The 227626-nt window shown below is 70.8% G+C and carries 204 protein-coding genes, 7 tRNA genes and 3 pseudogenes (1 of these 214 running past the window's edge); 69 read left to right on the top strand and 145 right to left on the bottom strand.

Annotated features, from left to right (window positions below; all coding sequences use genetic code 11):
* Window positions 1–229 precede the first annotated feature (229 nt).
* From ACIQTP_RS09365 to pgsA, 15 genes and pseudogenes are all read right to left on the bottom strand, one after another.
* Window positions 230–778: an adenine phosphoribosyltransferase gene (locus ACIQTP_RS09365; protein WP_403397853.1), complete on the bottom strand. Its 549-nt coding sequence runs from the start codon at window positions 776–778 to the stop codon at window positions 230–232.
* The gene (secF, locus tag ACIQTP_RS09360) at window positions 775–1890 is read right to left on the bottom strand and encodes a protein translocase subunit SecF (protein ID WP_403397851.1); all 1116 of its coding nucleotides are present in this window, start codon (window positions 1888–1890) and stop codon (window positions 775–777) included. The genes ACIQTP_RS09365 and secF overlap by 4 nt, the downstream gene beginning before the upstream one ends.
* Before the next feature lies 1 nt (window position 1891).
* Complete coding sequence (secD, locus tag ACIQTP_RS09355; protein WP_403397848.1) at window positions 1892–3673, bottom strand: protein translocase subunit SecD; 1782 nt, start codon at window positions 3671–3673, stop codon at window positions 1892–1894.
* A 139-nt stretch (window positions 3674–3812) separates the two neighbouring features.
* Window positions 3813–4325 carry a preprotein translocase subunit YajC gene (gene yajC / locus ACIQTP_RS09350; RefSeq protein WP_075027567.1) on the bottom strand — a complete coding sequence of 171 codons (513 nt, stop codon included), beginning with the start codon at window positions 4323–4325 and terminating at the stop codon, window positions 3813–3815.
* A gap of 163 nt (window positions 4326–4488) precedes the next feature.
* On the bottom strand, window positions 4489–5559 hold the full coding sequence (gene ruvB / locus ACIQTP_RS09345) for a Holliday junction branch migration DNA helicase RuvB (RefSeq protein ID WP_385377115.1): 1071 nt from the start codon (window positions 5557–5559) through the stop codon (window positions 4489–4491).
* A gap of 119 nt (window positions 5560–5678) precedes the next feature.
* The gene (ruvA, locus tag ACIQTP_RS09340; protein WP_403397844.1) at window positions 5679–6287 is read right to left on the bottom strand and encodes a Holliday junction branch migration protein RuvA; all 609 of its coding nucleotides are present in this window, start codon (window positions 6285–6287) and stop codon (window positions 5679–5681) included.
* Window positions 6284–6934, bottom strand: a complete 651-nt coding sequence (gene ruvC, locus ACIQTP_RS09335; RefSeq protein WP_403397843.1) for a crossover junction endodeoxyribonuclease RuvC — start codon at window positions 6932–6934, stop codon at window positions 6284–6286. Before ruvC ends, ruvA begins: the two co-directional genes overlap by 4 nt.
* A 197-nt stretch (window positions 6935–7131) precedes the next feature.
* The gene (locus ACIQTP_RS09330; protein WP_054233944.1) at window positions 7132–7884 is read right to left on the bottom strand and encodes a YebC/PmpR family DNA-binding transcriptional regulator; all 753 of its coding nucleotides are present in this window, start codon (window positions 7882–7884) and stop codon (window positions 7132–7134) included.
* A gap of 74 nt (window positions 7885–7958) precedes the next feature.
* The gene (gene pdxT / locus ACIQTP_RS09325) at window positions 7959–8567 is read right to left on the bottom strand and encodes a pyridoxal 5'-phosphate synthase glutaminase subunit PdxT (RefSeq protein WP_266416278.1); all 609 of its coding nucleotides are present in this window, start codon (window positions 8565–8567) and stop codon (window positions 7959–7961) included.
* A 39-nt stretch (window positions 8568–8606) separates the two neighbouring features.
* Entirely contained in the window at window positions 8607–9530 is a 924-nt protein-coding gene (pdxS, locus tag ACIQTP_RS09320) for a pyridoxal 5'-phosphate synthase lyase subunit PdxS (RefSeq protein WP_403397841.1), read from the bottom strand.
* Window positions 9531–10087: 557 nt separating this feature from the next.
* Window positions 10088–10633, bottom strand: a complete 546-nt coding sequence (locus tag ACIQTP_RS09315; RefSeq protein ID WP_402047853.1) for a hypothetical protein — start codon at window positions 10631–10633, stop codon at window positions 10088–10090.
* A gap of 213 nt (window positions 10634–10846) precedes the next feature.
* Window positions 10847–10894: pseudogene (locus ACIQTP_RS09310) on the bottom strand (hypothetical protein); the annotation flags it as partial.
* 256 nt (window positions 10895–11150) lie between these two features.
* A complete protein-coding gene (locus ACIQTP_RS09305; RefSeq protein WP_355309689.1) occupies window positions 11151–12311 on the bottom strand; it encodes a glycosyltransferase family 4 protein in 1161 nt (386 codons plus the stop codon).
* Entirely contained in the window at window positions 12308–13282 is a 975-nt protein-coding gene (locus ACIQTP_RS09300) for a phosphatidylinositol mannoside acyltransferase (protein ID WP_403397838.1), read from the bottom strand. Before ACIQTP_RS09300 ends, ACIQTP_RS09305 begins: the two co-directional genes overlap by 4 nt.
* Window positions 13279–14001: a phosphatidylinositol phosphate synthase gene (gene pgsA, locus ACIQTP_RS09295; protein ID WP_079064919.1), complete on the bottom strand. Its 723-nt coding sequence runs from the start codon at window positions 13999–14001 to the stop codon at window positions 13279–13281. The genes ACIQTP_RS09300 and pgsA overlap by 4 nt, the downstream gene beginning before the upstream one ends.
* A 215-nt stretch (window positions 14002–14216) precedes the next feature.
* Between pgsA and ACIQTP_RS09290 the strand changes: the two genes are divergently transcribed.
* Together ACIQTP_RS09290 and ACIQTP_RS09285 are read left to right on the top strand one after the other, a co-directional pair.
* Entirely contained in the window at window positions 14217–16412 is a 2196-nt protein-coding gene (locus tag ACIQTP_RS09290; RefSeq protein ID WP_403397835.1) for an elongation factor G-like protein EF-G2, read from the top strand.
* Window positions 16413–16569: 157 nt separating this feature from the next.
* A complete protein-coding gene (locus tag ACIQTP_RS09285) occupies window positions 16570–18243 on the top strand; it encodes a hypothetical protein (protein WP_402047847.1) in 1674 nt (557 codons plus the stop codon).
* A gap of 127 nt (window positions 18244–18370) precedes the next feature.
* On the opposite strand, the gene ACIQTP_RS09280 is transcribed toward ACIQTP_RS09285, so the two are convergent.
* Window positions 18371–18931, bottom strand: a complete 561-nt coding sequence (locus tag ACIQTP_RS09280) for an HIT domain-containing protein (RefSeq protein WP_095855764.1) — start codon at window positions 18929–18931, stop codon at window positions 18371–18373.
* Window positions 18932–18998: 67 nt separating this feature from the next.
* On the opposite strand from ACIQTP_RS09280, the gene ACIQTP_RS09275 reads away from it, so the two are divergent.
* Entirely contained in the window at window positions 18999–19691 is a 693-nt protein-coding gene (locus ACIQTP_RS09275) for a potassium channel family protein (RefSeq protein ID WP_403397833.1), read from the top strand.
* Window positions 19692–19754: 63 nt separating this feature from the next.
* Here the strand turns inward: ACIQTP_RS09275 and thrS are convergent, their stop codons facing one another.
* The 3 genes from thrS to ACIQTP_RS09260 all read right to left on the bottom strand — a co-directional run bounded on the left by thrS (window position 19755) and on the right by ACIQTP_RS09260 (window position 23649).
* Complete coding sequence (gene thrS, locus ACIQTP_RS09270; protein WP_403397831.1) at window positions 19755–21731, bottom strand: threonine--tRNA ligase; 1977 nt, start codon at window positions 21729–21731, stop codon at window positions 19755–19757.
* A gap of 119 nt (window positions 21732–21850) precedes the next feature.
* Window positions 21851–23086, bottom strand: coding sequence for a hypothetical protein (locus ACIQTP_RS09265; protein WP_403397829.1), 1236 nt, complete (start codon window positions 23084–23086; stop codon window positions 21851–21853).
* Window positions 23083–23649: a DUF4365 domain-containing protein gene (locus ACIQTP_RS09260; protein WP_054233932.1), complete on the bottom strand. Its 567-nt coding sequence runs from the start codon at window positions 23647–23649 to the stop codon at window positions 23083–23085. Before ACIQTP_RS09260 ends, ACIQTP_RS09265 begins: the two co-directional genes overlap by 4 nt.
* 170 nt (window positions 23650–23819) lie before the next feature.
* On the opposite strand from ACIQTP_RS09260, the gene ACIQTP_RS09255 reads away from it, so the two are divergent.
* The gene (locus tag ACIQTP_RS09255) at window positions 23820–24545 is read left to right on the top strand and encodes a 3'-5' exonuclease (protein WP_402047834.1); all 726 of its coding nucleotides are present in this window, start codon (window positions 23820–23822) and stop codon (window positions 24543–24545) included.
* Between the two features lie 56 nt (window positions 24546–24601).
* Here the strand turns inward: ACIQTP_RS09255 and ACIQTP_RS09250 are convergent.
* Window positions 24602–24673, bottom strand: a tRNA-Val gene (locus ACIQTP_RS09250).
* Between the two features lie 62 nt (window positions 24674–24735).
* Complete coding sequence (locus ACIQTP_RS09245) at window positions 24736–25182, bottom strand: SRPBCC family protein (protein WP_403397826.1); 447 nt, start codon at window positions 25180–25182, stop codon at window positions 24736–24738.
* A gap of 88 nt (window positions 25183–25270) precedes the next feature.
* Here ACIQTP_RS09245 and ACIQTP_RS09240 point away from each other — a divergent pair, with 88 nt between their 5' ends.
* The gene (locus ACIQTP_RS09240) at window positions 25271–27658 is read left to right on the top strand and encodes an SCO7613 C-terminal domain-containing membrane protein (protein WP_403397823.1); all 2388 of its coding nucleotides are present in this window, start codon (window positions 25271–25273) and stop codon (window positions 27656–27658) included.
* Window positions 27659–27769: 111 nt separating this feature from the next.
* Here the strand turns inward: ACIQTP_RS09240 and ACIQTP_RS09235 are convergent, their stop codons facing one another.
* From ACIQTP_RS09235 to ACIQTP_RS09205, 7 genes are all read right to left on the bottom strand, one after another.
* Window positions 27770–30502, bottom strand: coding sequence for a Tat pathway signal sequence domain protein (locus ACIQTP_RS09235; protein WP_403397822.1), 2733 nt, complete (start codon window positions 30500–30502; stop codon window positions 27770–27772).
* Window positions 30503–30580: 78 nt separating this feature from the next.
* A complete protein-coding gene (locus ACIQTP_RS09230; RefSeq protein WP_403397820.1) occupies window positions 30581–31204 on the bottom strand; it encodes a hypothetical protein in 624 nt (207 codons plus the stop codon).
* Between the two features lies 1 nt (window position 31205).
* Window positions 31206–32078 carry a carbohydrate ABC transporter permease gene (locus ACIQTP_RS09225; RefSeq protein WP_403397818.1) on the bottom strand — a complete coding sequence of 291 codons (873 nt, stop codon included), beginning with the start codon at window positions 32076–32078 and terminating at the stop codon, window positions 31206–31208.
* The gene (locus tag ACIQTP_RS09220) at window positions 32075–33031 is read right to left on the bottom strand and encodes a carbohydrate ABC transporter permease (RefSeq protein WP_168490061.1); all 957 of its coding nucleotides are present in this window, start codon (window positions 33029–33031) and stop codon (window positions 32075–32077) included. Before ACIQTP_RS09220 ends, ACIQTP_RS09225 begins: the two co-directional genes overlap by 4 nt.
* Window positions 33032–33042: 11 nt before the next feature.
* Window positions 33043–34368, bottom strand: a complete 1326-nt coding sequence (locus ACIQTP_RS09215) for an ABC transporter substrate-binding protein (RefSeq protein WP_403397816.1) — start codon at window positions 34366–34368, stop codon at window positions 33043–33045.
* Window positions 34369–35498: 1130 nt separating this feature from the next.
* Window positions 35499–35573 (bottom strand) — tRNA-Val (locus ACIQTP_RS09210).
* A gap of 132 nt (window positions 35574–35705) precedes the next feature.
* Window positions 35706–36140, bottom strand: a complete 435-nt coding sequence (locus ACIQTP_RS09205; RefSeq protein ID WP_403397814.1) for a TIGR02611 family protein — start codon at window positions 36138–36140, stop codon at window positions 35706–35708.
* 191 nt (window positions 36141–36331) lie between these two features.
* On the opposite strand from ACIQTP_RS09205, the gene ACIQTP_RS09200 reads away from it, so the two are divergent.
* Both ACIQTP_RS09200 and ACIQTP_RS09195 read left to right on the top strand, forming a co-directional pair.
* Window positions 36332–36745, top strand: coding sequence for an SsgA family sporulation/cell division regulator (locus ACIQTP_RS09200; RefSeq protein WP_003959770.1), 414 nt, complete (start codon window positions 36332–36334; stop codon window positions 36743–36745).
* 573 nt (window positions 36746–37318) lie between these two features.
* The gene (locus ACIQTP_RS09195) at window positions 37319–37876 is read left to right on the top strand and encodes a CGNR zinc finger domain-containing protein (protein ID WP_402047807.1); all 558 of its coding nucleotides are present in this window, start codon (window positions 37319–37321) and stop codon (window positions 37874–37876) included.
* Between the two features lie 67 nt (window positions 37877–37943).
* On the opposite strand, the gene ACIQTP_RS09190 is transcribed toward ACIQTP_RS09195, so the two are convergent.
* Together ACIQTP_RS09190 and ACIQTP_RS09185 are read right to left on the bottom strand one after the other, a co-directional pair.
* Entirely contained in the window at window positions 37944–38096 is a 153-nt protein-coding gene (locus ACIQTP_RS09190; RefSeq protein ID WP_168490065.1) for a hypothetical protein, read from the bottom strand.
* Window positions 38097–38240: 144 nt separating this feature from the next.
* Complete coding sequence (locus ACIQTP_RS09185; RefSeq protein ID WP_403397812.1) at window positions 38241–38687, bottom strand: hypothetical protein; 447 nt, start codon at window positions 38685–38687, stop codon at window positions 38241–38243.
* A gap of 169 nt (window positions 38688–38856) precedes the next feature.
* Here ACIQTP_RS09185 and ACIQTP_RS09180 point away from each other — a divergent pair, with 169 nt between their 5' ends.
* Window positions 38857–39375: a DsbA family protein gene (locus tag ACIQTP_RS09180; RefSeq protein WP_402047801.1), complete on the top strand. Its 519-nt coding sequence runs from the start codon at window positions 38857–38859 to the stop codon at window positions 39373–39375.
* A gap of 241 nt (window positions 39376–39616) precedes the next feature.
* Here the strand turns inward: ACIQTP_RS09180 and ACIQTP_RS09175 are convergent, their stop codons facing one another.
* From ACIQTP_RS09175 to ACIQTP_RS09165, 3 genes are all read right to left on the bottom strand, one after another.
* Window positions 39617–40441, bottom strand: coding sequence for a GNAT family N-acetyltransferase (locus ACIQTP_RS09175; protein ID WP_403397810.1), 825 nt, complete (start codon window positions 40439–40441; stop codon window positions 39617–39619).
* Window positions 40442–40511: 70 nt separating this feature from the next.
* Window positions 40512–41333: an aminotransferase class IV gene (locus ACIQTP_RS09170; RefSeq protein WP_403397807.1), complete on the bottom strand. Its 822-nt coding sequence runs from the start codon at window positions 41331–41333 to the stop codon at window positions 40512–40514.
* Between the two features lies 1 nt (window position 41334).
* Window positions 41335–42384, bottom strand: coding sequence for a chorismate-binding protein (locus ACIQTP_RS09165; RefSeq protein ID WP_403397805.1), 1050 nt, complete (start codon window positions 42382–42384; stop codon window positions 41335–41337).
* 156 nt (window positions 42385–42540) lie between these two features.
* On the opposite strand from ACIQTP_RS09165, the gene ACIQTP_RS09160 reads away from it, so the two are divergent.
* The 5 genes from ACIQTP_RS09160 (at window position 42541) to ACIQTP_RS09140 (ending at window position 43018) form a co-directional block, all read left to right on the top strand.
* Window positions 42541–42613 (top strand) — tRNA-Gly (locus ACIQTP_RS09160).
* 39 nt (window positions 42614–42652) lie between these two features.
* Window positions 42653–42726, top strand: a tRNA-Cys gene (locus tag ACIQTP_RS09155).
* Window position 42727: 1 nt separating this feature from the next.
* Window positions 42728–42799: transfer RNA gene (locus ACIQTP_RS09150), tRNA-Val, on the top strand.
* A 34-nt stretch (window positions 42800–42833) separates the two neighbouring features.
* Window positions 42834–42905, top strand: a tRNA-Val gene (locus tag ACIQTP_RS09145).
* 38 nt (window positions 42906–42943) lie between these two features.
* Window positions 42944–43018, top strand: a tRNA-Val gene (locus ACIQTP_RS09140).
* Window positions 43019–43085: 67 nt separating this feature from the next.
* Here the strand turns inward: ACIQTP_RS09140 and ACIQTP_RS09135 are convergent.
* The 4 genes from ACIQTP_RS09135 to ACIQTP_RS09120 all read right to left on the bottom strand — a co-directional run bounded on the left by ACIQTP_RS09135 (window position 43086) and on the right by ACIQTP_RS09120 (window position 45434).
* Window positions 43086–43385 carry a zf-TFIIB domain-containing protein gene (locus tag ACIQTP_RS09135; protein ID WP_054230604.1) on the bottom strand — a complete coding sequence of 100 codons (300 nt, stop codon included), beginning with the start codon at window positions 43383–43385 and terminating at the stop codon, window positions 43086–43088.
* A gap of 74 nt (window positions 43386–43459) precedes the next feature.
* Window positions 43460–44398 (bottom strand): phosphotransferase family protein, encoded by a 939-nt coding sequence (locus ACIQTP_RS09130; protein ID WP_403397802.1) that lies wholly within the window; start codon window positions 44396–44398, stop codon window positions 43460–43462.
* Between the two features lie 355 nt (window positions 44399–44753).
* A complete protein-coding gene (locus ACIQTP_RS09125; protein ID WP_168490070.1) occupies window positions 44754–44960 on the bottom strand; it encodes a hypothetical protein in 207 nt (68 codons plus the stop codon).
* Window positions 44961–45158: 198 nt separating this feature from the next.
* A complete protein-coding gene (locus ACIQTP_RS09120; protein ID WP_060902353.1) occupies window positions 45159–45434 on the bottom strand; it encodes a hypothetical protein in 276 nt (91 codons plus the stop codon).
* Between the two features lie 196 nt (window positions 45435–45630).
* Between ACIQTP_RS09120 and ACIQTP_RS09115 the strand changes: the two genes are divergently transcribed.
* The gene (locus ACIQTP_RS09115; RefSeq protein ID WP_403397798.1) at window positions 45631–46953 is read left to right on the top strand and encodes a serine/threonine-protein kinase; all 1323 of its coding nucleotides are present in this window, start codon (window positions 45631–45633) and stop codon (window positions 46951–46953) included.
* A gap of 12 nt (window positions 46954–46965) precedes the next feature.
* Here ACIQTP_RS09115 and ACIQTP_RS09110 read toward each other — a convergent pair whose 3' ends face one another.
* From ACIQTP_RS09110 to ACIQTP_RS09070, 9 genes are all read right to left on the bottom strand, one after another.
* On the bottom strand, window positions 46966–47784 hold the full coding sequence (locus ACIQTP_RS09110) for an RNA methyltransferase (protein ID WP_075027593.1): 819 nt from the start codon (window positions 47782–47784) through the stop codon (window positions 46966–46968).
* A gap of 64 nt (window positions 47785–47848) precedes the next feature.
* Entirely contained in the window at window positions 47849–49093 is a 1245-nt protein-coding gene (gene cobA / locus ACIQTP_RS09105) for a uroporphyrinogen-III C-methyltransferase (RefSeq protein ID WP_403397795.1), read from the bottom strand.
* Between the two features lie 203 nt (window positions 49094–49296).
* Window positions 49297–53118 (bottom strand): nicotinate-nucleotide--dimethylbenzimidazole phosphoribosyltransferase, encoded by a 3822-nt coding sequence (gene cobT / locus ACIQTP_RS09100; RefSeq protein ID WP_403397793.1) that lies wholly within the window; start codon window positions 53116–53118, stop codon window positions 49297–49299.
* Between the two features lie 345 nt (window positions 53119–53463).
* Window positions 53464–54675, bottom strand: coding sequence for a precorrin-6y C5,15-methyltransferase (decarboxylating) subunit CbiE (gene cbiE, locus ACIQTP_RS09095; RefSeq protein WP_402051817.1), 1212 nt, complete (start codon window positions 54673–54675; stop codon window positions 53464–53466).
* 175 nt (window positions 54676–54850) lie between these two features.
* A complete protein-coding gene (locus tag ACIQTP_RS09090; RefSeq protein ID WP_403397791.1) occupies window positions 54851–55489 on the bottom strand; it encodes a GNAT family N-acetyltransferase in 639 nt (212 codons plus the stop codon).
* Window positions 55490–55653: 164 nt separating this feature from the next.
* A complete protein-coding gene (locus ACIQTP_RS09085; protein ID WP_403397788.1) occupies window positions 55654–56484 on the bottom strand; it encodes a MetQ/NlpA family ABC transporter substrate-binding protein in 831 nt (276 codons plus the stop codon).
* 99 nt (window positions 56485–56583) lie between these two features.
* Complete coding sequence (locus ACIQTP_RS09080) at window positions 56584–57321, bottom strand: methionine ABC transporter permease (RefSeq protein WP_403397785.1); 738 nt, start codon at window positions 57319–57321, stop codon at window positions 56584–56586.
* Entirely contained in the window at window positions 57318–58352 is a 1035-nt protein-coding gene (locus ACIQTP_RS09075) for a methionine ABC transporter ATP-binding protein (protein ID WP_403397783.1), read from the bottom strand. Before ACIQTP_RS09075 ends, ACIQTP_RS09080 begins: the two co-directional genes overlap by 4 nt.
* Window positions 58353–58727: 375 nt before the next feature.
* On the bottom strand, window positions 58728–59375 hold the full coding sequence (locus ACIQTP_RS09070) for an HAD family hydrolase (protein WP_168490075.1): 648 nt from the start codon (window positions 59373–59375) through the stop codon (window positions 58728–58730).
* 69 nt (window positions 59376–59444) lie between these two features.
* Here ACIQTP_RS09070 and ACIQTP_RS09065 point away from each other — a divergent pair, with 69 nt between their 5' ends.
* Together ACIQTP_RS09065 and ACIQTP_RS09060 are read left to right on the top strand one after the other, a co-directional pair.
* On the top strand, window positions 59445–59804 hold the full coding sequence (locus ACIQTP_RS09065; RefSeq protein WP_101406199.1) for a hypothetical protein: 360 nt from the start codon (window positions 59445–59447) through the stop codon (window positions 59802–59804).
* Window position 59805: 1 nt separating this feature from the next.
* Window positions 59806–60279, top strand: coding sequence for a hypothetical protein (locus tag ACIQTP_RS09060; protein WP_403397781.1), 474 nt, complete (start codon window positions 59806–59808; stop codon window positions 60277–60279).
* Between the two features lie 38 nt (window positions 60280–60317).
* On the opposite strand, the gene ACIQTP_RS09055 is transcribed toward ACIQTP_RS09060, so the two are convergent.
* The 4 genes from ACIQTP_RS09055 to ACIQTP_RS09040 all read right to left on the bottom strand — a co-directional run bounded on the left by ACIQTP_RS09055 (window position 60318) and on the right by ACIQTP_RS09040 (window position 63077).
* The gene (locus ACIQTP_RS09055; RefSeq protein WP_403397779.1) at window positions 60318–60821 is read right to left on the bottom strand and encodes a GNAT family N-acetyltransferase; all 504 of its coding nucleotides are present in this window, start codon (window positions 60819–60821) and stop codon (window positions 60318–60320) included.
* Between the two features lie 45 nt (window positions 60822–60866).
* Window positions 60867–61373: a sigma-70 family RNA polymerase sigma factor gene (locus ACIQTP_RS09050; RefSeq protein WP_403397776.1), complete on the bottom strand. Its 507-nt coding sequence runs from the start codon at window positions 61371–61373 to the stop codon at window positions 60867–60869.
* Between the two features lie 73 nt (window positions 61374–61446).
* The gene (locus ACIQTP_RS09045; protein WP_403397774.1) at window positions 61447–62649 is read right to left on the bottom strand and encodes a glycerophosphodiester phosphodiesterase; all 1203 of its coding nucleotides are present in this window, start codon (window positions 62647–62649) and stop codon (window positions 61447–61449) included.
* Window positions 62650–62846: 197 nt separating this feature from the next.
* Window positions 62847–63077 (bottom strand): hypothetical protein, encoded by a 231-nt coding sequence (locus ACIQTP_RS09040; protein WP_403397772.1) that lies wholly within the window; start codon window positions 63075–63077, stop codon window positions 62847–62849.
* Window positions 63078–63353: 276 nt separating this feature from the next.
* Between ACIQTP_RS09040 and ACIQTP_RS09035 the strand changes: the two genes are divergently transcribed.
* Window positions 63354–64025, top strand: a complete 672-nt coding sequence (locus ACIQTP_RS09035; protein WP_054230621.1) for a 1-acyl-sn-glycerol-3-phosphate acyltransferase — start codon at window positions 63354–63356, stop codon at window positions 64023–64025.
* A gap of 98 nt (window positions 64026–64123) precedes the next feature.
* Here ACIQTP_RS09035 and ACIQTP_RS09030 read toward each other — a convergent pair whose 3' ends face one another.
* The 5 genes from ACIQTP_RS09030 to ACIQTP_RS09010 all read right to left on the bottom strand — a co-directional run bounded on the left by ACIQTP_RS09030 (window position 64124) and on the right by ACIQTP_RS09010 (window position 70184).
* Window positions 64124–65647, bottom strand: coding sequence for an MFS transporter (locus ACIQTP_RS09030; RefSeq protein ID WP_403397770.1), 1524 nt, complete (start codon window positions 65645–65647; stop codon window positions 64124–64126).
* 2 nt (window positions 65648–65649) lie between these two features.
* Window positions 65650–66195: a TetR/AcrR family transcriptional regulator gene (locus tag ACIQTP_RS09025; RefSeq protein WP_403397767.1), complete on the bottom strand. Its 546-nt coding sequence runs from the start codon at window positions 66193–66195 to the stop codon at window positions 65650–65652.
* A 107-nt stretch (window positions 66196–66302) separates the two neighbouring features.
* Window positions 66303–67274, bottom strand: coding sequence for an aldo/keto reductase (locus ACIQTP_RS09020; RefSeq protein ID WP_403397765.1), 972 nt, complete (start codon window positions 67272–67274; stop codon window positions 66303–66305).
* A gap of 161 nt (window positions 67275–67435) precedes the next feature.
* Window positions 67436–68869 (bottom strand): argininosuccinate lyase, encoded by a 1434-nt coding sequence (gene argH, locus ACIQTP_RS09015; RefSeq protein ID WP_403397763.1) that lies wholly within the window; start codon window positions 68867–68869, stop codon window positions 67436–67438.
* Window positions 68870–68990: 121 nt separating this feature from the next.
* Window positions 68991–70184 carry an argininosuccinate synthase gene (locus tag ACIQTP_RS09010; RefSeq protein WP_403397761.1) on the bottom strand — a complete coding sequence of 398 codons (1194 nt, stop codon included), beginning with the start codon at window positions 70182–70184 and terminating at the stop codon, window positions 68991–68993.
* A 308-nt stretch (window positions 70185–70492) separates the two neighbouring features.
* Between ACIQTP_RS09010 and ACIQTP_RS09005 the strand changes: the two genes are divergently transcribed.
* From ACIQTP_RS09005 to ACIQTP_RS08995, 3 genes are all read left to right on the top strand, one after another.
* Window positions 70493–71359 carry a hypothetical protein gene (locus tag ACIQTP_RS09005; RefSeq protein WP_403397759.1) on the top strand — a complete coding sequence of 289 codons (867 nt, stop codon included), beginning with the start codon at window positions 70493–70495 and terminating at the stop codon, window positions 71357–71359.
* A 134-nt stretch (window positions 71360–71493) separates the two neighbouring features.
* Complete coding sequence (locus ACIQTP_RS09000; RefSeq protein WP_067365745.1) at window positions 71494–72081, top strand: pyridoxamine 5'-phosphate oxidase family protein; 588 nt, start codon at window positions 71494–71496, stop codon at window positions 72079–72081.
* A 3-nt stretch (window positions 72082–72084) separates the two neighbouring features.
* Window positions 72085–72774 carry a L,D-transpeptidase gene (locus ACIQTP_RS08995; RefSeq protein ID WP_403397756.1) on the top strand — a complete coding sequence of 230 codons (690 nt, stop codon included), beginning with the start codon at window positions 72085–72087 and terminating at the stop codon, window positions 72772–72774.
* A 70-nt stretch (window positions 72775–72844) separates the two neighbouring features.
* On the opposite strand, the gene ACIQTP_RS08990 is transcribed toward ACIQTP_RS08995, so the two are convergent.
* Window positions 72845–74356 (bottom strand): sensor histidine kinase, encoded by a 1512-nt coding sequence (locus ACIQTP_RS08990; protein ID WP_403397753.1) that lies wholly within the window; start codon window positions 74354–74356, stop codon window positions 72845–72847.
* Window positions 74353–75105, bottom strand: coding sequence for a response regulator transcription factor (locus tag ACIQTP_RS08985; protein ID WP_402051864.1), 753 nt, complete (start codon window positions 75103–75105; stop codon window positions 74353–74355). Before ACIQTP_RS08985 ends, ACIQTP_RS08990 begins: the two co-directional genes overlap by 4 nt.
* 193 nt (window positions 75106–75298) lie before the next feature.
* On the opposite strand from ACIQTP_RS08985, the gene ACIQTP_RS08980 reads away from it, so the two are divergent.
* The 5 genes from ACIQTP_RS08980 (at window position 75299) to ACIQTP_RS08960 (ending at window position 80284) form a co-directional block, all read left to right on the top strand.
* Complete coding sequence (locus ACIQTP_RS08980) at window positions 75299–76669, top strand: ferric reductase-like transmembrane domain-containing protein (RefSeq protein ID WP_403397751.1); 1371 nt, start codon at window positions 75299–75301, stop codon at window positions 76667–76669.
* Between the two features lie 7 nt (window positions 76670–76676).
* Window positions 76677–77186, top strand: coding sequence for an FMN-binding protein (locus ACIQTP_RS08975; RefSeq protein WP_403397750.1), 510 nt, complete (start codon window positions 76677–76679; stop codon window positions 77184–77186).
* An 81-nt stretch (window positions 77187–77267) separates the two neighbouring features.
* Window positions 77268–78647 carry a ferric reductase-like transmembrane domain-containing protein gene (locus ACIQTP_RS08970; protein WP_180293074.1) on the top strand — a complete coding sequence of 460 codons (1380 nt, stop codon included), beginning with the start codon at window positions 77268–77270 and terminating at the stop codon, window positions 78645–78647.
* Window positions 78648–78666: 19 nt separating this feature from the next.
* A complete protein-coding gene (locus tag ACIQTP_RS08965; protein WP_403397746.1) occupies window positions 78667–79503 on the top strand; it encodes an FMN-binding protein in 837 nt (278 codons plus the stop codon).
* A 43-nt stretch (window positions 79504–79546) separates the two neighbouring features.
* Window positions 79547–80284: an FAD:protein FMN transferase gene (locus ACIQTP_RS08960; protein ID WP_403398148.1), complete on the top strand. Its 738-nt coding sequence runs from the start codon at window positions 79547–79549 to the stop codon at window positions 80282–80284.
* 76 nt (window positions 80285–80360) lie between these two features.
* Here ACIQTP_RS08960 and ACIQTP_RS08955 read toward each other — a convergent pair whose 3' ends face one another.
* The 5 genes from ACIQTP_RS08955 to argC are packed head-to-tail and all read right to left on the bottom strand — an operon-like array spanning window position 80361 to window position 85203.
* A complete protein-coding gene (locus ACIQTP_RS08955) occupies window positions 80361–80897 on the bottom strand; it encodes an arginine repressor (protein WP_067365722.1) in 537 nt (178 codons plus the stop codon).
* 10 nt (window positions 80898–80907) lie between these two features.
* The gene (locus ACIQTP_RS08950) at window positions 80908–82113 is read right to left on the bottom strand and encodes an acetylornithine transaminase (protein ID WP_403397744.1); all 1206 of its coding nucleotides are present in this window, start codon (window positions 82111–82113) and stop codon (window positions 80908–80910) included.
* Window positions 82110–83030 (bottom strand): acetylglutamate kinase, encoded by a 921-nt coding sequence (gene argB / locus ACIQTP_RS08945; RefSeq protein WP_402051880.1) that lies wholly within the window; start codon window positions 83028–83030, stop codon window positions 82110–82112. The genes ACIQTP_RS08950 and argB overlap by 4 nt, the downstream gene beginning before the upstream one ends.
* Entirely contained in the window at window positions 83027–84178 is a 1152-nt protein-coding gene (gene argJ / locus ACIQTP_RS08940) for a bifunctional glutamate N-acetyltransferase/amino-acid acetyltransferase ArgJ (RefSeq protein ID WP_403397742.1), read from the bottom strand. The genes argB and argJ overlap by 4 nt, the downstream gene beginning before the upstream one ends.
* Window positions 84175–85203, bottom strand: coding sequence for an N-acetyl-gamma-glutamyl-phosphate reductase (gene argC, locus ACIQTP_RS08935; protein WP_403397739.1), 1029 nt, complete (start codon window positions 85201–85203; stop codon window positions 84175–84177). Before argC ends, argJ begins: the two co-directional genes overlap by 4 nt.
* Before the next feature lie 76 nt (window positions 85204–85279).
* Between argC and ACIQTP_RS08930 the strand changes: the two genes are divergently transcribed.
* On the top strand, window positions 85280–86023 hold the full coding sequence (locus tag ACIQTP_RS08930; protein ID WP_403397737.1) for a VOC family protein: 744 nt from the start codon (window positions 85280–85282) through the stop codon (window positions 86021–86023).
* 198 nt (window positions 86024–86221) lie between these two features.
* On the opposite strand, the gene ACIQTP_RS08925 is transcribed toward ACIQTP_RS08930, so the two are convergent.
* Window positions 86222–86650 carry a DUF5997 family protein gene (locus ACIQTP_RS08925; RefSeq protein WP_403397735.1) on the bottom strand — a complete coding sequence of 143 codons (429 nt, stop codon included), beginning with the start codon at window positions 86648–86650 and terminating at the stop codon, window positions 86222–86224.
* Window positions 86651–86707: 57 nt separating this feature from the next.
* Here ACIQTP_RS08925 and ACIQTP_RS08920 point away from each other — a divergent pair, with 57 nt between their 5' ends.
* The 3 genes from ACIQTP_RS08920 (at window position 86708) to ACIQTP_RS08910 (ending at window position 88502) form a co-directional block, all read left to right on the top strand.
* The gene (locus tag ACIQTP_RS08920) at window positions 86708–87505 is read left to right on the top strand and encodes a LysR family substrate-binding domain-containing protein (protein WP_403397733.1); all 798 of its coding nucleotides are present in this window, start codon (window positions 86708–86710) and stop codon (window positions 87503–87505) included.
* Between the two features lie 143 nt (window positions 87506–87648).
* Window positions 87649–88062 (top strand): MerR family transcriptional regulator, encoded by a 414-nt coding sequence (locus ACIQTP_RS08915; protein ID WP_403397732.1) that lies wholly within the window; start codon window positions 87649–87651, stop codon window positions 88060–88062.
* Window positions 88059–88502 (top strand): carboxymuconolactone decarboxylase family protein, encoded by a 444-nt coding sequence (locus ACIQTP_RS08910; RefSeq protein WP_403397730.1) that lies wholly within the window; start codon window positions 88059–88061, stop codon window positions 88500–88502. The genes ACIQTP_RS08915 and ACIQTP_RS08910 overlap by 4 nt, the downstream gene beginning before the upstream one ends.
* Here ACIQTP_RS08910 and ACIQTP_RS08905 read toward each other — a convergent pair.
* Window positions 88489–90966: an alpha-L-arabinofuranosidase C-terminal domain-containing protein gene (locus ACIQTP_RS08905; RefSeq protein WP_403397728.1), complete on the bottom strand. Its 2478-nt coding sequence runs from the start codon at window positions 90964–90966 to the stop codon at window positions 88489–88491. The two genes, ACIQTP_RS08910 and ACIQTP_RS08905, sit on opposite strands and share 14 nt — an antisense overlap.
* 178 nt (window positions 90967–91144) lie before the next feature.
* Between ACIQTP_RS08905 and ACIQTP_RS08900 the strand changes: the two genes are divergently transcribed.
* Window positions 91145–91600, top strand: a complete 456-nt coding sequence (locus tag ACIQTP_RS08900) for a DUF6314 family protein (RefSeq protein WP_403397725.1) — start codon at window positions 91145–91147, stop codon at window positions 91598–91600.
* Window positions 91601–91690: 90 nt separating this feature from the next.
* Here ACIQTP_RS08900 and ACIQTP_RS08895 read toward each other — a convergent pair whose 3' ends face one another.
* From ACIQTP_RS08895 to ACIQTP_RS08880, 4 genes and pseudogenes are all read right to left on the bottom strand, one after another.
* A complete protein-coding gene (locus ACIQTP_RS08895) occupies window positions 91691–92275 on the bottom strand; it encodes a histidine phosphatase family protein (RefSeq protein ID WP_403398145.1) in 585 nt (194 codons plus the stop codon).
* A gap of 160 nt (window positions 92276–92435) precedes the next feature.
* A complete protein-coding gene (locus tag ACIQTP_RS08890) occupies window positions 92436–92933 on the bottom strand; it encodes a carotenoid oxygenase family protein (RefSeq protein WP_403397724.1) in 498 nt (165 codons plus the stop codon).
* A gap of 83 nt (window positions 92934–93016) precedes the next feature.
* Window positions 93017–93187: pseudogene (locus tag ACIQTP_RS08885) on the bottom strand (dioxygenase); the annotation flags it as partial.
* A gap of 39 nt (window positions 93188–93226) precedes the next feature.
* Window positions 93227–94663 (bottom strand): PLP-dependent aminotransferase family protein, encoded by a 1437-nt coding sequence (locus ACIQTP_RS08880; protein WP_403397722.1) that lies wholly within the window; start codon window positions 94661–94663, stop codon window positions 93227–93229.
* On the opposite strand from ACIQTP_RS08880, the gene ACIQTP_RS08875 reads away from it, so the two are divergent.
* Window positions 94662–95603, top strand: coding sequence for a DMT family transporter (locus tag ACIQTP_RS08875; RefSeq protein ID WP_403397720.1), 942 nt, complete (start codon window positions 94662–94664; stop codon window positions 95601–95603). The genes ACIQTP_RS08880 and ACIQTP_RS08875 overlap by 2 nt on opposite strands.
* Before the next feature lie 44 nt (window positions 95604–95647).
* Window positions 95648–95839 carry a DUF1918 domain-containing protein gene (locus ACIQTP_RS08870; RefSeq protein WP_067365648.1) on the top strand — a complete coding sequence of 64 codons (192 nt, stop codon included), beginning with the start codon at window positions 95648–95650 and terminating at the stop codon, window positions 95837–95839.
* 42 nt (window positions 95840–95881) lie between these two features.
* Here ACIQTP_RS08870 and ACIQTP_RS08865 read toward each other — a convergent pair whose 3' ends face one another.
* Window positions 95882–97123 (bottom strand): glycoside hydrolase family 10 protein, encoded by a 1242-nt coding sequence (locus tag ACIQTP_RS08865; protein ID WP_403397717.1) that lies wholly within the window; start codon window positions 97121–97123, stop codon window positions 95882–95884.
* A gap of 239 nt (window positions 97124–97362) precedes the next feature.
* On the opposite strand from ACIQTP_RS08865, the gene ACIQTP_RS08860 reads away from it, so the two are divergent.
* Complete coding sequence (locus tag ACIQTP_RS08860) at window positions 97363–98223, top strand: 3-hydroxybutyryl-CoA dehydrogenase (protein WP_168490125.1); 861 nt, start codon at window positions 97363–97365, stop codon at window positions 98221–98223.
* A 225-nt stretch (window positions 98224–98448) separates the two neighbouring features.
* Complete coding sequence (locus ACIQTP_RS08855) at window positions 98449–98706, top strand: hypothetical protein (RefSeq protein WP_054236124.1); 258 nt, start codon at window positions 98449–98451, stop codon at window positions 98704–98706.
* 10 nt (window positions 98707–98716) lie between these two features.
* On the opposite strand, the gene ACIQTP_RS08850 is transcribed toward ACIQTP_RS08855, so the two are convergent.
* The 10 genes from ACIQTP_RS08850 to infC all read right to left on the bottom strand — a co-directional run bounded on the left by ACIQTP_RS08850 (window position 98717) and on the right by infC (window position 110963).
* Window positions 98717–99292: an NUDIX hydrolase gene (locus ACIQTP_RS08850; RefSeq protein ID WP_402051922.1), complete on the bottom strand. Its 576-nt coding sequence runs from the start codon at window positions 99290–99292 to the stop codon at window positions 98717–98719.
* 107 nt (window positions 99293–99399) lie between these two features.
* Window positions 99400–100740, bottom strand: coding sequence for a transcriptional regulator (locus tag ACIQTP_RS08845; protein ID WP_351433461.1), 1341 nt, complete (start codon window positions 100738–100740; stop codon window positions 99400–99402).
* A gap of 248 nt (window positions 100741–100988) precedes the next feature.
* Window positions 100989–101942 (bottom strand): PP2C family protein-serine/threonine phosphatase, encoded by a 954-nt coding sequence (locus ACIQTP_RS08840; protein WP_403398142.1) that lies wholly within the window; start codon window positions 101940–101942, stop codon window positions 100989–100991.
* 548 nt (window positions 101943–102490) lie between these two features.
* Entirely contained in the window at window positions 102491–104995 is a 2505-nt protein-coding gene (gene pheT, locus ACIQTP_RS08835; protein WP_403397715.1) for a phenylalanine--tRNA ligase subunit beta, read from the bottom strand.
* Window positions 104995–106119, bottom strand: a complete 1125-nt coding sequence (gene pheS, locus ACIQTP_RS08830; RefSeq protein ID WP_095855645.1) for a phenylalanine--tRNA ligase subunit alpha — start codon at window positions 106117–106119, stop codon at window positions 104995–104997. The genes pheT and pheS overlap by 1 nt, the downstream gene beginning before the upstream one ends.
* Before the next feature lie 179 nt (window positions 106120–106298).
* Window positions 106299–107531: an ATP-binding protein gene (locus ACIQTP_RS08825; RefSeq protein WP_403397712.1), complete on the bottom strand. Its 1233-nt coding sequence runs from the start codon at window positions 107529–107531 to the stop codon at window positions 106299–106301.
* 53 nt (window positions 107532–107584) lie between these two features.
* Complete coding sequence (locus ACIQTP_RS08820; protein WP_402051934.1) at window positions 107585–108442, bottom strand: TrmH family RNA methyltransferase; 858 nt, start codon at window positions 108440–108442, stop codon at window positions 107585–107587.
* Between the two features lie 974 nt (window positions 108443–109416).
* Entirely contained in the window at window positions 109417–109800 is a 384-nt protein-coding gene (rplT, locus tag ACIQTP_RS08815) for a 50S ribosomal protein L20 (protein WP_054236131.1), read from the bottom strand.
* Window positions 109801–109896: 96 nt separating this feature from the next.
* Window positions 109897–110091 carry a 50S ribosomal protein L35 gene (rpmI, locus tag ACIQTP_RS08810; RefSeq protein WP_007829094.1) on the bottom strand — a complete coding sequence of 65 codons (195 nt, stop codon included), beginning with the start codon at window positions 110089–110091 and terminating at the stop codon, window positions 109897–109899.
* A gap of 155 nt (window positions 110092–110246) precedes the next feature.
* A complete protein-coding gene (gene infC, locus ACIQTP_RS08805) occupies window positions 110247–110963 on the bottom strand; it encodes a translation initiation factor IF-3 (protein WP_217566505.1) in 717 nt (238 codons plus the stop codon).
* A 368-nt stretch (window positions 110964–111331) separates the two neighbouring features.
* On the opposite strand from infC, the gene ACIQTP_RS08800 reads away from it, so the two are divergent.
* A complete protein-coding gene (locus ACIQTP_RS08800) occupies window positions 111332–111688 on the top strand; it encodes a DUF1844 domain-containing protein (protein ID WP_390126587.1) in 357 nt (118 codons plus the stop codon).
* 59 nt (window positions 111689–111747) lie between these two features.
* On the opposite strand, the gene ACIQTP_RS08795 is transcribed toward ACIQTP_RS08800, so the two are convergent.
* The gene (locus ACIQTP_RS08795) at window positions 111748–112479 is read right to left on the bottom strand and encodes an SseB family protein (RefSeq protein WP_403397709.1); all 732 of its coding nucleotides are present in this window, start codon (window positions 112477–112479) and stop codon (window positions 111748–111750) included.
* A gap of 149 nt (window positions 112480–112628) precedes the next feature.
* On the opposite strand from ACIQTP_RS08795, the gene ACIQTP_RS08790 reads away from it, so the two are divergent.
* Window positions 112629–113600 carry a serine hydrolase gene (locus ACIQTP_RS08790; RefSeq protein ID WP_403397707.1) on the top strand — a complete coding sequence of 324 codons (972 nt, stop codon included), beginning with the start codon at window positions 112629–112631 and terminating at the stop codon, window positions 113598–113600.
* 84 nt (window positions 113601–113684) lie between these two features.
* Here ACIQTP_RS08790 and mycP read toward each other — a convergent pair whose 3' ends face one another.
* Together mycP and ACIQTP_RS08780 are read right to left on the bottom strand one after the other, a co-directional pair.
* Window positions 113685–114950, bottom strand: a complete 1266-nt coding sequence (gene mycP, locus ACIQTP_RS08785) for a type VII secretion-associated serine protease mycosin (protein ID WP_403397706.1) — start codon at window positions 114948–114950, stop codon at window positions 113685–113687.
* Complete coding sequence (locus ACIQTP_RS08780) at window positions 114947–116785, bottom strand: hypothetical protein (protein ID WP_403397704.1); 1839 nt, start codon at window positions 116783–116785, stop codon at window positions 114947–114949. Before ACIQTP_RS08780 ends, mycP begins: the two co-directional genes overlap by 4 nt.
* A gap of 632 nt (window positions 116786–117417) precedes the next feature.
* Between ACIQTP_RS08780 and ACIQTP_RS08775 the strand changes: the two genes are divergently transcribed.
* Window positions 117418–118620, top strand: a complete 1203-nt coding sequence (locus tag ACIQTP_RS08775) for an amino acid deaminase/aldolase (protein ID WP_403397702.1) — start codon at window positions 117418–117420, stop codon at window positions 118618–118620.
* A gap of 6 nt (window positions 118621–118626) precedes the next feature.
* Here the strand turns inward: ACIQTP_RS08775 and ACIQTP_RS08770 are convergent, their stop codons facing one another.
* The 5 genes from ACIQTP_RS08770 to ACIQTP_RS08750 all read right to left on the bottom strand — a co-directional run bounded on the left by ACIQTP_RS08770 (window position 118627) and on the right by ACIQTP_RS08750 (window position 123575).
* Window positions 118627–119487, bottom strand: coding sequence for a DUF2510 domain-containing protein (locus ACIQTP_RS08770; protein ID WP_403397700.1), 861 nt, complete (start codon window positions 119485–119487; stop codon window positions 118627–118629).
* A 28-nt stretch (window positions 119488–119515) separates the two neighbouring features.
* The gene (locus tag ACIQTP_RS08765) at window positions 119516–119686 is read right to left on the bottom strand and encodes a hypothetical protein (RefSeq protein ID WP_403397697.1); all 171 of its coding nucleotides are present in this window, start codon (window positions 119684–119686) and stop codon (window positions 119516–119518) included.
* Window positions 119687–120016: 330 nt separating this feature from the next.
* Window positions 120017–120817, bottom strand: coding sequence for a 3-oxoacyl-ACP reductase (locus ACIQTP_RS08760; RefSeq protein ID WP_403397695.1), 801 nt, complete (start codon window positions 120815–120817; stop codon window positions 120017–120019).
* On the bottom strand, window positions 120814–122193 hold the full coding sequence (locus ACIQTP_RS08755) for an aldehyde dehydrogenase family protein (RefSeq protein WP_403397692.1): 1380 nt from the start codon (window positions 122191–122193) through the stop codon (window positions 120814–120816). Before ACIQTP_RS08755 ends, ACIQTP_RS08760 begins: the two co-directional genes overlap by 4 nt.
* Window positions 122194–122204: 11 nt before the next feature.
* Window positions 122205–123575, bottom strand: a complete 1371-nt coding sequence (locus ACIQTP_RS08750) for a glutamine synthetase family protein (RefSeq protein ID WP_403397690.1) — start codon at window positions 123573–123575, stop codon at window positions 122205–122207.
* Window positions 123576–123652: 77 nt separating this feature from the next.
* On the opposite strand from ACIQTP_RS08750, the gene ACIQTP_RS08745 reads away from it, so the two are divergent.
* Window positions 123653–124390, top strand: coding sequence for a FadR/GntR family transcriptional regulator (locus ACIQTP_RS08745; RefSeq protein ID WP_168490137.1), 738 nt, complete (start codon window positions 123653–123655; stop codon window positions 124388–124390).
* A 72-nt stretch (window positions 124391–124462) separates the two neighbouring features.
* Window positions 124463–125179: a gamma-glutamyl-gamma-aminobutyrate hydrolase family protein gene (locus ACIQTP_RS08740; protein WP_403397687.1), complete on the top strand. Its 717-nt coding sequence runs from the start codon at window positions 124463–124465 to the stop codon at window positions 125177–125179.
* Here the strand turns inward: ACIQTP_RS08740 and ACIQTP_RS08735 are convergent.
* Both ACIQTP_RS08735 and ACIQTP_RS08730 read right to left on the bottom strand, forming a co-directional pair.
* Window positions 125148–126113 carry a phosphotransferase gene (locus tag ACIQTP_RS08735; RefSeq protein ID WP_403397684.1) on the bottom strand — a complete coding sequence of 322 codons (966 nt, stop codon included), beginning with the start codon at window positions 126111–126113 and terminating at the stop codon, window positions 125148–125150. The two genes, ACIQTP_RS08740 and ACIQTP_RS08735, sit on opposite strands and share 32 nt — an antisense overlap.
* Before the next feature lie 454 nt (window positions 126114–126567).
* Window positions 126568–127500 (bottom strand): LysR family transcriptional regulator, encoded by a 933-nt coding sequence (locus ACIQTP_RS08730; RefSeq protein WP_403398140.1) that lies wholly within the window; start codon window positions 127498–127500, stop codon window positions 126568–126570.
* Window positions 127501–127594: 94 nt separating this feature from the next.
* On the opposite strand from ACIQTP_RS08730, the gene ACIQTP_RS08725 reads away from it, so the two are divergent.
* Window positions 127595–128719: a TDT family transporter gene (locus ACIQTP_RS08725; RefSeq protein ID WP_403397681.1), complete on the top strand. Its 1125-nt coding sequence runs from the start codon at window positions 127595–127597 to the stop codon at window positions 128717–128719.
* Between the two features lie 105 nt (window positions 128720–128824).
* Here ACIQTP_RS08725 and ACIQTP_RS08720 read toward each other — a convergent pair whose 3' ends face one another.
* Window positions 128825–129013 carry a winged helix-turn-helix transcriptional regulator gene (locus tag ACIQTP_RS08720; protein ID WP_403398138.1) on the bottom strand — a complete coding sequence of 63 codons (189 nt, stop codon included), beginning with the start codon at window positions 129011–129013 and terminating at the stop codon, window positions 128825–128827.
* Between the two features lie 143 nt (window positions 129014–129156).
* Between ACIQTP_RS08720 and ACIQTP_RS08715 the strand changes: the two genes are divergently transcribed.
* Window positions 129157–130266, top strand: a complete 1110-nt coding sequence (locus ACIQTP_RS08715; protein ID WP_403397679.1) for a PP2C family protein-serine/threonine phosphatase — start codon at window positions 129157–129159, stop codon at window positions 130264–130266.
* Between the two features lie 111 nt (window positions 130267–130377).
* On the top strand, window positions 130378–131370 hold the full coding sequence (locus ACIQTP_RS08710) for an aldo/keto reductase (RefSeq protein WP_403397676.1): 993 nt from the start codon (window positions 130378–130380) through the stop codon (window positions 131368–131370).
* A 236-nt stretch (window positions 131371–131606) separates the two neighbouring features.
* Here the strand turns inward: ACIQTP_RS08710 and ACIQTP_RS08705 are convergent, their stop codons facing one another.
* The 4 genes from ACIQTP_RS08705 to ACIQTP_RS08690 form a co-directional block, all read right to left on the bottom strand.
* The gene (locus tag ACIQTP_RS08705) at window positions 131607–132392 is read right to left on the bottom strand and encodes a helical backbone metal receptor (protein ID WP_403397674.1); all 786 of its coding nucleotides are present in this window, start codon (window positions 132390–132392) and stop codon (window positions 131607–131609) included.
* Window positions 132393–132444: 52 nt separating this feature from the next.
* Entirely contained in the window at window positions 132445–133026 is a 582-nt protein-coding gene (locus ACIQTP_RS08700) for a helix-turn-helix domain-containing protein (RefSeq protein ID WP_403397672.1), read from the bottom strand.
* A 971-nt stretch (window positions 133027–133997) separates the two neighbouring features.
* Window positions 133998–136607, bottom strand: a complete 2610-nt coding sequence (locus ACIQTP_RS08695; RefSeq protein ID WP_403397669.1) for an ABC transporter permease/substrate binding protein — start codon at window positions 136605–136607, stop codon at window positions 133998–134000.
* Window positions 136600–137679 (bottom strand): glycine betaine/L-proline ABC transporter ATP-binding protein, encoded by a 1080-nt coding sequence (locus tag ACIQTP_RS08690; protein WP_403397667.1) that lies wholly within the window; start codon window positions 137677–137679, stop codon window positions 136600–136602. The genes ACIQTP_RS08695 and ACIQTP_RS08690 overlap by 8 nt, the downstream gene beginning before the upstream one ends.
* 122 nt (window positions 137680–137801) lie before the next feature.
* Here ACIQTP_RS08690 and ACIQTP_RS08685 point away from each other — a divergent pair, with 122 nt between their 5' ends.
* Together ACIQTP_RS08685 and ACIQTP_RS08680 are read left to right on the top strand one after the other, a co-directional pair.
* Window positions 137802–138734: a 5'-3' exonuclease H3TH domain-containing protein gene (locus tag ACIQTP_RS08685; protein WP_403398136.1), complete on the top strand. Its 933-nt coding sequence runs from the start codon at window positions 137802–137804 to the stop codon at window positions 138732–138734.
* Window positions 138735–138969: 235 nt separating this feature from the next.
* Entirely contained in the window at window positions 138970–139818 is an 849-nt protein-coding gene (locus ACIQTP_RS08680) for a siderophore-interacting protein (protein WP_403397665.1), read from the top strand.
* Window positions 139819–139866: 48 nt separating this feature from the next.
* Here ACIQTP_RS08680 and ACIQTP_RS08675 read toward each other — a convergent pair whose 3' ends face one another.
* The 3 genes from ACIQTP_RS08675 to ACIQTP_RS08665 all read right to left on the bottom strand — a co-directional run bounded on the left by ACIQTP_RS08675 (window position 139867) and on the right by ACIQTP_RS08665 (window position 142496).
* The gene (locus tag ACIQTP_RS08675) at window positions 139867–140643 is read right to left on the bottom strand and encodes an ABC transporter permease (RefSeq protein ID WP_403397663.1); all 777 of its coding nucleotides are present in this window, start codon (window positions 140641–140643) and stop codon (window positions 139867–139869) included.
* Window positions 140640–141656, bottom strand: coding sequence for an ATP-binding cassette domain-containing protein (locus ACIQTP_RS08670; protein WP_402043705.1), 1017 nt, complete (start codon window positions 141654–141656; stop codon window positions 140640–140642). The genes ACIQTP_RS08675 and ACIQTP_RS08670 overlap by 4 nt, the downstream gene beginning before the upstream one ends.
* Window positions 141657–141845: 189 nt before the next feature.
* Entirely contained in the window at window positions 141846–142496 is a 651-nt protein-coding gene (locus ACIQTP_RS08665) for a PadR family transcriptional regulator (protein ID WP_403397661.1), read from the bottom strand.
* Window positions 142497–142747: 251 nt separating this feature from the next.
* Between ACIQTP_RS08665 and ACIQTP_RS08660 the strand changes: the two genes are divergently transcribed.
* Together ACIQTP_RS08660 and ACIQTP_RS08655 are read left to right on the top strand one after the other, a co-directional pair.
* The gene (locus ACIQTP_RS08660; protein ID WP_403397659.1) at window positions 142748–144298 is read left to right on the top strand and encodes an amino acid permease; all 1551 of its coding nucleotides are present in this window, start codon (window positions 142748–142750) and stop codon (window positions 144296–144298) included.
* A 36-nt stretch (window positions 144299–144334) separates the two neighbouring features.
* The gene (locus ACIQTP_RS08655; protein WP_403397656.1) at window positions 144335–145282 is read left to right on the top strand and encodes an RluA family pseudouridine synthase; all 948 of its coding nucleotides are present in this window, start codon (window positions 144335–144337) and stop codon (window positions 145280–145282) included.
* 16 nt (window positions 145283–145298) lie between these two features.
* Here the strand turns inward: ACIQTP_RS08655 and ACIQTP_RS08650 are convergent, their stop codons facing one another.
* From ACIQTP_RS08650 to ACIQTP_RS08625, 6 genes are all read right to left on the bottom strand, one after another.
* Window positions 145299–146768, bottom strand: a complete 1470-nt coding sequence (locus ACIQTP_RS08650) for a cytochrome P450 (protein WP_403397654.1) — start codon at window positions 146766–146768, stop codon at window positions 145299–145301.
* 115 nt (window positions 146769–146883) lie between these two features.
* Entirely contained in the window at window positions 146884–147504 is a 621-nt protein-coding gene (locus ACIQTP_RS08645) for a GTP-binding protein (protein WP_402043720.1), read from the bottom strand.
* Window positions 147485–147922: a DUF742 domain-containing protein gene (locus tag ACIQTP_RS08640; protein ID WP_403397652.1), complete on the bottom strand. Its 438-nt coding sequence runs from the start codon at window positions 147920–147922 to the stop codon at window positions 147485–147487. Before ACIQTP_RS08640 ends, ACIQTP_RS08645 begins: the two co-directional genes overlap by 20 nt.
* Window positions 147919–148326: a roadblock/LC7 domain-containing protein gene (locus ACIQTP_RS08635; RefSeq protein WP_402043726.1), complete on the bottom strand. Its 408-nt coding sequence runs from the start codon at window positions 148324–148326 to the stop codon at window positions 147919–147921. Before ACIQTP_RS08635 ends, ACIQTP_RS08640 begins: the two co-directional genes overlap by 4 nt.
* Window positions 148323–149924: an ATP-binding protein gene (locus ACIQTP_RS08630; RefSeq protein ID WP_403397650.1), complete on the bottom strand. Its 1602-nt coding sequence runs from the start codon at window positions 149922–149924 to the stop codon at window positions 148323–148325. Before ACIQTP_RS08630 ends, ACIQTP_RS08635 begins: the two co-directional genes overlap by 4 nt.
* 291 nt (window positions 149925–150215) lie before the next feature.
* Entirely contained in the window at window positions 150216–150842 is a 627-nt protein-coding gene (locus ACIQTP_RS08625; protein WP_403397648.1) for a TetR/AcrR family transcriptional regulator, read from the bottom strand.
* A 270-nt stretch (window positions 150843–151112) separates the two neighbouring features.
* Between ACIQTP_RS08625 and ACIQTP_RS08620 the strand changes: the two genes are divergently transcribed.
* From ACIQTP_RS08620 to atzF, 4 genes are all read left to right on the top strand, one after another.
* Entirely contained in the window at window positions 151113–151937 is an 825-nt protein-coding gene (locus ACIQTP_RS08620) for an urea amidolyase associated protein UAAP1 (protein ID WP_403397646.1), read from the top strand.
* The gene (locus tag ACIQTP_RS08615) at window positions 151934–152539 is read left to right on the top strand and encodes an urea amidolyase associated protein UAAP2 (protein ID WP_403397643.1); all 606 of its coding nucleotides are present in this window, start codon (window positions 151934–151936) and stop codon (window positions 152537–152539) included. Before ACIQTP_RS08620 ends, ACIQTP_RS08615 begins: the two co-directional genes overlap by 4 nt.
* Window positions 152536–156051 carry a 5-oxoprolinase/urea amidolyase family protein gene (locus ACIQTP_RS08610; RefSeq protein WP_403397640.1) on the top strand — a complete coding sequence of 1172 codons (3516 nt, stop codon included), beginning with the start codon at window positions 152536–152538 and terminating at the stop codon, window positions 156049–156051. Before ACIQTP_RS08615 ends, ACIQTP_RS08610 begins: the two co-directional genes overlap by 4 nt.
* Window positions 156052–156146: 95 nt before the next feature.
* The gene (gene atzF / locus ACIQTP_RS08605) at window positions 156147–157808 is read left to right on the top strand and encodes an allophanate hydrolase (protein ID WP_403397637.1); all 1662 of its coding nucleotides are present in this window, start codon (window positions 156147–156149) and stop codon (window positions 157806–157808) included.
* Window positions 157809–157954: 146 nt separating this feature from the next.
* Here atzF and ACIQTP_RS08600 read toward each other — a convergent pair whose 3' ends face one another.
* From ACIQTP_RS08600 to ACIQTP_RS08540, 13 genes are all read right to left on the bottom strand, one after another.
* Window positions 157955–158353: a hypothetical protein gene (locus tag ACIQTP_RS08600; RefSeq protein WP_403397635.1), complete on the bottom strand. Its 399-nt coding sequence runs from the start codon at window positions 158351–158353 to the stop codon at window positions 157955–157957.
* A gap of 400 nt (window positions 158354–158753) precedes the next feature.
* Complete coding sequence (locus ACIQTP_RS08595; protein WP_402043747.1) at window positions 158754–161615, bottom strand: DEAD/DEAH box helicase; 2862 nt, start codon at window positions 161613–161615, stop codon at window positions 158754–158756.
* A 40-nt stretch (window positions 161616–161655) separates the two neighbouring features.
* On the bottom strand, window positions 161656–162546 hold the full coding sequence (locus ACIQTP_RS08590) for a diacylglycerol kinase (RefSeq protein ID WP_403397632.1): 891 nt from the start codon (window positions 162544–162546) through the stop codon (window positions 161656–161658).
* A 31-nt stretch (window positions 162547–162577) separates the two neighbouring features.
* The gene (gene tatC / locus ACIQTP_RS08585) at window positions 162578–163528 is read right to left on the bottom strand and encodes a twin-arginine translocase subunit TatC (RefSeq protein WP_403397630.1); all 951 of its coding nucleotides are present in this window, start codon (window positions 163526–163528) and stop codon (window positions 162578–162580) included.
* Window positions 163529–163575: 47 nt separating this feature from the next.
* A complete protein-coding gene (gene tatA / locus ACIQTP_RS08580; protein ID WP_054231175.1) occupies window positions 163576–163860 on the bottom strand; it encodes a Sec-independent protein translocase subunit TatA in 285 nt (94 codons plus the stop codon).
* Between the two features lie 259 nt (window positions 163861–164119).
* The gene (locus ACIQTP_RS08575; protein ID WP_067365373.1) at window positions 164120–164314 is read right to left on the bottom strand and encodes a hypothetical protein; all 195 of its coding nucleotides are present in this window, start codon (window positions 164312–164314) and stop codon (window positions 164120–164122) included.
* Between the two features lie 10 nt (window positions 164315–164324).
* A complete protein-coding gene (locus tag ACIQTP_RS08570) occupies window positions 164325–164585 on the bottom strand; it encodes a hypothetical protein (RefSeq protein ID WP_168517106.1) in 261 nt (86 codons plus the stop codon).
* Window positions 164586–164698: 113 nt separating this feature from the next.
* Window positions 164699–165715: a helix-turn-helix transcriptional regulator gene (locus ACIQTP_RS08565; protein ID WP_403397628.1), complete on the bottom strand. Its 1017-nt coding sequence runs from the start codon at window positions 165713–165715 to the stop codon at window positions 164699–164701.
* Between the two features lie 17 nt (window positions 165716–165732).
* The gene (locus tag ACIQTP_RS08560; protein ID WP_403397626.1) at window positions 165733–166686 is read right to left on the bottom strand and encodes a helix-turn-helix transcriptional regulator; all 954 of its coding nucleotides are present in this window, start codon (window positions 166684–166686) and stop codon (window positions 165733–165735) included.
* Between the two features lie 198 nt (window positions 166687–166884).
* Window positions 166885–167256: an FKBP-type peptidyl-prolyl cis-trans isomerase gene (locus tag ACIQTP_RS08555; RefSeq protein ID WP_168490170.1), complete on the bottom strand. Its 372-nt coding sequence runs from the start codon at window positions 167254–167256 to the stop codon at window positions 166885–166887.
* 69 nt (window positions 167257–167325) lie between these two features.
* The gene (locus ACIQTP_RS08550; protein WP_403397624.1) at window positions 167326–168333 is read right to left on the bottom strand and encodes an FKBP-type peptidyl-prolyl cis-trans isomerase; all 1008 of its coding nucleotides are present in this window, start codon (window positions 168331–168333) and stop codon (window positions 167326–167328) included.
* Window positions 168334–168462: 129 nt separating this feature from the next.
* A complete protein-coding gene (pafA, locus tag ACIQTP_RS08545) occupies window positions 168463–169824 on the bottom strand; it encodes a Pup--protein ligase (RefSeq protein WP_054231169.1) in 1362 nt (453 codons plus the stop codon).
* Between the two features lie 9 nt (window positions 169825–169833).
* Window positions 169834–171093, bottom strand: a complete 1260-nt coding sequence (locus tag ACIQTP_RS08540) for an MFS transporter (RefSeq protein ID WP_403397621.1) — start codon at window positions 171091–171093, stop codon at window positions 169834–169836.
* A gap of 124 nt (window positions 171094–171217) precedes the next feature.
* On the opposite strand from ACIQTP_RS08540, the gene ACIQTP_RS08535 reads away from it, so the two are divergent.
* The gene (locus ACIQTP_RS08535) at window positions 171218–172234 is read left to right on the top strand and encodes a LacI family DNA-binding transcriptional regulator (protein WP_403397618.1); all 1017 of its coding nucleotides are present in this window, start codon (window positions 171218–171220) and stop codon (window positions 172232–172234) included.
* A gap of 196 nt (window positions 172235–172430) precedes the next feature.
* Here ACIQTP_RS08535 and prcA read toward each other — a convergent pair whose 3' ends face one another.
* From prcA to arc, 6 genes are all read right to left on the bottom strand, one after another.
* Window positions 172431–173177, bottom strand: a complete 747-nt coding sequence (gene prcA / locus ACIQTP_RS08530) for a proteasome subunit alpha (RefSeq protein WP_402043773.1) — start codon at window positions 173175–173177, stop codon at window positions 172431–172433.
* 58 nt (window positions 173178–173235) lie between these two features.
* Window positions 173236–174081, bottom strand: coding sequence for a proteasome subunit beta (gene prcB / locus ACIQTP_RS08525; RefSeq protein WP_403397615.1), 846 nt, complete (start codon window positions 174079–174081; stop codon window positions 173236–173238).
* Window positions 174033–174608: an endonuclease VII domain-containing protein gene (locus ACIQTP_RS08520; protein ID WP_403398134.1), complete on the bottom strand. Its 576-nt coding sequence runs from the start codon at window positions 174606–174608 to the stop codon at window positions 174033–174035. The genes prcB and ACIQTP_RS08520 overlap by 49 nt, the downstream gene beginning before the upstream one ends.
* A gap of 53 nt (window positions 174609–174661) precedes the next feature.
* Window positions 174662–174880 (bottom strand): ubiquitin-like protein Pup, encoded by a 219-nt coding sequence (locus ACIQTP_RS08515; protein WP_054231164.1) that lies wholly within the window; start codon window positions 174878–174880, stop codon window positions 174662–174664.
* Between the two features lie 166 nt (window positions 174881–175046).
* On the bottom strand, window positions 175047–176558 hold the full coding sequence (gene dop / locus ACIQTP_RS08510) for a depupylase/deamidase Dop (RefSeq protein ID WP_403397612.1): 1512 nt from the start codon (window positions 176556–176558) through the stop codon (window positions 175047–175049).
* 234 nt (window positions 176559–176792) lie between these two features.
* Complete coding sequence (gene arc / locus ACIQTP_RS08505) at window positions 176793–178559, bottom strand: proteasome ATPase (protein WP_403397610.1); 1767 nt, start codon at window positions 178557–178559, stop codon at window positions 176793–176795.
* A gap of 253 nt (window positions 178560–178812) precedes the next feature.
* On the opposite strand from arc, the gene ACIQTP_RS08500 reads away from it, so the two are divergent.
* A complete protein-coding gene (locus ACIQTP_RS08500; RefSeq protein WP_402043786.1) occupies window positions 178813–179118 on the top strand; it encodes a ferredoxin in 306 nt (101 codons plus the stop codon).
* Between the two features lie 48 nt (window positions 179119–179166).
* Here the strand turns inward: ACIQTP_RS08500 and ACIQTP_RS08495 are convergent, their stop codons facing one another.
* The 3 genes from ACIQTP_RS08495 to ACIQTP_RS08485 form a co-directional block, all read right to left on the bottom strand.
* The gene (locus ACIQTP_RS08495) at window positions 179167–179745 is read right to left on the bottom strand and encodes a hypothetical protein (protein ID WP_403397607.1); all 579 of its coding nucleotides are present in this window, start codon (window positions 179743–179745) and stop codon (window positions 179167–179169) included.
* 266 nt (window positions 179746–180011) lie between these two features.
* Window positions 180012–180914 carry a tRNA (adenine-N1)-methyltransferase gene (locus ACIQTP_RS08490; protein WP_403397605.1) on the bottom strand — a complete coding sequence of 301 codons (903 nt, stop codon included), beginning with the start codon at window positions 180912–180914 and terminating at the stop codon, window positions 180012–180014.
* A 163-nt stretch (window positions 180915–181077) separates the two neighbouring features.
* Complete coding sequence (locus tag ACIQTP_RS08485; protein WP_403397603.1) at window positions 181078–182697, bottom strand: site-2 protease family protein; 1620 nt, start codon at window positions 182695–182697, stop codon at window positions 181078–181080.
* A 187-nt stretch (window positions 182698–182884) separates the two neighbouring features.
* Between ACIQTP_RS08485 and ACIQTP_RS08480 the strand changes: the two genes are divergently transcribed.
* Window positions 182885–183862 (top strand): RecB family exonuclease, encoded by a 978-nt coding sequence (locus ACIQTP_RS08480; protein WP_403397602.1) that lies wholly within the window; start codon window positions 182885–182887, stop codon window positions 183860–183862.
* Window positions 183863–183925: 63 nt separating this feature from the next.
* Window positions 183926–184600: a response regulator transcription factor gene (locus ACIQTP_RS08475; protein ID WP_099940500.1), complete on the top strand. Its 675-nt coding sequence runs from the start codon at window positions 183926–183928 to the stop codon at window positions 184598–184600.
* A 94-nt stretch (window positions 184601–184694) separates the two neighbouring features.
* Here the strand turns inward: ACIQTP_RS08475 and ACIQTP_RS08470 are convergent, their stop codons facing one another.
* The 4 genes from ACIQTP_RS08470 to metH all read right to left on the bottom strand — a co-directional run bounded on the left by ACIQTP_RS08470 (window position 184695) and on the right by metH (window position 192804).
* Window positions 184695–186278, bottom strand: a complete 1584-nt coding sequence (locus ACIQTP_RS08470) for an ABC transporter substrate-binding protein (RefSeq protein ID WP_403397600.1) — start codon at window positions 186276–186278, stop codon at window positions 184695–184697.
* Window positions 186279–186384: 106 nt separating this feature from the next.
* Entirely contained in the window at window positions 186385–187992 is a 1608-nt protein-coding gene (locus ACIQTP_RS08465) for an ABC transporter substrate-binding protein (RefSeq protein ID WP_403397598.1), read from the bottom strand.
* 445 nt (window positions 187993–188437) lie between these two features.
* Complete coding sequence (locus ACIQTP_RS08460; protein ID WP_403397596.1) at window positions 188438–189139, bottom strand: HAD family hydrolase; 702 nt, start codon at window positions 189137–189139, stop codon at window positions 188438–188440.
* Window positions 189140–189276: 137 nt separating this feature from the next.
* Complete coding sequence (gene metH, locus ACIQTP_RS08455; RefSeq protein ID WP_403397594.1) at window positions 189277–192804, bottom strand: methionine synthase; 3528 nt, start codon at window positions 192802–192804, stop codon at window positions 189277–189279.
* Window positions 192805–193073: 269 nt separating this feature from the next.
* Between metH and ACIQTP_RS08450 the strand changes: the two genes are divergently transcribed.
* From ACIQTP_RS08450 to ACIQTP_RS08435, 4 genes are all read left to right on the top strand, one after another.
* The gene (locus ACIQTP_RS08450) at window positions 193074–193838 is read left to right on the top strand and encodes an IclR family transcriptional regulator (protein ID WP_067365314.1); all 765 of its coding nucleotides are present in this window, start codon (window positions 193074–193076) and stop codon (window positions 193836–193838) included.
* Window positions 193839–194176: 338 nt separating this feature from the next.
* On the top strand, window positions 194177–194971 hold the full coding sequence (locus ACIQTP_RS08445) for an MIP/aquaporin family protein (protein WP_402043810.1): 795 nt from the start codon (window positions 194177–194179) through the stop codon (window positions 194969–194971).
* A 132-nt stretch (window positions 194972–195103) separates the two neighbouring features.
* On the top strand, window positions 195104–196642 hold the full coding sequence (gene glpK, locus ACIQTP_RS08440; protein WP_402043813.1) for a glycerol kinase GlpK: 1539 nt from the start codon (window positions 195104–195106) through the stop codon (window positions 196640–196642).
* A 19-nt stretch (window positions 196643–196661) separates the two neighbouring features.
* Window positions 196662–198278, top strand: a complete 1617-nt coding sequence (locus ACIQTP_RS08435) for an FAD-dependent oxidoreductase (RefSeq protein ID WP_402043816.1) — start codon at window positions 196662–196664, stop codon at window positions 198276–198278.
* Window positions 198279–198660: 382 nt separating this feature from the next.
* Here ACIQTP_RS08435 and mtnK read toward each other — a convergent pair whose 3' ends face one another.
* From mtnK to ACIQTP_RS08415, 4 genes are read right to left on the bottom strand one after another with little or no spacing between them, the layout of a single operon-like run.
* A complete protein-coding gene (mtnK, locus tag ACIQTP_RS08430; protein ID WP_403397590.1) occupies window positions 198661–199821 on the bottom strand; it encodes an S-methyl-5-thioribose kinase in 1161 nt (386 codons plus the stop codon).
* A 15-nt stretch (window positions 199822–199836) separates the two neighbouring features.
* Window positions 199837–200874, bottom strand: coding sequence for an ABC transporter permease (locus tag ACIQTP_RS08425; protein ID WP_403397588.1), 1038 nt, complete (start codon window positions 200872–200874; stop codon window positions 199837–199839).
* A gap of 25 nt (window positions 200875–200899) precedes the next feature.
* A complete protein-coding gene (locus tag ACIQTP_RS08420; protein ID WP_403397586.1) occupies window positions 200900–202432 on the bottom strand; it encodes a sugar ABC transporter ATP-binding protein in 1533 nt (510 codons plus the stop codon).
* On the bottom strand, window positions 202419–203525 hold the full coding sequence (locus ACIQTP_RS08415; protein WP_403397584.1) for a substrate-binding domain-containing protein: 1107 nt from the start codon (window positions 203523–203525) through the stop codon (window positions 202419–202421). The genes ACIQTP_RS08420 and ACIQTP_RS08415 overlap by 14 nt, the downstream gene beginning before the upstream one ends.
* A 553-nt stretch (window positions 203526–204078) precedes the next feature.
* Between ACIQTP_RS08415 and ACIQTP_RS08410 the strand changes: the two genes are divergently transcribed.
* The 3 genes from ACIQTP_RS08410 to mtnB are packed head-to-tail and all read left to right on the top strand — an operon-like array spanning window position 204079 to window position 205999.
* Entirely contained in the window at window positions 204079–204678 is a 600-nt protein-coding gene (locus tag ACIQTP_RS08410) for an acireductone dioxygenase (RefSeq protein WP_217566416.1), read from the top strand.
* Window positions 204675–205394 carry an acireductone synthase gene (mtnC, locus tag ACIQTP_RS08405; RefSeq protein ID WP_403397582.1) on the top strand — a complete coding sequence of 240 codons (720 nt, stop codon included), beginning with the start codon at window positions 204675–204677 and terminating at the stop codon, window positions 205392–205394. The genes ACIQTP_RS08410 and mtnC overlap by 4 nt, the downstream gene beginning before the upstream one ends.
* Complete coding sequence (gene mtnB, locus ACIQTP_RS08400; RefSeq protein WP_403397580.1) at window positions 205391–205999, top strand: methylthioribulose 1-phosphate dehydratase; 609 nt, start codon at window positions 205391–205393, stop codon at window positions 205997–205999. Before mtnC ends, mtnB begins: the two co-directional genes overlap by 4 nt.
* Before the next feature lie 86 nt (window positions 206000–206085).
* On the opposite strand, the gene mtnA is transcribed toward mtnB, so the two are convergent.
* Window positions 206086–207117, bottom strand: coding sequence for an S-methyl-5-thioribose-1-phosphate isomerase (gene mtnA / locus ACIQTP_RS08395; protein ID WP_403397578.1), 1032 nt, complete (start codon window positions 207115–207117; stop codon window positions 206086–206088).
* 150 nt (window positions 207118–207267) lie between these two features.
* On the opposite strand from mtnA, the gene ACIQTP_RS08390 reads away from it, so the two are divergent.
* Together ACIQTP_RS08390 and ACIQTP_RS08385 are read left to right on the top strand one after the other, a co-directional pair.
* A complete protein-coding gene (locus ACIQTP_RS08390; RefSeq protein WP_403397576.1) occupies window positions 207268–207939 on the top strand; it encodes a FadR/GntR family transcriptional regulator in 672 nt (223 codons plus the stop codon).
* Window positions 207940–208110: 171 nt separating this feature from the next.
* Complete coding sequence (locus ACIQTP_RS08385; protein ID WP_402043842.1) at window positions 208111–209106, top strand: PAC2 family protein; 996 nt, start codon at window positions 208111–208113, stop codon at window positions 209104–209106.
* Between the two features lie 150 nt (window positions 209107–209256).
* Here ACIQTP_RS08385 and ACIQTP_RS08380 read toward each other — a convergent pair whose 3' ends face one another.
* On the bottom strand, window positions 209257–210231 hold the full coding sequence (locus ACIQTP_RS08380; RefSeq protein ID WP_403397574.1) for an SMP-30/gluconolactonase/LRE family protein: 975 nt from the start codon (window positions 210229–210231) through the stop codon (window positions 209257–209259).
* A 285-nt stretch (window positions 210232–210516) separates the two neighbouring features.
* Between ACIQTP_RS08380 and ACIQTP_RS08375 the strand changes: the two genes are divergently transcribed.
* Window positions 210517–212274, top strand: coding sequence for a S8 family peptidase (locus ACIQTP_RS08375; protein WP_403397572.1), 1758 nt, complete (start codon window positions 210517–210519; stop codon window positions 212272–212274).
* A 60-nt stretch (window positions 212275–212334) separates the two neighbouring features.
* Window positions 212335–212904 (top strand): hypothetical protein, encoded by a 570-nt coding sequence (locus tag ACIQTP_RS08370; RefSeq protein WP_403397570.1) that lies wholly within the window; start codon window positions 212335–212337, stop codon window positions 212902–212904.
* A gap of 70 nt (window positions 212905–212974) precedes the next feature.
* Here the strand turns inward: ACIQTP_RS08370 and mshC are convergent, their stop codons facing one another.
* The 4 genes from mshC to ACIQTP_RS08350 all read right to left on the bottom strand — a co-directional run bounded on the left by mshC (window position 212975) and on the right by ACIQTP_RS08350 (window position 217271).
* Window positions 212975–214204 carry a cysteine--1-D-myo-inosityl 2-amino-2-deoxy-alpha-D-glucopyranoside ligase gene (gene mshC / locus ACIQTP_RS08365; RefSeq protein ID WP_403397568.1) on the bottom strand — a complete coding sequence of 410 codons (1230 nt, stop codon included), beginning with the start codon at window positions 214202–214204 and terminating at the stop codon, window positions 212975–212977.
* Window positions 214205–215081: 877 nt separating this feature from the next.
* Complete coding sequence (locus ACIQTP_RS08360) at window positions 215082–215909, bottom strand: SCO1664 family protein (protein ID WP_403397565.1); 828 nt, start codon at window positions 215907–215909, stop codon at window positions 215082–215084.
* On the bottom strand, window positions 215873–216463 hold the full coding sequence (locus ACIQTP_RS08355; protein WP_403397562.1) for a DUF3090 domain-containing protein: 591 nt from the start codon (window positions 216461–216463) through the stop codon (window positions 215873–215875). The genes ACIQTP_RS08360 and ACIQTP_RS08355 overlap by 37 nt, the downstream gene beginning before the upstream one ends.
* A gap of 121 nt (window positions 216464–216584) precedes the next feature.
* Complete coding sequence (locus tag ACIQTP_RS08350; protein ID WP_067365234.1) at window positions 216585–217271, bottom strand: histidine phosphatase family protein; 687 nt, start codon at window positions 217269–217271, stop codon at window positions 216585–216587.
* A 98-nt stretch (window positions 217272–217369) separates the two neighbouring features.
* Between ACIQTP_RS08350 and corA the strand changes: the two genes are divergently transcribed.
* Entirely contained in the window at window positions 217370–218368 is a 999-nt protein-coding gene (gene corA / locus ACIQTP_RS08345; RefSeq protein ID WP_403397559.1) for a magnesium/cobalt transporter CorA, read from the top strand.
* Window positions 218369–218414: 46 nt separating this feature from the next.
* Here corA and ACIQTP_RS08340 read toward each other — a convergent pair.
* Window positions 218415–219202: pseudogene (locus tag ACIQTP_RS08340) on the bottom strand (ferritin-like domain-containing protein).
* A gap of 236 nt (window positions 219203–219438) precedes the next feature.
* On the bottom strand, window positions 219439–220494 hold the full coding sequence (locus ACIQTP_RS08335; protein ID WP_403397557.1) for an LLM class F420-dependent oxidoreductase: 1056 nt from the start codon (window positions 220492–220494) through the stop codon (window positions 219439–219441).
* A gap of 150 nt (window positions 220495–220644) precedes the next feature.
* Here ACIQTP_RS08335 and ACIQTP_RS08330 point away from each other — a divergent pair, with 150 nt between their 5' ends.
* Together ACIQTP_RS08330 and ACIQTP_RS08325 are read left to right on the top strand one after the other, a co-directional pair.
* A complete protein-coding gene (locus ACIQTP_RS08330) occupies window positions 220645–221628 on the top strand; it encodes an aldo/keto reductase (RefSeq protein WP_403397555.1) in 984 nt (327 codons plus the stop codon).
* Complete coding sequence (locus tag ACIQTP_RS08325) at window positions 221625–223868, top strand: helix-hairpin-helix domain-containing protein (RefSeq protein ID WP_403397553.1); 2244 nt, start codon at window positions 221625–221627, stop codon at window positions 223866–223868. The genes ACIQTP_RS08330 and ACIQTP_RS08325 overlap by 4 nt, the downstream gene beginning before the upstream one ends.
* Window positions 223869–224000: 132 nt before the next feature.
* On the opposite strand, the gene ACIQTP_RS08320 is transcribed toward ACIQTP_RS08325, so the two are convergent.
* Window positions 224001–224708 carry a hypothetical protein gene (locus ACIQTP_RS08320; RefSeq protein ID WP_402043872.1) on the bottom strand — a complete coding sequence of 236 codons (708 nt, stop codon included), beginning with the start codon at window positions 224706–224708 and terminating at the stop codon, window positions 224001–224003.
* Between the two features lie 47 nt (window positions 224709–224755).
* Here ACIQTP_RS08320 and ACIQTP_RS08315 point away from each other — a divergent pair, with 47 nt between their 5' ends.
* Window positions 224756–224944, top strand: coding sequence for a DUF5703 family protein (locus ACIQTP_RS08315; protein WP_054231126.1), 189 nt, complete (start codon window positions 224756–224758; stop codon window positions 224942–224944).
* 138 nt (window positions 224945–225082) lie between these two features.
* On the opposite strand, the gene ACIQTP_RS08310 is transcribed toward ACIQTP_RS08315, so the two are convergent.
* The 3 genes from ACIQTP_RS08310 to ACIQTP_RS08300 all read right to left on the bottom strand — a co-directional run.
* The gene (locus tag ACIQTP_RS08310) at window positions 225083–226045 is read right to left on the bottom strand and encodes a chaplin family protein (RefSeq protein ID WP_403397551.1); all 963 of its coding nucleotides are present in this window, start codon (window positions 226043–226045) and stop codon (window positions 225083–225085) included.
* Window positions 226046–226197: 152 nt separating this feature from the next.
* Window positions 226198–226431: a chaplin ChpH gene (chpH, locus tag ACIQTP_RS08305; protein WP_099940520.1), complete on the bottom strand. Its 234-nt coding sequence runs from the start codon at window positions 226429–226431 to the stop codon at window positions 226198–226200.
* 146 nt (window positions 226432–226577) lie between these two features.
* Window positions 226578–227626, bottom strand: the 3' portion of a protein-coding gene (locus tag ACIQTP_RS08300; protein ID WP_190169572.1) for a M20/M25/M40 family metallo-hydrolase. 277 nt of this gene lie beyond the right edge of the window; the window shows 1049 of its 1326 coding nt (coding positions 278–1326); its start codon lies off the right edge, out of view — the gene reads right to left on this strand; its stop codon occupies window positions 226578–226580.

Genomic DNA, 227626 nt, shown 5'->3' with positions numbered 1-227626 from the left:
GAGGGCTCCTCGTGCGCGTTCCGGGTCCCCCGGTCAGGCTCCGGAAACCCCATGGTAGCGATCCTGGGCGTCGGGCTCGCTTTCGGCCGCTGGGACGGCCTCGTACAGGAGGAACGCGAGAGGCGGGCTCCGGATTCCTCCGGGCCCGCCTCCACAGTGTCCTACGGGTGTCTCAGGGCCTTCCCAGGCCTTTCCCGGGGCTTTCCCCCAGGTGTCGCGAACGCGGCCCTCAGAGCTTGAGGAGCGCCTCCAGCGGAGCGCCCGCGAGAGCCGGCTCCAGACGGCCGCGGCCGCCGAGGAACCCGAGCTCCATCAGCACGGCGACGCCCGCGACCTCGGCACCCGCCCGGCGGATGAGCTGGAGCGACGCCTCGGCGGTGCCACCGGTGGCGAGGACGTCGTCGACGACCAGGACGCGGTCGTCCGCGCTCAGGTCCTCGGCGTGCACCTCGATCTCGGCGGAGCCGTACTCCAGGTCGTACGACTGCGACAGGGTCGCTCCGGGGAGCTTGCCCGCCTTGCGCACGGGGATGAAGCCGATTCCGGCGCGGACGGCGACCGGGGCGCCGAGGATGAAGCCACGGGCCTCCAGACCGACGATCTTCGTGGCCTCGGCGCGCACGGCGATCTCCGCCAGGGCGTCGGTGAGCGCCGTGAAGGCCGCCGGGTCCGCCAGGAGCGGGGTGATGTCCTTGAACATCACACCCGGCTCCGGGTAGTCGGCCACGTCGCGGATACGGCTGAGCAGCAGCGTCGTGATGTCCGTGAGCTCGGTCATCGGCGCTTCCCCGAGGGTCGGCCGCGACCGCGGTTGCGGGAGGCGGGCTGGTTGCGCGGGCCGACGACCATGGGCGCGTCGTCCTCCGGCTCGTCGTCCAGCGTCACGTCGGAGACCTCGGTCTCCAGGGGCTCGCCCTTGGCGGCGGCCTGGGCCCGCTTGGCGAGGACGCGCTTCCTGAGGGCCTTCATCTGCGGCTCGCGCTCCTTGAGGTCGGCGACGAGCGGCGTGGCGATGAAGATCGAGGAGTACGCACCGGCCGCGAGGCCGACGAACAGCGACAGCGAGATGTCGTTGAGCATGCCCGCGCCGAGGACACCGCCACCGATGAACAGCAGGCCGGCGACCGGCAGCAGCGCGACCACCGTGGTGTTGATCGAACGGACCAGGGTGCCGTTGATCGAGCGGTCGGCGATCTCGCTGTACGTGTAGCGGGTCTGCTTGGTGATGTCCTTCGTCTGCTCCTTGAGGCTGTCGAAGACGACGACCGTGTCGTAGAGCGAGTAACCGAGGATGGTGAGCAGACCGATCACGGTGCCCGGGGTGACCTCGAAGCCGACCAGGGCGTAGATGCCGACCGTGATCGTGATGTCGTGGATCAGGGCCACGAGCGCGGCCACGGCCATGCGCCACTCGAACGCGATCGCCAGGTAGATCACGACGAGGACCATGAAGATCGCCAGGCCCTCCCAGGCCTTGTTGGCGATCTGGTCACCCCAGCTGGGGCCGACCAGGTCCGCGTTGATCGACTCCGCGTTGACGTTCAGGTCCTTGGCGAGCTCGTCCTTGATCTTGTCGGACTTGTCCGTGTCGATGCCGGCGACCTGGATGCGCAGTCCGCCGTTGCCGAGCTTCTGGACGACCGCGTCGTGGCCGGACGAGGCCCGCGCGAACGTCTCGGCCTGGGCCACCGAGACGCTGGTCTTCCCGGTGGTGAAGACGGCCCCGCCCTGGAACTCGATGCCCATGTTCAGGCCGCGCACCGTCAGGCCGAGGATGGCCGTGATGGTGATCAGGATCGAGATGCCGTACCAGATCTTGCGCTTGCCGACGAAGTCGTAGCCGATCTCGCCGCGGTGGAGCCGGGCGCCGAGGGTGCCGAGTTTCGACATCTCACGCCTCCTTCGGGTCGACGGGGGCGGAGGGACGGCGCGTACGGCGCAGCGGTGGTTTGGCGCCCAGGGCCTTGGGGTCGAGGCCGGACCACTTGTGGCCGCTCGCGTAGAACTTCCGCCGGGCGAGGAGCGTCATCAGCGGCTTGGTGAAGAAGAACACGACGACCACGTCGAGCACCGTGGTCAGACCGAGCGTGAACGCGAAGCCCTGGACCTTGCCGACGGTGACGATGAAGAGCACCGCGGCGGCGAGGAACGACACGAAGTCGGAGACCAGGATGGTGCGCCGGGCGCGCGGCCAGGCACGCTCGACGGCCGGGCGCAGGGAGCGGCCCTCGCGGATCTCGTCCCGGATGCGTTCGAAGAACACGATGAACGAGTCCGCTGTGATTCCGATCGCGACGATCGCACCACAGACCGCGGGGAGGTTCAGCGCGAAGCCGATGGTGGGACCGAGCAGCGCCATGATCACGTAGGTGAGGGCACCCGAGACCAGCAGCGAGGGGATGGCGATGATCGACAGGCCCCGGTAGTAGACCACCAGGTAGATGACGACCAGGCCGAGGCCGATGGCGCCCGCGATCAGACCGGCGTGCAGCTGCTCGCCGCCGAGCGCGGCCGTCACCGTGGTGACGCTCGACTCCTTGAAGGTGAGCGGCAGCGCGCCGTACTTCAGCATGTTCGCCAGGCTCTGCGCCTCGGTCTGGTCGAAGCTGCCGGAGATCTCCGCGCTGCCGCCGGTCAGCGCCTGCTGCACGAACGGGTCGGAGACGACATCACCGTCGAGGACGATCGCGAACTGGTTCTGCGGTGACTGGTTCTGCGCGAGCTTGCCGGTGATGTTGGCGAACTTCTTGGAGCCACCGGAGGTGAACTCCATGGTGACCTTCCAGCCCGCCGCGCTCTGGGTGTCGAAGACGGCCGAGGCGCTCTTGATGTCCGTACCCGAGACCTCGGCGGGGCCGAGGATGTACTTCTGCCACTGGCCCGAGGAGTTCTTGCCGCAGGCCACGGTGGGGTCGGTGGCCTTGGAGCCTTCACCGGCCTTGGCGCGCTGCGCCTTGTCCGCGCAGTTGAGCGCCGTGTACTGGGCCTGGAGCTTGGTGGCCGCGGCACTGGCGCTCGCGCTGCTGTTCGCCGACGGCGAGGCGCTGGAGGAGGCCGAGGGGCTGGCCGAGGAGCTCGCGGAGCTGCTCGGGGACGGCGTGGAGGCCGCCTTCAGGGCGTCGGTGACCGCGCGGCCCTGAGAGGTGGCGGAGGACGTCGGGCTCGCGGAGCTCGACGAGGTCGCCTTGTCGGTGACCTTGTCCGTGGCCTTCGAGGAGGAGCTGCTCGAGGCGCTGGGCGACGGGCTGGCCTTCGCGGCCGCACCGGAGACCTCGGTGGCCAGGACCGGACGGAAGTAGAGCTTCGCGGTGGTGCCGACCTGGTCCCGGGCCTCCTTGGAGTTCGTGCCCTTGGGGATGTTGACAATGATGTTGTCGGATCCCTGGGTCTGCACCTCGGCCTCAGAGACGCCGAGACCGTTGACACGGCGGTTCATGATGTCGACCGCGGTGTTCATGTTGGTCTTGTTGATCGCGTTCGGCTGGCCCGGCTCGTTCTTCGCCGTGAGCGTGATGCTCGTGCCGCCGGCGAGGTCGATGCCGAGACGCGGGGTGGGATGCCCGGAGAGGAACATCCCCCCCGTGAGCGCCGCGATGGCGATCAGGATGAAGGCCAGCGAGCGCCCCGGCCTGCTCTGGGCGCTCGCGCTCCGGCCCTTCTTCGGTGCTGCCACCTTCTCGTACTCCCTCTCGGGCCGCCGTGCGCGGGGTCAGCGCGGGGGCGGCCATGACATGGTGTCGGGATTCCGTGCGAAAACGCAGGTCCCGGAGGTGCGGAGCGCAAGCGGATCGCGCCACGTCCCCGGGGCGTGACTACTTCGCGTCGGACTCGCCGTCGGTCTTCTTCGGCTCTGCTTCGTCGGCCTCGTCGGCCTTCGCCTCGGCGGGCTTGTCGGACGGCTCTGCGGCCACGTCCTTCTTGCCGAGGTCGAGGGGCTTGTCGTCGGAGGCGTCGGAAGAGGCGTCGGCGGCGGGCTCGTCGGTCTCGGTGAGGGAGGAGGCGTCGTCGGGAACAACCGACCCGTCCGCATCCAGGTCGTGCTCGGCGCCGTGGACGATGCGGTTGTACTCGTCGTCGGAAAGCACGGCGCCGATCGCGTTCTTCGCAAACAGCAGGTCGACGCCCGGGCCGGCATCAAGGAGGACCGAGTCCTCGTTGACCTCCTTGACAGTGGCGTACATGCCACCGATCGTGCGCACGCCGGAGCCGGGCTGCATCTCATTGCGCATGGAAGCGGCCTGCTGCTGCTTCTTCTTGGCCGACCGGGTCATCAGGAACATGGCCCCGATGAGCACGATGAACGGGAGGAGGGTCACGAGACTCACGGGTCGGAACTTCCTTCTTCGACCGCGATGGTGAGCGGCCTGCTGGATGGGGGTATGTATGCCGTCGACAAGGGCGGCATCGGCGGAGTCTAAGCGAGTCCGCGCTCAGGGAACAACGCTCAGCATGGCACCGGGGTTCCTGACCCCGCGAGTGCGCGCGCCGTCACGCCCCGAACAGGTCCCCTTGTCCGTTTCCCCCCGTTGACTGGCGCGGCGGCGTGAGACCGAGATGGGCCCATGCGGCCGGGGTCGCCACCCGGCCGCGCGGTGTACGGGCGAGCAGACCCTCCCGTACGAGGAAGGGCTCGGCGACCTCCTCGACGGTCTCGCGCTCCTCCCCCACCGCGACCGCGAGCGTGGACAGACCGACCGGGCCGCCGCCGAACAGCTTGAGCAGGGCCTCCAGGACACCGCGGTCGAGCCGGTCGAGGCCGCGGGCGTCGACCTCGTAGACCTTGAGCGCGGCCGCTGCGATCTCGCGCGTGATGATCCCGTCCGCCTTGACCTGCGCGTAGTCCCGGACGCGGCGCAGCAGACGGTTGGCGATACGGGGCGTGCCGCGGGAGCGCCCCGCGATCTCGGCGGCGCCTTCGGAGCCGATCTCCACGTCGAGGAGGTTCGCGGAGCGGTGGATGACGCGCTGGAGCTCGGCGGGCTCGTAGAACTCCATGTGCGCGGTGAAGCCGAAGCGGTCGCGCAGCGGGGGCGGCAGCAGACCCGCGCGCGTGGTGGCGCCGACCAGCGTGAACGGGGGCAGCTCCAGCGGGATCGCGGTGGCGCCGGGGCCCTTGCCGACGATCACGTCGACGCGGAAGTCCTCCATCGCCATGTAGAGCATCTCCTCGGCGGGCCGGGACATGCGGTGGATCTCGTCGAGGAACAGCACCTCGCCCTCCTGGAGCGAGGAGAGGATCGCCGCCAGGTCACCGGCGTGCTGGATGGCGGGGCCGCTGGTGATGCGGATGGGGGCGCCCATCTCGGCGGCGATGATCATCGAGAGGGTGGTCTTGCCGAGGCCGGGGGCGCCGGAGAGCAGTACGTGGTCGGCGGTGGCGCCGCGCGCGCGGGCGGCGCGCAGGACGAGGTCGAGCTGCTCGCGGACCTTCTCCTGGCCGATGAACTCGTCCAGGTCCTTGGGGCGCAGGGCCGCCTCGACAGCCTGGTCCTCACGGTCGGCGGACGCGCCGACGAGCCGCTCGGCGTCGCTCTCGTCGGTCGTGTCGTCCCAGTTCACTGAAGTTCTCCTCGCCGTGGCATGCCGGCTGTGTCATCCGGCCGGGGGTCCGGGGGCGCTCCCCGGGAAGACACAGCAAGTATGTGTGCCTCGCGGTCTGGTGGTCGGGGGCCGGTGGTTCAGCGGGCGCGGTTGAGGGTCTGGAGGGCGGCCTTGAGCAGCTGGCCCACCTGGGGTGTGCCCTCGGCGGCCTCGGCCTGCGGGGCGACGGCGGAGACGGCCTCGTCGGCCTCGCGCGTGGCATACCCGAGGCCGATCAGCGCGGCGTGCAGCTGGTCGCGCCAGCCGGTGCTGACCGGGGCGCCGATGCCGGTGCTCGTGCCGAGGGGCTCGCCGAGCCGGTCCTTGAGCTCCAGCAGGAGCTTCTGGGCCCCCCTCTTGCCGATGCCGGGTACGGCCGTGAGCGTCTTCTCGTCCCCCGTGGCGATCGCGCGGCGCAGGGCGTCGGGCGCGTGCGTGGCGAGCATGGCCTGCGCGAGGCGCGGGCCGACACCGCTGGCGGTCTGGAGCAGCTCGAAGGTCCCCCGCTCGTCGTCGTCCGCGAAGCCGTACAGCGTCAGGGAGTCCTCGCGCACGACGAGGGAGGTGGCGAGCTTGGTCTGCTGTCCCATCCGGAGCCCGGAGAGCGTATTGGGCGAGCACTGGACGGCGATGCCGATGCCGCCGACCTCGACGACCGCGGAGTCCGGGGCGAGGGCGGCGACCGGGCCGCTGACGAAGGCGATCATGCGGTACGGCCTTTCGAAGCGTGGTGCGATGCGGGTTTCGACGCGTGTTGTTTCGACGCGTGCTGGGCGGCGGCCTGCTGGAGCCGGTTCTGCGCGACGGCCTCTTGGAGCCGGTTTTGCGCGACGGCCTCTTGGAGCCGGTTCTGCGCGACGGCCTGCTGGAGTCGGTTCTGCGCGGGGGCGCGCCAGATGTGACAGATGGCGAGGGCGAGGGCGTCCGCCGCGTCGGCGGGTTTGGGCGGCGCGTCGAGCCTGAGCAGCCTGGTGACCATGGCACCGACCTGGGCCTTGTCCGCGCGTCCGCTGCCGGTGACGGCGGCCTTGACCTCGCTCGGGGTGTGCAGGGCGACCGTCAGGCCGCGGCGGGCGGCGCAGAGCATGGCCACGGCGCTGGCCTGGGCCGTGCCCATCACCGTCCGTACGTTGTGCTGGCTGAACACCCGCTCCACGGCGACGACTTCGGGCTCGTACTCGTCGAGCCACCGCTCGATGCCCTGCTCGATGGCGACGAGGCGCAGGCCCAACTCGGCGTCCACCGGAGTGCGTACGACCCCGACGCCGCGCATGGTCAGCGGTCGGCCCGCGATTCCCTCGACCACCCCGACACCGCATCGGGTCAGTCCCGGGTCAACGCCCAGCACCCGCACCCCGAACCCCCTCTTTTGCGGCTGAGCCGCCGCTCTCGCGGAAGTGGCTGATCGCCGTCGTGGTTCCTCAATCGATGGTTGCGGTCCGGTGGACCGCGATCATCATCCGTCCTCGACAGGCTAGCCGCTGCCACTGACAACGACGGCGGGCCGGCAGGACGTGTCCCGCGGGCCCGCCGAAGTGAATCCTTGGCGGCTCAGGCGTCGACCTTGGCCATCACGTCGTCGCTCACGTCGAAGTTGGCGAAGACGTTCTGCACGTCGTCGCTGTCCTCCAGGGCGTCGATCAGCTTGAAGATCTTCCGGGCGCCTTCTTCGTCGAGCTCGACCTGCATGGTCGGGACGAAGTTGGCCTCGGCGGAGTCGTAGTCGACGCCGGCGTCCTGGAGGGCCGTGCGGACCGCGACCAGGTCGGTGGCCTCGGAGATGACCTCGAAGGACTCGCCGAGGTCGTTGACTTCTTCGGCACCCGCGTCGAGCACGGCACCCAGGACGTCGTCCTCGGTCAGCTCGCCCTTGGGGACGATGACGACGCCCTTGCGGTTGAAGAGGTACGAGACGGAGCCCGGGTCGGCCATGTTGCCGCCGTTGCGCGTCATGGCGACGCGGACGTCCGAGGCGGCGCGGTTGCGGTTGTCGGTGAGGCACTCGATGAGCACCGCGACACCGTTCGGCCCGTAACCCTCGTACATGATCGTCTCGTAGTCGGCGCCACCGGCCTCGAGACCGGCGCCGCGCTTGACCGCGGAGTCGATGTTCTTGTTCGGGACCGAGCTCTTCTTGGCCTTCTGGATGGCGTCGAACAGCGTCGGGTTGCCGCCCGGGTCGGCGCCACCGGTTCGGGCCGCGACCTCGATGTTCTTGATCATCTTCGCGAAGAGCTTGCCGCGCTTGGCGTCGATCACGGCCTTCTTGTGCTTCGTCGTAGCCCATTTAGAGTGGCCGGACATCTGCCTGTCTCCTTCGCGTAACCCATCCTGTACGAACTCCCCCGGACCTTGAGGATCTGGGGGACCCCCAGATCCTACAAGGACTCCGGTGTCCGGTTCGCGCGCACCATGTCGACGAACAGGCCGTGCACGCGGTGGTCGCCGGTCAGTTCCGGGTGGAACGACGTGGCGAGCGCGGTGCCCTGACGTACGGCGACGATGTGGCCCTCGTGCTCGGCGAGCACTTCGGCCGCGGCGCCCACGGACTCGACCCAGGGGGCGCGGATGAAGACGCCCTCTACAGGATCGCCCTCGACGCCCCGGACGTCGACCGCCGCCTCGAAGGACTCGTTCTGACGTCCGAAGGCGTTGCGGCGCACGATCATGTCGATGCCGCCGATCGTCTCCTGGCCCGATCGCGGGTCGAGGATCTTGTCGGCGAGCATGATCATGCCCGCACAGGTGCCGTAGACGGGCATGCCGCCGCGCACACGCGCGCGGAGGGGCTCCATCATGCCGAACAGGACGGCCAGCTTGGAGATGGTGGTGGACTCGCCGCCGGGGATGACCAGGCCGTCCACCTCGGCGAGCTCCTCGGGACGCCGCACCGGCCTGGCCACGGCGTCGGCCGAGGCCAGGGCGATGAGGTGCTCCCGTACGTCGCCCTGGAGTGCCAGGACGCCTATGACAGGTGCGTCAGTCATGTACGTGATGCCTTTGTCCGGTCTCGTGTGTCCGGTCTCTTACCAGCCGCGGTTGGCGTAGCGCTCGGTCTCGGGGAGGGTGTCGCAGTTGATGCCGACCATGGCCTCGCCCAGGTTGCGGGAGGCGTCCGCGATGATCTTCGGGTCGTCGTAGAAGGTGGTCGCCTTCACGATGGCGGCGGCGCGCTTGGCCGGGTCGCCGGACTTGAAGATGCCGGAGCCCACGAAGACGCCCTCGGCGCCGAGCTGACGCATGAGAGCGGCGTCGGCGGGGGTCGCGACACCACCGGCGGAGAACAGCACGACCGGGAGCTTGCCGAGCTCGGCGACCTCCTTGACCAGCTCGTACGGGGCGCGCAGGTCCTTGGCGGCGGCGTACAGCTCGTTGTTGTCGAAGCCGCGCAGCCGGGCGATCTCGTTCTTGATCTGGCGCAGGTGACGGACGGCCTCGACGACGTTGCCGGTGCCGGCCTCGCCCTTGGAGCGGATCATGGCGGCGCCCTCGGCGATGCGGCGCAGGGCCTCGCCGAGGTTGGTGGCACCACAGACGAAGGGGGTGGTGAAGGCCCACTTGTCGGAGTGGTTGACCTCGTCGGCCGGGGTGAGGACCTCGGACTCGTCGATGTAGTCGACACCGAGGGACTGGAGGACCTGGGCCTCGACGAAGTGGCCGATGCGGGACTTGGCCATGACGGGGATGGAGACCGCGTCGATGATCTCCTCGATCATGTTCGGGTCCGACATACGGGCCACGCCGCCGTCCTTGCGGATGTCGGCGGGCACCCGCTCCAGGGCCATGACGGCCACGGCGCCGGCGTCCTCGGCGATCTTCGCCTGCTCGGCGTTGACCACGTCCATGATCACGCCGCCCTTGAGCTGCTCCGCCATGCCGCGCTTGACGCGGGCGGTGCCGGTTGCGGGGTTCTCGGCGGACTGGGCGGTGTTGGAGAGCGTGCTGGACACGGGTTGACCTCACTCGGTGAAAGAGGGTTTCTGCAGCACTGAGGAAACGTGAGTGGACCAGTCCACAGCAAGGGCCAATGGGGAGCCGGTGGATCCTTTTCGCCCCCGCCGCCCCTACCCGTCCCATCCCCGGTGGCTCCGCCCCCAGCCCCCCGATCGGCCTGAACGGCCTCGTCCTCAAACGCCGGACAGGCTGAAAGCCCAGGGGCGCGGGGAACTGCGCGACCAGCCCCCACCCGCCGTCGGCTCAAAGACCACAGGCAGGCGGAGACCCGGGGCGCAACCCCGGCCCCAGGGGCGCGAGGAACTGCGCGACCAGCACCCACCCGCCGTCAGCCAAAAGGCAACGGGCAGGCGGAAACCCGGGGCACAGCCCCGGCCCCAGGGGCGCGAGGAACTGCGCGACCAGCACCCACCCGCCGTCAGCCAAAAGGCAACGGGCGGGCGGGGATTCGGGGCGCGGCCTCGCCCCAGGGGCGCGGGGAACTGCGCGGGCCGCCCCCACCGGCCTGCGGCCCCGGAGCAACCACCCACCCGGCCGATAGCAACCCCCGTCGTCAGGTCGTGGGGCGGTCCGCCAGGGCGGTGGGGGGCTCGTCGTCCATTTCGAAGGCCATGGGGAAGGGCGCGTGACCGGCGAGGCGGAACCAGCGGACCTTGCGGTGGCGACGAAGAGCGCGGGCGGCACGTACCGCGTCGTTGTGGAACCGCCGAGCCATCGGCACCCGCCGCACCGCCTGCGCCAGCTCGGTCGCCGCCGCATCCCCACCAGGCGCCTCCCGCACCGCCTCCACCTGCTGCGCCTCTCCGAAGACGGCCCGCAGGGCCTGGCTGAGCTCGCTCTCGGCCACCTCGCGCTGCTCCTCCTCCGCCTGCCGCGCGGCATGCGCGGCCTCGTAGAGCACGATCGAGGCGGCGGGATCGAGCACCCCGGAGGTCGCCAGCTCCTGGGCGACCGAGGCACGGCGCAACAACTGCGCGTCGAGCGCGGCGCGGGCGGCGTCGATCCGGGCGTGCAGCCGGTCGAGACGCCCCGCGGTCCAGCTCAGGTAGAGGCCGATCGCGACGAGGCCGACGAGGATCCAGATGAGGGTTGCGGTCACGGGCGGCAAGGCTACCCGGGTGTGGTCACCCCTCCCCCACGTCCCATGTGCAACGGAAACCGCCGTGCCCGGTGGAGGTAGCGGTTGCAGTACAAGACGTGGCACGGGTACGAGACCCGGCGGACGACCTGCCCGGCCGGGGTCCGTCGCCGAGGTCTCGGCCGAAGTCCCCGAGGGCGCGGTGAAGACGTCCGCGCACCACTCCCACACGTTGCCCGAAGTGGTGTACAGGCCAGAGCCGTTGGGCTCGTAGCAGTCCAACGGGACGCCAGGTGTTCACGCGCTCCGGGCCGGCCGGGGGGAACTCGTCCCCCAGGGGTAGCGGCGACCTGCCGGGCCACCGCGCGCCGCGTACTCCCTCTCGGCCTCGCGGTCGGAACCGGGGCCCTCGGGCGCGCGCCAGTGGGCCCCTCGACGCCCAGCCACCAGGGCGCCGCGGCGACCGCCCCGAAAACGTTCCCCGCGCGGGGGCGCTCAGCACGCCCCGCCCCGCCCGGCGTCGGCGTGTCCCGCGCGCTCAGTCCCGGGCCAGCCCGAACCGCGCCCGCAGGCCCGTCCGTTCGTCCGCGGCGACCGCCGCCGCGCCGTCCGTCACCGTCTCGTAGACGGACAGGATGTCCGCGCCGACGGTCGACCAGTCGAAGCGCCGTACGTGGGCGCTGCCCCGCGCGCGGAGTTCGGCCCGGCGCTCGGGGTCGCCGAGCAGGCGCAGGGCCGCGGCGGCCAGGTCGTCCGCGTCCTCGTTGGCGAAGAGTTCGCCGGCCGCGCCCTGGTCGAGGACCTGCGCGAAGGCGTCGAGGTCGGAGGCCAGCACCGGCGCGCCCGCCGACATCGCCTCCACGAGGATGATGCCGAAGCTCTCGCCGCCGGTGTTGGGAGCCACGTACAGGTCGACGCTGCGCAGGAAGCGGGCCTTGTCCTCGTCGCTGACCATGCCGAGGAACTCGACGCGCGAGCGCATCTCGGCGGGCAGCGACTCGACGGCCTCCTCCTCGTCACCGCGTCCGGCGACCAGCAGCCGGGTCCCCGGGCGCTCGGCGAGGATCTTGGGCAGGGCCTTCATGAGGACGGGCAGGCCCTTGCGGGGCTCGTCGATGCGGCCGATGAAGCCGAGCGTGTCGCCCTGCCACTCGGGCTTGGGCTTGGCGCGGGCGAAGAAGTCGACGTCGACGCCGTTCGGGATGACGACCGCGTCGCCGCCCAGGTGCTCGACGAGGGTGCGGCGGGCGTACTCGCTCACCGCGATCCGCGCGCTGATCTTCTCCAGGGCCGCCTGGAGGATCGAGTACGCGGCGACCATGGCCCGCGAGCGCGGGTTGGAGGTGTGGAAGGTGGCGACGATGGGGCCCTGCGCGGCCCAGCACGCGAGCAGACCGAGCGAGGGCGAGGCCGGCTCGTGGATGTGGATCACGTCGAAGGTGCCGTCGTGCAGCCAGCGCCGCACCCGGGCCGCCGACAGGAAGCCGAAGTTCAGGCGCGCCACGGAGCCGTTGTAGGGCACCGGGACCGCGCGGCCCGCCGAGACGACGTACGGCGGCAGCGGTGTCTCGTCGTCCGCGGGGGCGAGCACGGAGACCTCGTGTCCGCGGCGGATGAGGTGTTCGGCCAGGTCACGGATGTGGAACTGGACGCCGCCCGGCACGTCCCAGGAGTAGGGGCAGACGATGCCGATCCTCACGGAGTCCTCTTCTCGGGATCCCTCTGGGCGTGGTCAGAGTCCTTGTTGTCTGGAACCTTGCTGCCAGGATCCTTCCCGGGATCGAGGTCCTTGAGCCACAAGCGCTGCAGCATGTGCCAGTCCTCCGGATGTTCGGCGATACCCGTGGCGAAGGCGTCGGCCAGCGCCTGTGTCATGACAGACGTCTTCTCGGCCCGGGTGCCTGACTGGGGGACCTCGACAGGGGGATGCACACGGCCCTGCATCACGGGTGAGTCGTCGTACCAGAGCGTGACCGGCAGCAGGACGGCTCCGGTCTGCTGGGCGAGCAGCGCCGGGCCCGCGGGCATCCGGGTCGTCTCGCCGAAGAACTCCACCTCGACGCCCGAGGCCGACAGATCGCGCTCGGCGACCAGGCAGATCAGTCCGCCGTCCCGCAGCCGCCGGGCCAGCGTGCCGAACGCGGTGCCTCCGCTGTGCGGCAGGACCTCCATGCCGAGGCCCTCGCGATAGGCGACGAAACGGTCGTACAGCGATTCCGGCTTGAGGCGTTCGGCGACGGTCGTGAACGGGGTCTCCAGCTTGGTGGTGACCCAGGCGCCGGCGAGGTCCCAGTTGCCCATGTGCGGCAGGGCCAGGATGACGCCCTGGTCGGAGGCGAGCCCGTCCGTCAGATGGTGCACGTCCTTGCAGTCGAAGCCCGTCCGCACGCGCTCCTTGCTCCAGGCGGGGAGGCGGAAGGACTCCATCCAGTAGCGCAGGTACGAGCGCATGCCCGCCCGGGAGAGCTCGGCGAGCCGCTCCGGGGTCGCGTCGGGCAGCACGCGCGCGTAGTTGCTCTCCAGCCGCTGTACGCCCTTGCCGCGCCGCTTCCAGGCGATGTCCGCGATGGTGCGGCCCAGGCGCGCCGCGACCGGCTCCGGGAGCTTCTTGACGGTGCTCCAGCCGAGCGCGTACGCCCCGTCCACCAGCTTCTCCTGGAGACTGGTCACGACGTGGCCCCGCTGTTCTGCGCCGCGGCCGCGGCGTCCGCCTCCGCGGACTCCCGGCGCACCGTGACGACACGCTGGATCAGCGTGACCAGGCTGCCGACGGCGACGATCCACAGCGCGACGGGCAGCAGCCACTGGATGCCGGGCACCCCGAACTTGTGCAGCCCCGCGAGGCCCGCCGCGACCAGGGAGATCACCAGGCGCTCGGCGCGCTCGACCAGGCCGTTGACGGCGACGGGCAGGCCGATCGACTCCCCGCGGGCCTTGGTGTACGAGACCACCTGGCCGCTGGCCAGGCAGAAGATCGAGACGGCGCACAGGGCGTTGTTGTCTCCGCCGCCCGCGTACCAGAGCGCGAATCCGCCGAAGATCGCGCCGTCGGCGACCCGGTCAAGCGTGGAGTCCAGGAAGGCGCCCCAGCGGCTGGAGCGGCCGAGCTGGCGCGCCATGTTGCCGTCGACCAGGTCGGAGAAGACGAAGAGCGTGATGACGATCGTGCCCCAGAAGAACTCCCCCCGGGGGTAGAAGACCAGCGCGCCCGCCATGACTCCGGCCGTACCCAGGAGGGTGACCGTGTCGGGGCTTACCCCCCGACGGATGAGAAACGCGGCGAACGGTGTGAGGACACGCGTGAAGAATGCACGCGCGTACTTGTTCAGCATGGCCTTCCCGAGGGTCGGTGTCGCCGCGCGGCCCCTGCTGGCCACCGGCTGGCCCATCGTAGTCACGCGCGCGCTTGTGCGACGGCCGGGCACCCGCACCCGTGTCACGGTGGGATGCCATCGATGTCACGGCGGGATCGCGTCCCTCGTATGGACGCACCGTGACGTGAGTGCAAAGCTCGAAGACACCGCGGGCGTCATCGGAGCCGCACCGCACGCGGATCCGTATGCCCGCGCCCAAAGAGACCTCACCGTGCACGGGAGGCAAGACCATGGGCGACAAGGCGAACGCACACTCCGGAGCCGCCGGCAGGGCTACAGCGGCCGACCACCCCGCGTCCGTACGGAATGTGGTGCTGGTCGGCCACAGCGGATCCGGCAAGACGACATTGGTGGAAGCTCTCGCGCTGACGGCGGGAGCGGTGAATCGGGCGGGCAGGGTGGAGGACGGCACCGCCGTCTCCGACTACGACGAGATCGAGCACCGGCAGCAGCGTTCGGTGCAGCTCTCCCTGGTACCCGTCGACTGGGACGGATACAAGATCAACATCATCGACACCCCCGGATACGCCGACTTCGTCGGGGAACTCAGGGCCGGTCTGCGCGCCGCGGACGCGGCCCTTTTCGTCGTCTCGGCCTCGGACGGGGTGGACGGCTCGACCCGGATGGTGTGGGAGGAGTGCGCGGCGGTCGGCATGCCACGCGCCATCGTGATCACCCACCTCGAGTCGGCGCGCGCCGACTTCGACGACATGACGCGGATCTGCGCCGAGGCCTTCGGCGCTGAGGACCCCGACGCCGTACTTCCGCTGTACCTGCCGCTGCACGGCGCGGAGGGGCCCGACGGGCACGCCCCTGTCACCGGGCTGATCGGGCTCCTCACACAGCGGCTGTTCGACTACTCCTCCGGGGAGCGCAAGGAGGCCGAGCCGGCACCGGAGCAGCTGCCGCTGATCGAGGAGGCGCGCAACCGGCTGATCGAGGGGATCATCGCCGAGAGCGAGGACGAGACCCTCATGGACCGCTATCTGGGCGGCGAGCAGATCGACGTCAAGACGCTCGTGCAGGACCTGGAGCGGGCCGTGGCGCGCGGGGCCTTCTTCCCGGTCCTGGCGGCCGCGCCCGCCGCCGAGGGCGCCCGCCAGGGGCTCGGCACCGTCGAGCTCCTCGAACTCGTCACGGGCGGCTTCCCGACCCCGCTGGAGCGCCCGGCGCCCACCGTGACGACACCGGAAGGGCAGGAGCGCGAGGTCAAGGCCTGCGATCCGAACGGGCCGCTGGTCGCGGAGGTCGTGAAGACGGCCAGCGACCCCTATGTGGGCCGGGTCTCCCTCGTCCGCGTCTTCTCGGGCACCCTGCGCCCCGACGAGACGGTGCACGTCTCCGGGCACGGGCTGGCCGACCGCGGGCACGAGGACCACGACGTCGACGAGCGTGTCGGTGCCCTGTCCGCGCCGTTCGGCAAACAGCAGCGCTCCCTGACGCACTGCATCGCGGGCGATCTGGCCTGCGTGGCGAAGCTCAACCGGGCCGAGACCGGTGACACGCTCTCGGCCAAGGACGACCCGCTGCTGATGGAGCCCTGGCAGATGCCGGACCCGCTGCTGCCGCTCGCCATCCAGGCGCACAGCAAGGCCGACGAGGACAAGCTCTCGCAGGGCCTGGGCCGGCTGGTCGCCGAGGACCCCACCATGCGCCTGGAACAGAACCAGAACACCCACCAGGTCGTCCTGTGGTGTCTGGGCGAGGCCCACGCCGACGTCGCCCTGGAGCGGCTGCGCAACCGGTACGGCGTCCAGGTCGACGTGGTCCCGCACAAGGTCTCCCTGCGGGAGACGTTCGCGGACAAGGCCGCGGGGCGCGGCCGCCATGTGAAGCAGTCCGGTGGGCACGGGCAGTACGCGATCTGCGAGATCGAGGTCGAACCCCTCCCGAACGGCTCGGGCATCGAGTTCGTGGACAAGGTCGTCGGCGGGGCCGTGCCCCGGCAGTTCATCCCCTCCGTCGAGAAGGGGGTGCGGACCCAGGCCGCCAAGGGCGTGGTCGCGGGCTATCCCCTCATCGACGTACGGATCACCCTGCTCGACGGCAAGGCGCACTCCGTGGACTCCTCCGACGCGGCGTTCCAGACCGCGGGCGCACTCGCCCTGCGCGAGGCGGCCGCCGACACCAGGATCCATCTGCTGGAGCCGGTGGCCGAGGTGACGGTCCTGGTCGGCGACGAGTACGTGGGCGCCGTGATGAGCGACCTGTCGGGGCGGCGTGGCCGGGTGGTCGGCACCGAGCAGGCGGGCGGCGGACGCACGCTCGTACGGGCCGAGGTCCCGGAGATCGAGATCGGACGGTACGCCGTGGATCTGCGCTCGCTCTCGCACGGCACCGCACGCTTCAACCGCACCTACGCACGGCACGAGCCGATGCCGTCACAGATCGCCGAAAGGATGCGCGAACAGGCCAAGAACGCCTGACGGTTCGGCTCCCCTCACCCTCGGCGGGCGGCTTCGGCCGTCCGCCGACGAATGTCGGTCGCGGCCGATACTCTGGGAACTGATCAAGACGATGACCTGATCAACAGGTGTGCGGGGCAGGGAAGTCGGGAAAGCCGCAGGAGCGGGTGCGGCGGCGATGGGGGCGGAAGTGGCGTTCGACGGTTTCGATTTCACTCCCGGGGCGCAGGTGCCGCTCTCGGGTTCCGCGGGACAGACGGCGGCGACCTTCGCCCTGGCCTCGGCGGCGTACCGGGACAGCGATGTCGGCGAGATCCTCAAGACGAACAACCAGTGGCACGAGTCCACCGTCAGTTCAGGCCGCAAGTGGGCCACGATCTTCCGGCCCAACCTCGGCGAGGCCTTCGGGCGGGCGGTGGTGGACCGCATGCTGGGTGCCGGCCGCAAGCCCCTCATCCAGTCCTTCGGCACCGAGCCGCAGGTCGTCGTCGAGCACTGCCTCGCGGCGAACCGCATCCGCCGGGAGCGGGACAACTGGCTGTCGGCCGTCATGGTGCTGTGCGGTGTGCTGTTCCTGCCCGGACTGCTGGTCTGGCTGCTGGTCTTCCAGCTCCGGTCCATGATCGCCAAGCAGACGAACAAGCGCGCCGGCGCCCTCGGCACCACGCTCCTGGTCGCCTTCGGCGCCCTCGCCGTGGTCTTCCTCGTCCGCATGCCCTTCACCGGCTTCTGGGCCTGGTACGCGCGTGCGTCGGTGGTCCTCCCGGTGATCGGCTGGCTCTGGGCCAAGCAGATCTGCGAGCGGACCGCCAAGGACCTGCGTGAGCGCTGGGACAGCCTGCTGTCCGGCGGCGGCCTCGGCGCCAAGATCCCGGAGGCGGTGCCCGGCAGTCCGGGCGAGACGGCGGCCGAGCGGCTGCGCCAGGCCCTGGCCGCCCTCGGCGCCGAGCAGCAGTCCAACTCGGTGTTCTACGCCGGGCCCAAGGGCATACTCGGCATGGGCACCCGCTGGGGCAGCTGGCAGCTCGCCGAGGACCTCGTCCCCAAGGACCCGGACAAGGAGATCCACCCCTTCCGCAGCTGGGACGTCGTCCGCAACATCCACGACAAGCTCCGCATGCTGGAGCGCGGCCCGCTCAACACCGGTGGTTTCCCCACCCCTTCGATCAAGCACTGGATCGTCTCGCCGATCGGTGAGAACGCCAAGGAGGTGTCCCGGCCGGGCGGCACGGACGTCGAGGCGTACACGATCAAGAGCCACGCCATACAGGACATCTGCAACAAGCAGCAGTTCGGCAGCGGCCAGCGGCACTACCTGGGCGTGCAGTGGACCCTGTGGGACGGCCAGTTGATCATCACCATGCTGATCACCGTGACCGTGCTGCACGAGACGCTGCGCATCGAGGTCACCGGGCACGCCCTGGGTCCCGTGAACTCCCTGTTCACCAGCAAGCCCGAGGCCCCGACGAAGGAGGTCGCCAAGGCGGTCAAGTTCTGGGAGACCCGCAAGGTGAAGCTGCCGCTGGTCACCACGGACGAGGTCGTACGGCTCACCGCGCGCGCCCCGCTCACCGGGTACCCGCCGCTGCTGAACTGGCTCGGCGGCAAGCTGACGCTGCCCGAGCCGTTCGGCCTGCGGCACGCGTGGGCCGACCAGCCCTGGCGGCACCGCTTCATGGCCGACGACGCCCTGCGGGCGGCCACGCCGGTGCTCCGGGTCGTGCACGCGGCGGCGATCAAGGTGCTGGACGAGAACGGGGTCGACACGGAGAAGTTCGGTAACCGGTCGGCGTTCCTCAGCACGGCGGTGCAGGATCCGTCGCCTCGGAAGGCCGACCTCTACGATGCGTGAGCGGCGGAGGGGCGGGATGGGCCGGTGCGCAGAGTGACGGTCGTCGGGGGCTGGTCGCGCAGTTCCCCGCGCCCCTGAAGGGGCGCGTCGACGGGGGGGCACCTGTCAACGGGTCCCCCCGTTTGAACTAGTGCGTCGGCCAGGCCTCTGCCAGCATCTTGCGGGTGTCGGCCAGGAGCTGCGGGAGCACCTTGGTGTGGCCGACGACCGGCATGAAGTTGGTGTCGCCGCCCCAGCGGGGCACGATGTGCTGGTGGAGGTGGGCGGCGATGCCCGCGCCCGCCACCGTGCCCTGGTTCATGCCGATGTTGAAACCGTGCGCGCCCGAGGCGGTGCGCAGCGCGGTCATCGCCTGCTTGGTCAGCTCGCCGAGCTCGGCGGTCTCCGGGTCGGTCAGGTCGGTGTAGTCCGCGACATGGCGGTAGGGCACGACCATGAGGTGGCCGCCGTTGTACGGGTACAGGTTGAGCACCGCGTACACCTGCTCACCGCGCCTCACGATGAGCCCGTCCTCGTCGGACTTGGCGGGGATCGAGCAGAACGGACAGCCGTCGTCGGCCCCCGGGCCGGTGGGCTTGTTCTCGCCCTGGATGTAAGCCATCCGGTGGGGCGTCCACAAGCGCTGGAACGCGTCCTGCGTTCCCACTCCGATCTGCTGCTCCGGCTCACTCGTCATGTGGTGCAGCATATTGCTTCGCCCGTTCGCGGCGTGTCGGCGGGGCTCTCCCGAATGCTCTCCGGGCCAAGCTGGGCCGATGGACGACGACAGCCGACAGGCCCGGTGGGAACGGCGCACCGAGGTCCCGCTCAGCCTGGCCTCGGTGTCGTTTCTCGCCGCCTACGCCGTGCTGGTCCTCGGGCACACGCTGCCCGTCGTCTGGCGGGAGGTCTGTCTGGCGGCGATGCTGGCCGCCTGGGCGCTGTTCGGCGTCGACTACGCGGTGCGCTGGCGCCTGAGCGGGCAGCGCCTCGGCTTCGTCCGCGCGCACCCGGTGGACACCCTGGCGCTCCTGCTGCCGCTGCTTCGTCCACTGCGCATCGTCAAGGTCTACGAGGCCGTGCAGCGTCATCATGGAGAGCCCCGTCTCTCCCTGCACGCGCGCGTGGTCTTCTACGCGGGGTTGTCGGCCGCGCTGCTCGGTTTCGCGGGCTCCCTCGCCGTCTACCAGCAGGAGCGCGGGGCACCGGGCGCCTCGATCCGCACCTTCGGGGACTCGGTGTGGTGGACCTGCACCACGCTCACGACGGTGGGGTACGGAGACGTGGTGCCGGTGACCCCGATGGGGCGCACGATCGCGTCGGTGCTGATGGTGTGCGGTCTGGCACTGCTCGGCGCGGTGACCGGCTCGTTCTCGTCCTGGCTGCTCCAGGTGTTCGCCCGCGAGGACGAGAACGATGAGAACAGGTACGACCAGATCAGGGACAAGGAGAGGCCCCCGGGGAGCTGAGCTCTCCGGGGGCCTTCGGCCACGTACGCGTCAAGGAGGCACCGTACGTGTCGCACCTGCGCGTCAGACCTGTGCGCGCTCCTCGACGACCTTCATGATCTTGGCGATCGCCTCGTCGACCGGGATGCCGTTCTCCTGCGAGCCGTCGCGGTAGCGGAAGGAGACGGCGCCGGCCGCCATGTCCTCGTCGCCCGCGATGACCATGAAGGGCACCTTCTGCTTCTGGGCGTTGCGGATCTTCTTCTGCATACGGTCGGAGGAGGCGTCGACCTCGACCCGCAGACCCTTCTTCTTCGCCTCGGTGGCGAACTTCTGCAGGTACTCCACGTGCGCGTCGCCGATCGGGATGCCGACCGCCTGCACGGGCGCCAGCCAGGCCGGGAACGCGCCCGCGTAGTGCTCGAGGAGCACCGCGAAGAACCGCTCGATGGAGCCGAACAGCGCGCGGTGGATCATCACCGGACGCTGCTTGGAGCCGTCGGGGCCGGTGTACTCCAGGTCGAAGCGCTCCGGCAGGTTGAAGTCCAGCTGCACGGTCGACATCTGCCAGGTCCGGCCGATCGCGTCCTTGGTCTGGACGGAGATCTTCGGACCGTAGAAGGCGGCGCCGCCCGGGTCCGGGACGAGCGGGAGGCCCTGCTTCTCGGCCACCTGCCGCAGCGTCTCGGTGGCCTCCTCCCAGACCTCGTCGGAGCCGACGAACTTCTCCGGGTCCTTGGTGGACAGCTCCAGGTAGAAGTCGGTCAGGCCGTAGTCGCGCAGCAGGTTCAGGACGAAGGTGAGCGTCTTGTCGAGCTCCTCCGCCATCTGCTCCTTGGTGCAGTAGATGTGCGCGTCGTCCTGCGTGAAGCCACGGGCGCGGGTCAGGCCGTGCACGACGCCCGACTTCTCGTACCGGTACACGGTCCCGAACTCGAAGAGGCGCAGCGGCAGTTCACGGTACGAGCGGCCGCGCGCGTCGAAGATCAGGTTGTGCATCGGGCAGTTCATGGGCTTGAGGTAGTAGTCCACGCCCTCGTCGAGCTGCATGGGCGGGTACATGCCGTCGGCGTACCAGTCCAGGTGGCCCGAGGTCTCGAAGAGCTTCCCCTTCGTCGCGTGCGGGGTGTAGACGAACTCGTAGCCCTCCTCCTCGTGGCGGCGGCGCGAGTAGTCCTCCATGACCCGGCGGATGATGCCGCCCTTGGGGTGGAAGACGGCGAGGCCGGAGCCGATCTGGTCCGGGATGGAGAAGAGGTCCAGCTCGCTGCCCAGCTTGCGGTGGTCGCGCTTCTCGGCCTCGATCAGGAAGTCGAGGTGCGCCTTCAGCTCCTCCTTGGAGGGCCAGGCCGTGCCGTAGATGCGCTGGAGCATGGGGTTCTTCTCGCTGCCGCGCCAGTAGGCGGCCGCGTTGCGCATCAGCTTGAAGGCCGGGATGTTGCGGGTGGTGGGCAGGTGGGGACCGCGGCAGAGGTCCTTCCAGCACAGCTCGCCGGTCTTGGCGTCCAGGTTGTCGTAGATCGTCAGCTCGCCACCGCCGACCTCGACGTCCGCGCCGTCGTCCGAGGACGCGGAGCCCTTGATGCCGATGAGCTCCAGCTTGTACGGCTCCGCGGCGAGCTCCTCGCGGGCGTCCTCGTCGGTGACCACACGACGGGAGAAGCGCTGGCCACGCTTCTGGATCTCCTGCATCTTCTTCTCGATGGCCTTGAGATCCTCGGGCGTGAACGGCCGCTCGACGTCGAAGTCGTAGTAGAAGCCGTCCTTGACCGGCGGGCCGATGCCCAGCTTGGCCTCGGGGAAGAGCTCCTGCACGGCCTGCGCCATGACGTGCGCGGTGGAGTGGCGCAGGATGTTGAGGCCGTCCTGGGAGGAGATCTCGACGGGCTCGACCTCCTCGCCGTCCCGCACCTCGTACGCGAGGTCCTTGAGTTCGCCGGCCACGCGGGCCGCGACGATGGTGCGCTCGCCCGTGAAGAGGTCGGCGGCCGTAGTGCCCGTCGTCACCACGCGCTCTTCCCGCTCGGAATCGCGTTGGATGATCACACGGACGTCTGACACCGGTCTCTCCTGACTGAAGGGGACGCGCACCTTTTTATTGCGCACGCAATTCAAGGGCGATCGTACCGAGCCCGGGGCACCCTCCGCGAAACGGTTGCCGGCAAAGCTCCACAAAGCCCTCAGTCCCCGCCGCACGCCTCCTCGAAGAAGGCCGTGATCTCTGCGGTCTCCTGGAGCGACTTCATCAGCCGGTCCCGCTCGGCCTCGTCCACCTGCACCGGTACGACCCCGGAGGCGTCGGTGAGCCTGCGGAAGCCGCCGCGGCTCTCCAGCCGCCCCAGCACCCGCACCGGCAGCCCGACCAGATGGGCGTGGCCCGCTATCCGGTACGCCTCCTCGTCGAGCGTCATGCGGACGTGCTGGACCTCCGCTCCCGCGATCACCCGTAGCCGCACGGTCCCCTCGCCACGCGGCTGGGACCTGCGCATCCGCACCACGGTTCCGGTGAGGCGCACCGGTACGGACGGCTCGGCGCGCAGATAGCGGGCCCCGGCCTCGCGCAGGACGGGCAGGTCGCCGGGCGAGAACTCGACGGCCTCGTCGGGCGCCGCACAGCCCTCGGGGACCCCGGCGGCGGGCGCCCACTCGACGGCGATCCGGGCGCCCTCCGTGCCGCGCACGAGGGCGACGACGGCCTCGGTGAGTTCATGGCTGACGCCCGCCTCGACGGCCGCGTCGAAGGCGTCCATACCGCCGGTGGCGCGCTGGTAGTCGATGGCCTCGCGGACGGCGTACAGCGCCTGGTGCAGGCGTACGGAGAGCGGCCGGCCGGTGTCGACGGGCACGAAGGCGGTGAGCCGGCGCCCGCCGGGGTCGGCGCCGACAAGGATGTTCTCCAGGGAAGCGGCGGCGGGCCTGCGGTGGCGGACGCCGTAATAGCCCGCACGCGCGCGGGTGGCGAGCGCCGCCGCTAGCAGCATCGAGCGGGCGGCCGAGCGCAGCCGCTCCTCCACGCTCCAGGACGTGGCGCCCACGGGTCCGGTCGGCACATCGCGCCACCAGCGGATCTCGTCGCTGGGCACGGCGAGGGCGACCAGGACGTCGCGCGCGGACGGCGCGCCACTGCGGGAGAGCGCGACGAGCGCCTCGCCGAGGAGGTCGTCGCTGTCGGGGAAGGCCCGGTTCTCCGGCACGAGCAGGCTCGTGCCGCCGCCACCGGGCCCGGGTGGGGTCCAGCGGCCGTACCGTCCGGCCGCTCCGCCGCGGCGCTGCCAGCCGTGGCGTTGCAGCAGCGCGCTGAGGACGGCGGGGTCGACCTGGCCCGGCTCGGGCGGCTCGGTCCAGTGGGACTCGACGGGGTGCGGCCTGACCGGCCGGAGCGGTTCGCCGATGGAGTCGATGGGGCGGTGTGTCAAGGTTTCCCTCCCGTCCCGACCCTCGTCATGATCTCGCAGAGCGCCCTGTCGTCGAAGATGCGCGAGGTCGGTATACGCACGGTGGTCCGGCGCCGGCCGGTGATCGCGTGGCCGGCGAGGTTGATCCAGTAGCAGCAGTGCCGCAGGTCGAGGCGGTCGTGGCTGGCGCGCAGCCAGTCGTCCTGGGACCTGGGCACGAGCATCACGACCAGGATCTTGTGCACCGAGACCGGGGTGCGGGCGAGCTTCGCCAGGTGCTCGTTGTCGAGCGTGAAGGAGAAGGCGGGCCCGGGCGGGTTCGGCGGGATCTGGTACGTGCACTTGAGCTGCACCTTGATGGTGACTTCGTCGTCGACCGTGTGCCCGGGGGCGCTGTGGCTGACGTGCCAGTCGATGCCGTTGTCGGGAAAGGGCTGGGACAGCGAACAGCCCGCCGCGGCCGCGACGGCGTGCAAGTAGCCCACCTGCAAGGTCTCCATGCAGGCGGTGGTGGCGAGTGTGCCGCGATGGGGTGCCGTCCGCTGGGGCAGCAGCCCGCCCCGCTCGGGCTGCGCGAGTGCCATGAGTCCAACAGCCTTCCAAGCCAAGTGATTCCCCGCGACGGGCCGCTGAACTGCAAAGACCCGTACCTGTGTTGTCTCCTTCCGGCGTACGGCGCAAACAGCCCGGGTATCACCAAACAGGCAGAAGACGGTGCGTCAGCTGCCGTGGGTGAACGAGGAGTTGTGTACGTATGACGTGCTGGTACGAAGGCCCTTTGGCCGCGTTCGACACGGAGACCACGGGCGTGGACGTCGAGACCGACCGGATCGTGTCGGCCGCCGTCGTCGTCCAGGACGCCGCGGGTTCCCGGCCCCGGGTGACCCGCTGGCTGGTGAACCCGGGAGTGCCGGTGCCCGCGGGTGCGACGGCGGTGCACGGGCTGACAGACGAACACCTTCAGCGCAACGGCCGCTGGCCGTCGCCTGTGATGGACGAGATAGCCAGGGTGCTGGGCGAACAGGCCGCGGCGGGCCGCCCGCTCGTCGTGATGAACGCGCCGTTCGATCTGACGCTCCTGGACCGGGAGTTGCGCCGCCATCGCGCCACCTGTCTCGACCGGTGGTTCGAGCCGGCGCCGCTGCGCGTGCTCGATCCGCGGGTTCTGGACAAACATCTGGACCGCTATCGCAAGGGCCGCCGCACCCTGACCGACCTGTGCGCGCACTACGACGTGGTGCTGGAGGGCGCGCACGACGCGGCGGCGGACGCACTGGCCGCCATGGAGGTCGTACGAGCCGTGGGGCGTCGTTTCGCCACCCGGCTGGAGCGGCTCTCCCCCGCCGAGCTGCACACCCTGCAGTCGGTGTGGCACGCGGCACAGGCACGCGGCCTTCAGGCGTGGTTCGCGCGCAGCGGTACGCCGGAGGCGGTGGATCCGGCGTGGCCACTGCGTCCGGAACTGCCGGCGGCGGCCTGAGTGCGTGCGGGACAACGAAAAACCGGTCCGTCTGTGACGGACCGGTCTTTTCCGGGTGGGCGATACTGGGTTCGAACCAGTGACCTCTTCGGTGTGAACGAAGCGCTCTCCCACTGAGCTAATCGCCCGGGAACGCACTGAACAATACAGGTCCCTGCGGGTGTGGTTCAAACCGCTTCGAGGTGAGCCGTCAGTCACCCGTGAGCCGGGCCGCCAGTCCGCGCTGTCCCGCGCGCATCATCAGGGCGTGGTTGGCGCGGAACACCGGCCGTCCCGGCACCGCGAACCGCAGCAGCAGCGGCTTGCTCACATCGACCTCCTGGTCGTACTGGGCGCGGGTGCCGGACCCGGCGGTGGTGAGCGTCCAGCGCGCCCAGCCGTCGAGGTCGCCCGCCATGGCGATCTCCAGGACCCCGGCCGCCGGGTCGCGGCGCAGCTCGCGCGCAGTGAACACCAGGTCGTACGGCAGGAGCGAGCGGATGCGCATGGTGCCGCTGCGTTCGTCGATCCGGGTCACCTCACGGACCTGGGGCCACCAGCGCGGGTAGTCCTCGGCCTGTTCGAGAACGGGGAAGACCTCGGCGGGCGGCGCGGGCAGGGCCCACACACTGCGGAAGCGGTAATGGCTCCAGTCCATGGACGGAGTGTGCCCGACCGGCGGCTGAGTACGGCATGAGTACGCGCACTCATGCCGCAGAAGGTGGCCGGGGCCACACTCCGGGGATATGACCCACCTTCCGCCCCCGGCCGAGGAGTTGCGGCTCCTGGACACCGAGCTGCGGCAACTCGACGCGCGCCGGGCCCTGTTGCTGGCTCGCCGGGCCTGGCTGATCACCGCGCTCCGGCCGCCCGTGGCTCCGCCGCCCCCGCCTCCGCCCGTACGCCGGCCCGAGACCACCGCGCCCCGCGTCCAGAACCTGCTGCTCGTCCTGGGTGGCATCCTCCTGACCGTCGCCGCGATCGCGTTCACGCTGGTCAGCTGGGGCCGGATGGGGATCGCCGGGCGGGCGCTGGTGCTGGGCGCGGTGACACTGGCCGCGCTCGGCTCACCCCTGCTCCTGCTCCGGCGCAGGCTGCGCTCGACGGCGGAGGCCGTGGCGGGGCTGGGACTCGCGCTGACGGTCCTGGACGTGTACGCGCTGCACGAGGCCGTCTTCCCCGACACGAACGGCCTGGGCTACGCGGCCCTCGCGTCGGCCCTGTTGGCGGCCCTGTGGACGGCGTACGGACTCACGCTCGGCGGCCCGCGCCGGCCGGCCGGCGAACCGGCCGCCCCCGCGCGGCTCCCGCTGCGCCTGCCCCTGCCGACCGCGCTGGCCGCCGCGCAGCTCCCGCTGATCCTCTGGGCGGCCGCGGCCGACGCGGGCGCCCCCGCCATGACGGCCGCGTTGCTGGTCACGGCGGCGCTCGACACGGCCGTCGCGCTCCGGGTGCGCGTGCCGTCCGTACGTCTCGTCGCCGCCGTGGGTGCGTACGGCCTGGGCGGCTGGGGCTCCTTCGCGGCCGGCTGGCTGTCCTGGACGGCCACCGGTCCGAGCGCCGTCGCCCGTGCGGCGGCGCTCCTCCTCTTCGCCGGGGCGATCGCTCTGGCGGCGGCGTGGCGGCTGCCGGACAACGTCGCCACCTGGGTCGCCTCGGCCGGCGGCCTGCTCTCGGTCGCCGCGCTCGGTGGCGTCCCGCCCGCGTCGCTGCCGGGCGACTGGACGGTTTTGGGGTATCTGGTCTGCGCCGTGGCCCTGTTGGCGGCCGTACGCACCCGGCTCCCCGAGCCGATGAGGCGCGGCCTCGCTTTGGCGGCCGGCTCCGTGCAGGCGGTCGCGGTGGTGTGGGCGCTGCCGCCGGTCGCCGTCGCGCTGCTGGGCCCGGCGGCCTGGGTGGGACGTGTCTGGACCGGCGCCCCGCCGACCGCGCGCGAGGCGGTCACGACCGACGGCGTCCCCTGGCCTCCATACGCGGCCACGGCCCCGCTCGTCCTCGTGGTCGTCGCCACCGTCCTCGCCCTGGGCGTCCGCGGTACGCAGTGGCGTCCCAGGGCGACGATCGGCGCCTGGGCCCTCGCCTGGGCGGCCGCGCTCGTCCTTCCCGCGGCCCTCGACATCCCTTACTGGGCCGGGATGTCGGCGCAAGGACTCACGATCGTGGCGGCGTCGGCGTACGTCGCCCGCTCGGCGGAGGCGCGCCCGGTCCCCTTCCTCCTGGCCCTTGTCAGCTCGGTGAGCCTCGCGTGCCTCTCCCTCGCCGCCGAGGGCACGACCCTCGGCGTCCTCGCCACGCTGACCGTGCTGTTCGCCGCCGTGTCCGGGCGCTCGCGGCTCGCCCCGGTCGCCGCCCTCACGTACGCCACCGCGCTGGCCTGTGCCGTGGGCGCGTCCCTCGGCTGGCAGTCGCAGTACATCGCGCTGCTGGTCCTCCTCGTACCGGTCGTCGCCGCCCTGCTCGCGGCGCGCCTCGCCGACTCCCCCGCGCGGGTGCCCGTCGAGGTGGCGGGCGCCGTCGCCGGGCTGTTCGCCGTCGGCCTCGCGGTGACCGATCCGCCGTTGCTGGCCCCGGTCCTGGCCCTGTGCGGAGTGATCGCCGCGGGCACCGCCGTACGAGAGGACCGGCGGTCCGCCGGTTACGCGGCCACCGCCCTGTTCGTGCTGGCCGCCTGGGTCCGGCTGGCGTGCTGGGGCGTCGGCTCGGTCGAGGCGTACACACTGCCGGTGACGGTCCCGGCGCTGCTGGTGGGGGCGGTCGGGCGCCGCAAGGATCCGCTGACCTCGTCCTGGACGGCGTACGGAGCGGGGCTGTCGGTCACGCTCGTGCCGAGTCTCCTGACGGCGTGGACCGACCCGGACTGGCCGCGCCCCCTGCTGCTCGGTGTCGCCGCCCTCGTGGTCACCCTCGTGGGTGCCCGGCACCGGCTGCGGGCCCCGCTCGTCCTCGGGGGCGGCGTGCTCGCGCTGGACGCCCTACACGAACTCGCCCCGTACCTCGTGCAGATGGCGGGCGCGCTGCCGCGTTGGGTGCCTCCCGCACTCGCCGGTCTGGTGCTGCTCGCACTCGGTGCGACGTACGAGCAGCGGATCCGGGACGCGCGACGCGTGCGGGACGTCCTCGGACGGATGCGCTGAAGGGACGGTCCGAAACCGCGGCCGCGTCGTGGCCGGTCGCGCAGTTCCCCGCGCCCCTGAAGGGGCGCGGCAGAACCCCCGGTTCAACGGATTCGTCCAGCGCCGATGGCCCTACGGCATCTTGTCGCCGAGCAGTGCCAGGTTCTCGATGGCGGCGAGGCCGTACAGGGCGCTGTCGTTCGAACTGACCCAGTTGGCCTCGCTGCCGGGAACCAGCGTGACCGGGCCGCTCAGTGGCTCGGTCTTCCAGGGCGAGGACTCCATGTAGCCGTCGGAGCTGTAGAACTTCGTCCACGCGCGCTTGGCGAGCGTCGCGTCGCCGGTCTGGACGGCGGCGTACGCGTCGAGGCGCGAGTGGCCCTGGAACAGCAGCAGGGAGCCGAAGTTGGAGCCGTAGCGTGCCGCCTGTTCGGTCTTGGTGGCGTTGAAGTAGCGGCAGTAGTCGAGATAGACCTCCTTGAACTTCGGCACGTCGACCAGGTCGATCAGCTCGGCGCACAGTTCGTTCAGGCCGAAGACGGCGGAGAGGTGCGAGACCGACACGACCGGCGCGGAGGCGATGGCGAACCTGCCGGTGTCGAGGTCGTACAGCCCGCTGCCCTGGACGAAGCCGTTGGGCTGGGCGGCGATGGTCTCCATCGTCGACAGCACGCGCGCCTTGGCCTTCTCCCACTTCGGGCCCTTGCGCTCCCACTCCGTGAGCCAGGCCGAGACCAGACCGCTCCAGTCGGTGCCGAAGCCGATGGACAGGGCGTGCCGGTCGGGGGTGTACGGCTCGGTGCGGATCTTGCGGATCGGGTCGAGGACGAGGAACGTCTCGTCGGAGTCGACGTTGGCGTGCATGAGGTCGCCGACCCGCTCGTCGGCGGTGAGGTAGTAGTAATAGCGGCGGTATGTGGTGTTGGCGATGCGCTGCTGTTTGGCGCTGTCGGCGTAGTGCTGCACGCCGTGCCGGGTGCCGAGGCCCGCCCACTGGCCGAGGTGGTAGACGTCGACCTCGCCGGTGTGCCGGGTGAGCGCCTCGGCGAAGCGGAAGATGTCCGAGCGGCCCGAGCGGAGATAGGCCATCCAGAGCCAGATGTCGGGCGACAGCTCAGAGTTGTCCCAGGCGTAGCCGCCGACGTCGTAGCGCCACTGGTGGCGCACGGTGTCGTACGAGTGCATGAAGTCGCCGTAGTCCCAGAAGCCGTACCAACGGCGCATCTCCACCTGGTCCTTGTAATAGGTGAAGAGGAAGTCGAGGTGGTCCTCGATCTTCGCCTTGGCGGCGGTGGAGCGGTCCGGCTCGGAGAAGAGACCGCCGAAGACCTTGGCCTTGATGAGCTGCTTGGGCGGGGCGGCGAGCTGCGGCAACACCCTTACGGCCGCGACCTGTTCGGCGAGCGTCTCGGGCGTGGGCGTCGACTCGTTGGCCCAGAAGAGGAGTTCGGAGGTGCGGGCGATGCCGTACGGGGTGCCGAACTCGGGTTCGTAGTCCTCGTAGGTGATGTTGAGGCCTTCGAGCTGTTCGGCGTACGTGTCCTGGCCCATGCCGTCGTGGTAGAAGCGCAGGTCCATGGGCTGCGCCTCGGGCGACCAGAGCCAGAGGGTCACCTCGGCCTCGTCGGTCGCCGCGTCGCGGATGTCGAGCTGCGCCGGGTACTTCTCCCAGAAGTCCCTGAGGCCGAAGGAGAGACCGCCGCTCGCCCCGCCGACGTAACCGAACCCGCTCGCCCGGCGTCCACCGCCCGCGCCGATCCAGCCGTGCCCCTTCTTGGTGCGCTTGCGCAGGGTGAAGCCGTCGGCGGAGAGCTGGGAGAGGGTGTAGTCGCCCCACTCGGGGATGTACTGGAGGCGGGTCGTCACCCGCTGGTCCCAGGTGGACGGGTCGGGCAGCTTCTCGCCCGCGAACTGGGCCGCCTGCACGGCCGTGCCCGGGTCGCGGCGCAGCCCGGTGATGCCCTGCACGGCCTCCCGCAGCAGACCGGAGCCGTCGCCGCCGATGCGGATGTGCCGGTCGTACGCCGCGTCGCGCATCGGCACGTTGAAGCGGACGCCGAGGCCGCGGATGAAGTCGCCGCTCGCCTTCCCCGGCTCCTGCTTCCCGTCGAAGGTGATGGTGTGCACCATCCGGAAGGAGTCGGCGCCCGCGTAGAAGTACAGCCGGATCGAGAACGGCAGCCAGCTGCGGCTGCCCTTGCGGTGCTTGCCGTCGATGCGGACGACGGCACGGACAGGACCCTCCTGCTCGACCGTGACCTGACCGATGACGCTCTCGAACCGCTCGTACTTCTCCGCGCCCTGGTCGTCGTCCTCGATCTCGGGCTGGCGGATCAGCACCAGCCGGCCGTCCTTGGCGATCTCGGTGGAGCCGCGCTTCACCGATCTGACGAGGGTGGAGCCGCTCTTGCCGATCTTCGCGGTGATGACGCCGGTCGAGATGTCGATGGTGCCGCCGCTCTTGTCGACGGTCACCTTCTTGTCGGGGGCGGCGGGCGCACCGGCGGCGAGCGTGAGCTTCCCGGAGCCGGAACTGACCGCGTGCGCCGTCCACTTGAGGGAGCCGTCCGGCCAGTAGGCGATCGGCCAGGACTGCACCGGCACGTCCTTGCCGGAGGCGTCGGTGAGCGCGAAGGTCTGCTCCTGCCGGTACGCGCCCTTCGGCCAGGGCACGCCGACGGTGGAGCCGGGGGCGGCGCCGAGAGCGCCGTCCTCCAGCCAGTCCAGGGTCACGGGGTCGGTGTCGGCGGCCTCGGATCCGGCGGTGGCCTGCGCGTTCGTGCTTCCCAGGGCCCAGCTGAACTGCGCGGCGGCTCCGGCGGCTGCGGCCGCCTTCAGCAGGGACCTGCGGGGGATGGGAGACATGGCCATTCCTTTCCGTGCGGGGAAGTCAGGGGCATGACAGAGAGAGGTACGACGCCGGGGCGCCGACCTGCGAGGAGCTCAGCGGCGGCGTGCCTCGACGGCGACGGCCGCCGCCGCGACGGCCCCCAGGACGGGGACCGCCAGCGGCGCGATGAACAGGGCGGAAGCGGCCACGACGGCCAGGCCGCCCACGAGCAGGAATGAACCGGCCGGATCGAGGACCGTACGGCGTCCTGCCTCCGCGAGCAGCGCCCGCCAGGAGGCTCCGGGTTCCCAGACGGCCGCCGCGCGCAGCCCGGCCACGGCGAGGCCGATCAGGGCGAAGAGACCGACGGCCCCGACGAGCGGGCCGCCGGGGATCCCGGCGCGCACGGCCTGGACGTCCACCCAGACCGCGGCCACCGCCGCCCAGCCGGCGACCCCGGCGATCCAGCCGCCCCGGACGGCGGCCCGGAAGTCGACGGCGAACTCTTTCAGGCCGCCCGCCTCGTGTGACGTGCGCCGCCGCAGATGCCGTGCACCGGCGGCGAACGCGGCGGGGTAGGTGACCAGGGGCAGCGAGCCCACCGCGATCCACACCCCGGTGAGCAGACACTCGGCGAACACGGCGAAGCGCTCGGCGAAGACGGATTCGCGGGGTGCCTTGCGCGCCTTCGCCCGCCTTTTCTGCTCCGCCCGCGCCCGCAGCCGGCTGGTGGCCATCTCAGCCCTTCAATCCGGAGGTCGCCATACCGTCGATCAGATAGCGCTGGAAGGCGAGGAAGAAGAGGAGTACGGGCAGCAGGGCGACCAGCGACATCGCGATCATGCCGCCGTAGTTGGCGACGCCCTCCTGGTCGCGGAACATCATCATGCCGAGCGAGACCGTGTACTTGCTGGGCTCGTTGAGGTAGATCAGCGGGCCCATGAAGTCGTTCCAGGCGTTGATGAAGGTGAAGATCGCGCTCGTGATGAGGGCGGGGCGGCACAGCGGCAGCACGATCGACCAGTAGATCCGCAGATGGCCACAGCCGTCGAGCCGGGCGGCCTCGTCCAGTTCGCGCGGCAGGTTCCGCATGAACTGCACCATGAGGAAGACGAAGAACGCCTCGGTGGCCAGGTACTTGCCGATCAGCAGCGGAACGTAGGTGTTGACCAGCTCCATCTTCTGGAACATCACGTACTGCGGGATGAGCAGCACGTGATACGGGAGCAGAAGTGTGCCGATCATGAGGGAGAACAGCAGGTTCCGCCCGGCGAACCGGATCTTGGCGAAGGCGTAGGCCGTCAGCGAGCAGGAGATGAGGATGCCGACGACGGAGCCGAGCGCGTAGAAGAGGGAGTTCTGGAAGAAGGTCACGATCGAGATGTCCGCGATGCCGTCGGCCAGGCCCTTGAAGTTGCCGAGGACGGGGCTGGTCGGGAACAGGTTCAGACTGCCGATGATGTCCCGGCTGGGCTTGAACGAGGCGCCGATGACCCAGATGACGGGATAGAGGACGACCGCGAGGATCAGCAGGGCGCCGATGTGCCAGACCAGCGAGCCGGTGCGCTTGCGGGTGCCGACTTCGAGGGGCTTGCGCAGGGTGGTGCTCATCGGGCGTCCTCCTCGTAGTGCACCCACCGCTTCTGGGACCAGAAGAGGACGGCCGTCACCAGCGCCACGGCGAGCAGCAGCATCCAGGCCATGGCGGACGCGAAGCCCATCTGGGACTCCTTGAAGCCCTTCTGGTACAGGTAGCAGGTGTAGACGAGCGTGGCGTCGGCCGGTCCGCACTGGGTGTTGGAGACCACGTAGGCGGAGCCGAAGATCTGGAAGGAGTGGATGGTCTCCAGGAGCACGTTGAAGAAGAGCACCGGCGAGATCATCGGCAGGGTGATGTTCCAGAACCTGCGGAACGGCCCGGCGCCGTCCACCTCCGCTGCCTCGTACAGCTCCCTCGGCACCTGCTTGAGTCCGGCGAGGAAGATCACCATGGGTGCGCCGAACTGCCAGACGGTGAGCGCGACCAGGCTGTAGAGCACCCAGTTCGGGTCGCCTACCCACCCTCCCGTGTGGAAGCCGAGGAACGACTGCGTACGGTCCACGATGGCGTCGTCGGAGAAGAGCGCGCGCCACACGAATCCGATGGAAACGCTCGCGCCGATGAGTGACGGGGCGTAGAAGGCCGCCCGATAGAAGGCCTGTCCGCGGCGGCTCTGCGCGAGCAGGAGGGCCACCCCTAGCGCGAGCAGCAGCTTGAGCGGGGTGCCGATGACGACGTACTTGGCCGTCACCTCGACCGACTTCTGCCACCGCGGATCGTGGAACATCTTGGTGAAGTTGTCGAAGCCGATCCACTTCGGCGAATTGAAGAGGTTGTAGTCGGTGAAGGCGAAGTAGAGGGAGGCGGCCATCGGGCCCGCGGTCAGCAGCAGGAAGCCCGCGATCCACGGGGACATGAAGAGATAGCCGGCGAGGTTTTCCCGGCGGCCCCGCCGCTTTTTGGCGGCGGGGGCCTCGGGGCGTATCTCCGGGGCGTCGGGCGGAGAGTCCTTGACGAGCGTCACGGCGGTTCCCATCAGGCGGCGAGGGCGGTCTTCGCCTCGGAGAAGAACTGCTTGACCGCGTCGGCGACCTTGGTCGTGCCCTGCGACATGTCACCGCCGATGCGCAGGAAGGCGGACTCGCAGGTGTCGGCGCCGGCCGGGTGCGGGGTGATGGTGCCGAGCACTCCGGCCGCGGCGACGTCCGTCTCGTACTTCGCGATCGCCCGGTTGGGCGCGTCGGTCGGCTTGTACGCGTCGAACTGCTCGGTGGTGGCGAGGATGCCCCGGTCGTAGCCCATGATCTTGCCGACCTCGGGGTCGTGGACCATGAAGTTGATGAACTGGGCGACCTCCTTGGGGTGCTTGGTGCGGGCGGAGGCGCTCAGCATCAGGGAGGCGAGGTACTGACCGGTCTGCTTGCCGTCGGTGGTCGGGATCGGCGCGAGGCCGTAGGTGCTGGTGCCCTCGGCGGTGTAGCGGACCGTGAAGTTGTCCCAGGTGAACTCGGAGGCGCCGTGTGCCGCCGAGAGGGAGGACTTGGGCTTGTCCTGCTCGACCCGCTTGGGATCGGTGACGATGCCTGCCTTGACGCGGTTGTAGCCGTCCGTCCACCACTCCGTCAGGTCGGCCTCGTCGAATCCGAGGCCGACCTTGGTGAAGAACGCCTTGCCGTTCTGCCGGAGGTAGAGGTCGTACAGGTACATGATGCTGAAGTAGCCGGTGTCGCCGGGCAGCTTCTGGGTGTCGTGGATCTTCTTCAGGGCGGCGAAGTACTCGTCCCAGGTCCAGCCCTGCTTCGGCTTGACGCCCGCCTCCTCAAACACCTTCTCGTCGATGACAAGTGACATGGTGTTGGATCCGACCGGAATACCGAGCTGCTTTCCGTCGACCTGACCGACCTTCTCGACTCCGGCGCGGAAGTTGTCGAGGCTCAGATTTCCCGCGTCTATCTGAGGCTTGAGGTCGAGCAGGATGCCTCTCTTGTCGTACTTCCGCAGGAATCCGACCGCGTTCTGGAATACGTCCGGGGGATTTCCGCCGGCGGCCTGGGTCTGGAACTTCTCCCAAAAGGCCACGTAATCCTGGAAGTCGGTCTTCACCTTGATCTTCGGGTACTTCTTCTCGAAGAGCGCGATGGACTGGTTGATCCTCTTCGCCCGCTCGTCGGCACCCCACCAGGCGTACCGGATCGTGACCGTCCCGTCCCCGGAACTGCCGCCGTCCCCGCCGCAGCCCGTCGTCGCGGCCAGCCCCAGCGTGGCCAGTGAAGCTCCGGCCGCCTTGAGGACCGTACGCCTCTCAACACTCCCGTTGTTTCCCACAGTCGGGCCTCCCCGCGACGTCGTTGCCACCTGCATGAATCGTTTCAAGTAAGCGCTTGCTGGCACAAGGTACGGAGGGCTTCCAGGCGCGTCAATGATTCGGACAGGAATTGATGTGACGCGGTTCGGCCGCGTGGCGGCGGGCGTTGGAGGTACCGCCCCCATGGAGACGCCCGAGTGTGCAGGTCCGGGGCGTGCGGTCGGGGTGTCGAACAGAAAACGACGGGTCGGGCGCGTGTGGGGCCGGGCCGAAAACAGCTGCCGGGCGGACGGGGACGCGGGGGCGGGGCGGGGCAGGGCGGGGGCGGAGGAGGGGGTGGACGGACCGAGAGTGAGAGGTCGCTGGGTGGGTTTTCGCGAGGGGTGACGGTCGAACTGGCGTACGCGTGGGTGGGGTTGATGGGGGGAGAGAGGCGGGCAGGGGGTGGGATTCGGGGGGCTCAGGTGGACCTGATCGGGTCCGGGTCGGTCCGGGCAGGCTGGGCGGGACGCGCCCGACGCGGGCGGCTGCTGCGTGTCCGAACGGCGACTCGCTCGCGTTGGTCCGGCGTCGGCCCTGGTCGACGGGTCGACGCGGGGGCGCGTCGCGCGAAGTGGCCTAGCGATGCGGTGTAGCGATGCGGAGTTCAAGACTTCGCGGGTCAATGCCTGCAACGCACCCGCCGCATCGCCGCACCCCGCGGCGATGCCCGCGAGCGGCGCGGACAACCGCGCGGCGGTCCGGCCGACGTCCCGCGCCGGACGGGCGAGCGGAGTACGTGGTCGCATGGCTTCACCGCATGACGGGAACGCCGCCGATGGAGGAGGGCGGGCGGTCGACAGGGGCGCCCTTAGGCCGACAGGGCCTAGGGAGGGAAGGGGCATCTAGTGAGGTCAGCGGCTTGGGGGGCACCGCTCGCCTGGAGTCCGTGCGGGGAAGGGCGTTCGGGGGTGCGGATGGGAGCGGGGGTGCCGGCGCTGATTCCGATGGCGGCTGCGACCGTGACTCCGGCTCCGATTCCGACGCCCGCGCGGAGACCAGTACCGCTTCTGGTACGTACTGGCACTGGCCCGGAGTGCGGCCCGTCCGTGCCGTGGGGGCGCGCTCCCCCGCCCTGCGGGGTGGTGCGGAAATGACGAAGGCGACCCTGCCCACGTAGTGCGTGGAACTGGGTCGCCTGTCGTGCTGGTGGGCGATACTGGGATCGAACCAGTGACCTCTTCGGTGTGAACGAAGCGCTCTCCCGCTGAGCTAATCGCCCGGGCGCAGGGAGAACATTACCCCATGTCAGGGGGTGGCTCCGACCAGCCAAGGGGCCTCCAGGAAGGACCTTCGGAGCGGTACCGGAAGGGCTCCTGTCACGAGCCCCGTCGCGGGTCGCTTCACCCGTCGGTCACTCCTGGATGTTCCACGGCATCTGGACGCCGGACTTCCAGAGGTAGACGCCGCCAAGGGCGGCGACGATGACGACACCGACACTCGTGAGGATGATGTTGCGGCGCCGCACCTTCGGGTCGAGTGCCCGCTGTGTCGCCTCCGTGACCTTGCGCTTCGTCCAGCGGAGCACCAGCTGCGCCCAGACGAACTCGGTCGCCCAGACCGCCATGCCGCCGAAGATCACCAGCCACCCGGGACCCGGCAGCGGAAGCATGATCACGCCCGCGCCGACCACCGCGAGCCCCACGACGAAAACACCCACCTGCCAGCTCAGATGCAGCGCACGGCGGGCCTTGATGAATTCCGGCGCCCGCGATCCGAGCGGCGCCTCGCTCTTCGTCTCGCCATCGGCCGTGGCGACCTCGCCCGGCTCGTCACTCCCCGTATTCATACGGCCAAACCCTACCGGAGAGAAACCAGTCACCGGAATGGCCCTATCCGGCGAACGTACTCTCGGCCGGAAGAGTTACGTAAAGACACGCAAAACACTCAGAGGGGTTTACAACGGCACCGTAGGTGGCATGTCGATTTCGCCGACGTGCGAATCCCCGAGCGCACACTGAGCGAAAGGCCCTGGCGCTTATGAACACCACGGTCAGCTGCGAGCTGCACCTGCGCCTCGTTGTGTCGAGCGAGTCCTCACTGCCTGTACCCGCAGGACTGCGGTATGACACGGCCGATCCCTACGCCGTGCACGCCACCTTCCACACCGGAGCCGAGGAAACCGTCGAGTGGGTGTTCGCCCGCGACCTCCTCGCCGAGGGCCTGCATCGGCCCACCGGTACCGGCGACGTCCGAGTCTGGCCGTCCCGGAGCCATGGCCAGGGCGTCGTATGCATCGCCCTGAGCTCCCCGGAGGGCGAGGCCCTGCTGGAAGCCCCGGCGCGGGCCCTGGAATCGTTCCTGAAGCGGACGGACGCCGCCGTGCCCCCCGGCACGGAACACCGGCACTTCGATCTCGACACGGAGCTCTCACACATCCTGGCCGAGAGCTGACGAGCCCCCCATAGAGCCGCCCGGCGCCGTCCACTCGGGGAGACGGCTCGGGCCTAAACATCTGCAATGGGCACCACCGCAAAGGGCACGAACACCGGCGCCGTCGCCGCGGACTCCCGCGGGGGCGGCGCCGGTGCGCGTGGTCGACGGCAGGCCTCGACGGCTCCAGCGCCGGGGCGCGTGGCCTCGGCAGCTCTTCTGACCTTGCCGAGGCGGGGACGCCGACGAGGGCCGATGAGGGCGCCGCCTGGGGCACGGGACGAGGCAGGCGCCGGGCCGACAGGCCGGGCCGGGCCGACAGGCCGGGCCGACAGGCCGGGCCGGGCCGACAGGCCGGGCCGGGCACGCCCGGCGCTCCCCGCACACCGACCGTGAACCGGCCCGGAGGGGGCCGAGGCCGTTTCGGAGGTGTTCAGGGTGACGTTCGTGGCCCGTGACCTGGCCCGCGGACTGGCCCGGAGGCGTGGCGGACCGCGTGCAGATCGACCACCCCCGCTCCCCCACGCCAGGAAGCCACTACGATCGGCCAGCATCGAAGGGCGCCCGCCCGACCCCCAGGCCAGGGAGCGAAACGTGCTGATCACCCACGACACCCGGCGATCCCTCGACGCCGTGGTGGACCTGGTGAACACCGCGCCGGAGAACGACACGACGGACGGGCTCTCGGATGTCGCGTCCCTCGCCGATTTCGTACGAAAACACGGGATCAGTGATGTCGGCGTGCTGTCGGAGCACGACCTCGCGGCCGTACACGGGATCCGCGGCCGGTTCGCCGGAGTCTTCGCCGCCGACGACCCCCGTACCGCCGCGGGTCTCATCAACGAGCTGGTCGCCGTCGCCGGCACCACCCCCCGGCTCACCGACCACGACGGCTACGACTGGCACGTGCACTACTTCGCGCCGGGCGCCTCGGTCGCCGACCACCTCGCGGCCGACTGCGGGATGGCACTGGCGTTCTTCGTGGTCGCCGGGGAGCAGGACCGGCTACGGCGCTGCGAGGCCCCGGACTGCCGGCACGCCTTCGTGGATCTCTCCCGCAACCGCTCGCGCCGCTACTGCGACAGCCGGACCTGCGGAAACCGGCTCCACGTGGCGGCGTACCGGGCACGCCGCAAGGAAGCGGCGGGCTGACGGACACTGGACGCGCGGCGGGCTGACGGAGCCCTCGGCGGGTGACGCCAGGGGCTCCGTGTACGGCTCAGAGCAGCAGCAGGTCGTGCAGCGAAGCCATGAGCAGCAGACAGCCGATCACCGCAAGGAAGATCATCAGCGGTGGCTGGGAAAGCGCGTAGAGACAACCCCGCGGCTCCTCGGGAGGGGCGGCGGTGTCGCTCTGTGTTGTGTCCAGCATCTCGCGGCGATGATGACGCAGCCACCACCCACTCCGCGATCAACACGCCCGGAATGACCGGGAGTTCGCCAATATCCGCGATGAGCAGGCACGAACGTGATCGTTTCCGCGCTCTCCCATGATCCTCTGTGTCGTTTCAGTCCGTCATATGCCGCGCTTCTTCAAGATGGCCTCGATGTCGCTGAAGTCGTCGTCGGAACCCGTGGCCCGAGGCGTCGTCGCGGGCCGGGTGGCCGGACGGGAGCCCTGGCTGAGCGAGGGCGCCGAGGCCGCGGGGGCCACCGCCTCCCGCTGGGCGGCCCGGCCGGCCGCCTTGCGCTCCTTCCGGGTCCCGCCGCCACGCCGCTCCACCGCCCGCGTGGTCATGAACAGCAGCCAGGCCACACCCAGCACGGCGAAACCCGCCCACGCGGTGGGGCTGAAGGCGGTGTCGGCCAGCCAGCCGACGACTCCGGTCATCACCAGGCCGACCGGCACCAGCGAGTAGGCGGCGATGCGGGCGGCGGAGAGGAAGCGCTTGCGGTAGGCCGTGACCGCGGCGATGCCGAGGCCGGCCGCGGAGACGGCGGAACAGACGGTCTCGGCAATCATCCGGTCCTCCAGGGCAGGGCTCGGTAGAGCGGGTCGTTCGTCCCTTCCATCCTGCACCGCCCCATGCCCGATATGCCATGCTCCGGGCGGACCTCAGGGACATCTCCGGGTCGGGGTCCTCCCCAGGTCCCGGTTGGGGCGCGTCGGCAGGGCTGGGAGACTGGGTGCCATGAACGACTCCTCCGCAGCCCGCGCCACCGCCGTCCTGGACGTCTGGTGCGAACTCCAGTGCCCCGACTGCCGCGGCGCCCTCGCCGACCTGCGCGCTCTGCGCGCCCGCTACGGCGACCGTCTGGAGCTGCGGCTGCGACACTTCCCGCTGGAGAAGCACAAGCACGCCTTCGCCGCCGCGCAGGCCGCCGAGGAAGCCGCGGAGCAGGGCCGGACCTGGCCGTACGTCGAGGCGGTCCTCGACCGTGTCGAGGAGCTGGACCGCAAGGGCGAGCCCTTCCTGATCGAGGTGGCCCGCGAACTCGGCCTGGACGCCGAGGAGTTCGACACCGCCCTGATCGACGGCCGGCACATCCTGATCGTCGACGCCGACCAGGCCGAGGGCAAGGCCATCGGCGTGACCGGCACCCCGACGTACGTCATCGGCGGCGAGCGGCTCGACGGCGGCAAAAGCCAGGAGGGCCTGCGCGAGCGCATCGAGGAGATCGCCGACCGCCTGCTGGCCGAGGGCGCGTAGCACTCGGTCTCGTAAGCACTCGTTCTCGCGAGACGGTCTAGTGCCGCAACAGGCAACGTTCGCCCCGTCGCGACGCCCGGCACGCACTCTCGCCGCACCAGCCGAAGACCCAAGTACGTCCAGTACGAGGGCCTCCGGCCGGCACGCCGAGAGCACGCACCGGACGCCGCTCCTTGACGGGCAAACGTTGCCTGCCGCGGCACTAGTAAGGCGGTCTGGTGACGTGGTCCGGCGAAGTGGTTCAGAGCAGGTTCTTGTAGAGGCAGTACTCGCTCGTCGTATAGCCGAGTGACTCGTACAGCCTCTCCGCCGGGGTGTTCCCCGCGAACACGTTGAGGCCGATGCGGTCCCTCCCGCCGGCCACCGCCCGGGCCTCGGCCAGCAGCATCAGGGTGCGCCCATGGCCGCGGCCCCGGTGCTCGGGGTCGGTCTCGACCCCGAGCACGAACGCCGCGTCGGGCCACAGACCCACCCACAGCGTGCCGACCGGGATCCCCTCGTGTTCCAGGACGCTGAGCACCGTGTTCTCGCTGGCCACTCCGTCCGGCAGGAACCGGGCCAGCCCCTGGTCCGTCTTGCGGTACGCCTCGGCCTCGGGCACGCCCCGCTCGATCTGCGAGCGGGCGAACCCCTCGCGCTCGTCCGCCAGCCAGGGCACGTACTCGGCCTCGGTCATGGGCCGGGCGACACCGCCGGCGGGCAGTTCGGGGCCGGGGCCGTCCAGGCGCTTCGTCATGACGCGGTTGCTCAGGACGTACCCGAGTGTCGTGGCGAGCCGGAGCACACCGTCCGCGTCCCCGGGCACCGACGTCTCGACGCGCTTGCAGCCCCAGCCGCGGGCCACCTCCTCGGCGGCGAGCACGGCCACCGTGCCCCGGCCCCGCCCACGGTCGGGTTCCTCGATGTACAGCTTCCCGACGCGGGCCACGGTGGGGCCGTACTCCGGATGCGTGGAGAGGTGGATCCCGCCCACGGGACGACTGTTCACGCACACCTTGTAGCGGCGGGACAGCGCCCCGTCGGCTCCGCGCTGAAGCGGCTCGGTCGGCCGCAGGGTGGTGGTCATCAGGGGTGTTCTACCCGTCCCGTGCCCCGTCGTCATCCTGTTTTGCGCGCTGACGTGCCACGGGCGGCCTCTACGGGTCGAGGTCGCTTCCGGCCCGCTCCTCGAAGACCCGCATGGCCTTGGCGGTCACCGGGCCCGGCGCGCCCGGGAGTTGGCGCCCGTCGACCCGGTGCGCACCCTGCACGTCCCGCAGCGTGGACGTCAGGAAGACCTCGTCCGCGCGCTCCAGAACGTCCAGCGGAAGATCGGTCTCCCTGGCGCCGGTCCATTCGACGGCGAGCGCGCGCGTGATGCCGGCGAGACAGCCGGAGGCCACGGGCGGGGTGTGGATCTCGCCGTCGAGGACGACGAAGACGTTCGACCCCGTGCCCTCGCACAGCTGCCCGACCGTGTTGGCGAACAGCGCCTCGCTCGCGCCCTGTTCGCGTGCGCGGGCCAGGGCGACGACGTTCTCGGCGTACGAGGTGGTCTTGAGGCCGGTGAGGGCGCCGCGCTCGTTACGGGTCCATGGCACCGTGATCACGGCGGTGGAGTCGGGGCGGCGGGTGGACTCGCCGAGGACGACCAGCAGGGTCGGGCCCTGTTCGCCGCGGTCGGAGCCGAGCGGGCCGTAGCCACCCGTGTACGTGATCCGCAGTCGGCCGAGTGGCATCGGGTTGGCGTCCAGGACGGCGACGCAGGCGCGGCGCACCTCGTCGAGGTCGGGTTCGGGCAGCCCCAGGCCGCGCGCCGAGCGGGCCAGCCGGTCGAGGTGGCGGGTCAGCGCGAACGGCCGCCCCTCCACCGCCTTCACGGTCTCGAAGATGCCGTCGCCCACGGTCAGTCCGTGATCGAAGACGGAGACGCGGGCGGACTCCATGTCCTGCAGGCCGCCGTCGAGCCAGATCTTCACGTCAGAGAGTCCTTCCACTTTCGTACGCGTCTCCGTACTGTCCCGACGCTACCGCGAGCAGCCTGGCGGCCTTCAGCTCGGTCTCCTGCCATTCCCTTTCCGGGTCGGAGCCCCAGGTGATGCCGGCGCCGGTGCCGAAGCGCAGGACGCCTGCGGCGCGGTCGGTCCAGAAGGTGCGGATGCCGACGGCGAGCTGTGCGGTGGTGCGGTCGGCGTCGACCCAGCCGATGCCGCCGCAGTAGGGGCCGCGGGGTGCGGTCTCCAGGGCGTCGATGATGGTCAGGGCGCTGGTTTTGGGGGCGCCGGTGACGGAGCCGGGCGGGAACGCGGCGGCCAGCAGTTCGGGCCAGCCGGTGTCGGCGCGCAGGTGGCCGCGGACGGTGGAGACGAGGTGGACGAGCCCGGGGTGTTTTTCGACGACGCACAGGTCGGGGACGGTGACGGTGCCGGTGGCGCAGACGCGGCCGAGGTCGTTGCGGACGAGGTCCACGATCATGACGTTCTCGGCGTGGTCCTTGTCGAGGAGGTCGGCCTCGGTGCGTCCGGTGCCCTTGATGGGGCCGGATTCGATGACGGAGCCGGTCCGGCGCAGGAAGAGTTCGGGGGAGGCGGTGGCGATCTCGACGCCGTGGCGGGGCAGGCGGATGGTTCCCGCGTAGGGGGCGGGGTTGCCGCGGGCCAGCAGCGCGGTGAGGGCGTCGATGTCGGTGTCGGGGGCGAGGGGTGCGGACAGGACGCGGCAGAGGTTGGCCTGGTAGACCTCGCCTGCGGCTATGTGGGCGCGGATGCGGCGTACGCCGGAGGTGTACGCGGCGTGGTCGAGCGAGGACGTCCAGTCACCGGGGGTGGGGCCCCGCCACTGCCCGGGGACGGGGGCGGGCACGGGTTCGGTGCGTACGTCGGCGAAGCGGGCGCAGACCAGGCCGCCCTCGAAGTCGGCCGCGACGGCCCAGAAACCGGCCGACTCCAGGGCCGCGGGGTCGCTGGTGACGTCGAGGAGGCCGGTCGCGACGAGGCCACCGAAACGGGCGAGAGGAGGGAGGTCGAGCACGCAGTCGAGTCTAGGTCGGGTGACCTGCGGGTGCCCTGACCGTGTCCTTTGCCGGACAGACCGCAGCACGCTGCGCAAACGCGTTTTTGTGCTGGCCCGGGAATCCGCTAGAGTTCAACACGTCGCCGGGACGCGCAAGCCGAACGGAAACGACACGCGGACGTAGCTCAGTTGGTAGAGCGCAACCTTGCCAAGGTTGAGGTCGCCAGTTCGAACCTGGTCGTCCGCTCGCAGGAAGAGGGGGATCATCCCGAACCCTCAGACTCCTGGTGGAGTGGCCGAGAGGCGAGGCAACGGCCTGCAAAGCCGTCTACACGGGTTCAAATCCCGTCTCCACCTCCAAGGACGATTAGCTCAGCGGGAGAGCGCTTCCCTGACACGGAAGAGGTCACTGGTTCAATCCCAGTATCGTCCACTGGTCCGCAAGGACCCGGTCCATCTGGATCCCCGCGCGATTAGCTCAGCGGGAGAGCGCTTCCCTGACACGGAAGAGGTCACTGGTTCAATCCCAGTATCGCGCACGCAGTACGCACCACCCGCACCATCTGCAGGTTCACCTGCGCGATTAGCTCAGCGGGAGAGCGCTTCCCTGACACGGAAGAGGTCACTGGTTCAATCCCAGTATCGCGCACCATCCGAAGCCCCCGGCCGTCTCGTACGGTCGGGGGCTTCGTCGTGTCAGGCCGTTCCTCCGGTCGTGCTCAGGAGGAGAAGAGCATGTGGCCGAAGCTCTTGTGGCGGTGGTGACCGCCGTAGTGACCGCCGCCATGGCCTCCGTGTCCGCCGTGCTGCGGGGCGCCCCACGCGGGCGCGGGCGCCGAGGGGTAGGCCTGCGGGGCGGGCGGGGGCGGCGCGGGCTGCGACCACTGGGACTCCACGCGGCTCAGCGCCTCCAGCTCGCCGTAGTCGAGAAATATCCCGCGGCAGCCGCTGCACTGCTCGATCTGGACGCCATTGCGGTTGTACGTGTGCATCGGCGCATGGCACTTCGGACACTGCATGCTCGGCTCAACTCCTCGCCGTTCGGTACCGCTTCCACCAGGACAGACACTGTCCGGCCTCGAACGGTTGCACCCTACGCGGTCGGGCCCTGCGCCAACTCGGGCGGGACGGCTCCCATTCGGTCACAGGCGTCGATCACGGCCTGCTGCACCTCGTCCAAGGGGCGGTCCTCCCCCAGGGACTTGGCGATCGCCAGGGCCGCGGTCTGCACGGTGAGGGCGCGGGCCGCCACGTCCAGAGCGGGCCAGGGGTCGCCGTCGGCGGGTACGGCCGGGCCGCCGGCGCGTTGGTAGGCGGTCAGGAAGCGGGTCCACTCGTCGGGCGGGAGCAGGCCGCAGGCGTACCAGGCGGCCGGGCGGGCCAGGTCCCAGGTCGGGACGCCCACGCCGAGGTCGTCCACGTCGATGAGGAGCCAGGGGCCGGTCGGCGCGGGGTGGCGGACGAGCTGGCCGAGGTGCAGGTCTCCGTGGCAGAGGGTTCCCGTGGGCGGCATGGGGTCCTCGGCGCGGGCCCAGGCGGGCAGGGTCGCCCAGGCGCGCAGCACCGGGGCGGCGGCCGGGTGCGGGCCCGCGGTCCGCAGCCGGGCGATCGCCCGGGCAGCCTTGGCGGGGCCCCGCATGGGCGGCAGGCCGTCCGGCGCGGGGGTCCGGTGGAGGCGGGCCAGCAGGGTCGCGGCAGCCTCCCAGGGAGCGGCCTCGGGGCTCTGCGGGTCGACCGGGGTGCCGTACGGCCAGAAGGTCACCAGGCGGCCGTGGAGGTCGGCGGGCTTCCGGCGGAGCGGGGCGAGGAGGGTGCCGCTGAGGGCGGGGTGTGCGGCGAGCTCGAGGCGGCGGGAGAGTTCGGCGGGGTCCGTGCCCGGGGCGTGGGCCTTGGCCACGGTGTCGCCGTGGCGGACGACGGTGCCGTCGTGGCGGTCGGCGAGGACGGAGTCGTGGTGTGTGCAGGGGGAGTCGGCGGGGTGGGCCGCGGTGCGCGCCCCGGCGGTCAGGGCGGGAAGCACGTCTGCGGTCACGGGGCCCCCTGGGGTGTGCGGTCGGTACCTCGCGAGCGTACGTTCTCCGCTCCCGCGGCCCCCTTCCAGTCCCCTCCCGTTCCCGGGGGCTCCGCCCCCGGATCCCCGGGTGGGTTCGTCGGGTGCGGGTGGGTGGGGGGCCGGTCGCGCAGTTCCCCGCGCCCCTGGTCCGTGGGGCTGCGCCCCCGGCCCCCGCACTCGGGGAAACCGGCCCGCACCCGCGTCAGGGAAAAACAATGCCCGCGCAGCTCCCCAGCTGCGCGGGCATTTGTGCCGTCCGCCGCACCCCCGTCCCCACGGGGTTTCATGGCCGGATGTCCCCGCCCGGACCGCTCTTCCGGGCCTGGGGCGCCGCTCAGCGCCCCAGCATCACGCCCACGGACGACGCCTGTGTGACCACCGCGTCCCAGCCGCCGAAGACGACTACGAGCAGGGCCGCCAGGGGAAGGACCATCACTGTCGCCACCAAGGGGTGGCGCTGACCCTGACGACGCGGGCGGAACGCGGCGCTGTACGCCTTGCGTCCTGTGCGGATCGCCGTCCGCGGTGCCGTGTGGGCCATGGTCCCTCTCCTGACCGAGCATCTATGTGGTTGGCAGCGGCGAGTGTCTGACCTCGGGGGACGAGTGCTGCACCCGCCGCTTGACCTCAAATCTATGGGCGCGGCGGCGATCGGTCGTCATGCCCTCGTACCGATTGCCGGGCCTCCCGGAGGATGAGCGATGACCTGCGGTGTACTCCCCTGGGTGGAGATGAGGACCTAGGTCTCAGGGTCTTCCCGGAGGGGGCGTCCGGTGTGCCCCGACTGTTCCGAGCTGTCCTCCCTCGGCACCGGCTGCTCGACCAGCGCCAGCACCCGAGTCGCCATGAAGCGGGCGGTGCGCACCACTGATCCGCTTCGGGTGACTTCGCTCACTTCCACCACCCCCCGGCGCACCGCGGTCTCCACTCTGCGACCCGCCCTGCTGGCCACCACCTCGTACGTACGCGTCGTGTCCCCGGCGTCCACGACTATCTCCACGCGATCACCCTTCACAGGTTCAATCCCCCTTCTGCGATGGACGGTTGGGATCACAGGCAGCCCAAAGCAGTCCTGTTCGCGCATTCCCTGACCGTCTTTCAAGTTTCCCACCCGGCACTGACAATCGATCGGGCCGTGAGGGCGCGGCCTCTGCGCGCACCCGGCCGCGGAAACGTAAGCTGTGGCTCGTCAAACGGACCGGGCAGCGGGGATGGACATGGCGATGATGCGCCTGAGGCGCGAGGACCCGCGTGTCGTCGGCTCGTTCAGGCTTCACAGGCGGCTCGGCGCGGGTGGGATGGGCGTGGTCTACCTGGGCTCCGACCGCCGTGGCCAGCGGGTCGCGTTGAAGGTGATCCGGCCGGATCTGGCGGAGGATCAGGAGTTCCGGTCGCGGTTCGCCCGCGAGGTCTCGGCGGCCCGGCGGATCAGGGGCGGCTGCACGGCGCGGCTCGTGGCCGCCGATCTCGAGGCGGACCGCCCGTGGTTCGCCACGCAGTACGTGCCGGGGCCCTCGCTGCACGACAAGGTCGCCGAGGAGGGCCCGATGTCGGCCGCCGACGTGGCCGCCGTCGGGGCCGCGCTCTCCGAGGGGCTCGTCGCCGTGCACGAGGCCGGTGTCGTGCACCGGGATCTCAAGCCCTCCAACATCCTGCTGTCCCCGAAGGGGCCGCGGATCATCGACTTCGGCATCGCCTGGGCGACAGGGGCGAGCACCCTGACGCACGTCGGTACGGCGGTCGGCTCACCCGGGTTCCTCGCGCCCGAGCAGGTGCGCGGCGCCGCCGTCACCCCGGCCACCGACGTGTTCGCGCTCGGTGCCACGCTGGCGTACGCGGCGACCAACGACTCGCCCTTCGGACACGGCAGTTCCGAAGTGATGCTGTACCGAGTGGTGCACGAGGAACCGCAGTTGCACGGCGTTCCGGACGCGCTGGCTCCGCTCGTCCGCGCGTGTCTGGCCAAGGACCCCGAGGAGCGTCCCAGCACGCTCCAACTCTCCCTGCGGCTCAAGGAGATCGCGGCCCGCGAGACGCAGGGCATGGCGGACGTCCGCCCGCCCGCGCAGCGCAATGATCCCGACCGGCCGACGGGGCGCCTCGCCGAGCAGTACGCCGAGCAGCCCACCCAGCGCCGCCCGCAGGGCACACCGCCGCCGCGCACGGGCGGCACCAACGGGGGCTCACGGCCGTCGCAGTCGGGTGCGCGACCCGCGCCCGCCCGGAGCACCGGACGCTCCGGCAGCAGGCCCGCGCCCCGCAGCGGCGCCGGGCGTCCCGCGCCCCGGACCACGGGGACCGGGCGGCGGCCCGCCAATCCGCGCCTGTTGCGCCAGCGGCTCTTCGTGTTCGTCGTGGTGACGCTGCTCGTCGCTTTGGGCATCGCGGCGGCGCAGGGCTGCCAGGGGCCGGCCCGCGGGCTGGACGACGGGGGCACGCGCAAGGACGTACGACAGGAACAGCCGTCGTACGCGCCGCCGCCCGGCGATCTGATGGCCGAGCAGTACCACAGCCGGATCAGCGAGGACGGCTGAGCCCGACAGGCCCTACGCCTGTGGGCGGCCCGTCGCCACCGCGTAGAAGGCGACCGCTGCCGCCGCGCCGACGTTGAGCGAGTCGACGCCGTGCGCCATCGGGATGCGGACCCATTCGTCCGCCGCCATCAGAGCCTTCGTGGAGAGGCCGTCGCCCTCCGCGCCCAGCATCAGCGCGACCCGGTCCATCCGGTGCGGGGCCGCCTCGTCCAGGGACCTCGCCTTCTCGTCCGGGGTGAGGGCGAGCAGGTTGAAGCCGGCGTCGCGGACCGTCTCCAGGCCCTTGGGCCAGGTCTCGAGACGGGCGTACGGGACCGAGAAGACCGCGCCCATCGAGACCTTCACGGAGCGGCGGTAGAGCGGGTCCGCGCAGTCCGGGGAGAGCAGGACCGCGTCCATGCCCAGGGCCGCGGCGGAGCGGAAGATCGCGCCGATGTTGGTGTGGTCGTTGACCGCCTCCATGACGACCACCCGGCGCGCCGACCGCAGGAGTTCCTCGGCTGTCGGCAGCGGCTTGCGCTGCATGGACGCGAGCGCGCCCCGGTGCACGTGGTAGCCGGTCACCTGTTCGGCGAGCTCCGGGCTGACCGCGTACACCGGAGCCGGGAGCTCGTCGATGACATCGCGCATGACGTCGACCCACTTGGCGGACAGGAGCATCGAGCGCATCTCGTACCCGGCGTCCTTGGCGCGTCTGATGACCTTCTCACCCTCGGCGATGAACAGGCCTTCGACGGGTTCGCGCTTGCGGCGCAGCTCCACGTCGGTCAGGCCCGTGTAGTCACGCAGACGCGGGTCGTCGGGGTTCTCAACGGTGATGAGATCGGCCACAGGGTGATACTGCCTTGTCCTGGGTGCGGTGCCAACGGCTGGGCACGGGTTGGGTTACCGGTGGTTACTTGGAAGCGTTCAGCGGGCTGCGCGCGCCCACGTTCACGACCTCGCCGATGACGATCACCGCCGGGGGCTTCACGTCCTCGGTGCGTACGGTCTCGGCGACCGTGGCCAGGGTGGCGTCGACGCGGCGCTGGGCGGCGGTCGTGCCCTCCTGGACCAGGGCGACCGGGGTGTCGGCCGGCTTGCCGTGCGCGATCAGGGTCTCGGCGATCCTGCCGATCTTGTCGACGCCCATGAGGACGACGAGCGTGCCGCGGAGTCGGGCGAGGGCCGGCCAGTCGACGAGGGATCGCTCGTCGTCAGGGGCGACATGGCCGCTGACCACGGTGAACTCATGTGCGACACCCCGGTGGGTGACCGGGATCCCGGCCGCACCCGGCACCGAGATCGAACTGGAGATGCCGGGGACGACCGTGCAGGCGATGCCCGCCTCGGCGAGCGCCTGCGCCTCCTCCATGCCGCGGCCGAAGACGAACGGGTCGCCACCCTTGAGCCGGACGACCGACTTGCCCTGCCTCGCGTGCTCGATGAGCGCGTGGTTGATGGCCTCCTGGGCCATGTACCGGCCGTAGGGGATCTTCGCCGCGTCGATCACCTCGACGTGCGGCGGGAGTTCGGCGAGCAGGTCGCGCGGGCCCAGGCGGTCGGCGATGACCACGTCGGCCTCGGCGAGCAGTCGGCGGCCGCGGACCGTGATCAGGTCGGGGTCGCCGGGGCCGCCGCCGACCAGAGCGACACCCGGGGTGCGGGTGCGGTGGTGGGGCGCCACGAGCGTGCCGTCGCGCAGACCCTCGACCACCGCGTCACGGATCGCGGCGGTGTGACGGGGGTCGCGGCCCTTGGCGTTCGTGGTGAGCACGGCGACCGTGACGCCCTCGCTGTGGCCGGTGGCCGGGGTCCAGGCGGTCGCCGCGTCGGCGTCGTCGGAGCGGACGCACCAGACGCGGTGGCGCTCCGCCTCGGCGGAGGCGTCCGTGTTCGCCTGCCGGTCACTGGTCGCGATCAGGGCGTACCAGGCGTCGGCGAGGTCGCCGTCCTCGTAAGGGCGCTTCGTCCAGGTGATCTCGCCCGCGTCCGCCATCGCCTCGACGGAGGGGGTGGCCTCGGGCGACACGAGGTGGATGTCCGCACCTGACGCGATGAGCGCCGGGAGGCGGCGCTGGGCGACCTGGCCGCCGCCGAGGACGACTACGCGGCGGCCGGTGAGGCGGAGGCCTACGGGGTAGGCGGGGTGTTCGGCCATGGAGGTGCGGCTCCTCGTACGGGGCCGCTGCGCTCGGCTGGAGCGGCCTTGACGTGCTGTTTTGCGTGCGGGTCCACGATACGGCGGGGGCGGGAGGGGCTCCTTCCCCAAGCCCGCCCCGTCCCGGCAGCGACACGGTGCGGCTCCGCCGCGTGGGGGGGGCTGCTGCGCCCCCGCCCCCCACGAGCGGGTGCGTTGTCGCTCTACTTCTCGGTGACCCCTGCGGAGTCGAACGTCGCCACCTCGTGCATCGCCCTCGCCGCGCTCTGGACCACCGGCAGGGCCAGCAGGGCGCCCGTGCCCTCGCCGAGGCGCAGGTCCAGGTCGACCAGGGGGCGCAGGCCCAGCTTGTTCAGGGCGGCGACGTGGCCGGGCTCGGCGCTGCGGTGGCCCGCGATGCAGGCCGCGAGGACCTCGGGGGCGATGGCGCGGGCCACGAGGGCGGCGGCGCCTGCGCTGACGCCGTCCAGGATCACCGGCGTACGCAGGGAGGCGCCGCCGAGGAGCAGGCCGACCATGGCGGCGTGTTCGAGGCCGCCGATCGCGGCGAGGACGCCGATGGGGTCGGCCGGGTCCGGCTGGTGGAGTTCGATGGCGCGGCGTACGACCTCGGTCTTACGGGCGAGGGTCTCGTCGTTGATGCCGGTGCCGCGGCCCGTCACCTCGGACGGGTCGGTGTCGGTGAAGACGGAGATCAGGGCCGCCGACGCCGTCGTGTTGGCGATGCCCATCTCGCCGGTCAGCAGGGCCTTGTTGCCGGCCGCCACGAGGTCGCGGGCCGTCTCGATGCCCACCTCGATGGCGGCCGTGACCTCTTCGCGGGTCATCGCGGGGCCGGTCGTCATGTCGGCGGTGCCCGCGCGGACCTTGCGCGGGAGGAGCCCCGGGGTCGCGGGGAGGTCGGAGGCGACGCCCACGTCGATGACGCAGACCTCGGCGCCCACCTGGTTGGCGAAGGCGTTGCAGACCGCGCCGCCGCCCAGGAAGTTGGCCACCATCTGGCCGGTGACCTCCTGCGGCCAGGGGGTGACGCCCTGGGCGTGCACGCCGTGGTCGCCCGCGAAGATCGCGACGGCGGCGGGCTCCGGGATCGGCGGCGGGCACATCCGGGACAGGCCGGACAGCTGTGCGGAGATGATCTCCAGCATGCCGAGCGCGCCCGCGGGCTTGGTCATCCGCTTCTGGCGCTCCCACGCCTCACCGAGCGCCTTGGCGTCCAGCGGGCGGATGTTGGAGACCGTCTCGGCGAGCAGGTCGTGCGGCTCCTCGCCGGGCAGCGCGCGACGGCCGTACGTCTCCTCGTGCACGACCCAGGACAGCGGGCGGCGCTTGGACCAGCCGGCCTGCATCAGCTCGGGCTCCTCGGGGAACTCGTCGACATAGCCGACGCAGAGGTACGCCACCACGTCCAGGTGCTCGGGCAGACCGAGGGCGCGGACCATCTCGCGCTCGTCGAAGAAGCTGACCCAGCCGACGCCGAGCCCCTCGGCGCGGGCCGCGAGCCACAGGTTCTGGACCGCGAGCGCGGAGGAGTACGGGGCCATCTGGGGCTGGGTGTGCCGGCCCAGGGTGTGACGGCCGCCGCGGGTCGGGTCGGCGGTGACGACGATGTTCACCGGGGTGTCGAGGATGGCCTCGATCTTCAGTTCCTTGAACTGCTTCGCCCGCCCCTTGGGCAGCGACTTGGCGTACGCCTCGCGCTGACGGGCGGCCAGCTCGTGCATCGTGCGCCGGGTCTCGGCGGAGCGGATGACGACGAAGTCCCAGGGCTGGGAGTGGCCCACGGACGGCGCGGTGTGCGCGGCCTCCAGGACCCGCAGCAGCACGTCGTGCGGGATCGGGTCGCTGCGGAAGCCGTTGCGGATGTCGCGGCGCTCGCGCATCACGCGCAGCACGGCCTCGCGCTCGGCATCGTCGTAGCCGGGGGCCGCCGGGCCGGTGGACTCTCGTACGTCTTCCACTGCGGCCGTGCTCTCTTCCTGGTCGGCGACCTGGGTGTCCAGGTCGTCCGCTTGCTGTGCGACTACTACGGGCTCCGGGTCCGCCTCGAACGGCTCCGGTACGGGGGGTGTCTCGGCTTCGGCCGCGCGGGGCGCGGGAACCGGGGCGACGGGCTCCGCCTCGGCGAGAGGGGCGAGGGGAGCCTCCTGGCTCTCCGCCGCCGCTTCCACCATCGCCGGGGGCTCTTCGACCGGGGGCCGCTCCTCCGTGGGCAGCGGCGGCACGGTCATGGCGTGCGGCGGGGTCGGAGCCAGGTGCGGGGTCGTCGGCACCGTGCCCTCGACGGGCACGAACTGGCCGAGGGGCTGGTCCGCGGCGGAGTCCAGGGGGGCGCCCTGGAATCCGGGGGCGCCTGCCGTGTCGCCGGGGTGGTGCTCGCCGTGCGACTGGTTCGTGGCCGCCTGAGGCGCCTGTGCGTGGGCGGCGACGCCGACCGGAACACCGGCACCGGCCTCGGCGAACGCGGCGTGAGCCTCGGCGGGGGCCGCGAACTGCGCGGCCTGGACCGGGAAGGCCTCGACGCCGGGGACCGCCTGTCCGTACGAGTCGTCCGCGGCGTGCGCCACCTGCGCCTGCGCCTCGGCGGCGGCGTGGGCGGCGGCGTGGGCGGCGGACACCACGAGGGGCTCCGGGGCGAACTCGGGCTGCGCGGCCTGCGCGGCCTGCGCGAGGGACGCGGGCTCCGCACCGGTGTCTGCCAACTGGACCACGGGTTCCGGGGTGTGGACACCGGCTTCCGGGAAGTGGGCAGCGTGGGCCGTGAACTGGGGCGCCTGGTCCACCGCGTGGGCGGCGGCCTCGGCGAGGTGGGTGGCCTGGTCGGCGAGTTGGGGGGCCTGTTCGGTGGCCTGCGGCTCGGCCGCGGGCGTCGACTGCGGGTCCTGCGCGGGCTGGAGCACCCGCTCGGTCGCCAAGGACTCCCCCGGCTCGGAAACCTGTGCCGGGGTGTCGACAAGGTGCCCGGCGGTGTCGTCCACGGTCGGCGCCACGTGCGGGAGGTCCTGGGCGACCGGGAAGGGCGTCGCCGCGGGAGTCGCCTCCGGGGCCTCGGAGGCCGGGAAACCGTCCGGCACGGGCGCGGCCTCAAGGCTCGGCTCGGACCCGAAGCCCGGCGCGGCCTCAAGGCTCGGCTCGGACCCGAAGCCCGGCTCGGTCTCAAGGCCCGACTCGGCCTCAGAGCCCGGCTCGGCCTCGGGGCTCGGCGCGACCTCCACGGCCTGCTGGACGAAGTGGCCCTCCGACGGCTCGGGCGTGTGGGCGGCCTCCGGGGCCTGGGGCACCTGCGCGAGTCCCTGAGCCTCGACCACCTCCGCAACCTGGGGAACCGGGGCGAATTCCGCGGGCTCGACGGCCTCCGCGACCGGCGCCGCCTCCGGCACCGTCACCGCCTCGGCGATCACTCCGGCCTCCGGGCCCTGGACGGCCGACGGGACGACCGTTTCTGCAGCCGTCCCCTCGGGACCCACCGGCGGCGCTCCCCACGGCACCGCGCCCTGCGGCGGGATCTCGGAGAGCTGCGGTACGTCGAGGTACTCGGGACCGGTCGTCGGGGGGCCCGCGTGCCGTACCGGAGTTGGGGGAGTCACGGGGTTCATCGGGGTGGCCACGGGCGCGGCGGCGGGGCCGCGGTCGGCGAGCGAGCGCACCGGGCTCGCGGAGCCGTCCGGAGTCGGCGGGCCGAGGTGCAGCGGGCGGCGCGGCGCCGTCGGCTGCGGGGCGGCCGCGGGGCCGGGTACGCGGACGCCACTGAGGTCGAGCGAACCGCTGTCCCGGCCGGCCGTCTCGTGCGGACCCGGCTCATGGACGATCGGCTGTTCCTGGACGAGGGGCTGCGGGGGCGGGGGAGCCACCTCGTTGCCCCACGCTCCCTGTGCGCCCGGCATGAGAAGCAGGTCGTCGTCCTCGGCGGGGTTCTCGGAGGGTTCGAGGTAGGTGTACGCGCCCGGGGCGGGGACGCCCGGCTGCTCCACCATGCCTGCGTTCTCCGGCAGTCCCTCGCCCGGGACCTGGCCGGTGTCGGTCATGCGTACCCCTCGCCCATCGGTTAGTGCTTCCAAGTCCTGCTCGCCCGGAACGGCGCACCGACCGCCCCGCAGTGAAGAACGAGCGTGCGTGCCCAGCGGCACGAACGACCGGCCAACAAAGACGACAAAGCCATTAACGGGCATTGTCCCGGTCGTCCGACCCTCGCGACAGCTTGATCCGCGACGGCCCGCTGTGGACTGCGCCACGTTGCGCGTCCTCAGGTTCTGCCGTACCACACACGCCTCAAAACGGGCGCGTTTTCCGGACATTGGCCTACGAAAGGCCGATCGCCCTGGAGCGGTACAACGATCGGCCAGCCTACCGCGCGCGGTACGACAACAGGATCACGGGTTGCGATCGGGCAGACGGCCCGTGAGCAGGAACGCGACGCTCCGCTCGGTCTCCGTCCAGGCCCTTGTGTCGAGTTCGACGGACTGGATGAGGGCGCATTCGACCTGATATCCGTGCTCGGTCAGATCGCGGCCCACGAGTTCGGCCGCGTCACGGGTCGCCGCGTGCGTCACGATGCGCTGCGGGCGCCGGTCGGCGACGGCCGAGACGACCTGTACTCCTCCGCCGCCGACACGTACGACATCGGGTTCGGGAAGGTTCTCCAGGACGTGCGGCGCGGTGCCGTGCACGATCTGCATCTGGACGCCGAAGCGGCGGGCGGCGTCCTCGGTGCGGGCGCAGGAGCCGGGGTTGCGATCGACGGCGATGACCGCCGCGCCGGTGCGCGCCGCCTCGGTGGCGAAGGCGCCGCTGCCGCAGCCGATGTCCCACACGAGGTCTCCGACCCGCGGGCCCAGCCGGGCGAGTTGGGCGGCGCGCAGCAGATCCGTTTCGCCTTCGCCCAGTGCGCCGCCGTACGCCTGGGCGGGCAGCGCCCAGCCGCGCGGTCCGGTGCCCGGGTCGCGTCCGGCGATCCAGCCGCCGTCCTCGGCCGCGGCCACGAAGCCGCCGATGACGATGACGACGTTGGGGTCGCGCCAGGTGTGGTCGGCGGCCTTGTCGGAGGTGAGGATGGTGACCCGCTCGCTCGCGGTGCCGAGTTCCTCGCAGATGACGAAGGTGCGGTGGACTCCTTCGAGGAGCAGGCCGAGTTCGGCGGGGCCGGCGCCGGGCGAGGTGAGGACGGCGACCTTGGTGTGGGCGCGGCAGACGTTCACCGCGCGGCGCAGGGTGCGGCGGTGTGCCACGACCACCTGTGCGTCGTCCCAGGGCATGCCGGCGCGGGCGAAGGCTGCGGCGACCGAGGAGACGGCGGGCACGACTTCGACCTCCAGGCCGAACTCGGGGGCGCGCAGGGTGCGTACGACTCCGAAGAAGCCGGGGTCGCCGTCGGCGAGGACGACGGCGCTGCCGCGGTGGCCCGCGATGCGGCGGGCGGCGAGGGAGACGCTGCCGAGGCGGATGCGTTCGGCGGCCCGGGGTACCTCGGGGAGCGTCAGGTGGTGCGCCGCTCCTGCCACCAGGGTGGCCGCGCCGAGCGCGGAGCGCGCCGCGGCGGTCAAGGGCGAGCCGTCCCAGCCGATCACCGTGACCCGGTCGGCCATCGTCGTCAGTCTCCAGAGGGTTTTCGCAGGTAGTCGGTGGGCAGCCCGCGGGCGGGCTCCGTGAGGGTACCTGGTGTCGCTGGGTGCGGTCGCGCAGGACTCTGCCGGGTGGGAGCGGTTCTTCCGAACGCGGTGCGGGACGTTCCCCGGATTCCGCGCGGGCCATCCCGCCGGTTCAGTTCCAGTCGGAGAACGACGTGAAACCACCCGTGTCGGCGAGCTCGTCGCCGACTCCGTCGAGGTCCTCCGGGAGGAGGCTCCAGACGATGAAGTCGGTGCGCACGTCCACCCAGCGGCCGTCCTCGGTGCGGGTGTGCGCTATACAGGCGTTGCGCAGAACGCCCTCGCTGATGCAGCCGATCTTCTGGGCGACCTGCTGGGAGGCGGTGTTGTCGGCCGCCGTGCGCAGTTCGATGCGCTCGAACTTCTGGTCACGGAAGAGCCATCGGGCGGTGGCGAGCGCCGCCTCGGACGCGTAGCCCTCGCCGCGGGCCCAGGGGGCGATGACGTACGACAGTTCGGTGGAGCGCACATGCCAGTTGGTCTTGGCGAGTTGCACGATGCCGACCAGGCGCTGGGTGAGGAACTCGGTGACGGCGAGGTCGAGTCCCCGGCCCGCCGTGCGTTCGGTGGGCGCGTACTGGGTGATCCAGGTGCGGGCCGCGTCCTCGGTGTAGGGCTGGGGCACGTCGGTCCAGGCCCCGACCTGCTCGTCGTTCATCATCGCGGCCAGGGAGGGGACGTCGTCCTCGTCGAGCGCACGCAGGACCAACCGCTCCGTGCTGATGGAGATGTCGGGGAAGGTGCTGGTCATGCGCCGCTCCGTAACCGTCGGGGACGTCGGGCCCTCGGATCCTTCGGGCCCGCTGAACTGCCCAGCATGCAGCATGAGGCCACCGAACTGCACCACGGGGTCCACTCCGAGTGATGGAGTGGACCCCGTACGGTGACCCGACCGGAACGACGGGACGACCGAAACTAGAACGACGGGATGACCGAACCGGCGTACTTGTCCTCGATAAACTTCTTGACCTCGGGCGAGGTGAGGAGCTTGGCGAGCTTCTTGACCCGCGGGTCGCTCTCGTTGCCCTTCTTGACGGCCAGGAAGTTGCCGTAGGGGTTGTTCGTCGCGGACTCCAGGAAGAGCGCGTCCTTGGCCGGCTTGAGGCCGGAGGAGATGGCGTAGTTGCCGTTGATCACCGCGGCGTCGACGTCGTCCAGGGAGCGCGGGGTCTGGGCCGCCTCCAGCTCCTTGAACTTGAGGTTCTTCGGGTTCTTCGCGATGTCCTGGGTGGTCGCGCTGTTGCCCGCGCCGTCCTTGAGCGTGATGAGCCCCTTGGAGGCGAGCAGCTTGAGCGCCCGTGCCTCGTTGACCGTGTCGTTCGGGACGGCGACCGTCGCACCGCTCTTGAGCTCGTCGGTCTTCTTGATCTTGTGGGAGTAGAGACCGAGCGGTTCCAGGTGGACCGTGACGACGGGCACGATGTGGGTGCCGTTCTTCTTGTTGAAGTCGTCGAGGTAGGGCTGGTTCTGGAAGTAGTTGGCGCCGACGGACCCGTCCTCGGTCGCCGTGTTCGGCGTGACGTAGTCCGTGAACTCCTTGACCTGCAGGTCGAGGCCGGCCTTCTTCGCCAGGTTGTCCTTGATGTAGTCGAGGATCTCGGCGTGCGGGGTGGGGCTCGCGGCGACGACCAGCGGACCGCTGGTGTCGGAGGCGCCGCTGCTCTTGTCCGAGCCGCAGGCGGAGAGGCCGAGGGTGAGGGCTCCGGCGGCGAGGACGGCGGTGGTGATCTTGGCGGTGTTACGCACGAAAAGTGCCTTTCCTTAAGGGTGGAGCAACCCCGTGGTGGGTGGTCACGGGGAAATCTGCGGGTGGGGTGAGAACCGGAGGGGGGTGTTCGGGCGGTCTCAGGTGACTTGGCCGACCTCCGCGGTGGCGGGCTCCTTGGCCTTCAGGAGCCGAAGCTTCGGGGCGGCGCCGGACTGGCCGCCACGCCGGTGCAGGGTGCGGGCCGCGTAGTCGCCGGCGAACTGGATGAGGGAGATGACGACCGCGAGGATCGCCACGGTGATCCACATCAGTCCGGTCTCGAAGCGCTGGTAGCCGTAGCGGATGGCGATGTCGCCGAGCCCGCCGGCGCCGACGGTGCCGGCCATCGCGGAGTAGCCGATGAGGGCGACGATCGTGGTGGTCGCGGAGGAGATCAGCGACGGCAGCGACTCCGGTACGAGCACCTTGCGCACGACGGTCCAGGTGTTGCCGCCCATCGACTGCACGGCCTCGACGAGACCGCCGTCCACTTCGCGGACCGCCGTCTCGACCAGGCGCGCGAAGAACGGGATCGCGCCGACGGCGAGCGGCACGATCGCCGCCTCGCGTCCGATGGTCGTTCCCGTGATCGTGCGCGTGAAGTTCATCAGCGCGACCATCAGGATGATGAACGGCAGCGAGCGGGCGATGTTCACGACCTGCCCGATGACCTTGTTCACGACGACGTTCTGCAGCAGTCCGCCGCGGTCGGTCAGGACGAGCAGGACACCGAGCGGCAGACCGCCGACGATCGCGATCAGCGTGGACCAGCCGACCATGTAGAGCGTGTCCCAACACGCCTGGGACAGCAGGGGCTGCATCTCCGACCAGGTCACTTGGCACCGTCCTTCACGAGTACGGGCTGCTGGCCCCGGATGTCGATCTGCAGGCCCTGCTCGCGCAGGAATCCGATCGGCACGACGTTCTCCTCGTAGCGGCCGGGCAGTTCGATGCGCATCCGGCCGACCTGCTTGCCGGCGACGGTGTCCATCGCGGCGCCGAGGATCGAGATGTCGATGTTGTACGTGCGCGAGAGCTGCGAGATGACGGGCTGGGTGGCGGCCTCGCCGTGGAAGGTGACGTCGATGACGGTGCGGTCGTCGCCGGACGGCTCGCCGCTCACCGGGAAGAGCGCCCCGGCGAGTTCGGAGCCGGGGGTCGCGAGCAGCTCGCTGACGGTGCCGGACTCGACGATGCGGCCCTTCTCCATGAGCGCGGCCGAGTCGCAGATCGTCTTGACGACGTCCATCTCGTGGGTGATGAGCAGGACGGTCAGGCCCAGCTGCCGGTTCAGGTCGCGCAGCAGCTGGAGGATGGAGCGGGTGGTCTCGGGGTCGAGGGCGCTGGTGGCCTCGTCGGAGAGCAGCACCTTGGGGTCGCCGGCCAGGGCGCGGGCGATGCCGACGCGCTGCTTCTGGCCGCCGGAGAGCTGGGCGGGGTAGGCCTTGGCCTTGTCGGAGAGACCGACCAGGTCGAGCAGCCCGAGCGCCTTGGAGGATCGTTCCTTCCCCGACAGGCCAAGGATTTCGAGCGGCAGCTCGACGTTGTCCTGCACCGTGCGCGAAGACAGCAGGTTGAAGTGCTGGAAGACCATGCCGATACGGCTGCGGGCCTGGCGGAGCTCCTTGCCCGCGCGCGGGCCGCGGCCGGCGAGCGCGGTGAGGTCCTGTCCGGCGACGGTGACCGTGCCGGCGGTGGGACGCTCCAGGAGGTTGACGCAGCGGATGAGGGAGGACTTGCCGGCGCCGGACTGGCCGATGACGCCGTACACCTCGCCTTCGCGGACGTGCAGATCGACGCCGTCGAGGGCGGTCACTTCACGGCCGCGCGAGCGGTAGACCTTGGTGAGGCCCGTTGTCGTGATCACTGGGGGTTTCCGTCACTGTCGAGTGCGGGGCGCGGGTGTGCGCCGGCACGGGTGCATTCGGTCGGGAACGCGACACGGTTCTCGCGGTGGCGATGGAACCGGATGAATCCGGGGGAGAACATGCGCGCGGGGCGGCGCCGCTCACGTACGGGGTACGGACAGGGCGCGGCGGTCTCGCTTCGGGGCGCGAGACGGGGCGGTGGTGCGGGGGCCCTCTAGAAGGCGCACATTCGACACATACAACGAGCACCGGGCGTCATGGTCGCCTCGGTCGCAAGGATGCGGCTGCTCGTCGTGGTCATGGGATCAAGTAAAGCAGACGTACAGGCGGGACCCAGCACCGCTGTCCGCATTGCGGACAGCGGTGGACACTTCTCAGCCGCGGGTGGAGATCTCCACTCCCCCGCCGGTGACCAGTGCGGACAGGGCCGAGAGGTCCTTCACCACGAGGTCCGCGTCCAGCTCGGACGCCTCGTGGGTTGTGGCCAATGCCACGGTGGTCATCCCGGCGGCGCGACCTGCCTGCAGTCCCGCCGGGGCGTCCTCGAAGACGACGCAGCGGGCCGGGTCGACGCCCAGTTCACGGGCGGCGAGGAGGTAGGGCTCGGGGTCGGGCTTGCCGCGGGTGATGTCGTCGGCGGAGATCAGCGTCTTGGGCCGGATACCGACCTCGGCGAGCCGGGCCTCGGCCAGTCGCCGGGTGGCGGAGGTGACGACGGCCCAGCGGTCGGCGGGCAGCGAGTCGAGGAACGCGGCGGTGCCGGGGAGCAGGACGACGCCGCCGGGGACGTCCTCGACCTCCAGCAGTTCGATGCGCGCGAGCGCCTCGGGGACGAGGTCGGCGGGGAGCAGGTCGGCGGCTATCTCGACGGCGGGGCGGCCGTGCAGTTCGATCCGGGCGAAGTCCTCCGCGGTGATCCCGTACTCGCGCGCCCATCGCGTCCAGCACCGGTTCACCGACTCGAGGGATGAGACGAGCGTCCCGTCGTTGTCGAACAGCAGGGCATCAGCGTGGATCTTCATGCTCTCGACCCTACGGGGCAGCCCGGGGGCGAGGGCGTCGGGCCTTTTGGCCCGTAATAGGGTCACGGCATGCTTGATGCCCTGACGGTCGCGACCGCCGTCGCCGCGCTCGCGCTCGCCGCCTGGTGCGGCTGGGCCGCCTACCGTGATCAGCCCACCAAGGACTGGCACTTCATCGGCATGGCCGTGGTGACGCTGCTCGCCCTGATCCAGCTGGTGGTCGGAATCGTCCAGCTGGCGCGCGGCGAGAAGCCCGACCAGGGCACGACGATCTTCGTGGCGTATCTGCTCGGTGCCTTCGCGTGCATTCCGGCCGCGGGCTTCATGTCGCTGGCGGAGCGCACCCGCTGGGGATCGATCACGGTGGCGGCCGGCGGTGTCGTCCTCGCCGTACTGGAGGTGCGGCTCTATGACATCTGGGGAGGCTGAGATGACGGCCACGGAGGAGAACGGGACCGATCCTCAGGAGAATCAGGGGAGTCGGCAGAACCCGGAGAAGAAGCGCACCCGGCTGATCAGCGGCCCCGGCATGCTGCTGCTCTGGCTGTACGGCGTGATGGTCGTCGGCGCCGTGTCGCGCTCCGCCGTCCAGATCTCGACGGAGTTCGGCAAGGCCCCGCTCGCCTACTCGCTGTCGGCGGTCGCGGGCCTCGTCTACGGCTTCATCACGTACTCACTCGTGCGCGGCGGAGAGACGGCCCGCAGGGCGGCGCTGGTGTGCTGCGCCGCCGAGCTCGCGGGCGTACTGACCGTCGGGACCTGGACGCTGGTCGAGCCGTCCGCCTTCCCCGACACCACCGTGTGGTCTGACTACGGGATCGGCTATCTGTTCATCCCCGTGCTGCTGCCGCTGTCGGCCATGTACTGGTTGCGCAAGGCGCGGACGGCCGACCGGTCGGCGTAGCTCGGGCCCGGAGCACGGGCCCGGAACACGGGGGCTGGTCAGGCGCTGGTCACGAACGCGCCCGCGTCGGCGCCCTTCTGCAGGGTCACCAGGGTGAGCCGCTCGTCGACGCGCTCCGTGGAGACCTGCGCGTAGCCGTGCTTGCGGTACATCCGCAGGTTGCGGTCGCTGCGGTGGCCGGTGAAGAGCTGGAAGGACTTGGCCGCGCCGTCCGTGGCGAGCTTGGCCTCGATCGCGGCGAGCAGCCGCCCGCCCAGGCCGTGGCGCTGCATTCGCGGGTGGACGATGAGCTTGTTGATACGGGCCGTGCCGTCCGGGTCCACGGCCCCGCGGACCGAGGCCACCACCTCTTCGCCCAGCCTGGCCACCAGGACCGTACCGCCCGCCAACTCCGCCCTGAGGGAGTCGAGCGGCTGCGTGAGCGGCTCGATGCCGTAGTCCCCGTACAGCTCGGCCTCGCTCTGGTAGCAGAGGTACTGCAGCTTGAGGATCTGCTCTGCGTCCTGCTCGGTCGCCGCCGAGATGGTCACGCTCATGCCCATGTGTGCATGCCTCCCGCTCACCTGTTCCGCCTGTCTCCCCCACTCCTATCCCCGTGGTTCGCGGGCCGCAACCACCGGGGAGAGCAATCGACGCAGACATCCCAGGCATCTGGAACGTTCCGGACCCAGACTGCCCTGTGAGATACCCAACTCGCCTGCGATCTCCCGATAGGTGAGGTCCTTCGGGGAGAGCAGTGCCGCCATCAGGCCGGGGCAGCGGCCCGGCAGCCGCCGGACCGCGTCGTGCAGGGCGCGCCGGCTGTCGGCGGTCATCACCTGCTGTTCGGGGTCCGGCCCGCTCTCGTCGGCGGGTTCGCGGACGTACGGCCGTTCATACCGGGCCGTACGGCGGGTGCGGCGGACCTCGGAGCGCACGGCGCGGCGCAGCCAGCCCTGCGGATCGACGGGCGGCCCGTCCGATTCGAGGCGCTCCAGGAGGCGCAGCCAGACGGCCTGTTCGAGGTCGCCGGGTTCGGTCCCGGACGCGAAGCCCTCCGCCGAGGCCTCGGCGGCGAGCAGCGGACGCAGGGTGGAAACCATGTCGTGGGTCATATGCGGCGGGACGCCGCCGCCCCGGCACGGGGTTGCCGGGGCGGGCGACTGTCACCCCATCGGGGTGAGTGGATCATCCGTTGACGAAGTCCTCGCGGGCGAGCAGCGCGGTGTCCGCGTTGTCCGAGAAGACGCCGTCGATGCCCGTGGCGAAGTAGGTCTTGAAGGCACCGAAGGCGTCGCCGTAGGCGTTCGGGTCGGTGCCCTGCCGGAAGTTCGCGGGCAGGAAGGTGTTCTCGTTGCGCATGGTGTACGGGTGCAGGATCAGGCCCGCGCGGTGCGCGTCGGCGACCAGCGTGGTCGGCGTGGTGAGGGCGCCGTTCGCGTCCTTGAGGATGACGAGGTCGAGCGTGGGGCCGATGCCCTGCGCGTACGAGGCGATCCACTTCAGGCCCTCGGGCTTGACGAGGTCGGCGACGGTGCGCGGGTCGCCTGCCGTGACGAAGTCCCAGGGGCGGGTGTTCGCGGCGGAGAGCAGCACGACGAGCGGGTTGTCGACCAGCTTGTCCAGGCGCTGGATGCTGGTCGGCTCGAAGGACTGGATGATGACCGGCGAGTTCTTCTTGTCCTTGCCGTGCTTGCGGAGCACGTTGGCGAGGCGCTCCTCCAGGCCGAGGCCCAGCGCCCGGAAGTAGGTGGGGTGCTTGGTCTCGGGGTAGATCCAGACCTGCTTGCCGCGCTTGCGGGTCTGCTCGTCCTGCCAGTGGAGCACCTCTTCGAAGGTGGGGATCTCCCAGCGGCCGTTGTAGAGCGTGTTGTGCGGGCGGTTGGCGGGGATGCGCTCGACGGCCCGCAGGGTCTTCAGCTCGGCGAGGGTGAAGTCCTCGGTGAACCAGCCCGTGGTGGGGACGCCGTCGAGGGTCTTGGTGGTCTTGCGGTCGGCGAACTCGGGGTGCGCCGACACGTCGGTGGTGCCGCCGATCTCCGGCTCGTGCCGGCAGACGAGGTGGCCGTCCTTGGTGGGCACCAGGTCACCGGCCTCGACGACGTCGGCGCCCAGGTCGAGGGCCAGCTGGTACGAGCCGAACGTGTGCTCGGGCCGGTAGCCGCTGGCGCCCCGGTGCCCGATGACGGTCGGCTTCGGCAAGCTCTTGTAGCCGCCGCGGTGCCCGCCGCTCCCGTGCCGCTCGTCGGCTCTCGCGGCGCCCGGCAGTCCGAGGACCGCTCCGCCCGCGCCGAGCACCGCGGCCCCGAGCAGCGCGCGTCGCGCCGTGCCCCGGTCCTGCCCGTTCGGCTCCCGCGACTCCGGTGTCCCCTGCGTCCCCTGCGTCCCCATGAGCGCTCCTCCCGCCGTACCGCCCCGTGCCTGTCAAAGCGGGTCGATCGTAGGTTCCCTTCCGTGACGGGAGGGAGACCTGTGGCGGAACACGTGGGTTCCGCTGGATGACGTACGGAACGGTCGTACGGAGCACGGGGGCTGGCGATCCGTCAGTTTCGGGGTGACGGCCGTGGGTACGCGGTCTGCGTACGCGGTCAGAGGTTCCCGACTCCGGGGTCCCGGTCCCGGGCGGCGCTGACGGCCCCGGAGTCGCTGACATGCCGGGCCGCGTGGGCGCTGCGGCGGGCGTCGCGCAGGCCCCTGGTCGCCCGCGCCTCGATCCGCGCCGAGTCGGGGCTGTCATAGACGCGGCGGCGGTCCCTGCGGATCAGGACCACTGCGGCACTCCCGACGATCAGGACCAAGGCGGCGAGCGTCACGATCATGTATCCCACGATCCCCCGTTCAATCCGTTCGACCCGGGCAAGGCGTGCGACCCGGTCAACCTGTGCGACTCGTTCGGCGTGGCGGCCGGGGCAGCCGCGAGATTCGTCACATGCTTCCGTCCGTGTGACGAACGCGCAACAGGCCGCCACCTCAGGTAAACATTGGTCAACAGTCCGTATCCAGTCGGTGAACCCGATGTGCAATCACCGGGGGGCCACGAGTATCGTCCTCACCTGCACATACTTCATACCGATCCCTTGACACCGGAGGGCCCGTTGTCCCGCTTCGCGCTCATCAAGGCAGTGCTCGGACCGATCATGCGCCTGATGTTCCGCCCACGGGTGGAAGGCGTGGAGCACATCCCGGGCGACGGTCCGGTCATCCTGGCCGGCAACCACCTCACGTTCATCGACTCGATGATCCTGCCCCTGGTCTGCGACCGGCAGGTGCTCTTCATCGGCAAGGACGAGTACGTCACCGGCAAAGGGTTCAAGGGCCGCCTCATGGCCTGGTTCTTCACCGGCGTCGGCATGATCCCGGTGGACCGGGACGGCGCCAACGGCGGTGTCGCGGCGCTGATGACGGGCCGTCGCATCCTGGAGGAGGGCAAGGTCTTCGGCATCTACCCGGAGGGCACCCGCTCCCCCGACGGCCGGCTCTACCGCGGCCGCACCGGTATCGCCCGCCTCACCCTGATGACCGGCGCCCCGGTCGTCCCGTTCGCGATGATCGGCACGGACAAGCTGCAGCCCGGCGGTGCGGGGATGCCGCGGCCGGGCCGCGTCACGGTCCGCTTCGGTGAGGCGATGGAGTTCTCGCGGTACGAAGGCATGGACCGTGACCGGTATGTGCTGCGGGCCGTGACCGACTCCGTGATGACCGAGGTCATGCGGTTGTCCGGACAGGAGTACGTGGACATGTACGCCACGAAGGCCAAGGCCGCGTAGTACCTCCGGCGGTTCGGCCGTGTCTCGGGTGCGTCTCGGGTGCGGGTGTGTTGTGGCTGGTCGCGCAGTTCCTCGCGCCCCTGAGGGGGCGCGCCCCCTCAGGCCCCGTTTTCCAGTTTCTGGCCCTTCAGCAGGAACCATGCCGCCGCCGCTGTGGCGAGCAGTACCGCCGCTCCGATGCCTGACGCCAGTGCCAGGCCGTCCACGAAGGATGTGCGCGCCGCTGTCAGCAGGGCCTGCGAGGTGTGGGTCGGCAGGGTTGCCGCCGCCTCCACCGCGCCGCCCAGGGACTCGTGGGCCCCGGCCGGGGTGCCCGCGGGGCCGGTGAAGCCCGCGTAGACGCCGGTGACGATGGAGCCGAGCAGGGCGATACCGAGGGCGGCGCCGAGTTCGTACGCCGTCTCGGAGACCGCGGACGCGGCGCCGGCCTGCTCCTTGGGCACGCTGGAGAGGATCACGTCGGCGGTGACGGTGAACGAGAATCCCGCGCCGACGCCGACGATCAGAAGCGCCGAGCCGAGCACCGAGTACCCGGTGGACTGGTTCAACAGGGTGAGCACGCCGAGCGCGAGGCCCACGGCGGCAAGACCACCGGAGACCACGGCGCGGACCGAGTAGCGGCGCGCGACCGAGCCCGCGATCAGACCCGCTCCCACCGCACCGATGGCGGCGGGCAGTTCGGCGAGCCCCGCCTGGAACGGCGGCCTGCCCTGGACGAGTTGCAGGTACTGGGACAGGAAGAAGACCAGTCCGGACAGGCCGAAGACGGTCAGCAGATCGGCGAGCACCGCCGCCGAGAAGCCCCGGTTGCGGAACAACCGCATGTCCAGCAGCGGTACGGGCATCGCGAGTTGACGGCGTACGAAGCCGTAGAGGGCCCCGGCGCCGAGCACGCCGACGGCCATCGGCTCCCAGGTGATCCCGTGCGTGGCGGCCTCCTTCACCGCGTAGACGATGCCGATCATGCCGACGAGGGAGAGCACGACGCTGGCCAGGTCCCAGGGGCCGGGGTTCGGGTTGCGGGACTCGGGCAGCAGCTTGATGCCGACGGGGACGAGGATCAGCATCACGGGCACGTTGATGAGGAAGACCGAACCCCACCAGAAGTGTTCGAGCAGGAAGCCACCGACGACGGGCCCGACCGCCGTACCGGCGGAAGCCGTGGCGCCCCAGATGCCGATGGCGAGGCTGCGCTCGCGCGGGTCGTGGAAGAGGTTGCGGATGAGGGCGAGCGTGGCCGGCATCAGGGTCGCGCCCGCGACTCCGAGCAGCGCCCGCGCCAGGATCATCATCTCCGGGGTCGTCGCGTACGCGTTGAGCACCGATATCGCGCCGAACACCGTGGCACCCATCAGCAGCAGCTTCTTGCGGCCGATGCGGTCGCCGAGGCTGCCCATGGAGACGAGCAGACCGGCGATGACGAACGAGTAGACGTCACCGATCCACAGAAGCTGGGTGCCGGAGGGCTTCAGGTCCTCGCTGATGTAAGGGGTCGCGAGACCGAGCACGGTCGCGTCGACGGCCACCAACAGCACGGCGAGGACGAGGACGCAGAGCGCGAGCCAACGGCCCTGACGCTTCTCCACCTCCGCCATGCAAGCCGGCTGCAGGGTGCTGGTCATGATCACTCTCTCCGTAGTGCGCCGCCGAGCAGCAGCTCGACGATCATGTAGTGGAAGTCCCTGGCGGCGACGCGGCCCTCGGTCACGGCCCACGCGCCCGAGGCCATCAGCCCGTAGAGCGCCTCGGTGAGCCAGGCGGGGCTGAGGTCGATGCGGAACTCGCCGCCTTCCTGGCCGCGCCGGAACAGGGCGGCCATCCGGGCATCGAGCCGGGCCCAGCCCTCGTTCTGCCCCTCGCCCTCGAACAGCTGGTTCTCGGTGTAGAGGAAGGCGAGCAGCCCGGCCACCCGTTCGAGCTCCTTCACCAGGCGGCGCAGGGCCTCCTGAGCGGCGCCCTCGTCGAGGCGGGCTGCCTCAAGCGCCGCCTCGCACTCCTCGATGCCGAGGGCTTCCAGCGCCCGGACGAGCGCGTCCCGTCCGGCGAACTGGCGATGCAGCGTGGCCCGGCTGATCCCGGCCGCCCTGGCGACCTCGTCCATGGTGGCGGTGGATTTGCGGGTGAGCAGGGCGGCTGCGCTGCGCAGCACGTGGTCACGGTCGACGGCCATGAGACAACTGTACTCCATGTGAGACATCTTTGTCTCATCAGGAGCGTACGAGTCTCACCCGCGTCCCGTTTCGTCAGCTTTTGCGGTGTCTGAACCTTCCGCCCTGGTCAGTGCCAGGGCAGCTGCCCGCGCCGCTCCCAGTACACGTACGGGTCCTCCGCGAGCGTCGCGAGGCGGCCCAGCTGGTCCTCGTCCAGGTCGACGACCGCCGCGTGCAGGTTCGAGGCGAGCTGGGCGGAGGTGGCCGCACCCGAGAGGACGACTCCGGCCCAGGGCTGCCGCAGGATCAGCGCGAGGGCGACGGCGTCCGCGCCGAGGCCCGTCTCCTCGGCGATCGCCCGTACCGCTTCCGGGGCGTGCTCGGCGGCCAGGCGGCCGTTGGCCATGCCCTCCTTGACGATCACCGCGAGCCCGGCGTCGCGCGCCTCGGCGAGGGCGGGAGCCGCCGAGGTCTCCAGGACGTTGTACGTGGACTGGACGGTACGGAAGAGGGGCTCGCCGTCGACCGTCACGGCGAGCGCGGCGCGGATGGCGTCCGCCTGGGCGGGCCCGCTCGTGGAGAAACCGATCGAAAGGCCCTGGGCGGCCGCCTCGGCGAGTTTCGCGTGGAGTTCCTTGTCGGTGAGGGCCGGGCTGTCCGGGGTCACCGAGTGGATCTGGTAGAGGTCGAGCCGGTCACCGAGCAACGCGGCGGTCTCGGCGCGCTGTCGCTCGTACGTGGCGAGGGTATGGTCCTTGACCTCGTGCTTCTCGGCGTCGGTGGTCCAGTCCGCGGTGTACGTGTAGCCCCACTTGCTGCCGATGACCACGTCGTCGACGTCCGGCCGGCTCTTCAGCCAGTCGGCGAGGAACTCCTCCGAACGGCCGTAGGAGCGGGCCGCGTCGAAGTAGCGCACGCCCTGGGCGTAGGCGGCGTCGAGGAGTTCATGGGTGCGGGCGCGCAGCGTTTCGACGCTGCGGTTCTCTCCGAGGTCATGGTCTCGGCCGAGGTTGATGTACCCCGGGCGGCCGACGGCGGCGAGGCCCAGGCCGATGTGACAGGTGGGCGTCGTGGCGGTCTCGAGACGGGCGAAGGGCATCGCGGGCTCCGTTCGGTCGGCTCCGGTGCGGCTCCTGACCAACGTAACCCGCGATGACCTTCGGCTCCCGCCTCAGGGCTCGGTGCGTACGGTGCTTCGGCGAGTGCGCGTTCGTCGTGGCTTGTCGCGCAGCTCCCCGCGCCCCTTTGGGGGCGCTCTTCTTACCGCTTCTTCTTGGCCGTGGCCCACGCGTGCTGGGCCGCCACGTCCGACTTCACCTCGGCGAGCTGGATGGCGACCGCGCTGGGTGCCGTACCGCCTCGGCCGTCGCGGGAGGCGAGGGCACCCGGGACGTTCAGGACGGAGCGCACCTCGGGGGTGAGATGGGCGGAGATCTTCGCGAACTGCTCGTCGGTGAGGTCGTTCAGCTCCTTGCCGTCGGCCTCGGCGACCTTGACGCACTCGCCGGCGACCTCGTGGGCGACGCGGAACGGCACGCCCTGCTTGACCAGCCACTCGGCGATGTCCGTGGCGAGCGAGAAGCCGGCCGGGGCCAGTTCCTCCATGCGCTCGCGGTGCACGGTCAGGGTGGCCATCATGCCGGTGAAGGCCGGGAGCAGGACCTCGAGCTGGTCGATGGAGTCGAAGACCGGCTCCTTGTCCTCCTGGAGGTCGCGGTTGTACGCGAGCGGAAGCGCCTTGAGCGTCGCCATCAGGCCCGTCAGGTTGCCGATCAGACGGCCCGACTTGCCGCGCGCCAGCTCGGCGATGTCCGGGTTCTTCTTCTGCGGCATGATCGACGAGCCGGTGGAGAAGGCGTCGTGCAGGGTGACGAAGGAGAACTCCTTCGTGTTCCAGATGATGATCTCCTCGGCGATCCGGGAGAGGTTCACGCCGATCATCGCGGTGATGAAGGCGAACTCCGCCACGAAGTCACGGGAGGCCGTGCCGTCGATCGAGTTCGCGACGGAACCGTGCTCGAACCCGAGGTCCCTCGCCACCGACTCCGGGTCCAGGCCGAGGCTGCTGCCCGCGAGCGCGCCGGAGCCGTACGGCGAGACCGCCGTCCGCTCGTCCCACTGGCGCAGCCGCTCCGCGTCCCGGGACAGCGGCTGGACGTGAGCCAGGACATGGTGGGCGAAGAGCACCGGCTGGGCGTGCTGGAGGTGCGTACGGCCGGGCATCGCCACGTCCGGGTGCGCCTCCGCGAGGCCGATCAGCGCGTCCTGGAGGTCGGCGATCAGACCGCCGATCGTACGGGCGTGGTCGCGCAGGCACATGCGGAAGAGCGTCGCGACCTGGTCGTTGCGGGAGCGACCCGCGCGCAGCTTGCCGCCGAGGTCGGGGCCGAGGCGCTCCAGCAGCCCGCGTTCCAGGGCCGTGTGCACGTCCTCGTCGGCGATGGTGCCCACGAAGGAGCCGTCCGCGACGTCGGCTTCGAGCTGGTCGAGGCCCGCGAGCATCCGCGTCAGCTCGTCGTCGTCAAGGAGGTTCGCCTTGTGCAGCACGCGCGCGTGGGCGCGCGATCCGGCGATGTCGTACGGCGCGAGCCGCCAGTCGAAGTGGACGGACGCGGACAGCTTGGCCAGCGCCTCGGCGGGACCGTCGGCGAAACGGCCGCCCCAGAGCCGGACGTCACCGCTGTTGCTGCTCACTTGCGTTGCTCCTCGGAAGGTCTGGATGTGCCGCCGCCTCCCCACCCTTGAGTGAGGAGGCGGCTGTCAGGCTAATGCGTGTGGAGTGAACCTCGTCGAACGCGAGCCGCCGCGCGAGCCGTTACGCCAGGTCCCGCTTCGCGGCGATCTTCGACGACAGGCTGTAGATGTCGATGAAGCCCTTGGCGGCGGCCTGGTCGAAGGTGTCGCCCGTGTCGTACGTCGCCAGGTCGAAGTCGTAGAGCGAGGTCTCGGAGCGCCGTCCGGTGACGACCGCGCGGCCGCCGTGCAGGGTCATCCGGATGTCGCCGTTGACGTGCTGGTTGGCCTCGTCGATGAAGCCGTCCAGGGCGCGCTTGAGCGGGGAGAACCACTGGCCGTCGTAGACCAGTTCGCCCCAGCGCTGCTCCACCTGCCGCTTGTAGCGGGCGAGTTCACGCTCGACGGTGACGTTCTCCAGCTCCTGGTGGGCCGTGATGAGCGCGATCGCGCCCGGGGCCTCGTACACCTCGCGGGACTTGATGCCCACGAGCCGGTCCTCGACCATGTCGATCCGGCCGATGCCCTGGGCGCCGGCGCGCTCGTTGAGCTGCTGGATGGCCTGCAGGACGGTGACGGGCCTGCCGTCGACGGCGACCGGGACGCCCTCCTTGAAGGAGATGACGACCTCGTCGGCCTCGCGGGCCTCGGCCGGGTTCGAGGTGTACTCGTAGATGTCCTCGATCGGCGCGTTCCAGATGTCCTCCAGGAAGCCCGTCTCGACCGCGCGCCCGAAGACGTTCTGGTCGATGGAGTAGGGGGACTTCTTGGTGGTGGCGATCGGGAGGTTCTTCTGCTCGCAGAAGGCGATCGCCTTGTCACGGGTCATCGCGTAGTCGCGGACCGGGGCGATGCACTTGAGGTCGGGGGCGAGGGCGACGATGCCGGCCTCGAACCGCACCTGGTCGTTGCCCTTGCCGGTGCAGCCGTGGGCGACCGTGGTGGCGCCGTGCTTGTGGGCGGCGGCGACGAGGTGCTTGACGATGGTCGGCCGGGAGAGGGCCGACACCAGCGGATAGCGGTCCATGTAGAGGGCGTTGGCCTTGATCGCCGGGAGGCAGTACTCCTCGGCGAACTCGTCCTTGGCGTCCGCGACCTCGGCCTCGACGGCACCGCAGGCGAGCGCGCGCTTGCGGATGACGTCCAGGTCCTCGCCGCCCTGACCGACGTCGACCGCGACGGCGATGACCTCGGCGCCCGTCTCCTCGGCGATCCAGCCGATGGCGACGGAGGTGTCCAGACCGCCCGAGTAGGCGAGTACGACGCGCTCGGTCACGGGTTTCTCCTCACACTGCATATCGCTGTTATGCATGAGTATGCAGTACTCCGCATGATTCGTCAATCTCGGTCACCCTCGAGGGGTCATGGAGAACCCTGATCGAAAATGTCCGAGGGTGTTTGAACGATGGAACGCGCTTTCTCGTACCTCTCTCCGAACGCAGGCGCCGCGTTTTTGTACACCGAGGTGTTCGTACACCGAGGTTTGTGCCGCCGAGGTCTTCGCAGACCGAGGCGCGACGAGCAACGGACCGCCCGGACGACCACCGGACGGTCCCCCACCCCCGAACCGAGTGAGGCTTCCGCATGTCCAGGGCCCTTCCGAAGTACAACAAGCGCCGCGTCCTGATGATCGGCGGCACCGCCGCGGTGGTGCTCTCCGGAGCGGTGATCGCCGGCAACGCCTTGGCCGGGGAGACGTCCAAGAGCGGCACGAACGCCACCACCAAGGCCGCGACCTCCCCGGGCACCGTGAACTGCCCGGCCGTCGCGCCGAGCCTGCCCGCGATCCCCGCCTCGGCGCAGGCCGAGGTCACCCGCAACCTCACCCTGCTGGACACCCAGATCGCCGAGGCCGACAAGCGGCTCGTCGACACCGTCGGCCAGGGCGGCCCCAACTTCGTGCAGAACGCGATCCTCGGCCCCCTCAAGGACAAGCGGGTGGCGACGATCAACCGCATCGCCACCGCGATCGGCCGCACCGCGGCCAAGCCCACGGGTCTCGACTCGCTCGCGCCCTGCACGCTGAACGCGAACGGCGTGAACGCGGGCGGCGCCGCGGCCACCGCGGCCCCGAGCGCGACGGCCACCCAGCAGGCCGGCAACACGGGGAACAACGGAAACACGGGGAACGCGGGCAACACCGGCAGCACCAGCGCCGCCGGCACCATCACCTGCCCGGACGTCGCCTCGAAGCTGCCCGCGATCCCCGCCTCCGCGCAGGCCGAGGTCACCCGCAACCTGACACTCCTGAACACTCAGATCACCGAGGCGAACACCCGACTGGCGAACACCGTCGGCCAGGGCGGACCGAACTTCGTGCAGAACGCGATCCTCGGCCCCCTCGCGGACAAGCGGAAGTCGACCATCGACCGCATCGCCATCTCCATCGGCCGCACCGCGGCCAAGCCCACGGGTCTGGACTCCCTCGCGACCTGCACGCTCAACAAGTGACGTCTTCCGTGGCCGCTGCTCCCCGTCCGCCGACCGGGGCGCAGCGGCCACGGGGCCGTCCGCCACGTGAACGAATGCGCCGGACGAGTGAATTCCTTAGACAGACGAACGGTCTTGCCCAATAATCATTAGACATGGGAAAGACTTATGAGCGCATAGACGGCAGGCTGCGGTCGTTCATCGAGGCGCAGCCCCTCTTCTTCACCGCGACCGCACCCCTGTCCGGGGACGGCACGGTCAACCTCTCCCCCAAGGGCCTCACCGGCTCGTTCGTCGTGCTCGACGAACTCACCGTCGCCTACCTGGACTTCGCCGGCAGCAACGCGGAGACGATCGCCCACCTCCGGGAGAACGGCCGGATCACCCTCATGTGGTGCGCCTTCCAGGGCCCGCCGAACATCGTCCGGGTGCATGGCCACGGCGAGCCCGTCTTCCGTGACGACCCCCGCTTCGAGGAACTGCTCACGCACTTCCCCGGCATCGACCCGACCCCGCACGGTCTGCGCGCGATCATCGTCGTGACCGCCGAACTCGTCCGGGACACCTGCGGCTACGCGGTGCCCTTCATGTCGTACGAAGCGGACCGCGACCTGCACGGCAAGCGCTTCGCGCGCGAGGACGACGCCTCGCTGAGCGAGTACTTCACCAAGAAGGACCATGTGGCGACGAGCCTGGACGGCCTGCCCGGCCTGCCGCTCCCGCTGCCTCCCCGTACGGTCTGAGCCATGCGCCTCGCAGCCGCCGCCCTCGCGTCCGCGTCCCTGCTCGCCCTGGCCCCCAGTGATCCCCCCACTCTCCCTGAACAGATGGTGGACACCGGTGGCGGCAGCCAGCTGATCACGGCTCAGGCGCCCCGCGGGGACTCGACGTCGGGCACGCTCACCTGGTGGGACCGGCGGGACGGGCACTGGGTGAAGGCCGGTTCGGCGGCGGCGCGCTTCGGGGCGAAGGGGCTGGTGGAGGGGGGCTCGCGCAAGCAGGGGTCTGACACGACACCCACGGGGCTGTACGACCTTCCGTTCGCCTTCGGGATCAAGGCCGCGCCGGGCGGTACCGCGGTTCCGTACCGGCGGGTGCGGGAGGAGTCCTGGTGGTGCCAGGACAACGACTCCCGTTCCTACAACCGGTGGACCGAGCCGCGGCCGGCCGACTGCCGAGCGTCCGAGTCCGAGCATCTGATCGCGCACGAGAGGCAGTACGCCTACGCCCTGGTCGTGGGGTTCAACTACGAGCGGCCCGTGCGGGGCCGGGGCGCGGGAATCTTCCTGCACGTCAACGGGCGGGCGGCGACCGCTGGTTGTGTGTCGGTGTCGGCGGACGCGATGCGGCGGGTTCTCGGGTGGGTCGATCCTGCGCGGGGGCCGCGGATGTCGATCGGGACGGTGAGTGGGGTAACGGCGATCACGCGGTACTGAGCGCCGTCGGAGCCAGGGTCGTGGGCGTCTGCCGGTCGTCCGTGGCTGGTCGCGCAGTTCCCCGCGCCCCTTAGGGGGCGCCTCCGCCACCGTTGCTCGAGAGACGAACCGTGAACGTCGTCGCCCCCGGACGGCTCTCCAGCTCGACCGTGCCGCCGTGGGCCTCCGCCACGGCCGCCACGATGGACAGTCCCAGGCCCGCGCCACCGCCCGCGCCACCGGTGCGGCGGCGGTCGGCTCTGGTGAAGCGTTCGAAGACGCCGGGCTGGACGTCCTCCGGGACTCCCGGGCCGTCGTCGTGGACCGTCAGGACGGCCGTTTTGGCGTCGGTCTCCAGGGACACCGTGACCTTGGTGCCAACGGGCGTGTGCCAACGGGCGTTGGCCAACAGGTTGGCCAACACCTGTTGGAGGCGGTGGGTGTCCCCCGTCACCATGACCGGTTCCTCCGGGAGTTCCAGCGTCCAGCGGTGGTCGGGGCCCGCGGCGCGGGCGTCGGTGACCGAGTCGAGGACAAGGTGGGTGAGGTCGACGGGAAGGCGCTCCAGGGGGCGGCCCGCGTCCAGGCGGGCGAGCAGGAGAAGGTCGTCGACCATCTCGCCCATCCGCGCCGACTCGGCGGCGATGCGTTCGAGGGCCCGGGTGACCTTGGGCGGCACCGGGTCCGGGTGCAGCAGCGCCAGCTCGGCGTGGCCGCGCACCGAGGCGACCGGTGTGCGCAGCTCATGGCTGGCGTCGGCCGCGAAGCTGCGCAGCCGTTCCTCGCTCGCGTGCCGCTTGGTCAGCGCGTCCTCGACATGGCCGAGCATCCGGTTGAAGGCGCCGGCGAGGCGCCCCACCTCGCTGCGCGGGTCCTGCTCAGGCGCACGCGGCGGCAGCGCCACCTCACCGCTGGCGAGCGGCAGCTCGCTGACCCGGGTCGCGGTCGCGGCGACCCGGCTCAGTGGGCGCAGCGACCAGCGCACCCACAGGGCTCCGGCGACTCCGGCGACCACGAGTGCCAGGCCGAAGACACCGCCGGCGACCAGTTCCAGGCGGTGCACGGCGGCCCGGACCGGTTCCATCGGCAGCCCGGCGATCAGGACGTCGCCGTCCAGTCCGCGCGCCGCCGTCACGCGGTAGTCGCCGAGTGCCGACAGGCAGACGGTGTGGGCGCGGCCGTCGGTGGGGATGGCGGCCAGGGTCTGCCGGTCGGAGGTGGTCAGGGACACGTTCAGGTCGGTGATGTTCTGGCCGGAAGGCACGACCGCCGCGTTGGTGACGTCCCGGCCGACCAGCCGCGCGCCGAAGGTGCCGGTGCTCTGCCGCCGGGTGTCGCCGTTCTCGTCGCCGTCGTGGTCGGACTTCTTCACCCCGGCCCCGTGCTCCAGGCTCGCGGGGAACCGCACCCCCACGTCGTGCAGCTGCTGGTCGAGGCGGCCGGTGAGGAAGCCGTTCAGTTCGTACACCGCTGCCACCCCGACGGCGGCGCAGCTGACGGCGAGCAGCACCAGGAGCCCTGCGGTGAGGCGGGCCCGCATCGTGCGCGGGAGCGGCAGCCGCCGTACGGCCGCCCGCACCCGTGGCCACCGGTGCCGACTCATCGTCCGACCACCGGCTTGATCACGTACCCGGCGCCCCGCACCGTGTGGATCATGGGCTCACGGCCCGCGTCCACCTTTTTGCGCAGATACGAGATGTACAGCTCCACGACATGGGCCTGACCGCCGAAGTCGTAGGACCAGACACGGTCGAGGATCTGCGCCTTGCTGAGCACCCGGCGCGGGTTGCGCATGAGAAAGCGCAGCAGTTCGAACTCGGTCGGCGACAGCTCGACCAGCTCGCCGCCCCGGGTCACCTCGCGGGCCTCCTCGTCCATCACGAGGTCGCCGACGGTCAGACGCGGGCCCTCGTCCAGTTGCCGGGCCATGCCCGCGCGGCGCAGCAGGCCGCGCAGCCGGGCGACGACCTCCTCCAGGCTGAACGGCTTGGTCACGTAGTCGTCGCCGCCCGCCGTGATGCCCGCGATGCGGTCCTCGACGGCGTCCCGCGCGGTGAGGAAGAGCACACAGACTCCGGGGTGCACGGTGTGCAGGGTGCGCAGCACGGCGAAGCCGTCGGTGTCCGGGAGCATCACGTCGAGGACGACGGCGTCCGGCATCAGCTCGCGTGCCTCGGTGACGGCCGAGGCCCCGTCGGCCGCCGTCCGGACCTCCCAGCCCTCGTAGCGCAGGGCGCCGGAGAGCACCTCGGCCAGGTCGGGGTCGTCGTCGACAACGAGGACCCGTACGGGGGTGCCGTCGGGGCGGGTGAGCGAGGGCAGGCCGCTGCCTCGGGAGCGAGGAGTGTTCATGTCGTCTTCCAGGATCACCCCTCGTGGGAGACGGCAGCGCCTCTCCCGCCTCTGAGTTTGCTCTGAGCCGTTCCTCTGAGCCGCATGGTCCGCTCTCTGTTTCCTGTGAATCCGCGACGGGGGCGCCCGTTCAGAGGCTGCTCAGAAGTTGCCGAAGCACAGTTTCCTCCGGGACAGCCGGAAGGACGGACATATGACCACGGTGTACGAGCGGACAGCGGTCCCTCGCCCGTCACGCGCACGCAGACGACCGCGCCCCTCGCCCGCCGGGCCCCTGCTGGCCCTGCTGTGGGCCGGGGCCGGCGCGGTCGTCGCCCTGTGGTGGTACGACACGCGGTCGGTGGTGGGCCTCGCCGGATGGCTGACGGACGCCGGGCGGATCGCCGGGCTGCTGTGCGGCTACAGCTGCGCGGTCCTCGTGGCGCTGATGGCCCGGGTGCCCCTGCTGGAGCGGCGGATCGGCTCCGACCGGGTGGCCCGCTGGCACGCCATGGCCGGCCGGTACACGGTCTGCCTGCTGGTGGCGCATGTCACGCTGATCCTCTTCGGGTACGCCGCCCAGGACGGGGCGGGCATCGTGCACGAGACACTGAGCGTGGTGTTCGACTACCCGGACATGCTCAAGGCCACGACCGGCACCCTCATCCTCTTCGCCGTCGGGATCACCTCGGCCCGCGCGGCCCGCCGCCGGATCAGCCACGAGTTCTGGTACTACCTGCACCTGCTGACGTACGTGGCCGTGTTCCTCACCTTCTTCCACCAGCTCGCGCTGGGCTCGGACTTCGTCGGCAGCACCACCGCCCAGGCCGCCTGGTACGTGCTCTACCTGGGCACGGCCGCCCTGGTCGTCTGGTTCCGGCTGCTCACCCCGGTACGGCTCAACCTGCGCCACAAGCTGTGCGTGGAGTCCGTGCACCGCGAGGCGCCCGGCGTCTTCTCCATCGTCGTACGCGGGGAACGGCTGGACGAACTCGGCGCCGAGGCGGGGCAGTTCTTCCGCTGGCGGTTCCTCTCCGACGGGATGCGGTGGACCTCGACGCCGTACTCGCTGTCGGCCCCGCCGCGCCCCGACCTGATGCGGATCACCGTGAAGGCGCTCGGCGACCACAGTGCCGCCGTGGGGCTGCTGCGGCCCGGCACCCGGGTGTGGGCGGAGGGCCCCTACGGCGCGCTGACCGCCGAGCGGCACACCGGACGCAAGGCGCTGCTGATCGCCGGCGGCGTCGGCATCACACCGCTGCGTGCCCTGTTCGAGACGCTGCCCGGCGGGCCCGGCGACGTGACGCTGCTCTACCGGGCGAGCACGGCCGAGGACCTGGCGCTCGGCACCGAGCTGGAGGCGATAGCGCAGTGGCGTGGGGCGCGCGTCCTGTACGCGGTCAACGGCGCCGACGGGACACGTCCGCGGTTCACCGCCGAGTCCCTGCGGGAGGCCGTGCCCGACCTCGTCGGGCATGCCGTCTATCTGTGCGGTCCACCCGCCATGGCGCGGGACCTGTACGGGGCGCTGCGCGCGGCCGGGGTCCCCGACCGGCGTATCCACCACGAGTCGTTCGAGCTGTGAGGTCGCCTTGCACGCCCTGAAGAAGCACCGTCCGCTGCGCCGCGTGACGCTGGCGGCCGCCACCACCGTCACCGGATTCGTCCTGCTGCTGTCGCTCAAGCCGCACACCCCGCCGACCGTGGCGCAGACGTCGTCGTCCGCCGGACAGTCACCTTCACCCGGAAGCTCCTCCGGAAGCTCGTCGGGAAACTCGTCGGGAAGCTCATCGGGAGGCTCGTCCGGGAGCGGGAAGAGCACGGGCACCAAGACCGTCACCGGTGACACGGTCCAGACCCGCTGGGGCCCCGTCCAGGTGCGCGTCACGCTGAAGAACGGCAAGATCACCGATGTGACCGCGGTCTCCTATCCCTCGGACAACCCACGGGACCAGGAGATCAACAGTTACGCCCTTCCCCAGCTCAGGAGGGAGGCGCTGGCCGCGCAGAGCGCCCAGATCGACTCCGTCTCGGGGGCCACGTACACCAGCGGCGGATACAAGCAGTCCCTCCAATCGGCACTGGACTCGGCAGGCCACTGAACGCACGGCCGTCGGGGCCCGTATCTCTGGGCCAGGGGCCTCTCCCTCAGCCCCGTCCCCACGGACGACCACGGAGGAACCGTGTCCACGATCGCCGGTGGCCGCGCCGCGCGGCGCCAGACCTTGCGCCGTATTCGCCCACGACGCTCCCCCGCCGTCCCACTGCTGCTCGCCGTCGGGGCGGGCGCGGCCGGGGTCATCTGGCTGTGGTGGAGCAACACCCCCTCCATCGCCGACGACAACAGCAAGATCCTCAACGCGGGCCGGATCACCGGGCTGCTCGCGGGATATCTGATGGCGCTGGTGGTGCTGCAGATGGCACGGGTGCCCGCCCTGGAGCGCCGGGTGGGCTCGGACCGGGTGGCGCGCTGGCACGCCATGAGCGGCCGGTACACGATCTGTCTGGTGCTGGCGCACCTCGTGCTGATCATGTGGGGCTACGCGCTGCAGGCCGGCAAGAGCTTCGGCGACATCGTCCAGCAGACCATCGACTCGATCAACCAGCTGCCCGACATGGGCAAGGCGGCGATCGGCACCGGTCTGCTGTTCCTGATCGGCCTGCTCTCCATGGGCCCGGTGCGCCGCAGGATGGGCTACGACACCTGGTACCACATCCACCTGCTCACCTACGCCGCCGTCTTCCTGACGTTCTGGCACCAGCTGTCCACGGGCAACGAGTTCGCCGTCGAGCCGACCGCCAAGACGGTCTGGTACGGGCTGTACGGCTCGGTGACGGCCCTGGTGATCTGGTACCGCATCCTCTCGCCGATCCGGCTGAACCTGAAGCACCGGATGCGGGTGGAGGCCGTGATCGAGGAGACCCCCGGGATCGTCTCGGTGCTGATCAGCGGGCGCAAGCTGCACCGCATGGGCGCCGAGGCCGGGCAGTTCTTCCGCTGGCGCTTCCTGGCGCCGGGCATGCGGCTCAGCTCGCACCCGTACTCGCTGTCGGCGGCGCCCCGCCCCAACATGCTGCGCATCACGGTGAAGGCGATCGGCGACCACAGCTCGGCGCTGCGCGACCTGCGGCCCGGCACCCGGGTCTGGGCCGAGGGCCCGTACGGGGCGCTGACGGCGGGCAAGCGCAGCCGCGGCAAGGTGCTGCTGGTGGCGGGCGGGGTCGGCATCACTCCGATGCGGGCGCTGTTCGAGACGCTGCCCGGCGCGGCGGGCGACCTGACGCTGCTCTACCGGGCCAACACCACCCAGGACCTGGCCCTGTGGGACGAGCTGGCGGCGATCGCCGAGGAGCGCGGGGCCCGGCTGATGTACGCGGTGAACAGCCCCGAGGGCGAGCGCCCGGACATCTCTGCGGAGACCCTGAGCCGCAAGCTGCCGGACATCGACCGCCACGACGTCTTCATGTGCGGGCCGCCCGGCTTCGCGCAGCAGGTCTACGAAGCACTGCGCGGCGCGGGGGTTCCCGCCCGCCGCATCCATCACGAGTCGTTCGAGATGTGAGCGACGGGAGTCAGGAGCGATGAAGAAGAGCCACCCCTTGCGGCGTGTCGTGCTGGCCGGCGCCGCCACCGTGTCCGGAATCGTCCTGCTGCTGTCGCTGAAGCCCGCCTCCGATCCGGCGTCCGCGTCGGCACAGGGCGCCGCGCCCCAGCAGTCGGTGGCAGGGCAGGAGTCGCCCCAGGGCGGCAGCGCGCAGCAGTCGTCCACGGGGGCCCAGACGGTCACCGGTGACGTCGCGCAGACCCAGTACGGGCCGGTCCAGGTCCGTATCATCGTCAGCGGCGGAAAGATCATCAAGTCCGAGGTCGTCCAGATTCCCAGCGGCGGACGCAGCACCGAGGTCAGCAACGCCTCCGTGCCCAAGCTGAACCAGGAGGCCGTCGCCGCGGGCAGCGCGAACATCGACGCGGTGTCGGGCGCCAGCTACACGAGCGCCGGATACAAGAAGTCGCTGCAGTCGGCCCTCGACAAGGCCAAGGCGAGCGGCAGCGGTTCCTCAGGGGCCACCGGATCGACCGGGTCCGCCGGTGCGGGCTCCTCTGGCTCCGCCGGCTCCTCGTCGTCCCAGGCGCCCGCCGCACAGGCCAAGACGGTCACCGGAAGCGTCGCCCAGACCCAGTACGGGCCCGTCCAGGTCCGTATCACCGTCAGCGGCGGAAAGATCACCAAGTCCGAGGCCGTGCAGGCGCCCAAGGGCGGGCTGAGCGACCAGAAGACCGCGATGGCCGTGCCCAAGCTCAACCAGGAGGCGGTCGCGGCCGGGAACGCGACCATCGACGCCGTCTCCGGTGCCACCTACACCAGCACCGGTTACAAGCAGTCCCTGCAGTCGGCCCTGGACAAGGCCGGTGGCTGACCCGGACCAGGAGCCGCCCGCCCTGCGGCACGCGGAAGAGGTCATGGGCACCGTCTTCTCCTTCGACGTGCGCGGCGGCGAACCCACGGCCGTGCGAACCGCGTTGGAGGAGGCGGTCACCCAACTCCACCAAGTGGACGAGGTGTTCAGCACCTATCGGGAGGACAGCCAGATCTCGCGCCTCGCGCGCGGGGAGCTGACGGTCGAGGAGTGCGATCCGGAGGTCGCCGAGGTGCTCGGCCTGTGCGCCGAGGCGGAGCGGGTCAGTGACGGCTGGTTCAGCTCGACGTACGAGGGCCGGCTCGACCCGACCGGGATCGTCAAGGGCTGGGCGACCGAGCGCGTGGCCCGGCACCTGGCGGCGGCCGGCGCGACCGGAGTCAGCGTGAACGGCGGCGGCGACGTCCAGCTGCTCGGCGCGCCCGGCACGCACCGCCCGTGGCGGGTCGGCGTCTCGGACCCGCTGCGTCCTGGTTCACTCGCGGCCGTGGTCTCCGCCGCCGGAGTCGACGAACTGTCGGTGGCCACCTCCGGCACCGCCGAGCGCGGCGCCCACATCGTCGACCCCCGCACCGGCCGCTCCGCGGTCACCGACCTGGTCGCCGTGACCGTGGTGGGCCCCCGCCTGACCTGGGTGGACGCATGGGCGACAGCGGCCTTCGCGATGGGCTCCCGAGAGGCCCTGACCTGGCTGGAGTCCCTCCCCGACATCGAGGCCTTACTGATCACGGCGGGAGACGAGGTCAGATGCACCGGGGGCCTGGCTCAACGTCTGGGGTGAGGTTCTCCAACCCGCACCCGAAAGACGACGGTGGAGGCGCGCCCCAACCGGGGGTGCGCCTCCACCGTCGTACAGCTCAATGATTGTTCTGGGCCAACCGCAGCAAATGATCGGCCAGAGCCTGCCCACCCGTCGGATCACGACTGATCAGCAGCAACGTGTCATCCCCGGCGATCGTCCCGAGAATGTCCTGCAGCTCGGCCTGGTCGATGGCGGAGGCGAGAAACTGCGCCGCCCCCGGCGGGGTACGGAGAACCACGAGGTTCGCGGACGCCTCCGCGGAGATCAGCAGCTCCGCCGAGAGCCGCCGCATCCGCTCCTCCTTCGCCGACTCCCCCAGCGGCGCGCGCGGGGTGCGGAAACCGCCCTCGCTCGGCACCGCGTAGATGAGGTCGCCGTCGTTGTTGCGGATCTTCACCGCGTTCAGCTCGTCCAGGTCCCGGGAGAGCGTCGCCTGCGTGACGCTCAGCCCGTCGTCGGCGAGCAGCTTCGCCAACTGGCTCTGGGATCGCACCGGTTGCCGGTTGAGGATGTCCACGATCCGGCGGTGGCGTGCGGTGCGGGTCTGCGGCACGGCAGGCCCGACGTGCTCGTGATCCTGCGCCTGACTCATCGTCGTCGTCTCATTCTTTGGCTCGTCCGTCCCCGTTGGCTACAGCGTCGAGGACACCGGGAAAGGCCTGGAGGAACGTGTCCACCTCGTCGTCGCCCAGGTTCAGCGGGGGCATCAGCCGTACGACATCGGGGGCGGGCGCGTTGACCAGGAGACCGGCGTCCTGAGCCGCCTGCTGCACCTGGGGCGCGAGCGGCTCGGTGAGCACGATACCCAGGAGCAGGCCCGCACCCCGGACATGGTCGATCAACGGGTTGCCGAGTGACTCGATTCCGCCCCGCAGTTTCTCGCTCGCGGCCTTCACGTTCTCGAGGAGCCCCTCGGACGCGATCGTGTCGAGGACGGCGAGTGCGGCGGCGCAGACGACCGGGTTGCCGCCGAAGGTCGAACCGTGGTGGCCGGGCTTCAGCAGCTCGGCGGCCCGGCCGAAGGCGACGGTCGCGCCGAGCGGCAGTCCGCCGCCGAGGCCCTTCGCCAGGGTGACGACGTCCGGCAGGACACCTTCGTGGTCCTGGTAGGCGAACCAGGGCCCGGTGCGGCCGATGCCGGTCTGCACCTCGTCGAGGACGAGGAGGCTGCCGGTGGCGGCGGTGATCGCGCGGGCGGCCTTGAGGTAGCCGGGCGGGGGTACGACCACGCCGTTCTCGCCCTGGATCGGCTCGATGATCACGAGGGCGGTGTCCTCGGTGACCGCCGCGGCCAGCGCCTGCGCGTCACCGTAGGGCACGTGCGTGACGTCACCGGGCAGCGGCAGGAACGGCTCCTGCTTGCCGGGCTGGCCGGTGAGTGCGAGGGCGCCCATCGTGCGGCCGTGGAAGCCGCCGTGGGTCGCCACCATGTGGCCCCGGCCGGTGAGCCGGCCGATCTTGAAGGCGCCCTCGTTGGCCTCGGCGCCCGAGTTGCAGAAGTAGACCCGGCCCTCGCGGCCGAAGAGCTGGAGCAGCCGTTCGGCGAGCGCGACGGGCGGCTCGGCGACGAAGAGGTTGGAGACATGGCCGAGGGAGGCGATCTGCCCGCTCACGGCCTCGACGATCGCCGGGTGGGCGTGGCCGAGCGCGTTGACCGCGATACCGCCGACGAAGTCGAGGTACTCCTTGCCGTCGGCGTCCCACAGCCGGGTGCCCTCGCCGCGGACGAGCGGCAGCCGCGGGGTGCCGTAGTTGTCCATGAGCGCGCCCTGCCACCGCTGGGTGAGCTCCGCGTTGGTCCCGGTCATTCGGCGTCCCCCTGTTCATCGGGCTGTGCGTCCGGCACGACCATCGTGCCGATCCCCTCGTCGGTGAAGATCTCCAGCAGGATCGAGTGCTGGACCCGGCCGTCGATGACGCGGGCGGTGGTGACACCGTTGCGTACGGCGTGCAGACAGCCCTCCATCTTCGGCACCATGCCGCTGGCCAGCTCGGGCAGCAGCTTCTCCAGTTCGGAGGCGGTCAGGCGGCTGATCACCTCGTCGCTGTCGGGCCAGTCCTCGTAGAGTCCCTCGACGTCCGTGAGGACCATGAGGGTTTCGGCGCCCAGTGCCGCAGCGAGAGCCGCAGCCGCCGTATCAGCATTGACGTTGTAGACATGTCCGTCGTCCTGGCTCCGGGCGATCGAGGAGACGACCGGGATCCGGCCGTCGGCGAGCAGTGCCTCGATCGCGCCCGTGTCGATCGCGGTGATCTCGCCCACCCGCCCGATGTCGACCAACTCCCCGTCGATCTCGGGCTGGTGCTTGGTTGCGGTGATGGTCTGCGCGTCCTCGCCGGTCATGCCGACGGCGAGCGGCCCGTGCTGGTTGAGCAGTCCGACCAGCTCGCGCTGCACCTGACCGGCCAGGACCATGCGTACGACGTCCATGGCGTCCTCGGTGGTGACGCGCAGGCCCGCCTTGAACTCACTGACGATGCCGTGCCGGTCGAGGGCGGCGCTGATCTGCGGACCGCCGCCGTGCACGACGACGGGCTTGAGGCCGGCCTGTCGCAGGAACACCACGTCCTGGGCGAAGGCGGCCTTCAGCTCCTCGTCCACCATGGCGTTTCCGCCGAACTTGATGACGACCGTCTTGCCGTTGTGGCGGGTCAGCCACGGGAGTGCCTCGATGAGGATCCGGGCCTTGGGCAGTGCGGTGTGTTTCCGCGTCACATTGCTCATGACGAGTAGGCGCTGTTCTCGTGGACGTAGTCCGCGGTGAGGTCGTTGGTCCAGATCGTGGCGGTCTGGGAGCCCGCGGCGAGGTCGGCGACGATGTGGACCTCGCGGTAGCGCATGTCGACGAGCTCTCGGTCCTCGCCGACGCCACCGTTCTTGCAGACCCAGACGCCGTTGATGGCGACGTTGAGCTGGTCGGGCTCGAAGGCGGCGCCGGTCGTGCCGATCGCGGACAGCACGCGTCCCCAGTTGGGGTCCTCGCCGTGGATCGCGCACTTGAGGAGGTTGTTGCGGGCGATGGAGCGGCCCACCTCGACGGCGTCGTCCTCGCTCGCGGCGTTCACGACCTCGATCTTGATGTCCTTGCTGGCGCCCTCGGCGTCCCGGATGAGCTGCTGCCCGAGATCGTCGCAGACCGCGCGTACGGCCTCGGCGAACTCCGCGTACTCCGGGGTGACCTCGCAGGCGCCGGAGGCGAGCAGCAGGACGGTGTCGTTGGTCGACATGCAGCCGTCGGAGTCGACGCGGTCGAAGGTGGTGCGGGTGGCGGCGCGCAGCGCCCTGTCGAGGGTCTCGGAGTCGAGGTCCGCGTCCGTCGTCAGCACGACGAGCATGGTGGCGAGGCCGGGGGCGAGCATGCCCGCGCCCTTGGCCATGCCTCCGACGGTCCAGCCGTCGCCCGTGCGCACCGAGGTCTTGTGCACGGTGTCGGTGGTCTTGATGGCGATGGCGGCCTTCTCGCCGCCGTGCGCGGAGAGCTGGGCGGCGGCCGACTCGACCCCGGGCAGCAGCTTGTCCATCGGCAGGAGTACGCCGATGAGCCCGGTCGACGCCACGGCGACGTCGCCGGCGTTGACGTCGAGGACCTCGGCGACCTTCTCGGCGGTCGCGTGCGTGTCCTGGAAGCCCTTGGGGCCCGTACAGGCGTTGGCGCCGCCGGAGTTGAGGATCACGGCGGAGACCTGACCGCCCTTGAGGACCTGCTCGGACCAGAGGACCGGCGCGGCCTTCACGCGGTTGGAGGTGAAGACGCCCGCGGCGGCGAGGCGGGGCCCGTTGTTGACCACGAGGGCCAGGTCGGGGTTGCCGTTCTCCTTGATGCCTGCTGCGATGCCGGAGGCGGTGAAGCCCTTGGCAGCGGTGACGCTCACGGTGCGACTCCGATCGTGGAAAGACCCGTTTCCTCGGGAAGCCCGAGGGCGATGTTCATGCTCTGCACGGCCCCGCCGGCCGTGCCCTTGGTCAGGTTGTCGATGGCGCTGATCGCGATGATGCGGTGCGTCGCTTCGTCGTACGCGACCTGGACCTGAACGGCGTTGGAACCGTAGACGGACGCGGTGGCGGGCCACTGCCCCTCGGGCAGCAGGTGGACGAAGGGTTCGTCGGCGAACGCCTTCTCGTACGCGGCGCGCAGGGACTCACCGGTGACCCCTTCGCGCGCCTTCGCGCTGCACGTGGCGAGGATGCCCCGGGGCATCGGCGCGAGGGTGGGCGTGAAGGAGACGGTGACCGCCTCCCCCGCCGCCGCACCGAGGTTCTGGATCATCTCGGGGGTGTGCCGGTGGACGCCGCCGACTCCGTACGGGGACATGGAGCCCATGACCTCGCTGCCGAGCAGATGGGGCTTGGCGGCCTTGCCCGCCCCGGAGGTCCCGGACGCGGCGACGATCACGGCCTCGGGCTCGGCGAGTGCGGCCGCGTACGCCGGGAAGAGGGCGAGGGAGACGGCCGTCGGGTAGCAACCGGGCACCGCGATGCGCTTGGATCCCTCCAGCGCGGCGCGGGCGCCCGGCAGTTCGGGAAGGCCGTACGGCCAGGTGCCGGCGTGCGCGGAGCCGTAGAACTTCTCCCAGTCCGCCGGGTCCTTGAGCCGGAAGTCGGCGCCCATGTCGACGACGAGGACGTCCGGGCCGAGCTGCTCCGCGACGGCGGCGGACTGTCCATGGGGCAGCGCGAGGAAGACGACGTCGTGGCCGGCGAGGACGTCCGGGGTGGTCTCCTGGAGGACGCGGTCGGCCAGCGGCAGCAGGTGCGGCTGCAGTGCGCCCAGGCGCTGGCCCGCGTTGGAGTTGCCGGTCAGGGCACCGATCTCGACCTCGGGGTGCGCCAGGAGCAGACGCAGGACTTCGCCGCCCGCGTACCCACTCGCTCCCGCCACTGCTGCGCGTACCACCATGGAACCCTCCTCTTGGATGGCATGACTATACGTTTCGCTGCACGTTTATGCAATCCACCCGTATAGGATCACCGGCATGGCCCTTCGACCTGTTCAGGTGAACATAAAGGCTCTTGATGGCTTGGCGGTCGGCCGGTTCTGGGCGGAGGCGCTCGGCTGGGGTGTTTCCAGCGAGGGCCCCGGCGTGACCAACGTGGAACCCGGCGGCGGCTTCGTCTGGCCGGACCCGGTCGCCGTCTGCATCGACGTCGTCACCGTCCCCGAACCCAAGACAACGACAAAGAACCGTGTGCACCTCGATCTCGCCACCACCTCCGCGGCCCATCAGGCGGAGTTGGTCGCGCGCCTCCGGGCTCTCGGTGCGACACCCGCCGACGCGGGCCAGGGCGAAGTGCCCTGGACGGTCCTCGCCGACCCCGAGGGCAACGAGTTCTGCGTGCTGGAGCCCCGGGAGATCTACCGGGACACCGGCCCGATCGCCGCGGTGGTGGTCGACTGCGCGGATCCGCGGGCCATGGCCCGGTTCTGGGGTGAGGCGACGGACTGGACCCTGCACGAGGTGACCGACGATCAGGCGACGTCGCGCTCCGCCAAGGGTGTCGGCCCCTGTCTCGAGCTCCTCCGCACGCCCGGCGTGAAGACCGTGCCGGACCGCGTCCATCTCGACCTGCTGCCCTACCCCGGTGACGACACAGCAGCGGAGGTGGCCCGGCTGCGGACCCTCGGCGCCACCGACCTCGACCTCGGCCAGGGCGACGTCCCATGGACGTGCCTGACCGACCCGGAGGGCCACGAGTTCTGCGTCCTCGCCCCGTCCTGACGCGGAGCCTTGACGACGCCCCGACGCGTGAGTCCTGCCTGCTCATGCGCCACGACCCCGGGCGGGTCGGGCCGCGAGGGGCCTTTCAACGGATGGAGAGCAGCCACCGCCGGCGCGGGCGTTCCGTGACGCGGACGGCGGCGGTCGGCGCGGTCACCGCGACCGCATGGCGCCGGCGACGGACGCGCGTGGGCGGGGTCAGGGACGGGAGGTGCGGGGCTGGGCGGCGCGCTCGGTGTTCCGCTCGGTGTGTTGCTCCGCGCGCTTCTCCTTGATGCGGACCTCTTCCTTGCGGACCTCGGCCTGGGTGGCGCGCTCCCGGCGCAGCCATCCCGGGTCCTCCTGCTTCAGGGCGTCGATCTGCTCCGTGGTGAGGGCCTCGGTGACCCCGCCGCGGGCGAGCCCGGCGATGGAGATGCCCAGCCGCGCGGCGACCACGGGCCGCGGGTGCGGGCCGTTGCGCCGCAGCTCCTGGAGCCACGCGGGCGGATCGGCCTGCAGGGCGTTCAGCTCGGCGCGCGAGACGACGCCCTCCTGGAACTCGGCGGGGGTGGCCTCGAGGTACACACCCAGCTTCTTCGCCGCGGTGGCGGGCTTCATGGTCTGGGTGGTCTGGTGCGACGTCATGCGTCAAGGGTATCGAGCGTGTGCGCGACCTCCGACCACGACCGATAGCCTGGCGAGGTGACAGGCTCGGAAGTACCCCCTTCGTTCCGGCTCGCCTATGTCCCGGGAGTCACGCCCACGAAGTGGGTGCGGATCTGGAACGAGCGGCTGCCCGACATCCCCCTCACCCTCGTCGCGGTCTCCACCGACGAGGCGTTCGACGTGCTGCGGGACCGCGGCGCCGACGCCGGATTCGTCCGGCTCCCGGTCGACCGGGAGGACCTCAGCGCGATCCCCCTCTACAACGAGACGACGGTGGTCGTGGTCCCCAAGGACCACATCGTGGCGGCGGTCGACGAGGTGACTTCCGAGGATCTCGCCGACGAGATCGTGCTGCACCCGCTCGACGACACCCTCGACTGGGAGCGTCCGCCGGGGCAGCCCGCGTTCGAGCGCCCCGCCACCACGGCGGACGCCGTCGAACTCGTGGCGGCGGGCATCGGGCTCCTCGTCGTCCCCCAGTCCCTCGCCCGCCTGCACCACCGCAAGGACCTCACCTACCGGCCGGTCACCGATGCCCCGGAGTCACGCGTCGCGCTGTCCTGGCCACAGGACGCGACCACCGACCTGGTAGAGGACTTCATCGGGATCGTCCGCGGCCGGACCGTCAACAGCTCACGGGGGCGCGCCCAGGCCCCGGCTGCGCCCGTGGCCCCTTCGAAAGCCAAGCGCCCCGAGACGGGCGGCGGCGCACGGCGCAAGGCCGCCGCGGGCAAGTCGTCCGGCAAGTCGACGACCGGCAGGAACCCCCGTGGCGGCGGTTCCGGAGGCGCCAAGGGCGGCGCCAAGCGGGGCAAGCCCCGCCGCCGCTCCTGACCCGGGCGCCGCTCCCGAGCCTGACGCCACTCCCGAGCCGGGCGCCGCTCCCGAGCCGGGCCGAAACGCCGTCGGCCCCTCTCCGGGATCATCCGACAGACGAAGCTTGACCTGGAGCACACTCCAGGTTCTACGGTTTCTCCATGACCAGCGAACAGCCCCTCCCGCAGGAGCCGACGCTCACGATCGCCCAGGTCGTCGAGCACACCGGGCTCTCGCACGACACGCTGCGGTACTACGAGAAGGCCGGCCTGATCCAACGGGTCGGCCGGACCACCGGAAACCAGCGGCGCTACGAGGCGGCCGACCTGGCCTGGCTGGAGTTCCTCATCCGGCTGCGCGAGACGGGCATGTCGATCGCGGACATGCAGCGGTTCGCCGAGCTGCGGGCGCGCGGCGACGCCACGGTTCCCGACCGGCTCGCGATGCTCCGGGAGCACCGCGCCGACCTCGCGGACCGCATCCGGGCACTGCGCCGCAACGCGGCTTCCCTCGACGACAAGATCGACCACTACGAACGGCTGCTCGACCAGCCGGGATCGGACGAACTCCCATGACGCTCACGAACACCGCCACCACTCGCGAAGAGCGCTTCGAGCACGGCCTGGAGGTCCTCAAGCGCGTCGACGGCGAGGCCGGACAGCGCGTCGTCGACTCGCTCGGCGACATCAATCCCGAACTCGGCCACCAGATCGTCTCCTGGGCCTTCGGCGACATCTACGACCGGCCCGGACTCGCCCCGCGTGACCGCCAGTTGGTGACGCTCGGCATGCTCACCGCGCTCGGCGGCTGTGAGACCCAGTTGGAGGTGCACGTCAACGCGGCGCTGAACGTGGGTCTTTCTCCGGACGAGATCGTGGAGTCGCTGCTGCACTCGGCCGTCTACTGCGGCATACCGAAGGCGATGAACGCGAGCCTGGTCGCGAAGAAGGTCTTCGCCGAGCGTGGGCTGCTGCCCGCCGGACAGCAGCCCACGCCTCCGGCTACAACCGTCTGATCCGCAGGAAGGTCACGGAGTTCGCCGGGAAGGTGTAGGTGAACTTGTCGTCGACGCCGTCGAAGGTGGACTTCACGGGGGCGACCGCGGTCACCGTCTGCGAGTTCACCGCCTCCGGCGCGGCCTGGAGGGTGGTGACGGCGGCCTTGCGGCCCGCCTTCGCCCCGCCCAGGTCGATCGCGGTACGGGCGTCCGCCGCCTGCGCGTTGACGACCTTGACGATCAGGTCGCCGGTCCTCGTGTCCCGCGTCACGACCTGACGGAACGGCTCCGCGGGCTTGTCGTCCTTGAAGCTCCCCCACTCCTGACCGTCCAGGTAGAGAGTCACCTGCCGGCCGCGGACCTTGATGTCGACGTCGTACGCCCTGCCCGTCTCGATCGTGCCGGGCTTGGAGACCAGGGTCGACTTGCCGCCGTCCACGGCCTGTTCGACCGCGGTCGTGGTGTTGCTCCAGCCACCGAGGTTCCACCAGTAGTAGTTGCCGGTGTCCTTGACGCCGAAGGCGACGAGGAAGCCCTCCTTGCCGGACTTCTTGGTGGCCTTCACCCGCAGGTCGTAGTCGTGCCAGGCCGGGTCGCCCGCCGACACCATGGTGTTCTCGGCGCCCACGTCGGTCTGCACGTACTGCCCGTCCTGGAGGCTCCAGCTCCCGCCGCCCGTGTGGGTCCACCGGGAGGCGTCACCGCTGAAGTCGTCGCCGAGCAGCGTGGTGCCGTCGGCGCCGGTCACCGACACGTCGTCGTACGCCGCCGTGGTCGCCCAGGTCGACAGGCCGACGGCGCCGGAGATGGGCGCGCTCAGCGAGGGCGTGGCGGTGGCCGTCGACGGCACCACCCGGTCGCCGACGTTGTTCATGAACAGCTTCTGCACCTCGTAGTCGGCCGAGCCCCACGAGGCGTGGTTGTTGAACCAGATCATGTCGGGCCGCCACTGCACGTAGTCCTCGTTGGCGAGCAGCGGGGCGTACGAGGCGAGCTTGACGACGTCCGCGTTGCGCTCGAGGCCCGTCATGTACGCGGCCTCGGCGAGGGCGTTCTTGAAGGTGTTGCCACCGGAGGCGTACTCGCCGAGGAAGACCTGGGGACCGTTCCTGTCGTAGGAGTCGTAGCGGTCGTTGTTCTGCAGGAACCACTGGGTGCTGTTGTAGTAGTGCTCGTCGACCATGTCGACGCCCGCGTCCTTGTTGAGCCTCCAGGCGGTGTCGAAGGTGGTGCCGGAGTCGTCGGGTCCGGCGTTCGAGATCACCTTGATGTCCGGGTGCTTGGCCTGGATGGCGGCGCGGAACTGCTTGAAGCGGGCGAAGAACTCGTCGGGGAGGTTCTCCTCGTTGCCGACTTCGAGGTGGGTGAGGCGGAAGGGCCTCGGGTGGCCCATCGCCGCCCGCTTCCTGCCCCACTCGCTGGTCACCGGCCCGTTGGCGAACTCGATGAGATCGAGGGTGTCCTGGATGTGGCGCTTGAGCAGCGCGTCGTCGTCGGTGGCCCTGTTCTGGCCGCAGCCGGTGACGAGCGCGGGCACCACGGGCAGCGGCATCGCGCCGATGTCCTCGGCGAACTGGAAGTACTCGTAGTAGCCGAGGCCGTAACTCTGGTTGTAGCCCCAGAAGTTGGAGTTGGTGGCGCGCTGCTCGACCGGGCCGATGGTGTCCTTCCACTGGTACGAGCGCCGCCGCTGATAGCCCGAGGCCTCGTCGTAGCCCTGCATGCTGCCGGTGTTGACCAGGCAGCCGCCGGGGAAGCGCACGAAGCCCGGGTGCAGGGCGGCGATCTTCTCGGCGAGGTCCTTGCGCAGGCCGTGGCCCTTGTACGTGTCCCGGGGGATCAGCGAGATCATGTCGAGCGCGACGGGAGCGTCGGCGGCGACGGTCAGGCGCCCGGTGGCGCTGTCGCGGGCGGCGGTGAACCTGGCCCGGTACTTGGCCCAGCCGCCGCGCGCGGTGACCTGCCGGGCCTCGGCGAGCGCGCCGTCGGCGTCGTGCAGCGTCACGGTGAGCGGCGTCCTCACGTCGGCGCGGGCCCAGACCGAGAAGTCGTACGTCTTGCCGCTCTCGACCCTGATCCCGGTGCTGTAACCGGAGTTGGTGACGGACGAGCCGGCGCCCAGGGCGAGGTAGGTGCGGTTGCGGGCGTTGAGGCGCCCGTCGTCGTCCACGGTCGTCGCGGTGCCGGTGGTGGCCCAGGAGGTGAGCGGCGTATAGGACCTGTTGTCGGCGGTGCCGTACTCGAACGACCGGTTCTGTACGAGTTCCGCGTACAGTCCGCCGTCCGCGGCGCGGTTGATGTCCTCGAAGAAGACGCCGTACATGGTGTCGTCGATCTTCGCGCCCGAGCCCTTCGGGTCGACGGTGATCGCGTAGTCGGTGACGTCGGCGGCGGCGTGGGCGGGCCCGGGAACGACGGCTGAGGCCACCAGGAGCGCGGTGGCCGTGAGTCCGAGTCTCCAACGGGTGCGGGTGCGTGACATGGATACTCCGCGGCTCTGTGGTGTGGAGTTGTTGAGTTGTTCGAGCTGTTGAGTTGTTCGAGAGGTGAGCTGTTCGAGATATCGGACGACGATCAGCACTTCGAACGGCAAGATAGGGAGGGGGTCAGGGCGCGTCAATGGGTCGCGCAGCATCGCATGGGACGGAGAGCGGGACGGTATGGGCGAGTTCTGGCCAGTGACAGACGTGCTCGCCCACCTGGGCGGGAGCTGGCGGGTGGAGCGCTCGGTGCGGGATCTCGCGAGCGGTGCGGAGGGGCGGTTCACGGGGACGACGGTTTTCGGCCCACTGGAGGAACCGGGTTCTCCGTACGGACTTCTGCACCGGGAATCCGGCACGTTCGTGTGGCAGGGCACGCCCCGGCCCGCCGAACGGACGCTGCGGTTCCTGCCGGGGCCGAGCCCGGCGACGGCCCTCGTCCAGTTCTCCGACGGCCGCCCCTTCCACGACCTGGACCTGAGCACCGGCCGGTACGTCGCCGACCACCCGTGCGCGGCGGACCTCTACCGCGGCGAGTTCACGGTGCGGGACGAGAACCGCTGGCGCACGGTATGGCGGGTGGGCGGCCCCGCCAAGGACCTGGTCCTCACGACCGACTACACCCGGCTGACTTAGACCCTGTCGTCACATTCCCTCCCCCAGCCTTCGGCCGGGAGGCGCCCCCAGCCCCCCTCCGGGCGGACGACGGGAATGTGACGACAGGACCTAGGCGCGCTGCGGCACACCGTCCAGGCGCAGGTTCCAGCGGCCGTTGATGCCGGTGAGGGTGATGGTCGACAAGGGGCGGACGTCGATGTTCCAGTACGCCGACGGCTGGGCCTTGAGCGCGTAGACGAGCGCGGCCCGCACCACCGAGGGCTCGGCCACCGCGACGATCCGGCTGCCGTCGTCCGCGGGGCGGGTGTCGAGCCAGCCGCCGACGCGGGAGATGAAGGAGGTCAGGGACTCGCCGCCGTGCGGGGCGGAGCGCGGATCGGAGAGCCAGGCGTCGACCGCCGACGGCTCGCGGGCCATCGCCTCACCCAGTGTGAAGCCGCGCCAGCGGCCCATGTCGCAGTCGCGCAGCGCGGGTTGTGCCAGCGGCGCGTACCCGAGGGCGTCGCCGGTGGCGCGGCTGCGCGGGGTCGGTGAGCAGTAGCGCAGCTCGGCCGCCGCCAGTGGCACCAGTTCGGGGGCGGCGCGCTGCACTTCGTCCCAGCCGGCCTGGTCCAGCGGCCGGTCGTCCTCGAAGCGCTCGGCCAGCAGCGAGGAGCTGCGGGCGGCGGCGACGAAAGTGACCCGAAGATGCATGCGGAGATCGTGGAGCGCGGGACTCCGCAGGTCAAGAGGTGTTACGCAAGGTATACGCAGGCTTGGCGGAGTGTGCTTGCCGAAGCGGACGTATGGGGGGATGCGGGCCGGATCGGGTGGGGCGGACCGGGCCCGGGAGGAGCCCCCGGGCCCGCGGGGGTCAGCTGGCGGAGGCGTCGAGGTCGGTGTCGGGGATCCAGCAGCCGTGGATGCCGCCGGTGACCCGACGCGGGAGGTGGACGATCGCGATCCGGTCGAGGCCTGAGGCGTCCAGGACCAGGAACTGGGAGGCGTCCTGCTCGAGGTCGGAGACGACGGTGAGCAGACAGCCGTCGTCCTCGCGGGTCGCGCCGGCGGCGGGGACGAACACGGCCTCGCCGGGCAGGCGGGCGTCGCCGGCCCGGTGGACGCGGCGGGCGCCGGTGGTGCGGTCGTACTTGACGATGCCGTAGCCGCCGTAGCCGTCCTGGCCGGGGAAGGAGACCGCGTACTGGTAGCGGTGCTCGGCGCGGAGGAAGTCCTCGTTGAGGGTGGGGATTTCGACGGCGAGGTCGTCGATGATCTGCTCGTCGACGCTGTCGGCGGCCAGGTCGATGACCCATCGGCGGTTGTAGGAGCGGATGTTGGCTCGGTGCCGCGGCCGCGGGCGCCGACCCACCAGTTACAGGAGAGCCGGAAGCCCTCCCGCTCCACGGTCGGGCCCTCCAGGACGATGCGGCCCTGGGCGTCCTCGTAGGCGTTGGCTGCGTGCAGCATGTTGCCCGGCTCGATGGAGAACCAGCGGATCTTCGCCGCGCCCTGCGGGCCGCGGGGCATGACCCCGATCCGCGCCGGCTGCGCGTCGTCCCAGCCGGAGGGGATGCCGGAGTGCTCGGTGGGGTCGAAGGTGACGGTGCCCTCGGCGAAGACCACGTGGACTCCTGGGTGTCAACGCATCCACGTCGGCGCCGGTCACCGCAGCACCCCGTCGCACGCCGCCCTCAGCCGTCGTACCCCCTCCGTGATCTCCCCCGTCCCTCCGACCGCCGCGAAACTCAGGCGGAGGTGCCTCGCAGGGGGCTCCGCGCTGAAGTAGGGGCGGCCGGGGGCGACGGCCACGCCTTCGCGGAGGGCCGCGGAGACCAGGGCGGACTCGTCGGTGCCGTCGGGCAGGCGGAGCCACAGGTGGTAACCGCCGGAGGGGATGTGCGGCAGCGCGAGTTCGGGGAGCGTCAGGCGGAGCGCGGTCGTCATCGTGTCGCGCCGGTTCCTCAGCTCGGCGGACACGGCCCGCAGATGACGGGGCCAGGCGGGCGAGCCGACCAGTTCGAGCGCAGCCTCCTGAAGGGGACGCGGCACGAAGAACGTGTCCACGACCTGGATGGCACGCAGTCGATCGAGGACCGGACCCCGCGCGGCCAGCGCACTGACCCGGAAGCTCGGCGAGGTCGCCTTGGTCAGGGAGGAGACGTGCACGACGACCCCGTCGGGATCCTCGGCGGCCAGCGGACGCGGCAGGGGCCCCGCGTCCTCGTGCACAAGACGTCGTACGAAGTCGTCCTCGACGACGAAGGCACCCGCCTCACGCGCGATCCGCACCACCTCGGCGCGCCGCTCGGGGGCGAGCACGGCGCCGGTCGGGTTCTGGAACAGCGGCTGGCAGACGAACACCCGGGCGCCGGTCGCCCCGAAGGCGTCGGCGAGCAGGTCCGGCTTCACCCCGTCCGCGTCCACCGGTACGGGTACTGGCCTGAGGCCCGCCGCGCGGGCGATCGCCAGCATGCCCGGGTAGGTGGGCGACTCGACCAGGACCGGGGCCCCCGGCGGGGCGAGTGCCCTGAGCGCGGTGGTCAGCGCGGACTGGCCGCCCGCCGTGACGAGCACCTCGGCGGCGGTGATCGCACCGCCGATCCCCCGCGCGAACCACTCGCGCAGCTCCGTCAGCCCCTCCATCGGCGGCCGCGACCAGGCTCCGGGACGCCGGCCCGCCCGCGACAGGGCCGCTCCCATGGCCCGCTCGGGCTGGAGCGAGGGATGCAGATAGCCGCCGTTGAACTCGACGACGCCGGGCGGCGGGGCGGCGAGCGAGGCGAGGACCCCGGAGGCGTCCACCGTGCGGGGGACGAGTTCCGTCGCGGCGTCAGCGCTCAGCGTGACCTCCTGCCAGGAGGTGTCCCCGGCGGGCGCGGCGGACGTACGCGGGTGCGCGCGGAACGCGCCGGCGCCCGGCCGGGTCACCACCAGCCCCTCGGCGGCGAGCTGAGCCAGTGCCCGCGACACCGTCACCGGGCTCACCCGGAACCGCTCGACGAGTGCACGGCTCGACGGCAGCTTTCCACCAGGCGAGTAGCGGTTCAGCTCCCGTCGCAGCTGACTAGCGAGATCTCCGACACTGCTACGCTCTTGCATGACAGAGCAGAGTAGCGCTATCGACCAGATCGGGATAGCGGTCAGCACGCCCAGGACGCCCGATCCGAGGCCGTTCTCGGCCAACCGCCGTTCCGGCACCCTCCAGGCCGCCCTCGGCGTCACCGCCTTCTCCCTCACCTTCCCCGCCACCGCCTGGGGCCTGGAGGGCTTCGGGCCCTGGTCGCTGGTGGCCGTGCGCAGCGCCCTCGCCGCCGTCATCGCGGGCGGGTGTCTGCTGGCGCTGCGTGTGCCCGTACCGGCTCGCCGGCACTGGGCGGGGCTCGCCGTGGTGGCCGCCGGTGTCGTGCTCGGCTTCCCCCTGCTGACGACGCTCGCGCTGCAGACCTCGACCACCGCCCACGCGGCCGTGGTCGTCGGGCTGCTGCCGCTGACGACCGCGCTGCTGTCGGCGCTGCGGACCGGCGCGCGGCCCTCACGGATGTTCTGGGTCGCCGCCCTCGCGGGCGCGGCCGCGGTGATCGCGTTCACCGTCCAGCAGAGCGGCGGGGCACTGAGCGGCGCGGACGCCTATCTCTTCGGGGCGCTGCTGATCTGTGCCGCGGGCTACACCGAGGGCGGCCGGCTCGCCCGGACCATGCCGGGGTGGCAGGTCATCGGCTGGGCGCTGGTCCTGTGTCTGCCGCTCTCGGTGCCGGGCGCGCTGGTGGCGCTGTCGTACGAGCCGGTCCACCTGTCGGCGCACAGTGTCGCGGGGCTGCTGTGGGTGGCCGCCGGATCGCAGTTCCTGGGTCTGGTCGTCTGGTACCGCGGGATGGCGGCGATCGGAATTCCCAAGGCCAGCCAGTTGCAGCTGGCGCAACCGCTGCTCACACTGGTGTGGTCGGTACTGCTCCTCGGCGAGCAGCTCACACCGGCCGCGCCGCTGACGGCCGCGGCCGTGCTGATCTGCATCGCGCTCACCCAGCGAGCGCGGGGCTGAGCCCCAGGACCGTTACTCCCGCTGATGACGAGGAGACCCTTCAGATGCATGCAGACGTGGGCGACAAGCTCGTGCAGCACGGCAGGGTTGTCGGACAGCACGACAAGGTCGCGGAGATCACCGAAGTAATAGGAACGGAGGGCACGCCCCCGTACCGCGTGCGCTTCACGGACGGGCACGAGGCGGTCTGCTCACCGGGCCCCGACTCGGAAATCCGTCACAAGGACCCGCTGTAGACATTCGGTCACAAGAAGCCGCTGTAGACATCCGGCAGAGAGTCAGCGCGCGGGTCGCGCCGGCCGCTGGTAGTGGTCGGTCACGACCCGCGCCATGGCTCCGACGCGGTCGACGTCGACCTCCTTGGCGGAGAAGAAGACGTGTCCGCGCACCTGTGTGTGGTCGCGCGCGAAGGTCAGGTGCCGGGAGAGTTCCGCCGGGTGCTGCCAGGCCGCGGGCTGCGCGGGGTCACCGGCCTTGTAGAGCGCTTCCCCGATGTACAGCTCCACGCCCGTGCCCTGCGTGACCGCCGCCCACCAGGGCACGAGCTTCGCGTAGTCGGCGGCGGGGAAGCCGAGGTTCCAGTAGACCTGCGGGACGATGTAGTCGATCCACCGCTCGCGGACCCATTTCCGGGTGTCGGCGTAGAGATCGTCGTACGTCCGCACGGCGGCCCGGGTGTCCGAGCCCCGCGGGTCGGTCGCACCATTGCGCCACACCCCGAACGGGCTGATCCCGAAGCGGGTACCGGGCCGGATCAGCGGGATGCGGGTGGCCGTCTCCCGCACCAGTTGGTCGATGTTGTCGCGCCGCCAGGCGGCCCGGTCCGCAAAGCCCGCGCCGTGCGTACGGTACGCGGCGTCGTCGTCGAAGACCTGGCCCTCGGCCGGGTACGGGTAGAAGTAGTCGTCCCAGTGCACGGCGTCGATGGCGTACTCGCGCACCGCGTCGAGCATCGCGTCCTGGACGAAGGCGCGGACCTCGGGCAGCCCGGGGTTGTAGTAGAGCCTGCCGCCATGGGGGACGACCCAGTCGGGGTGCTTGCGGGCCGGGTGGGTCGCCACGAGTCTGCCGGGGTCGGAGTGGTTCGCGATGCGGTACGGGTTGAACCAGGCGTGCAGTTCGAGGCCACGCGCATGGGCCTCCCGCACCGCGGTGCCCAGCGGATCCCAGCCGGGGTCCCCGCCCTGGACGCCGGTGAGGTACTCCGACCACGGCTCGTACGGCGAGGGCCAGAACGCGTCGGCCGTGGGGCGGACCTGGAAGAACACGGCGTTCAGGCGGCGGTCGACCGCCCTGTCGAGGTGGGCGAGGAGCTCGGCGCGCTGCTGGGCTGCGGACAGTCCGGTCCGCGAGGGCCAGTCGCGGTTGACGACGGTCGACAGCCACATGCCCCGCAGCTCGGAGACCCTCCGTGGCCGACCCGGCCCGGGGGTTGCTCCGGCACGGGGTACGCCGGCCGAGTCCCCCGCCTTGACGAGACCCGGCTCCCCCGTCGTGACGAGACCCGTCAGCGTCGCCATCGCCGCCACGGTGAACGCCCGCCGTGAGCCCCGCCCCGTCCCCGCCGTCCGCCCCACTCCACCCCACTCCTTCACGCTCCGAATCCATCCGGTGACGGATCGTCTCCTCGGCCAGCATGCCCCACCCGGGCGATCGATCATCGATACTTCGGAGTAACGTGCACGGGACCGTGCACGATCGGAGCAGGCACCGAACAACGGGGGTCCTGCGACAGCCGTAGATCAGCGAAGGGGACGATGTGACCGACATCGAACGCGTCGGAGTGGTGGGCTGCGGCCAGATGGGAGCGGGCATCGCCGAGGTCTGCGCCCGCGCCGGTCTCGACGTCAAGGTCGCCGAGACCACCGGTGAGGCCCTGGAGATCGGCCGTACCCGGCTGTTCAACTCCCTCTCCAAGGCCGCCGAGCGCGGAAAGATCTCCGCGGACGAGCTCACCGCCACCCAGGAGCGGCTCAGCTTCACCACCGACCTCGGCGAGTTCGCCGACCGCGATCTGGTGATCGAGGCCGTCGTGGAGAACGAGCAGGTGAAGACCGAGATCTTCCAGGTGCTCGACCAGGTGGTGACCCGGCAGGACGCGATCCTCGCCTCCAACACCTCCTCGATCCCGCTGGTCCGGCTCGCGGTCGCCACCTCGCGCCCCGACCAGGTCGTCGGCATCCACTTCTTCAACCCGGCCCCGGTGCAGCAGCTCGTCGAGCTGATTCCGGCGCTGACCACCTCCGAGGGCACTCTCGGCCGGGCTCAGCTGTTCGCCGAGAAGGCCCTCGGCAAGCACGCGATCCGCGCCCAGGACCGCTCCGGGTTCGTCGTCAACGCGCTCCTGATCCCGTATCTGCTCTCCGCGATCCGGATGTTCGAGTCGGGCATCGCCAGCCGCGAGGACATCGACAACGGCATGGAGCTGGGCTGCGCCCACCCGATGGGCCCGCTCAAGCTCTCCGACCTGATCGGCCTGGACACGGTGGCCTCGGTCGCCTATTCGATGTACGAGGAGTACAAGGAGCCGCTGTACGCCGCTCCCCCGCTGCTCCAGCGCATGGTGGACGCGGGCCGACTCGGCCGGAAGTCCGGCTCGGGCTTCTACACCTACGCCTGATTACGTACGGTCACCCCCTTTCGTACCGTCATCCGATTACGCACGGTGAAACTCAGGCGCACGCGGGCCCGGCACCCCTTTCGGTGCCGGGCCCGCGCCATTCACACGCCGTGTGCGCGCCGGGCTCGCATATGCCCCTCGCACACGCTCCCCACGTGTCCACCAGGCGAGTTGACTTTCCGTGCGCATCCAAGGGATGTGACGACTACGGAAAGGAGCGGACCCGTGACCGCCGACCCGGAGCATCCCGTGGTCCATGGGGAACTCGCAGAGTTACGCCGTCGCCTCGACGTCGCATACGCACGCGTCGAGGGAGGGCATGCCCTGCTCAGTCACCGCGCCGAACAGACCGCCAAGGAGCTCGACGACCTGAGCGCACGGGTCGTCGCCCTGGAACACACCCGCTGGCCACTGCCCGCGATCGCGGCCCTCACGGCCGTGGGCGCACTCGCCGTGGCGGTCTGGCAGGCTCTCGGGCGTTAGGCCCTGTCGTCTAGCGTTCAGGACGCCCTGGGGGGATGGATCGGGGCAACGCGTCCTGCCCGAGCCTGAGGTGATGCAGGAGGAGTAGCGCGGCAGCCATATTGGCGGCCGGGACCTCGCCGCGGGCGACCATGTCGGGGACGAGCTTGAGGGGAACCCATTCCCGACGGTCGGACTCGAAGTCGTCCACGGGGTGTCCGATGTACGCGCCTTCGTCGGCCCAGAAGATGTGGTGCCGGGCGTCGGTGAGCCCGTTGGAGGGCTCGACGCTCATCAGATGGCGCAGGGGTCCCGGTCGCCAGCCGGTCTCCTCCTCGAGTTCGCGGGCCGCCGCGACGGCGATGTCCTCGCCGTCCTCGACGACACCCGCCGCGAGTTCCCAGCCCCAGCTGTCGGTGATGAAGCGGTGCCGCCACAGGAGCAGCACCTCGTTGGCCTCGTTCACCACCGTGGCCACGGCCACGGGACGCAGCCGTATCAAGAAGTGATCGAGGTGCCGACCGTCCGGCAGCTCGACATCTGCGAGATTGACGCTGAACCAGCGGTTTGCGTACACAGTTTGTTCGTTCTGTTTCGTCCACTGCACGGTTCTGCCACCTTCCGCCGAGTAGATGGCAATATGGCAGCAGGAGCGTCCTGACAGCAGGCGCACAGCAGCGCACAGTGCACGGTGCGGCGGCGGGACTCGGTGGTCTACAGCGGTACGCGCAGTGCTCCGTCGATGAGTTCGGCGGCCTCGGCCGTGCCCGCACAGCCGCTGCGCACCAGGTGTTCGCGTACCGCGCGCAGTCTGTCGCGCAGCCGCTGGGACTCCATTCCCCGGGCCTGCTCGGCCATTTGGACGGCGGTGGCCACCGCCTTGTCGGCATTCCCCTGTCGCAGCTCGATCTGACTGAGCATCGCAAGACGGTGCACGCGCCCCCGGTCGTGCGCCGGAGTGTCCACTGCCGCCTCGGCGTGCGCCGCGGCGGCCACCAGGTCACCGAGGCTCAGCAGTGCCTCCGCCACCTGTACGTTGACCAGACCGGGCTGGACATAGCCGGTCTCGTCCGGTTCGTAGCCGCGCCGGATGCGCTCGGCGGCCTGTTCGGCACGCCGGATGCAGGACAGCGCGCTGCTGCCGTCGCCGAGGTGCGCGTACGCCTTCGCCTGCATGGCGTAGAGGTCCGAGGCGAGCGCCGGGGTGATGTGCCGCCCGGCGGCGCGCAGGGCGGCCTCCGCGAAGGCGACGGCCTGCCGGTGCTCGCGCATGAACAGCGCCTGGTTGACCAGCAGGGCTATGACGTACGCCCCAAGACCCCGGTCGCCGCTGGCCTTCGCCAGCCGCAGCGCCTGGTGGAAGTAGCGCTGGGCGAGCCCGTGCGCGTCGGAGTCGTAGGCGCAGATCCCCGCTATGGCGACCAGACCGCCCGTCGCACGGTGGAGCTGGCGGCCGGTGGCGTCGGGGTAACTGCCGCGCAGCAGGGGCGCGGTCTCCGCGTTGAGGAAACCGACGATCCGGCTGCGGGTCGCCACCCCGCCCGCCTTGCGGTACATCTGTTCATAGTGGGCGCGGGCCGCGCGCAGCATCTCGATGTCGGCCATGCTCACGTGGTGGCGGCCGCCGCGTGAGACGTCCACGTCCTCGGGCGGGTTCTCCCACTCCCACACGGGCATCACGGCGGGCGTTCCGGTGACGGCCGGGGCGCCGAGGAGGTGCGGGCGCTGCTGTTCGTCGGAGCGCCACAGGGCGGTGGCGCGCTCCACGAAACCGGAGAGCGAGGTGCCGTGCGGGGCGGACGGCTCGCCGGGCACGCCGAGGCCGATGTCGTCGAGGGTGACGGGCCGGTGCAGGCGCCCCGCAAGCACTTCGCAGATCAGGTCGGGCACCTGGCCGCGCGGACGCTGGCCCTTCAACCACCGTGCCACGGCCGTGTGTTCGTATCTGAGCGCGAGGCCGCGTGCCCTCCCCGCCTGGTTGACGTGCGCGGCGAGTCCGGCGTGCGAGATGCCGGCCTCGTCGAGTATCGCGTCGAGCAGAGTGTTGGGCTGCATTCGGGCCCCCGGGTGGCTCGGTGGCGACAGTGCGGTCAGAGTAATCCGTCCCTTGTGCTTGTGGGTCCCCGTTCACACGGGGTGTGAACCGAATGCTCGCATCCGCACTGTGTGCACGCTGTCGCGCAGAGTTTCCGACCGGTTGACTGAAATGCCTCGCAAGAGGCCGGCCGGGCCGCCGGCTCCCCCTCGTACAGTGCGGCGGCCCGGCTCTCCCGGCTGCGCCAGGTCACCGCGAGAGCCGGCGTTCACCTGGTGTGGCGGGCAACGGGGCAGCCCTGCTGTGTCGGGACTCGGCTGCGGTCGTTGCGCAGGATCAGTACGGCCACGTCGTCCGCCGGTCTGCCACCGGTGTGGCGCAGCAGGCGGGTGAAGACCGCCCTGAGCACAGCCTGCGGGGAGACGGGCTGGGTGCGGACGGCCTCGGCGAGCGTGGCGGGCAGCGGGAAGAAGCAGCCTCGGGCGTCGCGGGCGTCCTCCACTCCGTCGGTGTGCAGGAACAGGGCCTCGCCGGGGAGCAGTCGGCCGCACCGGGTGGCCGTCAGTTCGGCGGGGAGCGGGAACGGGCCGAGCGGGGGCAGCGGTTCGGCTCCCTCGAGTGGTTCCACGCGGCTGGTGCCGAGCCGGTACGGCGACGGGTGACCGCAGTTGAGGGCGTACACCTCGCCGTCGCGGCGGATCTCCAGGAGCAGTACGGTGACGAACTCCTCGGCGACCGGGCTGTCGGGTTCCGGGCCCGCCGAGGGGTGTTCGGCGCGCGCCCGCTCGCGCAGGTGCCGGGCCAGGGCGCGTTCCAGCCGCCGGAGTACACAGGCGAGTTCGGGTTCGTCGTGCACGGCCTCGCGGAAGCTGCCGAGGACGGCGGCGACGGTTCCGATGGCGCCGAGGCCGTGTCCGCGCACGTCGCCCATGACGACCCGTACGCCGTGCTCGGTGGCGATCACCTCGTACAGGTCACCGCCGATGTTCGCGCCGTGGTCGGCGGAGAGCTGGGCCGCGGCGATGCTGAGACCGTCGATGCGCGCAGGCAGCGGTCGCAGCAGCACGCTCTGGGCGGCGCCCGCGACCTTGCGGATCTGCCTCAGCTCCCGCAGCAGCGCCCGTCTGACGTGGAGGATCAGCCCGGTGCCGACGGCGAAGAAGACGGCGCTGGTGACGATCCGCGCCTCGAGGCCGTCCCGCTGGGTGAGCGGGCAGGTCATTTTGTACGTGATGGCGATCGCGCCCCAGGCGGTGGGCAGTCCCAGGCTCAGTGCCCGCCGCAGGGTCCGCCGCTCGGCCCGGCGCACCGTCCGGTCGAGGCCGTCCGGCGGCCCGCCACCGTGGACCGTCCGGGCCAGTCGCACTCGGGGTCCGCCCCGGCGCACCGCCCGGACAAGCCCTGCCCGCAGACCGCTCCCCCTGCGTCGCGCCCGGAGGCCCGCCCGGGCCGGCCCCCGCGAATTCGTCCGGGACGCCGCCCTGCGGGGAGCCCCAGCCTTGATACGGATCATGCCGATTGGCCCCCCAATAGGCCCTGACAGCGCAGATGACCTCCAAGAGGCCGGTCCGATTCTGTCGACCGCATGCCCCGATCGGGCCAGATCGCCCGACTTTGTCACCCGAATGAGTGAGCACACTCCGGACAACCGCATTTATGCAGGTGGGGCCGGGAGGAGCGCCCCGAAAGGGGCGCGGGGAACTGCGCGCCCAGCCACGACATACGCGCGGCCGAAGGACAACCCGCAGTTCCCCGGCACTTCCGACGGACCTAGCTCCGCAACACCGCCCCCGTGCGCCCAGCGGCGAGCGCCACGGCCAGGTCACGCGCCGCGGAGGCCTCGTCGACGGTCAGCGTGCGGTCGTCGGCACGGAACCGCAGCGCGTAGGCCAGGGACTTCTTGCCCTCGCCGAGCTGCTCACTGTTCTCGTAGACGTCGAACAACCGGATGGACTCGAGGAGTTCACCCGCGCCCTCGCGCAACGCCGCCTCGACGTCCACGTGCGGGACGGTCTTGTCGACGACCAGGGCCACGTCCTGGGTTGCGACCGGGAAGGTCGAGATCTTCGGGCCCTTGGGGAGGCCCGCGCTCGCCTGCTCCAGCGCGTCCAGGTCGAGCTCCATCGCACAGGTGCGCGCGGGCAGACCCAGGGTCTTCAGGACACCAGGGTGCAGCTCACCGGCGTACCCGATGACCTTCTCCTGGCCGTCGACGACGACGGCCAGTTCGGCGCAGCGACCCGGGTGCCACGGCCCGTACTGCCCCGAACGGACGAGGAGTTCGGTCCCCGCCTCGCGGGCCAGCGAGCGCGCGGCCTCGATCGCGTCGGCCCAGTCGGCCGGCCGGCCCTTGCCCCACCAGCCGGCCTGTTCGCGGGCGCCCGCGAGGACGACGGCGGCGTGCCGGGGCTGGACGGGGAGCGCGGCCGTGAGAGACGCGATCTCCTCGTCGGTGGGACGGCGGTCGACGGGCAGACGGCCCGCGACGCGCAGTTCGTCCTGCGGCTGGAAGACGAGCCCGGTCTCGAAGAGCGCCAGGTCGTGGCTGCCGCGGCCGTCGTTGCGGCGCAGGGCGTGGAGCAGGCCCGGCAGCAGCGTCGTACGGAGCGCGGGCTCCTCGTCGGACAGCGGGTTCACCAGCTTGACGACCTTGCGCTTCGGGTCGTCGGCGGCCAGGGCGAGCTGGTCGAAGACGTGCTCGCCGATGAACGGATAGTTCAGCGCCTCGACGTATCCGGCGCCGGCCAGCGCGCGGCCGATCCGGCGGTGCAGCCGCTGCCGGCCGGTCAGGCCCAGGCCCGCGGGGGGCTTCGGCAGGGTCGAGGGCAGGTTCTCGTAGCCCTCGAGCCGGATGACCTCTTCGGCCAGGTCGTTCGGGTCCGTCAGGTCGGGCCGCCAGGACGGCACGGTGACGATCAGCTCGTCCTGCCCGTAGACGTCGCAGCCGACCTGCTGGAGACGGCGTACGACGGTCTCGCGGCCGTAGTCGACACCGGCCACCTTGTCCGGGTGGTTCGCCGGGATGGTGATGCTGTGCGGCGCGGAGGGCGCGATGACCTCGGTGACCCCGGCGTCGGCGGTGCCGCCGGCGAGGAGGACGAGGAGGTCGACCGTGCGCTGGGCGGCGGCGGAGGCGGCCTGCGGGTCGACACCGCGCTCGAAGCGCTTGGACGCCTCGGAGGCCAGCTTGTGACGGCGCGCGGTGCGGGCGACGGAGAGCGCGTCGAAGTGCGCGGCCTCGATCACGACCTCGGTGGTGGTGCCCTCGGTGTCGTCGATCTCCGTGTTCGCGCCGCCCATGACGCCCGCGAGGCCGATGGGGCCCCGGTCGTCGGTGATGACCAGGTCCTCGGCGTCCAGCGTGCGCGTGACGCCGTCGAGCGTGGTGAGCTTCTCGCCCTGCTCGGCCCTGCGCACACCGATCGCGCCCTGGACGCGGGTGCGGTCGTACGCGTGCAGCGGCTGGCCGATCTCCAGCATCACGTAGTTGGTGATGTCGACGGCGAGCGAGATCGGGCGCATGCCCGCCTTCTGGAGGCGGCGGCGCAGCCAGATCGGCGAGTGGGTTTCGGGGTCGAGGCCCGTCACCGTGCGCGCGGTGAAGCGGTCGCAGCCCATCGGGTCGGAGACCCGCACCGGGTAGCCGAACGCGTTCGGGGCCGGTACGTCGAGCAGCGCGGGGTCCATCAGCGGCAGGCCGTAGGCGATGGCGGCCTCGCGGGCCACGCCGCGCATCGACAGGGCGTAGCCGCGGTCGGGCGTGACGGCGATGTCGAGGACCTCGTCGACGAGCTGGAGCAGCTCGATCGCATCGGTGCCGACCTCGACCTCCGGCGGCAGGACGATGATGCCGCCGCTGCCGTCGTCGCCCATGCCCAGCTCGTCGCCGGAGCAGATCATGCCGTGCGAGGTCTTGCCGTACGTCTTGCGTGCGGCGATCGCGAAGTTGCCGGGCAGCACGGCGCCGGGCAGGACCACGACGACCTTGTCACCGACGGCGAAGTTGCGGGCACCGCAGACGATCTCCTGGAGCTCACCCGTGCCGTTGGCGGTGCCGACGTCGACGAGGCAGAAACGGATGGGCTTCTTGAAGCCCTCCAGCTCCTCGATGGACTGCACCTGGCCGACGACCAGGGGACCCTTGAGGTCGGCGCCGAGCTGCTCGACGGTCTCGACCTCGAGGCCTGCCGAAATGAGCTTGGCCTGGACGTCGCGGCCGGTCTCCGTCGCCGGCAGGTCGACGTACTCCCGCAGCCAAGAAAGCGGGACCCGCATCAGATCTCCATCCCGAACGGCCGGGTGAACCGGACGTCACCCTCGACCATGTCTCGCATGTCTTCGACGTTGTGGCGGAACATCAGCATCCGCTCGATGCCGAACCCGAAGGCGAATCCGCTGTACTTCTCCGGGTCGACGCCACAGGCGACCAGCACCCGCGGGTTGACCATGCCGCAGCCGCCGAGCTCGATCCAGCCCTCGGAGGAGCAGGTCCGGCAGGGGCGGTCGGGGTTGCCGACGGACTCGCCCTTGCAGACGTAGCAGAGCATGTCCATCTCGGCGGACGGCTCGGTGAAGGGGAAGTAGTTCGGGCGCAGCCGGGTCTTCATGTCGGCGCCGAAGAGCGACTGGACCATGTGGTCGAGGGTGCCCTTGAGGTCCGCCATGGTCAGGCCCTCGTCGACGGCGAGGAGCTCGATCTGGTGGAAGACCGGGGTGTGCGTGGCGTCCAGCTCGTCCGTGCGGAACACCCGGCCGGGGCAGACGACGTAGACCGGCGGCTCGCGGTCCAGCATGGCGCGGGCCTGCACGGGCGAGGTGTGGGTGCGCAGCACGACACCGGACTCGCCGTGGTCGCCCGTCGGGCCCTCGACGAAGAAGGTGTCCTGCATCTGCCGGGCCGGGTGGTCGGGCGTGAAGTTCAGGGCGTCGAAGTTGAACCACTCCGCCTCGACCTCGGGGCCCTCGGCGATCTCGTATCCCATGGACACGAAGACGTCGGCGACGCGCTCCATCATGGTGGTCAGCGGGTGGCGGGCGCCCGCCGGTACGCGGTCGTACGGCAGTGTGACGTCCACCGCCTCCTCGACCAGCACCCGGGCGTCACGCTCGGCCTCCAGCTCGGCCTGGCGGGCGCCGAGGGCCTTGTTCACCGCGCCTCGCGCCTGGCCGACCAGCTTGCCCGCGGCGGCCTTGGCGTGCGGGGGCAGGGCGCCGATCTCGCGGTTGGCGAGGGCCAGCGGCGAGGTGCCGCCGGTGTGGGCGACCTTGGCCTCCTGGAGCGCGTCGAGGTCACCGGCGGCGGCGAAGGCGGCGAGCGCCTCGTCCCGCATGCGCTCGATCTCTTCCGGTTTCAAGGCCTCGACCTCTACAGGGTCGTACGACTTATTCGGTGCCGACATCTCTTCCCGTGCTTCCGGTTGCTGGCGGATGGTCCCCGTCCCGACTCGGGGGACGCATGGTCCCTGAAACGGGGACGCAAAGGTGCCAAAGGCCGAGTCTAACGGGGTGGGAGCCCGCCTCGGACGCGCAGTCCGAGGGGTGGCTCCGGTACGTGTGCGCCCGTGGGGCCTCTTCGGCGTTACAGCAGGTACGCCGGGGTGCCCACGGGCAACGTAAATCGGAACTCGGCACCGCCGCCGGGGGCGCGGCCGACCGTGATGGTGCCGCCGTGGGCCTCGACGATGCCCTTGACGATGTACAGCCCAAGGCCCGTGCCACCGCGCTTGCTGCCCCGCCAGAAGCGGGTGAAGACGCGGTTCATGGACTCCTCCGGGATGCCGGTGCCCTCGTCGCTCACGGTGACCGACGTGGCCGCGTTCTCGCCGTCCTCGCGCTCACGCGGGGACGCCGAGGGCGTGACGTCAATAGTGACGGTTCCCTCGCCGTGCCGCACCGCGTTTTCGAGCAGGTTGCTCAGCACCTGGTCGATCTTGTCCGGGTCGGCCCACAGGGGCGGCAGGGGCTGTTCGATGCGCAGCAGGAAGCGGTCGGCGGGCTGGCCCGAGGTGACGTACGCCTGGATGTGGCGGCCGACGGCGGCGCCGATGTCGACGGGCTGGCGGCGCACTTCCAGTCGGCCGGAGTCGATACGGGAGATGTCGAGCAGCTCGGCGATCAGCCGGGTGACCCGGTTGGCGTCGGCGTCGACGGTCTCCAGCATGAGTTTCTTCTGGTCGTCGGTGAAGCGTTCCCACTTGGCGAGCAGGGTGGCGGTGAAGCCCTTGACCGAGGTGAGCGGGGAGCGCAGCTCGTGGGCGACCGTGGCGATCAGCTCGGCGTGACTGCGCTCGGTGCGGCGGCGGGCCTCGGTGTCGCGCAGCGAGACGACGACGCGGCGCACGGGCCCGGTGGGCGCGGTGCGTACGTATCGCGCGGAGACGAGCACCTCCCGTCCCCCGGGGAGCAGCAGATTCCGCTCGGGCTGTCCGACGCGGATCGCGAGGCCGCCGTACGGGTCGGTCAGCTGCCACCAGCGACGGCCCTCGAGGTCCTCTAAGGGAAGGGCCGACTCCAGGTGACGTCCGAGAGCGGCGGCGGCAGGGACGGCGGTGATGCGGGCGGCGGCGGCGTTGAAGCAGATGACCCGGCCGTTCTCGTCGGCGATGACGAGTCCGTCGGGCAGGTCGTCGGGGTCGATACCGAGTTCGGCCCCCGGTTGCGACCCGAGAACGGCACCGTGATCGGCGCCATGATCGACGTCATGATCGGCATCGAGTCGATCGTCGTGCTGACCGGCGCGCGGGGGCGCGGGTGTGTCGCGCACGTCCTGTGCGCGCAGTGCGCTCTTCGCACCGCTCGTGCCGACACCCATCCCCGTACCCCACCTCTCGTCTGGCGCAGTGGGCCCCCGAGCCCGTCACCCTACTAGCTGTCGGTGACGGAGCGGCACCCTCCGGAGGCGCGCTGTGCACGGGCGGACGCGTAGAGACATACGGCGGCGGCCGTCGCGAGGTTCAGACTTTCGGCCTTTCCGTGGATCGGTACGCGCACGACGGCGTCCGCCAGCGCGCGCGTCTCCTCCGGGAGCCCCCAGGCCTCGTTGCCGAACACCCAGGCGGTGGGGCCGCCCATGGTCCCCTTGTCCAGCTCGTCGTCGAGGTCGTCCTCACCCGCGCCGTCGGCGGCGAGGATGCGTACGCCGGCGTCCTTGAGGCCCCGTACGGCTGCCTCCACGGGCACCCCGACGGCCACCGGCAGGTGAAAGAGGGAACCGACCGAGGCCCGTACGGCCTTGGGGTTGTACAGGTCGACGGACGCGTCGGTGAGTACGACGGCCTCGGCGCCGGCGGCGTCGGCGCACCGCAGCACGGTGCCGGCGTTCCCGGGGTCGCGGACGTGCGCGAGTACGGCGACGAGCTTGGGCCGGGCCGCGAGGATCTCCTCGAACGGGGTGTCGAGGAACCGGCAGATCCCGACGAGCCCCTGCGGGGTGACGGTGGTCGAGATGTCGGCGATCACCTCCTCGTCGGCGAGGTGCACCCGGGCTCCGGCGGCCCGGGCGTCCCCGACGATGTCGGCGTAGCGCTCCGCGGCCTCGACGGTCGCGAACAGTTCGACGAGCGTGGCCGCCTCGTCGACGCGGTGCGCCGCCGCCTCGCGCACGGCCTGCGGTCCCTCGGCGAGGAACAGCCGCTCCTTGCTCCGGAAGTTCCGCCGGGCGAGTCGCCGCGCGGCGGCTACGCGCGGCGAGCGCGGGGAGATCAGCTCGGGGGCGGCGGGCATGGGGTCACCTCAGGGGGTTGCGGAGGGTCGGCTTGGAGTGGGGCGGGGCGGGCCGGGTCCCCTCGGAGAAGACGACAAAAGCGGGGGTCTGTGTGTCCATGCCGACCGCGGCCGGGACGGGGGCTTCGGGTCGCCCCGGCGAGCCGCCTGCCGTCACCGGTCGGCGTCCGATGACCGCGGTCCTGACAGAGCCGGACGCTCGGTCCGGCAGACCTTCGACGAACCGGGACCAGGCACTCGAACCGGCAAAGCTCCGACGAACCGGGACCAGGCACTCGGACCGGCAAAGCTCCGACGAACCGGGATCAGGCGCTCGGACCGGCAGAGCTCCGACGCCGGGGACGAGCCTCGGTCCGGCTGGGCTTCGACGGGGACCGGCGGCCCGCCACCCCGCGTCGGCCGGGACGGAACCTCGCCACCGGGCCTGGAGCCGACCGAGGGGCTTCCCCGGCCGGAGGCCGACCCACCACGCCGACCGCGACGGAAACCCGCCGTCAGACCCGGAACCGAACGACTGTCCCCAGCCAGAAGCCGACACACCACGCCCGCCAGGACAGAACCCCGCCACCGAACCCGGAACCGACCGACCGTCCCCAGCCGGAGGCCGACACACCACGTCGGCCCGGACGGAATCCCGCGACCGGAGTCCCGCCGCGGGGCCCGGGGCCGACCGGCTGGGTGTCCCCGGCCGTATACCTCCGACGGCGCCGCAAGCGGGCTTCGGCTCCCCGCGGGGGCACCAGGCACGTCACGGCGTGGCGTTCGGTGCCGCCCCGGCCGGGGATTCCCCGCAGCCGACATACCGTACGGCGCCGCAGGCGACCCCGCCGCGACGGCGGAACCCGGCGGTGCCGAACCGACGTCGCCGACGCGCAGCGTGCCCCGATCGACCGGCGGAGCCCAAACGCACCGGGACCCGCAAGCCGTGAGGCAAGCGGGTCCACAGCGACGTACGGCTCAGGCGAGCGCGAGCGTCACGCGGCCTTCGGCGCGTTGACGTCCGACGGCAGCGCCTTCTGCGCGACCTCGACCAGCGCGGCGAACGCACCGGCGTCGTTCACGGCCAGCTCGGCCAGGATCTTGCGGTCGACCTCGATGTTCGCGGCCTTCAGACCCTGGATGAAGCGGTTGTACGTGATGCCGTTGGCGCGGGCCGCGGCGTTGATGCGCTGGATCCACAGCTGACGGAAGTCGCCCTTGCGCTTCTTGCGGTCGTTGTAGTTGTAGACCAGCGAGTGGGTGACCTGCTCCTTGGCCTTGCGGTACAGGCGCGAACGCTGACCGCGGTAGCCGGAGGCCGCCTCGAGGATCGCCCGGCGCTTCTTGTGGGCGTTGACTGCCCGCTTGACGCGTGCCACTTTTTAACTCCTTGTAGCGGGGCCGTGGCTGTCGTCACACGGCCCGAAATCGATTGGGTCCCGGTCGGAGATCAGGCGCGCGGTGCGCGCCCGACGTCACTTGCCGAGAAGCTTCTTGATCTTCTTGGCGTCGCCCGGGGCCATCTCGGCGTTGCCGGTGAGGCGGCGCGTCAGGCGCGACGACTTGTGCTCGAGCAGGTGGCGCTTGCCGGCGCGCTCACGGAGCACCTTGCCGGAGCCGGTGACCTTGAAGCGCTTGCTGGCACCGCTGTGCGACTTGTTCTTCGGCATAGCGCCGTTCTCTCCTCGTCAGTGGCGTTCCGATGCCCGGTCGTTAAACCGGGCACGATGGAACGTCATGTATGTATCGGTTGACATCCCTGGACTCACGTCCCGGGGACTCCCTGGACTGTCGTCCCGGACTCCCCGGAGCCTTCACCCCGGGATCAGGCCTCGGCGGAAGCCTCGGCCGGGGCCTCGGCGGTCTCGGCCTCAGAGGTCTCGCCCTCGGCGATCTCACCCTCGGCGATCTCACCATCGGCGGCGTTCTGCGAGCGACCGGGGTTGGCCTTCGCTTCCGCCTTACGAGCCGCCTGGGCCTCACGGGCCTCGGCCATCGCCTCGGTCTTCTTCTTGTGCGGACCGAGAACCATGATCATGTTTCGGCCGTCCTGCTTCGGGTTCGACTCGACGAACCCAAGGTCCTCGACGTCCGAAGCGAGACGCTGCAGCAGTCGGTAGCCGAGTTCCGGCCGGGACTGCTCGCGACCGCGGAACATGATCGTGATCTTGACCTTGTCGCCCTGCTTGAGGAACCGGACGACGTGACCCTTTTTGGTGTCATAGTCGTGCGGGTCGATCTTCGGCCGGAGCTTCATTTCCTTGATGACCGTGTGCGCCTGGTTCTTGCGCGCCTCACGGGCCTTCATGGCCGACTCGTACTTGAACTTCCCGTAGTCCATGAGCTTGCAGACCGGCGGACGCGCGCTCGCCGCCACCTCGACCAGGTCGAGGTCGTACTCCTGCGCAAGCTCCAGCGCCTTGGCAAGCGGAACAATCCCGACCTGCTCGCCGCTGGGACCGACAAGTCGCACCTCGGGAACGCGAATCCGGTCGTTAATGCGGGGCTCGGTGCTGATGGATCCTCCTCGGTAGCACCACACGGCGGTCTGGCGGACAGCCGCGTATGTCTCTGATGACATTGGACCAACCACCGCGGGGCATGAAAAATGCCCCGGACGGTACACAGGCGGGGCTCCAAGGAATACCGGAACACCGCCGCGGTGAACCGCGGGGCGCACATTCGGGCGACTCCACCGTCCGTACGGAACGGTGGTGGCCGCCTGACCGGGTGACCCGCCATCCCTGAGGACGGTCGGGTGGGAGATCGGAGCCTCCACTTGTGGGCCGAGCACATAAGTGTCCGGCCGGTCGTTACACAAGGTTAGCAGCTCCCCCGGGCCCGCGCTAACCGAGCGCCTCCGCGCTCCCGCGGACGGGTGCCAGCGTGCCGGGGCCTATCGTGTGGGACATGAGTGACACCCCTCCCCAGAACCCCGACTTCGACAGCATGACCCGCGACATCGCCGAGGTCCCCGCGGTCGAGGTCCTCGTGACGGTCGCCGTCAACCTGATGAGCGCCGCCGCCGTGAAGCTCGGTCTGACCGAGGAGGGCGACAAGTACAAGGACCTCGACGAGGCGCGCAAGCTGATCCACGCGCTGGCCGGACTGCTCGACGCGAGCGCGACCGAGATCAGCTCCTTCCACGCGTCTCCGCTGCGCGACGGCCTGAAGTCGCTGCAGCTGGCGTTCCGCGAGGCGTCGATCGTCCCCGACGAGCCGGGCCAGGGCCCGGGCGAGAAGTACACGGGCCCGGTCTACGGCTAGGACCTGATCCGCCGGAGAGCCCTGGTGCCTCTCCCCTGGCGCCTCTCCTACTCCCGCTTTTACCGACGTACGTACAGGGGCTCGCCCGGTGGCGTCGTCCCGGCCGGCAGCAGTGCCAGGTCGAGACCGCGCACCAGGCGGGCCCTCAGTGTTTCGTCGGCGGCGAGCCGCCCGGCGAGCGCGCGGGCGGCTTCGGCCGGGGCCGCGGCCGGGTCCAGGACCAGCGCGAGGGTGCCGTCGGCCTGGCCGGGGCCCAGGTGGGCGCGGAGTACGGCGGGCTCGGCGGCCACGGCGGCGCGTACCGCCTCGACCACGGCGGGATCGGCGAGCGGGTCCGCCGTCGTACGCCCCTCGGCGAGAGCGAGCAGCGCCGAGCCGGTCAGTTCGTACGGCACCGGACCGGCCAGGTCGAGGACGACCGTGTCGGCCTTCTCGTGCGCGGCGGCCTGGAGGGCCTGGTGCAGGGGTACGGCGACGGGGCGGGCCGCCGGGTCCCAGCGGGCCAGCGACTCGGTGGAGGTGAAGGCGGGCAGGGCCGTGCGGTGGCCGGCCTTCAGGGTGGGCACCGCCATGTCGCTGGTCTTCTCGTGACGCAGCCCGTTCTCGTCCTCCTCGACCTCGCCGAGGACGGCCACGACGGGCACGAGGAGCCGGGCACCCTTGAGCGCCTCCAGGACCGGCCGTACGGCGGTGCGGTCCTCGGCCCAGGCCGCGAGTGCCGCGCTCAGCCGGGGATCGGCGGAGCCGTCGTCGTCGGGGAAGCCGGAGTCGGGAATGTTCTTGTTCGCCACGGTCCCCGACCCTATCGGGGGGATCCTGCTGGGCTTGTGCGGGCCCGGAAACCTGGTGTTGACAGCTTTCACGGGATTCTCAGCTTTCGCTGACACACCTCTAACATCCGTCTAACGCCGGGCACAGACACCGCCCCGAGCATCGCGGGATGGCCCCTCACAGAGCACGTCGGCGTCGCACCCACCGCTCCGGACACAGGACCCTCGTCTGCACCGTGGTGGCTTCCGCCGTCCTCGTGGGCGGTACGGCGGCGGGTGCCGTGTACGTGAAGGCACAGGCGCACGACCGCGGGAGCCTCGTATCCTCGCCCTCGGCATCGCCGGGTACGTCGTCCTCGGCGTCGGCCGCGTCGTCGTCCCCCAGCCAGGAGGCATCGGTGGAACCTGTGACCAAGCCCACGGTGGACCGGGACGCCCTGCTCACCAAGGCGATGAAGGCCGTGGCCATGGAGGACGGCGCAGAGGTGTCGGTCGCGGTGTTCGACGTCGACTCCGGCGAGAGCGCCGCCTACGGCGAGGGGGCCTTCGACACGGCCAGCATCGTCAAGGTCGACATCCTCGCGACGCTGCTGCTCCAGGCACAGGACGCGGACCGGCATCTGACGGCGACGGAGAAGACGTACGCCACCGCGATGATCACGAACAGTGACAACGCGTCCGCGTCCGCGCTGTGGGACATCATCGGGCAGGCGGACGGTCTCGACGCCGCGAACAAGCGGTTCGGGCTGACCGGTACCTCCGGCGGGGAGGGTGCGCTGTGGGGGCTGACCCAGACCACCGCGGCCGACCAGCTCGCCCTGCTCCAGCAGGTGTTCGGGGACGACTCCGAACTCGGCGAGGCCTCGCGCACGTATCTCCAGGGGCTGATGGGCGAGATCGCCGCCGATCAGCACTGGGGGGTGTCGGCGGCCGCCGACGGCACGCAGTGGGCCCTCAAGAACGGGTGGCTGGCGCGGAGTTCGACCGGGCTGTGGGACATCAACAGCATCGGTCAGGTCACTGTCGACGGTGACGAGTACCTGGTGGCGACGCTGTCCAACGGCAACACGACCAAGGCCAAGGGGATCTCGGTGGTGGAGGCGGCGGCGAAGGCGGCGGTGGCCGCGTTCAGTGTGGCGTGACTTCTGGTCGTTCGTACGGGTGCGGGTCCGTTGCAGTTGGGCGCGCCCACGCGGCGGAGCCGCACATGTCACGGCCCCGCGCCCCTAAAGGGGCACGTCGCCCGACGCGTCCTGCCCCGAGAACCTGCGGCCTCGCCACAGGATCACCGACGCGGCCAGCAGGACCACGCCCGCGCCGCCCGCCGCCGGGCCCACCCAGCCGGACGGCTGGTTGTCGCCCGGGGCGGCGTCGGGGCCCGTACCGAAGTACTTCTTGCCGTACGCCGCCGCGTGGGTACTGTCCGGCCTGAGGCGGCCGGCGGCCTTGATGGCCGCCGCGGGGTCGATGAAACCGAAGCCGCGGGAGTCGTCGCGGCCGCCGCTGGGGGCGTTGCGGGCGGTGTCCTCCAGGAGCTTCTTGATCTGCGCCGGGGACAGGCCCGGATGGGCCGCCTTGATGAGCGCGACCGCGCCGGAGACGAACGCGGAGGCGGCGCTGGTGCCCCAGCCCTCGTAGTACTTGTCGTCCGGGTCGGCGATGACGACGTCGACGCCGGGGGCGCTGACGGTGGCGTACCAGCGGCGGGTGGAGAACGAGGCGTGGGTGCCGTTCTGGTCGACGGCCGTGGCCGCGATCACGCCCGGGTAGGCCGCCGGGTACGAGATGTGGTCGCCCTTCTCACCGCCGTTGCCGGCCGAGGCGACGACGACCGCACCCTTCTTCAGGGCGTACTGGACGGCCGCGTCCTCGGCGGGCTCGGGATGGGCGGACTTGGAGTCGTCGCCGAGGGAGAGGTTGATGACGTCGGCGCCCTGGTCGGCGGCCCAGCGGATGCCCTCGGCGAGGGCGTTGCCACGGGTGTTGCGGGCCCTCGTGCGGGCCGAGTCGCCGTCTTCGAGGATGACGCGGACGGGGAGGATCTTCGCCTCGGGGGCGATGCCCAGGACTCCGTCGCCGTTGCCGACGCCGTGCCCGTGACCGGCGATGATCCCGGCCATCGCGGTGCCGTGCCGGGCCCACGCGCGGTCACCGCGCTGCGCCCCGAAGCCGACCATGTCCTTTCCGGCGAGGACGTTGCCGACCAGGTCCGGATGCTGGTCGTCGACGCCCGTGTCGAGGACCGCGATCGTGATGCCCTGGCCCTTCGTGGTGCGCCAGGCCTGCTGGGTGTGCATCGCGTCGAGGGCCCACTCCTGGGCGCGTATGCCGTCGGCGTGCGCGGCGGTGGACGGGAGCAGGGCGAGGGAGGCGGCCAGCAGGACGCTCAGGGCTCCGGCCCTCCGAGCGGCCCTGTGGGATGCCTTACGGGCGTCCTTGTGGGTGGTGGCCCTGCTGGTGGTGGCCCTGCTGCCGGCGGCCTTGCGGGTCATGACGGCTTCTCCGTGGCCGATCCGACGGTTTTGCGCAGGCTGCGCTCGATGCGGTCGGCGAGGCCCTGTGCGTCGTGGCCCAGGCCCGCCTGGGCCGGAGCCGTGGTCGCACCGGGCTTGATGGCGTCCGCGGCGGGCTGCGGGGCGGTGACGATACGGCCGTCGGCGAAGCCGGAGACGGCGTAGACGACCACGGGGGCGTCGGTGAGCACCGACACCGTCCAGGACGCGCGCTGGGCGTCGCCGAACCCGGCGGCGACGGTGCCCCTGGCGGCGTACGGACGGGGCATCAGATCGGTGCGCCGGCCGAGGCCTTCCTGCTGGAAACGGTTCTTCAGCGCGGTCATGGCCGCCGGGTCCGCCTTGGTGAACAGCAGTCCCACGGTGGTGACCTGGCTGCGGGTCGCGTCCGTGTAGGTGGCGCGCAGCAGCCGCAGACAGCCGGCCGGGGCGAGCGCCTTGCTCAGGAGCGGATCGAAGGCGTTCGCGCAGCCGCTGTCCGGGGCGACGGCGAGTCGGGTCCAGGTGCGGTCGGCGCCGCCGGGGCCCGCGCCCTGGCCCTGCACGGTGGGCGGGAAGAGCTGGTCCACGGGCACGCTGTGCCACAGGCTTCCGGCCGCCACGAAGGCGCTGTGCGCACCGTCCGCGCCCGTGCCGTCGCCGGTCAGCCAGCTTCCGGCCGCCGCGCCGCCAATGAGGCCGAGGCCCAGCACGACGCAGGCGGCGGCCGCTGCCGCCCGGGGCCGGGTGCGCGCGCCGACGTGGCGCGGGCGCTTGGTGTCGTCGTAGGTCTCGGGCTCCGCGAACGACACGTACGGGCGTGCCGTGCCGGGGGCCGGGCTCGCGGGGGCGGGTGGTTCGACGGGCCGCTCCGCGGGGATGGGGCGCAGCCGCGTGGTCGTCTCCGTGATCCCGTCCTCGGGTACCGGGGTCCGCCGGGCCGGGCCGGGGTGCGGCACGCCGGGGTGCCGACCGGTCGGCGGGGCGTCGGGAAAGCGGGCGGAGGCCGGGGGCGGGGGCGGGGACGCGGGGGTGGTGCGCCGGCCGGGGAAGCGGGGGCGCGTCGGCTCGTGGTGCGGGGGCTCCGGGGTGTCGGCGGCACCCGGCGCCTGCGAGGGCGTCGTACCGGCGGAGGCCGGCTCCGCCGACGGTTTCGGGTCGTGCGAGAGCCGGAAGGGGCGCGCCGCCCGGGTACCGCCGGCGCCCGGGCGCGCGATGACATCGCCGGAGGCGTCGGAGGTCTCACCTGAGCGCGAGACCGCGTCCGCGGGGGAACCGGCCGACACCGGCCGCTGGGAACCACCGCCCGCGCGGGGCGCCCCGGCAGCGGAAGCGTCGGGCGGCAACGGAGTACGGGACTCGCCGCCCGGACGCGGGGTCCCGGCAGTGGACGAGCCCGGTGACCGGGAGGCGGCGCCCGCGCGGGGCGGCGTCATGGCGTCGTCCGCCGGGGACGGGCGGCTCTGCCGGGGTGCGCGCGCGGCGGGGGCGTCAGCCGTGGTGGGCCGCTCCGCCGGGCGGCGCGGGGCGCCTTCCGGGAGCAGGTCCCCGGAGTCGGGAAGCGTCCAGGACTCGCCTGCTACGGACGGGTCCGTCCGGCGGGGCCTCGGGGCGGTGGCCGCAGGCGGTTCCTGCGGGCTCGGCAGCGACCAGGGCTCGCCGCCCACGGGCGGCTCGGCCGGGCGCGGCCGCCAAGTGGCGCCCGAGGGCAGGTACTTCGGGCGGGGCGGCACCGCGTCCCCGCCCACGGGGGACTGCTCGGGCAGCGGCGGGGTCGCCGGACGCGGCGGCGTGACGCCCCCCGCGGGCGGCGCTTCGGGCCTCTGCGGGGGCACCGGGCTCCCACGCCCGGGAGACCTCTGCGGCCTCGGTGTGGCCGTCGGACGGGACGGCGCACCGCCCCCGCTCCTCGGGGACCGTTCGGGCCGAGGCGGGGTCGCCGACCAGGAGGGCACGCCCTCCCCGTTCGCCGGAGACCGTCCGGGCTGTGGCGGGGTCGCCGGGCGGGAGGGCGAGGAGCCGGTGCGGCCCTCCGCGGGAGGCGGTGGGGTGTCCTGCGCGGGAGACGCTGCCCCCTCGGGGGAACCTGTCCCCTCGGGCGTCTCTCCCGGTGACCGTGCCGGGCGGGGTGGGGTGGCCGGGCGTGGCGGGATGGAGGCGCGGCGCGCTTCCGTGCTCATGCACCCCCCGTTTCCTCGTACCCGGGCTACCGACCCGGCCCGGAATCCACCGGGCCGCTCACGTGTACGGAAGAAACCACCTCGGCGACTCACCCGTCACGAGCACCCATACCCGTACCGACGGACCGTCATCCCGGGCACGACCCGCCCGGACAAGGTCGTTCCTCCCTGCGTGCGCGTCACTCTACGGGTTGACGTGGGCAGGGAGAGAACCAGTCCGCGTGCCCGGGGCATCTGCCCGGAACATCCCCCTACCCTGCGGTAATCGAGTCTGGCAGGCTTCGGTCATGACTGCCCGCGCCGCAGACCGGGCCCGCTACGACCGGGCCACCGCTCATCTCGACGCCCCTCTCGCGATCGTGGATCTGGAGGCCTTCGACGCGAACGCGGACGATCTCGTCCGCAGGGCCGGCGGCAAGCCGATCCGGGTCGCCAGCAAGTCGGTGCGCTGCCGCGCCCTCCTGGAGCGCGTCCTGGAGCGGGACGGTTTCGCGGGGATCATGTCCTTCACCCTGGCCGAGTCGATCTGGCTGGCCCGTTCCGGCTTCGACGACATCCTGCTCGCCTACCCCTCGGCGGACACCCAGGGCTTCGCCGAGCTGACCTCCGACCCCAAGCTCGCCGCCGCCGTCACCGTCATGGTCGACGACCCCGCCCAGCTCCGCCTGATCGACGAGGCCCGCCGGGGCGGCACCGAAGTGGTGCGTGTCTGCCTGGAGTTGGACACCTCCCTCAAGCTGCTCGGCGGCCGGGTGCGGGTCGGGGCGCTGCGCTCGCCGCTGCACTCGCCCGCCCAGGTCGCCGACCTGGCCCGCGCCGTGGTCCGCCGGCCCGGGTTCAAGCTGGTGGGGATCATGGCGTACGAGGGTCATGTCGCGGGCGTCGGTGACGCCGTCGCGGGGCGGCCCTTGCGGTCGCGTGCGGTCAGGCTCATGCAGGCCACCGCCCGCAAGGAGCTCGCACGGCGGCGCGCCGAGGTGGTCCGCGCCGTACGGGCCGTGGAGCCGGACCTCGAGTACGTCAACGGCGGCGGGACGGGCAGTGTGCAGCACACGGCCGCGGAGGACGCGGTCACCGAGATCGCGGCGGGCTCCGGGCTGTACGTTCCGCGGCTGTTCGACAACTACACGTCGTTCAGCGGACGTCCGGCCGCGCTCTTCGCGCACCCGGTGGTACGCAGACCGGGCGTCGGGGTCGTCACGGTGCTCGGCGGCGGCTACCCGGCCTCGGGCGCCCCGGGCCCCGACCGGCTGCCTGTCCCCTTCCTGCCGGAAGGCCTGCGGTACGACCCCCAGGAGGGCCCCGGCGAGGTGCAGACGCCGCTGCTCGGCGCCCCGGCGGACGACCTGCTCATCGGCGACAAGGTGTGGTTCCGGCACGCGAAGGCCGGGGAGCTGTGCGAGCGGTTCGACGCACTGCACCTGATCGAGGGCGAGGCGGTGACGGCGACCGTCCCGACGTACCGGGGAGAGGGCCAGACCTTCCTGTAGCCGGACTCACCGCGTGCCCGCCGGCCGGATCCCCTGGGTGATCCGGTCCATGTCGGTGAGCGGCGGCCCGTCCGCGCCCGCGTCGAACACGAAGCGGACGATGACGAGGGCCCGCGAGCCCACGCCGGAGGGGAACGCCAGGGACTCGACGTAACCCCCGGGTCCCACCCCCGTCTTCACCTGCCAGCGCACGAGGTATCCGACGCCGCCCGCGACGGCGACCGGGCTCACCCGCAGCTGCCGGTGGGACGTGACGCCGTGGAAGGGCCGGTTGTCGAGGAGGTCGCGGTCGTACGCGGCGTTCGCGGCGTCCGCGATGTCGTGCTCGGCGAGGACCTTCGGGGACCTCTCGTCGTTCGCGGTGACGGTGCGCGAGATGACGCGCCCGTGCCGGCACAGACCGGGGTCGCCCGGGCAGTCGTAGGTACCGGGAGTGGTCATCATGACGTCGTCCTCGGCGACGTCCTGGGCGCGGACCCAGCCGTCGAACAGCGGCAGGGCGATGCCGTTGAGCTCGTCCACGACGACGGACGGGTCGGCGGAGGAAGGGCCGGCCGGGGAGCCGGTGGTCTGCGCGGGTGCGGTGGGCGGGGCGGTCCGTGTCGCCGCGGCGCCCCCGCCCCCGCCCTCCCGGCCGAGCACGAAGGCGCCCGTGACGATCGAGGTGACCAGGACGACTCCGGCGGTGACGAGCGCCACGGCCTTGGCACGGCCGGAACCGCCGACGACGGGCTGCGGCGGTGCCGGGGGCACTTGGGGTGCCTCGGGTCCTCGCCGGTGGTCCGTCCAGGCGGTGCCGTCCCACCAGCGCTCGACGAGCGGGTACGAGGGGTCGCGGTACCAGCCGGGCGGAGGCGTCATGCTCATTCCGGCACTCTAGGGCGCGCCCCGAACATCAGTACACGGGTGCTCGGTGGACGGTGTCCTTCTGGTCGGGTACGACCGAACCGTCGTCCCGGAGGACGGCTTCCTTGCCGCCGCCGCCGGTCGCGGTGCGGCCGCTGGTCGCGCACGGGTACGGCGCCGGCCCGCGCGGCAGCGGCCCGATGAACATCGCGTTGATCACCCGGCGGCCGTCGGCGTCGTCGTACCGTCCGCCCGACGGTAGGTCCGCAAGGGGACTCGCGTGGCACCCACAGTCAGCGCACCGATCTCGTCGTGCCCCGGGGCGGCCCGCCGGGGGGATCTGCCCCGCTCGGGTGCCTCGCTCGTCGATCGCCTGTTGCAGGTGGGCGCGGTTGTCGCCGTACCCACGCGCGCGAAGCCGTGGGCGGTCGGGACGGGGGCCGGACGAGGCGGGTGGCGCGGCCGCCAGGGTGGCGGCCGCGACCAGGGTCCACGCGAAAGTGACACGAACGGATCGATGTCGCCCGGGACGTGCCTGCACCGGGGCGATCTACAGGGGCGTGACGTACGCGCCCGAGATCCCCCCGTCCACCAGGAAGTCGGCGGCGTTCACGAAGGAGGAGTCGTCGCTGGCGAGGAAGGCGACCGCCGCGGCGATCTCCTCGGCCTCGGCGAACCGGCCGACGGGGATGTGGACGAGCCGGCGTGCGGCCCGCTCGGGGTCCTTGGCGAACAGTTCCTGGAGCAGCGGGGTGTTGACCGGCCCCGGGCACAGGGCGTTGACGCGGATGCCCTCGCGGGCGAACTGGACGCCCAGTTCACGGGACATGGCCAGCACACCGCCCTTGGAGGCCGTGTACGAGATCTGCGAGGTGGCCGCGCCCATCCGGGCCACGAAGGAGGCCGTGTTGATGATGGAGCCCTTGCCCTGGCGCCGCATGTAGGGGATCGCGGCCTTGCAGCACAGGTAGACGGAGGTGAGGTTGACCTCCTGGACGCGCTTCCAGGCCTCCAGGCCGGTTTCCAGGATGGAGTCGTCGTCGGGCGGCGAGATGCCCGCGTTGTTGAAGGCGATGTCGACGGAGCCGTAGGTGTCGAACGCCGTCTTGAAGAGCGCCTCGACCTGCTCGGGGTCGGTGACGTCGACCTTGACGAAGATCCCGCCGACCTCGTCGGCGGCGGCCTTGCCGCGGGCGTCGTCGACGTCGCCGCAGACGACGTGGGCACCCTCGGAGGCGAGCCGGCGGGCGGTGGCGAGACCGATGCCGCTGCCGGCGCCGGTGATGACGGCGGTGCGGCCGACGAGGCGTCGGCAGATGATTTCTTCGGTGCCTGCGGTGGCTTCGGTCACTGTGCGGGGCCCTCCGTGCTGATGAAGACGTTCTTGGTTTCGGTGAAGGCGGTGAGCGCGTCCGGGCCCAGTTCGCGGCCGATCCCCGACTGCTTGAAGCCGCCGAAGGGGGTCCAGTAGCGGACGCTGGAGTGGGAGTTGACGGACAGGTTCCCGGCGCGGACTGCCTGGGAGACGCGCAGGGCGCGGCCGACGTCACGGGTCCAGATGGAGCCGGAGAGGCCGTACTCGGTGGCGTTGGCGAGCCGGATCGCGTCCGCCTCGTCCTCGAAGGGCAGGACGACGGCGACGGGGCCGAAGACCTCCTCGACGGCCACACGCGCGTGGGGCTCGACATCGGTGAGGACGGTGGGCGGGAACCAGAAGCCGGGGCCTTCGGGGGCCTTGCCGCGGATGCCGGGGGTGTCGGCGGGGACGTACGAGCGCACGCGCTCCAGCTGCACCCGGGAGATCAGCGGGCCCATCTGCGTCTGCTCGTCGGAGGGGTCGCCGACGACGACGGACTCGATCGCCGGGGCGAGGAGGTCGACGAAGCGGTCGTAGGCGGAGCGCTGGACGAGGATGCGGGTGCGGGCGCAGCAGTCCTGGCCGGAGTTGTCGAGGAAGGCCATCGGAGCCGCCGCGGCGGCGGCCTCGATGTCGGCATCGGCGAAGACGATGTTGGGGCTCTTGCCGCCGAGTTCGAGGGTGACGCGCTTGAGCAGGGCCGAGCCCTTCGCCAACACCTGTTTGCCCACAGCCGTTGACCCGGTGAACACGATCTTCGCGACACCGGGGTGCTCGACGAGCGCGTTGCCCGCGACCGGGCCGTGGCCGGGGAGTACCTGGAAGAGCCCCTCGGGCAGACCGGCCTCCAGAGCCAGCTCGGCCAGCCGGAGCGCCGTCAGGGGGGTCGTCTCGGCGGGCTTGAGGATGACCGCGTTGCCGGCCGCGAGCGCCGGGGCGGTGCCCCAGGCCGCGATCGGCATCGGGAAGTTCCAGGGCGCGATGACGCCGACGACGCCGAGCGGTTCGAGGATGGTCACGTCGAGGCCGCCCGGGACCGGGATCTGGCGGCCGGTGAGCCGCTCCACTCCCCCGGCCGCGTAGTCGAGCAGGTCTCGGACGTTGCCCGCCTCCCAGCGGGCGTTGCCGACCGTGTGCCCGGCCTCGCGCACCTCCAGCCGGGCGAGTTCCTCCAGGTGTGCGTCGACGGCGGCCGCGAAGCGGCGCAGCAGGCGGGCGCGGTCGGCGGGCGGGAGGGCCGCCCACTTCGTCTGGGCCCGCGCGGCGCGTACGACGGCGGCGTCCACGTCGGACGCGGTGGCGGCCGGGACGGTGGCGAGGACCTCCTCGGTGGCCGGGTTGAGTACCTGGAGATCGGGCTCGTTCGACAAGGAAGGACCTCTCACATGCGTTCGAAGGAGCGGCGCAGCTCCCAGTCGGTCACCGCGGCGTCGAAGGCTTCCAGCTCGACGCGGGCCATGTTGCGGTAGTGCGCGACCACCTCGTCTCCGAAGGCGGCCTTGGCGATGGGGCTGTTCTCCCAGAGCTCGGCGGCCTCGCGCAGGGTGGTGGGCACGTGCGCGTACTCGGCGGTGTACGCGTTGCCCGTGCACGGCTCCGGCAGTTCCAGCTTCTGTTCGATGCCGTACAGGCCGGCCGCGACGAGCCCGGCGACGGCCAGGTGCGGATTGACGTCACCGCCGGGCAGCCGGTTCTCGAAGCGCATCGAGCGGCCGTGGCCGACGACGCGGAGCGAACAGGTGCGGTTGTCGTATCCCCAGGCGACGGCGGTCGGCGCGAAGGAACCGGGCTGGAAGCGCTTGTAGGAGTTGATGTTGGGCGCGTAGAGGAGCGAGAAGTCGCGCAGGGCGGCCAGCTGCCCGGCGAGGAAGTGCCGCATGACGTCGGACATGCCGCCCGGGTCCTGCGCCGAGCCGGCCATCACGTTCGTGCCGTCCGCGTCCGTGAGCGAGAGGTGGATGTGACAGGAGTTGCCCTCGCGCTCGTTGTACTTCGCCATGAAGGTGAGCGAGACGCCCTCCTGGGAGGCGATCTCCTTGGCGCCGGTCTTGTAGATGGCGTGCTGGTCGCAGGTGACGAGGGCTTCGTCGTACTTGAAGGCGATCTCGTGCTGGCCGGGGTTGCACTCGCCCTTGGCGGACTCGACGGTCAGCCCCGCGGCCTGCATCTCGTTGCGGATGCGGCGCAGCAGCGGCTCGATGCGCCCGGTTCCGAGGACCGAGTAGTCGATGTTGTACTGATTGGCCGGGGTGAGCCCCTTGTAGCCCGCGTCCCAGGCCTGCTCGTAGGTGTCCTTGAAGACGATGAACTCGAGCTCGGTGCCGACCTGGGCGGTGTAGCCGAGTGCGGCGAGGCGGTCGAGCTGGCGGCGCAGGATCTGGCGGGGCGCGGCCACGACCGGGGAGCCGTCGTTCCAGACGAGGTCGGCGACGAGCAGGGCGGTGCCCTCGTTCCACGGCACCCGCCGTAGGGTGCTGAGATCGGGGCGCATGGCGAAGTCGCCGTAGCCCCGGTCCCAGGAGGACATGGCGTATCCGTCGACCGTGTTCATCTCGGTGTCGACGGCGAGGAGGTAGTTGCAGCCCTCCGTGCCGTGCTCGAGGACCTCGTCGAGGAAGAAGCGCGCGGCGAACCGCTTGCCCTGGAGCCGCCCCTGCATGTCGGGGAAGGCCAGGACGACGGTGTCGATCTCGCCGCCCGCGACGAGGGCGTGCAGCTCCTCGACGGCGAGCGGGGGTGTGCGGTCTGCCACCGGAAAAGCCTCCTTGGGTCAGCCGAGAGCCATAAGGTATTGCGGAGAACCATTGCTTGGGAAGGGGGCACGACCAGATGACGCGGGCGGAAGCCGACGGTGGTGCGGACGACCGGCTGACGCCGGTGCTGCGGCCGGTGCGGGCGGGCAACGGTTTCGAGGAGGCGTTGGAGCAGATCCTCCAGGTGGTCCGGCTGGGGCTGGTGCCGGGCGGCGGACGGCTGCCCGCGGAGCGGGAGCTGGCGGAGCGGCTGGGGATCAGCCGGGTGACGCTGCGCGAGGTGCTGAAGGTGCTCCAGGACCAGGGTCTTGTCGAGTCGCGGCGCGGACGGTACGGCGGCACGTTCGTGGTGCCGAGGGCCGAGACCCCCGGCGAGGACGAGCTGCGGCGCCGGTTCGCCGAGGTCGACATCGAGGACGTGCTGCGCTTTCGTGAGGTGCTGGAGGTGGGGGCGGCGGGGCTGTGCGCGACGCACGGACTCTCCCCGGAGCAGGCCGAGCGGCTGCGCGAGGCGCTGGCCCGCACGCACGAGGCGCCGCTGGCGGACTACCGGCGCCTGGACACCCTGCTCCACCTCACCCTCGCCGAGCTGAGCGGTTCGCCGTCGCTGACGGCCCAGTACGCGGCCGTCCGCGCCTCCGTCAACGACCTGCTCGACTGCATCCCCCTCCTGGTCCGCAACCTCGAGCACTCCCAGCGCCAGCACACCGCGCTGGTCGAGGCGGTGCTCGACGGGGACGCGGACGGCGCGCGGGAGATGATGCGGGAGCACTGCGCGGGGACGGCGGCGCTCCTGCGGGGCTTCCTGGCGTGAGCCGTCTGCCGGTACCGTACGAAGACTTCAAAGGTATGACTGCATTCCATTGGATCCGGTAGGGAGCGCGGCATGGGAGGTAGGGGCGGCGTGGACAGTGTGGACAGTGTGAGCAGACCGCTGATCGGCGTGAGTACGTATCTGGAGGCCGGGGCGCGCTGGGGAGTGTGGGAGCTGGAGGCCGCGCTGCTGCCGGCCGGCTATCCGCGGCTCGTCCAGGCGGCGGGGGGTATCGCCGCGATGCTGCCGCCGGACGACCCCTCCCACGCCGCGTCGACCGTCGCCCGTCTCGACGGCCTCGTGATCGCGGGCGGCCCCGATGTCGACCCGGTCCACTACGGCGCCGAACGCTCCCCGCGGACCGGACCGCCGGCCGCCGCCCGCGACGCCTGGGAACTCGCCCTGATCGACGCCGCGTTGGCCGCCGACACCCCGCTCCTCGGCATCTGCCGGGGCATGCAGCTCCTCAACGTCGCCCTCGGCGGCACGCTCGTCCAGCACATCGACGGGCATGTGAAGGACGTCGGGGTCTTCGGGCCGCACGAGGTGACGCCGGTGGCGGGGAGTCTGTACGGGGATGTCGTGCCGGAGACCTGCGCTGTGCCGACGTATCACCACCAGGCGGTCGAACGCCTCGGAGAGGGACTGACGGCCTCGGCGCACGCGCTCGACGGAACGGTGGAGGCGATCGAACTCCCCTCCCCCCGCTGGGTGTTGGGTGTGCAGTGGCATCCCGAGATGGGCGAGGACCTGAGGGTCATGCGGGCGTTGGTGCGAGCCGCTTCCTGAGCCAGTCGAGGGCGGCGGCGCCCTGGGCGCGCTGGAAGGCGCGCAGGGTCGGCAGTCCCGGGGGCGAAGGCTGCCGGGACTGCCGGACGAAGTAGCCCGCGAGGGCCGCCAGGGTGGCGGTGACGCCGTCCGGGTCGGCGTCGCGGCCCAGCGGGTGGGTGGTGAACACCTCTTCCGGGTCGGGTCCGCCCTGGGCGCGGACGCACGGAAGCATCAGCAGCAGGTCAAACCACGGGGCGGCGCGCACGGCGTGCGGCCAGTCGACGAAGACGACCCTGCCGTCCTCCGTGAGCAGGACGTTGTCCGCGCGCAGGTCGGCGTGCGCGAGGGTGTCGCCGGTGGCGAACTCGGCCCACGGGGCGGAGAGTTCGGCGAGTTCACGCAGGTGCGCCGCGGCCCACGGGTCCAGGCCCTCACCCCCGTTGTCCCCGGAGTCGATGAGCTGCCGCCATCCCTGGAAGGCGTGGGCCAGGGACTGTGCGGCGGCCGGGGCGTCGAACGGTGCCGGCGTCAGGGCACGACCCAACTCCTCGACGGCGTCGAGCACGCGTCTGAACTCACCGTCCCGCCAGGGGACATGGGGCTGACGGCCCGCCACGTCCTCGAAGACCAGGGCGACCCAGGTGCCGTCGTCGTAGGTGCCGAGGAGCCTGGGGGCGGAGGTGTTCGGCGGGAGCGCGGAGGCGTTCTTCGCCTCCGTCCGGTGCAGGGAGGGGCTGTCGGGGTTCGTCTCTCCGCTGACCGCCTTCACGAACGCACGGCGGTGGTTCGTGGTGGTCACGCGGGCGGCGGCGCCTGGTGAGAAGCCACCCTCCTGCGTGAGGGCCGTCCGTACCGGCGCGCCGAGCAAGTCCGCGACGGCGTCCCGGAGCGTGCAAGGCAGTTCTTCCCAGGGAGTGCGCAAGCCCACGGCGGGCGGGGCGGTCGGAATCATGCCTCGCATCCTGCGGCGCCCCCGACCCCGACCGCCACCGATTACTCCGCCCCCTCACCCCCACATCGGCGCAGCGCCTTCAGAAGCGCGGCCAACCGGGCGACCAGCCCACACCCGAATCCGGGGCGCAGCCCCCGTCCCAGGGACGCGGGGAACTGCGCGACCAGCCCCCACCGGCTCACACCCCGAACAACCACGACCACACCGGAATCCGGGGCGCAGCCCCCGGTCCCAGGGACGCGGGGAACTGCGCGACCAGCCCCCACCGGCTCACACCCCAAACAACCACGACCACACCGGAATCCGGGGCGCAGCCCCCGTCCCAGGGGCGCGGGGAACTGCGCGACCAGCCCCCACCGGCCCGCAGCCGACGTACCCACCCGGGGGTCCGGGGGCGGAGCCCCCGGGAACGGGATGGGACGGGTAGGGGCGGCGGGGGCGAGAAAACGGCGGTCTACAAGCCTCGCGTCAGTGAGAGCAATTCGCGTGCCGGACCCGTGGGACGGTGGCCCGTGGGCCAGACCGCCCGGAGGGCCCGGCGGAGTTGGATGTCGGACAGCGGGATGCTCACCAGCCGATGGGCCGACAACTCCTCCCCGAGGGCCAGCTCACTCAGGACGGCGGGCCCCGCCCCACTCACCGCCGCCGCCTTCACCGCAGTCGTCGAGGAAAGCTCGATCAACGGCCGCGCCAACCCACCCAACGCCGCGTCGAGAACCTGCCGCGTACCCGACCCCTCCTCCCGGAGGATCAACGGCGTCGCGGCCAGCTCCGCCCCCGCGAGCGGCGCGCGACGCCGGGCCCACGGATGCCCCGGCGCCGTCACCACGATCAGCCGGTCGTGCGCGATGACCGTCGAGTCGAGGGCGGCCGGCACGGACAGCCCCTCCACGAAGCCGAGGTCCGCCTCGCCCGCGAGGAGACGTTCCGCGACGGCCGTCGAGTTGCCGGCGAGAAGCGACACCGCCGTGTCCGGCCGCTGCGCGCGCAGCGCGAGCAGCCACCCCGGCAGCAGATACTCGGCGATGGTCATGCTCGCCGCCACCCGAAGCCGTGAGTCCCGCCGGTCCCGCAACGCCTGCGCCCCCGCGTCGAACGCCTCAGCGGCCTCCACGACCCGCCGCGCCCAGTCCGTGACCAGGGCCCCGGCGTCCGTGAGCCGCGAGCCCCGGGGGGAGCGGTCGACGAGCGCGACGCCCAGTTGCCGTTCCATGGAACGGATCCGGCTGCTGGCCGCGGGCTGGGTGATCCCCAGTTCCCGCGCCGCCCGCCCGAGACTCCCGAGCCGCGCCACCGCGAGCAGCAGTTCCAGCGCCCCGAGGTCGGGCACCCGATGCGCGATCCCGACCGCGTCCCGTTCCGGTTCCCCCGACCGGCCACCCTCCATCGCTCCCTCAGCACTCACACCCATAAAGCCAGCTTATGCCCCCATAGACCCGTACTCCCTGGTGGGGACCCGGCGGGCGCGCGACCGTGGACGCATGGTCACCGCAGCCCAGCCCCTCCTGTCGAACCCCGCCGCCGAAGTCGGACGCCCGCGCGTCACCGCCGTCCGGTATCTCGGCCCGAACTGGTACGCCTCCGTCATGGGCACCGCCATCGTGGCCACGGCGGGCGCCGGACTCCCCGGCGACGTGCCGGGCCTGCGAACCGTCTGCACGGCAGTCTGGGCCCTCTCGGCCCTCATGCTCGTGACCCTGCTCGGCGCCCGTGCCCTGCACTGGACGCACCACCGCGACCAGGCCCGCGCCCACCTCCTCGACCCGGCCATGGCCCCCTTCTACGGCTGCCTGGCGATGGCCCTGCTGGCCGTGGGCGGCGGCGCCCTGGTCGTCGGCCGGGACTGGATCGGGACGCGGGCGGCGGTCGCCGTGGACGCCGTACTGTTCACCACCGGTACGGCCGTCGGTCTCGCCGCCGCCCTGGCCATCCCGTACCTGATGGTCGTACGCCACCGCATCCGCCCCGACCAGGCCACGCCCGTCTGGCTGCTCCCCCTCGTCGCGCCCATGGTGTCGGCCGCCCTCGGCCCGCTCCTCGTGCCCCACCTGCCCCCGGGCCAGCCCCGGGAGACCCTGCTTCTCGGGTGCTTCGCGCTGTTCGGGATGAGCCTGCTGGCCACCCTCGTGATGCTGCCGGTGATCTTCGCCCGGCTCATCACCGCGGGGCCGCTGCCGCTCGCGCTCACTCCGACGCTGTTCCTCGTGCTCGGTCCGCTCGGCCAGTCCACGACCGCGGTCGGCAAGTTCGCGGACTTCGCACCGGGCGTCGTGCCGGCCCCGTACGACCAGGGTTTCGGCATGCTCGCCGTCCTCTACGGCGTCCCTGTGCTGGGCTTCGCACTGCTGTGGCTGGGCCTCGCCGGCGCGCTGGTGGCGCGGGCCCGCCGACAGGGCATGGGGTTCGCGATGACCTGGTGGGCGTTCACCTTCCCGGTGGGGACCTGTGTCACCGGCGCCGAGGGCCTGGCCCGGCACACCGGACTGGCCGCGTTCGACTGGCTCGCGGTCGGCCTGTACGCGCTTCTCGTGGCCGCCTGGTGCGTGGCCGCCGTCCGCACCGCGCGCGGTCTGGTCAGCGGCGAGCTGCTCGCAACTCCCAAATAGATGTAACTCCGCCATGGACGGGCAGTTCCGACGCCGGCGTGCGCTCAGGCACATCAACCTCGGCCCCAGCCGCATTCGGCGACATCGCCCGCGGCGCTCTCGCCCTCATCGACCACTGGAAGTGAAAGCGTCCTGGTGGCGTCGGATCTCGGTGCGGTGTTCGGCGGACCAGGCAGCCAGGGGGTCGATGGCGGAGAGCAGGGAGGCGCCGAGGCCGGTGAGGGAATACTCGACGCGGGGCGGCACCTCCGCGTAGGCGGTGCGGTCTACCAGCCCGCTGCGCTGAAGGCGCAGGCCCCCGCGTCCTGAGCCCCGTATCCCCGGCGTGATCCGTACACGAGGCGCATCGACGGCGTGGGAACAACCTCATGGTGCGAGCCGTGACTCCCTGCTCGTATCGTGAAAGGGCAGACAGATGCACGGTGAGCGGGAAAATCATGGCAGAACCGGCGGTCGACTACGCGGCGGTGTTCCAGGCTCTTCCCGGAGCGGTGGCGCTGGTGACTCCGCAGCTGATCTTCGCGGACGCCAACGCGGAGTTCCTGCGCCTGCGGGGCCTCTCCCGCGAGCAATTGCTTGGTCGCTTCCTGCCCGATGACCGCCCCGAAAAGGACCCCGCCGAGCCTCTCCTGCTCAGAGTTCTGGCGTCACTGCGCCGGGCGGCGGACACCGGTGAGCGCAGCGTCGTAGTGCTGCAGCGCTACGACGTGGAGGACCACGACCAGCCCGGGGTATGGCACGAGCGGTATTTCAACATGACCAACATTCCCGTGTTCGGACCCGATGGGCGGGTGACGTTGCTGCTGCACCGGGTGGAGGACGTCACCGAACTCATCCGCGCCCGTGAAGTCGCGCTGACCTTGCAAGAAGCCATGTTGCCCGCTCCTCGCCCGGTCGGCCGGCACCCCGCGGCCGTTCGCTACCGGCCCGCCGCCGAAGCGCTGAATGTGGCCGGCGACTGGTACGACCTGGTCGACCTGCCCGGCGATCGCATAGCCGTGGCCGTCGGCGACGTCGTCGGCCACGGCCTGCCCGCGGCCTGCGTCATGGGACAACTGCGCAGCGCCCTCACCGCAGCGTCTCTGGACCCCGAAAGCCCCGCCCGCGCCCTGGAAGTCCTCGGGCTGTACGCCCGCACCATCGACGGCGCCGAGAACACCACCGTGGCCACGGCGTTCATCGACTGGGAGAACCACACCATCACCTACAGCAGCGCCGGTCACCCCCCACCGGCGCTCCTGCGGACGGACGGGACCGTCGAGTTCCTGGACCAGGCCACCGACCCGCCACTGGCCGCCCGTCCTCAACACGGCCCCCGGACCCAGGCTGTCGCAGCCTTCCGGGAGGGCGCCGTCCTCGTGCTTTACACCGACGGTCTGATCGAACGCCGCGGCGAGGACATCGACATGGGCCTCGCCCGGCTCGCCGACTCCCTGGCCCGCCACCAGGCGGACGACCCGGAAACCCTCGCCGACGCCGTACTCACCGACCTGATCCCACCCGGTGACGCCACCGACGACACCGCCCTGGTCATCGTGCGCCTGTGAACCTGGGCCGCCGTGTTCGCCCGCTCGGCGGCGGATATGTCACGTGGCGGCAGGCGCACGGCTCGCCGCCATCGACTAGAAGATCAGTCTCTATCAGGAAAGGCCATCCGCATGAAGAAGATCACCCTGGGTGGCGAGGGGCTCGAGGTCTCGCGTCTGGGCCTCGGCTGCATGGGCATGTCCGGGGGCTACACCGGCGCCGGCACCGACGACTCCGGGTCGATCGCCACGATCCACCGCGCCATGGAGCTGGGCGTCACCTATTTCGACACCGCCGAGATATACGGTCCGTACACGAACGAGGAACTGCTGGCGAAGGCGTTCGCCGGCCACCGCGACGAGGTGGTCATCGCCACCAAGTTCGGTCAGATCAACCACCTCGTGCCCGAGGAGAACGGGTTGCCGGTCCTCGGGCTGAACGGCACCCCCGAGAATGTGCGGCGGTCGGTCGAGGGCTCGCTGCGACGCCTGAACACCGACTACATCGACCTCTACTACCAGCACCGGACAGACCCGGGGACGCCGATCGAGGACACGGCCGGGACGCTTTCCGAGCTGATCGAGGAAGGCAAGATCCGCCACTACGGGCTGTCGGAGGCGGCGCCCGCCACCATCCGGCGTGCGCACGCCGTGCACCCGGTGACCGCCCTCCAGACCGAGTACTCGCTGTGGACGCGCGACCCCGAGGCCGAAGTGCTCCCCACCGTGCGCGAGCTCGGCATCGGCTTCGTGCCCTACTCGCCGCTCGGCCGCGGCTTCCTCACCGGCACGATCCGCTCGCTCGACCAGCTCGACGCCGACGACTGGCGCCGGTCCAACCCGCGCTTCGAGGGGGACAACTTGGAGGCGAACATCCGGATCGTGGAGCAGGTGGACGACGTCGCCGAACAGCTCGGCGCGACGCCCGCTCAGGTTGCGCTCGCGTGGCTGCTCGCGCAAGGCGACGACATCGCGCCCATCCCCGGCACCCGCCGGGTCGCCAACCTGGAGCAGAATCTGGTGGCGGACGAGCTGGTGCTCTCGGCCAAGCAGCTGGAGCGGCTGTCCGAGGTGGCGGCGCCGGTCGGGGACCGGTACGCCGACATGAGCCGCATCAACCGGTAGTCCACGCCCGCGCGCAGCGGTCCCGGCTCGCGTGAGCCGGGGCCCTCCGTCTGGGGCATGCACACACTGAAACGTGTCGAGGTCCCCCGGATCCACGCCGTTCAGGGCGAGTTGAAGCGGCTCAGAACTCAGCTGGAGCCGCATGCGCCACGCGCCAACCTCACAGGTCAGCGGGGGCCCCGTGGTGCATCACCTGAGCTTCCCAGGCTGAGGTTCTGGCATCTGGCAGCCTCCACTCATGGTCGACTCGGAGCTTGCGCAGGCCCCGCTCGCAGCGCCGCGCTGAGCAGGCTCGGCGCTTGCGCCAGCGACGGGCCGTACCAGGTCAGCAGGCGGCCGTCGACGAGCGCGCAGGGCACGCCCTCGAACGCCTCGGGTCCGTCGTCGGCGGTGAAGCGGTACGGCTCGTCGGGCAGGACCACGAGATCGGGGGCCGCCGCCCGGAGTTCGGGGAGCGGGACACGGGGGTAGCGGTCGGCGTGGTGGGCGTACGCGTTGTCGACGCCCAGGCGGGCCAGGACGTCCCCGGCGAAGGTGTCCCGGCCGAGGACCATCCAGGGGCGCCGCCAGATCGGCACGATCGCGGTCCTACGGCGGTCGGGAGCGGGTACCCGCGCCCATGCGGCCTCCGCCTCGTCCAGCCAGCGGGGGCGGCTTTGCGCGCCGCACGCGCCCAGCACCCGCGCCAGCTCGCGGAAGGCCCCCTGCACCTCGCGGACCTCCGTGACCAGCACCTCGATCCCCGCCTCCCGCAAGGCCGTCAGGTCGGGCTCGCGGTTCTCCTCCTCGTTGGCGATCACCAGGTCCGGAGCGAGTCGTACGATCCGGTCCACCGCGGGGTTCTTGGTGCCGCCGACGCGCACGACGTCGAGGTCCGGCGGACGGCTGCACCAGTCGGTCGCGCCGACCAGGGCCCCGGGGACGGTGACGGCCACGGCCTCGGTGAGCGAGGGCACGAGGGAGACGACACGCACTCCGGCGGGCCCGCCGGGCAGGGCGGGAGGTCTTGTCTCGGGCGACATGTCACCCAGTATCCCAGCGGCTCGCGATCGTGGCGGCCCACGCGGGAACGGCTCAGCGCTTGCCGAAGGTCTGGCGGTCCTCCACCGCCTCGATGTGGTCGGCGACCTCGACCACGACCACCCGGGTGTCCGGCACGGTCGCCCGCCACCGGTGGCGCACCCCGCCGGTGAGGTAGAGCGTGTCGCCGCGCCCCAGGCGGTGGGCGCGGCCCTCCGCCTCGACCTCGACGGCGCCGTCGGCGACGTACATCAACTTGTCGTTGCGGTGCTGGAGTTCGCGGCCCTCCTCGTGGTCGCCGGTGAACTCCGTGGCGTGCAACTGGTGGTGACCGCGCACCAGGGGGCGCATATGGGCTTCGGGAGTGAACTCGGCGCCCAAGTCGGCGCGCACGACATCGACACTGCACGCCGGGTCGGCCGCCGCGAGCAGCTCGACGGCGGTGGTGCCCAGTGCGTCGGCGACTCTCTCCAGGGAGCTACGGCTGGGCCGGGCCCGTTCGTTCTCGACCTGGCTGAGGAAGGGCACCGACAGGCCACTGCGCTCGGCCACGACGGCGAGCGTGAGCTCCAGTGCCCGGCGCCGCCGCCGGACGGCCGCACCCACCCGAAGGGGCTGTTCTTTGTGGTCGCCCATCGCTCCGGCTCCCTCCCACGCGTCGTCGGTCCAGTGCTTCGGTCTGCTGCTTCGGCTGCCGCTCAGGCTGCTGCTTCGGCGTGCAACTTCTGATGAGTTGTTTGCACCCTACGCATGTTCGGCAAACCGTTTCATGCACCCGTCACATCGCTGACACATCGGAGGAGGGTGAGGGCCACAATTCGCGCCAATAGACGAGTTGCCCCGACTCCCCCGGCGCAGCACCCTCCCACGGAACGAAAGGGCTGACCAGCGGGGCCGGATGCCCCTTTGGATCGGTGAGCGGGTTCACGGAGGGATCGGCGAAGGCGCGACTGCCGTCGTGGGTGCGGATGGTCAGCCGATCAGCCCGCCCGGTCGTCGGATCATAGGCGTACGTCCGTCACCTCCCGAGGCCTGGCCGTCATTGCTGACTTTCCGTCAAAATTAGTCTGATGGAGCCGAGTTGGAGAAGCACACGGTCTCCGATGTCGCCGCGCGCACCCCAGGACCCCAGGGCGCGGAACGGCCGCCGGTCGGGGGTTGCCTGCCAGGTCGTGAAGTCCTTGACACGGGCGCGGAGTTCACGGTCGGTGCCGCGGCGTGCCCGGTGGTGACCGGTGAGCTCGGCCGTGCCGCCGGGCACGGAGGTGATGTCCGCATGGCCCTCGGCGCGACGCGTGAGGGTGCGCGACGCGTCAAACGCGTGGGCGCGTTCCCGGACAGCAGGGCGTCCAGATCGGCGAAGCCGCGTACGGCGATGTGGTTGTCCGGATCCTTCTCGTACGCCAGTACGTAGCCACTGGTGTCGTCGGTCGCGAGTGCGGGCCGGAACAGGGGGCGCACGAAGATCTCACAGGAACGAGCGGACCGGGAGCGCCGGGCGTACGGACGAGACCGGGCTCCGGAAACGCCGAAAGGGGTGGCTGTCGGTCGCACGGGTCACGGAACCCGTACGACCGACAGCCACCCCTCGCCGAACGCCCTTGCGGCTACTGCGGCGTCATCCGCTCCACCACGTCCGGGTGCTCCTTCAGCCATGCGGCGACTGCCGCCTCCTCATGGCCCTGGCCGCGCTGCTTGACCTCGCTCTCCAGGGTGCCGAGCTCGGACTCGCTCATCCTGAAGTTCTTGATCCACTTGGTGAGCTGCGGGTACCGCTCGGGGAACTTCTTGCTGGAGATGGTCCGGATCGTGTTCCCCTCGCCGAAGAGCTTCTTGTCGTCGGCGAGCTTGGTGAGCTTGTACTCGCTGTACGCCCAGTGCGGGGACCACAGGACGACGGCGACCGGCTGCTTCTTGGCGTACGCGCGCTTCAGCTCGGCCAGCATCGCGGGCGTGGAGCCGTCGACGACCTTGTACTCCTTGTCCAGGCCGTAGCCCGGAAGGACCTTCGTCTTCAGGAGGTTCATCTCGCCGGTGCCCGGCTCGATACCGATGATCCGGCCGCCGAAGGTGCCCGCCTTGCCCTTGAGGTCCGCGAGGGACTTGACGTCCTTCACGTACGAGGGCACGGCGATCTCCAGCGAGGTCGGCCGGTACCAGGTGCCCAGGTCTCTCAGGTCGTTCTTGTGCTGGTCCCAGTAGTTCGACTGGGCGTACGGCAGCCAGGCGTCGAAGTTGAGGTCCAGGTCGCCGGAGGCGAGGCCGGTGTAGACGGGGCCGACGTCCATCTGCTTGAGGTTCAGCGTGTAGCCGCGCCGCGCCAGGACGTTCTTCCAGAGGTAGGTGACGGCGACGTCCTCGTCCCAGGGGAACCAGGCCACGTCCAGCGGGCGCTTCGTCTCGGCGGCGGCCGCGGAGTTCTTGACCGGGGCCAGCTTGTCGACGACTCCGGGGTTCCGCTTCAGCCAGGCGCGCACGGCGTCCTGCTGCTTGCCCTTGCCCACCTTGTTGATCTCCGCCTCGAGACCGGTGAGCTGCTTCTCCGTCATCCTGAAGTTCTTCAGCCACTTCCCGACGACCGGGTTGTCCTGCGCGAAGCCCTTGCGGGAGAGCGTGTGCACGCCGTCGCCCTTGCCCCAGGCGCCCTTCGGGTCCTTGAGCTTCTTCAAGTCGTAGTCGCTGTAGGCCCAGTGCGGCGACCAGAGGGTGACGACGACCGGCTGCTTCTTGGCGTACGCGCGCTTCAGCTCGGCCAGCATCGCGGGCGTGGAGCTGTCGACGACCTTGTACTCCTTGTCGAGGCCGTACGCCTTGAGAACCTTGCTCTTGAGCAGGCTCATCATTCCGGCGCTGGACTCGATGCCGGTGATCTTGCCACCGAAGGTGCCGGCCTTGCCCTTGAGGTCCGCCAGGGAGTCGATGCCCTTCATGTACGAGGGGACGCTCAGCTCCAGCGAGGTGGGGCCGTACCAGGAGCCAAGGTCGTCGAGCTTGCTGCCGTACTTCGTCCAGTACTGCTCGTGGGTGGTCGGCAGCCAGGAGTCCGTCTCGAAGTCGATGTCGCCCTCGGAGAGGGAGGTGTACAGCGGGCCCGCGTCGAACTGCTTGGTGTCGACCTGGAAGCCGCGTTCCTCGAGGATCTCCTTCCACAGGAAGGTGGAGGCGACGCCCTCGTCCCACGGGATGTAGCCGATGGTGATCTTCTTGCCCTGGCCGACGTTCCGGCCGTCGGCCGCGGTGGACGTCGAGTTGGTCCCGCCGAACATGCCCATGCCGCCCGCGACCAGCGCGAGGACGACGACACCGATGACGGCGACGGCCGCGCGCGGGCGGTAGGACCAGATCTTCAGGCCCTGCGCGGCGCGCAGTTTGGCGGCGGCGCGGCGGCCGAGCGGGGAGACCTGGGTGCCCAGGGCGCTGGTCATGCGGTCCAGGTAGATCGCCAGGATGACGATGGCGACGCCCGCCTCGGAGCCGAGGCCGACGTTCAGCTGCCCGATGGCCTCGTTGACGTCGCCGCCGAGGCCGCCGGTGCCGACCATGCCCGCGATGGCGGCCATGGACAGGCCGAGCATGATGACCTGGTTGACGCCCGCCATCACCGTGGGCAGCGCGAGCGGCAGCTGGATGCGCAGCAGGGTGTCGCGGGGCGTGGTGCCGAACGCGTCGGCGGCCTCGACGAGTTCCTTGTCGACCTGGCGGATGCCCAGCTCGGTCATGCGGACGCCGGGCGCCAGCGCGAAGATCAGGGTGGCCACGATGCCGGCCGGGGCGCCGGTGCCGAAGAACAGGATCGCCGGGATGAGGTAGATCATCGCGGGCAGCGTCTGCATGAAGTCCAGCACCGGGCGGACGATGCCGCTGACCCGGTCGGAGCGCGCCGCCCAGATGCCCACGGGTACCGACACGACGAGTGCGATGAGCGTCGCGACGAGGACCAGCGAGAGGGTCACCATCGCGTCCTCCCACAGTTCGAGGGAGTCGATGAACGCGAATCCCACGAAGGTGAGGACACCGGCGGAGGTGCCCCGCAGCCAGAACGCGATCACCGCGAAGATGCCCGCGAGGAGGAGCGGTTCGGGGGCCTGGAGGACGGCGTCGATACCGTCGTAGGTGCCCTGGAAGACGGTCTTGAAGAAGTCGAAGAGCCACGCCATGTGGTTCAGCAGCCAGTCGACGGCGCTGTTGACCCAGTCACCGAAGGGAATCCTAGGCACCGGCCGTCACCGCCTCGTCCCGAGGGCTGGCACAACGGGCGGGGGTCCCCTGCTCGTCGCCGAGGAAGGCGACGAGGCGCTGCGAGGGCACGACGCCGACGAGTTCGCGTCGCTCGTCGAGCACCGCCACCGGGTGCGTGAGGCGGGCGCTGATCGCGCAGAGGTCCACGAAGGGGGTGTCGCGCGTGGCGGTCTCGCAGTCGCAGTCCGCCTCGTCGCCGCGTACGTCGGTGTCCATGACGGCCCCGGCGGTCAGGACCCGGGAGCGGTCGACGTCCTGAGTGAAGGAGGCGACGTAGTCGTTCGCGGGACGGACGAGGATGTCCTCGGCGGTGCCGGTCTGGACGATGCGGCCGTCGCGCATGACGGCGATCCGGTCGCCGAGGCGCATGGCCTCGTTGAGGTCGTGGGTGATGAAGACGATGGTCTTCTTGAGCTTCTTCTGGAGCTCGATCAGCTGGTCCTGCATGTCACGGCGGATCAACGGGTCCAGCGCGCTGAACGACTCGTCCATCAGCAGCAGATCGGCGTCGGTGGCGAGCGCGCGGGCCAGGCCGACGCGCTGCTGCATACCGCCGGACAGCTCGTCGGGCCACGACTTCTCCCAGCCGGCGAGCCCGGCCAGTTCCAGGGCCCTGGTGGCGCGTTCCTTGCGCTCGGCGCTCGGCACGCCCTGGACCTCCAGGCCGTAGGCCGCGTTCTCCAGGACGCTGCGGTGCGGGAAGAGCGCGAAGTGCTGGAAGACCATGCTGATCTTCTTCGAGCGGACCTCGCGCAGCGCGCGGGCGCTGAGCGCGGTCAGGTCCTGACCGTCGAAACGCACCTGGCCCGCGGTGGGCTCCAGGAGTCCGTTGAGCATGCGCAGGAGGGTGGACTTGCCGGATCCGGACAGGCCCATGACGACGAAGATCTGGCCGGGTTCCACCGTGAAGGAGGCGTCGATCACGGCGGCCGTGGTGCCGTCGGCGCGCAGCTCCTCGCGGTCGGCTCCCTGACGGAGCCGCTCCACCGCGGCGTCGGGTCGTCTCCCGAACACCTTGTACAAATGCTCGGCCTCAAGCCTGGATGACACGTGTGCCTCTCGATCGGACAGTGGAAAAAGCAAACCGGGGTTTTCCCGGTGCCGCGCCTGCCCTCACTTACACGGAGCAAACACAGGAGTGGTCCAGGTCACTGTCAGTGGCGTACGGCATGATGCGAGGCGTGACCAGACGCCTGATGCTGCTCGACACCGCTTCCCTGTACTTCCGGGCCTACTTCGGGGTCCCCGACTCGGTGAAGGCCCCCGACGGCACGCCCGTGAACGCCGTGCGCGGGCTGCTCGACTTCATCGACCGGCTGGTCAAGGACCACCGCCCCGACGATCTGGTGGCCTGCATGGACGCGGACTGGCGCCCGCAGTGGCGGGTCGACCTGATCCCCTCGTACAAGGCGCATCGCGTCGCCGTGGAGACCGAGGCCGGCCGTCCTGACGAGGAGGAGGTGCCGGACACGCTCTCCCCGCAGGTACCGGTCATCGAGGAGGTCCTCGACGCGCTGGGCATCGCGCGCGTGGGGGTCGAGGGGTACGAGGCGGACGACGTGATCGGCACCTTCACGGGGCGCGCCGACGGCCCGGTCGACATCGTCACCGGCGACCGGGACCTCTACCAACTCGTCGACGACAAGCGGGGGGTGCGCGTCCTGTATCCCCTCAAGGGTGTGGGCACGCTCCAGCTCACCGACGAGGCCTGGCTGCGCGAGAAGTACGGGGTAGGCGCTTCCGGATACGCGGATCTGGCGCTGCTGCGCGGCGACCCGAGCGACGGTCTGCCGGGGGTGCCGGGGATCGGCGAGAAGACGGCGGCCAAGCTGCTCGACCAGTTCGGCGACCTGGCCGCAATCATGGCGGCGGTCGACGATCCGAAGGCGAAGCTGACGCCTTCTCAGCGCAAGCGGCTCGACGAGTCGCGGCCGTATGTCGCGGTCGCGCCCAAGGTCGTACGGGTCGCCGGTGACGTCCCCCTGCCGGACGTCGACACGGCGTTGCCGCACGCGCCGCGCGACCCGGCCGCGCTGGAGGCACTGGCCGCGCGCTGGGGTCTGGGCGGGTCGCTGCAACGGTTGCTCACCACGCTCGGCGAGTGAACGGGAACGGGTGAACGGGAGCTGGTGAACGGGAGCGAGCGAGAGTGTCGTTCTCACTCGAAAGAGTGGCATTCTCGATTTAGGGTAGCCTTACTCGCAGCGCAGGGCTCAACCCCGGCTAACGCGCGACTCAAGCCCTGGCATGGGGGGCTCATGGGCTTCTCACACGGGGGGTGTTAACTAGGAGAGAGGTGCTAACTTAGGTAAGCCTAAGCGAGTGAACGAGGAGGCCGTCATGGCAGAGCGTCCGGCACGCAGGTCCAGGAAGCCCCACTCCGCGCATGTCGTGCGGACTGAGCGGTTGACCCCCCACATGCAGCGTGTCGTGCTGGGCGGCGAGGGCCTCGCCGAGTTCACCGCGGGCACCAGCACCGACCACTACGTGAAGTTGCTGTTCGCCCCGGAGGGTGTCACCTACCCCGAACCCTTCGACATGGAGCGGATCCGCGAGGAACTCCCGCGCGAGCAGTGGCCGGTGACCCGGACGTACACCGTGCGTGCCTGGGACCCCCAACTGCGCGAGCTGACGCTCGACTTCGTGGTGCACGGCGACGAGGGCCTGGCCGGGCCGTGGGCGGCGCACGTCCAGCCGGGCGAGGTCGTACGGTTCATGGGTCCGGGTGGCGCCTACGCGCCCGACGCGAGCGCCGACTGGCATCTGCTCGCCGGTGACGAGAGCGCGCTGCCCGCGATCAGCGCCGCCCTGGAGGCGCTGCCGGAAGGCTCCGTGGCCCGCGCCTTCGTGGAGATCTCCGGGCGCGAGGAGGAGCAGAAGATCGACTCCGACGTGGAGGTCGTCTGGCTGCACCGCGGTGACCGGCCGCTCGGCGAGGCCCTGGTGGAGGCCGTCCGCGCCCTCGACTTCCCGGCGGGCCGGGTGCACGCGTTCGTGCACGGCGAGGCGGGCTTCGTGAAGGAGCTGCGCCGGCTGCTGCGGGTCGAGCGCGAGATCCCGCGCGAGGACCTGTCGATCTCCGGCTACTGGCGCCTTGGGCACAACGAGGACGGCTGGCAGGCGTCCAAGCGGGACTGGAACGCGCAGGTGGAGGCGGAGCAGGAGGCGACCGCGTCGGCCGCCTCCTGACTCCCGCCCCCTCGCGTCACTCAGGACGCCGGCCCCGGCCCCTCGGGGTCACACGGAACGCTGGTACGACCTGAACGTACGGATCGACAGCCACACCGCCGCCACGGCCAGCACGAGCAGCGCGCCCGAGCGGCCGAGCACGACACCCCAGTCGGGATGCTCGGACATCGCCGAACGCCCCGCCACCATCGCCCAGTTGAGCGGATTGAAGTCGGCGATGTGCCGCATCCAGCCGGGCATCTGGGACGGGGCCATGAAGGCCGAGGAGAGGAAGGTCAGCGGCAGCAGCAGGAACGTGTTGATGCCGATGATCGACTCCCGCTCCTGGACCAGCATGCCCAGCGCGTTCGACAGCGCCCCGAAGACCGTGCCGAGCAGGACCGAGGCGACGATCAGGATCGCGATACCGCCGATGCCGCCCGGGTAGTCCGCGCCGCCCAGCAGGCCGAGCAGCACGATGATGACCGACTGCAGGGCGGTGATCAGGCCGTTGTTGACGACGTTTCCGTTCATCAAGGCGGCCCGGCTGACGGGCGTGGTCAGGAAGCGGTTGAGCGTGCCGCGCTGGATCTCGTCGAGCGTGCCCATGCCCGCCCACATGTTGGAGCTGAGCGCGCTCATCACGACCACGCCCGGGACGAGATAGTCCAGATACGAGGTGGTGCCGAAGCCGCCGAGTTCGACGACCTTCTTGAAGAGGTTGCCGAACAGGAACAGCCAGATCACCGGCTGGATCAGGGTGATGATCGCGTAGGCGGGCTGACGTGCGAACACCATCAGCTGACGCTGGGTCATGTACCAGGTCTGGGAGACGGCGGTACTCATCGGGCACCTCCGGCGAGGACGAGGTTCTCGGCGCCTTCCGCTTCCGCCTCCGCGTAACGGCGGCCCGCGTAGCGGAGGTAGACGTCGTCGAGCGAGGGGCGGGCGACGGTCGCGGCGGCGACCCCGACCCCGGCCCGCTCCAGCACCCCGAGCAGGGCGGGCATCGCGGCGGCCCCGTCATCGGCGCGGACACTGACACGGCGGCCGTCGAACAGCGCCTCGCGCACGCCCGGCAGCCCGGTCAGGGCGCCGTTCAGCAGCGTACGACCGGCGTCTCCCAGGTTCTCGCGCAGTTCCACGTGGACGGCGTCACCGCGGAGTTCACCCTTCAGGGCGTCCGGGGTGCCCTCGACCACGACACGCCCGCGGTCGACGATCGCGATGCGCTCGGCGAGCCGGTCGGCCTCCTCCAGGTAGTGCGTGGTGAGCAGGATGGTCAGCCCCTCGTCTCCCGCGAGGCGGGCGATCTCGTCCCACATCGCGGTGCGCGCCTCGGGGTCCAGTCCGGTGGTGGGCTCGTCGAGGAAGAGCACCTCGGGACGGTGGACGAGACCGAGCGCCACGTCGAGCCGGCGCCGCATACCGCCCGAGTAGCCCTTGACCGGGCGCCGCGCCGCGTCGGCGAGCTTGAAGCGGTCGAGCAGCTCGTCCACCCGGCGGTTCAGGCCCGCACCCTTCAAGCCGTAGAGCCTGCCCTGGAGTTGGAGGTTCTCCCGGCCGGTCGCCACCGGGTCGGCGCCGGAGTTCTGGGCGACCACGCCGATCGCGCGGCGCACCCGGTCCGGATGGCGCAGCACGTCGTGCCCGGCCACGGTGGCGGTGCCCGAGTCGGGGCGGGCCAGGGTGGTGAGGATCTTGACGGTGGTGGACTTGCCGGCGCCGTTCGGGCCGAGCAGGCCGAAGACGGTGCCGGTCTCGACGGTGACGTCCATGCCGCTGAGCGCGGTGACGTCACCCGTGTAGGTCTTGATCAGCTGACGCGCCTCGACCGCGGGCGCACGGGTACTACTCATGACGACTGCTCTCCTGTGTGAGCGGTGATCTCGGGCAGGGCCGAGCCGATCCGCGTGAAGAGCGCCGGGCTATCCTGGGTGTGCCGCACCTCGATCGCCCGGAACTGCCTCACGGCGGGTTCGGTTCGGGGTTCGAGACCCTGGCGGGGCCGCTGCAACAGCTCCGCCGGGGTCTTTTCTCTGTTTCGGCTACGGTCTTTCGACCTCACCGGCTTCCAGCTTCAGGTACTCCTCGGGGACCTCCCCCGTCTCGCTGAAGGACCGCCACTCCTTGACGCCCGGAAACGTGCCCGCCGTGACCTCGGCCAGGAAGCCGCGGACCCATTCCGCCTCCGCCTCGATCATGCGCAGCTTGAACTCGGACTCGATCAGGAAGAGCCGGGGCAGCGTCTCGTAGAGCTTCTCCAGGCCGCCGCGCAGACTCGCGGCCCGCACCTCCAGCGTGCTGAGCCGCTCCCCCAACAGACGTGCCACCTCGTCGGGATGGAGCACACCCATCAGGGAGAGCGCGGCCTCGAAGGTCGGATACTCCTGCGCCGGAACGGCGAGCAGGTCCGACAGCCACTCCGTGGCCTCCGCACGTCCGGCGTCCGTGATGCCGTACAGCGTGCGCTCGGGGCGGTTGCCCTGTCGCTGCACCTCCGCGACCTCGACGAAGCCATGCTTCTCCAGGTTCTGGACGACGGTGTAGAGCGAGCCGTAGTTGATCTTCAGGCTGGTGTCCTTGCCCCGTCGGCGCAGGGTCTGGGCGATCTCGTACGGATGCATCGGCTTCTCGGTGAGCAGCACCATGACCGCGAGCGCCAGCGGATTGTTCAGCTTCCGGCGTTTCGTCGCCATGATGACCTCACCTCGTCTCCGAATATCCGTAGCCGAACATATCGCGTGTGCGGGGCGGGCGTCAATACACACGATGTATCGCGATTCTCCACTGCCCGCAAGGACGTGAGGACTTAGGCCCGACCCCGACACGGCCGTGTCACGCGAGCGAAACAGGCACTCCCTAATTTCTGTCACCCGACAGGAATCCGGCTCACGCCGTCCAGCACACCCACCCCGCCCACCCTTCCGCGCCGAAGGCAGGTGCCGCCGTGACCACCACCGCCCCCTCCGACGTACGCCCCGACCCTCCGGAGTCCTCCGGCGACCGCTCCCTGGCCGAGTTCGGCTACCGCCAGGAGCTGCACCGCAGCCTCGGCCGGTACGCCTCGTTCGCCGCCGGCTTCTCCTTCATCTCCGTCCTGACGACCGTCTTCCAGTTCTTCGCCTTCGGGTACGCGTTCGGGGGCCCCGTCTTCTTCTGGACCTGGCCGGCCGTGCTGGTGGGCCAGTTGGCGGTCGCCGCCTGCTTCGCGGAACTGGCCGCGCGCTATCCGATCTCGGGCGCGATCTACCAGTGGTCCTCGCGCCTGTCGAACCTCTCCTTCGGCTGGTTCGCCGGCTGGATCATGGTGATCGGGCAGATCGTGGTGGTCGCGGCGGCGGCGCTCGCGCTACAGATGGTGCTGCCCGCGATCTGGTCCGGCTTCCAGCTGGTCGGCAGCGATCCGGCCCCCACCAGCCCCGACGGCGCGGCCAACGCGGCGGTCCTCGGCGTGCTCCTGCTCGTACTGACCACACTGGTGAACGTCATCGACAACCGTGTGATGTCGATGATCAACCGAATCGGTGTCACCGCCGAGATCATCGGCGCTGTCCTGATCATCGTGCTCCTGCTCACCCACTCCGAGCGCTCCCCCGGCATCACCTTCCACACCGGCCAGGGCAGCACCGGCCTGTTCGGGGCGCTGATGGTGGGTTCCTTCATGGCCGCGTACGTCATGATCGGCTTCGACAGCGCCGGTGAGATGAGCGAGGAGACCCACAACCCGCGCCGCACCGCGCCCCGCACGATCCTCACCGCGCTCGGCGCGGCGGGTCTGCTCGGCGGTCTCATCGTGCTCGGCGGACTGCTCGCCGCGCCCAGCCTCACCGACGGCCGTCTCGGCGTCGACGGTCTGAGCTACGTCCTGACCAGCAGCCTCGGCGACGGGGTCGGCCGCGCGCTGCTCGCCGACGTCGTGGTCGCCATCGCGGTGGCGACCCTGGCGATCCAGACCGCCGCCTGCCGCATGCTCTTCTCGATGGCCCGCGACCACCAGCTCCCCTTCTCCGGCCGCCTCTCCAAGGTCAACCCGCGCACCGGCATGCCGAGCGCCCCCGCCCTGGTCGTCGGCGTCCTCGCCGCCGCCCTGCTGCTGCTCAACTTCGCGTCCCCGGACGCCTTCCTGGCGATCGGCACCACCTGCATCGTGATGCTGTACCTGGCGTACGCGATGGTGACCGGTCCGCTGCTGGTCCGCCGGCTGCGCGGGGAGTTCACCGCCGACGGCACCGACGAGAGGGGCGCCCCGCTCTTCTCGCTGGGCCGCTGGGGCGTCCCCGTCAACGCGGTCGCCCTCGTCTACGGCCTCTTCATGACCGTCAACCTCGCCTGGCCGCGCGCGGCGGTGTACGACCCGGCCGGCGGGCACTGGTACTTCCAGTGGTTCACGGTGCTGTTCCTGGGCCTGACCCTGGTCGCGGGCGCCGGCTACCGGGCGTACCGCGCGCGGACACCGGTGGCCGAGGCTCCTGCGGCGGTCCCGGCCTCGTACGTCTGAACCCCTCCCCCGCCCGAGCCTCGTACGCTTGACCAGGTGAGACGCAGACCCCGGATCCCGCCCTCCCCCCTGCCGCAGCGCGACGGAGTCGACCCCGTGCGGGTCAGGCTGCCGCGGGACGGGGGCTGGGCCACCGTGCGGGAGCATCTGGTGGAGCGGCTCGCGGCGGGGGCCGGGGTGATCGACGGGATGTTCGGGGACGGGCTGATCGTCGGCGCCGACGGGCGTCCGGTGGCGCCCGACGCGGCGTACGAGCCGGGGATGTTCGTGTGGTTCCACCGGGAGCTGCCCGACGAGGAACCGGTGCCGTTCGCCCTCGACGTGGTGTACCGCGACGAGCACATCGTCGTCGCCGACAAGCCACACTTCCTCGCCACCACCCCGCGCGGCGGCCATGTCGCCGAGACCGCGCTGGCCCGGCTGCGGCGGGAGCTCGGCCTGCCGGCGATCGGCGCCGCGCACCGGCTGGACCGCCTCACCGCCGGGCTCGTGCTGTTCACCGTGCGGCCCGAGGAGCGCGGCGCCTACCAGACGCTGTTCCGCGACAGACTGGTCCGCAAGGAGTACGAGGCGGTGGCCCCGTACGACGCGGGGCTCGCGCTGCCGCGGACGGTCACCAGCCGGATCGTGAAGGAGCGCGGGGTGCTGGCCGCGCGCGAGGTGGCGGGCGAGCCGAACGCCCTCACAGAGGTCGAACTCACCGACCACCGCGACGGACTCGGGCGCTACCGCCTGCTGCCGCACACCGGGCAGACCCATCAACTGCGCGTGCACATGAACGCGTTGGGCGTGCCGATCCTCGGCGATCCGCTCTACCCGGTGGTGACCGACCCCGTGCCGGCCGGTGACTTCCGGCGTCCGCTCCAACTGCTCGCGCGGGTGCTGGAGTTCACCGATCCGGTCACGGGACGCGCGCACCGGCTCGTCAGTGGGCGGGTGCTGCGGGCCTGGTCCTCGTACGACGGCTGGACCCAGCAGGCGTGATCGTCGACGGCCCGGCTCAGTACCCCCGCCACCAGCGCAGGAAGCGCTGCCAGGCGCCGAGACCGCGTACTGGTTCCGGTGTCGTCGGCATGACGGGAGGTGCCACGGGCCCCGGGGCGGGCGCCGCCGTCGGCTCGTCCGTCGTGACCTCCAGGCTCGGCCGCTGCCGTGGGACGGGGTTGATGGAGGGCACTTCCTCGACGTCCTGGGGCGTCTGCGGCGCGAAGTACACCGGAAGCTCCACCAGGTGGCGCGAGGACATCGACGAGCGCCAGCGCAACTCGTCCTCGTCGCCGTCGAGTTCGACGTCGGGCAGCCGGATCAGCAGTGCCTCGACGCCGACGTCCGCGATGGCACGGCCGATGTCCTGGCCCGGACACTCGTGGGGTCCGCCGCCGAAGGCGAGGTGGGCCCGGTTGCCCATCATGTTGGCCTTGAGGTCGGGACGCACCTTGGGGTCGATGTTGCCCGGCGCGATCCCCAGGATCAGGCCGTCGCCCCGGCGGATCTGCCGGCCGCCCAACTCCGTGTCCTGCTTGGCGAAGTAGCCGAGCACCGCACTGAACGGCGGCTCGTCCCACAGGGACTGCTCGACCGCCTGGGGCACCGTCATCTGCCCGCCGTTCAGCTGGGCACGGAAGCGTGGGTCGGTGAGCACCACGCGCAGCACGTTGGCGAGGAGGTTGGCCGTGGCCTCGTACGCGGCGAGCAGCACCAGGCGCAGGTGCTGGGAGACCTCGTCGTCGGTGAGCCGGGCCGGGTGGTTGATCAGGACGCTGGTGAAGTCCCCGGTGGTCTCGGACCGGCGCCGGGCGGTGTGCCGGATCAGGACGTTCATCACGTACTCGTTGCTGGCGATCGCGGTCTCCGTGCCTCTGAGCAGGTCGCGGGTGGCCTGCACCAGCCGGTCGTCGTACTCGTCGGGCATGCCGAGGATCTCGCACAGCACGGCCATCGGCAGGTGCTCGGCGAACTGGCTGACCAGGTCGGCCCGGCCCTTCTCACAGAACCGGTTGACGAGCAGCTGGGTCGCGCGGTTGATGTGCCGCCGGATGGTGCGGTGGTTGATGGTCGACATGGCGCCCATGACCGCGCCGCGCAGCCGCAGGTGTTCGTCGCCCTCGGCGTGGGAACAGATGGGCTGCCAGGCGATGTGCGGCGCGAGGGGGTGGTCGGCGCCGGCCGTGCCGTCCTGGACGGCCTTCCACAGCCGGCTGTCCCGGGAGAAGTGCGTGGGGGAGCTCACCAGGTGCAGGTTCTCGGCGTGGCCGAGCACCATCCAGATCGGCACGTCGTTGTGGAGCAGGACGGGGGCGACCGCACCGTGCTCCTGACGGAGTTTCTCGTACAGGTCTCCCAGGTCGTCCGCCTCGGGGCCGTACAGCCGGTGCAGTCCGCCGGGACCGAGGCCGTGGGCGGGGCAGCCGGGCGGCGGGTCGAGCGTACGGTCGTCCGTACCGGCCGGGAAGTGGGATTCAGACGTCACGGTGATCGCTCCGAAACTGAAGTGGATCCGGTGTCTTGGGGGTGTCCGGTGTCTTGGGGGCGTCCGGGCTCTTGGGGGTGGCCCGGTGTCCTGGGACGGGAGGCCGCCGCGGGCATCAGGCGCGTGCCTGGTTCATCGTGAGCGAGTACAGGAAGTGCATCAGCGTCATCAGGACGTCCCGGCTGGAGGCCCGGCGGCGCGCGTCGCACTGCACGATCGGGATGTCCTCGGACAGGTCGAGCGCGGTGCGCAGGTCCTCGATCGGATAACTGGGCGCGTCCGGGAAGGTGTTTATGGCGACGACGAACGGCACACCACGCTCCTCCAGGCGGCCGATCACGTCGAAGCTGACTTCCAGCCGGCGGGTGTCGATCAGTACGACCGCGCCGAGCGCGCCCTCGAAGAGGCCGTTCCACAGGAACCAGAAGCGCTCCTGGCCGGGGGTGCCGAAGAGGTAGAGCACCAGCTGTTCCGTGATGCTGATGCGGCCGAAGTCCATGGCGACGGTGGTCGCGGTCTTGGTCTCCGAGCCGTAGTTGTCGTCGATGCCGATGCCGGCCTGCGTCATGGTCTCCTCGGTGGTCAGCGGTTTGATCTCGCTGACGGCACCCACCATGGTCGTCTTGCCGACTCCGAACCCGCCCACGATCACGATCTTCACGGCGGCTTGCGCCGAGTGCGGCAGATGGTCCTCGGCGCGCGGGCCGGCGATCGTCTCAGAGCTTTTGAAGTCCATGCATCACCGCTTCGAGGAGGGAACGGTCGGGGAGCGCCGAGCGGACGATCGGGGCGCGTGCCTGTACCAGTTCGGCCGCCAGCAGCTCGGTGAGCAGGACGGTCACCACGCTGAACGGCAGATTGAGATAGGCCGAGAGCTCGGCCACGGACAGAGGGGCCTGGCAGAGCCGGAGCAGCGCCGACTGCTCCGGCTGGGTGGTGGGCGACGGCGCGTCGGCGCGCGCCACGATTAAGGTGACCAGGTCCAGGTCGGCCCGTTCGCCCGCCTCACCCCCACCGGTGAGCAGATACAGGCGCACCGGGTTCTTGGGGTCCTCTTCCTCACCCTCTTCGTCACCGTCTTGGGGAGGCCGCTCCTGGGGAGGCTCGGTGAACTCTTCCTTGGGGTATCGCCGTCGGCGTTGCGGAGGAGTCATACGGTCTGCCCGTTGCGCCTTGGCGGACTGGTCAGATGGGCGCCGATCCGGGCGACGAGGTCGCTCATGCGGTTGCTCATCAGGCCGGGCTCCGCGATCTGGTTGGCGAGGACCGCGAGATAGGCGTTGGCCCCGGCGGACATCAGATAGAAGTAGCCTCCGTCGACCTCGATGAGGACCATCTTCATCGTGCCGTCGCTGCTGGGAACCTCACTCGCGACCGCCGCGGCCAGGCTCTGCAGGCCCGCGCAGGCCGCGGCGACGCGGTCGGCGGCGTCCGGGTTGCCGCCGTAGCGTGCGATGCGCAGTCCGTCGGCGGAGAGCACCACGATCTGCTGGATACCCGGTACGCCGTCAGCGAGATCCCTGAGCATCCAGTCGAAGTTGTCCCGCTGATGGATCACTTGAGGTCCCCCTCGTCGTCGGCCTCCGAGGCCGCCTGGTTCTTCCTGGTGACCGTGTTGGGGTCCGGGTCGCGCTTGAGGCCCTCCCAGAACGCCTCGACCCAGTGTCCTGGTGGCTTCTCCTTCTCCTTCTCCTGCTTCGGGGCGGCGGGCACGGTGCCCCAGGTGGGCGCCGCGGCGGCGGCCGCCGCCTCTTCCTCGGCGGCGAGCCGGGCGGCCTCGGCGTAGCGCTCCCTGAGCGGGATCTTGACCCGGCTGCGGCGCTGCGGCAGGCCGTTGGGCGTCCACTCGGTGACCAGGGGGGCGTCGTCCTCCCTTGACCCGTCGCCCTGCTCGGGGAGGCGGGGTCCGGTGGTCGGGCGGCGCTTCTTCGGCTTGCGGTTGGGCCCCTCGACCCCGTCGGTGTCCATGGTCGCGGAGGCGTTCGCGCCGACGCCGTGGGCGAGGGAGGCCGCGGGGTCCTTGGTGAGCATGTTGCTCGGCACCACGACGACCGCGCGGACACCGCCGTACGCGGACTGCCGGAGCGCGATCGCCATGTCGTACATCTTCGAGAGCCGGCCGACGACGGAGATGCCGAGCCGGGGGGCCTCGCCGAGGGCCTGGAGGTCGGTGCCGGCCGCGGCCTGCCGGAGCAGTTCCTCCATCTTGCCGCGGGCCTCGTCGCTGAAGCTGACGCCGGAGTCCTCGATCTCGATGGCGACACCGGTCTGCACCTTGAGGGCGGTCAGGTGCACCTTGCTGTTCGGTGGCGAATAGCGGGTCGCGTTGTCGAGGAGTTCGGCGACCGCGTGGATGACCGGTTCGACGTGGATGCCGTTGACGTTGACGTCGGCGATCGAGTGCAGCTCGATGCGGCGGTACTCGAGGATCCGGGACATCGCGCCGCGCATCACGCTGAACAACGGCACGGGCTTGGGCCAGTTGCGGCCCGGGCGGCCGCCGCCGAGCACCGCGATGGAGTCGGCGAGGCGGCCGATCAGCGCGGTGCCGTGGTCGATGCGCAGCAGGTCGTCGAAGACCTCGGGGTTACGCCCGTGGTCCTCCTCCATCTCGCGGAGTTCCTTGTTCTGCTGGTGGACGATCGCCTGCACACGGCGGGCGATGTTGACGAAGGAGCGGTGCGAGGAGTCGAGCAGCAGCTTCTCGGTGTCCAGCAACTGCAGGAAGGTGCTCAGCAGGTCCCGTTCCACCTCGGAGATCTGGGGCAGGCTGGGGTCGTCGACACCGAAGCGGAGCGCCACCGTGTCGGGGTTCATGCCGCGGTTCATGCGCCGGATCGCGGCGGGCAGGACTTCGTGGTGGAAGCGCACGATGTCCTGGTCGTGGGCGGCGATGCGCTGTTCCAGGTACGCGGTACGGCGGGCCAGTTCGGCGCGCACATCACGGATGACGCGGCCACGGCGTACGGCTTCGGCGGCGACCGCGATCACGAGCAGCGTCGCGATGCCGCCGCACCAGCCCACGGCGGCCCGGGCCGGGCCCGTCACCAGGGCGACGGCGGCCCCGGTCACCGCGGCCATCAGTATGGCCGGCAGCAACAGCACGCGCGCGTAGGGAAGTTCACGGCCACCGGGAGGCGATTGAACACTCACCATGTATGCCCTCTGAGACAAATCGGCTGGAGTAGGGGGAGTTCGTGGGGGGAAACTGCGTGGTCAAACCGAATCTTCGGAACTTTTGGGAACAAGCGCACGAATACATCTCAACTCGGTGCGCTGCGGGCGAGCTTAGTCCGACCGGATCATCGCCGTGTCATATTCAGCAACCGCCTGAAATCGCCCGCACCACAGGAGTACTCTCGGCCGTTTACACGCTCAGGCTTCGTTCGCACACGTTGAGTAACGACGTACGGGCATGCGAAAACCGCACCTCCGCAGGGCGGTACGTCAGATTCCGGCGATCCGCAGCGCCGCGTCGGCGGTTGCTTCGGCGAAGGCGGACACGGGCCGCTCGGGGTCGGACCGGTGCACGAGGATCACCCCTTCGATGAGGCCGAACAGCAGATCCGTCCGCAGATCGAGTTCACTCTTGACGAGCGCGCCACCTGCCGCGGTCGCGGCCAGCAACTGCCGGTAGGTGTCCTTCAACTCGGCCCGTACGGCATGGAAGCCGGCGAAGCGCTCGGCGCGCACCTCGGGCAGCAGATACAGCCCGCCCAGGTTGTGCGGGCCCCCGCAGAGCAGCTCAACGTCGGTGCGGCACAGCTCCCACAGCCGGCTCTCGGGCGGGGTCGCATCGTCGGCGAGGAGCTCCCGGGCGAAGGCGAGCGAGGGTGTGACGGTCGACTCCAGGAGCTCGGCGAGCAACTCCTCCTTGCCGGAGACGTAGTGATACATCGACGCCTGGCGCATACCGGCCCGCTCGGCGACGGCACGGGTGGTCGTCGCGGCGTACCCGCGCGTCGTGAACAACTCGGCCGCGGCGTCGAGCAGTTCGTCCCGCGACGAAAGCCCACTGTCCGGCCGCTGCGCGGCCCGAGGCCGCCCGACCCGTCGCCCGCCACCACTTCCCATGCGTTCGATCCTCGCACACGACACCGATCTTCCGAGCGGGACAAGGAACGGCGCGCCCACCCACCAGGGGCGCGAGGAACCGCGCGCCCAGCCACACACGACCCGCACCTTCATGCCAGCGGCACGCCCCCGCACCCCGAACCCGCGGAGCGCTCGGCGGCCCGTGAGGGGTCAGTAACCGTCCGGCAACACTCGGGACACGGCCCCGACCCTCCCCGCCCCTAATTTCTGTCGAGCGACAGAAACCACCCAGGAGCCGGAGGACTCGCGATGGCGACAGCGACCACTTACGGAGCCCGTGCCCACGCCCGGGCGCAAGACGGCTCCCGCACGGAGGCCATGCCCGTCGTCCCGGCGAGCGCCTGGCCCACGCCCCCCTGCGAGGCGGGCCACCTGGTGTGGGCGGAGACGGTGGCGGCCGGCAACTACACGCACAAGGTGCTGGCCCGCGGCACGGAACTCAGGCTCACCGACCTCAGGGGCGACGCCTGCGCGCACCTGCTCCTGTACGCCGCCGACCGCCCCTGGGAACGCCTGAACGTGGCGGACACGGTCAAGGTCCAGTGGAACGCCTACCTCGGCGAGGGGCAGCTGCTCCTCTCCGACCAGGGCCGCGTCCTCGCCTCCCTGGTCGCCGACACCTCCGGCCGCCACGACACGCTCTGCGGCACCTCCACCCTCGTACGCAACACCCAGCGCTACGGCGACGGAACCCCGCAGTCCGCCTCCCCCGCCGGCCGCGAACTCTTCAAGCTCGCCGCCGCCAAGAACGGCCTCGAACCCCGCGACCTGCCGCCCTCGCTCTCCTTCTTCCAGGGCGTGGAGGTCCGCGACGACGGCTCGCTGGACTTCACCGGTTCGGCGGGCCCCGGCGGCAGCGTGACGCTCCGCGCCGAGCAGGACGTCACCGTGCTGATCGCGAACGTGCCGCACCCCGCCGACCCCCGTACGGAGTACGTCAGCACTCCCCTGGAGGTCCTCGCCTGGCGCGCGGCCGCGACCGCGCCGGGCGACCCGCTGTGGGAGGCCACGCCCGAGGGCCGCCGCGCCTTCCTGAACACCGCCGAGTTCGTTGCCGCGAGAGGGATCGCATGAAGACCGTGGTCCTGGCCCGGGCCGCCTGGTCCGCCGTCGTCCGCACCGGAGAGACGCTCACCGTCACCGACCTGCACGGCAACCAGGCCGTCGACTTCCTGGTGTACGACGCCCACGACACGACCGTCCGCTACAGCGCGCCCGACACGATCCACGCGCAGGGCAACCTCTTCCTCACCACCGGCAGCGTGCTGATGTCCAACGAGCACACCCCGCTGATGACCGTGGTCGCGGACGAGGTCGGCCGGCACGACACGGTCGGCGGCGCCTGCTCCAAGGAGTCGAACACCCTGCGGTACGGCCACCACACCTGGTCCCAGCACGCCTGCGTGGACAACTTCCTCGCGGAGGGCGCCAAGTACGGCCTCGGCAAGCGCGATCTCGTCTCGAACATCAACTGGTACATGAACGTGCCGGTCGAGAAGGACGGCACCCTCGGCATCGTCGACGGCATCTCGGCCCCGGGGCTCACACTGACCTTGCGCGCCGAGTGCGACGTCCTCGTGCTGGTCTCCAACTGCCCGCAGATCAACAACCCCTGCAACGGCTTCGAGCCGACCGCGGTGGAAATGACCATCGAGGCGAGCGGGGCGACGGAATGACCTTCGACACCCTGCTGGTCGCCAACCGCGGCGAGATCGCGGTACGGATCATCCGCACGGCCCGCGAACTCGGCCTGCGCACGGTCGCCGTGTACTCCGACGCCGACCGCTGCGCACCCCATGTCCGGCTCGCCGACGAGGCGGTGCGGCTGGGACCCGCGCCCGCGAAGGAGTCCTACCTCGACGCCGACCTCGTCCTGAAGGCGGCCAAGGACACCGGGGCCGGGGCGATCCACCCCGGGTACGGCTTCCTGTCCGAGGACGCGGCCTTCGCGCGGCGCTGCGAGGACGCCGGGATCGTGTTCGTGGGCCCGACGCCCGAGCAGCTGGAGCTGTTCGGGGCGAAGCACACGGCGCGGGCGGCGGCTGAGGCGGCCGGGGTGCCGTTGGCGCCGGGCACGGGACTCCTTCCCGGTCTCACCGAGGCCTTGGAGGCGGCCGCCCGCATCGGCTATCCCGTCATGCTGAAGGCCACCGGCGGTGGCGGCGGCATCGGTATGTCGGCATGTCGCTCCGCCGATGAACTGACCGAGGCGTGGGAGCGGGTACAGCGCGTCGCCGCGGCCTCCTTCTCCTCCGCCGGGGTCTTCCTGGAGCGGCTGGTGGAGCGCGCCCGCCATGTCGAGGTGCAGGTCTTCGGCGACGGCCGGGGCCGGGTCGTCACCTTCGGCGACCGGGACTGCTCGCTCCAGCGCCGCAACCAGAAGGTGCTGGAGGAGGCCCCGGCACCGGGCCTGCCGTCCACCGTGCGCGCCCAACTGGCCTCCTCAGCACGCGACTTGTGTGCCGCTGTCGGATACCGCTCGGCCGGAACCGTCGAGTTCGTCTACGACGCCGTCCGCGAGGAGGCGTACTTCCTCGAGGTCAACACCCGCCTCCAGGTGGAACATCCGGTCACCGAGGAGATCTACGGCGTCGACCTCGTCGCCTGGATGCTGCGGCTCGCGCGCGGGGAGTCGGAGGTCGTACGCGATCCGGGGACGCCGCGCGGTCACGCCGTCGAGGCCCGGGTGTACGCCGAGGACCCCTCGCGCGACCACCGGCCGAGCGCGGGCCTGCTCACGCGGGTCGAGTTCCCCGGCGGTGTCCGCGTGGACGGCTGGGTGGAGACGGGCACCGAGGTGACCACGTCGTACGATCCGATGCTCGCGAAGGTCATCGCGTACGGCCAGGACCGGGCGCACGCGCTGGAACGCCTCGACGAGGCGCTGGCCAGGACCCGGGTGGACGGCATCGAGACGAACCTGGGGCTGGTGCGGGCCGCGCTCGCCGACCCGTCCTTCCGGCGGGCGACACACTCGACGGCGACGCTGGCCCAAGTCACCGATCCCACTCGGCGCATCGAGGTCGTCTCCGGCGGGACCCTCACCACGGTCCAGGACTGGCCGGGCCGCACCGGCTACTGGCAGGTGGGCGTGCCACCGTGCGGCCCGATGGACGACCTCTCCTTCCGGCTCGGCAACCGCGCCCTCGGCAACCACGAGGGGGCACCAGGGCTGGAGTGCACCCTCCAGGGGCCGACCCTGCGCTTCACCCACGCCACGACGGTCTGCGTCACGGGCGCACCGGCCCGGGTCACCGTGGACGGCTCGGCGGTCGCGCAGTGGGACCCGGTGACGGTACCGGCGGGCGCCCTGCTGGAGGTCGGCTCCCCCACCGAACACGGCCTGCGCACCTACGTGCTCTTCGCGGGCGGGGGCCTGGACGTACCGGCGTTCCTCGGCAGCGCGTCCACGTTCACGCTGGGCCGGTTCGGCGGGCACGGGGGCCGCGCCCTGAGGACGGGCGACGTACTGCACGGCGGCTCGGCGACGGATCACGGGGCGCCGGTACCGGTCGGCGACCGCCCCGGGTTCTCCCCCACCTGGCGGGTCGGCGCGCTCGAAGGCCCGCACGCCGCACCGGAGTTCTTCACCGAGGACGACATCCACGACTTCTACGCCGCCGACTGGAAGGTCCACTTCAACTCGGCGCGCACGGGCGTGCGGCTGGTCGGCCCGAAGCCCCGCTGGGCACGCACGGACGGCGGCGAGGCGGGCCTGCACCCCTCCAACATCCACGACACGCCGTACTCGGTCGGCGCCGTCGACTACACCGGCGACATGCCGGTGCTGCTCGGACCGGACGGCCCCTCGCTCGGCGGCTTCGTCTGCCCGGCGACGGTCGTCAGCACGGAACGCTGGAAGCTCGGCCAGTTCCGCCCCGGTGACACCGTGCGCTTCGCACCGCTGGCCGACGACGGCTCCCAGCGGCCCGCGATCGTCGACGGCGGGGTGCTCGCGCGGGACGGCGACGTGACGTACCGGCGCAGCGGCGACGACAACCTGCTGGTCGAATTCGGGCCCATGCAACTGGACCTGGCGCTGCGCATGCGGGTCCACGCGCTGATGGAAGCCGTGGCCGAGGCCGCGCTCGACGGCGTCACGGACCTGACCCCCGGCATCCGCTCCCTCCAGATCCAGACGGACCCCGGCAGGCTTCCGCAACGCGAACTCCTCGCCACGGTGCGGGAGACCGTCCGAGCACTCCCGTCGAGCGACCAACTGGTGGTGCCCTCCCGCACGGTGCACCTCCCCCTGTCCTGGGACGACCCGGCGACCCGCGAGGCGATCGCCCGCTACATGGCGGGCGTCCGCGACGACGCGCCCTGGTGCCCGTGGAACATCGAGTTCATCCGCCGCGTGAACGGCCTGGACTCGGTGGACGACGTGTACCGCACGGTGTTCGACGCGGAGTACCTCGTCCTGGGCCTGGGTGACGTCTACCTCGGCGCACCGGTGGCCACCCCGCTGGACCCGCGCCACCGCCTGGTGACCACCAAGTACAACCCGGCACGCACCTGGACCGCCGAGAACTCGGTCGGCATCGGCGGCGCCTACCTGTGCGTCTACGGCATGGAGGGCCCCGGCGGCTACCAGTTCGTCGGCCGTACGACCCAGGTGTGGTCGGGGTGGCAGCAGCGCGGCGCGTTCGAACCGGGCTCCCCCTGGCTGCTGCGTTTCTTCGACCGCATCAAGTGGTACGCCGTCGAGCCCGACGAACTCCTCGACCTGCGCGCCGACATCATCTCGGGCCGCTTCGTGCCGCGGATCGAGGAGGGCGTCTTCTCGCTGGCCGAGTACGAGGCCTTCCTCGCCACCCACTCCGCGTCCATCGCGGAGTTCCGGGCCAGGCAGGGCACCGCGTTCTCCGCCGAGCGGGACGCCTGGGAGGCGGCGGGCGAGTTCGACCGCGCGGACGCCGCGTCCACGCCCGCGGCGGCCGCCGCCGAGGTGACCGTCCCCGCGGGTGGCCGTCTGATCGAGGCCGAGTTCGCGGCCTCCGTGTGGCAGCTGAACGTCAAGCCGGGCGACCGGGTGACGGCCGGCCAGCCCCTGCTGGCGTTGGAGGCGATGAAGATGGAGTCCAGAGTGCCCGCACCGATGGACGCGGTGGTCCAACAAGTCCTCACCAAGCCCGGCGCACAGGTGGAAGCGGGCACAGCACTGGTGGTCCTGACACCCGCCACCTGAAAGCCGCGCGTCGTCCGTGGGCAGGCGTTCCGCAGGGCGGAACGGGTGGGCACACACCACCCGCCGGCCCGCGCCCGAAGAACCAGGAGCAACCCATGTCCGTCCTGACCCGAGTCCAGTCGGCCTACGCCCGCATCGAAACCGTCGACCGCCCCGAGATCTGGATCGACCTCCGCCCCCAGCCGGAGGTCGAGAAAGAGGCCCAGGCCATCGACGCCCGCCTCGCCGCAGGCGAACACCTCCCCCTCGCCGGCAGGCTCCTCGCCGCGAAGGGCAACATCGACGTGGCGGGCCTGAAGACCACCGCAGGCTGCCCGGCCTACGCGTACACCCCGGAGGGCGACGCCCCCGCGGTCGCCCGCCTCCGCGCAGCCGGCGCACTCGTCCTCGGCACCACGAACCTCGACCAGTTCGCCACCGGCCTCGTCGGCACCCGCTCCCCGCACGGCGCCGTGCGCAACGCCCTGGACCCGGCCAGAATCAGCGGCGGCTCCAGCTCGGGATCGGCCGTGGCCGTGGCCCTCGGCATCGTCGACCTCGCCCTCGGCACCGACACGGCCGGCTCCGGACGCGTCCCCGCCGCCTTCAACGGCATCGTCGGCCTCAAGCCCACCCGCGGTCTGGTCCCGGCCACCGGTGTCGTCCCGGCCTGCGCCTCGCTCGACTGCGTGACCGTCTTCGCCCGTACGCTCCAGGAGGCAGAGCAGGCCCTCGCGTACCTGGCGTCGCCCTCCGGACGCGAACTCCCCGCACTCCCCCAGCGCGCCCCGGGCCCCTGGCGCGTCGCCGTCCCCCCGACGGCACAGCTCGGCGAACTCGACGAAGGCTGGGCGGGGGCGTACGAGGCCGCCGTGGACCAGCTCGTCGCGGCCGGGGCCGAGGTGCGCACGCTCGACCTCACCCCGTTCACCGAGGCGGCGGCGATGCTCTACGAGGGCGCGTTCGTCGCCGAGCGCTACACGGCGGTGGGGAGCTTTGTCGACAAGTTGATCAGCGAGGGGGGCGAGGGTCTCGACCCGACCGTCGCCGGGATCATCACCCGCGCCCGGGACATCCCGGCCCACCGGCTCTTCGCCGACCAGGACCGGCTGGCCGCCCTGCGTACCCGGGCCCTCGCCGAACTCGGCGACGCGGACGCCCTGTTGCTGCCGACCGCACCCGGCCACCCCACGCTCGCGGAGGTCGCCGCCGACCCGCTGGGCGCCAACGCCCGGCTGGGCCGCTTCACCAACTCCACGAACCTCTTCGACCTGGCGGCGGTCGCCGTCCCGGCCGGTCTCACGCCCGCCGCTCTGCCCTTCGGCGTGATGCTGATCGGCCCGGCGTTCACCGACGAACGCCTCGCCCGGATCGCCGCGCTGCTCCAGCCGGACCTGCGGATCGCGGTGGTCGGCGCCCACCTGTCCGGCCAGCCGCTGAACCCCCAGCTCCTCTCCCTGGGCGCGCAGTGGGAGCGCACGACCACGACGGCACCCGCCTACCGTCTGCACGCACTGTCCACCACCCCGCCCAAGCCGGGCCTGGTCCATGTCGGCGAGAGCGCCGGGGCCGGCATCGAGGCCGAGGTGTGGCGACTGCCCGCGGCGAGCCTCGGCCGGCTGCTCGCCGACCTGCCCCGTCCGATGGCACTGGGCCGGATCGAACTGGCCGACGGCACCCACGTGCCCGGCTTCCTGTGCGAGCCCGCGGCGCTCGAAGGCGCCGAGGACATCACGGAATACGGCGGCTGGCGCGGCTACCTCCAATCACGCGCCTGACCTCACGGCCGAGGTCGGGCCGGAAAGCCGACGATCACGATGCGGCAACAAGCATCGCGGAAACGGACGCGGGCCGAACGAGCCCGGGGGCCGGAGCGTCACAGGCGTGGCACGAGCTTCGCCCCGCGCCACGCACGTTCCGTTCGTCAGCGCCGGCCCCCGGGGGACCCATGCAGTCCAGGAGCACACGCATCGCCCATCTGCTCGTCACCCTCACCCTCCTGACCGCCGGAGCCGGTGCCGTCACCGCCCGCGGTCCAGCTGCCCGAGGGCGGCCTGCGCGGCGAAGCCGACAAGCGGGCCTTCACCGCCCAGAACTTCGTGCTGCGCGGCGCATTTGCGGCACTCCCGCGCAAGGACGGGGAGGTGAGGTGGAAGAGCGGAGCCTCCCTCACCCTGCCGCTGATGGAGGCGGGCAAGGCGTACGAGAGGGTGGCACGCGGCGGGAACGACGATCCGCACCTGACCGTGACCGGGGCGAAGCCGGGCGAGATGACGCTGGTCATCAGCCGGGGCCCGGCGACCGTGCCGGCCTGGCTGTTCACTCTGGAGGGCTACGACACTCCGCTCAAGCGCGCTGCCGTCGGCCCCTCGAAGCTCCCCGAGTCACCGATCGAGCCGAACCGGGATGTCCCCGCCGGCACGCTGGTCCCGCTCGACCGACTCGTCGACGTGGCCGGCGACGGCCGGTCCGTCACGGTCCTGGCCGACCACGGGTCCTGCGACTCCGGCCCCGCCGTGCACGTACTGGAGACCGGGACCGACGTGGTGCTGTCCGCGTCCGTCCTCAAAGCGCGGAAAGGTCCCTGCACCGGAGAGATGATCCGCGCGAGGGTGACGGTGAGGCTGACCCGCCCCGTACGCCCCCGTACCCCGCGTACGAGAAGGTGCGCCGCTCCCGGCAGGGAAGCGGCGCACCACGAGCACCCGGGCCACCGGCTCGGATCAGCCCACCGACGAGTAGGCGACCACTCCGCGCAGCAGGCCGTCGACCGCCTTGCGCGCGTTCTTCGCGACCGTCGACCGCTCACCGCCGGAGACCGGCGCGGCGGCCGAGATCTGGCCCAGCACGTCGATGACCTGCTTGCACCAGCGGACGAAGTCACCGGCCGGCATCTCCGCCTCGCGCAGCACCTCGTCGAGGCCCTTGCCGGAAGCCCACTCGTAGGCCGCCCAGGCGAAGCCGAGGTCCGGCTCGCGCTGGCCGACGCCCTCGGACTGGGTGATCCGGAAGTCCTCCTCCAGCGCGTCGAGACGGCCCCAGATGCGGACCATCTCGCCGAGCGCCGCCTTGGCCTTGCCGGACGGCAGCTTCGGCGCCATCGCGTCGTCGCCGACCCGTGACTCGTACACCAACGCCGAGACACAGGCCGCGAGTTCGGCCGGGTCGAGGCCCTCCCAGACCCCGGCGCGCAGGCATTCGCTGGCCAGCAGGTCGAGTTCGCCGTACAGCCGGGCGAGCCGTCTGCCGTGCTCCGTGGCCTCGTCGCCGCGCAGGTAGTCCAGCTCGGTGAGGAGGGCGACGATCCGGTCGAAGGTGCGGGCGATGGTGTTCGTCCGGCCCTCGATGCGGTTCTCCAGCTGCTTGGTGTCGCGTAGCAGCCGGTGGTAGCGCTCGGCCCAACGGGCGTGGTCCTCACGGTCGTTGCACCCGTGGCAGGGGTGGGCGCGGATCGCGGTGCGCAGCCGGGCGATCTCACGGTCGTCGGCGGCCTCGGAGCGGCGCTTGCGCAGCCGGTCGGGGACGATGTGCCCGGCCTTGGTGCGCAGCGCGGAGGCGAGGTCGCGACGGGACTGCGGGGAGCGCGGGTTGAAGGACTTCGGGATGCGCATCCGCTCCAGCGCCTCGACCGGCACCGGGAAGTCCATCGAGGCCAGTCGCTTCACCTGGCGCTCGGCGGTGAGGACCAGCGGGCGCGGTCCGTCGTGGTGCTCGAAGCCGCGGTGGCCGTTGGACCGGCCCGCGGGCAGCCCCGGGTCGAGAACCAGCGCCAGGCCCGCGAACTTGCCGGTCGGGACATGGATGATGTCACCGGGCTTGAGCTTCTCCAGCGCCACGGCCGCCTCGGCACGCCGCTGCGCCGCGCCCTGCTTGGCGAGCTCCGTCTCGCGGTCCTTGAGTTCGCGGCGCAGTCGCGCGTACTCGTCGAAGTCCCCGAGGTGGCAGGTCATGGACTCCTTGTAGCCCTCAAGACCCTCCTCGTTGCGCTGCACCTGCCGGGAGATCCCGACGACCGACTTGTCGGCCTGGAACTGCGCGAAGGACGTCTCCAGCAGCTCGCGCGAGCGGTGCCGGCCGAACTGCTCGACCAGGTTCACGGCCATGTTGTACGACGGCTTGAAGCTGGAGCGCAGCGGGTAGGTGCGGGTGCCCGCCAGTCCCGCCAGGTGGTCCGGGCTGAAGCCGCGCTGCCACAGCACGACGGCGTGGCCCTCGACATCGATGCCGCGGCGCCCGGCACGACCTGTGAGCTGGGTGTACTCGCCGGGTGTGATGTCGGCGTGCTGCTCGCCGTTCCACTTGACGAGCTTCTCCAGCACCACCGAGCGGGCGGGCATGTTGATGCCCAGTGCCAGGGTCTCGGTCGCGAACACGGCCTTCACCAGGCCGCGTACGAAGAGTTCCTCGACGACTTCCTTGAACGTGGGCAGCATGCCCGCGTGGTGGGCCGCGATGCCGCGCTCCAGGCCCTCCAGCCACTCGTAGTAGCCCAGGACGTGCAGGTCCTCGGAGGGGATGGACGCGGTGCGCTCCTCGACGATCTCGCGGACCTTCGCGCGCGCCTCCTCGTCGTTCAGCCTGAGGCCCGCGTACAGGCACTGCTGGACGGCGGCCTCACAGGCGGCGCGGCTGAAGATGAACGTGATCGCGGGCAGCAGGCCCTCGGCGTCGAGCCGTTCGATGACCTCGGGGCGGCCCGGTGTCCAGATCCGCGAGCGCTGCCGGCGCTCGCGCTCGCGGTCGGCCTCGCGCATGGCGCGGCCGCGTCTGCGGTCCTGGTACGACGGGCGGCTGGCCTCCATACGGGCCAGGCGGGTGAGGTCGGGGTTGACCGCCTTCTTGTTGCCCTCGCCCTCCTCGAAGAGGTCGTACATCCGGCGGCCGGCCAGCACGTGCTGGAACAGCGGGACGGGCCGGTGCTCGGAGACGATCACCTCGGTGTCACCGCGCACGGTGTCCAGCCAGTCGCCGAACTCCTCCGCGTTCGACACGGTCGCCGAGAGTGACACCAGGGTCACCGACTCGGGGAGGTGGATGATCACTTCCTCCCAGACGGCGCCGCGGAAGCGGTCGGAGAGGTAGTGCACCTCGTCCATGACCACATAGCCGAGGCCGAGGAGGGTCTGGGAGCCCGCGTACAGCATGTTGCGCAGCACCTCGGTGGTCATGACGACCACCGGGGCCTCGGAGTTGACGCTGTTGTCGCCGGTGAGCAGGCCGACCTTGTCCGCGCCGTAGCGGCGGCACAGATCGGCGTACTTCTGGTTCGAGAGCGCCTTGATCGGCGTGGTGTAGAAGCACTTCTTGCCCTGCTGGAGGGCGAGGTGGACGGCGAACTCGCCGACGATCGTCTTGCCCGAGCCCGTGGGCGCGGCCACGAGCACACCCTTGCCCGTCTCGAGCGCCTGGCAGGCCTCGATCTGGAAGGGGTCGAGGCCGAAGTCGTACATCTCGCGGAAGGAGGCGAGCGCGGTGGCCTGCTCGACAGCGCGCTTCCGTGCTGCCGCATACCGCTCGGCCGGTGAGAGGTCCTCTGTCATCGTGCTTTCGAGACTACCGGCAGCCACTGACAACATGACGATCAATATCCGGATCTGCTTATCTCAAACCCCGGATTCCCGCAGCTCAGGGAATGGCCACGCGCACCGCGGCGGGCACGCACTGCGCGGTGAGCGGCAGCGGCCCCAGCGGCTCCCCGTCCGCGTACGCGGTGACACCCTCGGCTACGAGCTCGACCTTGGAGGCCCGGTGCACGGTGACGACGGGGTGGTCGAGGTGGGTGCCCCGGTAGACCCTGGGGAACACCTTGAGCAGGGTCGTACGGCTGCACTCCCCGACGACCGTGACATCGAACAGCCCGTCCGCCAGGTCGGCGCCCGCGCAGATCCTCATCCCGCCGCCGTACGACGATCCGTTGCCGACCGCGACGAGGGTCGCCCGGATGTCCCGGACCTCGCCGTCGTCGAGGGTGATCCGGTACGGGAGGGGCCTGAGGGCGGCCAGTTCGGCGAGCATGGCGAGGTCGTACTTGAAGCGGCCGACCGGCCACCGCATGCGATTGCCGCGATCGTTGACCCTGGAGTCGAAGCCGGACGCGAGGACGGTGGCGAACCAGGTGCCGTTCACCCGGCCCAGGTCGATGTCGCGCAACCGCGCCCCCTTGAGGGACTCGGCGATCAGCCGTCCCGCGGCCGCCGGGTCGCGCACCGGGAGCCCGAGGGCGCGGGCGAAGTCGTTCCCGGTGCCGGCGGCGACCAGGCCGAGCGGGGTGCGGGTGCCGGCGACGGCCTGGAGGGCGAGGTTCGCCATGCCGTCGCCCCCGACGGCTATCAGGGCGCCGGTGCCGCCCTCGACGGCCGCACGCGCGCGCGTGAGGGCGTCCTCGGCGTTCTCCCCTAGGACCGTACGGACGGAGAATCCCGCCGCTCGCAATGCGAAAGCGGCCGGCTGCGCCGCGTGGGCGCCCCGGCCGCGTCCCGCGGTGGGGTTGACGAAGAGGGTGATCTCGCTGGTCACGGCCCTGACCCTACGAGATCTCCGGGCTTCGTCAGGTCACGTCGTCATAACCGTTGACCCGGTCCGTGCCCGACTGCTCGGGCAGCGCGCGGTGCGCCGACACGCTCTCGACCTCGCCGATGCCGTCGGGCGTGAGGTCCAGGTCGGAGGCCTCGTCGTCGGCCGGACCCTCGGCCTCGCGGAGCCGCTTGCGCCGGTCGTTCATCAGCGAGAAGACGACGGCGCCGAAGTACAGGACCCAGATCGGTACCGCGAGCGCCAGCATCGTCAGCGGGTCGGTGCTCGGCGTGGCGACGGCCGCGAAGACCGTGATGCCCATGATCATGGCGCGCCACCAGCCGAGCATGCGCTTGCCGGTCAGGATGCCGGTGAGGTTGAGCATGACCAGCAGCAGCGGCAGCTCGAAGGAGAGGCCGAAGACGACCACCATGCGCGTGACGAGGTCGAGCAGATCGTCCAGCGGCAGCAGGTTGTTCACGCCGTCCGGCGTGAAGTCGATCAGCACCTTCGCGGTGGTGGGCAGCACCTTGTAGGCGAAGAAGCCACCGGCGAAGAAGAGCGGAACGCCCGTCCCGACGAACGCGTACGCGTACTTCTTCTCGTTCTGGTGCAGACCGGGCGCGACGAACGCCCACAGCTGGTAGAGCCACACCGGCGAGGCGAGCGCGACACCGGCCATCAACGAGACCTTCAACGCCAGGGTGAACGGGGCGAGCAGACCGTTGATCGTGATCTGCGCGCACTGCTGGTGGCCCTTGGGCGTTTTCGCCAGCTCGGCGAAGCTCGAAGGACACCCGACCGAGTCCAGCACCGGCTTGGTGAAGAAGTTGATGATGTCGTTGTAGTAGAAGGCGGCCACGACCGTGACGATGACGATGGCCAGCATCGCCTTCGCGAGCCGGTTGCGGAGCTCACGAAGGTGATCCGCAAGGGGCATCCGTCCCTCGGGATCCTTCTCCTTCTTGCGGGCGGACTTGAGCAACCCACGTCCTCATCTCGTGCGGCGGGCCGGAGGCGTCCGGCCCTGCGTCAGCGCTTGGTCGTGTCCGTCGGCTCGGTGACCGGGCGGGAGCTGGTCACATCGCCGGGCGCGGCCTGGATCGTGCGCTGAGCCGGGGTCTGCTCGTCGGTGCTGGGCGGACCGGCCGGGGCGGGAGTGCTGCCCTCGTCCTTCATCGCCTTCGCCTCGCTCTTCAGGATGCGCGCGGACTTGCCCAGCGAGCGCGCCATGTCCGGAAGCTTCTTCGCGCCGAACAGCAGGATGATGACGACGAGGATGAGAATGATCTCGGGAGCGCCGAGCCTTCCGAACATAAGTCTTTACCTTCTCACCGAGGCGGCTGGGTCGGGGTGCTGTCCGATCGGTCGGACATGTGTCCGAACGTCGTGATGACAGCGATCGTAACGCTCAGGGGTGAACGCGGGGCAATCCCTGTGCGTACTCCCGGTTCGCGGCCCGCGCCTCGTTCTCCGGACCACGATCAGAAGCGTACCCGCCCTCACCGGCAAGTTGACAGGTTCAAACGGCTCATTGCCTCTACCTCGACGGACTCATACCGGGATCCCAGAAACGTCATACCGCATCCACAGAACGCGCGACCCCGACGGCCGCCCGCTCCAGGTCGTCGGCCGCCTGGTTGATCCTGCGCGCGGAGTCCGTCACCTGCTTCCCGAGACGTTCCGCCTCCACGAAGACACGGACGGCGAGCACGCCGAGAACGGCGATTCCAAGAAAACCCACAACAATCGCGAACATCGGCCAGAACATGAGGCCGAGCCTAAGACGTGGAGTGCAGGCGCAGTGTGCGCACCCCACCGCCGGTGAGGAGTTCGACGATGCGCTCGCCCGCGGGCTTGCGGACCGCCGAGCCGCACTCGGTGCAGGTGAAGGAGTAGAACGTGGTGCGGCTGGTGGCGCCGATGGCCAGCATCAGGGCGTTCGCCCTGAGCTCCAGAGCGGCCCGGCAGTCGGGGCAGCCCGCCTTGAACAGCACGTCGGCGACTCTCCGCATACCGGCGAACGCGGTGACGGCCGTCATCTCCGCCGCGCCCACGGACGCGCCGGCCCGCTCCGCGCCGCCCGCCTTCACCGACCCGCCGGACCTCTGCGAGGTACCGGCCCTCCCCGACGCGCCCGACATCGCCGACGTGGTCAAAGCCCCAGCTCCTGCCTGTCGTACGGTCCGTCCTGATCGCCCTCGAGCCCGTCGTAGGCCGCGAGTGCCTCCCGGGCCGCCTCGCGGGCGCTGTCCGCCAGCTCCGGTGGCGACACGATCCGGCCGTCCCGGCCCAGGCGCAGCGCCAGCCGTCGCAGCGACGCGGGGTCGGGGGTCCGCAAGGTGATACGCAGCCCGCCGTCCGGCAGCTCATCCGCACTGTCGTGCGGGTAGTACTCCGCGACCCAGCGCCCGCCCGGCCCGACCTCGACGACCACCTCGGGATCCTCGGCCGCGGGCTGCACCAGCCCCTCGGAGAGGTTCCGCAGTTCGATCTCGGGCGGCGCGGACGGCTCGTCGAGGATGCGGATCTCGGCGACCCGGTCGAGCCGGAAGGTGCGGCGCGCCTCGGAGCGGCGGCACCAGGCCTCCACGTACGTGTGCCCGACGCTGACCAGGCGGATCGGGTCGATCTCGCGCTCGGTGAGCTCGTCACGCGAGGGCGAGTAGTAGCGGATCCACAGCCGGCGGCGCTCGGAGATCGCCCGGTCGACGTCCGCGAAGACCCCGCCCTCGGACTCGAAGGTCACCGAGAGGCGGGAGCTGGCACCCGCCGCCTCGCCCGAGGCGGCCTCCACCTTGGCGGTGGCGCGCAGCAGCGCCTGCCGGTCGCCCTCGCGCAGCCCGGGCAGCGTGGAGACCGCGCGGGCGGCCACCAGCAGCGCGGTCGCCTCGTCGGCGGCGATACGGAGGGGTTCGGCGACGTCGTCGGGGTTGTGCCACCAGATGCGGTCGCCGTCGGTGTCGATGTCGAGGAGGTCACCGCCGCGGAAGCTGGTCCCGCACAGGGGCAGCACGTCGAGGTCGGAGATCAGCTCGTCCTCGGTGATCCCGAAGGCCCGGGCGACATCACCGACGTGCGCGCCGGGGCGCTCGCGCAGATAGGTCACCAGGGAGAGCATCCGCCGGGTCTGGTCGATCGCGTTCGTGGGCCTGGCCGGTTTTCCTGCCACGTTCTCTACGTTCCCCCTCAGCCCTTGGCCACGGCGCGCAGCCGGTCCACTACATCGGCCCGCAGCTCGGCGGGCTCCAGGACCACCACATCGGGCCCGAACTCGACGAGCCAGGCATCCAGGCCGTGCCCGTACGGAATCTCCAACTCGTCCCAGTCGTCGCCCAGTTCCCGTACGGAGACGGCCTTGGCCCGCAGCGGGTAGCCGGAGCCGGAGCGCAGCCGGATCAGCGCGGAGCGGTCGGCGATCTCGCCCGCCCAGCTCGCGACGGTCTCCCGCACGGTGACGACGTCGGGCACCTCGGCGGTGTAGCGCCCGGCGCGGGAGCGGACCCTGCCGGTGATCCGGGAGAGTCTGAAGACGCGCTCGGCGCCGCGGTCGCGGTCCCAGCCCGCCAGGTACCAGTGGCCGCGCCAGCACTCCAGCGCCCACGGCTCGACCTGCCGGGTCTCGGGGCGGGCGGCGGTCGCCTTGCGGTAGTCGAAGACGACCGGGCGGCGGTCGCGGCAGGCCAGCATCAGCGGCTCGAAGGCCGCCTCGTGCACGGGGATGTGCGGTTCGAGGGCGCCATGCGCCTCGTAGGGGTCGAAGTCCTCGGGCAGCCCGGCGGCGCGCAGCTTCTGCAACGCACCGCTCGCCGCGCCGGCCAGCCGGGCCTGCTGCCAGACCTTGGCGGCGAGGCCGAGGGCGGCGGCCTCCTCGGCGTCGAGGGTGACGGGCGGCAGGCGGTTGCTGTCGCGGCGGGCGAGATAGCCGACCTCGCCGTCGAGGTTCTCTACCGTCTCGATGACCAGGCCCAGCTCGCGCAGATCGTCCTTGTCGCGCTCGAACATCCGGTTGAAGGAGTCGTCCGACCCGGCTTCCAGATAGGCCTCGATGGACTCGCGGAGTTCGCGCTTGCTGAGCGGCCGCCGCGTCCCGAGCAGACACAGCGCGAGGTTCATCAGCCGCTCGGCCTTGGCAATGGCCATCGACGCCCTTCCTATGGTGCTTCCGACCGATGACCGTACCGCTCCTGAGTGCCCCGGCAAAAGCCGAGGGCCCATGCCCGGACAGGCATGGGCCCCAGGTGATCGACTTCGAACGAATCCCGATCACAGAGCGCACGAAGATCAGGCGGGAACCCGACCTTCACGATGATCGGATCAAGACCCGATCCGGCCGATGGATCAGACCGCGACCAGGTCGCAGACGAAGATCAGCGTCTCGCCGGGGGCGATCCGGCCCCCGGCGCCACGGTCGCCGTACGCGAGGTGCGCCGGGATGACCAGCTGGCGACGGCCGCCGACCTTCATGCCCTGCACACCCTGGTCCCAGCCGCTGATGACCTGACCGACACCGAGCTGGAACTCCAGCGGGGTGCCGCGGTTCCAGGAGGCGTCGAACTCCTCGCCGGTGGAGAAGGCCACGCCCACGTAGTGGACCTTGACGAAGTCGCCGGCCTTGGCGACCTGCCCCTCGCCCTCCCAGATGTCCTTGATCTCGAGGTCCGCCGGGGGCTCGCCGCCCGGGAAGTCGATCTCGGGCTTCTCGATGCTCACGTCTCTAGCTCCTGCTTGTTCGCGTAAAGGCCTTAAAGCAACACCGACAGTCTCACATCCCGCAACGCGTTACATCTTGGCCAGGATGTCCACCGAGAACACCAGGGTGGAGTCCTTCTTGATGCCACTGCCGCTCGGCGGGTTGTTGCCGTAGCCCAGCGCCGGCGGAATGACGATGAGGACGCGGCTGCCCACCTTCTTGCCGGTCAGGCCCTGCGCCCAGCCCTTGACGACCTGCTGGAGCGAGAACGACGCCAGCCGGCCGCTGCTGTACGTCGAGTCGAACTCCTTTCCGGTGTCCCAGAGCACGCCCTTGTACTGCACCAGGACACTGCTGTCCGCCTTGACCTCGTCGCCGTCGCCCTCGAGGACGTAGTTCGCCACGAGCTTCGTCGGAGCCGTCGTCTTCGGCACGTCGATGGAGGGGGCCTTGCCGTCCGTGTTCGTGCCGACCTTCGGGAGGGCGGCGTCGCTCTGCGCGACCGCCTTGCCCTGGGCGGAGCTCTGCGCGTTGAAGGTGTTCTCGATGTCGACGACGAACACCAGCGTGTCGGTGCCCTTGATGCCCGCCTGCGTGTTGCCCTGCTTGCCGTAGCCCCAGGTCGGCGGCACGGACATCTCCACGCGGCTGCCGGCCTTCTTGCCCACCAGCGCATAGCGCCAGCCGTCGATGATGCCGCCCTGCGCGAGCTGGATGACCAGCGGCGTCTTACGGTCGTAGGAGTTGTCGAAGACCTTCGCGGTGTCCCAGATCTGGCCGAGGTAGTTGGCCTGGATGTAGTCGTTCTCCGCGACCGTCTTGCCGCCGCCCGCGATGACCGTCTTGACCGCCAGATCCTTCGACGGAGCGCCGGTGCCCTTGGCCACGGTCGGCTTCTCACCGAACTTCGTCCCGGCCGTGATCGCCGGCAGCGGACCGTCGACGATCTTCGGCGGCGGCGCCGCCGAGGCGGACGCGGCGGCCGACGGAGACGGGCTACTGCTGCTGGACTTGGCCTTGTCCGACTTGTCGTCACCGCATCCGGCGAGCGTGACCAGTCCGGCGGGTACGGCAATGAGGAGAGAGCGTCGGCGCACGGTGAGGGCCTCGTATCGATCGATCTTGGTTGATGGCGTGCGCGCAACTCTACGACGTGAGAAGGGCGCCGTACGGAAAACGTACGGCGCCCCGCGTTGCGTTCCGCCATCACACGCGGAACTCAGCGCTCACATTCCCGCGATCAGCTTCTCCACCCGATCGTCGACCGAACGGAACGGGTCCTTGCACAACACCGTGCGTTGTGCCTGGTCGTTGAGCTTGAGATGGACCCAGTCGACGGTGAAATCGCGGCGCTGCTCCTGAGCGCGCCGGATGAAGTCGCCGCGCAGCCGGGCCCGAGTGGTCTGCGGCGGCACGGACTTGCCTTCGAAGATCTTCAAATCGTTGCAGATCCGGGTGGCTTGTCCCTTCCTCTCCAGCAGGTAGTACAGACCACGACGCCGGTGGATGTCGTGATATGCGAGGTCTATCTGCGCGACCCGGGGATGCGACATCGTCATGTTGTGCTTGGCCCGGTACCGCTCGATGAGCTTGTACTTCATCACCCAGTCGATTTCGGTACCGATCCGGTCGAGGTCCTCGGCCTCGATCGCGTCGAGCGTGCGGCCCCACAGTTCGAGCACCTGCTCGACCGTGCCGGTGCGGATGCCGCGGCGCTCGCAGAAGTCCACGGCCTTCTCGAAGTACTCCCGCTGCACTTCCAGCGCGGAGGCCTCCCGGCCGCTGGCCAGACGCACCTTGCGCCGGCCCGTAATGTCGTGACTGACCTCGCGGATCGCCCGAATGGGGTTCTCCAGGGTGAGGTCGCGCATGACCGTACCGGCCTCGATCATGCGCAGTACCAGGTCGGTGGCGCCGACCTTGAGGAGCATCGTCGTCTCGGACATGTTCGAGTCACCGACGATGACATGCAGCCGCCGGTAGCGCTCGGCGTCGGCGTGCGGTTCGTCGCGGGTGTTGATGATCGGCCGGGAGCGGGTCGTCGCCGAGCTGACGCCCTCCCAGATGTGCTCGGCGCGCTGGCTCACGCAGTACACGGCGCCGCGCGGAGTCTGCAGCACCTTGCCGGCACCGCACAGCAGCTGCCGGGTGACCAGGAAGGGAATGAGAATGTCCGCGAGCCGGGAGAACTCCCCGTGCCGGGCCACCAGATAGTTCTCGTGGCACCCGTAGGAGTTGCCCGCCGAGTCGGTGTTGTTCTTGAACAGGTAGACGTCGCCCGCGATTCCTTCCTCGTGCAGGCGTCGTTCGGCGTCGACCAGGAGTCCTTCGAGAATGCGCTCGCCGGCCTTGTCGTGGGTGACGAGTTCCGTCACGTTGTCACATTCGGGTGTCGCGTATTCCGGATGTGATCCCACGTCGAGATAGAGGCGGGCGCCGTTCCGCAGAAAGACATTGCTGCTGCGGCCCCATGACACGACACGGCGGAAGAGGTACCGCGCCACCTCGTCGGGAGACAGGCGGCGCTGTCCCCTGAACGTACACGTGACGCCGTACTCGTTCTCCAGCCCGAAAATGCGGCGGTCCATGACTGAACATTACGCCCGATCCCCCGAGCTGAAACGGGGTTCGACGGCACGGTTTGGATCATTTTCCGATGAGACCGCAACGACCGCACCGTCCCCGGTAGCTGCGAGGACCCGCCCCGTGGCCAGCAGAACCACCAGCGCGGCGGCACCCGCACCACCCGGCAGGGCGAAGCCCCACACCGCCCCGCCCCGCTCGACGACCGGGCCCGCCAGGCCCGTTCCGACCGACGCGCCCACGGTGAACGTCGTCACAAGCCAGGAGAACGCCTCGGTGACGGTGCCCCTCGGCGCGTGCCGGTCGACAATGATGAACGCGCAGGCGATGCAGGGCGCCAGGAAGACCCCGGCGAGCGCCGCGAGGGCCGTCATCACGACCGCGCCCGGCATCAGCACGAGTGGCAGATAACACACCGCCAGAAGGGCGACCAGCACCCGCAGTCGCCGCTCGGGCGCGCCGCTCCACCGGCGCGCCCCGTACGCCGTCCCGCCGACGAGGGCCCCGAGCCCCACGGCCGCCATCAGCCAGCCGTACACCGCGTCACCGCCGTGGTCGTCGGCGTACGACACCGCGGCGACCGTGATCGAGCCGAGCGCGATCCCCACGAAGAGGAACGCGCCGAGCAGCGCCAGCAGCCCGGGTGAGCGCAACGCGCCGAGCCAGTGCGCCTCGCGCGGTGCCGAACGCCACGCGCGCGAGGGGGGCGAGAGGACCACGGAGAGAGCGCCCAGCACCCCGACGACGTTCAGGATCAGCAGCGCCGCCCGGGCGGACCACAGCGAAGCGCACAGCGTCAGGAGCAAGGGTCCGACGGTGAACATGACTTCCTGCGCCACGGCGTCCATCGCGTACGCGGTGTGCACCTGTTCCTCCCGGCGCAGCACGGAGGGCCACAAGGCCCGCAGACCGCCCTCCAGGGGCGGCGTGAAGAGCCCGGCGACGGCCATCGACAGATACGCCACCGGCAGCGGGTCGGTGCCCGAGAAGGCGAAGACGCCCATCCCGAGGGCCGAGACGAGCGCGGCCGGCAACTGGACGCGCGGCTGCCCGTACAGATCCACGAGCCGCCCGAGCAGCGGCTGCCCCACGGCGTTGCCCACCCCGTACACGGCGGCGAGCGCGCCGGCCAGGCTGTACGTCCCGCCCCCCGCCCGGACGAAGAGCACGACGGCGATGGCGGCGGTGGCGTTCGGCAGCCGCCCCGTGAGCGTGCCGGCGAGCAGCCGTGCGGCGTGCCTCGCCCTGAGGATCTCCAGGTATCCCGCGGCCATGTGATGCCCTTCCGGTAACGCGTGACGTCCGACTGGTCATGCACACGAGGTTTTACGTATAACTCCCTGTGTCATACGTACCATGTGCCCAGTCCGCGAGTCCAGACGAAGGAGCAGGTCGCCGGTGGCACGAGGTAGCACCCGCCCGACGAGCCGTGACGTCGCCCAGGCCGCCGGGGTGTCCCAGGCCGCGGTCTCCCTGGTGCTGGGCGACAAGTGGCGCGGCCGGGTCTCCGAGACGACCGCGGAACGCGTCCGCGAGGCCGCCCAGGAGCTCGGCTACCGCCCGAACCTGGCCGCCCGCAACCTCCGCCTGGGCCGCACCCGTACGGTCCTCCTGGTGGTCCCGGCGCTGACCACCGAGTTCTTCGCCGGGGTCTACACCGGCGCCGCCCGCGTCGCGGCGGAACACGGCTTCGGCGTGGTCCTGTACCCCTCCCCCGAGGGCATCGGCCCCGCCCGCGACCCGTTCGGCTCCGCGGCGGCCGCCCTGGACGGCGTCATCGCCTCCTCCATGGCCGCGGACGCCCTGACCGCCATCCGGGGCGACCAGCTCCCCTTGGTGATGCTCGACAGCGACCCGGAGGGCAGCCTGGGCGCGGCGACCGTCAACCTCGACATCAAGGACGGCGTACGACAGGTGGCCGAGCACCTCCTGTCCCTGGGCCACCGCCGTTTCCTCCATCTGGCGGCGGACATCCCGTCCTGGACCTTCGAGGCACGCGCCCGGGAACTGGCCAAACGCCTGTCCGAGGTCCCCGGCACGGACCTCCGCACGACCCGGGCCCCGATCTCCATCGAGGACGCCGTGGCCGCCGCGGAATCAGCCCTGGCCGCCCCCGGTCCCCGCCCCACCGCCCTGGTATGCGACGACGACAAACTGGCGGCCGGCGCCTACAAGGCCGCCCGCCGCCTGGGCCTGCGCATCCCCGAGGACCTCTCCGTCACCGGACTGGACGACCTGGCCCTGGCCCAGGCCATCGACCCGGAGCTCACTACCGTCCGCCTGGACGCCGAACGGTTCGGCGAACGGGGCATGGAAGCCCTCCTGGCCGTCCTGGACGGCCGAACACCCCCCGTGGGCGACATCCCGGTACACCTGGTCGTACGAGGCTCCACAGCCCCACCGAGCGTCCCCTAGACCACGCGCCCCACGCACCCGCAGCCGCCGACGCACGAAAGGGGCCGTGCCGGTACATCCGAAGCCCGTCGCCTACGTCCGGATCTGGAAACGGCTCCCCATGGGGCAACGTCTGATCCGGCGGCGACGGGCTGGATGTACCGGCACGGCCCCGCCCCACCCACCGGCACCCGGCAGGCAGGGCGAACACCAACGGTCACTCCTCGTCTTCGGCGTCCTCGGCCTCCGTGGCGGTCTCCGCGCCGCCCTCCTCCAGCAGCCGGCCCAGCTGACGCCCGACGATCCGCCTGAACTTGCGCTGCTGCGGACGCGTACGGTCCAGGACCGCGACCTCCAGGCGCTCCGCGGGGATCTCCCGCTCTCCCCCGTTCGGCTCCCGCGACAGCGACTGCACGGCCAGCTTCAGCGCCTGGGCCAGTGACATCCCGTCCTGGTGGCGCTGGTCCAGGTAACTGCTGATCTGCTCGGCATTGCCACCCACCGCGACGGACCCGTGCTCATCCACGATGGACCCGTCGTGCGGCAGCCGATAGATCTGGTCACCTTCCGGGGTCTCCCCCACCTCGGCGACCACGAGCTCCACCTCGTACGGCTTCTCGGCGGCCGAGGAGAAGATCGTGCCCAGCGTCTGCGCGTACACATTCGCCAGACCCCGAGCGGTCACATCGTCACGGTCATAGGTGTAACCCCGCAGATCGGCATAGCGCACACCACCGATCCGCAGATTCTCGTATTCGTTGTACTTGCCGGCGGCCGCGAAACCGATCCGGTCGTAGATCTCGCTGAACTTGTGCAGCGCACGGGACGGGTTCTCGCCGACGAACACAATGCCGTCGGCGTACTGCAGCACAACGAGGCTGCGACCGCGGGCGATGCCCTTACGGGCGTACTCCGCCCGGTCGGCCATGGCCTGCTGGGGTGAGACATAGAACGGCGTCGACACCGGTTATCCGTCCCTTTCTGTCGAAGTCACTGGGTCACCTTGGCAAAAGGAGCCGGGCTCAGAGCAGCGCGGCCCGCGGACCGTCCGGCTGCTCCAGACGCCGCTCCAGGATCGCGCGGGCGATCTCGGAGGACTCGTCGTCGGTGAGCCTGCGGAAACCGTCCTCGGTGATCACGGTGACGATCGGGTAGATCCGGCGGGCGACGTCGGGACCACCGGTCGCCGAGTCGTCGTCGGCCGCGTCGTACAGCGCCTGGATGACCAGGGTCGTGGCCTGCTCTTCGGTCAGGTCGTCGCGGTAGAGCTTCTTCATGGCACCGCGCGCGAAGATCGAGCCGGAGCCGGTGGAGGCGTAGCCGTGCTCCTCGGAGCGGCCGCCGGTGACGTCGTAGGAGAAGATGCGGCCCTTCTCGCGGTCCACGTCGTAACCCGCGAAGAGGGGGACGACGGCGAGGCCCTGCATGGCCATGCCGAGGTTGGAACGGATCATGGTGGAGAGCCGGTTGGCCTTGCCCTCCAGGGAGAGCGTGGTGCCCTCCACCTTCTCGAAGTGCTCCAGCTCCAGCTGGAACAGCTTGACCATCTCGACGGCCAGACCGGCCGTACCGGCGATGCCCACCGCCGAGTACTCGTCGGCCGGGAAGACCTTCTCGATGTCGCGCTGAGCGATCATGTTGCCCATGGTGGCCCGGCGGTCGCCGGCGAGGACCACTCCGCCGGGGAACGTGACGGCGACGATGGTCGTGCCGTGCGGGGCCTCGATCACGCCCTGGACGGGCGGCAGCTGCCGCTTGCCCGGCAGCATCTCCGGCTGGTGCTCGGACAGGAAGTCCATGAAGGACGACGACCCGGGCGTCAGGAAGGCAGCCGGTAGACGCCCGGTGCTACGAGTGTTGGCTTCCACGGGGATCCTTCCAAGTAGGCGGCAGCCCGACGAACAGCGTCGGGATCATCTCCCAACTTGCCGATGGCCGAATTGCAGTTGAAGCACAGTACGCCACGGACCCTACCCGTCTCGTGGCAGTGATCCACATGAACTGCAGGAGCTTTCAAACAGATCACACAGAGCCCCATTTGAGAGGCGACCATCTCGTCACGCTCAGCTTCGGTCATGCCGTAGTGGCGCTTGAGGTGACCTTCTCGCCCCCGGATGGCCTTGGACGCTTTGCAGCACGTCGCAAGGCCATCCGATGCAGTGGCATTGCGATGCCACTCGCTATGGGGCTTGATCTCGCCACAGCCCCGACAGAGTTTGTGCCCCTCAGGCACGTCCACTCGAGGCCGGACGTTCCGCCCCTTGGCAAGCTGCCGCTCCTGGTGATGCGCCGCAGCACACGCGCGACAATAAGCCTGAAGCCCATCGCGCATCGACTTGTTACTCGCGAAGGCCGTCCGCGGTTTGCACTCCTTGCACCGCGAACAGCGCTTCACGGTCAGGCCCTCCGACACCTAAAGGCCACCGAGCCTTCGATTCAAAGGTGGGGTCACTCCCCACCCTTCTGAACGAAGCTTCGCACGAAGTCCTCGGCGTTCTCCTCCAAGACATCGTCGATCTCGTCCAGTACGGAGTCGACGTCGTCGCTCAGCTTCTCCTGGCGTTCCTTGAGGTCGTCCGATACCTGCGCGTCCTGCGCCTGCTCCTCGACCTCCTCGGTGGAACGCGTCGCCTTCTGCTGTCCGCCGCCGGTGTCCTTGGTCGCCATAACCCTCACCCCGCTCGGTTCGCCGTTCTTGATCAGACCCTACAAGCAGGGTCCGACATCGGCCCCGCAGTTGCCACAACGTCCGGGAGCCACCTCGATGATTCCCGGACGTCGCGTCTTTCCACCCCGTTGTGCCGCCCGGGCTCCGGCGCCCCTGGCGGCCCGCTCAGCCGCCTGACAGGACCCTGACCAGGTCTTCCGCCGTACGACAGCGGTCGAGGAGCTCCTTGACGTGATTACGCGTTCCGCGAAGCGGCTCCAGGGTTGGGACGCGCTGGAGCGAGTCCCGGCCCGGCAGATCGAAGATCACCGAGTCCCAGGAGGCCGCCGCCACGTCGTCCGCGTACTGCTCCAGACAGCGCCCGCGGAAGTACGCACGGGTGTCCTCGGGCGGCTTCGTACGGGCCCGCTCGACGTCCCGCTCGTCCAGGAGCCGCTTCATCTTGCCGCGCGCCGCCAGGCGGTTGTACAGGCCCTTCTCGGCCCGTACGTCGGCGTACTGGAGGTCGACCAGGTGCAGCCGTGCCGCGTCCCAGTCGAGGCTGTCACGGCGCCGGTAGCCCTCCATGAGCTCCCGCTTGGCGACCCAGTCGAGCTCCCCTGAGAGGCTCATCGGGTCGTTCTCCAGGCGGTTGAGAGTGTCCTCCCAGCGGGCCAGGACGTCCTTGGTCTGGTCGTCGGCGTCCGCCCCGAACCGTTCCTCCACGTATTTGCGCGACAGCTCGAAGTACTCCATCTGGAGCTGCACGGCGGTCAGCGTGCGTCCGCTGCGCAGCGTGACGAGCCGCTTCAGTGTGGGGTCGTGCGAGACCTGGTGCAGCGTGCGCACGGGCTGGTCGACGGCCAGGTCGACGGCGATGAAGCCGTCCTCGATCATGGACAGGACCAGGGCGGTCGTGCCCAGCTTGAGATAGGTCGAGATCTCCGACAGGTTCGCGTCACCGATGATCACGTGCAGCCTGCGGTACTTCTCGGCGTCCGCGTGCGGCTCGTCGCGGGTGTTGATGATGGGGCGCTTGAGCGTGGTCTCGAGGCCCACCTCGACCTCGAAGTAGTCCGCGCGCTGACTGAGCTGGAAGCCGTGCTCGTGCCCGTCCTGGCCGATACCGACGCGGCCCGCTCCGGTGACGACCTGGCGTGAGACGAAGAACGGCGTCAGGTGGCGCACGATGTCCGAGAAGGGGGTCTCCCGCTTCATCAGGTAGTTCTCGTGCGTGCCGTACGAGGCGCCCTTGTTGTCGGTGTTGTTCTTGTAGAGGTGGATCGGCTGGGCACCGGGGAGCTGGGCCGCGCGCTCCGCGGCCTCCGCCATGATGCGCTCGCCGGCCTTGTCCCACAGGACGGCGTCCCACGGGTTGGTGACCTCGGGAGCGCTGTACTCCGGGTGCGCGTGGTCCACGTACAGCCGTGCGCCATTGGTGAGGATGACGTTGGCCAGGCCGATGTCCTCGTCGGTGAGCTGGCTGGAGTCGGCGGCCTCGCGGGCGAGGTCGAAGCCTCGCGCGTCCCGCAGCGGGTTCTCCTCCTCGAAATCCCAGCGGGCGCGGCGCGCCCGGTGCATCGCCGCCGCGTACGCGTTGACGATCTGGGACGAGGTGAGCATGGCATTGGCGTTGGGGTGGCCGGGGACGGAGATCCCGTACTCCGTCTCGATGCCCATTACTCGCCGTACGGTCATGCGGCCCTCCTTGCCCGGCGGCGCCCTCGGTCGAGGGCGCTGCTCAAGTACCGCTGGTGCTCCGGTGCGTGTGCGGTGCCCGTCCCCGCAACGCGCGACTCGGCGGTACGAAAGAGCCTAGAACGCCTCTGCGCTGGTGGGGAGATCATTTGCGTCATTGCTCTGCTCCAGCCGTGCCCCGGAAAGCAGTCGGCTGCGGGTACCCGTGGAGGGCACCCGCAGCCGCCCTGGCTTTTACAGGTACTGCCCGGTGTTCGCCACCGTGTCGATGGAGCGTCCGGTGTCCGCGCCCTGCTTTCCGGTGACGAGCGTACGGATGTAAACGATCCGTTCGCCCTTCTTTCCGGAGATTCGGGCCCAGTCGTCCGGGTTGGTGGTGTTCGGCAGGTCCTCGTTCTCCTTGAACTCGTCCACGCACGCCTGGAGGAGGTGGGAGACCCGAAGGCCCTTCTGGTTCTGCTCGAGGAAGGCCTTGATCGCTGCCTTCTTGGCGCGGCCGACGATGTTCTCGATCATGGCGCCCGAGTTGAAGTCCTTGAAGTACAGGACTTCCTTGTCGCCGTTGGCGTAGGTGACCTCGAGGAAGCGGTTCTCCTCGGACTCGGCGTACATCTGCTCCACGGCGGTCTGGATCATGCCGTGGACGGTGGCCGCCCGGTCCCCGCCGTGCTCTCCGAGGTCGTCGGAGTGCAGCGGGAGGCGTTGTGTGAGGTACTTGGCGAAGATGTCCTTGGCGGCCTCGGCGTCCGGGCGCTCGATCTTGATCTTCACATCGAGTCGTCCGGGGCGCAGGATCGCGGGGTCGATCATGTCCTCGCGGTTCGAGGCGCCGATCACGACCACGTTCTCCAGGCCCTCCACGCCGTCGATCTCGGCGAGCAGCTGGGGGACGATGGTGTTCTCCACGTCCGAGCTGACGCCCGATCCACGGGTGCGGAAGAGGGACTCCATCTCGTCGAAGAAGACGATGACGGGGGTGCCCTCGCTGGCCTTCTCACGAGCACGCTGGAAGACGAGGCGGATCTGCCGCTCGGTCTCGCCTACGTACTTGTTCAGGAGCTCGGGGCCCTTGATGTTCAGGAAGAAGCTCTTGCCGGTGGCCTGGCCGGTGACCTCGGCGACCTTCTTGGCCAGCGAGTTGGCGACCGCCTTGGCGATGAGCGTCTTGCCGCATCCGGGGGGCCCGTACAGCAGCACACCCTTGGGCGGCCGCAGTTCGTGCTCCTTGAAGAGGTCGGGGTAGAGGTAGGGAAGCTCGACCGCGTCGCGGATCAGTTCGATCTGGTTTCCCAGGCCGCCGATCTGCTCGTAGCCGATGTCCGGGACCTCTTCGAGGACGAGTTCCTCGACCTCGCTCTTGGGGACAACTTCGTAGACGTAGCCGGAACGGGGTTCGAGAAGCAGGGCGTCTCCGGGACGGATGGTGACGTCCAGCAGCGGCTCGGCGAGCCGTACCACCCGTTCCTCGTCGGTGTGTCCCTGCACGAGGGCGCGTTCGCCGTCCTCGAGGATCTCCTTGAGGGTGACGATGTCGCCGACGCTCTCGTACTCCATGGCCTCGACCACGTTGAGGGCTTCGTTGAGCATCAGTTCCTGGCCGCGCCTGAGCTCTTCGAGCTCCACGCTGGGGCTGACGTTCACCCGGAGCTTGCGGCCCCCGGTGAAGATGTCCGCCGTGCCGTCCTCGTTCGCCGTGAGGAAGACACCGAAGCCGGCCGGTGGCTGTGCCAGCCGGTCGACCTCTTCCTTGAGGGCCACGATCTGGTCGCGGGCCTCACGGAGCGTGTTGGCGAGCCGCTCGTTCTGTGCGGACACGCCGGCCAGGTTGGTCTGCAGCTCGACGATCCGCTCTTCGAGAATCCTCGTGTGCCGCGGAGAGTCGGCGAGCTTGCGTCGCAGGACGGCGATCTCCTGCTCAAGGTAGGCAACCTGCCCGGCAGGGTCATCGGACCCTCGTCCCGGGCGGATGCCGCGGTTCATGTCGTCGTCGTGGGCTGCCACGGTCCTCACCTCCTCCAAGGGGAGCTGGACGCTTCCAGACCCTACCTGGGTGGGTGTCGATTGAAACCCCTAGATCACAAAGACTGTCGGGGTGTGTCCGATCTTCACCCTTGCGCTCTCCCTCACGCCAGGGGAATACCCATCGAACACGGTCGGGAAGCGGGCGGAGGTAGGGTCGACGTGTTCAACACCCGTCAGAGCTGGCCCGATTCCCCAGTCTTCGGATCGCTCGACGCAGGAAACGGCAGGAGAAATGACCGTGCAGCAGGAGGCCCCAGGCGACGGCGAGGCTCTCGAGGTCTGGATCGACCAGGATCTGTGCACCGGAGACGGCATCTGCGCGCAGTACGCGCCGGAGGTCTTCGAGCTGGACATCGACGGTCTGGCCTATGTGAAGAGCACCGACGACGAGCTTCTGCAGGCCCCGGGCGCCACAACGCCCGTACCGCTGACGCTTCTGCGGGATGTCGCCGACTCCGCGAAGGAGTGCCCGGGCGACTGCATCCACGTACGTCGGGTTTCGGACAGGGTCGAGGTCTACGGTCCCGACGCGGAGTGACCCACAGGGCACTCCGCGTCACGACGTGTCTCTTTTCTCACACGCTTCTCATGCGTTCCGGGCACCGGAGGGCGTCGAGCGGATGAACGTGCCGTTCTTCCACTGCCACTTGGCCTGCTCCTTCACGTCCGGGCAGCAACTCGGCACGTCGGCAGAGGAGTAGCCGAGCAGGGTCGCCGTGACGGCGCCGTCACGCACCGCGAAGTCGGTGACGCTCAGGCGGTCCTTCGGGTCGACCAGGGTGGCCACGACGCGGGGCTTCTTGGCTCCCGACCCGCCCTGGGTGAGGACGTAGACGCCGTTGGGCGGGGTGCCGATGCCCGCGTCGCAGCGGACCACGGCCACCGTCTCCGGGCTGCCGTCGCCGTCGAGGTCTCCGGACGCCTTCTTCTGCACGAGGACCTTGGCGGGCCCGCACTCGATCGGGAACGTGACGCCCGCGGGGTTCGGGGGCGCCGTCGCGGCCGGGGCGGACTTGGCCCCGGGGCTGGGCTGGGCCGCCGTCGCGGAGCCGGGCTGGAGGACCGAGGAGAGGGCGACGACTCCGGCCAGGGCGGTGGCCGTGGCGAGCCAGTGGATGGGGCGGGTGTGGGTGTGTGCCAGTTCCGGGACGACGGGTTGCTGCACTAGGAGCGTCTCCTGGGAGGGCCGTGACGGTGGGGGTGGGGTGGCCAGCATGGTGCCACACGTCACAGTGGGGTGGAACGGCGGGGTCCGGACTTCTGGCGGCGTGTCCTGGCGGCGCGTCAACGGAAAGGGCTTGCGGTGGAGTTGCCCACCTGTCTCGCGGCCCACGTACGGGAACGCGCTGCGGCCGAGCCCCGGAGTGCTTCCGGGAACTCGGCCACAGGTGTGGTGCGTTGGGTACGTCGACGGCGTGGTCGCCGGTCGGGTCAGCGGCCTGAGCCGCCGTCGGCGTTCGGACCGGTGTAGTCGTCGCCGTACGCGCCCTTGGCCGGGCGGCGGCGGCGCATGGGCGGCTCGACACCGTCCGCGAGGCGGCGGGCGGTGAGCAGGAAGCCGGTGTGGCCGATCATCCGGTGGTCCGGGCGGACCGCCAGGCCCTCGACGTGCCAGTTGCGGATCATCGACTCCCACGCGGACGGTTCGTTGAAGGAGCCGATCTCGCGGATGGACTCGACGGTCCGGGCGAGCTGGGTGGTGGTGGCGACGTAGCAGCACAGGATGCCGCCGGGGACGAGCGCCTTGGAGACGGCCTCCAGGCACTCCCAGGGGGCGAGCATGTCGAGGATGACACGGTCGACGTCGGTGTCGGACAGATTGTCCTGGAGGTCGCCGACGGTGAGCTGCCAGGCGGGGTGCGGGCCGCCGAAGTAGCGCTCCACGTTCTGCTGGGCGATCTCCGCGAAGTCCTCGCGGCGCTCGTAGGAGTGGAGCATGCCCTGGTCGCCGACGGCGCGCAGCAGGAAGCTGCTGAGGGAGCCGGAGCCCACGCCCGCTTCCACGACGCGCGCGCCGGGGAAGATGTCGGCGAAGGCCAGGATCTGCCCCGCGTCCTTGGGGTAGACCACGGCGGCGCCGCGGGGCATGGACAGGACGTAGTCGGGGAGCAGGGGGCGCAGCGCGAGATAGGCGACGTTCCCCGTGGTGCGGACAACGCTGCCCTCGGGAGCGCCGATCAGCTCGTCGTGGGGGAAGGAACCCTTGTGGGTGTGGAAGTTCTTCCCGGCCTCGAGCGTGAACGTGTAGTGGCGGCCCTTGGGGTCGGTCAGCTGAACCTGGTCCCCGACCTTGAAGGGCCCGCGCCTGCGGGCGGCACCGGTCGGTTCGGACATGTGACCAGCCTACCGGTCCCCGCGCGGGGCGCTGACCATAGGAGGTGCGTGCGGACACTGCGGGTGATTCGTGGCTGGTCGCGCCCCCGCGGCCGGGCCGCGCATGCCACAGCCCCACGCCCCTTTGAGGCGCGCCACAGGACCGGGGGTTCGACGGATTCGGTCAGGACGGGCGGGCCATCGCCTTGACGAAGGCTCGCTCGACGTCCGCCGCCGAGAGGACTCCGTAGATCTCGCCCGAGTCCTCCACCACCAGGTACTCGGTCGCCGGGGTGGCGCGGAGGGTGTCCAGGAGGGCCTCGCCGGCGAGTTCCGCGGAGACGCGCATGCCGTCGGTGAGGTCCTGGGCGAGGCCGCTGACGGCGACCCAGGGGCGGCGGTGCTCCGGTACGCCGACGATGGCGGCCTCGCGGACGAGGGAGAGCGGTTCGCCGTTGGCGTCGACGACGACCAGGGCGCGGGCGCCGGCGTCGTTGGCGCGGCGCAGTGCCTCCGAGAGCGGGGTGCTGGTCTCGACCGGGACCGCGCGCCGGGTGAGTGAGCGGGCGCGCAGCTCGGGCAGGTGTTCGCGCAGGCGGGCCATGCGGAGGCTGTTGCCGGCGCCGGTCCAGATGATCGCGGCGAGGATCGCGGCGAGCAGGGCGTCGGTGACCGTGTCCATGCCGCCGATGTTGTCCTGGGTGGCTCCGAGCGCTCCGGACTGGGTGAGCAGGGGCAGCCCGATCAGTACGGAGACGGCGAGGGCGCGACCCACCCAGGCGGCGGCGATCGTGCCGCTCATGGGCTTGCCGGTGATCTTCCAGACGACCGCGCGGAGCATGCGGCCGCCGTCCAGGGGCAGGCCGGGGAGCAGGTTGAAGGCGGCCACGATCAGGTTGGAGATCATCAGTCCGGCCAGCAGCACGCCGGGGACCGTGCCGGGCTCGACGGCCAGCATGGCGAGGTAGAAGAGGCCCGAGAGGACGAGGGAGAGCAGTGGTCCGACGAAGGACAGCACGAACTCCCGGCCCGGGGTCTCGGCCTCCTTCTCGATCTCCGAGACGCCGCCGAAGAACTGCAGCTGGATCCGGCGGACCGGCAGTTTGAAGCGCAGGGCGGCGACCGTGTGGGCCAGCTCGTGGACGAGGACGGAGGCGTAGAAGGCGACCGCGAAGAAGAGGGACACGAGGTAGCGCAGGGCGCCGAGTTCGGGCAGCACGCGGTCGAGCTGGCCGCCGAACACCCAGGTGATCAGCGCGGCCACGAGGAACCAGCTGGGCGCCACGTACACGGGCACGCCGAACGGCCGCCCCATCAGCAGGCCGCCACCGGGTTCCCGGCCGCGTCGCGGGGGCTGCGCCTTGCCGGTGCCGGTGCCGGTTCCGGAGTGGGCGAGGGTTCGGGGGTGTTCGGGCTCGGGGTGCGGGTGGCCTCCGGTGGAGGAGGCGTGGGGCGCGTCCTGGGCGGACGACTCGGTTCCGGGCTCGCCCGTGGGCCTGCTGCCGCTCTCGTCCGAGGAACCGCCGGGCATCTGGGCCCCGTCCTCGGCCTCGCTCGCGGAGTCGCTGTGCGGGCCGGCCCCGGGGGCGGAGTCGGTGGGGTCGTGGGGTCCGTGGGGGGACGGGGCGGCCTCGGGGGTGCCCGGGGCCGTGGGTGGTGTCGGACCGGTGGGGCGCTCGGGGCGCTTTGGTCCGGAGCGCGTGGCATCCGCGGCCGGGGCCGAGGAGGGCCGCTGCTCCCCGTGGCGCTCGGTCGCTTCGTCGGTGCCGGACCGCGGCTGCCCGCTCCCGCCGCTCTCGTCCACGATGTCCCCTCGTTCGAAGCGTCTCCCGCTCCCGATCATGCCAAGCAGGAGGGTCTGGGTCGATGGTATGCGTCCGTCGCGACGCGTTCCGCCCCGGCACCCCCTCTGTTTTCCGCTCCGTCGCACAGGCGCGCACGAGCCCCGGCCGTGTACTCACTGTCAGTGGCGGGCCGTAAGGTCTGTGAGCATGGAAACCAGCACCGGGGGCGCCGTGCCGCCCGAGCCGACCGAGGCCGTCACAGCCGACGCCGCCGTGGCCGAAGCCGTCGTGGCCGAAGCGACGGACGCGGCGACGGTTCCCGCGGCCCGCCCGGCCCTGCCTCCGAGCTCGCTGTCGCCCTCGCGGGCCGGCGACTTCATGCAGTGCCCGTTGCTCTACCGGTTCCGGGTGATCGACAGACTCCCGGAGAAGCCGAGCGAGGCGGCCACCCGCGGCACGCTGGTCCACGCGGTGCTGGAGCGCCTCTTCGACGCCCCGGCGGCGGAGCGGACGGTTCCGCGCGCCAAGTCGCTCATTCCGGGGCAGTGGGACCGGCTGCGCGAGACGCGGCCGGAGGTCGTGGAGCTGTTCGCCGACGATCCCGAGGGCGAGCGGTTGACGCGCTGGCTCGGCGAGGCCGAGCAACTGGTGGAGCGCTGGTTCAGCCTTGAGGACCCGACGCGGCTGGAGCCCGCCGAGCGCGAGCTGTCCGTCGAGGCCCTGCTCGACTCCGGGCTGAAGCTGCGCGGCATCATCGACCGCGTCGACGTGGCCCCGACGGGCGAGGTCCGGATCGTCGACTACAAGACGGGCAAGGCGCCGCGGCCGGAGTACGCCGAGGGCGCGCTGTTCCAGATGAAGTTCTACGCCCTGGTGGTGTGGCGGCTGAAGCAGGTGGTCCCGCGCCGGCTCCAGCTCGTCTACCTCGGCAGCGGCGACGTGGTGACGTACGACCCGATGATCGAGGACCTGGAGCGGGTCGAGCGCAAGCTGCTCGCCCTGTGGGAGGCGATCCGGCAGGCCACGGAGACGGGCGACTGGCGACCGAGGCCCACCAAGCTCTGCGGCTGGTGCGACCACCAAGCGGTGTGTCCGGAATTCGGCGGTACTCCCCCGCCCTACCCGCTGCCGGTCAGGGCGCCGGAGTCGGGCGTCACCGAGCAGGGCAGAATGGGGCGGGATTAGGGCCTGTCCGGCGCGTTGCTCACCTCCGGCCTGGTCCGCCGGACAGACCTCAAGGAGACTTACGTGGCCATCCGCGTCCTACTGGTCGACGACCAGCCGCTGCTGCGTACCGGCTTCCGGATGATTCTGGAGGCGGAGCAGGACATCGCGGTCGTCGGCGAGGCCGGTGACGGTCTCCAGGCACTGGATCAGGTACGTGCGCTGCAGCCCGATGTGGTTCTGATGGACATCCGTATGCCGAGGATGGACGGGGTGGAGGCGACCCGGCAGATCACCGGGCCGGGGCGGGACGGACCGGCCAAGGTGCTCGTCCTGACGACGTTCGACCTCGACGAGTACGTGGTGGAGGCGCTGCGCGCCGGGGCCAGCGGCTTCCTCCTCAAGGACGCGCCGGCCGATGAGCTGGTGCAGGCGATCCGGGTGGTCGCCGCGGGCGAGGCGATGCTCGCGCCGAGCATCACCCGTCGGCTTCTCGACAAGTACGCGGGTCATCTGCCGTCCGGCGACGAGCCGGTGCCCGACACGCTGCACACCCTGACCGAGCGGGAGGTCGAGGTGCTGAAGCTGGTGGCGCGCGGCCTGTCGAACGCGGAGATCGCCGCCGACCTGTTCGTCAGCGAGACCACCGTCAAGACCCATGTGGGCCACGTGCTCACCAAGTTGGGGCTGCGCGACCGGGTGCAGGCCGCGGTGTACGCGTACGAGAGCGGGTTGGTGCGCCCGGGCGCACAGCAGTAACCCCCATACGCCGTCCACTCCCCCAGGAGCACGACCGAGGGCGCCCCCTTCCACGAAGAGGGCGCCCTCGGCGTTGGTACCGGCGGTGGTGGAGTCAGTCCTTGCTGATCTCCCAGAAGCGGAACACCGTCGAGGCGTCGAGGCAGTACTCGAGGCCGTAGACGTTGTCCCGCACGATCGCGTACTGCTTGGCCTGCCAGATCGGGATGACCGGGAGGTCCTCGGCCACGATGTCCTGGATCTTGCCGTACTGGGTGTCGGTCGCGGAGCGGTCGCTCTGGGCGGCCGTCTTCGGGATGAGCCGCCCGGTGATCGTGCTGTTCGTGTAGTGGTTGCTCAGCACGTTGCCCTTGCCGAAGAAGGGGGCTGTGAAGTTGTCGGGGTCGGGGTAGTCGGGCACCCAGCCCTTCACGTACACGCCGTACTTGCCCTTGGCGATGTCCTTCTCGTACTGGTCGTACGCGACGGACTTCACGGTCGCCTCGAACAGTCCGCTGGCGTTGAGCTGCTGGGCGATCGCCCTGAACTCCTGGTCGGTGGCGGGGCCGTAGCGCGAGGGGGTCGACCAGAGCGTGAGCTTGACCTTGCCGGTGATGCCCTCGGCCCGCAGCGCGGCGGCGGCCTTCGTCTTCGAGGGGCGGGCGCCGTAGCGGTCGAAGAACGCCGTGTTGTGGCCGGTGACGCCGGCCGGGACGATCGAGTACAGCGGCGTCGCGGTGTCCTCGTAGACCTTGTTGACCAGTGCCTCACGGTCGAGCAGATAGGCGATGGCCTGGCGGACACCGAGCTTGCCGGCGACCGGGTCGTCCATGTTGAAGACCATGTGCTGGACCTCGGCGCTGGTGCCCTCGACGACGTTGACGCCCCTGCCGGTGGAGGTGTCGTTGCTGATGTCCGCGATGTCGTCGGCGGCGAGACCTCGGTAGGCGATGTCGACCTGGTGGTTCAGCAGCGCCTTCTTCAGGGCGGTCTGGTCGCCGTGGAAGAACTTCAGCGTGATGCCGGAGTTCTTCACCTTGGCGGTGCCCTTGTAGCTGTCGTTGACCGAGAAGACGGCCTGGTCCTTGCCGAAGGAGTCCAGCTTGTACGGGCCCGAGCCGACCGCCTGGTTGTCCCTGCGCAGCCCGTTGTCCGCGTACTGCCGGTGGTCCACGATCGAGCCGGCGCCGGAGGCGATCTTGCTGGGGAAGGTGGCGTCGGCGTACTTCAGCCTGAAGACGACGGTCTTCGCGTCCGGGGTCTGGACCGTGTCGAGCATCGGGAACATGACGGCCGGACCGGAGGCGTCGTCGATCTTCAGAATGCGGTCGAAGGAGAACTTGACGTCCTCGGAGGTAAGGGCGTCACCGTTGCTGAACTTCAGGCCGTCCTGGAGCGTGCACTTGTAGACCTTGGTCGTGGCATCCGAGAACGCGCACTCCTTGGCCGCCTCGGGAACCGGCTCCGTACCGCCGTTGGGGAAGCTCAGCAACGACTGGAAGACGTTGTCGAACAACAGCCAGGATCCCGGGTCGTAGCCGGAGGCCGGGTCGGTGGCCAGGACGTCGTCGGACATCCCCATCACCACGGAGGAGCCGGTGCTGCCGGTGTCGCTCGTCTGCGAGCCGCATCCGGCGAGCAGACCGGCGGCCAGCCCCGTCGCGACGGACAGGACTGGCCACTGGTTTCGCATGTTCACGAGGAGGTGCCTTGTCATTGTTTCTCTGGAACGCCACGTGGAGCGGGCGCCGGGTCGTGCGGCCGGGCGCCGGGTCCACGACACCCGGCGCCCTGAGAAGGAACGGTCAGCCGCCCACGCCGCGGCCGAGCTCCCACAGCTGGAGCGTGGAGGACGAGTTGAGCGCCCACTCGGTACCCGTGATGTCGTCCCGCGCGGCGATGTACTGCTTGCCCTGCCACAGCGGCAGGAGCGGTACGTCGTCGGCCACCTTGTCCTGGATCTCGGTGAGGCTCTTCGACGCGGTGAGACGGTCGGCCTCGCGGCGGGACTCCGGGATCAGCGTGCCGCGGATCGTCGAGTTCACGTACGGGGAGCCGAGGGTGTTGTCCTTGTCGAGGAACGGCGCCAGGTAGTTGTCGGCGTCCGGGAAGTCGGGGAACCAGCCCATGCCGTAGACCTGGTACTCGTTCTTCTTCTCGGCCGGGCGGAACTTCGTCCAGGGCTCGCCCTTGACCTCGACGCTGAACAGGCCGCTGGCGTTGAGCTGCTTCTTCAGCACCTCGAACTCCTGCGCGGTGGCGCTGCCGTAGTGGTCGGTCGTGTAGTGCAGGGTGAGCTTCACCGGGGTGGTGATGCTGGCCTTGGTCAGCGTCGAGGCGGCCTTGGAGACACTCGGGTCGCCGTACCTGTTGAAGAACGAGTTGGAGTGACCCGTGATGGTGGCCGGGACCATCGAGAACAGCGGCTCGGCCTGGGAGCCGTACACCTTGGAGACGAGCTCGCCGCGGTTGATCACCTCGGCCATGGCCTGGCGGACGGCCTTGCTCTTCACCGTCGGGTCGTTGGTGTTGAAGCCGAGGTAGCGGATCTCGAGGCCGGGCATCTCGACCAGGTTGATCTTGCCGGTCGCACCGGCGGCGCCGAGCTTGTTGATCTGGTCCGGCGTCATCGCGCGGGTCATGAGGTCGATGTCGCCCTTGTTGAGCGCGGCGCCCATGGCGTCGGCGCTCTCGAAGGAGCGCATCTCGACCTTGTCGTTCTTCGGCTTCAACAGACCCTTGTAGTTCGGGTTCTTGGTGAAGGTGATCTTGACGGCCTCGTCGTTCTTGACGTCGGCCTGAAGGGTGTACGGGCCGGAGCCGTCGACGGAGAAGCCGTCGCGCAGCTTGCCCTTCTCGTAGTCCTTCGGGTTCACGATGCCGGCGACCGGGGTCGACAGCTTGAACGGGAAGGTGGCGTCCGCGGTCTTCAGGTGGAAGATCACCTGGCGGTCGCCCTGCGTCTCCACGGTGTCGACGGTGGACAGCAGCGCGAACACACCGCTGTCGGCCTTGAGCGACAGCGCGCGGTCGATCGAGAACTTCACGTCCTTGGCGGTGATCGGGTCACCGTTGGCGAACTTCAGTCCGTCGCGCAGCGTGCAGGCATAGCGCTCGTTGCCGGAGTCGGTGAAACCGCAGCTCTCGGCAGCCTCGGGCTGGGGGTCGCCGTCACCGCGGGGCTGGACCATCAGCGTCTGCACGGTCTGGCGCAGGATGTTCCAGGTGCCGACGTCGTACGCGAACGCCGGGTCGAGAGGAGCCGGGGCAACCTTCGATGCGGTGAACCGGTCCGTGGTGCCCACGACGATCGCGTCGCCGCCGCTTCCCCCGCTGTTGGAACCGCCACACGCGGCGAGCACCGGGGCGAGCAAGCCGACAACGGCCGGCAGCACCAAAGTCTTGCGGTTCATGCTCGAGTTTCTCCAGAGCTGTCGTGTCCGTGTACCCGCCATGCAGGGGTGGTGCGGGCGAGTCACCGGGGTTATGGCGAGGTTCTCGCGACGACATTAGTCCGCACCACCAGGACGGCCCGCAGAGACCGGAGTTGAGGTCCCATCACGCTGCGAAACCGGGCGTGGACGCACCGATAACCCGACAGCGGAAGGATTAGTGCAGCGTTCCACCAATCGGGACACAAGGGCGCGTCGACCACTCCCGAAAGGGGGGTCGCGGCACACGGCAGGCCGAATGTCGACCCCCTATCAAGTGACGAACCTCACACTGTCAACTCGGCGGGAGAGTACCGGAATTCGGCCATCCGGCCCCGGATTGAATTTCCCGTGGCAGGTCCGGGGCCCCTACCTGCGGATACGCAGGGGATATCGGCACAATCGGTTATGCACGCTGGGTGAACGCCTAGCGCATTTCCGTCATCAGGCCACGGAGAAAAGGCAGGTCGACCTCTTCGAGGGAGGTCACGACCGTGCGCCGGACGGCGGGGGCGATCGGTGCGACGGAGGGGACGGCCACCACGTGGCAGCCCGCGGCCTCCGCGGCGGCGACGCCCGTGGCGGTGTCCTCGATGACGGCGCACCGGCCCGGTTCGGCGCCGAGTCCGGAGGCCGCCAGCAGATACGGGTCGGGGAAGGGCTTGGTCCGCGACACCTCGTCGCCCGCGACGGTCAGCGCGAAGTACTGGGGGCCCAGGGAGGCCAGCACACGGTCGATGATGCGCCGGTGCGAGGCGGAGACCAGGGCGGTGGGGATCTCGTGCGCGGCGAGCTCGGCGAGGAGTCTGGCCGCCCCCGGCATCAGCGGCAGCGCCCGGTCGATACGGGCCTCGAAACCGTCGTTGAGCAGCACCGTGAGCTCGGCGAGCGTGATGTCGGCCCCGGTGGCCTCGATCAGGAAGCCCGCGCTGCGGGTCATGGGGCCGCCGACCACCACATGGCGCCAGGAGTCGTCGAGGCTGTGGCCGAGCGTCCGGAAGATCTCGACCTCGACGTCCCACCAGAACCCCTCGGTGTCCACCAGGGTGCCGTCCATGTCCAGGAGCACGGCCTGCAGCGCTGAGCCTTCGGCCGTACGGGTACCGAGCGCGGGAACCGTAGTGGTCATCCTGGCGCACCTCCTTGAGGGACGAGAAGGCCGGTTCCCTCAGGGGGAACCGGCCTGCTGTGGACCGTCCAGTGTACGACGGCGTCAGGTGAAGCGCCTGTCGGTTGTGGCGGCCCTCTGACGCGCCTCGCGCCGAGTCACCTCGCGTTGAAGTACTTCGCCTCCGGATGGTGGATCACGATCGCGTCCGTGGACTGCTCGGGGTGCAGCTGGAACTCCTCCGAGAGGTGCACGCCGATGCGCTCGGGCTCCAGGAGTCCGGCGATCTTGGCGCGGTCCTCCAGGTCGGGGCAGGCGCCGTAGCCGAGGGAGAAGCGGGCACCGCGGTACTTGAGGTCGAACATGTCCTCGATGGCCGAGGGGTCCTCACCGGCGAAGCCGAGCTCGGAGCGGACGCGGGCGTGCCAGTACTCGGCGAGGGCCTCGGCCAGCTGCACGGACAGGCCGTGCAGTTCGAGGTAGTCGCGGTAGGAGTTCGCCTCGAAGAGCTTGGCCGTCTCCTCGCCGATGCGGGAGCCGACCGTGACGACCTGGAGGCCGACGACGTCCCGCTCACCGGACTCCTCGGGCCGGAAGAAGTCGGCCAGGCACAGCCGCCGTCCGCGGCGCTGGCGCGGGAAGGTGAAGCGGGTGCGCTCGTTGCCCTGCTCGTCCAGGATGATCAGGTCGTCGTCCTTGGACACACAGGGGAAGTAGCCGTAGACGACGGCCGCTTCGAGCAGGTTGTCGGTCTGGAGCTTGTCCAGCAGTCCGCGCAGCCGGGGCCGGCCCTCGGTCTCGACGAGTTCCTCGTACGTCGGTCCGTCGCCCGCACGGGCCTGCTTCAGGCCCCACTGGCCCTTGAACAGCGCGCCCTCGTCCAGCCAGGAGGCGTACTCCTTGAGCTGGATGCCCTTGATGACACGGGTGCCCCAGAAGGGCGGGGTGGGCACCGGGTTGTCGACGGCGACGTCCGAACGGACGTGGCCCTCCTCCGGGCGCTCCTCGACGACCGTCGGGGCGGTGGCCCGCACCCGGCGCTGCTTGAGCTCCGGCAGTACCGCCCCCGGCACGCCCCGCTTGACCCCGATGAGCGCGTCCATCAGGCGCAGGCCCTCGAACGCGTCCCGGGCGTAGCGGACTTCGCCCTCGTAGATCTCGTACAGGTCCTGCTCGACGTACGCCCTCGTCAGGGCGGCGCCGCCGAGGATGACCGGGTACTCGGCGGACAGACCGCGCTGGTTGAGCTCCTCCAGGTTCTCCTTCATGATCACCGTGGACTTGACCAGCAGGCCCGACATGCCGATGACGTCGGCCCGGTGTTCCTCAGCGGCGTCCAGGATCGCGGAGACCGGCTGCTTGATGCCGAGGTTGACGACGTTGTAGCCGTTGTTGGACAGGATGATGTCGACAAGGTTCTTGCCGATGTCGTGCACGTCGCCGCGCACGGTCGCCAGCACGATGGTGCCCTTGCCCTCGGCGTCCGACTTCTCCATGTGCGGTTCGAGATAGGCGACCGCGGACTTCATGACCTCGGCGGACTGGAGCACGAACGGCAGCTGCATCTGGCCGGAGCCGAACAGCTCGCCGACCACCTTCATGCCGTCGAGCAGCGTCTCGTTGACGATGTCGAGGGCGGGGCGGGTCTTGAGGGCCTCGGCGAGGTCGGCCTCGAGGCCGTTCTTCTCGCCGTCGATGATGCGCCGCTTGAGCCGCTCGTCCAGGGGCAGCGCGGCCAGTTCCTCGGCCTTGCCCGCCTTCAGCGACTTGGTGGTGGCGCCCTCGAACAGCGCCATCAGCTTCTGGAGGGGGTCGTAGCCCTCGGCGCGGCGGTCGTGGATCAGGTCCAGGGCTGTCTGGACCTCTTCCTCGGTGAAGCGGGCGATCGGCAGGATCTTGGACGCGTGCACGATTGCCGAGTCCAGGCCCGCCTTGACGCACTCGTCGAGGAAGACCGAGTTCAGCAGGATGCGCGCGGCCGGGTTGAGACCGAAGGAGATGTTCGACAGGCCCAGCGTGGTCTGGACTTCGGGGCGGCGGCGCTTGAGCTCGCGGATCGCCTCGATGGTGGCGATGCCGTCCTTGCGGGACTCCTCCTGGCCGGTGCAGATGGTGAAGGTCAGGGCGTCGATGAGGATGTCCGACTCGTGGATGCCCCAGTTCGTCGTCAGGTCCTCGATGAGCCGTTCGGCGATGGCGACCTTGGTCTCGACGGTACGGGCCTGGCCCTCTTCGTCGATGGTCAGCGCGATCAGCGCCGCGCCGTGCTCCTGCGCCAGCCGGGTGACCTTCGCGAAGCGGGACTCGGGGCCGTCGCCGTCCTCGTAGTTGACGGAGTTGATGACGGCCCGGCCGCCGAGCTTCTCCAGGCCCGCGCGCAGGACCTCGACCTCGGTGGAGTCCAGGACGATGGGCAGCGTGGAGGCGGTGGCGAAGCGTCCGGCGAGCTCCTGCATGTCCGCGACGCCGTCCCGGCCGACGTAGTCGACGCACAGGTCGAGCATGTGGGCGCCCTCGCGGATCTGGTCGCGGGCCATCTCCACACAGTCGTCCCAGCGGGCCTCCAGCATCGCCTCGCGGAACTTCTTCGAACCGTTGGCGTTGGTGCGCTCGCCGATCGCCATGTACGCGGTGTCCTGGCGGAACGGGACGGTCTGGTAGAGGGAGGCGGCGCCGGGTTCGGGGCGCGGGTCACGGGCGGCCGGGGACAGATCGCGGACCCGCTCGACGACCTGGCGCAGGTGCTCCGGGGTCGTACCGCAGCAGCCGCCGATCAAGGAGAGGCCGTATTCGCGTACGAACGTCTCCTGGGCGCCGGCCAGCTCAGGTGCTGTCAGCGGGTAATGCGCGCCGTCCCTGCCGAGCACCGGAAGACCGGCGTTCGGCATGCAGGACAACGGGACGCGGGAGTGGCGGGCCAGATAGCGCAGGTGCTCGCTCATCTCGGCGGGGCCGGTGGCGCAGTTGAGGCCGATCATGTCGATGCCGAGCGGTTCCAGCGCGGTCAGCGCCGCGCCGATCTCGGAGCCGAGCAGCATGGTGCCCGTGGTCTCGACCGTCACCGAGACGACGAGCGGCAGGACCAGGCCGGTGGCGTCCATCGCGCGGCGGGCGCCGAGGACCGCGGCCTTCGTCTGAAGCAGGTCCTGGGTGGTCTCCACGATCAGCGCGTCGGCACCACCGGCGATCATGCCCTCGGCGTTCTGCTGGTAGGCGTCGCGGAGGGTGGTGTACGGGGCGTGGCCCAGAGTCGGCAGCTTGGTGCCGGGACCCATGGAGCCGAGCACCCAGCGCTGCTGTCCGGTGGCCGCCGTGAACTCGTCCGCCACCTCGCGGGCGATGCGCGCGCCGGCCTCGGACAGCTCGTGCACGCGCTCGGGAATGTCGTACTCACCGAGCGCCGAGTGGTTGGCGCCGAAGGTGTTCGTCTCCACGCAGTCCACGCCCACCTCGAAGTAGGCCTCGTGGACGGAACGGACGATGTCGGGGCGCGTGAGGTTCAGAATCTCGTTGCAGCCCTCGAGGTTCTCGAAGTCCTCGAGCGTCGGATCCTGCGCCTGGAGCATCGTGCCCATCGCGCCGTCGGCCACCACGACACGCTCGGCGAGCGCCTCGCGGAGCGCGGCGATGCGGGTCCGGTTCTCGGCAAGCTCGGACGAAAGGGACGGGTTCGGCAACGAAGCCATGAAGGTGCTCCCTGAAGTGCGACGGCTGTCGGCTTTGCGCTTCCCATGGAAGGCGCACGCCGTCAGGGTAGCCCGAGCACCGTCACAGGGTCAGGGGCGTCCACGGGGCGGACGGGCGTGGCGTGTGCGTCCGGGGTGTTAAGACAGACCGAACATGTTGCGACGACCCATTAGCGGGAGCTCGGCAACGAACGGTAGTGTTCGACATTGCCGAACGGCGGTAGCGGTGGCGCACGCTGTCGGTCGAAGGGGACGGAGGCAGCACGGCGATGGCACGGAACATCCAGTCGCTCGAACGGGCGGCGGCGATGCTGCGGCTCCTCGCGGGCGGCGAGCGGCAGCTCGGCCTGTCCGACATCGCCTCGTCGCTGGGCCTGGCCAAGGGCACGGCCCACGGCATACTGCGCACCCTCCAGCAGGAGGGCTTCGTCGAACAGGACAGCGTCTCGGGGCGCTACCAGCTGGGCGCCGAGCTGCTGCGGCTCGGCACCACCTATCTCGACGTGCACGAGCTGCGCGCGCGGGCGCTGGTGTGGACCGACGACCTGGCCCGCTCCAGCGGTGAGAGCGTCTACCTGGGTGTGCTGCACCAGCATGGCGTGCTGATCGTGCACCACGTGTTCCGGCCCGACGACAGCCGTCAGGTGCTGGAGGTCGGGGCCATGCAGCCGCTGCACTCCACGGCCCTGGGCAAGGTCCTGTCGGCCTACGACCCGGTGGCGCACAGCGAGGTCCTGGAGGCCGAGCGGAAGACGTTCACGGCCCGCACGACGGTTGAACCGGAGCAGTTCGAGGGGGTCCTCGACCTGACCCGGGCGCGCGGGTACGCCGACGACGTCGAGGAGACCTGGACGGGCGTCGCCTCGGTCGCGGCACCCATCCACAACCGGCGGCGCATGCCGGTGGGCGCGGTGGGCATCACGGGAGCCGTGGAGCGGATCTGCCGGGACGGCGAGCTGCGCCCCGAGCTGATCGCGGCGGTGCGGGACTGCGCCCGCGCGGTCTCCCGGGACCTGGGAGCCGGGCGGTTCTGACCTCCCGAAGGACGATCTGACCCCCGTTTGACACCAGGCCGGTACGTGTCCGACGTACCGGCCCCTTTCGCGTGCGCGCGCGAGCCGCCCGAGCCCTTCAAGATCGATAACTCGCGGCGATCAATAACGATCGTGTTTTCGATAACGGAACTCTTGACGAGCTGGTAACCCCAGGGCAAGACTCCCGTCCATCGGTCGGCATTGTCGAACACCTACCGGCAATACGAGTTAGAGTGTGACAACGCCATGGGCCGGCATCGCCCTCACCCCCGAGGGCGCGAACCACCGGAGGGACCCGGGGTTCGCCTTCCCCTGGACGAAGGACAAAGGAGTCGCGGGTGTCCAGCTCCGACATCTTCATCGGCGAGACCATAGGTACCGCCATACTCATCCTGCTCGGCGGCGGCGTCTGTGCCGCCGTCACGCTGAAGGCCTCCAAGGCCAGAAACGCCGGCTGGCTCGCCATCGCCTTCGGGTGGGGCTTCGCGGTCCTCACGGCGGTCTACACCTCGGCGCCGCTGTCCGGCGCACACCTGAACCCGGCCGTGACGCTGGCGCTGACCATCAAGGACGGCGGCTGGAACAACCTGCCGGTGTACTGGGGCGGCCAGCTGCTCGGCGCGATGATCGGCGCCACGCTGGTCTGGGTCGTGTACTACGGACAGTTCCACGCGCACCTGACGGACCCCGACATCATCGGGGCTTCGGACGCGCAGGCCGCCGGCTCCAAGGCCGTCGAGGCGGAGGAGAAGGGCGCGGGCCCCGTCCTCGGTATCTTCTCCACCGGCCCCGAGATCCGCAACGCGGTGCAGAACCTCGCCACCGAGATCATCGCCACCGTCGTGCTGGTGCTCGCGGTCCTCACGCAAGGTCTCAACGACAAGGGCAACGGCCTCGGCCCCCTGGGCGCCCTGATCACCGCACTCGTGGTCGTCGCCATCGGTCTCTCCCTCGGTGGCCCCACCGGCTACGCGATCAACCCGGCCCGTGACCTCGGCCCGCGCATCGTGCACGCGCTGCTCCCCCTGCCGAACAAGGGCGGCTCCGACTGGAGCTACGCCTGGGTTCCGGTCGTCGGTCCGCTGATCGGCGGCGCGATCGCCGCAGGCCTTTACAACGTCGCCTTTGCTTAAAGACCCGAGGCCTTCGGGCCTCGGGCCCTCCTTGAACCGCAAGGTTTTCCGAGCCGTAAGCAATACGCCGTCAGGCTGTGAGCAATACGCCGTGAGCCAGCCCCTTTCATACGGAACCTTCAGGAGCACACCGTGACCGACGCACACACCGCCGGCCCCTTCATCGCCGCGATCGACCAGGGCACCACGTCCAGCCGCTGCATCGTCTTCGACCGCGACGGACGCATCGTCTCCGTCGACCAGAAGGAGCACGAGCAGATCTTCCCCAAGCCGGGCTGGGTCGAGCACAACGCCGCCGAGATCTGGACCAACGTCCAGGAAGTCGTGGCCGGGGCCATCGAGAAGGCCGGCATCACCCGCGACGACATCAAGGCCATCGGCATCACCAACCAGCGCGAGACCACCGTGCTGTGGGACAAGAACACCGGTGAGCCCGTCCACAACGCCATCGTCTGGCAGGACACCCGCACCGACGCGCTCTGCAAGGAGCTCGGCCGCAACGTGGGCCAGGACCGTTTCCGCCGCGAGACCGGCCTGCCGCTCGCGTCCTACTTCGCCGGCCCCAAGGCCCGCTGGCTGCTCGACAACGTCGAGGGCCTGCGCGAGCGCGCCGAGGCGGGCGACATCCTCTTCGGCACCATGGACACCTGGGTCATCTGGAACCTGACGGGCGGTGTCAACGGCGGCAAGCACTACACCGACGTCACCAACGCCTCCCGCACCATGCTGATGAACCTGCACACCCTGGCATGGGACGACAAGATCGCCGAGTCCATCGGCGTCCCGCTGAACATGCTTCCCGAGATCCGCTCCTCCGCCGAGGTCTACGGCGAGGTCACCGGCGGCAAGCTGGGCGACCTGCTCGGCGGCATCCCGGTCGCCTCCGCGCTCGGCGACCAGCAGGCGGCCCTGTTCGGCCAGACCTGCTTCTCCGAGGGCGAGGCCAAGTCCACGTACGGCACCGGCACGTTCATGCTGATGAACACCGGCAGCAAGATCATCAACTCGTACTCGGGCCTGCTCACCACGGTCGGCTACCGCATCGGCGACCAGGCTCCGGTCTACGCCCTCGAGGGCTCGATCGCCGTCACCGGTTCGCTGGTGCAGTGGATGCGCGACCAGATGGGCCTGATCAAGTCCGCCGCCGAGATCGAGACCCTCGCGTCCTCGGTCGAGGACAACGGCGGCGCCTACTTCGTGCCGGCCTTCTCCGGTCTGTTCGCCCCGTACTGGCGTCCCGACGCCCGCGGTGTGATCGCCGGTCTGACCCGGTACGTCACCAAGGCGCACATCGCGCGCGCCGTCCTGGAGGCCACGGCCTGGCAGACCCGTGACGTCAGCGACGCCATGACGAAGGACTCCGGCGTCGAGCTCACGGCCCTCAAGGTCGACGGCGGCATGACCTCCAACAACCTGCTGATGCAGACCCTGGCCGACGTCCTGGACGCCCCCGTGGTGCGCCCGATGGTCGCCGAGACCACCTGCCTCGGCGCCGCCTACGCCGCCGGTCTCGCCGTCGGCTTCTGGACCAACACCGAGGACCTGCGCGCCAACTGGCGCCGGGCCGCGGAATGGACCCCCAACATGGACGCGGAGACCCGCGACCGTGAGTACAAGAGCTGGCTCAAGGCCGTCGAGCGGACCATGGGCTGGCTCGAGGACGAGAACTGACGAGGAGTAAGAACCCGCAATGACCAGTCAGTCCACCCTGCAGACCGTGCCTGCCCTCGGTACGCACCCGGCCTCCGGCTCCAACCCGAGCCGCGCCGAGACCCGGGAGCAGCTCTCCAAGGCGACGTACGACCTTCTCGTGATCGGCGGCGGCATCCTGGGCATCTCCACCGCCTGGCACGCCGCGCAGTCCGGTCTGCGGGTGGCTCTGGTCGACGCCGGCGACTTCGCCGGCGCCACCTCCTCCGCCTCCTCCAAGCTGCTCCACGGCGGTCTGCGCTACCTGCAGACCGGCGCGGTGAAGCTGGTGGCGGAGAACCACTTCGAGCGCCGTGCGGTCTCCCGCCAGGTGGCCCCCCACCTCGCGAACCCGCTCACGTTCTACCTCCCCGTGTACAAGGGCGGGCCGCACGGCGCGGCGAAGCTCGGGGCGGGCGTCTTCGCCTACTCCGCGCTGTCGGCGTTCGGTGACGGCGTCGGCCACCTGCTCTCGCCGGCCAAGGCACAGCAGGACGTGCCGGAGCTGCGCACCGAGAACCTCAAGGCCGTGGCCGTGTACGGCGACGACCAGATGAACGACGCGCGCATGGCGCTGATGACGGTCCGCGCGGCCGTCGAGGCGGGCGCGGTCGTCCTCAACCACGCGGAGGTGACCGGCCTGCGCTTCACCAAGGGCCGGGTCACGGGCGCGGACCTCAAGGACGGCACGAACGGCGCCGAGTTCGGCGTCAACGCGCACCTCGTCCTCAACGCCACCGGTCCCTGGGTCGACCACCTGCGCAGGATGGAGGACCCGAACGCGGCGCCGTCCATCCGCCTGTCCAAGGGCGCGCACCTGGTCCTCAAGCGCACCTCCCCCTGGAAGGCCGCGCTCGCCACCCCGATCGACAAATACCGCATCACCTTCGCCCTCCCCTGGGAGGACATGCTGCTGCTCGGCACGACCGACGAGGAGTACGAGGGCGACCCGGCGGACGTCGCGGTCAACGAGAAGGACACGGCCCAGATCCTGGACGAGGCCGCGTTCTCCATACGTGACCAGCAGCTCTCCCGTGATCTGATCACGTACTCCTTCGCCGGTCTGCGGGTGCTGCCCGGCGGCCCCGGCGACACCTCGAAGGCCAAGCGCGAGACGGTCGTCACGGAGGGCCGTGGCGGGATGCTGTCCGTCGCGGGCGGCAAGTGGACCACCTTCCGGCACATCGGCCGTACGGTCATGAAGAAGCTGGAGTCGCTGCCGGGCCACCCGCTGGGCGAGGACTTCGAGCCGATCTCCGAGCTGCCGAAGAAGCTGCCGCTGCCGGGTGTCGCCAACCCGCGCGCGGTCGCCCACCGGCTGCTCGTCGACGGCCCGGCGCCCGGCCCCCGTATGGGCGCCGACACCGCCAAGCACCTGGCGACGCACTACGGTTCGCTGGCCTTCGACATCGCGCGCCTGGCCAACGAGAACCCGGAGCTCGGCGAGCGCGTCCACCCGGACGCCCCGGAGATCTGGGCGCAGGTCGTGTGGGCCCGCGACCACGAGTGGGCCGAGACGACCGACGACGTACTGCGCCGCCGTACGACGCTGACGATCCGCGGGCTCGCCACGGACGAGGTCCGCGGCAAGGTGCAGGACCTGCTCGACAAGAAGTGACCAGACCCTGATCGGATGATCCGATCGGCTTGAGGGGCGGCTCCCACGGGGGGAGCCGCCCCTCTGCGTGTGCCGCCATGGACCGATCGGATCAGACGGACGTGACGGGCCGCTGGTGGCGGAGTGCGCGGACGCGGCGGCGTGCGGTGCACCGACACGACGGCGGCGATCACGGAGACGGGCACGCCGCGGTGTTCTCATCGCATCCGCCAGGGGGCGCCGGTTCACACGCCTCGGCGCTGCGGGGGCCGACTCGACGGCATCGTGGAGGCGTTCTTCCCGGTGATCTTCCCCCTGTCGAGCCGGGACCCGGCGCGGACCGGCCTGTGCGGCCGGCTCGCCGTGACCGGGCGCGCGCCCTGGCGGCTCGCCGGACCGCCCGTCAGCGCAGGAGTGCCTCGACGTCCTCGGGTGACGTCAACTCCGCCCTGCGGATGATCAGTTCGCGCCCGAGGAGGAGCGCGCGCCGGGAGGCGGGCACCGGGTCCGGCAGGGTGGTGAGGTCGGTGAGGTGGGCGAAGCCGATGACGCGGCGGACGATCTCCGCGCCGGCGAAGCCCAGGGACTCGGTCCAGACGCGGTCCAGGAAGCGGTCGAGGAAGGCGTCGTCGAAGAAGGTGTCGACACGGGTCGGCCACAGGCGACGGAACTCCGCCCTGAACGCGTCCCAGGAGAGACGGAGTTGGTCGGCGTGGTCGCCCTCGACGCCGAGCGCGTCCGCGCGGGCCGCGGAGACCAGCGTGTTCGCCCAGTACAGGCCGAGGTCGAAGCCGATCGGCCCGACGAAGGAGAACTCGGGGTCGAAGACCCGTACCACCGGGGCGCCCTCGCGCGTGCCGACCATGATGCTGCCGGTGTGCAGGTCGCCGTGGAGCAGGGCCTGCGCGCCGGTCATGAAGAGGTGGCGCAGTTCGGCGACCTCGGTGCGCAGTCGCGGGTCGCAGCGGAAGGCGGCGGCGAGGTCGTCGAGGCCGGGGTGCCAGTGGTTGTGCTCGTGCTCGAGGTACGGCTCGCTGAGCACGACGTCCTCGGTGATCTTGCACAGCTCGGGGCTGACGGACGCCGCGATCAGCGCCTTGCGTTCGGCGGAGGGCATACCGAAGTCGCTGGTGGCGAAGGAGAGCTGGGCGACGAACTCGCCGATGCGGCGGGAGGTGTCCGGGCCGTAGGTACCGCCCTCGTTGAGGATCGTGCGCAGCACCTCCAGGTCTGACATGTCCTCCATGACGAGGGCGTAGTTGTCGGAGTCGTAGCCGTGGATCGCCGGGATCTTGTCCGGGGCGACCTTGGCGACCTGCTCGTACGCACGGGCCTCGGCGTCGGCGCGCTCGGGGCTCATCGGCCAGGAGGGGCCCGCGACCCGCACCCAGGGCAGGGCCTGCTTGACGGCGAGGCCCCGGGTGCCGTCGGTGGCGGTGACGAGGAAGACGCGGTTCATGTTGCCGTCGGACACCTCGCGGACCTCCGGCTCACCGGTGCCCCAGTGGCCGCGCTCGCGCAGGTAGCCGGCGACGTCCTCGGTCTCCAGGATGCGGTAGCCCATCGACTCGTAACTCCCTTATGCGGTGCGGCGCTTGGACAGGGTGAAGCTGAAGACCAGGGCGAGGATGAGGACCGCGCCCTCGACGACGTCCTGTGTGTAGTACGGCAGTCCCTCGATGGTCAGACCCGTGGTGATGATCCCGATCAGGACGGCGCCGAGGGCCGTGCCCCAGACGTTGGGGCGGCCCCGGCCGAGGACGGAGGTGCCGACGAGAGCGACGGCGACGGCTTCGAGCAGCTGGGAGGTACCGGCGGAGACATCGCCCTGGCCGATGCGGGAGGCCAGGATCAGGCCGCCGACGGAGGCGAGGACGCCGGAGAGGACGTAGGCGAGCGCCCGGTACGCGCCGACGCGGATGCCGGCCAGCCGCGAGGCCTCGGGGTTGGCGCCGATCGCGTACAGCACACGCCCCCAGCGGGTGCGGGCCAGAAACACCCAGGCGACGACGGTCAGCGCGCCGAAGATCAGCACCGAGACGGGTACGCCGAGGAAGGTGCCGCGGTCGATGCGCAGGAAGCCCTCGGTGAACCTGCCGGGCGCGGTGGTGCCGTCGGACTGGGTCATGCCGGGGGTGATGGACTGGCCGTCGACCAGGATGAGTTTGGTGCCCTGGATCACGAACATGGTGCCGAGCGTGGCCAGCATGTCGGGGATCTTGAGGACGACGATCAGCAGGGCGTTCAGCAACCCGGCCAGTGCGCCCGCCGCGACGACCGCGAGGATCGCGACCGTGCCGACCTGGTTGTAGGTGACCATCGTCTTCGCGGCGACCGTGACGCCGAGGCCGGCGACGGCGCCGACGGACATGTCCATTCCGCCGACGGCCATGGTGAGCGTGACGCCGAGGCCGAGGATGGCGGCGACGGAGACGTACCGGAGGGTGTCGAGGAGCGTCGCCGAGTCGCGGAAGGACGGCTCACTGATCGCGAAGTACGCGAAGAGCGTGACGGTGACGAAGATGAAGCCGTACTTGATGACGGCGTTCTGGATCCGGTGGCCGACGGCGGGTGCGGACGGGGCCGCCCGCACGGCGGTGCTCTGGGTGGTGGTCATGGCGTACTTCCTGGTGTGCCGGGCATCAGACGGACGCCGAGATGGTCTGGATCACGCGGTCGCGCTCCGCGTCTTCCCCGTACGCGTCGAGGCGGATCTCGCCCGCGGCCAGGACGACGACCCGGTCGGCGATCTCCAGGATCTCGTCGACGTCGGCGGACAGGACGAGGACGGCGGCCCCTTCGGCGGCCAGGGCGCGGGCGCGGCGGCCGATGTCGCGGCGGGCACCGATGTCCACTCCTCGGAACGGCTCGTCCAGGATGAGGACACGGGGGTTCTCGGCGAGCCAGCGGCCGACGACGACCTTCTGCTGGTTGCCGCCGGACAGCTCCTCGACGGTGCTGTGTTCGTCCCGGGCGACGACACCGAGCTGCTCGATGACGGCGCGGCCGAGCGCGTCCTCCTTGGAGCGGCTCACGAGTCCCCCCGTGGAGAGCGACCTGAGGAACGGCAGGGAGATGTTCTGGGCCACCGACCAGCCGGGGACCAGCGCGTCCGCGTGCCGGTCCTCCGGGACCAGGTGGATGCCGCCGCGGATGGCGTCGGCCGGGCGGCGCGGCGCGTAGGGCTTCCCGTCCAGCTCGACGGCTCCCCCGGTGAAGGGTTCGGCGCCGAAGAGGCCGCGGGCCAGTTCGGTCTTGCCCGCGCCCAGCAGCCCGACGACGCCGGTGACTTCGCCGGTGCGCAGGTCGAGGTCCTGGGGCGGGTGGCCGGCCAGGAACGGAACGCCGCGCAGGGAGAGGACGACCTCGCCGTGTTCGCCTGTGCGCTGCGGCCGGGCGGTGGTCGTCTCCTGGGCCTGGGCGAGCATGGCGCGCAGGGCGCCGTCCCAGTCGAAGGGCTTGACCTGGTCCTCGGTGAGACGGCCGTCCCGCAGGACGACCAGGCGGTCGGCGAGCGCGTCGATCTCGCCGAGGCGGTGGGAGACGTAGAGCACCGCGATGCCCTCCGACCGCATCCGCTCGACGAGCGCGAACAGGCGCTCCGCCTCGGCGGCGGAGAGCGCGGAGGTCGGCTCGTCGAGGACGAGGAGGCGGGGCCGGGTCGCCAGGGCCCGGGCCAGGATCAGCAACTGGCGGTCGGAGATGCCGAGTTCGGTGACGTCCCGCCTCAGCACGGCGTCGCTCCAGCCGAGATCGAGGGCCGACTGGATCTCCCGGGCGCGGGCCAGCAGCCGGCGTCCGTTCAGGAACGGGTTGCCGCGCGTCTGGGCCAGCTCCTCGAAGACCAGGTTCTCGGCGACCGAGAGGCCCGGGACGATGCCCTCGCCGATGCGCTGGTGCACCGTCTGGATGCCCAACTGGCGGGCGGCGAGCGGGGAGTGGAGCGCGGCGGGCACGCCGTTCACGCTCACCTGGCCGCCGTGCTCCGTGTGCACGCCGGACAGGATCTTGATGAGCGTGGACTTGCCCGCGCCGTTCGCGCCGAGCAGCGCGACGACGCTGCCCGGCGCGATGTCGAGGGAGACGGAGGCGAGCACCGTCTTGCCCCCGAAGGCCATGCTGACGTCGCGGAGGGCGACCGCCGCGCTCTCCACCGGTGCGTCAGTGGGCGACATTGGGAATCCAGTCCGCGGTGCTGACCTTGGAGAGGTTCAGCGCGGGCAGCGCCGTGCGCAGCTGGTCCATGTTCTCGATCTTGTTCTGCTTCAGGAAGTCCTGGGTGATGGCGACGGCCGGGAACTCGACCGAGGTGGTGTTCAGCTGACCGGCCAGTTCCAGGGCGGCCGTACGGACGACCGCTGCGCCGACCGCGGACGGGTCGGTGCCCGCCGTGGCGACCCACGGGCTGTCCTTGGCGGTCATGTTCTGGATGTCGGCGTTGGAGACGTCCGCGCCGAAGACCTTCACCTTGCCCTGGAGCTTCTTGTTCTGGACGGCGAGGACGGTGCCCTTGGCGAGCTCGTCGTAGGGGGCGAAGACGCCGGTCACGTCGGAGTTCTGGGTGAGCGCGGCGGACACCAGGGGAACGTTGTCGGTGGCGGTGGAGTCGGTGACCTTGCCGACCTTGAACCCCTGCTTCCAGCCATTGGCGTCGGCGGTCTTCTTCCAGACGCTGTCGCGCTTGTCGAGGGCGGCGTACCCGGCGACGTTGACGTAACCGACCTTGGCGTTCTTGCCGAGGTCCTTCGTCATGACGTCGAGCACGGCCTGCGCCATGCTCGCGTCGTCCTGCTCGGTGCTGACGACGCTCTTGTTGGTGGTCTCTACGTCGTAGACGACGACCTTGATGCCCTTCTTCACCGCCCGGTCGATCTCGGGCTGGATCGTGGCCGGAAAGCCGTGGTCGACGATGATGGCCTGCGCGCCGGAGTTGATGGCCGAGGACAGGTCGGTGGCCTGCTTGGCGTTGTCGGCCTGGGCGTCGTACACGGTCAGGTCGATGCCGAGTGCCTTGGCCTGCGCCTTGGCGCCGTTGCCCCACTGTTCGAAGTAGTCGCCGGCGCCGCTCTGCCGGACGAGAGCCACCTTCACGTTGCCCTTGCTGAACGGCGCGGGCTTCTTGCCGGTCGCGGCTGAGGCCGAGGCGGGCTGGCCGCCGGTGCTCTGCGAGGCGTTGGAGGACTGGGAGCAGCCCGCGAGGAAGAGCGCGGAGACGGAAGCGAGCGACAGCGCGGCGAGGGGGACGCGGGTGCGGGCGGTACGGGACATGAGGGCTCCAGGGCTGGGCAAGCAGAAATGAGCGGGGCGAAGAGGGAGTGCCGGTCCGGAGCGCCGGGGAGGAAACGTGCCGGGGCGGCATACGTCTCGTACACGGGCGGGCGCCTCGGGTTCACGGGGAACGCACCGAGGGCGGGGCGTGGTTGAGCGCTCCGGGGGGAGGTCAGCGACAGCGGGCTGTGGTCGACCGGAGCAAGTCCACGTACAGCCGCCGCACGAGCAGCAGCGTCTTCATAGGCAGATCATGTGAACGTTTCCAGCCAGCCGTCAAAGTATTGGACGGCGTTTCTCAGTATGTGAAACAACCACTTCGTCACACTCGGCCGATCACGGGGCGGGAGTTACCATCGCCGGACGACGTTGGACAGTGAGGCTTCCGATGACGACACCACGCGCGGCAGCGACGCACCGCTGTACCGGCGCGGCGTGTCGCGGCTGACCACCGGCTTTCCCGCCTCCTGCACGCCGCCCTCCTCATCGCTGGGCCGGGCACCGATGCCAGTCTCGGTATCCGGACACCCATCCACCCCTTGGAGTTTCTCTCATGACCCTGCTGACGACCTGGCCCGAGTCCGGACCCGAGACGCTGGTACGCCGCACCTCCGACCCGGCCGAGATCGCCGCCGCGCTCGCGCCGATCGGTGTGCGCTACGAGCAGTGGCCGGTCCGCGAGGACGTGCCCGCGGACGCGGACAGCGACACGGTGTTCGCCGCGTACGGTGCCGAGATCGAGAAGCTGAACGCGGAGGAGGGCTTCACGACGGTCGACGTCCTCGGGCTGCATCCGAGCGACGACCCCGAGTACCCCGCCAAGGCGAAGGCCGCGCGCGCGAAGTTCCTCCAGGAGCACACGCACGACGACGATGACGAGGTGCGCTTCTTCGTCTCGGGGTCCGGGATCTTCTACCTCCACGTCGGCGGCGAGGTGCACGCCGTGCTGTGCGAGAAGGGCGACCTGCTGGGCGTGCCGCGCGGTACGACGCACTGGTTCGACATGGGTACGTCGCCGTCGTTCACCGCGATCCGGTTCTTCCACGAGGAGGACGGCTGGGTCGGGAACTTCACCGGTGACCGGATCGCGGACCGCTTCCCGGACTTCGACACGATCGACGCGGGGTACCAGCGGGACCGGGCCACGGCGTGACGCTCAGGTTCGACGTGGACGCCGTGGTGCTCGACATCGAAGGCACCACGAGCGCCACGGGGTTCGTCGTGGACGTGCTGTACCCGTACTCCCGCTCTCGATTCGGAGCACTGCTCTCGGAACGGAGCGGTGATCCGGCGGTGGCGCGGGCGACGGCGCAGGTGCGGGAGCTGATCGCGGAGCCCGACGCGGACGCCGCCCGCGTGGAGAAGGCCCTGAACGGCTGGCTCGACCAGGATCGCAAGGCCACCCCGCTCAAGACCCTTCAGGGCATCATCTGGTCCGAGGGCTTCGCGCGCGGCGACCTCGTCTCGCACTTCTACGAGGACGTCGTCCCGGCGCTGCGCGCGTGGCACGCGGCGGGCGTACGGCTGCACGTGTACTCGTCGGGGTCCGTGGCGGCGCAGCGGGCGTGGTTCCGGTCCAGTCCCGAGGGCGATCTGCTGCCGCTCGTCGAGGGGTTGTACGACACGGAGAACGCGGGGCCCAAGCAGGAGCCGACGTCGTACGCGACGATCGCGGCGGCGCTGGGCAGCGCGCCCGACCGGCTGCTCTTCCTCTCCGACCGGCCCGGCGAGCTGGACGCGGCGCGGGCGGCCGGGTGGCGGACCGTGGGGGTACGCCGCCCCGGGGAGCCGTACTACGAGCAGGGCGTCGGCGATCACCCGCAGGCGGGGACGTTCGACGAGATCACCATCGCGAGGAGCACCACATGACCGCCGAGACGCCGGCCCTCGACCTCAAGGAGGCGGGCGCGGTCCTGGCCGCCGAGTCGGCCCGCTTCGCCTCCTTCGGCTGGATGCGCGGCACGTCCGGCAACCTGTCCGTCGTCCTGAGCCGGGACCCGCTGCGGCTCGCCGTCACCGCGAGCGGGCACGACAAGGGTGAACTCACGCCCGACGACGTGGTGCTGGTGGACGGTTCGGGTGCGGCGGTCGCGGGCGGGAAGCCGTCGGCGGAGGCCGAGCTGCACGCGCGGGTGGCGGCGCTCACGGGCGCGGGGGCTGTCGTCCACGTCCACACGGTCGCGTCCGTGGCCATGGGGCGCCGGGAGCCCGGGGGCATCGTCTTCCGGGACCTGGAGATGCTCAAGGGCGTCGGCCAGCCCGCCCACGACGTCGAGGTCACCCTCCCCGTCATCGCCAACAGCCAGGACATGAAGATCCTGGGTGACCGTCTGGAAGCGGCTCGCGACCCCCGCATGCCGGCGGTCGTCGTGGCCGGCCACGGCCTGTACGTCTGGGGAACGGACCCGCGCCAGGCCCGCCATCACACCGAAGTGGTGGAGTGGCTGCTGGAGTTGGAACTGACGGGCCGCTGAGTCACCGCGGTGGGTGGACTCACCCGGGATGAAGGCACCGTGCGAGTCCACCCTCCGGGCGGACGACGGGAAGGTGACGACAGGGCCTAGCGCAGGTGGTCGGCCGGGAGTTCGCCCGCCGATATCTCCAGCACCCCGCGTTCCGTCACCAGGCCCGTCACCAGGCGCCCCGGGGTGACGTCGAAGGCCGGGTTGTGGCCTCGGGACCCGGTGGGGGCCGTGCGTATGCCCGACCACCGCAGTATCTCGTCCTCGCCGCGGAGTTCGATGTGGATGTCGGAGCCCCGGGCCGTGGTCAGGTCGACCGTCGTGGTGGGGGCGGCCACCAGGAACGGGATTCCGGCGTCCGCGCAGGCGAGGGCGACCCCGACCGTGCCCACCTTGTTGGCCGTGTCGCCGTTGGCGGCGATGCGGTCGGCGCCGACGATCGCCGCGTCGACCTCGCCCCGCAGAATCGTTCCCGCGGCGGCACCGTCGGCCTGCACGTAGTGCGGGATGCCCTCCTGGACGAGTTCCCAGGCCGTGAGGCGGGAGCCCTGGAGGAGGGGACGCGTCTCGTCGGCGTACACGACCTCGACCAGGCCGCGCGCGTGCAGTTCACGGATGACGCCGAGCGCCGTGCCCCAGCCGGCGGTGGCGAGCGCACCGGTGTTGCAGTGCGTGAGCACCCGCAGCGGCCGGTCCACCCCGACCTTCTTGAGCAGCCAGTCCGCGCCGTACGCCCCCATCGCCCGGTTCGCCTCGACGTCCTCGCGCTGGACGGCCGCGGCCTCCGCGAGCACCGCGTCCAGTCCCTCGTCGAAGCGGGCCATCACCCGGTCGACGCACACCATGAGGTTCACCGCGGTCGGGCGCGCCGCACGGACGCGGGCCACGGCCGCCCGTGTCTCCTCGGCCGACCAGCCCTGGCGCTCGCCCTGCGACAGCGCGAGCGCCACCCCGTACGCCCCCGCCGCCCCGATCGCCGGCGCGCCGCGCACGACGAGCCGCTGGATGGCGTCCACCAGCGCGTCCACGTCACGGATCTCGCGGATCTCGGTGCGGTGCGGCAGCACCGTCTGGTCGATGAGCGCGAGGCTGTCTCCGGTCCAGTCGACGGCGCGCAGTTCCTGGGGCATGGCGGGCACTCCTGATGTTCCGAACGTCCGCGACACCGTACATGAGCCTGAGAAACGCCGACGTTTCTGTCCGTTCGGCCTGGTGACCCCACATAATGGCCCAAGACATCGGATGACTCAGCGACATCCGCAGTGACAGGGAGGTCGGCCATGGCAGTCACCGATGAGGCGATCGAGAAGATCAAGGGCATGATCGTCTCCGGCGCACTGCGCCCCGGCGACCGGCTTCCCAAGGAGAGCGAGCTCGCCGCCGACCTCGGCCTGTCCCGGAACTCCCTGCGGGAGGCGGTGCGCGCGCTCTCGCTGATCCGCATCCTGGACGTACGGCAGGGCGACGGCACGTACGTCACCAGCCTGGACCCCCAGCTCCTCCTGGAGGCGCTGAGCTTCGTCGTCGACTTCCACCGGGACGACACGGTGCTCGAGTTCCTCGCCGTGCGCCGGATCCTGGAGCCCGCCGCGACGGCGATGGCCGCCTCGAGGATCAGCGAACAGCAACTGCGCGCCCTGACCTCCCAGCTGGACGCGCTGGGAGCCGCCCCCTCGGTGGAGGAACTCGTCGCCTGCGACCTGGAGTTCCACCGGGGCATCGTGCAGAGTTCCGGGAACTCGGTCCTGTGCTCGCTGCTGGACGGCCTCTCGGGGCCCACCACCCGGGCCCGGATCTGGCGCGGCCTCACCCAGGAGGACGCGGTCAGCCGCACCCTGCACGAGCACCGGGCGATCCTGTCCGCTCTGCGGGACCGCGACGCGGAGGCGGCCCGCTCGTGGGCGACGGTGCACATCGCGAGCGTGGAGCAGTGGCTGCGCAGCACCCTGTAGAAACAGCTCGGATGACTCGGGGGGTCGTTCATGGCGGCGATCACGAGTGTTTCCGGCCCTTCGGTGGGGCAGTGATCCGTTCACTCCCCCGTGCAAGGGGGCTGCGGAGGCCCCCTGGGCACGCCGTAAGGTTGGGGCGTACGTACGGGGCACGTCGGAAGGAGGCGCTGGGTGATCGAGCTCGAGGGGGTTCCCGAGCTGATCGACCCGGTCATGGTGGCCGCGTTCGAGGGCTGGAACGACGCCGGCGACGCCGCCTCCACCGCGGTCGCGCATCTCGACAGGGAGTGGAAGGGCGAGGTGTTCGCGGCGCTGGACGCCGAGGACTACTACGACTTCCAGGTGAACCGCCCCACGGTGTGGCTGGACGGCGGGGTCCGCAAGATCACCTGGCCGACCACGCGCCTGTCGGTGGTCCGGGTCGGCGGCGACAAGCCGCGTGACCTCGTGCTGGTCCGGGGGATCGAGCCGTCGATGCGGTGGCGCTCGTTCTGCAACGAGCTGCTCGGCTTCGCGCACGAGCTGGGCGTGGAGCTGGTGGTGATCCTGGGCGCACTGCTCGGTGACACCCCGCACACACGTCCGGTGCCGGTGAGCGGAGTCACCTCCGACCCGGACCTGGCCCGCACGATGGACCTGGAGGAGACCAAGTACGAGGGCCCCACGGGCATCGTCGGCATCCTCCAGGAGGCGTGCACGCACGCGGGCGTACCGGCGGTGTCCCTGTGGGCGGCCGTACCGCACTATGTGTCGCAGCCGCCGAACCCGAAGGCGACGCTGGCCCTCCTCAACCGCCTGGAGGACCTGATCGACCTGCGGATCCCGCTGGGCGAGCTGCCCGAGGACGCGCGTGCCTGGCAGCTGGGCGTGGACCAGCTGGCCGCCGAGGACAGCGAGGTCGCCGAGTACGTGCAGACGCTGGAGGAGGCCCGGGACACCGCGGAGCTGCCGGAGGCGTCGGGCGAGGCGATCGCACGCGAGTTCGAGCGCTATCTGCGGCGACGGGACGGCGGCGGTCCGGCGGGCCCGGCCCCCGGCGGACACGCCACGGCCGACGGCAGCGACAGCTCCTCGTACCTGCGGGACAACCCCGGCGGCCGTCCGAAGCCTCCGAAGTCCCCGCGGCCGGAGACCGGCACCGACGACGAGGACTCCTCGGAGGACTGAGCGGACGGGTCGGACGGATCAGACGGATCGGGCCGAGCGGACGGAAGCCGGGCTGACGGAAGGGGCGGTGCGCACCTGGCGCACCGCCCCTCCGCGTTCAGCCCCCGCGGTCGCCTCGCGTCTCCTCGCGTCGCCTCGCGTCGCCTCGCGTCAGCGTTCGACGGCGATCACGTCGTACGGGGTGTCCGGCGTCGGCGTGGTCGTGAAGCGGGCGTTGGGCAAGTAGAGGCGGTCCCCGTACGCGGCCACGGTGGTCGGCACGTCGAGGTTCGGGTCGGTGAGGCGGCGCTGGAAGACGCCGCTGCGCCCGTCGGGCGAGAGCCGGAAGACGTCGATCGCGTTCTGCATGTTCTGCACCACGTACAGCGTCCGTCCGGTGAGCAGCAGCCCGTCGCCGTTGACGAGGGGCGCCGCGTCGCCGAGGTCGACGAGCCGGGTGACTCCGGTCCTCGGGTCGACCCGGTGCAGGCCGCCGACCCCGGTCTGCACGACGAGCAGGGCGGCACCGTCCGGGGTCCGCGTGATCCCGTTGGCGTTGATCGTGGCGCCGGGCATCTGGCTCCAGTCGCCGCCCAGGGGCAGCCGTACGACGTCGGCCGCGTCCGGCAGGGCGCCGCCCGGGCCGAGCGGCAGCGCGTACAGCGTGGGCTGGTAGGAGTCCGTGAACCAGACCGCGCGGGGGGTCAGGACCACGTCGTTGACGAAGGTCCCGGACTCCGTGGCGAGGACGTACGACGCGAGTTCGGCGCCGGTGCGGACGTCCACCACGCGGGCGCCCGTACCGACCGTGGCGATGAACAGCCGCCCCCTGCCGTCGAGTTTGAGCCCGGCCGCCGCCGTTCCCGGTCCCGGGGCGATGGTCCGGCCCTGTCCGGTGCGCAGATCGGCGCGGTAGACCGAACCGTCGGCGATGGATCCGAGGTAGGCGTACGGGCCGCCGCCGATGGTGATGCCTTCAGGACGGATGCCGTTCGGCAGATGTATGACGGTGGGTAACGACTTCCCCGCTGCCCGGGCCGGGCCGGCCGAGGACCCGGCGAGCGCGGCGCCGGCGGTCGCGGCACCGGCGGTGAGCAGTCTTCGGCGGCTGAGACGGCCTGGCAACGAACGGTGTGTGGATGTCACGGTGCGTCCTTCCGGGCGGGACCGGGAGTTGACCGGTCCAGCGATCAACTGTCCCGGCCACCCCACCACATGTCCCCTGACTCCGCAGCCTTTGGCCTGTTTGCTGCGTGACATCTGTTTCAGGACGGATTGCACAGGTTTCCCCATTCAACTTGTTTTCAAACCGAGTTGGCGAAGTCGGGGTGGACGAGTCGCCGTGGGCGTGCCAGGTTGTGCCCCGAAGGCGCGGCCCGGGGACGGGACATGGCAGCACCCGCACGACCGAACCGAGAGGAGCGGTACGCGATGACCGACCAGGTACAGCCGACGCAGGGCCCGGGGACGGCCGGGCCGGGACCCGACGGAGCGGGGTTCACCTACCGGGGAGCCGAGCAGGAGCTGATCGTCGTCGCACGCCCCGAGGCCCGGCTGCGCGCCGGGGCCGAGGGCGTCCGCTCGGCGGCGGGCTCGGACGTGTCGGCCCTCAACATGTTCCTCAGTGACGAACAGCTCGCCCTGGAGCCGCTGTTCGGCAGCGAGGAACGACTGCGGCAGTCCGAGGTGGCGGACGGCGGGGGCGGAAGCGGCCTCGCGCTCTTCTACCGGGTGCGCGGCGTCGAGAGCCGCGCCCAGGAACTGCGTTCACGGATCGCCGCGCTGCCGGAGATCGACACGGCGTACGTGAAGCCCGGCGCCGTCCCCGCCTCGGTGGGGTCGGTCGGGCGGACCGCACAGGACTCGGCGAGCCCGGACGACGGCCGGCAGACGAAGGAAGGGGCGCCGGTCACCCCGGACTTCACCAGCCGCCAGGGCTATCTGCGGCCGGCCCCCGAGGGCATCGACGCCCACTGGGCCTGGCAGCGGCCGGGCGGTACGGGCCAGGGCGTGACGGTGATCGATGTGGAGGGGGCGTGGCAGCTGGGCCACGAGGACCTGGCCGCGAAGCTCGCGGGCGTGGTCGTCGGCACCCCGCTGACGGACCTCGCCTGGCGCAACCACGGCACCGCCGTCATCGGGGTGATCGGGGGCGACCGCGACGAGCGCGGGATCACCGGCATCGCGCCGGACGCGGTGACCGCGGCCGCGTCCTTCCAGGGCATGGGCACGGCGGCCGCGATCCACGCGGCGGCCGAGCGGCTGGGCCCCGGTGACATCATCCTGGTCGAACTGCACGCCCCAGGGCCGCGGTTCGACTTCGAGGAGCGCGACGACCAGCAGGGTTACATCGCGATCGAGTGGTGGCCCGACAACTTCGCGGCCATCCGGTACGCGACCGCCAAGGGAGTGCTCGTCGTGGCGGCCGCGGGCAACGGCGCCGAGTCGCTCGACGACGCGGTGTACGAGCGGCGCCCCGCCGAGTTCCCCGCGTGGTGGCGCAACCCCTTCAACCCTGCCAACCCGTCCTCCGGCGCGGTGCTGGTCGGCGCCGGCGCACCGCCGCCCGGCACGCACGGCCGCGACCACGGCCCGGACCGCTCCCGCCTCGCCTTCTCCAACTACGGGGCGCGGGTGGACGCGCAGGGCTGGGGCCGCGAGGTCACGACCACCGGCGGCTTCTGGGACCGGCCCGGCGATCTGCAGGGCGGTGCCGAGGAGATCGGCTGGTACACGGACACGTTCTCCGGGACCTCCTCCGCCTCCCCGGTGGTGGTCGGCGCCCTGGCCGCGCTGCAGGGCATGCTCAAGGCGGCGGCCCAGGAACCGATGTCCCCGGAGCGTGCCCGCGCGGTGCTGCGGGCCACCGGCTCCCCGCAGCAGGACGCGCCGGGCCGGCCCGCCTCCCAGCGGATCGGCAACCGGCCGGACATCAAGGCGGCGGTCACCCGTCTGCTGCCGGAGGCGGTCGGCTCGGGCCAGGCCGAACGGTACTGGGACGAGCTGCTGCCGTACCCGCGCGAACTCCCGCCCAGGCTCCGGCTGTTCGTGGCCGGTGACTGGCGCAACCTCAACAACCCCTCCCCCGAGATCCGTCAGGCGGTGCACTCCGCCTTCGCGGGCGGACGGCCCGACGTACGTGTCTGGTTCTCGCAGGACGAGATCGTCGGCCTGGTGGTCACGGGCTGACGTGTCCGAGGGCGTAGCCGCAAGTCAACGATTCGATGATTCACGGAAGGTGGCACCCGTATGAGCACCACCCCGCAGATGAGTCAGCAGCAAGGGCACCAACAGGGCATCCAGCAGGGGCAGCAGGGACCGAGCACGGCGCCGCCCCAGCAGTTCGGGCAGTTCGGGCAGCAGCAGCCCATGGCGTTCGGACAGCAGATGCAGCAGCTGTTCGGCCAGCCGCAGAACCCGCAGCACCAGAACCCGCTTCAGCAGAACCCGCAACACCAGAACCCGCAGCAGCACATCCCGCTGCAGCAGATTCCGCAGCACCTCCAGCAGCAGCTCCAGCAGATGGGGCAGCAGCAGCCGTTCCAGCAGTTGCTCCAGCAGCTCGGCGGGCAGCAGCAACAGCAGCAGGCGCAGGTCCTGACGAGCGGGATCGCCCAGCACTTCTGGGACGTGGTCACCCCGCTCCCGAGCCAGCCGTCGATCCTCTACCTGTTCATCGACAACGCCTGGCGCCCCCTGGTGAACCCCAACCAGATCACCCACGACGAAGTCCAGCAGGCCTTCGCCTACGGGCAGCAGGTCATCGGCGTCTACGACGCCAACAGCAGCGCCGTACAGGCCGTCATCGTGAACAAGTGACGCTCTGAGAAAGGAGAACGAAGGGGCGCCGGGCGGTACGACCGCCCGGCGCCCCCATGTACGAGAGGAACTACAGGGCCACTCCCAGGAGGGCGTCCACGGCGCGCGAGACGACGCCGGGGGCGCCCTCGTCCGTACCGCCCGTCTCGCGCTGGAGCGCCGCCCAGCGGTCGACCGCGGCGAGCGCCGCCGGTGCGTCCAGGTCGTTCGCGAGGGCCTCGCGGATCTCCTCGACCAGCGCCTCGGCGGACGGCCCGTCGGGACGTGACACCGCCGCCCGCCAGTTCTCCAGACGGGCGACCGCGTCCGCGAGGACGGTGTCCGTCCACTCCCAGTCGGCGCGGTAGTGGTGCGCGAGGAGGGCGAGGCGGATGGCGGCCGGGTCGACGCCGTCGCGCCGGAGCTTCGACACGAAGACGAGGTTGCCCTTGGACTTCGACATCTTCTCGCCGTCGAGGGCGACCATGCCGGCGTGCACGTACGCCTTGGCCATCGGGAACTCGCCGGTGAGCACCTGGGCGTGCGAGGCGCCCATCTCGTGGTGCGGGAAGGCGAGGTCGGAGCCGCCGCCCTGGACGTCGAAGCCCATCCCGAGGTGGTCGAGGGCGATGGCGACGCACTCGATGTGCCAGCCGGGCCGGCCGCGGCCGAGCGAGCCCCCGTCCCAGCTGGGCTCCCCCTCCCGCCCCGCCATCCAGAGCATCGGGTCGAGCGGGTTCTTCTTGCCCGGACGGTCCGGGTCGCCGCCCCGCTCGGCGGAGAGCAGGCGCATGGCGGCGGCGTCCAGGTTGGACACCTTGCCGAAGTTGGGGTCGGACTCGACGGAGAAGTAGACGTCCCCTTCGAGTTCGTACGCCGCGCCCGCGTCCCGCAGCCGCTCGACGAGCGGCACGATGCCGGGTATCGCCTCGACGGCGCCTATGTAGTGCCGCGGCGGCAGCATCCGCAGGGCGGTCATGTCCTCACGGAAGAGGGCGGTCTCCTTCTCGGCGAGTCCCACCCAGTCGACGCCGTCGCGCTCCGCCCGCTCCAGGAGCGGGTCGTCGACGTCGGTCACGTTCTGGACGTAGTGAACCTGCCGCTTGGTGTCGAGCCACACGCGCTGAACGAGGTCGAACGCGTTGTAGGTCGCCGCGTGACCCATGTGGGTCGCGTCGTACGGCGTGATGCCGCAGACGTAGATACGGGCGACGGGACCGGGGTCGAGTGTGACGAGGCCGCCGGTCGCGGTGTCGTGGATCTGGAGGTCGCGGCCCTCACCAGGCAGGGCGGGGACCTCAGAAGCGGGCCAGGCATGCATGTCATGAGCCTAACCGGACGGAACTTCCGTGTACGAACCGGACCAGCCCTGATGACGTGGAAGGCCCTCTTGCGCAATGCCCGACGGTGTGCGTCACCCGGTCCTACGGGGGTGAGGCCGCCGTACGACGGGCACAGCCCACCGCGCGCGCACCCCGAAGTCGGCGGTCCGTCCCCCCTCACATGCGCCGTGAGCGCGAGCGCGAGCCGCCCGGCCCGCGCCCCGCCCCACGCGCCTGTTGCGCCGCCAGGACCGGCTACGCGCGAGGCAACGGGTTCGCGGCCACCGGCGGCCCGCGTAGGCCTGCCGGGCCAAGCCCGCGGTGTTCGCGTCGCTGGTGGTCGGCAGTCGCGGGTGTGTGGTGCGGCGGAGGTGCGGGACGTGGGACGCCGGTTTGGTGGTGCGCGCCCCCGGCGTCCGCCGGTGGACGGCGCCCCCACAGGCCTACGCACCGGGGGGCGGCCCTCAGGCAGGCCACCCCCAGACCGGCCACCGCCACACTGGCCACCGCCAGGCCGGGCACCGCCAGACCGGGCACCCCCAGACCGGCCACCGCCAGGCTGGGCACCGCCACGGGCGGGCACCGCCGGACTGGGCACCGCCAGACCGGGCACCCCCAGGCCGGGCACCCCCAGGCCGGGCACCCCCAGGCCGGGCACCCCCAGGCCGGGCACCCCCAGGCCGGGCACCCCCAGGCCGGGCACCGCCACGGGCGGCTGCGCGCCCGGGCGTGGCCCCGCCCGCATGTCGGCCCGGCCGGATGTCGGGGCGCCCGGGCGTGAGCCCATCTGGTGCTGGGGCGGCGGGACCTGTCCCGGGGGAGCCGTGGTCCGCGCGACCCGGTTGGCGGGCCCGGACCCCGGACGGTCGAGGGTGTTTACACCGGTGGCCAGGGGATCGCCGGCCACTCCCCGCTCGGCTCCGGGTGTTTCCCCGAGGCGAGCATCGCCTCGACACGCGCGCGTGTGGCGTCGATCTCGGTGGTGGTGATGAGTTCGGCCAACCGGGTGGCGAGCGGCGCGCCCGGCGCCAGCCCGTCCCGCAGGGAGGTGAGGACCTCGACCGCCTCCGGCGTCAGCGGCTCCCCCGCCCAGCCCCACAGCAGCGTGCGCAGCTTGTTCTCGGCGTTGAAGGTGACGCCGTGGTCGATGCCGTACAGCCGCCCCTCACCGGCGGGCAGCAGATGCCCGCCCTTGCGGTCGGCGTTGTTGATCACGGCGTCGAGCACGGCGAGCCGTCGCAGCCGGACATCGTCGGCGTGCACGAGCAGCGCCGTCTCTCCCTCGCCGACCTCGGCGAAGCCGATGGCCTTCCATCCCGCCGCGGGCTCCTCGGCCTCCACCAGGGCCAGCAGCCCGTCCCCGTCGGCCTCGGGCAGGGCCTCGATCCACAGCTGGCACATGCCCTCGCCGTAGGGCCCGTCGCGCAGCACGGTGGTGGGGACCAGCCCCCAGCCCGTGGCCTCGGAGACCTCGTACGCGGCCACCTCACGCTGGGCGAGGGTCCCGTCGGGGAAGTCCCACAGGGGCCGCTCCCCAGCGACCGGTTTGTAGACGCAGAACGCGTCCCGGCCCTCGTACGAAACGGAGCAGTACAGCACCGCGTTCGAGGCCTCACGGATCCGTCCGCGCACCTTCAGCTCGCCCAGGGCGAGCAGCTCGGCCGTGGTCACGCTCCGCGGCGGTATCCGTTCTGGCGCGGACATACGTGTCCTTCCGGGTCGAGCGGGAGGCTGCACAGCGGGCAGGGCGGCCGGCCCGCGTTGACGACGTCGAGGGCGCGCTTGGCGAAGGCTCTGGCCTGCGCGCCGGTGAGCCGGACGCGAAGCATCGGCGGGCCGTTCTCCTCGTCCTGGAGCAACCTTTCCTCGGCCTCGGCGAGGTCCTCGTCGGTATCGGCGTCGAGCTCCACGAGAGCCTGCGCCTCGACGATCATGCGCTGTTCGTCACCGTCCCAGGCCAGCGCCATCGTGCCGACCCTGAACTCCTCGTCCACCGGGGTGTCGAGAGGGGCGGTGTCGGACACCTCGGTGGGGGCCATGGCCGGGACGGGTGCGCTGCCGCCGGTGCGCCGTACGACCTCGTCGAGGAGCTCGTCCATGCGTTCGGCGAGCGCGGCGACCTGGGTCTTCTCCAGGGCGACGCTGGTCACCCGGGGGCCTGCGGAGGCCTGCAGGAAGAAGGTACGGCGCCCGGGCAACCCGACCGTACCGGCCACGAAACGGTCCGGGGGGTCGTAGAGGAACACCTGACGGGACACGTCCTGTCTCCATTGGAATCGGCATGTGGACCGGCTGACTGCCTAGGCCCTCATCGGCTGCTGACAACTTGTTGACAACTACTGCGCTGCTTCAACCGCTTCACCCTACTGCGGCCGACGATCACGGTGCGCCCGCACCGCCCCCGACCGGGGCGTCCCCGCTGGGCGGCTCCTCGCGCGGCGCCAGGGAGGCGAGGTCGCCGGTGTCCCCGAGGCGCACAAGGAAGGGGCGCAGTCGTGTGTAACGGATCGCGGTGATGGAACACGGTTCTACAGAGATCCGCTGGAAGAGGTCGAGATGAAGTCCGAGTGCGTCCGCGACGAGGGACTTGATGATGTCGCCGTGCGAACACATGACGTAGACCGCGTCGCCGCCGTGGTCGCGCTCCACACGCGCGTTCCACTCGCGCACCGCTTCGGCCGCCCGTGTCTGCATCGCCCGCATGGATTCTCCGCCGGGGAACGCGGCCGCGGACGGATGCGCCTGTACGACCTCCATCAGCGGCTCGTCCTTCAGCTCGGCGAGCTTGCGGCCGGACCAGTCGCCGTAGTGCGCCTCCCCGATCCGCTCGTCGGTGTGCACGCGCAGCTCGGGGCGGGCGTCGAGCAGCGGCTGCACGGTCTCCTGGCAGCGCTGGAGGGGGCTGGTGACGACTTCGGAGATCGGCAGCGCGGCGAGCCGGCCGGGCAGCGCCGCGGCCTGCTGGGCGCCGCGCTCGTCGAGGGCGACGCCGGGCGTCCAGCCGGCGAGCAGCCCAGCGGTGTTGGCGGTCGAACGTCCGTGCCGTACGAGAATCAGGGTGGGCATGCGGCCCAGCGTAAACGGGTGGCTCGGGGACCCGGAGGGGGCTGTGGACAACGGCGGCCGGAGTGCGGTGGCGGCCGGGCGACGGGAGAATACGCTCCGTGATCGTCGACTGCGCCATTTACCACCACGGGCGCCGGGCGGAGGGCCCCGAGGACCTCTCCGACGCCCTGGATCTGGCACGCGCCGAGGGCGACGCGTTCATCTGGATCGGGCTGTACGAGCCGACGGAGCAGGAGTTCGACCTCGTCACCGAGGAGTTCGGGCTGCATCCGCTGGCGGTCGAGGACGCCCTCAAGGCGCATCAGCGGCCCAAGCTGGAGATGTTCGACGATTCACTGTTCGTGGTCCTGAAGCCGGTCGAGTACGAGGCGGAGAGCGATGTCGTCACCACCGGTGAGGTGATGGTGTTCATCGGGGACTCCTTCGTGGTGACCGTCCGGCACGGCGAGTGCTCGCCCCTCGCGCAGGTGCGCCGCCGGCTGGAGGAGGACCCCGAGATGCTGCGGCACGGACCGACGGCGGTGCTCTACTCGATCGCCGACGCGACGGTCGACCACTACCTGGAGGTGGCGACCGAGCTCCAGACGGACCTGGAGGCGCTGGAGGCCGAGGTCTTCTCGCCGAGTGGCGGCGGTTCGCGGTACACCGCGTCCAGGATCTACACGTTCAAGCGGCAGATCCTGGAGTTCCGGCGGGCGACGGTCCCGTTGACCGTTCCGCTGACCCGGCTCTCGGGCTCGGGCACCGCCGGCGCCCCGGTGCCGTTCGTGAACGAGAAGGCGCAGCCCTTCTTCCGCGACGTCAACGACCATCTGGCCCGTGTGAACGAGTCGGTGGAGAGCCTGGACCGGCTGGTCTCGGACATCCTCTCGGCGCATCTCGCGCAGATGAGCGTGCGCCAGAACGACGACATGCGGAAGATCTCGGCGTGGGCGGCCATGGCCGCGGTCCCCACGATGATCGCCGGCATCTACGGCATGAACTTCGACCACATGCCCGAGCTGCATTGGCTCTGGTCGTATCCGGCGGTGATCCTGGCGATGGTGGCGCTGGAATTCCTGCTGTACCACCTCTTCAAGCGGCGGGGCTGGCTGTGACCGGCGTGCGAGCAGGTGGGCGGATGTGAGCGTCGGCGACCGCGGGTCACGCCACCTCCGGTGCGGGCGTCGCGGGGCCGCCCAGGGCGTCGCGGTGTTCCGGCATCCTCAGGGAGACCATGCGGCGCCAGCCCGCGGCGCGCTCGTAGGCGTAGACGGTGTGGATGGCCGCGGTGAGCGTCGCCGCCCTGGCCCTCGACCAGCCGAGAATGCGGCCCATGTGGGTCATCACGGCGAGACTGACGTCCCGGTAGACGCGGATCTCGGCGAGCGCGCACGCGCGCAGCGTCCGCCGGATGGCACGGCCGTGTCCGGCGGACGCGAAGCGGAGCAGCTCCTCGTGGCAGTAGGCGAGGTCCTGTCCTCGTCCTGGGAGATCATGCGGACCGCGCGACCGATGTCGGGACGGTCGGCGAAGTGCCTGCGCAGCAGCTCCATCTGCTCGGAGGCACGCTGCTCGGTGACCCTGCTGTGGGCGAGGTACATGACGATGTCTCGTACGGTGAGTGGCTCTTCGCTCTTCAGCTTGTCGTGGGCGAGTCCGATCCCGTGGCGTTCCAGGAGCATCGTGTAGTCGGTGTCGGCCGGGACCTCGACCGGTGCGAGGCCGCGCTTCCTCATCAGGGCGCCGAAGATCCGCCCGTGCTTGTCCTCGTCGGCGCCGTGCCGGGTGATCTTCGGGGCGAGTTCGCGTGCGCTCTGCGGGACGAGGGCGGCGATGCGGGCGTTCTCCCAGCCACCCTGCGACTCCCCGCTGGCGGCGATGGAGCAGAAGAGCCGGAACGACTCGTCGTTGTCGAGGATCTCCTGAAACAGACTCTTGGCCGAAAGCATCGATGACACCTTTCTGCAGGGTCCGCAGAAAACGAGTCAAATGGGATGCCGAATGCCCGGCAACCGAGGTGTCGGACAAATGCGCCGAACGAAGGATGACGGGACGGGCCCGCGCGCGTAACCCAGGGCACGCCCGCGCGTTGTTCCCCGTGACGGCCGTGGCGGGGAAGACCCCCCGAGCCCCCACCACGGCCGCAGAACTTCTTCCGTCCCTCCGGGGACGGGGTTGCGACGCGTTACGCCAGACCGGCCCGCTCCAGCGCGTCCGAACCGGCGCGGAGCGAGGCCATCCGGTCCTCCAGCGTGAAGCCGGCGGGCGACAGCGTGAGCGTGGTGACGCCCGCCGCCGCGTAGGCCTTCATCCGGTCGGCGATGCGGTCCACGGAGCCGAGCAGGGTGGTCTGGTCGATCAGCGCGTGCGGCACGGCGGCGGCCGCGCCCTCCTTGTCGCCGGACAGGTACTTGTCCTGGATCTCGGCGGCCTCCTTCTCGTATCCCATGCGCTGGGCGAGCTGGTTGTAGAAGTTCTGCTTGCGGCTGCCCATGCCGCCGACGTACAGAGCGGTGTAGGGGCGGAACATGTCGGCGAGCGCCGTCACGTCCTTGTCGGCGCCGACGGCGAGCGGCAGCGTCGGGCAGACGTCGAAGCCCTCCATGGTCTTGCCGGCCTTCTCCCGGCCCGCCCGCAGATGGCGGAGCGCGGTGTCCTCGAGGTGCTCGGCCGAGGGGAAGATCAGCAGGGCGCCGTCGGCGATCTCTCCGGTCTGCTCCAGGTTCTTCGGGCCGATCGCGGCGATGTACAGCGGGATGTGCTCGCGCTGCGGGTGCACCGTCAGCTTGATCGGCTTGCCCGGACCGTCCGGCAGCGGCAGCGTCCAGTGCTCGCCCTCGTACGACAGCCGCTCGCGGGTCATCGCCTTGCGTACGATCTCGACGTACTCGCGGGTGCGGGCCAGCGGCTTGTCGAACTTGACTCCGTACCAGCCCTCGGAGACCTGCGGTCCGGAGACGCCGAGGCCGAGGCGGAAGCGCCCGCCGGAGAGCGAGTCGAGCGTCGCGGCGGTCATCGCGGTCATCGCGGGCTGACGGGCCGGGATCTGGAAGATCGCCGAGCCGACGTCGATGCGCTCGGTCTTGGCGGCGACCCAGGTGAGCACGGTCGCCGCGTCCGAGCCGTAGGCCTCGGCGGCCCAGCACACCGCGTATCCCAGTCGGTCGGCCTCCTGGGCGACGGCGAGATTGTCCGCGTCCATTCCGCCGCCCCAGTAGCCGAGGTTGATCCCGAGCTGCATGGCCGATCCCCTTACCGATCAGTAACGTCCCTTGTGCCGGAGACCCTAGCGCGCTGGTGGGCGCGGCGGCAGGAACGGGTTCAGGTCTGATCATCCAGGTTGTCCACAGGGCCCCCACGAGGCGAGTTCTGGCCAGTAATCTCGGCGTCCATGGAGCAGAGGCATCTCGGCCGTACCGGCCTGCGTGTGTCCCGGATCGGACTCGGCACCCTCACGTGGGGGCGGGATACCGACGAGCACGACGCCGCGGAGCTGTTGAAGGTGTTCTGGGAAGCGGGCGGGAACCTCGTCGACACCGCGGATGTGTACGGGGACGGGGAGTCGGAGTACCTGCTCGGACAGCTCATAGAAGGGCTCGTGCCGCGTCGGGACCTGGTCATTTCCACGAAGGCGGGCAGTGTGCCCGACCCGGACCGGCGGTTCGACGGCTCGCGCGGGCACCTCCTGTCGGCACTCGACGCCTCGCTTCAGCGCCTCGGCACGGACTACGTGGATCTTTGGCACGTCCACGCCTTCGACCCGGACACCCCGCTGGAGGAGACCCTCCAGGCGCTCGACCTCGCGGTCAGCAGCGGTCGCGCGAGATACGCGGGGGTGTCCAACTTCTGCGGCTGGCAGCTCGCCAAGGCGGCGACCTGGCAGCTGGCGGCGCCCGGGACACGGACGCGGATCGCGAGTACGCAGATGGAGTACTCCCTGCTCCAGCGCGGCGTGGAGCGGGAGGTGCTGCCCGCGGCGCTCGACCTGGGCGTGGGCCTGCTGCCGTCCTCCCCGCTCGGGCGGGGTGTGCTCACCGGGAAGTACCGGGGCGGCACACCGTCGGACTCCCGGGGCGGCTCGGAGCACCTCGCGCCGTTCGTCGCCCCGTACCTGGACGACACGGCGAGCGGCATCGTGGACGCGGTGACGACGGCGGCGGACGGCCTCGCGGTCACGCCGTTGCAGGTCGCCCTCGCGTGGGTGCGCGACCGGCCCGGTGTCGCCGCCCCGATCGTCGGCGCGCGCAACGCGCAGCAGCTCATGGCCGCGTTGTCAGTGGAGACCCTTAGTCTTCCTGACGAGATCTGCCGGGCGCTCGACGACGTGTCGGCACCGGTGCACCACTATCCCGATCACGACTGGAGCACGCTGTGAGCACGGAGCCCGAGACCACGGAGGAAGTGGAGCCGGGGACGCCGGGCGCGGGAGCGACCGCCGGCCCGCCGGACGCCGACACGGACGCGGACTCGGACGCGGTCACGGACGCCGGCACCACGCCCTCCGGGGGCGAGGGGACCACGGTCGAGGGCGGAGCGGAAACCGAAGGCGCGGCGGACGCCACAAAGCTGTCCGAGGCAGAGGCCGAGTTGGCGGCGCAGCGGCTGGAGCGTGAGCGGATCGAGCGGCGGAAGGCCGAGAAGCAGGGGCCGATCGCGGCCGGGGCCAAGCTCAGCGGGACGGCCGCCGATCTGCTCGCGGCGGTGCGGGCCGTGGAAAGCGGCGAGAAGCCCGTGGCCACCGCCTTCCGTGAGCCCGAGCCGACGCCGCGCAGAGCGGTCGCACCGGAGCCCGTGCCGCGCCCGCAGCCGGTGGCCGCCCCGGCCGAGACCTCGGCGGCCCTCGCACCGGAAGCCGTCGCCGCCGTACGCGCCGTGCTGGGCGAAGGCGGCGCACCCGACACCCTCGCACCGGAGGCCCTCGCGGCTCTCGGCGAGGGCGCGGACGACCAGCTGCGCGAGGACCCCTGGCAGTTGCTGCGGGTCGCCGGGGTGCGGCCGGAGCAGGCCGACGGGTTCGCCCGCGCGCTGCTCGGCGCGGAGTGCCGCCCGGACGACGAGCGGCGCGGGCGGGCGGTCACCGTATGGCTCCTCGAGCAGGCGGCCCTGGCCGGGCACACCGCCCTCGACGCCCCCGCGCTCACCGCCGCGCTCGCCCAGCGCGCGGTGCCGGATCCGGACGCGGCCGTGCAGAGCGCCCTCGCGGAGGGCGACGCGCTGGTCTTCCAGGACGCCCTCGACACCGCGCCCCCGGCCCAGGCGGAGGGCGCCGAGGAGCCCGAGGAGCGCCCGGTGCGCGTCCTCATCGGCCTGGAGCGGTACGCGCTGGCCGAGGAGAGCCTCGCCGACGGACTGGCCCGGGTCATGAACTCCGTACCGAAGACGGACGGCTCGGCCGACGGCTGGGAGCAGGCCGCCACGTCGGCCACCCGCTCCGCCGCGGAGCTGATCCGGGCGGTCGCGGGCCACGGCCTGGTCCTGCACACCGGCGGGCACGCGTCCTTGGCCGAGGCGGCGGCACTGCTGCACGCCGCGCGCGGTCTCGGCCTGCGCGCCTGGGCCGCCACCCACACGCCGAGCGGCCGCGACGACTGCACGGCCCGGATGGCGCGGTACGACCTGCCGGACGGCCCCTCGGGCGACGCCGGGGAGGGGCCGGTCACCGGCGTCACCACCGTCGCGGGACTCCTCTCGGGCGCCGAGGGCCCTGGCCGGGACACGGACGGCGCCTTCGACCTGGACCTCCTGGTCGTCCTGGACGCACCGCAGCTGGACGTCGAGACGGCGGCGATGCTCGCCGAATCGCTGCCGGACGGCGCGCGGCTGGTGCTGAGCGGGGACCCGGGGGTGCTGTGGTCGGCGGGTCCGGGTCGGGTCTTCGCCGATCTGCTGGCCGCCCGGGTGTGCCCGCAGGTGGCCTCCCGGACGCCGGACCCCGGCCCCATCGGGGAGCTTGTCTCCGGGGTCGGCATCGGTGAGCTCAACCAGGTCGAGGCGCCCGGCAAGGAAGTCGTGATCGTCCCCGTGCGGGACGCCGGCGAGGCGGTGCACCGGACCGTGCAGCTGGTCGCGGACTCGGTGCCGCGCGCCATCGGCATCCCGGCCGAGCAGACCCAGGTGATCACCCCGGGACACGGCGGCGCCGTCGGCACCCGCGCACTGAACAGCGCGCTCAAGGAGCGGCTGAACCCGGGTCCCGGCCGCTTCGGCGGCTTCGACCCCGGAGACCGCGTCGCCCACTCCCCCGCTCCGGGTCGTACGGCGGTGGGACACGTGGTGAAGGCCGACGCCGACGGGCTGCACCTGGAGTGCTCGGGTCTGCCCGTCGTCGTACCGAAGGAGCGGGTGGAGCAGTCCGTGCGGCACGGCTGGGCACTCACGGCGCACCAGGCGGTCGGGCTGCGCTGGCCCGCCGCGGTCGTGGTGCTCCCCGGTGACGCGGCGGCGGCCCTGACCAGGCCCTGGGTCTACACGGCCTTCGGCCGGGCCGAGCGCCATCTGTCCGTGGTCCACGGGGTGGAGCAGGCCCTGCAGCGGGCGGTGGCCGAGGTCCCGCAGAAGCCGCGCACCACGCGCCTGCCCGCCCTGCTCAAGGCACAGGTCCCGGCAGCGGGCTGAGCCGCCCCGCAGGGACACGGCTCCCGTACGCGGGAAGGTGGCGGCCACCGGGCTTCCGGTGACCGCCACCTTCCTGTGCCGCGGTGCTCAGCGCTCCCGCGACGGGATGCTCGGGATGCTGTGACGCGATGCTCAGCGATCGGCGTCCAGCGGCTCCAGGTCCCCGTCCTCGTCCAGTTCGGAGTCCGGGGCGAGGTCGTCCTCCAGCTCGTCGTCGTCCGACTCGTCGTCGAAGACCGCGCTGACGTCGAAGCGGCAGACCACGCGCTGCGGGTCGATCGCCTCGAAGGGGGTCTCCAGCCACTCGCCGGGGTCGGCCGGTTCGTCGGCGGCCGTGACCCAGAGTGTGGAGTCGCCCTCCTCCAGACCGAACTCCTTGTGCCGGGAGGCGATCTCGTCCGGCTCGAACTCGCCGAACAGGACACCGAGCGCTCCGTGCACCGTGCCGGACGCCGCGTCGAAGCCCGCGGCCGCGGTGGCCCCGTCCTCCTCCACGGCCTCCACCCGCTGAGCCTGTGCCAGCAGTCGCTGCGGCTCCACCACCGCGTAGTCCCGGCGGATCAGCACGCTCAGAGCGTTCGGCTCCTCGGGGCCCGTGTACGGCGGCAGCGTGTCGTCGCTGCCGGGGATCTCGAAGGGAGTGACCTCGTCGTATCGGTCGTAGAGCAGCTCGTCGTACTCCTCGGCCGCGGCGGCCAGCTCGTTGAACGCCTCGTATACGGCCGGGTCGTCATCGCCCGACCTGCGCTCGACCGCGGCCAGGTGGCGGTCGAGTGCGGTCTTGACAGCCTCGGCGGCGGCGCGTACCTCGGCAGCGGTGGGCTGCACAGCATCAGACATAGTGCAGACGCTATCCGTACAGGGCCTCTGCCCGCACAATAGATGCGATGCCGGAATACGAATTTGTCGACGTGTACGTGCCGCGCGGGGTGTCCCGCAAGGAGACGACACGCCTGCTGACGGACCATGCGGAGTACGGACACTGGGAGTTGGACCGCCTCAGCCTGCACCCCGATGGCAGCCGCAAGGTGCGGCTGCGCCGGCGGATCATCCGCCAGGTGCGTGCCACGTGGTGAGCGAAAGCGGCTGAAAACGGAGCGGCCCCGCCAGTGCGGGCCCGCTCCGGTCGCTTCGCCACAGGGGATGCCTGTGGCGAAGCGATCACGCCGGCCCCGGCCCCGGTTCCGGGCCCGGACTTCTCCCTGTCCTGCCGGTTACGCGCCTGAGCGCGCCCGGCGGTAGAGCACGGCGCCTGCCAGCAGCGCGCCCGCGCCCGCCGGGATCACCGCGCCGATCGGCAGGTCACTGCCGGTGTGGGCGAGCTGCGCCGCGGGGCTGTGCGGCTGGGAGACGTTCTGCGTCCCCGGGTGGTTGGGGTACGAGGTGGGCGGCGTGCCCGGGGTTCCGGGGTGCCCGGGCGTACCCGGGTGTCCGGGGTTCCCGGGCTGACCCGGCTGACCGGGGTGTCCGGGCTGACCGGGGTTCCCCGGCTGTCCCGGATTCCCGGGCTGGCCCGGGTGTCCCGGGTGTCCCGGGTGTCCCGGGTAGCCAGGGTGACCAGGCTGTCCCGGGTGACCCGGGTGACCGGGGTGACCGGGATGACCGGGCTGTCCCGGGTGACCGCCGCCGGGCGGGTAGTGGGTGTGGCCGCCGTGTCCGTTCGCGCAGTCGTTGCCCATCGCCGGGTTGCCGACTCCGACGACGTTCACGCTGTTGCCGCAGACGTTGACCGGCACGTCGATCGGCACCTGGACGTGGTTGCCGGAGCCGACGCCCGGCGCGCCACTCGCATGCCCACCGGCGTGGGAGCCGCCGCCCGAGTGCGAACCACCACCCCCGTAGCCACCACCCCCGTAGCCACCACCGTCATGGCCGCCACCGCCGTAGCCGCCTCCGTAACCGCCCCCGTGCCCCCCGGCGGACGACCCACCGCCGCCGTGGTTGACGCACTTGTTGCCCATCGCCGGGTTGAGCAACCCGATGACGTTCACGGTGTTTCCGCAGACGTTGACCGGCACGTGCACCGGCGCCTGCACCGTGTTGCCCGACAACACGCCGGGCGAGGCCGAACTGACGCCGCTCGCACCCGAGTCGGCGTGTGCGTAGCCTCCGGTCGCGGCGAGTACGCCGGTCGCGGCCGCCACGGTCATCAGGCCCTTGCGGGTGACCTGTCGCATAGCTGAATTCCCTGCCTTGGTCCTTGGCTTGGACTCTCCGGAAACGCGCACGCATCCGTTCTGTGCGTGCGCCGAAAGCCGGTCGGCCCCGGAGCGCATGGCGCGCGCTCCGGGGCCGACAGACTCAGACCCTCATGGGGTGAGGCACAACGTCAGTTGTTGATGCAGGTGTTGCCGAAGGCGGGGTTCAGCAGCCCGATCACGGAGACCGTGTTGCCGCAGACGTTCACCGGGACGTGAACGGGCACCTGGATGACGTTGCCGGAGATGACACCCGGGGAGTGCACGGCGGCACCCTGGGCACCCGAGTCGGCGACGGCCAGGCCCGCACCCGCGAGAACCAGACCACCAGTGGCAGCCGCAGCAGCGACGACCTTCTTGATCATTATTCCTCCTTGTTGGCAAATGCGATCCCAAGCAGCGGATCGCATCACCTGTAACGAGGAGAGATGACTAGAGCTACGAGCTTATGGTCGCATTCACCCGTCCCGGGTGATCTCCGCACGTACGGGCGAATGCGGGCGTCAACCCGTCATGACGCCTCGATGAAGCGGTCGAGCACACGGACGCCGAACTTCAGGGCATCCACCGGCACCCGCTCGTCGACCCCGTGGAACATGCCCGCGAAGTCCAGCTCCGGCGGCAGCTTGAGCGGGGCGAAGCCGAAGCAGCGGATGCCGAGGTCGGCGAAGGACTTGGCGTCGGTGCCGGCCGAGAGCATGTAGGGCACGGCGCGCGCGATCGGGTCCTCGGCGGACAGCGCGGTCTGCATGGCGTCGACCAGCGCCCCGTCGAAGGTGGTCTCCAGCGCCTTGTCCGCGTGCACGTCCTCACGCTTGACCCTCGGTCCGAGAATCCGGTCCAGGTCGGCGAGGAACTCCTCCTCGTACCCCGGCAGATAACGCCCGTCGACGTGCGCGGTCGCCTGCCCCGGAATCACGTTGACCTTGTATCCGGCACCGAGCTGGGTCGGGTTGGCGGTGTTCTGCAGGGAGGCACCGATGAGCTTGGCGATGCCGCCGAGCTTGGCGAGCGTCTCGTCCATGTTCTCCGGGTCGAGCTCGGTGCCGAGCGCGTCACCGAGCTCGTCGAGGAAGTGCCGCAGTGTCTTCGTCACCCGGACCGGGAACTTGTGCCGCCCGAGCCGCCCGACGGCCTCGGACAGCTCGGTGATCGCGTTGTCCTTGTGGATCATCGAACCGTGCCCGGCGGTGCCGTCCACGGTCAGCTTCATCCAGTGCATGCCCTTCTGGGCGGTCTCGACGAGGTACAGCCGCAGCTTCTCGTTGACCGTGAAGGAGAACCCGCCGACCTCGCCGATCGCCTCGGTCACGCCCTCGAAGAGGTCGGGGTGCTTGTCGACGAGGTGCCGCGCACCCCACGTACCACCGGCCTCCTCGTCGGCGAGGAACGCGAGGACGATGTCGCGCGGCGGCTTGCGCCCGCTGCGCAGCCGGTCCCGGACGACCGCCAGGGTCATGGCGTCCATGTCCTTCATGTCGACCGCGCCGCGGCCCCACACCATCCCGTCCGCGATCTCGCCGGAGAAGGGGTGGTGGGTCCAGTCCGCCGCGTTGGCCG

The organism is Streptomyces sp. NPDC090798, assembly GCF_044768965.1.
In the GTDB taxonomy this organism is placed as follows: Bacteria; Actinomycetota; Actinomycetes; order Streptomycetales; family Streptomycetaceae; genus Streptomyces.
The sequence above is the reverse complement of the archived record's forward strand: the minus strand, read 5'-3'. Positions and strand labels throughout refer to the sequence as shown.

Bases quoted from the DNA above. Each gene is read 5' to 3' on its own strand.
- ACIQTP_RS08410 (WP_217566416.1), top strand. From the start codon at position 204,079: ATGACCCTGCTGACGACCTGGCCCGAGTCCGGACCCGAGACGCTGGTA.
- ACIQTP_RS08515 (WP_054231164.1), bottom strand. From the start codon at position 174,880: ATGGCGACCAAGGACACCGGCGGCGGACAGCAGAAGGCGACGCGTTCC.
- ACIQTP_RS09180 (WP_402047801.1), top strand. From the start codon at position 38,857: ATGAACGACTCCTCCGCAGCCCGCGCCACCGCCGTCCTGGACGTCTGG.
- ACIQTP_RS09365 (WP_403397853.1), bottom strand. From the start codon at position 778: ATGACCGAGCTCACGGACATCACGACGCTGCTGCTCAGCCGTATCCGC.
- ACIQTP_RS08335 (WP_403397557.1), bottom strand. From the start codon at position 220,494: ATGCAGCTCGGGATCAACCTCGGCTACTGGGGCGGCGGAATGGACGCG.
- ACIQTP_RS08310 (WP_403397551.1), bottom strand. From the start codon at position 226,045: ATGCGACAGGTCACCCGCAAGGGCCTGATGACCGTGGCGGCCGCGACC.
- ACIQTP_RS08710 (WP_403397676.1), top strand. From the start codon at position 130,378: ATGAAGAAGATCACCCTGGGTGGCGAGGGGCTCGAGGTCTCGCGTCTG.
- ACIQTP_RS08995 (WP_403397756.1), top strand. From the start codon at position 72,085: ATGCGCCTCGCAGCCGCCGCCCTCGCGTCCGCGTCCCTGCTCGCCCTG.
- ACIQTP_RS08715 (WP_403397679.1), top strand. From the start codon at position 129,157: ATGGCAGAACCGGCGGTCGACTACGCGGCGGTGTTCCAGGCTCTTCCC.
- ACIQTP_RS08680 (WP_403397665.1), top strand. From the start codon at position 138,970: ATGGCAGAGCGTCCGGCACGCAGGTCCAGGAAGCCCCACTCCGCGCAT.
- ACIQTP_RS09115 (WP_403397798.1), top strand. From the start codon at position 45,631: ATGGACATGGCGATGATGCGCCTGAGGCGCGAGGACCCGCGTGTCGTC.
- argB (WP_402051880.1), bottom strand. From the start codon at position 83,030: ATGAGCAATGTGACGCGGAAACACACCGCACTGCCCAAGGCCCGGATC.
- cobA (WP_403397795.1), bottom strand. From the start codon at position 49,093: ATGGCCGAACACCCCGCCTACCCCGTAGGCCTCCGCCTCACCGGCCGC.
- ACIQTP_RS08425 (WP_403397588.1), bottom strand. From the start codon at position 200,874: ATGACCACCACCCAGAGCACCGCCGTGCGGGCGGCCCCGTCCGCACCC.
- ACIQTP_RS08910 (WP_403397730.1), top strand. From the start codon at position 88,059: ATGACGCTCACGAACACCGCCACCACTCGCGAAGAGCGCTTCGAGCAC.
- ACIQTP_RS08865 (WP_403397717.1), bottom strand. From the start codon at position 97,123: ATGGCGACGCTGACGGGTCTCGTCACGACGGGGGAGCCGGGTCTCGTC.
- cbiE (WP_402051817.1), bottom strand. From the start codon at position 54,675: ATGGCCGACCGGGTCACGGTGATCGGCTGGGACGGCTCGCCCTTGACC.
- ACIQTP_RS08875 (WP_403397720.1), top strand. From the start codon at position 94,662: ATGACAGAGCAGAGTAGCGCTATCGACCAGATCGGGATAGCGGTCAGC.
- ACIQTP_RS08465 (WP_403397598.1), bottom strand. From the start codon at position 187,992: ATGAACCGCAAGACTTTGGTGCTGCCGGCCGTTGTCGGCTTGCTCGCC.
- ACIQTP_RS09185 (WP_403397812.1), bottom strand. From the start codon at position 38,687: ATGATTGCCGAGACCGTCTGTTCCGCCGTCTCCGCGGCCGGCCTCGGC.
- ACIQTP_RS09135 (WP_054230604.1), bottom strand. From the start codon at position 43,385: ATGCAGTGTCCGAAGTGCCATGCGCCGATGCACACGTACAACCGCAAT.
- ACIQTP_RS08370 (WP_403397570.1), top strand. From the start codon at position 212,335: ATGAGCACCACCCCGCAGATGAGTCAGCAGCAAGGGCACCAACAGGGC.
- ACIQTP_RS08330 (WP_403397555.1), top strand. From the start codon at position 220,645: ATGGAGCAGAGGCATCTCGGCCGTACCGGCCTGCGTGTGTCCCGGATC.
- ACIQTP_RS09225 (WP_403397818.1), bottom strand. From the start codon at position 32,078: ATGAGCACCACCCTGCGCAAGCCCCTCGAAGTCGGCACCCGCAAGCGC.
- ACIQTP_RS09245 (WP_403397826.1), bottom strand. From the start codon at position 25,182: ATGGACTGGAGCCATTACCGCTTCCGCAGTGTGTGGGCCCTGCCCGCG.
- ACIQTP_RS08800 (WP_390126587.1), top strand. From the start codon at position 111,332: ATGAGTGACACCCCTCCCCAGAACCCCGACTTCGACAGCATGACCCGC.
- ACIQTP_RS09090 (WP_403397791.1), bottom strand. From the start codon at position 55,489: ATGACCAGCACCTTCCCCGACATCTCCATCAGCACGGAGCGGTTGGTC.
- ACIQTP_RS08900 (WP_403397725.1), top strand. From the start codon at position 91,145: ATGGGCGAGTTCTGGCCAGTGACAGACGTGCTCGCCCACCTGGGCGGG.
- ACIQTP_RS08845 (WP_351433461.1), bottom strand. From the start codon at position 100,740: ATGCAGCCCAACACTCTGCTCGACGCGATACTCGACGAGGCCGGCATC.
- ACIQTP_RS08570 (WP_168517106.1), bottom strand. From the start codon at position 164,585: ATGACGGCCGTCACCGCGTTCGCCGGTATGCGGAGAGTCGCCGACGTG.
- ACIQTP_RS09285 (WP_402047847.1), top strand. From the start codon at position 16,570: ATGGGGGCGGAAGTGGCGTTCGACGGTTTCGATTTCACTCCCGGGGCG.
- ACIQTP_RS08930 (WP_403397737.1), top strand. From the start codon at position 85,280: ATGGCCCTTCGACCTGTTCAGGTGAACATAAAGGCTCTTGATGGCTTG.
- ACIQTP_RS08730 (WP_403398140.1), bottom strand. From the start codon at position 127,500: ATGGAGGGTGGCCGGTCGGGGGAACCGGAACGGGACGCGGTCGGGATC.
- ACIQTP_RS09065 (WP_101406199.1), top strand. From the start codon at position 59,445: ATGCTTGATGCCCTGACGGTCGCGACCGCCGTCGCCGCGCTCGCGCTC.
- pheT (WP_403397715.1), bottom strand. From the start codon at position 104,995: ATGCGGGTCCCGCTTTCTTGGCTGCGGGAGTACGTCGACCTGCCGGCG.
- ACIQTP_RS09330 (WP_054233944.1), bottom strand. From the start codon at position 7,884: ATGTCCGGCCACTCTAAATGGGCTACGACGAAGCACAAGAAGGCCGTG.
- ACIQTP_RS08880 (WP_403397722.1), bottom strand. From the start codon at position 94,663: ATGCAAGAGCGTAGCAGTGTCGGAGATCTCGCTAGTCAGCTGCGACGG.
- ACIQTP_RS08950 (WP_403397744.1), bottom strand. From the start codon at position 82,113: ATGACCGGGACCAACGCGGAGCTCACCCAGCGGTGGCAGGGCGCGCTC.
- ACIQTP_RS08620 (WP_403397646.1), top strand. From the start codon at position 151,113: ATGGCGACAGCGACCACTTACGGAGCCCGTGCCCACGCCCGGGCGCAA.
- ACIQTP_RS09050 (WP_403397776.1), bottom strand. From the start codon at position 61,373: ATGACCCACGACATGGTTTCCACCCTGCGTCCGCTGCTCGCCGCCGAG.
- ACIQTP_RS08630 (WP_403397650.1), bottom strand. From the start codon at position 149,924: ATGGTGAGTGTTCAATCGCCTCCCGGTGGCCGTGAACTTCCCTACGCG.
- ACIQTP_RS08905 (WP_403397728.1), bottom strand. From the start codon at position 90,966: ATGTCACGCACCCGCACCCGTTGGAGACTCGGACTCACGGCCACCGCG.
- ACIQTP_RS09275 (WP_403397833.1), top strand. From the start codon at position 18,999: ATGGACGACGACAGCCGACAGGCCCGGTGGGAACGGCGCACCGAGGTC.
- ACIQTP_RS09000 (WP_067365745.1), top strand. From the start codon at position 71,494: ATGGGAAAGACTTATGAGCGCATAGACGGCAGGCTGCGGTCGTTCATC.
- ACIQTP_RS08610 (WP_403397640.1), top strand. From the start codon at position 152,536: ATGACCTTCGACACCCTGCTGGTCGCCAACCGCGGCGAGATCGCGGTA.
- ACIQTP_RS08675 (WP_403397663.1), bottom strand. From the start codon at position 140,643: ATGAGTACCGCCGTCTCCCAGACCTGGTACATGACCCAGCGTCAGCTG.
- ACIQTP_RS08825 (WP_403397712.1), bottom strand. From the start codon at position 107,531: ATGGGTGTCGGCACGAGCGGTGCGAAGAGCGCACTGCGCGCACAGGAC.
- ACIQTP_RS09230 (WP_403397820.1), bottom strand. From the start codon at position 31,204: ATGGCCACCAGCCGGCTGCGGGCGCGGGCGGAGCAGAAAAGGCGGGCG.
- ACIQTP_RS09190 (WP_168490065.1), bottom strand. From the start codon at position 38,096: ATGCTGGACACAACACAGAGCGACACCGCCGCCCCTCCCGAGGAGCCG.
- ACIQTP_RS08560 (WP_403397626.1), bottom strand. From the start codon at position 166,686: ATGGCCATTGCCAAGGCCGAGCGGCTGATGAACCTCGCGCTGTGTCTG.
- ACIQTP_RS08480 (WP_403397602.1), top strand. From the start codon at position 182,885: ATGGAAACCAGCACCGGGGGCGCCGTGCCGCCCGAGCCGACCGAGGCC.
- ACIQTP_RS09290 (WP_403397835.1), top strand. From the start codon at position 14,217: ATGGGCGACAAGGCGAACGCACACTCCGGAGCCGCCGGCAGGGCTACA.
- mycP (WP_403397706.1), bottom strand. From the start codon at position 114,950: ATGACCCGCAAGGCCGCCGGCAGCAGGGCCACCACCAGCAGGGCCACC.
- argC (WP_403397739.1), bottom strand. From the start codon at position 85,203: ATGGTGGTACGCGCAGCAGTGGCGGGAGCGAGTGGGTACGCGGGCGGC.
- atzF (WP_403397637.1), top strand. From the start codon at position 156,147: ATGTCCGTCCTGACCCGAGTCCAGTCGGCCTACGCCCGCATCGAAACC.
- ACIQTP_RS09205 (WP_403397814.1), bottom strand. From the start codon at position 36,140: ATGAATACGGGGAGTGACGAGCCGGGCGAGGTCGCCACGGCCGATGGC.
- ACIQTP_RS08460 (WP_403397596.1), bottom strand. From the start codon at position 189,139: ATGACCACTACGGTTCCCGCGCTCGGTACCCGTACGGCCGAAGGCTCA.
- ACIQTP_RS08955 (WP_067365722.1), bottom strand. From the start codon at position 80,897: ATGAGTCAGGCGCAGGATCACGAGCACGTCGGGCCTGCCGTGCCGCAG.
- ACIQTP_RS08705 (WP_403397674.1), bottom strand. From the start codon at position 132,392: ATGTCGCCCGAGACAAGACCTCCCGCCCTGCCCGGCGGGCCCGCCGGA.
- ACIQTP_RS09125 (WP_168490070.1), bottom strand. From the start codon at position 44,960: ATGGCCCACACGGCACCGCGGACGGCGATCCGCACAGGACGCAAGGCG.
- ACIQTP_RS08665 (WP_403397661.1), bottom strand. From the start codon at position 142,496: ATGGCGACGAAACGCCGGAAGCTGAACAATCCGCTGGCGCTCGCGGTC.
- ACIQTP_RS08985 (WP_402051864.1), bottom strand. From the start codon at position 75,105: ATGAACACTCCTCGCTCCCGAGGCAGCGGCCTGCCCTCGCTCACCCGC.
- ACIQTP_RS08645 (WP_402043720.1), bottom strand. From the start codon at position 147,504: ATGGACTTCAAAAGCTCTGAGACGATCGCCGGCCCGCGCGCCGAGGAC.
- ACIQTP_RS08415 (WP_403397584.1), bottom strand. From the start codon at position 203,525: ATGTCCCGTACCGCCCGCACCCGCGTCCCCCTCGCCGCGCTGTCGCTC.
- ACIQTP_RS09200 (WP_003959770.1), top strand. From the start codon at position 36,332: ATGAACACCACGGTCAGCTGCGAGCTGCACCTGCGCCTCGTTGTGTCG.
- pdxT (WP_266416278.1), bottom strand. From the start codon at position 8,567: ATGACTGACGCACCTGTCATAGGCGTCCTGGCACTCCAGGGCGACGTA.
- ACIQTP_RS08435 (WP_402043816.1), top strand. From the start codon at position 196,662: ATGACCAGTCAGTCCACCCTGCAGACCGTGCCTGCCCTCGGTACGCAC.
- ACIQTP_RS08500 (WP_402043786.1), top strand. From the start codon at position 178,813: ATGACCGTGCAGCAGGAGGCCCCAGGCGACGGCGAGGCTCTCGAGGTC.
- ACIQTP_RS09055 (WP_403397779.1), bottom strand. From the start codon at position 60,821: ATGGGCATGAGCGTGACCATCTCGGCGGCGACCGAGCAGGACGCAGAG.
- mtnA (WP_403397578.1), bottom strand. From the start codon at position 207,117: ATGCCCCAGGAACTGCGCGCCGTCGACTGGACCGGAGACAGCCTCGCG.
- ACIQTP_RS08540 (WP_403397621.1), bottom strand. From the start codon at position 171,093: ATGGCCGCGGGATACCTGGAGATCCTCAGGGCGAGGCACGCCGCACGG.
- ACIQTP_RS08740 (WP_403397687.1), top strand. From the start codon at position 124,463: ATGGGAGGTAGGGGCGGCGTGGACAGTGTGGACAGTGTGAGCAGACCG.
- ACIQTP_RS08490 (WP_403397605.1), bottom strand. From the start codon at position 180,914: ATGTCCGAACCGACCGGTGCCGCCCGCAGGCGCGGGCCCTTCAAGGTC.
- ACIQTP_RS09235 (WP_403397822.1), bottom strand. From the start codon at position 30,502: ATGTCTCCCATCCCCCGCAGGTCCCTGCTGAAGGCGGCCGCAGCCGCC.
- ACIQTP_RS09025 (WP_403397767.1), bottom strand. From the start codon at position 66,195: ATGGCCGTCGACCGTGACCACGTGCTGCGCAGCGCAGCCGCCCTGCTC.
- ACIQTP_RS09175 (WP_403397810.1), bottom strand. From the start codon at position 40,441: ATGACCACCACCCTGCGGCCGACCGAGCCGCTTCAGCGCGGAGCCGAC.
- cobT (WP_403397793.1), bottom strand. From the start codon at position 53,118: ATGACCGACACCGGCCAGGTCCCGGGCGAGGGACTGCCGGAGAACGCA.
- ACIQTP_RS09255 (WP_402047834.1), top strand. From the start codon at position 23,820: ATGACGTGCTGGTACGAAGGCCCTTTGGCCGCGTTCGACACGGAGACC.
- ACIQTP_RS09045 (WP_403397774.1), bottom strand. From the start codon at position 62,649: ATGGGGACGCAGGGGACGCAGGGGACACCGGAGTCGCGGGAGCCGAAC.
- ACIQTP_RS08575 (WP_067365373.1), bottom strand. From the start codon at position 164,314: ATGTTCTGGCCGATGTTCGCGATTGTTGTGGGTTTTCTTGGAATCGCC.
- ruvA (WP_403397844.1), bottom strand. From the start codon at position 6,287: ATGATCGCCTTCGTCAGCGGCCCGGTCGCCGCCCTCGCCCCGGACTCC.
- ACIQTP_RS09240 (WP_403397823.1), top strand. From the start codon at position 25,271: ATGACCCACCTTCCGCCCCCGGCCGAGGAGTTGCGGCTCCTGGACACC.
- chpH (WP_099940520.1), bottom strand. From the start codon at position 226,431: ATGATCAAGAAGGTCGTCGCTGCTGCGGCTGCCACTGGTGGTCTGGTT.
- ACIQTP_RS09260 (WP_054233932.1), bottom strand. From the start codon at position 23,649: ATGGCACTCGCGCAGCCCGAGCGGGGCGGGCTGCTGCCCCAGCGGACG.
- ACIQTP_RS08840 (WP_403398142.1), bottom strand. From the start codon at position 101,942: ATGACCTGCCCGCTCACCCAGCGGGACGGCCTCGAGGCGCGGATCGTC.
- pafA (WP_054231169.1), bottom strand. From the start codon at position 169,824: ATGGACCGCCGCATTTTCGGGCTGGAGAACGAGTACGGCGTCACGTGT.
- ACIQTP_RS08625 (WP_403397648.1), bottom strand. From the start codon at position 150,842: ATGGGAAGTGGTGGCGGGCGACGGGTCGGGCGGCCTCGGGCCGCGCAG.
- ACIQTP_RS08745 (WP_168490137.1), top strand. From the start codon at position 123,653: ATGACGCGGGCGGAAGCCGACGGTGGTGCGGACGACCGGCTGACGCCG.
- ACIQTP_RS08350 (WP_067365234.1), bottom strand. From the start codon at position 217,271: ATGCCCACCCTGATTCTCGTACGGCACGGACGTTCGACCGCCAACACC.
- ACIQTP_RS08390 (WP_403397576.1), top strand. From the start codon at position 207,268: ATGGCAGTCACCGATGAGGCGATCGAGAAGATCAAGGGCATGATCGTC.
- ACIQTP_RS08820 (WP_402051934.1), bottom strand. From the start codon at position 108,442: ATGCCCGCCGCCCCCGAGCTGATCTCCCCGCGCTCGCCGCGCGTAGCC.
- metH (WP_403397594.1), bottom strand. From the start codon at position 192,804: ATGGCTTCGTTGCCGAACCCGTCCCTTTCGTCCGAGCTTGCCGAGAAC.
- ACIQTP_RS08670 (WP_402043705.1), bottom strand. From the start codon at position 141,656: ATGAGTAGTACCCGTGCGCCCGCGGTCGAGGCGCGTCAGCTGATCAAG.
- ACIQTP_RS08990 (WP_403397753.1), bottom strand. From the start codon at position 74,356: ATGAGTCGGCACCGGTGGCCACGGGTGCGGGCGGCCGTACGGCGGCTG.
- ACIQTP_RS09280 (WP_095855764.1), bottom strand. From the start codon at position 18,931: ATGCTGCACCACATGACGAGTGAGCCGGAGCAGCAGATCGGAGTGGGA.
- ACIQTP_RS08915 (WP_403397732.1), top strand. From the start codon at position 87,649: ATGACCAGCGAACAGCCCCTCCCGCAGGAGCCGACGCTCACGATCGCC.
- pheS (WP_095855645.1), bottom strand. From the start codon at position 106,119: ATGTCGGCACCGAATAAGTCGTACGACCCTGTAGAGGTCGAGGCCTTG.
- ACIQTP_RS08895 (WP_403398145.1), bottom strand. From the start codon at position 92,275: ATGCATCTTCGGGTCACTTTCGTCGCCGCCGCCCGCAGCTCCTCGCTG.
- ACIQTP_RS08375 (WP_403397572.1), top strand. From the start codon at position 210,517: ATGACCGACCAGGTACAGCCGACGCAGGGCCCGGGGACGGCCGGGCCG.
- rpmI (WP_007829094.1), bottom strand. From the start codon at position 110,091: ATGCCGAAGAACAAGTCGCACAGCGGTGCCAGCAAGCGCTTCAAGGTC.
- mtnK (WP_403397590.1), bottom strand. From the start codon at position 199,821: ATGGGCTACCGCATCCTGGAGACCGAGGACGTCGCCGGCTACCTGCGC.
- ACIQTP_RS08925 (WP_403397735.1), bottom strand. From the start codon at position 86,650: ATGACGTCGCACCAGACCACCCAGACCATGAAGCCCGCCACCGCGGCG.
- ACIQTP_RS08315 (WP_054231126.1), top strand. From the start codon at position 224,756: ATGCCGGAATACGAATTTGTCGACGTGTACGTGCCGCGCGGGGTGTCC.
- dop (WP_403397612.1), bottom strand. From the start codon at position 176,558: ATGACCGTACGGCGAGTAATGGGCATCGAGACGGAGTACGGGATCTCC.
- ACIQTP_RS09215 (WP_403397816.1), bottom strand. From the start codon at position 34,368: ATGCAGGTGGCAACGACGTCGCGGGGAGGCCCGACTGTGGGAAACAAC.
- ACIQTP_RS08735 (WP_403397684.1), bottom strand. From the start codon at position 126,113: ATGATTCCGACCGCCCCGCCCGCCGTGGGCTTGCGCACTCCCTGGGAA.
- secF (WP_403397851.1), bottom strand. From the start codon at position 1,890: ATGTCGAAACTCGGCACCCTCGGCGCCCGGCTCCACCGCGGCGAGATC.
- ACIQTP_RS09005 (WP_403397759.1), top strand. From the start codon at position 70,493: ATGTCCAGGGCCCTTCCGAAGTACAACAAGCGCCGCGTCCTGATGATC.
- ACIQTP_RS08360 (WP_403397565.1), bottom strand. From the start codon at position 215,909: ATGTCCGCGCCAGAACGGATACCGCCGCGGAGCGTGACCACGGCCGAG.
- ACIQTP_RS08640 (WP_403397652.1), bottom strand. From the start codon at position 147,922: ATGACTCCTCCGCAACGCCGACGGCGATACCCCAAGGAAGAGTTCACC.
- ACIQTP_RS08870 (WP_067365648.1), top strand. From the start codon at position 95,648: ATGCATGCAGACGTGGGCGACAAGCTCGTGCAGCACGGCAGGGTTGTC.
- ACIQTP_RS08685 (WP_403398136.1), top strand. From the start codon at position 137,802: ATGCGAGGCGTGACCAGACGCCTGATGCTGCTCGACACCGCTTCCCTG.
- mshC (WP_403397568.1), bottom strand. From the start codon at position 214,204: ATGCATGCCTGGCCCGCTTCTGAGGTCCCCGCCCTGCCTGGTGAGGGC.
- ACIQTP_RS08320 (WP_402043872.1), bottom strand. From the start codon at position 224,708: ATGTCTGATGCTGTGCAGCCCACCGCTGCCGAGGTACGCGCCGCCGCC.
- ACIQTP_RS08770 (WP_403397700.1), bottom strand. From the start codon at position 119,487: ATGAGCATGACGCCTCCGCCCGGCTGGTACCGCGACCCCTCGTACCCG.
- ACIQTP_RS08700 (WP_403397672.1), bottom strand. From the start codon at position 133,026: ATGGGCGACCACAAAGAACAGCCCCTTCGGGTGGGTGCGGCCGTCCGG.
- ACIQTP_RS08420 (WP_403397586.1), bottom strand. From the start codon at position 202,432: ATGTCGCCCACTGACGCACCGGTGGAGAGCGCGGCGGTCGCCCTCCGC.
- ACIQTP_RS08725 (WP_403397681.1), top strand. From the start codon at position 127,595: ATGGTCACCGCAGCCCAGCCCCTCCTGTCGAACCCCGCCGCCGAAGTC.
- ACIQTP_RS09020 (WP_403397765.1), bottom strand. From the start codon at position 67,274: ATGCCCTTCGCCCGTCTCGAGACCGCCACGACGCCCACCTGTCACATC.
- mtnB (WP_403397580.1), top strand. From the start codon at position 205,391: ATGACCGCCGAGACGCCGGCCCTCGACCTCAAGGAGGCGGGCGCGGTC.
- ACIQTP_RS08790 (WP_403397707.1), top strand. From the start codon at position 112,629: ATGGCCCCTCACAGAGCACGTCGGCGTCGCACCCACCGCTCCGGACAC.
- ACIQTP_RS09070 (WP_168490075.1), bottom strand. From the start codon at position 59,375: ATGAAGATCCACGCTGATGCCCTGCTGTTCGACAACGACGGGACGCTC.
- ACIQTP_RS08450 (WP_067365314.1), top strand. From the start codon at position 193,074: ATGGCACGGAACATCCAGTCGCTCGAACGGGCGGCGGCGATGCTGCGG.
- ACIQTP_RS08965 (WP_403397746.1), top strand. From the start codon at position 78,667: ATGAAGAAGAGCCACCCCTTGCGGCGTGTCGTGCTGGCCGGCGCCGCC.
- ACIQTP_RS08775 (WP_403397702.1), top strand. From the start codon at position 117,418: ATGACTGCCCGCGCCGCAGACCGGGCCCGCTACGACCGGGCCACCGCT.
- ACIQTP_RS08960 (WP_403398148.1), top strand. From the start codon at position 79,547: ATGGGCACCGTCTTCTCCTTCGACGTGCGCGGCGGCGAACCCACGGCC.
- ACIQTP_RS08980 (WP_403397751.1), top strand. From the start codon at position 75,299: ATGACCACGGTGTACGAGCGGACAGCGGTCCCTCGCCCGTCACGCGCA.
- pgsA (WP_079064919.1), bottom strand. From the start codon at position 14,001: ATGGGCCAGCCGGTGGCCAGCAGGGGCCGCGCGGCGACACCGACCCTC.
- ACIQTP_RS08615 (WP_403397643.1), top strand. From the start codon at position 151,934: ATGAAGACCGTGGTCCTGGCCCGGGCCGCCTGGTCCGCCGTCGTCCGC.
- tatA (WP_054231175.1), bottom strand. From the start codon at position 163,860: ATGTTCGGAAGGCTCGGCGCTCCCGAGATCATTCTCATCCTCGTCGTC.
- ACIQTP_RS09060 (WP_403397781.1), top strand. From the start codon at position 59,806: ATGACGGCCACGGAGGAGAACGGGACCGATCCTCAGGAGAATCAGGGG.
- ACIQTP_RS09030 (WP_403397770.1), bottom strand. From the start codon at position 65,647: ATGACCAGCACCCTGCAGCCGGCTTGCATGGCGGAGGTGGAGAAGCGT.
- ACIQTP_RS09040 (WP_403397772.1), bottom strand. From the start codon at position 63,077: ATGATCGTGACGCTCGCCGCCTTGGTCCTGATCGTCGGGAGTGCCGCA.